This is a genomic window from Porphyrobacter sp. HT-58-2 (genome assembly GCF_002952215.1).
GTDB lineage: Bacteria > Pseudomonadota > Alphaproteobacteria > Sphingomonadales > Sphingomonadaceae > Erythrobacter.
Map to the genome: position 1 here is coordinate 111,230 of NZ_CP022600.1, position 226,545 is coordinate 337,774.

The window sequence follows — 226,545 nt, forward strand, 5'->3', positions numbered from 1 at the left end:
GAACACGGAATGATTGCGCGCGGCGGCCACCACCTCGGCATGGCGGGTCACGCACCAGAAGCCCGCGCCCTCGGGCTCGGGATTGAACCACAGGCCCGGCATCCGGCGCAGCTCGGCAAAGGCCTCGTGCTCGCGCGTCGCCTCGAACGGGGCGAGGTCGAGGAGATCAAGCGCGCTCATTGCGGCTGGCCGCTGATGGTGCGGTACCAGATCAGCCCGCACGCCTTGCCCAACCGTTCGATGAAGGCATCATCGGGTTCCTGCGCGGCAAGGCCAACCTGGACATAGGCAAGCTGCTCGGTAAGCGAGGACAGCCCTTCGGCGACCATCGAAATATCGGCGAGCGGTGGCACTGCGCCGCTGGTGACCAGCCGTTCGAGCCAGCGTTCGGTGCGCGCCACAAAGCGGTCGCGCATTTGCAGCCAGACGCGGCGGAAATCGCTGTGCTCCTGCTGCGCGGCGGCCTCTCGCGCAACCCTGAGCAGCAGGCGATCCCGGCGATAATCACGAAAGAACTGGATGTTGCGCGCCTCCAGCCGTTCGAGCGAGAGGCTGTCTGCTTCCCCCACGGTGCGGGCGGTGGTGCGCCGCAGCTCTTCGTTGAGCTGGTCGAGCAGGGCCAGCAGGATCGCGTCCTTGTCGGCAAAGTGGCGGTAGAACAGCCCGTGGCTGATCCCTGCCTCGGCCACGATGTCGGTGATGCGGACGGCGTTATAGCCATGCTGGCCGAACGCGACCGCCGCCGCGGCGAGCAGCTTTTCCCGAGTCGCCTTGCCCTTGCGCGTGGGCGGCAGGCCGGTTGCCGCCTGTGCCCCTGCATCCTGTCCCATGCCCGCTCTCCCGTATCGGTGAGGTGTGCCTCTTGTTGGCCTAAGGCTCCACGATTGCAAAAGTGATGTCAATGTCATTTTTGCTTGGCAGGCCTGCGATCCTGAGGCATTGTCGGGCGTGCAGACTTCCGGCTGGCGTGACTTCGCGCGCAGAAACGGGGGCGTTTTCATGGGAGTAAGGCCGATGGGCAGATTGGCAGGCAAGGTAGCCATCATCACCGGAGCGACCGGTGGAATCGGTTCGGCCACCGCACGCAAGTTTCTGGAGGAGGGCGCCCAGCTGATGCTCGCCGGGCGCGACGCGGGCCGGCTTGAGGCTGCCGCCGCAGCGCTTGGCGCGCCTGACCGGGTGGCGATCTGTGTCGGCCAGCCCACCGACGAAGCCGATGTCGCCGCCCTCGTCGCCGCCACGACGACGCGGTTCGGCGCGCTCCACGCTTTCGTCGCCAATGCCGGGTCCGAGGGCAAGGTGATGCCGATCACGCTCACCGACCTTGCCGATTTCGAGGCGGTGCAGCGCACCAACGTGACCAGCGTCTTCCTTGCCATCAAGCATGCCGCCCCGGCGATGCAGGCGGCAGGGGGTGGGTCGATTGTCGCGTTGTCATCGGTGGCAGGAGAAGTCGGGGTGGCCGGGATCGGCGCCTATGCCGCCAGCAAGCACGCCATCAGCGGGCTGGTGAAAGTGGCCGCGCTGGAACTGGCGGCGGCCGGTGTCAGGGTCAACGCGGTGGCCCCCGCGCCCATCGACAATGCGATGATGCAATCGATCGAGGCGCAGGCCAGCCCCGGTGACCCCTCCCTTGCCCGCGCGGGCTTTACCTCGCTGATCGCCATGGGCCGCTATGGCACGGACCCGGAAGTGGCCAATCTTGTCGCCTTCCTCGCCAGCGACGAGGCAAGCTACTGCACCGGCGGCAATTATGCCGTCGACGGCGGCTTTCTGGCGGCGTGAGGGGGCAGGCGCGATGATCGACACCGAACCGCAGCTTGCCGCCATGCTCGAAGCGCGCAAGGCCCGGCGCGCGCTGCCGCCCTATATCCCGCAGGCCGATGCCGATGTCGCCGCCTTGCTCGCCAGCTTCTTCGCCCGTGAACTGCCTGGCAGCAGCGTCAGCGGCATTGCCCGGATCGGCGGGGGCGCATCGAAGGAACAATTCGTCTTCACCCTTGCCGCGCCCGGCGAAGACCCGCGCCGCTACGTGCTCAGGATGGACGCGCTCGAAGGGATTACCGAGACCAGCCGGGCGCGCGAATACGAGATCCTCAAGGCCTTTGCCGGCGTGGTGCCGGTGCCCGATCCGGTCTGGCTCGATGCCGAAGCGGCGCATTTCCCGACGCCTGCGGTGATCATGGAATTCGTCCCCGGCGTCACCAAGCCGCAGACCGACGGGGTCAGCGTCACCGGCCTTGGCACGGTGCTGGGCGATCCCTTGCGCGGTCTCATTGCCCCGCAATATTACGATAACCTCGCCAGGATCCACAATTTCGACTGGACCAAGGCGGGCCTCACCCAATTCACCGCGCCCACGGCCGATCCCAAGCAGGCAACCCGCTGGCTCATCAATTTCTGGAAGGAGTTGCTGGAACAGGACGCGGTCACCCGCGAGCCGGTCTTGCGGCTCGCGACCCAGTGGCTTGAAGACCACGTGCCCGATTGCGAGGCGCCTTGCGTCGTTCACGGCGACTATCGCACCGGCAACTACCTGTTTGACGAGGCGAGTGGCCGGATCACCGCGATCCTCGACTGGGAGATGAGCTATATCGGCGATTTCCACGCCGATCTGGGCTGGCTGCTGCAACCGGTGTTCGGCAGCTGCATCGACGGCGTATTCCGGGTCAGCGACATCGCGCCGCGGGACGAGTGGATCGCAGCTTACGAAGCGGCGAGCGGCAACCGTGTGGACCCGGTGAAGCTCCACTACTTCACCGTGTTCAACGCCTGGAAGAGCTACATCCTCGTTTCCGCGCTAGGGATGCAGGCGGCGCGCACCGCACACAACCATCAGGATGTGCTGCTTACCTTTCTGGCGGCGACCGGGCCGATGTTCGTCGACGATCTCGCCCGCCTGCTGATGATGGAGGAAAGCCGGTGAACCCCTCAGTCGATGATCGCCTCGGATCGGTGCTGCGCGCGCTTCAGACCGTGGTGCTGCCCGCGCTGCCCGAAAGCGCCAGCCTCGCGCGCGAGCAGGTGATGCTGGCGATGGGGCATATCCAGATCATCCAGGCGCAGCGCGACGCCACGCCCGCTTTCGAGGAAGGCGAGCTTGCTGATATCCGCGCGATGGCCGCCGCCGTGCTGGCGCTGGACGAGGCGCCTGCGACCTGCGCGGCGGAGCGCGCCGCACTCGCGCAGGCGCTGGCTGACGATACCGCGCCGACCCGCACGGCAAGCGAGGCGATCCGCACTGCGATCGACGCGCTGCTCGTCGCCGCGCGCGAAGCGGGCGCGCGCGAGTATCACGCAGCCCTTGCCGCCACGATCCTGCCCCTGGGCCGCGCCCGCGCCCGCAAGGATCGTGAATGGTTTGCGATCATGGGCTTCGACATCGAACTGAGCGGCGGCTGAGGCGCGGGCGGCGGGCGATGCATTTCGACCGGGATTTCCGCATGGCGATCGGCAGTGCGCTGGCGCCGGGCGCGGGCACGATGGCGGTGATCGATCCGGCCACGGCAACGCCCTTTGCCGAGGCACCCGAAGCAAGCCCGGCTGATCTCGACCGCGCCATCAGCGCCGCGCGGGCAGCCTTTCCCGGCTGGGCAGCCACGCCCTATGCCGAACGCGCGGCATCGATTGCGGCACTCGCCGACGCGGTCGAACGTCATGCCGATGATTTCGCCCCGCTGCTAACCCGCGAACAGGGCAAGCCGCTGGCCGAAGCCCGGCGCGAAGTGATGGGGCTGGCCACGTGGCTGCGCGCTGCTGCGGGCATGGCACTGCCCGTGACTGTCCACGAGGACATCCCGGCGCGCTATTGCGAGACGCGCCATGTGCCGATCGGCGTCGTCGCCGCCATTGCCCCGTGGAACTATCCCTTGCTGCTCGCGGCGTTCAAGCTTGGTCCGGCGCTGGTCACGGGCAATTGCGTGGTGCTGAAGCCTTCGCCTTTCACGCCGCTGACTTCGCTCAAACTCGGGGAACTGGCGCAGTCGATCCTGCCGCCGGGGGTGCTGAATGTGGTGTCGGGCGGCGATGCGCTTGGCCCCTGGCTGACCGCCCATCCCGGGATCGACAAGATCGCCTTCACCGGCTCCACCGCCACCGGCAAGCGCGTGATGGCGAGCGCGGCCGATACGCTCAAGCGGATCACGCTCGAACTGGGGGGGAACGATCCGGCCATCGTGATGCACGATATCGATCCCGCAATGCTCGCCCCGGCGCTGTTCTGGGCGGCTTTCGGCAATGCCGGGCAGGTGTGCCTCGCGACCAAGCGACTATATGTGCACGCTGCCGTCTATGACGAGGTGCGCGATGCGCTGGTGGCCTATGCCGCGGGCGTGACAATGGGCAGCGGCATTGCGCCCGGTACGCAGATCGGCCCCATCAACAACCGTGTCCAGCATGACCGGCTGATCGCCCTGATCGAAGACTGCCGCACGCACGGCTATCGCTTTGCCTGCGGGGGCGAGGTGCCCGATGGCCCTGGTTACTTCCTCGCGCCGACCATCATCGATAACCCGCCTGAAAGCGCGCGGATCGTGCAGGACGAACAGTTTGGCCCGATCCTGCCGATGATGTCCTTCACCGATTATGACGATGCCGTGCACCGCGCCAATTCTGGCCCCTATGGACTGGGAGCGTCGATCTGGGCAGGCGATCCGGACGCGGCATGGGCGCTGGGGCAGCGGATCGCATCGGGCAATGTCTGGGTGAATGAAAGCCGCCCGCTCTCGCCGCTGGTGCCCTTTGCCGGCCATGGGCACTCAGGGTTCGGGGTCGAGAACGGGATTGAAGGCCTGCTCGAATACACGTTACCGCGCACATCGAGCATCTGCCGAACCCGAACTTTCGGGTTATGACTGGTTCCACTGCTATCGTGCAAAGGGCCCCAGACGTCCTATGTTGGACCGGTGCATGAAGGCGCACTGCACCAGCTAGAGTTCGGGCTTGAAGCCAGACGCCAGGAACGGCAACCCGGCGCGCAAAAAGGCGATGCTGTTGGGTGCGGTGTCGAATGATGTAAAGGTTTGCCCAGGAAAGCCGCCAGAAATGATCATGGAGGCCCAGGTCACCATCTGACCGACCACCACCCGCCACGTGCCGCAATCGGCCTCGAACTGGACACGGTACCACCTCGCCTACGGTCCGGACGCCCCCTCCACCGCAGTGTCCACGCAATCGTCACCTAACACGCTTCAGCCCGGGTTCCGCCCTGCAAGGCGCATCACCAAACCGGAAAGTAGCCGCGACCCCATAGCGTCCCCTTGAGGATATTAGAGGCCTAGCGTGTCACCGCTTTTCATGGACGGCAAGTTACCGGCAGAGCAGGCGCAATTGATGACTGCAATGGGGTCGGTTTCAGAATGTCGGCTGCTTGCGGGAAATCCGTTAAAGTTGCCGGGCAGGTTTCGGGATCGCTCACCGGCCCCGCTCATGACCGAGGATGGGTGGCTAGGTGAATGGCTGCTTTTTCGTCTTAAGAAGCGAAAAGCGGACGACTGTTCAAGCGTTTGCGGCTATCTTAATGGCGAAGGAGGCCGCAAATGAACCTGACGCCCCACCAGCGGACATTGGTCGTCGCAGGCGCACTACTGTTCTTGATTGGCCTACTACAGGGAGCCCTCGTGCAGAGCTTTCTGAATCCGCGTATGGCGCTCTCGGCCCACCTCACGGCTGTTCAAAGCGGTATGGCAATGATGATTGTGGGGGCCCTGTGGACGTCAGCCGATCTCCGTCCGACCTTTTCCAACATAGCGCGGTGGACAATTGTTATCGGCATGTTTGCCCTTTGGGCCGGTCTGACTGCATCAGCAATTACTGGCGCGAGCAGCAATCTGCCCATTGCTGGCGCTGGACATAGCGCCGCCCAAACAACGGAGAACTTGGTTTCGATTGCCGTGCTCGGTGGCAGTGTCTTGATGACCATCGGGTGGTCGATATTCGTATTGGGGCTCGTTCGCGCGAAGCGTTGAGTATCGACCGCTTTCAAGCCTGCTCAACGAATGGCTGAAGGTCTGCTTCGGGGTCGATAGCGGACCGGCAGAAATTTTTCGAGAGCTGGGGATAGCCCCCATACGGCTTTCGGGATTGCGCGTTGGTCCCGCTCATGGCCGGAAGTGGGTGGATTGTGTTGAAAAACTCCCCCTTGCAATCGAGCTAAAGTATTGATTCTATGTCTCTGCAAGCAGGCGGAGATGTCGGATGATGGGTGAGCGGACGGTGGCGCAGGAGGCGCTGTTCTACAGCTTCAACCTGGAGCGGCATGTTCCGGCGGACCACCTGCTGCGCTCGATCGATCGGTTTGTCGACCTGTCGGGCATTCGCGAACATTTGCGGCCGTTCTACAGCTCGACTGGACGGCCATCGGTTGATCCCGAGCTGATGATCCGGATGCTGATCATCGGCTATTGCATGGGCATCCGGTCCGAGCGGCGGCTGTGCGAGGAGGTGCACGTAAACCTCGCCTATCGCTGGTTCTGCCGCCTGGGGCTGGAAGGCGATGTGCCCGACCACTCGACCTTCTCGAAGAACCGGCACGGCCGCTTCCGTGATAGTGATCTGCTGCGCCAGTTGTTCGAGATGACCGTTGCGCGCTGCATTACCGAGGGGTTGGTCGGCGGTGAGGGCTTTGCGGTCGACGGCAGCCTCGTGCGCGCCGATGTGAACCGCCAGCATGCCGTCGATCAGGCCGATGGTCTGCCGGACCCGGCCACCAGCCATGCCGTTCGCGAGTATCTGGCTGTGCTCGATGATGCGGCCTTCGGGGGAGCAACTCCGGTGCCGCCCAAGCAGCTGGCGGTCGCCGATCCGGCCGCGCGCTGGACTGCGGCAAGCCGCGAGCGCGCCTTCTTCGCCTATGCCACCAACTACCTCATCGATCTCCAGCACGCGGTGATCGTCGATGTCGAGGCGACCACCGCCATCCGCCAGGCCGAGGTGACCGCCCAGCGCCGCATGATCGACCGGACGCAGGAGCGCTTTGGTCTGTGGCCCGAGCGGCTCGTGGGCGATACCGGGTATGGCGATGCGAAGAACCTGTCCTGGCTGGTCGAAGAGCGCGGCATCGAGCCGCACATCCCGGTGGTCGATCATTCCGCCCGGCGCGGTGATACCTTCGAGCGTTCCGCCTTCACCTTCGACCATGAGGACGACAGCTATATCTGCCCTGCCGGCAGGCGGCTGCCCAGAGCCAGAGGGTCTATAGCAATGCCCGCCAGTCGGTCGATGAAGACGGCATGCTGCGCTACCGTGCCAGCAAGCTCGACTGTGACGCCTGCGCTCTCAAGCCGCGCTGTTGCCCGACACAGCCAGCGCGCAAGATCCTGCGTTCAGTCCACGAGGGCGCCCGTGATCTCGCCCGCGATATCGCCACAACCGACGCCTATCTGGTCTCACGTCGCCAGCGCAAGAAGGTCGAGATGCTGTTCGCGCACCTCAAGCGCATCCTCAGAATGGATCGCCTGCGCCTGCGAGGTCCAAACGGCGCAAGAGACGAGTTCCTCCTCGCTGCCACCGCCCAAAACCTCCGCAAGATGGCCAAGCTGATCCCCATGCCAGTCACTCCAGCCCCCGCATAAGCGGGGACCAAGCCTGCGCGCCGCATCTAGACTCGCACCAGCGCTAGTCTCAGCGCCGGGTTTTTCAACACAATCGGGTGGTTTGCTGCCGCCTGAGTTCACCACCGAAGCAGCTACCTTGACACTCTACATAGGGCTATGTAGAGTGTCTGATATGGTGAATCCTCCCAAACTGACCCCTCAGACGATGAAGGTGTTGACGGCACTTTATAATCATCCCGGCTCGTCCGGTGCCGATGTATGTAAGTTGAGTTCGCTACCTTCTGGCACCGTATATCCGATTCTTGGACGCCTTGAGAGTGCAGGTTGGCTGAATAGCCAGTGGGAGAACATCGACCCCAGAGCGGCCGGAAGGCCAAGAAGGCGTTTCTATTTCCTTTCCGCAGGCGGGGCCGCTGAAGCGAAGAGAGGCGCCTCCGAAGCCGCAAGCATTTATGCGAGTTTTGCGTCATGAAGGAAGTGGTCGTCGCGCTCCTGATCGCCTTCCTCGCATTTGAGATTAACGCTTGGTACCCAAGGTTGCTCTCACAGATTGTCATTTTCGCCACGCGGCGTCTGCCGCCTCGACAGCGCGAACGGTATCGAGAGGAATGGTCGGCTCATTTGTGTGAGACGCCCGGCGCAATCGTGAAACTTTGGCAGGCAGTTGGCTTTGTGTGGGCTTCGGGGGGGATGTTTCCTCGCTGGCGGCGAGGCATTGCGCACATCCGTTTTATTCGTCGCTGTGAGGCTGCTGAGCGTTTAACCCAAAGGGCGCTTGATTTGGTTTTCGCTACGGGCACACTGATCGCACTCGCCCCTTTACTATTTTTTGTCACCATCACCCTGAAGATTAGTGGTCCGGTATTTGAGCGGCGCCGACATGTTAGAGTAGATGGTGTCTGTTTCGAGGAATTGCGATTCTGCACAGTTGGGGGTGAAAGCAAATCAAGCGATTGGCATTTACGTCTCCGCTATTTTCTAAGGCGAACAGCGATCAGTGAATTACCGCTGTTGCTCAACATTTTTCGAGCAGATATGACATTCGTGGCCACACGAAATGCGCCCACGCAAATGAAACAAGTTAAGCCTTCGCTGTTAGAAATGCGAGATGTAACCATGCGAGCTAGGAATCGGCGTCATCGCTCGATCATGCATACAATTGCGATTACCGCTGGGTTATACATTACCGCCATAGGCGCCGCAGCGAAGTCTTTGCTTTTGTACAACGACGAGTGAACCAGATTTGGAGTGGCACAGACTCATTGCTTGTAAGAGCCTCCGGCGCTGAGGCTGGCGTGACGTCTGCTTTGGGGTCGGTTGCTGAATTTCGGCTTTTGGCAGAACCCCGGCCCAAGCTGACCGACCGGTATTGGCGAACCCGGTCAGTCAGAATGTCGATTGGGAACAGCGGTTATGTCCCAGACCCTGCCAGTCATGCTGGAACGTAGCTTGTTTGTGTGCTTAGGATCCGCACTCGCTATCATTTTGCCCCGCCTATGCCGCTGATTTGGGAAAAGTCCCGTGGCTGAGCCTCTGTTGGAGGTCAGCAGGTAGAGGGGAAAAGGGCCCTTCGGGCTGACCTCGTAACAACGAGGTGAAGTATGAATACCAACAACGACAAGGGCGCGTCCGGCAGCGCGGGCACCCTACACAATGCCGCATATCTTAGCGGGGGGCAGCAACGCGTGCTGCTGCCGGTCCGAACCCGGAGCGAATGGCCAAAGCAGCCTGCCGCCGATCGACCGCTACGGCGGATCGCCATCATCGACACTGAAACGACGGGTCTGGACTGGATCCGGCATTCCGTCATCGAGGTCGCGGCCGCCGCCGTCCTCGTCGATGACGCGGGGCGGATCGCGGCCATTCCTAGTCTGGGGTCAGGACTGAATGATCCCGGTCACCCCCTGCCGCCGGAGATCGTGGAACTGACCGGTTTGACTGATGCCATGGTTGCGAACCGGGAAATCGACCGCGACGAGCTCGGCGCCTTTCTCGCATCGTGCGAGGCCGTGCTGGCCTTCAATGCGGGTTTCGATCGGCCCTTTGTCGAGGCCTTGCTGCCAGATCTGCCCGCCATGCGCTGGGGCTGCGTCATGGCCGATGTCCCGTGGCGCAAGCTTGGCTTCGAAACCGGCCCCCAGAACTATTGCCTCATGCAGGCTGGCCGTTTTGCCGCCGGAGCTCACAGGGCGAAGGACGATGTGCTTTCGCTGATCGAACTGCTGGATCATGTCTGCGCCGATGGTCAGAGCATCATGGCCAAGGTGCTGGCCGCGATCGATGCGCCGGCGTGGCGGTTCGAGGCGACGTGGGCGAGCTACCACCAGCGGGATCTGCTGCGGGACCGGCGCTATCGCTGGCGAGCGGAAGGCCGAAGCGGCGTCTGGCACAAGCATATCCGCGCTGATCAGTATCAGTCGGAATGGGACTGGCACCTGAGCGTCATTGGCCATGAGCCCTCGGTCATCCCGCTGCCGGCGACCGAAAGGTATCGCCATGATCGGTCGTGGAAGCCGGTCGAACGCAAAGCGAAGATTACCGCCTGAGGGCGGTGTGAGTGAGCTGGATCCGGGAAAGGAAAAGGCTTTGTTCCCCCATGCGCGGGGGAGCGTCACACTAACAAGGAACTATGAAACAATGAGAAATCTTAACCTCGGCGGGGCCTGCCCCCGCCGGCCGATCACGCACGCCATTGCCCGGGCCATGCTGCATCCGACCGCACCGGTCGATGTTGCATTGGGCGACTGCGACCTCGGGGTATTCGCCGTCAACGGCACATATGCTGAGTGCATTCAGGTCCTGTCCGGCGTGGCCATCGACAAGCGGCGGCCGTGGCTGGCGGCCACGTTCGCCGATGATGCGTCGACACAGCTGCGCGGCCTGTTGCTGATGCGCCCTTTCCACGGGCAGCTTCATGTTTGCCTGGTCGAGCCGTGCCTTACCCAGGCTGGCAAGCCGATGCTTCTGGTAAGCGCCGACCGAATGCAGGCGTTCGAGCTGGATGCCGCTGGCCGTCTGGTGGAGCGTGCCGTGCCTTCCGCGGGAAAGCTCAAGAAGGGCATTGACCGGGCCTGGGCCGATCTCACCCGCCGCATGTTGGCGGTGACCACCGAGGCCGGCGAGTTCCGGTTCGGCAGCTGGATCGCTGTCGTCCCGGTTCAGGAAGCTCGGCCCCGCTGACGGGCCGTCATCCCCAAGCACCGCGAAAGGGCGGCGCTCCTCAAGAGTGCTGCCCTTTTCCGCATCTGAAAGGAAACTGCATGCATGATGACGATACCGGCGATGATGATGACGGCGCCCTCCCGGGGTCAGGATCACGCCACCCTCTGACGCTGTGCTCGCTCATCATCATCCGCAACCGCCCTGAATACACCCCGCGTTCTGCGATCTCGTCCTACGCCCTGTTCACGGTGAACAAGGTCGGCGAATGCGAAGCCCGGTTCGACATTGTCCATCGGGTGTGGGACCGGGAGGATTCCAGAGCCGCCATCATCGATGGCTTGGCCGAACTCATCCCGGCGGGATCAACTCTGCTGGTTCGCCATCCGCCACGTGCATTCGAAGCGCTACGCCCAACTGCCGCAGGAGGTGATGTCCGCCCACCGAATGACACCCAGCTGATCATGCGCCGGGTGCCGGGTCTCCGGCCAATGCCGTTCACCGTTCCGGACAGCAGGCTGATCGCAGCGGGCCACAATCTCGGCCTCGAGATGGCGTTGCGATCTTCGACGCCGATCAAACGTCGGCGCCGTGCACCGCTGGAGGCCATGGCCTTGTGGGGCCTCTACACCACTGCGTTCTGTCGCCCGGCAGAAGCACGCGCGCTGATTGCTGCATTCCATGCCTGGCAGGTGATCGAGCGGGCGAAGCCGCTCCCGTTCTGACGCCAATGCGTAATGGCGTCAGGGAACGAGATCGCCGCACACCATAGGCGCAACGGCCCGGGCAACAGCGGCACAGCGGGAAGAGCAACGAAAGGAAGGGGGAAGGGAGTGGGTTGGGATCAACCCATGAAAGGAAAAAAGGAAATGCCCAAGTTCACGTTCATCGACATCGAATCCCTCTGGGATCCACAGCTCCACGAGGCCTATCTCGCGATCGATCCGAAAGGCGACAGGAATACCGATCGCCATGGCAATATCCGCCACCGTCTCGCCTGCCGGCGCGTTATCGCCGCCGCAGCTTTCGACGTTGAAGTCCTGGACGGCGGCGCGATTGCGATCGGAGGACTGCGCGCGTGGGATGAGCATCAATATGGTGACGAGGTGGAGGTGGTAAGCAGGCTGTTCGAACATCTCCGCCAGCGCCCGGACACCCACGCCGTCACCTGGAGCGGGCTCGCGGCCGATTTGCCGCTCCTTACTCTTGCCGCGATCGAGCACCGCCTCGTGCTGCCGCCACAACTCCGGGCGAACATGTTGCATGCTGCCCGCCGCGGTTCATGGCGCCCTCACATCGACCTTGCCCTGCAGATGAAGGGCAATGGTCGCGACTGGTCGCACATGACCGAGGTCGGACTGAGGCTGGGACTTCCAGCCGAGTTGTTCGCAGGCAAGGCCGATATCGCCGAACCGCAGAGTGGCAAGGAGTGGCTGGCGATGCGCCACCGGGTCGGCACCGACTGCATCCTCACCGCCATGATCGCGCTGGTTTATTGGCGGGCGAACGGCCTGATCGCCCTCGATCAGGTGGCCGCCCTCCACAACATCGCCGACTGGTGCCTGCGGAACAAAGCCATCGCCGAAGCCCATGAAGCGCCGCTGGCTAATCTTAGGGCAGAAATGTTCAGGCGCATGGGCGACGAGTGGCAGGAGGCGGTGTAGCTAAGCGCCTGATAACCCGGCCTTAAAAAATCACGCCTTAGGCTCCACGATATGGTCGATGCCCACAAGACGCAGTGGTCTCTACACACTCATGCGCCGGAACGGGAAAACTCGGACAGCCTGTCCGAATTTTTCTGCTTCGGCGCATGGTCATGTGAGGGCGTAATGCATGTCTGCGCCTGATCAGCCCGGAAAACCGGCTCGTGTCCTGACCATAGACGAGGTCCGCGCGGAGCTGGCGCGGATACGGCCCAGCGCTGCCGGTCCCTTGAAGAAAGCAATCGACGGTCACGCGGCCCGTTCCCGCGAAGATCCTCGTGAACTCCTCAACGAGGCGATACAACGCGCCCTGACGACGAGGGCGATTCCTGCCGATGTCCCCTTCGACAAGGTTCTCGCCGAGATCGCCCGCTCGATCGCAAGCAGCATCAATGTCGGCCGTCATCGCAGCCGTCAGCATGTCGTGGAGCTGCCGATCGAGGAGATCGTCGACCTGCTGCCCGCCGGAGGCTATGCCGTCGCAGCGCCGGACGAGATCATTGAGCGCGAACGTGTTCGCCAGATCTGTGCGGATGCAATTGAACGACTAGCCCGCGATGACGATACCCGCAAAGCTCTGATCGATGCCATCGGCATGGGTATGCGGGGCGATGACCTCGCTGCCTCGCTCGGGGTCAGCAAGCGGGACCTTGCTTCCATGCGCAAGGCGCTCAAGCGTGAAATCCAGCGTGTCTGGCCGACCGTAGCGGAGCAGATCGACAGGGACTAGCGCTCCGACGCCTTCACGAAAACAGGTGCTTCTGGATATCGATGAATGCCCCGCGGATTTCCGGGATAGAGCCCAGCACCCGCTTTGCGTCATTGGTTCCGCCATACCGGATCTGCAGGAAGTCGCTGATGCGGTGCGGGGCCAGTTCGTCGATCCCCTTCAACTCGTAGGCCTGCAGGATGTAGTTCAGGAACTCGCGCATCTCGGCTTCGTAGCCGTCCATACCCGTCGCCTTCGCACCCTCGACCCGTTCAGCGCGTGAAAGGGGGTCGAGCGTGAAGCGCACATAGGCCAGCACGTCGAAGATGTCGCTCTTGGGCGCATCGATCAGACGGCGCATGTCATCCATGCGGTCGCGGTCGTAGCCCATTTCTTCGAGGCGCTGGATGAAAGCCGTGCGGCGGTCGGGATCGGTCCAGATGGCGCGCAGTTCGTCGGCGCTGGCGACCATCGTGCCGAGGTCGCCGAACAGCTGCTCCATGAACTCCTTCGCGGTGATCTGCCGGCCGTTGAACCAGTAGGTCGTTTCGCCGACATAGCGGATCTTGCGCTCTTTCCCGTCGGCGAGCTTCACCACCACGCGCTCGACAGGCGGCAGCGGCTCGCTGGGATCGTCCTCGATGATTGGAGGTTCTGGCGGCTTCGGCGGCTTTGGGCCGGTGGAACCCTCTACCGGCTCCTCCGGCTCCCCGTCCCACGCCGGGTCCTTGAAGTGCTCATAGGCCTTCACGAAATCGTAGATCGTGAAGAAGTCCTTCCCGTCGAACGTCCGCGTGCCACGGCCGATGATCTGCTTGAACTCGATCATCGACTTCACCGGGCGCAGCAGCACGATGTTACGCACGTTCCGCGCGTCAACCCCGGTCGACAGCTTCTGCGACGTGGTGAGGATCGTCGGCAACGTCTTCTCGTTGTCCTGGAACTCGCGAAGGTGCTGCTCGCCCAGCTTGCCGTCGTCCGCGGTCACCCGCTCGCAGTAGTGCGGGTCGGGGTTGGCCTTCACCTGATTGATGAAGTTGCGCACCCGGGCGGCGTGATCCTGCGTCGCGCAGAACACCAGTGTCTTCTGGCGCTGGTCGATCTGGTCCATGAACTCGCACACGCGGCTCATCTCGCGCTCATCGATCACCAGCTTGGTGTTGAAATCGGCCTCGGTGTATTCCTTGTCGGGATCGATCTCCCCGCTCACCACCTCATCCTCGTCGCTGAAGGTGTAGGTGTCCATGGTGCTCGCCATCTGGCGCACCTTGAACGGGGTCAGGAACCCGTCACCGATCCCTTCCTTCAGGGCATAGGTGTAAACCGGCTCGCCGAAATAGCGGTAGGTATCCGCGTTCACGTCCCGCTTGGGCGTGGCGGTAAGGCCCAGCTGCACGGCGGGCTTGAAATACTCGAGGATCCCCCGCCACGTGCTTTCGTCCTTCGCGCCGCCGCGGTGGCATTCGTCGATCACGATGAAATCGAAGAAGTCCGGCTCATAGCCTTCGAACCGGAATTCATCCTCGCCGGTCATGAAGGTCTGAAAGATCGTGAAGAACACGCTCGCATTGGTCGGCACCTTGCCCTGCTTGCGGATTTCCTCGGGGCTGATGCGGCACAGGGCATCGGGCGGGAAGGCGCTGAAGGCGTTGTAAGCCTGATCGGCGAGGATGTTGCGATCGGCGAGGAACAGGATGCGCGGGCGGCGGACGGGTTCGCGGGTCAGGTTCCAGCGCGACTGGAATAGCTTCCACGCGATCTGGAACGCGATCGAGGTCTTGCCGGTGCCGGTGGCGAGTGTCAGCAGGATGCGCTGCTGATCCTTGGCAATCGCCTCGAGCACGGCGGTGATTGCGTTGTGCTGGTAATAGCGCGGCTGCCACTTGCCGCCGCCGGTCTCGAACGGGATCGCACCGAACCGTTCGCGCCAGGCATTGCCGGTAGGGAAACAGCGCTGCCACAGTTCGTCCGGCGTCGGGAAAGGGGGGGCGATGTTGCCCTCCTTGCCCGTGTGCATGTCGACCTCATACCACTCGGCCCCATCCGAGGCATAGGCGAAGCGGGCTTTCAGCCGGGTCGAATAGTCTTTGGCCTGACCGACGCCAGCACCCGCGCCTTTACCGTGGCGCTTGGCCTCCATGGTGGCGAGCTTCTGGCCGCGGTATTCGAAGACATAGTCGGCCGAAAGCGGAGCCCCGCGCTGACCGCCGGGCATGATGCGCCCGGGGCAGATGGCCTCCCGCCGGATATGCGCGCCCTCGACAACACCCCAGCCGGCTGCCCGCAGCACGGGATCGATGCGGTTGGCGCGGGTATCGGCTTCGGTTTCGTGCATCGGTTCAGGTCAGCTCCCCGGCGAAGGCCTTCTGGAGGAGGGATTGGCGGAGGTCGGACAAATCCCTCAGCTTATCCTCATAGGCTTCGGTCAACTTGGAAACCTCTCCCTCTAGAGAGCGGAGGCCGAAAGACATTCGCTCTTGCTCAGCAATTTCTAGCTTCGGCAAACACGCCTCTTTCAGGAACTTGAAGTGTCGAGCGTAACCCTTTTCGGCAAGTGGGATGCTCCGTAGCCCATAATAGAGATAAAGCGGGTCTATCCCGGGCTTGGGCAGCAGGACCTTCGTTCCGTCAGCACCGACAACGAAATCGAAGTCGATGTATTTCAGGCATCGGGTATGATCGCCAAAGACCACAACCGGATTGGCAAGCCCCATCAATGCGGATCGATCATTCCAATAACCTGAGATAAGATCCGCCTCCTGCGACACGATCGGAAAATCGCCCGCCTCAAGATAATCCTTCCTCTGTATCTTCGTCTTGGGTGTCAGCGCCGTGCATAGCTGCGCGAACGGGACCGACCCTACCCGATCACCAGCATCGGCAAATGCCTCTGCGAGTTGACGCTCAAACAACTCCTCCGCGTCCGTCAGATTGGCTTCGGCGAGGGCGCGGGCGCGGTCGAGGGCGGCGAAGGCCTGATCCAGCACCGCAACAATCCGCTTCTGCTCGTCGACATCAGGAGCGATCCAGACGGGTTCATCGTGAACATGATTTCGGTTGAGCGTAGGCACACCCGCACCCGACGCGAACCGGCTCAGATCGAAGAACTTCAGCAGATAATAGATATAACGCGCATCATTCCCATGAAGGTCTTTGACATAAAGCGTGGTATTAAGGGGCCAAAAATCATCTTCGACGTAGAACACGTTACCGATGCTGCCGCTTCGGCCAGTAACCACGCCAGGTCCACGCACCCTACCTTCGCTGTGGAAGTCAGTCGGGCCGCTCGAAGTTACGAGCGGGAACCTACCCGGCTTCCGTTCCTTCACAGGAAGGTCAAACCCACGCTGAAGCGTGCATACGTCGCCGAGAAGCCGACGCTCTAACCTCTCCGGCGCTAGGGCGGTCAAAGCATCCCCCGGATCTCTTCGAGGATCTGCCGGGTCTCCTCGTCGCGGGCGAGCATGTCGGTGATGATCTGCTCGGGTGCGCGCAGCGGTGCTTCGTCCGGCGCGGTGGGATTGCGGACCGACAGGTCCCACGTCGACTTGTCGAGATCATCTACGTTCACCGTCCAGCTCTTGGCGCTGTCCGCCTTGTTCGGCTGTAGCGCGACGAACTCGGTGAGGTCATCGTCATTGAGCGCATTCGTCTTGCCAAGGGAGCGGCCCGGATCGAGCTGGTAATACCACACCTGCCGGGTCGGCGCGCCCTTCTCGAAGAACAGCACCACCGTCTTCACGCCCGCGCCCTGGAACGTGCCGCCGGGGCAATCGAGCACGGTGTGGAGGTTGCAGCTCGTCAGCAGTTCCTTGCGCAGTTCGACGCTGGCGTTGTCGGTGTTGCTGAGGAAGGTGTTCTTGATCACCACCGCCCCGCGCCCGCCCGCCTTCAGCTTGCGGATGAAGTGCTGCATGAAGAGGTAGGCGGTCTCCCCCGATTTGATCGGGAAGTTCTGCTGCACCTCCTTGCGCTCGCCCCCGCCGAACGGGGGATTGGCCAGCACGATATCGTGACGGTCGGCCTGCTGGATGTCCATCACGTTCTCGGTGAGCGTGTTGGTGTGGCGGATCTGCGGCGCCTCGATCCCGTGCAGGATCATGTTCATGACTCCCAGCACATAGGCGAGCGACTTCTTCTCCTGCCCGTAGAAGGTCTTGCGCTGGAGGATGTCCCACTCGGCAGCGGACAGGTCCGGCCGGCGCAGGTATTCGAACGCCTCGCACAGGAAGCCAGCCGAGCCAGCCGCGCCGTCATAGATGGTCTCCCCGATCTTGGGATCGACCACCTTGATCATGGCCCGGATGAGCGGGCGCGGAGTGTAGTATTCGCCGCCATTGCGCCCGGCATTGCCCATGCGCTTGATGCGGGTTTCATAGAGGTCGGACAACTCGTGCTTGGCCTTGCTGCTGCCGAAATCGAGCGTGTCGACGATATCGATCACCTCGCGCAGGGAATAGCCCGAGCGGAAGCGGTTGATGATCTCGTTGAAGATCTCGCCGATCTTGTATTCGATCGTGTCCGGATCGTCCGCGTCGGCGCTGAAGGTCTTGAGGTAGGGGAACAGGTCGCCGTTGACGAAGTCGATCAGGTCCTGCCCGGTCATGGCAATCTGATGATCGATCTCGCCATCATCCCGCTTGGGCGCGGCCCACACGTCCCAACGGTATTCGGGGTCGAGGATCGGCTGGTATTCGCGGCCCTCGAGTTCGGCCTCGTCCTCTTGGGCGGCCTCGAAGTCATCGAGGTATTTCAGGAAGAGGAGCCAGCTGGTCTGCTCGGCATAATCGAGCTCAGACGCGAGGCCCTCGTCGTTGCGCATGGCCCGGTCGATGTTGTTGAAAGCGTTTTCGAACATGGGTAATGGCGTATCGCGGTTTGCGGCGCGCGCCAATGGGGTTGACGAGGAATTTCGCGGTATCCTGAAAGCCACCGTAGTTGCCCAGCCTATCGGCTTAAAAGCCCGTATATGGGACAGTCCTGCCGTGCCCAAGTTCCGAACTGAACGTCAGGTCTTGCCATGAGGCGACATTCAGCGTTTGCTGGATTACGCTCGCGCAGTCGCTTCCATCGGGCCTATGTAGGCGGGCAGCCTCGGTCAGCCGCACCGGACGAAGCAGACATTTGACGTGACTCGCTAGTCGAGCCGGCAAGAGAAAAGCGGGGAGCTATCGGCAATGCTCGGAAAGCACCGGCTCGCGATGGTGACAACTGCAAAAGATTAACTAGGCCCTAAACCAATCTTGAGTGCCTTGTTGCTGAAATCATAACGCTCGCCCACCGTCATATCGGATTCGTCCAAGTCCGGATCCACCATTGAGGTGGTGTAGATGATCTGGTGTTCGGCCTCTAGTTTCTCGCTTATCGCTGCGATCATCCGCTGGAAGTTCTGGCTACGCTGCTCGGTCATTCCCTTGTCCTCGATGTTATCGAGCAGGAGAAAGCGCGGATAGCGCAGTATCGGGCTGGTGCAGGACACCCAATGCAGCGCCAGGTGGAACGCGTTGCGGATGACAGTCAGCGAGCTTGCTGAGAACCCGGACTTGCCATTCACGGTGACCCGATCCTCGGAGAAGTCGAAGTAGACATCGCTTTCTTCGGTGAACTCCGCCTCGGTATGCACGTCCTTGGCGAGGATCATCGCCGTCCGTTCTTGGATCATGCGGTAGACGTTCTCCTGCTGGCGGTCGCGCTGACCGCGCCACAGGACAATATCCTCTTTAAGCCGCGTGATATCCTCGTTCAGCTCCGCCTTCATGCGAGAAAGTTCAGCCAGTTGCTCGGCGAGCTGACGCTCGCGCTGGAGCTCGATCAGTTCGCGTTCAGAATAGCCGAGCCGGCTGTTGAGGCGATCGATCTGAGCATCGGTCTCGGTCAAATAGTTGCGCGTGAGGTTTAGATATTCGGTCGCCAGCGTATCCCGAATTCCAGTGAGCTTAGCTGCCCTGAGCGTCGCCGCAGTAAGATCCTCCCGCCGCTTCGCCTGCAGATGATTCGATTCCTTCAACTGGATCTCGAGCTCGTTTCGCATGCGCGCAAACCGTGACCGGTCGCCGTCCGGCTCGACGTCCGATCGGCAAAGCTTGCACTGGTGTTCGTGATCGGTGTCCTTCAAAGGCGAGAAGCAGCTTGGACAGAACAGGAAGTTGAGCGGACCCAAGGCCGAACTCGCGACCTCGCCTTCGCGCAGCCGGGCGAGCGTCCGCTGAATCTCGTCGATGAGCATATCGGCATCGGCGATGTTGTATGTCAGCTGGCCGACCAGTACCTGAAGTTCGGCGATGTCACCGTTGACGCGATCCAGATCCGTCTTGATTGTGGCGACGATGCTGGACTGCCCGGGTGCCAGCTGCCGTTCGTCGAACCGGTGGCTCTTGAGTGCCTGGATCTCAGTCTGGATGGTCGCGATGTCCGCTTCTAGACTCCGGCGGCGAGCCTCCACGAAGTCAAGATTGAACGCTTCGCCGGCAGCCGCAAGAACACGGCTCAGCGCGCCATATTGCTGGGCCGCCGCCTCGTAGGCCTTCTCCTTCTCACGCAGCTCCAACTGCGCCGGATAAAGCCGGGCATCGAACACGCCGCAAAGCAAGTCGCCGACAGCTTGGCGCCGCAGGGCCGAGTCATTGCGCTCCGCTCTGAAGATACGATCGACCGGCGTCATCTGGTCGACATACATCAGCCGCAGCAGCTGATGCATGGTAATGTTGCCTTCGGCCTCGGCGGGCACTTCCGGCATGTCCATCAAGCGAAATAGAACTTGGGTGAAGCTCTCACGATCGCTCATGCGACGGTAGCTGTATCGTTGCCAGCCGTCCGTGCCGGCTCCGCTCGCAGTGTCGAAGTCGCCGAAATAGATCCACATGGGCTGCTGGGGCGCTTCCGCGATTTCCCGCCTCAGCGTTACGACAGAACCGTTCACGACGACTTCGGCCAGCACCTGATCGCAAGATGCCGCCTCTGGCTTCCACCGCGTAAGATCACCGCCGAGCGCGAAGAAGATCATGTCAGCGATCGTCGATTTGCCGACACTGTTGCCCCTTCCGGGCACGCCGCGAATGATGTTCACGCCAGCATGGAATTCCTCGTCATAGGCACGCAGGCCGCTCTTGAGGACGACCAGTCTTGACAGCCGCAAGCTGGGGTTAAACCGCATCATATCGAAACTCCAGCAACCCTGTGCGGTCCTTCAACCCGTCGCCGCCGGATAGCGGAATGGCAGCCATTTCGACCGCCAGCATGTGCACAAGGGGCGCATCGTCAATGTCGTCTGCGAACATGCGCAGCACCTCCGGCGGGATTGCTCGTTCGGTGCGGACAAGGACGCCCTCATCGAACTCAGCGGGCTCGATGAAGCCCTTTGCGGCAAGCGATCGCGCGACCGACTCGTGAATGCCCCGCAGCTGCTGAATGAACATGCGCGGGGTTGGGACGCGAGTATACTTAGACCCGAGCTTGCCAAAGTCCCGCTTGCGCTTCGTCATATTGCGGGGGAGGCGGGCGGCTTCTAGCAGATGCGGGAACAGGTAATAGAGGTCGAGGATGCGGAACGTGTCCCACTTCATCTGCCGCTCGGGATTGGCCTCCAACAGACGCAGCATCCGAAACATACCGTGGCTGAGATCGAAGGCGGGATGATAGACCAGCATCGTCAGTGCCAGACCAGATGGCAGTTGCCGGTCAGGAAATAGATCATCCCTCGCACCGTCGACGTTGCCGAGCCATCATACTCGCTGCAGGTCTCAAGCTCGCTCACCACCGGCTTCACGACATGTAGATTCACCAGTTGGTCGATCTGTTCGCGGCTGGCGCCCTTCGCGATCGCAGGCTGAACCCAGGTTTGGAATTCCTCGTAGATCTTGCCCATCAGCGTCGCGTAGATGGTCTGGAAGGTTCTAGAGAACATGTTCTTGCGCAGCTCGGCATAGACCATCTCCTTCATGGCCTTGGCCATATCGAGCTGGTCCTGGCGATCCGCGGCGGTGAGCTTTCCGTCCAGTCCGACCACGGTCTCGTCCTCGACGGATCTCGTGAAGATCTGCAGCTGCGCGATATACTCGGTCAGCTCCTGATCCTGGGCCGCTTCGTCGCGAAGTTTTCTGTAGAGCCGGTTCAGAGCGGGCTCGGGCCGTGCCGGCGCTTGAATGGTTACGTCGCCCATCGACACGGTCGAGACGTTGCCACCAGCAATATGCCCGCCGGCACTGTTGCCCGACTGAGCGATCCCCTTACCAGAAGACTCGCTGGTCATTCACGCCCGGTGGTAACATTGCCCCCAGCGATGTGACCGCCAGCGACATTGCTAGACTGCGCAACCGAACTGTCCTTGGCGACCGCGGTGGGCGTGCTGACGTGCTTCTTAGTCCGGATATCGATAGCGACCTTGAGCGTGACGCCGGAAAAAACCCCCGCGATAAAACTTCCGATGCCGATCACCCATTCCATGAACACGCCTCCTTAAGCCGGATGCCTACCGTATTTCCTCTCGAATTCAACTAAATACAGTTCATCGACAATGAATGAGGTTCGGCCTGCCGATCATGGCTTGTTTCGGACCTAGGCTGATGCCAACTTGCAAGCTGCAAGAAGTCGCAAAGCCGACCGGCCGCTTTGCAAACCCGACCGGCGGGTTACAGCAAAAGCCGATGACAAATTGAACTTCGTAGAATGTCTTCAGCTGGTCGGTAACGGCCGCCCTCAGGCTATCAAGTTGCCCGCTTTACGGCAATTCGAGAGAAATTTCCCAATAATCTGAGTGCCCATCTTTGTCCTCCGAAGGGCACCAACACCATGTAAGGTTCTGATCTTACTGAAAAACCATGAGAAAATCCCGCCGACTGCACCACAAAAGTGCTACACAGGGCGACGATCTCATGTTCAAGATCAGCAAGCGGAAAGGCTCGTCTTTGTGGCAGGTGCGTAAGCGCTGGCCGACTGACGTTGCCCCGCTCCTCAAGGGCGAGTTCACCCGATCGACCGGCGAGAGCGACCGAAAGCTCGCAGAAGCAAAGCTCCCGATCATTTCCGCGGAACATGTGGCGATGGTGGAGGACGCGCGCAGGCGGCTCGCCGACAATCGCTTCCGCGATCTCTCCGAGGCCGAGATCAGGCGGCTGGCGACTGAGTTCTACACCGAAGCGCTGCGCCACTACCAAATCCGTGGCCCGCTCGATCGCACCCAACGCGACGAGCTCCTCGAAGCCACCGACAAAACCATCGAGACGCTGGAGGATCACCTCGCCCGGCGCGATGTCGCTCCGGTGGCGGCGCTGACGCGCAACATGGTCGAGCGGAAGGGCCTGCCTATCCCCGAGGACAGCGGCTCGCTGGCGCATCTCGCCATGATGAACCTCAGGGCCATGATCGAGCTGCACCGCGGAGTGGCGGCGCGGCTGCGGGGCGTGGAGGACTATCGACCGGCGGATGCGACTGTCGCGGGCCTGGTGGACGCCGCAGGCAAACCGGCGCGCACCGTCAACGACCTGATCGAGGCTTTCGAGGAAGCCGAGAGCGAACGGTGGGCTCCGTCCACCCTGCGCGCCAAGGAGCCCGTCAACCGGCTCCTGCGGGAAACCATCGGCGAACGCCCGGCTGCCGAGATCGGCCGCACCGAGGCGCGCGAGGTCTTGTCCCTTCTGCGGCGACTGCCTGCGGGCCTCGGCAAGCTCAAGCAGCTCCGCGGGCTCTCCTTGCGTGACGCCGCAGACCGCGGCGAGAAGCTGGGCCTCGCGGTGATTGCCCCGGCGACCGTCAACCGCGCCTATCTCGCCCACATCTCGGCGCTGTTCAATTGGGCGCACCAGGAAGAATGGACGAGCGGCAATCCCTTCCGCGGCCTCGCGGTGGCCGATCCGGTGGCACCCGAGGACAAGCGCGATCCGTTCACGCCAGCGCAGCTCAAGACGATCTTCGCGGCGAAGCCTTGGACCGCACCTGGCGGCGTTGGGGAGAAGCCGATCCGCTTCTGGGGGCCGCTCATGGCCCTGTTCCACGGGATGCGGCGGGGCGAGATCGCCCAGCTCCACCTGGTCGACATCGACGAGGTCGACGGCGTGCCTTCGATCCGCATCCGCCCCGGCGGCTCGAAGCGGCTCAAGACGCGCAACGCCCGGCGAACCCTGCCGGTGCACCCGGAGCTGAGCCTCTTCAATGAATCGAGCTCGTCGGACCACCACTGCATCATCTGCACCCGCTCGTCCCAATAGGCCGTGCGGTTGTAGGCAGCCCTGACCTGGTTGGAATCGCTGTGTGCGAGCGCTCGCTCTATCGCGTCAGGATTCCACCGGTTGCTTTCATTGAGCAGGGAGCTGGCGGTGGTGCGGAAGCCGTGCGCAGTCGTGACACCGGCGTAGCCCAGGCCCACCTCAGGGTATGCGCGTTTGGTTTCGTGCAGCTGATCTACCTCGATTGTACCTCTCATATGTTCATGGCGGCGCCTAATACGATGATGCCTCGGGAGGTGATGCCGACAGCGATTTCGAGATTTTCGTCGCAGATGCATTGCGCGCTGCTGGCTACGAGGTTGGCCGGATAAAGCTTGAACAGTGTATCGCAGAATCGTCCAAGCAAACGGATGCGAATCCTTGTGCGCCACAAAACAACAGGTTGCGGCGGATCTTGGCACCAAACGCCCTGTCGGACCAATCAGTTCGCGGCCTGCTGAAGGCGCGCGCGCGCCTCGGCCTCGCCGATCAGCGGGAGCAATTCGCCCATATCGGGACCATGATCCATGCCGGTGAGCGCCTGCCGCAACGGCAGAAACAGTGCTTTGCCCTTGCGCCCCGTCGCTTCCTTGAGTGCAGCGGTGAGCGCGCCCCACGGATCGTCGCCCCATACCAGCAGCGCCTCAGCCTGCGCGAGATAGGCGCGGTCTTCCTCGGCAAATTCGCGCGCGGCAATCGGCCCGGTCACCAGCTGCCACCATTCGGCGGCCTCGCGGACATGCGTCAGGTTGGGCCGCACCGCATGCCAGCCCGCCTCGTCCATGCTCTCCGGCAGACGGTCCCTAACCGCCGCATAGGGCAGTTGGTGAACGATGGCGGTATTGAGCCGTTCCAGATCGGCCTCGTCGAACTTGGCCGGAGCGCGACCGAATGTAGCAAGATCGAAACTGGCGGTCAGCGCCGCGCGGTCGGCAATCGGTTCGACCGGCTGCGAAGTGCCGAGCCGCGCCAGCAGCGCGATGATGGTTTCGGGCTCGATCCCCTGTTCGCGGAAGGCATCACAGCCCAGTGAACCGAGGCGCTTGGACAGCTTGCCTTCGCTGCCCACCAGCAAGGCCTCGTGAGCGAAGGCCGGGGCGTTTTTTGCTGCATCATGGCCTGTGGCGAAATTTGCAGCATAAAGTGCGGTAAAAATCTGAATTTGCACGGCAGTATTGGAGACGTGATCCTCACCGCGCAGCACCTGTGTCACGCCCATGTCGATATCGTCCACGGCGCTCGGCATCATGTAGAGCCATGAGCCATCGGCGCGGCGGATGACCGGATCGGAGAGCTGGGCAGGGTCGAATTTCTGCACCCCGCGAATGCCGTCTTCCCACATGATCGACTCGGCATGATCGAGCAGGAAGCGCCAATGAGGCTGGACACCCTCTGCCTCTTTCGCTGCGCGGTCGGCATCACTCAGCTTCAACGCGGCACGGTCGTAGATCGGGGGAAGCCCGCGCCCCAGCGCAATCTTGCGCTTGATCTCCAATTCCTGCGCGCTTTCGTAGCAAGGGTAAATCCGACCCGCGTCACGCAACAGCGCGAAGGCAGCCTCATAACGATCAAGCCGAGCCGACTGGCGCTCCTCCCGGTCCCAGGCAAGGCCAAGCCAAGTCAGGTCAGCGCGGATCGCCTCGACATACTCTTCCTGGCTGCGCACCGCGTCAGTATCGTCGATCCGCAGAATGAAGCGGCCACCCGCCTTCCGAGCCAACATCCAGTTATGAAGCGCGGTACGGATATTGCCGACGTGCAGCCGGCCAGTGGGCGAAGGGGCAAAGCGGGTGGTCGTCATGACGCACGCGGTAGAACGCCCCGCGGCCGCCCGCAAGCACTCACACCGCGCGCAATTCCGCCGCGGCCAGCGCCAGCGCACCCTCCCAAAGGCGCGGCATTCGCTCGGCGCGGACTAGGCCGGTGAGCGCAGCTTCGAAGGCGGGGCGATCAGCACGCGCGGTAGCATCGACGAAGGCGCCGATGGTCGCCTCGTCATGGCTGAGGAGCCGACAGCAGAAACGGCCCACATGGATGTTCTCGGGCCAGCTGGCCGAGATGGTCTGTGCAAGGATCAGGGCCTTGGCGGCGACTTCGACGCTTCCGAGCCTCACCGCCAGTTCCGGCACCGGGTCCCGCCCGATGCGCTCATGCAAGGCGATCAGCCGGAGAGCGTGGACAAAACGGCCCGCGATGGGGCCGAGCGTTTCGAGCCGCAGCGGCGTTGCGAGCGCGGCGATAGTGGCGCGGGCGGCAGATATGGGAGAGTGGTGGCCGGACATGGAACCTCGCAGGGCTGGGGCGGGACAGATGTTGGCATCTTACCTTTCTGCGAGTGACTTGCAATAGCGAATAAACGCGACAGGCAAAGAAAAGCCCCGCCGAAGCTTGCGCTTGGGCGGGGCCTTTATGTGAAGCCGAAAGGGCGGGCGAGGATTACTCCTCGCCGGCGTCTTCGATGTCAGCAGCCGGAGCCGAAGCGGCCATGGCAGCCATCGCGGCCTTCATCTTTTCCTCCGAACCGATGGCGTCAGCTTCCGGTTCGGCTTCGCGCTGGCCCGAAGCCGACAGGGCGTCCTGTTGCTTCTTCCAGGCGGCCTTGAGCGCCGCGTCGCGGCTGTTGGCGGTGACGCGCAGACGGTTCATGCCCGCACCGGTACCGGCGGGGATGAGACGGCCGACGATCACGTTCTCCTTCAGACCGATCAGCGTGTCCTTCTTCCCTTCGACCGCCGCCTGCGTCAGCACGCGGGTGGTTTCCTGGAACGAAGCCGCCGAAATGAACGAGCGCGTCTGGAGCGAGGCCTTGGTGATGCCGAGCAGCACCGGTGTCCCTGTCGCGCCCTGCTTACCCTTGGCCAGCTTGGCGTTGATTTCCAGCATTTCCGCCAGATCGACCTGCTCGCCCGGCAGCAGGGTGGTGTCCCCGCCGTCGGTGATCTCGACCTTCTGCAGCATCTGGCGAACGATCACCTCGATGTGCTTGTCGTTGATCTTCACGCCCTGCAAGCGGTAGACTTCCTGGATCTCGTTGACGAGATACTCAGCCAGCGCCTCCACGCCCAGCACCTCAAGGATGTCGTGCGGGTTGGGCGAGCCGGAAATCAGGGTGTCCCCCTTCTTCACGTAGTCGCCTTCCTGCACGTCGATCACCTTGGTCTTGGGGATCAGGTACTCGACGGGTTCGCCCTCCTCGGGAATGATCGCGATCTTGCGCTTCGCCTTGTATTCGCGAACGAATTCGATCCGGCCCGAAATCTTGGCGATGATCGAGACGTCCTTGGGCATGCGCGCCTCGAACAGCTCGGCCACGCGCGGCAGACCGCCGGTAATGTCGCGGGTCTTGGCGGCTTCACGGCTGGCACGGGCGAGAATGTCACCCGCCTGCACCGTGTCGCCATCCGCAACCGACAGGGTCGTACCCGGAGCGAGCATGTAACGCGCCGCCTCGGTCTCGCCAGAGCCTTCGGCCAGCAGGGTAAGCCGCGGACGCAGGTCTTCCTTCTTCTTGCGACCCGTCGCGCGGTTCTCGGTCACCACGCGCTGCGCGATGCCGGTGGCATCATCGACCTGTTCCTCAAGCGTGACGCCCTCGGCCAGATCCTGATACTTCACCACGCCCGATTGTTCGGTGATGATCGGGAGCGTGAACGGATCCCACTCGGCCAGACGGTCGCCCGCCTTCACCTGATCACCATCCTTGAACATCAGCACCGTACCGTAAGGCACCTTGTGCATTTCGCGCTCACGCCCTTCAGCGTCGATGACCGCGATCTCGCCGTTGCGGGCGAGCGAAAGGATGCGGCCACGCTTGTCGGTGATGGTCGGCATGTCGCGCAGTTCGATGCGGCCATCCGAGATCGCCTCAAGGTGCGAGGTTTCATTGAGCTGCGCCGCCCCGCCGATGTGGAAGGTCCGCATCGTCAGCTGAGTGCCGGGTTCACCGATCGACTGCGCCGCGATAACGCCCACAGCTTCACCGATGTTCACCGGAGTCCCGCGGGCAAGGTCACGGCCATAGCAGGTCGCGCAAACGCCCTGTTCAGCTTCGCAGATCAGCGGCGAGCGGATCTTGGCCGACTGCACCTCAGCCGCCTCGATCTCCTTCACCATCGCTTCGTCGAGCAGCGTGCCGGCCGGAACGATCACTTCACCGGTCGAAGCATTGACGATGTCTTCGGCAACGGTGCGCCCCAGAATACGCTCACCAAGCGAAGCGATCACCGCACCGCCCTGCACGATCGCACGCATTTCGAGCGCGTTCTGCGTGCCGCAATCTTCCTCGACGATGACGCAATCCTGCGACACGTCGACCAGACGGCGGGTCAGGTAACCCGAGTTCGCAGTCTTCAGCGCGGTGTCCGCGAGACCCTTGCGGGCGCCGTGGGTCGAGTTGAAGTATTCAAGAACGGTCAGACCTTCCTTGAAGTTCGAGATGATCGGGGTCTCGATGATCTCGCCCGACGGCTTGGCCATCAGACCGCGCATCCCGGCGAGCTGCTTCATCTGCGCCGGGCTACCACGCGCCCCGGAGTGGCTCATCATGTAGATCGAGTTGATCTGGGCTTCCTTGCCCGTCTCGGCATCAATCGGCTGGGCCTTGATCTCGGCCATCATCGCGTCGGCGACCATGTCACCGCACTTCGACCAGGCGTCGATCACCTTGTTGTATTTTTCCTGCTGGGTGATGAGACCATCCTGGTACTGCTGTTCATAGCCAGCCACCAGTTCCTTGGTCTCTTCCACCAGCTTGATCTTGGCATCGGGGATGATCATGTCATCCTTGCCGAAGCTGATCCCCGCCTTGAACGCGTGGCGGAAGCCCAGCGCCATGATGGCGTCGGCGAACAGCACCGTATCCTTCTGGCCGGTGTGACGATACACCTGATCGATCACGTCGCCGATTTCACGCTTGGTGAGCAGACGGTTGATGATGTCGAAGGGCACCTTGTGGTTCTTCGGCAGGCATTCCCCGATCAGCATGCGGCCCGGGGTGGTGACAAAGCGCTTCATCTCCACCTTGCCGTTCTCGTCGGCCTGCGGGACGCGGGCGATGATGCGGGTGTGGAGGGTAACCGCCTTGGTTTCCAGCGCCTGATGCACTTCGGCCATGTCGCTGAAGCGCGGCAGCTTCTCGATCTTGGTGCCGTCAGCTTCCTCGATGAATTCGGGGTGCTTTTCCTGCCGCTCCATCGAAAGATAATAGATCCCCAGCACCATGTCCTGCGAAGGCACGATGATCGGCTTGCCGTTGGCGGGCGAGAGGATGTTGTTGGTCGACATCATCAGCACGCGCGCTTCGAGCTGGGCTTCGAGGCTGAGCGGCACGTGGACCGCCATCTGGTCACCGTCGAAGTCGGCGTTGAAGGCCGAGCAGACCAGCGGGTGCAGCTGGATCGCCTTGCCTTCGATCAGCACGGGTTCGAACGCCTGGATGCCCAAGCGGTGCAGCGTCGGCGCGCGGTTGAGCAGCACCGGGTGCTCGCGGATCACTTCGTCAAGGATGTCCCAGACTTCCTTGCGCTCCTTCTCGACCCACTTCTTGGCCTGCTTGAGGGTCATGGAGAGACCCTTGGCATCGAGACGGGCGTAGATGAACGGTTTGAACAGCTCGAGCGCCATCTTCTTGGGCAACCCGCACTGGTGCAGCTTCAGCTCAGGCCCGGTCACGATCACCGAACGGCCCGAATAGTCGACGCGCTTGCCGAGCAGGTTCTGGCGGAAGCGGCCCTGCTTGCCCTTGAGCATGTCGGACAGCGACTTCAGCGGACGCTTGTTGGCGCCGGTGATGACGCGGCCGCGGCGGCCGTTGTCGAACAGCGCGTCGACCGCTTCCTGCAGCATGCGCTTTTCGTTGCGCACGATGATGTCCGGCGCGCGCAGTTCGATCAGGCGCTTCAGGCGGTTGTTGCGGTTGATGACGCGGCGGTAGAGGTCGTTGAGGTCCGAGGTCGCGAACCGGCCACCGTCGAGCGGCACCAGCGGGCGCAGTTCGGGCGGGATGACCGGGATCACTTCGAGGATCATCCATTCCGGGCGGTTGCCGGATTCGATGAAGCTTTCGACGACCTTCAGACGCTTGATGATCTTCTTGGGCTTGAGGGCCGACTTGGTGGTGGCCAGCTCGTCCATCAGCGCTTCACGCTCGGCTTCGAGGTCGAGCTGCATCAGCATGGTGCGCACGGCTTCGGCGCCGATATCGGCGGTGAAGGCGTCTTCGCCATATTCATCCTGCGCTTCGAGGAGTTCATCCTCGGTCAGCAGCTGATACTTTTCGAGCGGGGTCAGGCCCGGCTCGGTGACGATGTAGCTTTCGAAGTAGAGCACGCGCTCGAGCTGCTTCAGCTGCATGTCCAGCAGCAAGCCGATGCGGCTGGGGAGCGACTTCAGGAACCAGATGTGCGCGACGGGCGCGGCCAGTTCGATGTGGCCCATGCGCTCGCGGCGGACCTTGGTCACGGTGACTTCGACGCCGCACTTCTCGCAGACGACGCCCTTGTACTTCATGCGCTTGTACTTGCCGCACAGGCACTCGTAGTCCTTCACGGGGCCGAAGATGCGCGCGCAGAACAGACCGTCACGCTCCGGCTTGAAGGTGCGGTAGTTGATCGTCTCGGGCTTCTTGATCTCGCCATAGGACCACGAGCGGATGCGCTCCGGCGAGGCGATGCCGATCTGGATCTGGTCGAAGGTTTCGGGCTTCGCCAGCTGGTTGGTGAATTTGGTCAGGTCGTTCATGACTGTGTTCCCTTAGGGGGGATGAATTCTTCGTGGGCGAGGGATGCAGGGGCGCGAGGCCCCTGCCCCTTACTCCGCTGCCTCCAGCATCTCGCCGTCGTCGTCCTCGTCGAGGATCGACTTAAGTTCGACGTTGAGGCCGAGGCTGCGCATTTCCTTCACGAGCACGTTGAAGCTCTCCGGAATACCGGCCTCGAAGGTGTCGTCGCCCTTGACGATCGCTTCGTAGACCTTGGTGCGGCCGACCACGTCGTCGGACTTCACCGTCAGCATTTCCTGCAAGGTGTAGGCCGCGCCGTAGGCCTGGAGCGCCCAGACCTCCATTTCCCCGAAGCGCTGGCCGCCGAACTGCGCCTTGCCGCCCAGCGGCTGCTGGGTGACGAGGCTGTACGGCCCGATCGAACGCGCGTGGATCTTGTCGTCGACAAGGTGGTGGAGCTTGAGCATGTAGATGATGCCCACGGTCACCTTGCGGTCGAACGCCTCGCCGGTGCGGCCGTCATAAAGGACGCTCTGGCCCGAGGAATCGATCCCCGCCTTGACCAGCATGTCCGAAACGTCGGCTTCGCGCGCACCGTCGAACACCGGGGTCCCCATCGGCACACCGGCCGAAAGGTTGCCCGCGAGTTCCACGATATCTGCGGTCGAGCGGCTTTCGAGGTCTTCGACATATTGCTCGCCGTAGATGTCCTTGAGGCGTTCAAGAACCGCTGCGGGCGGGGCAACGTTCGCGTAGTCGGAAGCCGCATTCGGATTGGCAGCGCGCCAATCGTCCAGCATGCCCTTGATCTCGTGACCCAAGGCGCGGGCCGCAAAGCCAAGGTGCGTCTCGAAGATCTGCCCGACGTTCATGCGCGACGGCACGCCCAGCGGGTTGAGCACGAGGTCGACCGGGGTGCCATCCTCAAGGAACGGCATGTCCTCGACCGGCAGGATGCGGCTGATCACACCCTTGTTCCCGTGACGGCCGGCCATCTTGTCGCCCGGCTGCAGCTTGCGCTTCACCGCGACGAAGACCTTGACCATCTTGAGCACGCCCGGAGCGAGTTCATCACCACGCTCCAGCTTTTCCTTGCGGTCATGGAACTTGGCATCGATCAGCGCGACGGCTTCGTCGTACTGGCTCTTCACCGCCTCGATCTGCGCCTGACGGCCATCATCGGCAACCGCGAACTTGAACCATTCGTGGCGCTCGACACCTTCGAGCAGTTCCTCGGTGATGACCTCGCCCTTCTTCAGCCCCTTGGGAGCAGCCGAAGCGGTCTGCCCGAGCAGCATGTCCTTGAGGCGGTTGTAGGTCGCACGGTTGAGGATGTTGCGTTCGTCCGCGGCGTCCTTGCGGAGGCGTTCGATTTCCTCGTTCTGGATCGCACGGGTACGGTCATCGATCTCGATCCCGTGACGGTTGAACACGCGCACTTCGACGATGGTGCCGGCAACGCCCGGGGGCAGACGCAGAGAGGTGTCACGCACGTCGCTCGCCTTTTCGCCGAAGATCGCGCGCAGCAGCTTTTCTTCCGGGGTCATCGGGGATTCACCCTTGGGGGTGATCTTGCCGACGAGAATGTCACCGGGATGCACTTCCGCGCCGATATAGACGATGCCCGCCTCGTCGAGGTTGCGCAGTGCTTCCTCGCCGACGTTGGGGATGTCGCGGGTGATGTCTTCCGGCCCGAGCTTGGTGTCGCGGGCCATGACTTCGAACTCCTCGATGTGGATCGAGGTGAAGACGTCATCCTTCACGATGCGTTCGCTGATCAGGATCGAGTCTTCGTAGTTGTAGCCATTCCACGGCATGAACGCGACGAGGCTGTTCTTGCCCAGCGCCAGTTCGCCCAGATCGGTCGAGGGGCCATCGGCGATGATGTCGCCCTGCTCGATCACGTCACCCACCTTCACCAGCGGACGCTGGTTGATGCAGGTGTTCTGGTTCGAACGCTGGAACTTCTGCAGGGTGTAGATGTCCACGCCCGACTGGCCGGGTTCGACATCGCCGATCGCGCGGATCACGATACGGGTCGCATCGACCTGATCGACGATCCCGCCGCGCTTGGCCGCAATCGCCGCGCCGGAATCCCGCGCAACGGTTTCTTCCATCCCGGTGCCGACCCAGGGCGCTTCCGCCTTCACGAGCGGCACGGCCTGACGCTGCATGTTCGAGCCCATCAGCGCGCGGTTGGCGTCGTCGTTTTCAAGGAACGGGATCAGCGAGGCCGCGACCGAGACGAGCTGCTTGGGGCTGACGTCCATCAGCGTGATCTGCTCACGCGGGGCCATCAGGTTGTCGCCATTGTGACGCGCCGAGACCAGCTCTTCGACGAACGAGCCGTCGGCGTTCAGTTCCGCCGAGGCCTGCGCCACGGTGTGCTTCTGCTCTTCCATCGCGGAGAGGTAGATCACGTCGCCGGTCACCTTGCCGTCCACCACCTTGCGGTAGGGGGTTTCGATGAAGCCGTACTTGTTGACGCGGCTGAAGCTCGCCGGCGAGTTGATCAGACCGATGTTCGGGCCTTCCGGCGTTTCGATCGGGCAGATGCGGCCATAGTGCGTCGGGTGAACGTCGCGCACTTCGAAGCCCGCGCGCTCACGCGTCAGACCACCCGGCCCGAGCGCCGAAACGCGGCGCTTGTGGGTGACTTCCGAGAGCGGGTTGGTCTGGTCCATGAACTGCGACAGCTGCGAGGAACCGAAGAACTCGCGCACCGCGGCCACGGCGGGCTTGGCGTTGATGAGGTCGTTCGGCATGACGGTCGACACATCGACCGAGCTCATGCGCTCCTTCACGGCGCGCTCCATGCGCAGCAGGCCGACGCGGTACTGGTTTTCCAGCAGTTCGCCGACCGAACGCACGCGGCGGTTGCCGAGGTTGTCGATGTCGTCGACTTCGCCCTTGCCGTCCTTGAGGCCGACCAGCTCCTTCACCACCGCGAGGATATCTTCCTTGCGCAGCGTGGTGACGGTGTCCTCGCACTCAAGGCCCAGACGCATGTTGAGCTTAACGCGGCCCACGGCCGACAGGTCATAGCGTTCGGCATCGAAGAACAGGCCTTCGAACAGCGCCTCGGCGGTTTCCTTCGTCGGCGGCTCGCCCGGACGCATGACCTTGTAGATCGCCTCCAGACCCTCGTCGCGGTTCTCGGCCTTGTCGGCCTTGAGCGTGTTGCGGATCCACGGCCCGGTGTTGACTTCATCGATGTCGAGCAGCGCAAGACGGTCGATCCCGGCCTTGTCGAAGGCCTCGACATGCTCGAGCGTCACTTCATCACCGGCTTCGATGTAGATGCGGCCCGTGCTTTCATCGATCATGTCAGCGGCAGCATAGCGGCTGACGACTTCCTCGGTCGGCAGCAAGAGTTCAGCAAGGCCATCCTTGGCTGCCTTGTTGGCTGCACGCGGGCTGATCTTCTGGCCGGCGGGGAAGATTTCCTCACCCGTGGCGGCGTCGACCAGCGCGAAGGCCGGCTTGGCATTGCGCCATTGCTCGGCAACGAACGGGATTTTCCATCCGTCCTTCGCGCGCTCCCAGGTGACGGTGTCGTAGAAGTGATTGAGGATGCCCTCACCATCAAGACCGAGCGCATAGAGCAGCGCAGTGACCGGCAGCTTGCGCTTGCGGTCGATGCGGACGTTGACGATGTCCTTGGCGTCGAATTCGAAATCCAGCCACGATCCGCGATAGGGGATCACGCGGGCAGCAAACAGCAGCTTGCCCGAGGAGTGGGTCTTGCCGCGATCATGATCGAACAGCACGCCCGGCGAACGGTGCATCTGCGACACGATCACGCGCTCGGTGCCGTTGATGATGAAGGTGCCGTTCTCGGTCATGAGCGGCATATCGCCCATGTAGACGTCCTGCTCCTTGATATCGAGGACGGAGCGGGTTTCGGTTTCGCTGTCCACCTCGAACACGATCAGGCGCAGGGTGACCTTCATCGGGGCGGCGTAGGTGATGCCGCGCTGACGGCACTCGGTGGTGTCGTACTTGGGCTCTTCGAGTTCGTAATGCACGAAATCGAGCTCGGCGGTGCCGGCGAAATCGCGGATCGGGAACACCGAGCGCAGCGTCTTCTCGAGGCCCGAGACATAGCCCGTCGCCTTGTCCGAGCGCAGGAACTGTTCGTAGCTTTCGCGCTGAACCTCGATCAGGTTCGGCATCTGCACCACTTCGTGAATGTCACCGAAGATCTTGCGGATGCGCTTCTTGGCGGTCCCTTGGGCCTTGCGGCTGCGGGTGACGGGCGGCTTCGCCTTGGTTGCCATGGAGGGGTCGTGCCTCTTTGATTGGGCCGCGAGAGGAGAGGCCTCGCGCGGACGGGAAAAACGCTGTCGTTCCACGCGAATCGCTCGGCCATTCCAACGCACAAAAGCCGCACGCCAAACTCCGCCTTTAAAGCGGTGTCGGCAGCAGCCTCCCGGTGTCCGTCGCGTAAATGGCCTTCGCCGCTTCCATCCTGAGGCCGATTCCCGCGCATGAATCAGCCCTGCTCGAAGCGAGCGAGAGCGCGCGATTTAGGGGCGCCATCCATCTGTGTCAATGCTGCAGCTTTACGCAAGCGCAGGCCTGCGCGCCTTTCCTACCCCGGAGGAAAGGCGCAGGAGCCCGGGGCGGTTCTTTCGCATCGTCAGCCCCCCCCTCCCCGTTCGCTCGCCGACACGGCGCGCGACAAAGGCCTCCCCCCGTGTCCGTCAGCTTGCTTTCTTGAACGCTAGAGCTTTGCAAACATGGGATAATTCGGCTCTCCACAAAGTTGACACGGTGTCAACTTTGTAAAGCTTATTCGCAGCAAATTTCCGAAAAACGAGACCAAGAATATCGTTTTTCAATATTATTGATTGACGATAAGCCGCGAATCGGATTAGAAGCGATTTATTGAATAACAATGTGCCCTCGAAAGGAAAACGATATGTCCCGCCTTGCCAACACCGCCCTTGCCGCCTGTGCCGCGCTGGTGCTCTCGCTTAGCTCGATTGGCGCGATCGTCACCGTGCCACCTGCCCAGGCAGCAGCGCCTACCGCACTTGCAACTGTCGAGCTCGCTTGAGCGCGCAACCGGAGACATGATCATGACCCTCGCAAAAGACGACTTGCTGCTCAAACTCGGCAAAGTGATTGCCCTGATCCTTCAGGCTCTTTGTGTGGTGGGAGGAGGCATTTTTCTCTTCCTCATCGTGTTTGTCATGCTGCTGAGCCAAGGATTGCTGCCCGGGCCGGTCGACGCCAACTCCCTCCCTGACGTGACAAGGTTCCCGCTTTTGTCGGCCGGTATCGGCGTCACAGTCATGGCAAACTTTGCAGCGATGTTTGTCTTCTTCGGCAAGATGCGTCTGCTGATCGCCAGCGCCAGCCAGGGCGACCCCTTCATCCCCGACAACGCACGGCGCCTCAACGCGATGGCATGGCTGCTTCTGGCCTCGCAGGTCCTGACCGTGATCGTCGGAGAACTTCGCGTCTATGGCTTCAGCCTTATCGACCCCCAAAGTAAGAGCACACTCGACATCAGCCCTACCGATCTGGCTGGCTTCCTGATCGTTCTGGTGCTCTTCATCCTCGCCCGCGTGTTCCGCCATGGAGCGGCGATGCGCGAAGACCTCGAAGGAACAGTGTGATGCCGCCCAGCAACCACGATCTCGAAGGAGCCCGCATCATGGTAAAGCTCGACGACCTGCTCTATGCCCGCCGCATGACGCTGACCGAGCTGGCCGAGCGCGTGGGTCTCACCCTCGCCAACCTGTCGATCCTCAAGACCGGCAAGGCCAAGGCGATCCGCTTTTCCACCCTAGCCGCGATCTGCCGGGAACTGGAATGCCAGCCGGGCGACCTGCTTGCCTATAGCGCCGAGGAGAGCTGAAAGCACCAATCCGCTTGACTCTCGACGCCAATCCCCTAGAGGCCCGCTCCGACCGGCGGGCCTCGTGCTTTCGCCGCGTCATCCGTCCGAGACAGTTGGTGCGGGCAATCAGGCCCGCTTAATGTCCAGCCTAGACGGGGAAACGAGATTTCGCAGGCGGCCAGATGATGGCGCGCCCTGCTTGTGCCTACAAGCACACCCTCCTTCCCTATCGACGGACTCGCCCGTGCTCGGAGCCCTCGCGGCCCTGCGCATGGACAAAACGTAGCCGGTCGCCCGGGGGAGCCATTTCCCGTGCGATCACATGTGAAGGAGTATGGCATGGATCGTTCGCAGAAAGCCGACGCGGTTGCCCAGCTCAATGCGGTCTTCAACGAGGTCGGCGTGGTGGTTGTCACCCGCAACCTCGGCATGACGGTGGCCCAGTCCACCGACCTGCGGAACAAGATGCGCGATGCTGGTGCGTCCTACAAGGTTGCGAAGAACCGTCTCGCCAAGCTCGCCCTCAAGGACACCGACTATGTCGGGCTGGATGACATGCTCACCGGCCCGGTCGGGCTGGCCTGGTCGAATGACCCGGTCGCGGCTGCCAAGGCCGCTGTCGATTTCGCCAAGTCGAATGACAAGCTCGAAATCGTCGGCGGTTCGATGGGTTCGGTCGTTCTCGACGAAGCCGGGATCAAGGCGCTTGCCTCGATGCCGAGCCTCGACGAACTGCGCGCCAAGCTCGTCGGCCTGGTCAACGCCCCGGCGACGAAGATCGCTCAGGTCGTTACCGCACCTGCCGCGAAGGTCGCCCGTGTGTTCGCCGCTTACGCGGACAAGGCAGCTTAAGAGACGTTTTTCGCCAGACGAAACAATCTGTTGGAGCAAATCCGCTCCGCCAAAATTTTGGAGTAAACCATCATGGCCGATATTGCCAAGCTTGTTGAAGAACTGTCGCAGCTGACCGTGCTTGAAGCTGCCGAACTCGCCAAGGCCCTCGAAGAAGCATGGGGCGTCAGCGCCGCTGCTGCGGTGGCTGTGGCTGCTGCCCCGGGTGCCGGCGGCGACGCACCGGCTGCTGAAGAGCAGACCGAATTCGACGTCATCCTGACCGGCGACGGCGGCAAGAAGATCCAGGTCATCAAGGAAGTCCGCGCCATCACCGGCCTGGGCCTGACCGAAGCCAAGACCCTCGTGGAATCGGCTCCGAAGGCTCTCAAGGAAGGCGTGAACAAGGCCGAAGCCGAAGAGATCAAGAAGAAGATCGAAGAAGCCGGCGGCACCGTCGAGCTGAAGTAAGCTCGATCCCGCGGTCACTCGACCGACATCGGAAGGGCAGCGCCAGCAATGGTGCTGCCCTTTTTTGCGTTTACCTTCGGTAGTTTGCTGTTAGTTGAGATGCGAGGTTTTCGGGAAGAATGCCTCACAACAAGGGGGCACAATTCAATGAAGATTAGATTTCTGGCGCTCGCAGTAGTGGCGGGCGTCTCGCTTGGCGGCTGCGCAACCGTCCTCAATGGCACCAATGTCGATTACATGACCCAAACCGATCCGAGCGGTGCTGACGTGGTGTTTCTGAACGGGCTGAAATGCACATCGCCCTGCACGCTCGAACTCAAGCGCGGCACGGACACGCGGGTCGACATTTCGAAGCCCGGCTACGAACCGACCTATGTCCTCGTGCAGTCCCGCCTTGCCGGCTCGGCCTTCGGCAACATCCTCGCTGGCGGGATCATCGGTGGGGTCGTGGATGGAGGCAACGGCGCGAGCAACACGCTGTTCCCGCGCCCGCTGAAACTGCGCCTCGCACCGGCCGGGTCGGGCCAGCCAGCGATGCTGCTCGACAAGGACGGCAACGAAATCATGTCGGTCGACGAGCATAATGAGAAGGTGCGCGCCGACGTCGCCAAGACCATCGGCGCCGACCTTGCCGGAATGGGCAGCGGCAGCACCAACTGATCCCTGTTTCAGGGCAAGTGCGGAGGAGCGCTGCCCGCGATGGTGGCGCTCCTTTTGCTTGCCTCAATAACCTGCTCCACTGAATGTCGAGAGGCACAACACGGCAACCACCGCAGGTGGCAGCCGGACGTTCCCCGAATCGTTAACGCAGGAAATGCAACCGTGTAGGATCGGGACGATTCCTCGGCTGTCACACCGAAGTTACTTTACACCCTGTTAATAACCCCTAACATCACCTTACCGAGTCGCCGAGTCGTTGAGACTTCGAACGTTCAATGGGGAGGATACCCCAGTTCCACGTTCCTTGGTTTGTTTGGGGGATATCATGCGTGTTGTGAAAGCGATTCTGCTGGCTAGCGGGCTGATGCTTGCTTCCCCGCTGGCAGCGCAGGATCTGATCCACCAGCCGATCAGCCCGACCTTTGGCGGAAACCCGTTCAATTCCCAACATGTGCTTGGCGTCGCCAACGCCAACAATGATTTCCGCGACCCGCGCGCAACCTCTTCAAATTCGCAGGCAGACATCTTCGCGCGGCAACTTCAGTCGCGGCTGCTGTCCGCGCTGTCCTCGCAGATCGTCGATGCGATCTTCGGCGACAACCCGCAGGAATCGGGGACGATCAGCTTCGGCGGGCAGACCATCGAGTTCTTCCGTTCGCTGGAAGAAGTCACGCTTATCATCCGCAACGACACCACGGGTGAGGAAACCCGCATTGTCGTCCCGCTCTTCATCGAAGTGGACTGAAGGGCTAACGGGATGCGAAAGATCTTCTCTCTTCCTGTTGCTGCGCTGGCTGGCCTGGCACTGTCCGGCTGCATGAGCATGCCGCAGGACGGTCGGAATTCCATGCCGACCACCACCAGCCTGGCCTACTTCCCGAAGAAGACACAGACGCAGACCTTGCTGAACCAGCTGCCCGCACCGCAGCGGCCGGTCGCCATTGCAGTCTATGGCTTCACCGACCAGACCGGTCAGTTCAAGCCAAGCGCGCAGGGCCAGACCCTGTCGCGTGCCGTGACTCAGGGCGCGGGCTCGATGCTGGTCAAGGCGCTGCAGGATGCGGGCAACCGCAACTGGTTCACCGTTGTCGAGCGTGAACGGCTGGATAACCTGCTGAAGGAACGCCAGATCATCGGCGAGATGCGCAAGCGCTATCTTGGTGAACAGGAAGTCGATCCCAATGCCCTGCCTGCGCTGCTGTTTGCAGGCGTGCTGCTGGAAGGCGGGATTGTCGGCTATGATACCAACACCGTCACCGGCGGCGCAGGCGCGGCCTTCCTCGGGATCGGGGCGCGCACCGAATATCGCCAGGATACGGTGACCGTCTATCTGCGCGCTGTCTCGGTGCGCACCGGCGAGGTGCTCGCCAATGTCACAGCCTCCAAGACCATCGCCAGTCAGGCATTGGGCGCGAGCGCCTTCAAGTTCGTTGCCTTCCGCGAACTGCTGGAGGCTGAGGCTGGCATCACTTCGAACGAGCCTGATCAGGTCGCGCTTCAGCAAGCGATCGAAAAGGCTGTCTACGGCCTCGTGCTTGAGGGCGTGGAGCTCGATCTTTGGCGCTTCGACGACATGTCGGCAGCGCAATCCCTGCTTGCCGCCTACCGGGCTGAGCGGGACGGAGTTTACGACGCCAGCGACATCCAGAAGGCAGTCAAGCGGGCAGGCTCGCTGACTGCGCTCACTGTGGTCGATGGCGAAAAGGACAAGGACCGACGCGACGGATCGTGACGGGTTAGAGGGGTTTCCCAAGGGTCGGACGGCCTGAGGGAATGGATCACAAGAGCGCTTAACGCGCCGGCTGGGCCGCAAAAATAAGCACGCAAAGGAGCGGCAACTCCGATGCGCGCGAGGAAAGGTATGCGATCACCTGTGTGACCCGGCGTCTCATCGCGCCGTGGCCAACGCTTGGTATCGCCTATCGTCAAGGCGGATGCAACCATGAATGCCGAGCGTTTTGTTAATGATGGCCCTTCGGCCCCGGCACCCGCGCTTTCAGCGGGAACCCACGCGTGGGTCGCGCGCCGCTTCGACCTCCACCTCCGCACCATTTGCCCGACATCCGCGACGCATGAACGTCGGCGGAGCCGGTCGCTTTCGCACGTGATTGAGATGACAGAAGGAACTGAACAATGAAGATGATGATCAAGACCGGCGCCTCCGTTCTGGCGCTTGCGCTGGCCGGCACCGCCGTTGCGCAGTCGAATACGTCGAATGTGGAACAAACCGGCACCAACGAAGCGGCGACCGTCGCGCAGAATGGTGGCGGTACCAACACTAGCCAGATCGATCAGGACGGCACCAACAACAGCGCCTTCGTCACCCAGACGAGCACCGCTGGCGATGCCAACTCCTCCACGATCCTTCAGGCAGCGGGCTCCAGCGGCAACACTGCCGACGTCGATCAGATCGGCGAAGGCAACGTCAGCGATGTGGAGCAGGAAGGCGATGCAAGCACCGTCACCGTCAGCCAGAACGGCACTGACAACGCATCGACCGTCTCGCAGGATTCGACTCTCGCTATCACCAGCGTGATCCAGACCGGCAACCAGAACGAAAGCGCGGTTGCGCAGTCGGGCACCCTCGCATCGGTAGCTGTGACCCAGAACAACGCGGACGGCAGCGAGGAAGGTAATGACTCCTTCGTCGACCAGAGCGGCAGCGGCGCGACCGTGACTGTGATTCAGGATGGTCAGCTCAACATCTCCACCGTGACCCAGACGGGCTCGGCCGCGGGTGTGACGGTGACCCAGAACGGTGAAGACAACGACTCGCTGATCGATCAGACTGGGTCGGGTGCGACCATCAATGTCGCACAGGACGGCACCGGCAACGACAGTGACGTGACCCAGTCGGCCAGTCTTGCCTCGGTCGATGTCGATCAGGACGGTACCGACAACGTCTCGAACGTCGACCAGATCGCCGGCAACTCGACCATCGACGTCACCCAGAACGGCATCGAGAACGATTCCGAAGTTACCGGCATTGCCAACGGCTCCGACGTGACGGTCAACCAGCAGGGCAACGGCAATGAATCGACCGTGACCCAGAATGCCGCGAGCCAGCAGTTCAACGTGCCGTTCCTCGGTTCGGTGACGCTGCCGGTTCTCAACGAAAACCAGAGCGCTTCGGTTAGCCAGAGTGGCAACGACAATCAGGCCGCAGTCGCTCAGTACGGTCGCAATCAGGTCGCAACCGTTACCCAGATCGGTGACGGCAACACTTCCGGCAATCGTGTCGGACCGGCGGGTATCATCCAGGTCGGGGAAAACCAGACTGCCAACCTAACCCAGGGCGGAAACGGCAACAACTCGTCGATCGAGCAGGGTACCAACGGGAACTTCTTCGTCCTCACCGGCGCGGCAAGCGATGGCAACATCGCCAACGTGACCCAGAACGGTGACGACGGGGAATCCAGCGTGACCCAGAACGGTGACAACAACACCGCAACGGTCAATCAGTTGGACGGCGGTCTCTTCAATGAAGCGACCATCGCTCAGCTCGGCAACAACAACTCTGCCAGCATCACGCAAGGGGCCACCGGCAACATGGCTGACATCAGCCAGACCGGCAATGGCCACTCGGCGATTGTGATCCAGAACCAGCCTTAACGCAGATCCATGCCGCCCGGTGAGTGGAGGGCGCAGCCTCACCGGGTGTTCGGCATCAAGCAAGATTTAAGGAAACCATACCATGAAGAAAATTCTCATCACCACAGCGTCGATTGCGGCACTGGCCGCAGCATCACCCGTGCTTGGCCAGAGCACGTCGACGATCGATCAGATCGGCAATGGCAACACCGGGACGGTGTCCCAGTCGGGCGACAACACCTCCGACATCGACCAGAACGGCAATGACAATGCTGCTTCGGCGACCCAGACCGGTTCGGGCAACAGCTCGACCATCGATCAGGACTCGCTGGGCGCTGGTGCCTTTGTCACCCAAACCGGCGACAACAACACCTCGACGATCACGCAGGTCGATGCCTCGACGCAAAACACGCTCGGCCTGCCGTCTGACCCGGAATCGACCGTGGTTCAGGCCGGCAACAACAACATGTCGACAGTCGATCAGAACGCTGTCGCACCGGGCTACAATCTGGTCGCCAACGTCACGCAGAATAATGACGACAACGTCTCGACCGCAAATCAGGATGCTCTCGGCCCGAACTGGACCGGCTCGCTGCGTCTGACCGTTACCCAGAACGGAGCCTCCAACTCGATCGTCAACCAGACTGCAGCCAACGCCAATGCACGTGACCTGCAGGCAATCGTGACGCAGACTGACTCGAATTCGACCATCAATCAGTTCGCAGACGGCTGGAACGCGACCAAGCTTATGGCCCGTGTCGAGCAGCAGAGCGGCTCGGCATCGACCATCAACCAGACCGCAAGCGGGTTCGAGTCGGGCGATCTGTTCGCTCGCGTGACGCAGAGCAACGGTGCAATTGCGAACATCGATCAGACCGCCTTGGGTCAGGCTTCGGTCAATCAGGACGCGATCGTCACGCAGAACGGTGCCAGCACCACCAACATCACGCAGACCTTCAATGGAGCAGGTGCCAATACCTTCTCCGCAACGGTCAATCAGACGGGGGACGGCAACCTTGCCAACGTCACCCAGCGTGACCTAGGCTTTACCGCTGTGGGCAATGCCGACCAGAACCTGTTCGCCAACGTCAATCAGGTTGGGGACGGCAACACCACCAATCTGATCCAGGAGAACAAGACCGCGACTGCGGATGTCGACCAGCTCGGCGATGGCAACACTGTCACCGCGTTCCAGACCGCTGCGGGCATGGATCTGATCGTGCTGCAAACCGGTGATGGCAACACCTCGACCTCGAACCAGAGCGGGCTGAACAACGCAGCCGACGTTCTACAGGCTGGCGTCGGGGCGACTTCGACTATCAACCAGTCGGGGCGCAACGATCTCGCCTTTGTCGATCAGCTGGTCGGTTCGGATGGCTCTGCCTCGACCATCACGCAGACGGGTGCAGGCGGCGCGCGTTCGGAAAACCGGGCCGATGTTACTCAAGAGGGCCTGTCGAACGTCTCCTTCGTTACACAGGACGGCTTCAACAGCACCGCTGATCTTCTGCAGTCGGGCGACGGGAACGAATCGAACATCACCCAGACCGGGACGGTCGACGGCTTCGGCAACCTCGCCGACGTGACTCAGTCGGGCAATGGCAACGAATCGAACATTCTTCAGAACGGCTCGCTCAACTCGGCGACAGTCACTCAGTCGAGCGACGGCAACCTGTCGAACATCAGCCAGACCGGCAACGGCGGCTCGGTGATCGTCACGCAGGGCTTCTGAACCGATTGCTCCGGGCGGGGCGATGACCTCGCCCGGAACACAACAACCGGGGGGTTGTACCCCGGGTCGCACTTCCGAGAAATCACAAGCCACTGACTTCATGAAGGAACTTGAGATGAAAAATATGATCATGGCCGGCGCTTCGATGCTGGCCCTCGCCCTTGCTGCTCCGGCCTTTGCCCAGAGCAACGATTCCACCGTCGTCCAGACCGGCAGTGGTCAGACCGCGACTGTTACCCAAGACGGCAGCGGCAACGAATCCGATGTCGAGCAGGGTGGCAATGGCAATATTGCCACAGTCGATCAGGACGGCACCGACGGCTTTTCGAGCGTCGTCCAAACCGGCAGCGCCAACGAAGCCACCATTGATCAGACCTCGATCGAGGGCTTCATCGACGTGGTCCAGAACGGTGCAAACAACACTGCCAACGTGACCCAGAACGATGCCTCGGGCAATGACAGCATCGGCATTCAGCCGGTCGGCACAGCCGATCCGGAGGCTCGCATCAATCAGCAGGGCAATGGCAACGATTCTGCGATCAGCCAGACCAACGTGGTTGGCAGTTTCAACCTGATTGCCGACAACAACCAGACCGGCGACGACAATATCTCGAGCATCACTCAGGCCGCCAACGGCCCGGGCTTCACCGGCACACTGCGCGCCACGGTGAACCAGACCAATGGTGCTGACTCGATCGTCACCCAGACTGCCAACAACGGTTCGAAGAACTTCCGTGCCGATGTGACCCAAGATGATTCCACATCGACCGTGATCCAGACCGGCAATGCCTCGACTGGCAGCAACAACCCGGCGCTGCGCGCCCTCGTTAACCAGACGGGCGGCTCGGACTCGAGCATCAGTCAGACGGTCAATGGTGCAGGTGGCGGCGATCTGTTCGCCTCTGTCAACCAGGCGGACGGGGCGAGCTCGACGATCACGCAAAGCGCCAATGGTGCGAATTCAGTGACGCAGGATGCGATCGTCAACCAGACCGGCGCGAACGATTCGACCATCACCCAGAACTTCGACAACACTGGTTCGAATACCTTCCTCGCGACCGTCACACAGACGAACAGCAGCAACGTGTCGATTATCAATCAGGACGACAAGGCCCCGCTTACGCAGGCTGATTCGGGCTTGATTGCCACTGTTGTCCAGAACGGTTTCGACAATGACGCAACGATCAATCAGGACAACAAGGGCGCGACAGCAACCGTGACCCAGACGGGTGACGTCAACGATGCCTTTGTCGATCAGGATGGTGCCGGGCTTGATGCCAATATCTTCCAGTCTGGCAGCAACAACCTTGCCGATGTCAGCCAGATGGGCGGCCTCAATTCCGACGCCGACATCGATCAGTTGGGTGACAACAGCCGGGCTTTCGTCAACCAGAACTCGAGCGCCCGGAACGATACGGCTGTGGTGATGCAGCAGGTTGGCTCGTTCAACAACGATGCGACGATCAACCAGACCGGTATCAGCGGCTTCCAGTCGCTCAGCAGGGCTGAAATCGTGCAGACTGGCACCTCGAGCGATGGCGATGCGACGATCAATCAGAGCGGCCGCCGCAATGATGCGCTCACCACCCAGTCGGGCGTGAACAACTCGAGCATCACAACCCAGACCGGAACCGGTGCCGATGCGCTGAGCTACAACGAGGCGACCACGACGCAGACGGGCGACAACAACATTGCCGATGTCACGCAGGATGGGCTGCTGAACGTTTCGGAGCTCACCCAGCTGGGCAACGGCAATACCGCCACCGTGAGTCAGACCGACAGCGGCAACTTCTCGAACGTGAACCAGGTCGGCAACGGCAACAGCGCCATGGTCACGCAGAGCGGTCTCTGATCCTTTACTCCGGGCGGGGCCAGGCGGCTCCGCCCGGAACCTTTTGCTCCGGGTCGGCAAGGCCCGGACAAGCATGAAAATTCACGGTCGCGGTGACGAATTCCTTTGGGGGAAACTGAAATGAAGAAGTTTGTTCTTGGCAGCGCATCGGTCATTGCGCTGGCCATCTCCGCTCCGGCCTTCGGCCAGAGCGTTTCCAACGTCGATCAGGCGGGCAACAGCAACGCCGCAACCGTGACCCAGACCGGCACCAACGATTCCGACATCGATCAGACCGGTGACAACAACACTGCGACCGTCGAGCAGGAAACCTTCGGGGCCTTCGGTGCGAGCGGCAACAATGCCGACATCATCCAGACCGGCAATTTCAACACCGCTACCGCCGAACAGGAAAATGGCGTTCCCGGCAGCATCGCCAACCAGGCGACCATCACCCAGAACGGGGACGGTACTTCGACCGGTGAAGCGAACACCGCAATTGCAAGGCAGTCGGGCAACGACAACACCACCACGATCGATCAGGGCGTGGCTGGTCTCGGGACCGGCAACAGCAACACCGCCGATACGCGCCAGACCGGTTCGGCGAACATGATCGATGTGGCACAAATCAACGACGGCGCCGCCGCCACGTTACGCCAGACCGGTGAAGGCAACACCTCGATCTCCTCGCAGGGCCGCCCCAACGCGGCCAGCACGACCAGCGGTCAGGAACTGGTGGTATTCCAGAACGGCGCGGACAACACCTCGGACATCGACCAGCGCGGCTCGGGAAATTACGCGAGCGTGTTTCAAAGCGGTGAGCGCAACACTTCGACCATCCGCCAGCCCGGTGCCGATAACAACATCGGCGTCGAACTGGCCAGCATCGGGGTCAATCAGGTCGGTGCCGACAACACATCGACCGTGACGCAGGGCGCCAATAACGGCCTCGTGAACGTCAACCAGACGGGCGACGAGCTGACCAGCACAGTGACCCAGACGGGCCGCGCCAACAACTCGGTGGCGAGCGTCAACCAGAGCGGCACGCGCAACACCAGCACCATCCTGCAGGATGCCCCGCCCCCTCCGACCGGGCCGGGCCGCGAGATGACGGCCAACCTCACCCAGTCGGGCAGCGACAACGTGAGCGACATCACCCAGACCAACACGCTGGGCGCTCCGGCCGTTTCGGGCAACTTTGCCAGCGTGACACAGTCGGGCACATTCCAGACATCGACAGTCGAACAGGACGGGCATGAAAACGATGCGACGGTGAATCAGAGCAACACCGGGAACGAGAGCGAGGTCGTGCAGACCGGCAATGCCAACTTCGCGGAGGTGACGCAGTCGGGTTCCGACAGCACCAGCACCATCTCGCAGCAAAGCAATGAAAGCTGGGCGCGGGTCAATCAGGCAGCGAGCAACAGCTCGTCGAGCATCACGCAGACGGCCAATGGCCAGAACGCGTTGGTGCTGCAGGGCGGTAGCGACCAGACGGCGGTGATCCGCCAGTCGGCAGGCGCGGGGGTGCTCGGGATCATCGGTGGCGATCTGCCCGATAGCGGGATTTCGTGGGCGCGGATCGAACAGACCGCCGCGGGATCGGGCAACAGCTCGACGATCGACCAGGAAGGTCTGTCGAACTTCGCGCTTACCCGTCAGGTCGGCAACCGCAACAGCTCGACCATTCTGCAGGACGGCAACGCCAACCTGCTGGGCATTTTCCAGTCGGGTGACGACAACCGGTCGAATGTGACGCAGTCGGGTCTGCGCACCAATTTCAGCAACCTGAGCTTCCTCGCCAACGTCGGCGTGCAGCAGACCGGCGACCGCAACCAGTCTGATGTGGTCCAGACTGGCGACTATCTCGATACGGCCTTTGTCGGCAATATCGAGAACACCTTCAGGGTGCTGCAATCGGGCGATGACAACACCTCGACCATTGACCAGTCGGGTCTCAATCCCGAGGCCCGCCTGCTGCAGGCAGGCAACTTTAACACCTCGGATATCGATCAGGCCGGAACCGAAAACCGCGCCTTCGTTGACCAGATCGGCAGCGGCAACAGCTCGTTTGTCGATCAGCTCGATCCGGCAGGCGTGAACAACTTCGCCGATGTCGATCAGACCGGTGATGATGGCCTGTCCGAGGTTTTGCAGACCGGGTCGAACAACACGGCCACGCTGGCACAGGGCGGGAGCGACAATGAATCGTTCATCACCCAGGCCGGAACCGGCAACACCGCCACTGTGACGCAGGGTAGCATGATGAACGTCTCGACCATCGATCAGAACGGCATCGGCAACTCGGCCATCGTCTCGCAAGGGATGTAAGCGGCCAAACCGGAACCCGGGCGGGACTCACCTCTCGCCCGGGACGCCATTTCAGTCTATAAGGTGCACATGATGACGAACGCCGCTTTCCTTGGCCGCATCGGCGCAGCGGTGGCTTGTTGCGCAACCCTTGCAGTCGCTTCGGCAGCGCTGGCACAGGCGGCACCTGAACGCGGTGTGTTCGTGACCCAGATCGGCGATGCCCCGCGCACCACCATCACTCAACGCAATGCCGACAGTCTTGCCCGCGTTGTGCAGGACGGGACGAACAATCAGACTGACCTTGTGCAGGAAGGCACCGCACCGCACCGCGCCCAGATCGCACAGGACGGGGACGACAACACCGTCAATGTCACGCAGGACGGCGATGGTTCGACCGACCTTACGCTGGTGCAGGAAGGCAATGCCAACTCAGCACTCGTGCTTCAACGCGAGGTATCCGTCGCGGAACAATCGACCGCGTCGATCTTGCAGCGCGGCAATGGCAACACGATCATCCTAGCCCAGAACGGCAGCGACAATGACGCCAGCCTCGAACAGCTTGGCGATGGCAACACCATGACTGCAAGCCAGCTCGACAATGGCAACCGCCTGCAATGGAGCCAAAACGGCGACGGGCTTGCCGATCTTCAGATCGTGCAAACCGGCGGAGGCAGCCTGCAGGTCACGCAAAGCAATATCGGCGGCGCTCAGTTCGCCCCGCCGCCGGGGGGATGATATCGCGAATGATCCGGCTGTTGCCTTCTGTTTTTCTTGCGCCGGGCATTGCCATGTTCGGCCTCGCCACGGCGGCAGCGGCGCAGCAGGCAGCCGATACGCCGACCAGCCGCACTGAAGCCTCGCAGATCGAACAGGTGCCGGACAACGCCGGCGGCAAGGCCTATCTCGACACCGAGCGTCGCCTGCCTCCTGTTCCACGCCCGATCATGACAGAAGCACCGGGCCAGCAGATTTCGCGCGGAGCTGGCAATGCACCCGCCAGTCAGATCACCAGCCGCACGCAAGGCACACCGGGCGTTGCGCAATTGTCGAAGGCCGATCTCGACGCCACGCTGGCGCAGCTTACCCCTGCCGAACGCCGGGTGCTGCTGCAGGCGATCGAAGGCAGCGACATCTGCGAAGACCCGCCTGCCATCGCCGCGATCGTGACCTTGTGCCAGAACCGGATCGAAACCCGGTCGCAGGAATTCACCCGCGCATCTGAACGTCCGGTTTCCGCCGAGGAACGTCTGCTGCGTGGCGATTTCGACAATAGCGGGCTGCCGACAGTCAATCAGGTGATCGAGCGGCTGGCGCGGAGCGGCGCATCAAGCGGTGATTTCAGCAATCAGGCGATAGCTTCGATCGTGCTCGGCGGCCCGGCCTCGCCACCGGCGCGGCCGAACGATGAAGCCTTGCCCGACACGCAGGCCTTCGGCGAGGAAACGCAGGCGCTGATCAATGCCCTGATCAACCAGCTTGGAGGCCGCGCGCCATGACCGGCGCCCTGCCTGCCAGCGCCGCTGCGCTGCTGCTGCTTGCTCCAACCACGGTGACCGCCATGACTGACGAACCCCATGCTCTCACCCTCGATGTCCGCGAGGATGCCGGAACAATCGTCGTTCAGCTGGTCGGCTTTGCCCCGGAAGCCCGGCAGGTCAGCTATGCGCTGGAGGTGACCGGCCAATCGACATCGCGGCACAAGGGCAAGACGATGCTCGCCGCCGGCACACGCGCCGTGCTTTCGACCATGCGGACAACTGCCGGGGAGAACTGGTGCGTGACGCTGCAGGCCGAAGAAGAGGGCCGGGAACCTTACGAGATTACCCAGGGCAGCTGCACGAAGTAAGGGACTCAGCGACGGATCTGACCGATCCCGGTGCTGCCGAGCCCGCGTTCGGGCGCGCTGATCTGATCAATATGAACCTTGCGTCCGGCTTTGGGCCGGGGATCGACATTCCCGACATTGAACTCGTCATAGACCGGATCATAGCTGATCGGGATGCCCTGTGCCTGGAGTTCGGCCAACGAATACCAGGCATCGCTGGCCGATGAGGCACGAAGGCGGGCGAGCTTGGCCGGGTCGAACCGATCGCCCAGAAAATCGATGATCGAGCCGAGCCGGACTCTGAGGCCGCTGGTGGTCTGCTGGAAATCGACGGCGCCAGCGGACTTGCCGTCGATGCGGGTCACAAGCTGCGACTTGATGTCGATCTCGTAGTTGGGATTGCTGGCACCAAGGCCGGGTGCAGCGGCGGGTGCCACCGCAGCGCGCGGAATAGCCGTGATCGCAGGCTTTGGTGCCGGGGCAGGAGCCGAAGCGGGCGGCGATGACGCAACGGGCGCGACAACCCGCGAGCGGGCAGGCGGTGTCGCCACACTGGCAGGCGCCACTGCCACCAACGCAGGCCGCGCCGCAGGAGTCGCGATGGGTGCGGCCGCCGCAGTCCGCGACGGAGCGGGAGCAAGCGACCTCGTATTCGCCGCCGGGGCAGCAGGGGCAGGCAGCAATGGCCGTTCCGCAGTCCGCGATGTCGCCATTCCACCCGATGCGGACCGGGGCGCTTCCAGCGCCGGGGCCTGTCTGGGTAGAGCGGTGGCCGCGGCTGTCGCAGCAGGAGCCGCACTTACGGCCTGAGCAGGAGCCGAGGCCGAATTCGGAGCCGCAGCCGGACGACCGGCAACCGCCGCCCCCAGTCTAGCCTGCTCCGGTTGAGGCAGAAGCGCTGCGAAGCTGCCCTTCACGGAACCGAGCACAGGATCGGACGGCGCCGCAACCGGCATGCGTTCCTCGGCACCAACAGCGAGAGCCGCAGCCTCAGGCTCAGGCGCTGCAATGATCGCTGCTGCTTGCGGGAGTTCGACCTCTGCCAGCGGCACCGGCGCAATCGGCACAACCGCAAGCCGCGCCGGTTCTTGCGGCACATCTAGCGGCTGTGCGCGGCCCATCGGCGTTCTGGGGATCGCAGGTGCTGCGACAAAAGCGACAGGGTCGGCTGCGGACGCCGCAAGGCTGGGCGCAGCAGCCGGCAGAGGCGGTGCGACGGGACGGATTGCTTCCGCTTCGACCGGAGCGGCCGCCACGGCCTCCACCGCTCGGCGACCTGCCGGGAGCGGTCTGATCTGGTCGGATACCTTGAGCAGGGGCGCATAACGCACACCGTCCAGCGCGCCCTCGCCTTCATTGGGCAAGCGCTTGGCCCCTGCCTGACTACGCGAAGCATTCGGCTCAAGCGGTTCAAGCCCCTGCGAGCCTTCCGTCAGGTCGCCTGCACCAACCGAAAATTCGGGAACCGTGAGCGCGGCCACAACCACAACGCTTCCGGGCAGCGCTCGCGCCCAGAACCGCGCCATAGAAGCGCGCTTGCGGCGCTCGCCACTGCCCTCGTCAGGCTGGTCGGTTTCCACAGTGATATTCACGTCATCCCCCAAGTAGAAATACTATGGGAGGCGACGCCGATTCGGCAAAGCGGAATCCGCCGAAAACCGCGATTTTCCGCCAATGTTCTATGCCTGTTCACGCGATTGGGTTGGCAAAGATCGTCTCGCTGCCCGGATCAAGGCATTTGCGCTTTCCCCGAATCGCCCCCGCGCCTATCCGGGCCGGCTCGCCAGTCGGTGGGCAAGCGAAAGATCATGCAACAGGCGACCACTTTCTCGACGCCCGGCTGGGGGCAGGAACTGCGCGCGACGCTCGGCATCGCGGGGCCGCTGGCGGCTGCCAATCTGCTGCAGATGCTCACCTATGCCATCGACGTGATCTTCATCGCGCGGCTGGGCGAGAAGGAACTGGCCGCATCGGCGCTGGCGGTCTCGCTATTCGGGCTGGTGCTGTGGGCGCTGACGGGCCTCACCGGAGCGGTCGCACCGCTGATCGCCGAGGCAATCGGCGCCCGCGCACCGGCGCTGCGCCCGGTGCGACGTGCCGTACGGATGGCGCTGTGGCTGGCGATGATGGCCGGGATCGGCGGCATGGGCCTGTGCCTGCTGCTTGACCCGATCATGCGCATCTCCGGTCAGCAGCCCGCGATCATCGCTCTCGCCAATCAGTACAACACCGTCATTGTGGTCTCGATGGTGCCGATGCTGCTGTCTTCGGTGTTGCGCAATTTCGTCTCGGCACTGGGGCGTCCGATCTTCGCCACCGCGATCACCGGGATGGGCGTGTTCGTGAACGGCATCGCCAATTACGCCTTCATCTTCGGCGAATTGGGCGCGCCCGAGCTGGGATTGGCGGGTGCGGCCGTGGCAACAATCATCACCGCGCTGTTCACCCTGGGCGCCTATGTGGTGGCGATCCGCATGGACAAGCGCCTGCACCGCTATCACGTTTTCGGACGCCTATGGTCACCCGATTGGGCGCGCTTGAAGCAGATTGCGCGGATCGGCGCTCCGATTGCGCTCACCATCACGGCGGAAGCGGGGATCTTTGGCGCGGCAGCGTTCCTGATGGGGCGCTTCGGCGCGGCGGAACTGGCGGGACATACGGTGGCGCTGCAACTCGCCAGCCTCGCCTTTCAGGTGCCGTTCGGCGTTGGGCAAGCCGCCGCGATCCGGGTCGGCTATCACTATGGCGCGCATGACCGCGCCGGGGTGGCCCGCGCAGGGTGGGTGGCGTTGGCGATTGGTGCGGGGTTCATGACCATCACAGCAGGCGCGATGATCCTCGCCCCCGAATGGCTGCTGCGCATCTATGTCGATCCAGACGCTGCCGCCAATGCCGCGCTGGTCGGCTTTGCCCTGCAATACCTGCTGCTTGCCGCGATCTTCCAGCTGGCCGACGGGGTACAAGCCGTGGCTGCCGGCGCGCTGCGCGGCCTGCAGGACACCCGCGTGCCGATGTGGATCGCGATCTTCAGCTACTGGGTGCCGGGGATCGGCCTGTCGGTCGGCCTCGGCTTTTTCACCCCGCTTGAGGGGACAGGCGTGTGGATCGGGTTGGCGACCGGCCTGTTCTTTGCCGCCATAGGATTGATCTGGCGCTGGCACTGGCGCGAGACGCTAGGGCTGGTGCGGGGTTAGACTGCCGCAGTGATCGTCCTTACTTCGCGCTGCGGGAAGGGGATCGAAATACCTGCTTCATCGAACCGCTGCTTGGCCGCCTCGGTCAAAGCCCAGGACAGGCCGAGATAGTCTTCGGTATTGCACCACACCCGAAGGCCCATGGTAACCGCACTGTCAGCCAGCGCGGCAACGAATACCACCGGTTCCGGATCAGCCAGCACGCGCTGGTCAGCATCGGCCAGCGCCAGCAGCTCGCCGCGCGCCTTCTCGATGCTGTCCGAATAGGAAATCCCGATAAGCAGTTCGAACCGCCGCGTCGGCATCCGCGAGAAATTGACGATCGGCTTGTTCCACAATTCGTTGTTGGGAACCATCACATAGAGGCCGTCATATTGCAGGATTTCGGTCGTGAAGAGCCCGATCCCCTGAACCGTGCCGGTGACAACGCCCGCGGTGATCGCCTCGCCCACCCTGAAGGGGCGCTGGATCAGGATCATCACACCCGCCGCGACATTGCTGAGCGTGCCTTGCAACGCGAGGCCGACGGCGAGCGCAAGGCCGCCCAGCGCCGCGATGATCGTGGTCGTCTGCACCCCGAACTGGGTGAGCACGGTCACGCCCACCACCACCCAGAGAGCATATTTGATGATGTTGCTGAGGAACTTGGCAACCGTGGGCTCGATCCGGCCGGAACGGGTCAAGGCCCGGTCTGCCCCCTTGGACAGCAAACGGGCCAGGATAACCCCTATGACCAGCACCAGCGTCGCCCCGACAAGGTGAGGGATGCTTTCACGCAGCCACGCCAGTCCCTGCGCAGCCATGTCGATCTCGTCACCGAAGTTGGCGGCAAGTTTTGGCGGCAGTTTGGTCGGCAGCTTGGGGGCAGTCATGGGGGTAAGGCGCTCCTTGTTAAGAGCGGCTCTCGATAACCGACCAGACCCGCGCTGGCCACCCCGCACGAAAAATCGCCGCCGAAACGAAAATTTTTTGCACTGACAGGTCTTGATTCCTTCTGCCCCCCAGACCACATGCCGCCGCGTTGGCACTCTCGGACGGAGAGTGCCAAGCCAACTCATTCATTCAAGGAAAGGTCATACACATGGCATTTCGTCCGCTGCACGACCGCGTTGTGGTCCGTCGCATCGAAGCCGACACCAAGACCGCTGGCGGCATCATCATCCCCGACAGTGCCCAGGAAAAGCCGAGCGAAGGCGAAGTCGTCGCCGTCGGCGAAGGCGCCCGTGACGACGATGGCGACCGCATCCCGATGGACGTCAAGGTCGGCGACCGCGTGCTGTTCGGCAAGTGGTCGGGCACCGAAGTCAAGATCAACGGCGAAGACCTGCTGATCATGAAGGAAAGCGACATCATGGGGATCGTCGGCTGATAGCCTGATCCTTTCCGCTTCCCACTAACAACCCAATTTCAGGAGAAACAATCATGGCAGCCAAGGACGTCAAGTTCGGCCGCGAAGCCCGCGAAGGCATTCTGCGCGGCGTCGATATCCTCGCCAACGCCGTCAAGGTGACGCTTGGTCCCAAGGGACGTAATGTCGTCATCGACAAGAGCTTCGGCGCGCCGCGCATCACCAAGGACGGTGTGAGCGTCGCCAAGGAAATCGAGCTCAAGGACAAGTACGAGAACATGGGCGCGCAGATGCTGCGCGAAGTGGCCAGCAAGGCGAACGATGCTGCCGGTGACGGCACCACCACCGCCACCGTGCTCGCTCAGGCGATCGTGACCGAAGGCATGAAGTCGGTCGCCGCCGGGATGAACCCGATGGATCTGAAGCGCGGCATCGATCAGGCCGTGATCGCGGTCGTCGAAAACCTCAAGTCGCGTTCGAAGGACGTGTCGGACAGCAGCGAAATCGCGCAGGTCGGCATCATCTCGGCCAACGGCGACCGTGAAGTCGGCGAGAAGATCGCCGAAGCCATGGAAAAGGTCGGCAAGGAAGGCGTGATCACCGTGGAAGAGGCCAAGGGCCTCGAGTTCGAGCTCGATGTCGTCGAAGGCATGCAGTTCGACCGCGGCTACCTGTCGCCCTACTTCATCACCAACCCCGACAAGATGACCGTGGAACTGGATAACCCCTACATCCTGATCCACGAGAAGAAGCTGTCGAACCTGCAGTCGATGCTGCCGATCCTCGAAGCGGTGGTGCAGTCGGGCCGTCCGCTGCTGATCATCGCCGAAGACATCGAAGGCGAAGCGCTGGCGACCCTCGTGGTCAACAAGCTGCGCGGCGGCCTGAAAGTTGCAGCGGTCAAGGCTCCGGGCTTCGGCGATCGTCGCAAGGCGATGCTGCAGGACATCGCGATCCTGACCAAGGGCGAGATGATCAGCGAAGACCTCGGCATCAAGCTTGAAAACGTCACTGTCGGCATGCTCGGTCAGGCCAAGAAGGTCTCGATCGACAAGGACAACACCACCATCGTCGATGGCGCCGGTTCGGCTGACGACATCAAGGCGCGCGTCGCCGAGATCCGCACCCAGATCGACAACACCTCGTCGGACTACGACCGTGAGAAGCTGCAAGAGCGTCTCGCCAAGCTCGCTGGCGGCGTGGCCGTGATCAAGGTCGGCGGTGCGACCGAAGTCGAAGTGAAGGAGCGCAAGGACCGCGTCGACGACGCTCTCCACGCGACCCGCGCTGCGGTGGAAGAAGGCATCGTACCGGGCGGCGGCACTGCGCTGCTCTACGCCACCAAGGCTCTCGAAGGGCTGAAGGGCGCGAACGAAGACCAGACCCGCGGCATCGACATCATCCGCAAGGCGATCACCGCCCCGATCAAGCAGATCGCGACCAACGCCGGTCACGATGGCGCGGTCGTCGCGGGCAACCTGCTGCGCGAAAATGACGAGACGCAGGGCTTCAATGCTGCCACCGACACCTATGAGAACCTGGTGAAGGCCGGCGTGATCGACCCGACCAAGGTCGTGCGCACCGCGTTGCAGGATGCGGCCTCGGTCGCTGGCCTGCTGATCACCACCGAAGCGGCCATCGTGGAGCGTCCGGAAGACAAGCCGGCTGCGCCTGCGATGCCCGACATGGGCGGCATGGGCTTCTAAGCCGCGAGGGCGGGCGGAGCGAGCCACGCTCGCACCGCCACGCCCAAGGCCGGCCAGCGGGGCCGCGAGGCCCCGTCTGACGACTCGGGCTTCGCCCGAGGCGGCCCAAGGCACCAAAATACGAAACCCCGGCGGATCACTCCGCCGGGGTTTTTTCATTGTCCGTCAGCAATCATCGGCAAATCGCATCACAGTTATCAGGACAAGCCGTTTCCCCATCGCAGCTGCCCGCCCTAAGCGCCCCGGTGCTGCGGGGCTTTGCCCCCGCGTTTCAGTGACCAACACAAACGGGGTTCGACAATGAAAACCACAATCAAGGGGCTCTTGCTCCTGTCCTCCAGCCTGATCCTTACCATGCCCGCCGCCGCGACCCCGCCCGGCTTCAACGAGCCCGGCATGGGCCGCGCCGCCATGCCGCAGACCGAAGCCGCCCCGCGCAACGTCCAAGGCTGGTGGCCGAACGTGGTCGACCTGACCCGTCTGCGCCAGAACGAATACAATCCAGATCCCAATGGCGCGGACTTCGACTACGCTGCCGAATTCGCCAAGCTCGATCTGAAGGCGGTGAAGGCCGACATCAACGCCGCGCTGACGGATTCGCAGGACTGGTGGCCCGCGGACTATGGCAATTATGCTGGTCTGTTCATCCGCCTCGCCTGGCACTCGGCCGGCACCTATCGCTCGGGTGACGGGCGCGGGGGTTCGGACGGCGGTCAGATCCGTTTCGAACCGCTGAATTCGTGGCCCGACAACGGCAATCTCGACAAGGCCCGCCGCGTGCTGTGGCCGGTCAAGCAGAAGTATGGCGCGGCGCTTTCGTGGGCCGACCTCATCATCCTGTCGGGTAACGTCGCGCTGGAGAACACCGGCTTCAAGACTTACGGCTTTTCCGGTGGCCGCGCCGATGCGTGGGAGCCGGAGCTGGTCTATTGGGGCCCGGAAACCAAGTTCCTGACCTCCGAGCGCAACGCGGAAGGCGAAAACCTCGACAACCCGCTCGGCGCGACCGAGATGGGCCTGATCTACGTCAACCCCGAAGGTCCGGAAGGCAACCCCGATATCCTCGCCTCGGCCAAGCAGATCCGCACCACCTTTGGCCGGATGGGCATGAATGACGAGGAAACCGTCGCCCTGATCGTCGGTGGTCACACCATCGGCAAGATGCACGGCGCGCGCAAGGCGGCTGACTGCATCGGCAAGGAACCGGCGGCAGAGGGCGTCGAGGCGCAAGGCCTTGGCTGGAAAAACGCCTGCGGCACCGGCGTCGGCAAGGATGCCACCACCAGCGGGCTTGAAGGCGCATGGACCGCGACCCCCGTCACCTGGAGCAGCAACTACCTCGACAACCTCTATGCCTTCGAATGGAAGCTCACCACCAGCCCGGCAGGCGCCAAGCAGTGGGAGCCGATGAATGCGGCGGATGTGAAGTTCGTCCCCGATGCCTTCGATCCGAACGTTACGCACGCGCCGGTGATGCTGACCACCGACCTCGCGCTGCGCTATGATCCGGCTTACGGCGAAATCACCCAGCGCTGGGTCAAGAACCCCGAACTGATGGACGAAGCCTTCGCCCGCGCGTGGTTCAAGCTGACCCACCGCGACATGGGTCCCAAGGCGCGTTACGTCGGTGCGGAAGTTCCGGCCGAAGACCTGATCTGGCAGGATCCGCTGCCCAAGGCCGATTACGCCATGATCGAGGCCGGCGATGTCGTGACGCTGAAGGATGCGATCCGCAAGACCGGGCTCAGCCGTTCGGAACTGGTGCGCACGGCATGGGCTTCAGCTGTCACCTTCCGTGACACCGACATGCGCGGCGGTGCCAATGGCGCGCGCATCCGGCTCGCTCCGCAGAAGGACTGGGGCCTGAACGATCCCGCCACCATCGCCAAGGTGGTGAAGGCGCTGGAAGGCGTGCAGTCCAGCTTCAATGCGCGTTCGGGCGCAAAGAAGGTCTCGATCGCCGATCTGGTGGTGCTCGGCGGCGTGGTCGCGGTGGAAGATGCGGCCAAGGCGGCGGGGCAGACCATCACCGTGCCCTTCACTCCGGGCCGGGTCGATGCCACCGACGCGCACACTGATGCCGAAAGCTTCGAACTGCTGCGCCCGGTGGCTGACGCCTTCCGCAACTTCTACAGCGATCAGGCGCGCCTGACCCCGACTCAGATGATGATCGATCAGGCTGATACGCTGAGCCTGACCGTCCCGGAAATGACGGTGCTGGTGGCGGGGATGCGGATGCTCGATGCCAACACCGGCGGGGCGAAGCACGGCGTGTTCACCGACACGCCCGGCACGCTCAGCAACGACTTCTTCGTCAACCTGCTCGACATGGGCAATGAGTGGAAGCCGGCGGCGAACAAGGGCCTGTATGAAGGGCGCGACCGCAAGACCGGCGCGCTCAAGTGGACGGCAACCGAGGTCGACCTGGTGTTCGGTTCCAATTCGGAACTGCGCGCCGTGGCGGAGACCTATGCCGTCGCCGGTGGCGAGGCGAAGTTCGCGGAAGACTTCGCCAAGGCCTGGAACAAGGTCATGATGCTGGACCGCTTCGACGTGAAGTAAGGTCGGCAATTCCAGCCTGAAGACACGAAACCCCGGTGGAGCGATCCGCCGGGGTTTTACTTGCGGGACACCGCGTCTGCGGCTCAAGCCCGGAATTGGATGCTCACCCCTGATCCACCGCACGTCCTTGTCAGGTGGTGCGGAAAACCAGTTCGCCAGCAGCAACCGCAGCGCCCCTCAGCCAGTCACCCGATGCGGTGCTCACCCCTGATCCACCGCACCGTGCCAGACGATGCGCGCATCACCACGCTTTCGGTAGTGAGGATCGTCTCACCGGTCGGCTTGCGGCGGCGCTTTACCCCGTCGAGCAGCGAACCGTCGGTCACGCCGGTCGCCGCGAAGATACAGTCGCCGCGGGCGAGGTCTTCGAGCTTGTAGATGCGATTGAGGTCTTCAATCCCCCACTTGCGGGCGCGGGCCTTTTCGTCATCGTTGCGGAACACGAGCCGGCCGTTGAACTGCCCGCCGACACAGCGCAACGCTGCTGCCGCCAGCACGCCTTCCGGTGCACCGCCCTGGCCCATGTAGAGATCGATCGTGGTTTCCTCGTCCGTCACCGCGATCACGCCCGCCACGTCACCGTCGCCGATCAGCACCACCCCGCATCCGAGCGCGCGCAGTTCGGCGATCAGTTCGGCGTGGCGCGGGCGATCGAGCACGCAGACATTGATATCCGACGGCTTCACGCCCTTCGCCTCGGCCACAGCGACCACATTTTCGGTCGGCGACTTGGCAAGGTCGATGATGCCTTCCGGATAGCCGGGGCCGACCGCGAGCTTGTCCATGTAGACATCGGGAGCGTTGAGCAGACAGCCTTCTTCCGCCGCCGCCAGCACGGCAAGCGCATTCGGTCCGGCCTTGGCGGTAATGGTCGTGCCTTCCAGAGGATCGAGCGCGATGTCGATCTTCGGACCCTTCCCCATGCCGACCTTCTCACCGATGAACAGCATCGGGGCCTCGTCACGCTCACCTTCGCCGATCACGACGGTGCCGTCGATATAGAGATTGTCGAAAGCCTTGCGCATCGCCGCAACGGCGGCAGCATCGGCTGCCTTTTCATCCCCGCGCCCGACCATCTGCGCAGCGGCGATCGCCGCCGCTTCGGTCACGCGCACCATCTCCAGCACCAACACGCGCTGGATCGCATTGTCGCCAATGGCTTGCGAGGCACCATCAAGGTCGGTATCGATTGGGGAGTTCATGTGCAATTCAGCCCTTCTTCGCTTGTGTGGCAGCCCAGCCATGGATCACCCCGGCGCTTAAGCGGATGGAGACGGGTTTGTCGAGCAATGCCATGTCTGTCAGCGCAGGTTTTCGTTCCGGCCTGGCCGTTTTTGCAGCCGTGATTGCCGCGCCTCTGGCCGCACAGGATGACAGCACCGCGACCAGGACTGCGACTCAGGCCGAAAACCCAGCGCCCACCCCTGAAGCTGAAGCCCCGCCCGCTCCGCCCCGCCGGATCAATCTGATGGTCACGGTGCCGCGCGGCGAGGTGAACGATGCACAGGTAAGGGAATGCGAAGACCGCGCCGATGCCGGCACGATCAGCGGCGAAATCGTGGTGTGCCGTCAGGTGGGCAGCGATGGAACCGGCCTGACCGGTTCCCGTTCCGACAGCCAGAAGCGCTATGCAGAAGAAACCGCCTTGAAGGGCGCTCCGCGCGCGCCTGAAGCCTTCGGCATTCCCGATAACGGCAAAGGCATCAGCATCGGCGGGGTGCCGCCGCCAATCCTGATGATCGACGTGGCCGCCCTGCCCAAGGCACCGGCGGGTTCGGATGCCGATCGCATCGCCCGCGGCCTGCCCCCGCTGGGCGAAGAACGCGAACTGACCGAGGAAGAGGAAAAGGCCCGGCGGGAAGCTGCCGGGATAAAGACCACGCTGCCGCCGCGCCCACGCAAGAAGGGCGGTTAAAGCGGCGCATCATGCCCGGGTCGCTCCTCACCATCGGTTCTGTTGCCCTGCTGCTGATGGCGGCGGGCCAGTCCCAACCCCGGTTGCCCCCTCCGTTCGATCCCCCACCCGCGCCGCCGCAATCCGCCTCCCGGCCTCCCGAACGCCCGGCTGTGATCGAACAGCCCTTGCCTGAACGCGTGCCGATCGACCTCGGCCCGGATGCCCCCACCAGCAGCGGCCCGCCACAGCAGATCGATCTCCTCGAAGACTGGGAGCGGGAAAGAGCGCGTACGGAAGCCCTCTTGAAGGAATGCGAAGAGCGCCGCGATGCCGTTGCTGCAACCGGTGAGATCGTCGTGTGCGGCCGCCGTGCGGACAATGGCGCGGCCTATCTCGGTGCAAGCAGCGCAGCCCTGCTACAGTCCTATGCCGAGCGCACGATGAATGCCGGCACCCTGCCGCCGCCCGATGTTGCCGGTCCGGGTATTTTCCGCGGGGAGCCGTCCTTTAGCGGGGGGTGTTTCTTGCCCCCCTGCCCGGCAGGTCCGCGGCTGATCATCGATGTCGAAGCGATCCCGCCGCCACCAGCAGGCTCTGACGCAGAACGCGTGGCGCAAGGGCTTGCGCCGCTCGAGCCCGGCGACGCGCCCCTCTCCGCCGAAGAGCGCCGCCGCAAGGAGGCGGAGCTGGGGTTACCGAAGGCTTCGCCCGCCGAGCCCCAACCCTAAAGCGGCAGGATCGGCAGCACCAGCGGCGCGCCCGAGAGGCTCTCCGAGCCCTCCAGCAGTGCCAGCGCGCGGGTGACGTTGGCTTCCGGCCCCTCGTGGGTCACCATCGCCACCATCACCTCGTCCCCGCTGTGCGAGCGACCCTGCTGGATCAGGCTCTCGATCGACACATCCCCGTCACGCAGCGCGGCGGTGATCTCGGCGAGCACACCGGGGCGATCCTTAACCATGAAGCGGATATAGGTGCGCGCAGGGCGGTGTCCCGGTTCTGCCGGTGGCAGCGCCGCAAGCTGGGCGACGGGGATCGAGAAGGGCGCGCCCACTTCGTCCCGCGCAATGTCGATAAGGTCAGCCGCGACCGCACTGGCTGTGGGACCGTCGCCAGCGCCCGCCCCCTGAAACAGCAGGCGGCCGGAGAAATTGCCCTCGGCCACGACGGCGTTGGTCGCGCCGTCGACGGCGCTCAAAGGATGCCCCTTGGCGACGAGGCATGGACGCACGCGCTGGAGCAGGCGCGGGCCATCGGCAGTCTCCTCGACATCGGCCTCCCCGATCAGACGGATGACAAAGCCCAGCGCATCGGCCTGCGCGATATCGTGGCTGCGCACCTGGGTGATGCCGTTTACCCGCACGCCCGCAAAGTCGATCCGCGTGCCAAATCCGATTGAGGCGAGAATCGCCAGCTTGTGCGCGGCGTCCACGCCTTCGATGTCAAATGCCGGATCAGCCTCGGCAAAGCCCAGTCTTTGCGCGTCGGCCAGCACATCGGCGAAATCGGCGCCGGTCGCCTCCATGGTCGAAAGGATGTAATTGCAGGTGCCGTTGAGGATGCCGTAGACCTTGGTCAAGGCATTGGCCGATGTGCCTTCGCGCAGCCCCTTGATGACAGGGATGCCGCCCGCCACCGCGGCTTCGAACTTGAGCGGGACGTTATGGGCCTCGGCCAGCGCCGCCAGTTCCAGCCCGTGATGCGCGATCATCGCCTTGTTGGCGGTCACCAGCCCCTTGCCCGCCCCCAGCGCCGCGCGCGAGCAGGCCAGCGCCGGGCCGTCTGATCCGCCGACCAGCTCGACCACCACATCGACATCATCGCGTCGGGCAAGCGCAGTCATGTCGTCTTCCCAAGCAAAGCGCGACAGATCGACCCCGCGATCCTTGCTGCGGTCCCGCGCAGAGACGGCGACCACCTCGATCGGGCGACCGGCGCGCGCGGCGATGAGCTTGGCGTTCGTATCGAGCAGGCGGATCACGCCCGCGCCCACGGTGCCGATCCCGGCAATGGCGATGCGAAGGGGTTGCGTGGCGGTGGTGGTCAAACGGGCCTCCCTTGATGGTGGAGACGGCGCTTGACCCCTCAGGCCCGCGCGGTCAAGCGGCCGTTCGCTCAGGGCGCGGTGGTGATCCGCCGCGTGCAGGGGCCAAGCGCTTCACGCACGAAGGCATAGTCCCCTGCCGCCAACCGCCGCTCTGCCGGATCGCGGGCAAGGTTGGCACTGCTCGGCAATTGCGGCGGCAATGAACAGGCAAGGCGGTACCAGCGCAGCGTCTCGGGCGCAGGCGGGCGGGCGGACGAATCGATGATCTCGCCCCACGACACGCCCCACTGCACGCGCTGTCCGGGACGGCGCAGGATCGTGATCGAGACCGGCGCGCGATTTTCGGTTGCAAGGAAGATCTGCGTCTCCGATTCGCCCGCCAGCGTCCCCGGCACCGCCAGCGCATCGCTGATTCCGGTGATCCGCGGCGGCACGTCGGCCGCATAAAGCTCGGTCAGGATCGGACGCAGTCGCGCCTCGAGCTCCGGCGTCCAGGCCAGCTGCGCGCCCGGAGCGACAAGGCGCACTTCGCCCGCCCGTCCCGGCACCGTGTCGGCGAACAGCACGAATTCGCGCTTCTTCAGCTTCGGCACCTTGCCCCGCGCATCCAGCGGCACATCGACAAGATAGGCGATCGTGCCGCCCACACCGCTGCGACCAGCGATCACCGCCATTGTCTCTGCCTCGATATAGAGCCGCGCGAATCCCGTTGCGAGGCCGGGCGCACGGTCAGGCTTTAGGGTCGTCTGGCGGCGAATCTGCGCGCGGATGACAAGGTCCGCAGCATCCGAAAGCGTCGCCAGATCGGCATATGTCGGCCCCTCAGGCGCTGCGGCGGGAACCGGCGGCGCAGCCTGGGCAAGGCCCGGCGACGGCATCAAAGCCAGCCCGCCAAGCGCCAGAAGAGCCACCTTCATATGTCTGAAACTTTTCATTAATTCATCCTTAACCCGTCAGCCGCGGAGGCGGGATCGCAGCTTGCTCAGGCCCTGATAATAGCAGGGTCTGTTGCACACGGCTTACCGTGAATTGGGGCTGAACCGCAAAAGCGTTTGATCGGCTAGGGCTTGCCCGTTAAAGCCGCTAGGCCTGAGCCTGCAGCACTGGGGACATTACTGCGGGATCGGGCAAGGTTGCGTGCTGGGCCGCTTGCGTCCAATGCGTGCCAGCTGGGGGGGATCGGGGCGACGTCTTGCAACGTGTGTCCTCTGGTCCTGTCCCGGCGTGGGAGGACCGAAATGACCGGGATCCACTCACCGACCGAAACGGCCGGGGGGTGGGGAGTGTGCCGATCGCATGATCGGCGAGTATTTGGAGAGAAAGCGCTGGATGTCCTACGCTAGCCAACAACAAGGATTGACCGGCCCAAAGCTTGTCGCGCTGATTATCGCATTGTCGATCGTCGGCCTGGTAGGCACGGGGATGGTCCTGTTCCTTGCCGTCGACGCCGTGAAGGAGATGGTGGAACGCGTTACCACCGTTAACGTCGAGGATGAACCGCCGCCGCCTGAGGAGGAGCCGCCGCCGCCGCCGGAAGAGATGCCGGAACCGACGTCGCCGCCGCCCCCGGTTGCGCCGCCGCCGCCGTTCAACATCGCGCCGAATCCGCCGCAGATGGAAACCCGCCAGGATCCGCCGCCGCCCGCGCCGGTCGATACCCGGCCAAGCAATGCGGCCCCTCCGGGCCCGCCACCGCCGCCCAAGGTCTCCAAGGCCCGCGGTGTGCGCACCAAGAACGAGCGCAGCTGGGCCGCGCGCATTCAGGAAAACTATCCTGCCCGCGCCATGCGTGAAGAAATCGAGGGTACGGTCGGCGTCCGCGTCACCGTCACGCCCGATGGCCGCGCCACCGGATGTTCGGTCACCGGCTCCAGCGGTTCGGACATTCTCGATGCCGCCGCGTGCAAGGACGTCGAACGTTATGCCCGGTTTGAACCGGCGCTCGATGATGATGGCAACCCGACCACTGCCAGCTGGTCAACGCGCATCACTTACAGGCTGAACTGACGGATCCATTCGGCCGGCGGCAAACTGATTTCTGACCCTCCGGCTCATCAGACACTTCTTTCAAGAGGATTTTCGCAATGAACCTTTACCTTCTCGCCGCCGGTGCCGCCGAAGCTGCGCCCGAAAACAAGTTCGGCTTCGTCGAAGCCATGAAGGAAGGCGGCCCGGTCGCCTGGTCGATCCTTGCCGTGATGATCATCATGTCGGTCGGCACGTTCTACATCATGTTCACGAAGATCTTCGAGCAGAACAAGATCTTCAAGCAGTACAAGACCGTTGAAACCCAGTTCTGGCGTGCGGGCGGCCTCAAGGAAGGCGCCGCCAAGCTCGACAAGGACAGCGCCTGGCGTCAGCTCGCGGACGACGCGATCAAGGCCCAGGAAGAGCACGGCAAGATGACCGACGCCCTTGAATCGCATGACTACATGCACGGTTCGCTGCGTCGTTCGGAAGACTCGATCAACGCGGTGCTGTCCGGCGGTCTGCCGTTCCTCGCGTCGGTTGGTGCGACTGCGCCGTTCATCGGTCTGCTCGGCACCGTGATCGGGATCTACCGCGCGCTGATCAACATCGGCATTGCCGGTTCGGCCTCGATCGACAAGGTCGCCGGCCCGGTCGGTGAAGCGCTGATCATGACCGCGATCGGCCTGCTCGTCGCTGTGCCTGCGGTGCTCGGCTTCAACTGGCTCCAGTCGCGCAACCGTCGCATCGGCGAACTGCTCAGCAGCTTCTCGACCGACATCCTTGCCTTCATCAACTCGAACGGTGCGGTGAAGCCGGCTGTCACGGCTGCTCCGGCTGCCAAGCCGGCCGCCAAGCCTGCTGCTCCGGCCGCCAAGGCCTGATCGCCATTGCCAGAAGGGGCGGGACGCGCCGCAAGGCCCGTTCCCGCCGCTTCCCCGGCCAGAGCCTGCTGAAGGCGTCTGCGTCCGGGTAGAGTTTTCAAGTCAAAGTCTTGACACAGGTAGGAATTCACAATGGCGATTTCGACGGGAGGCGGGGGCGATACCCCAATGTCCGACATCAACACCACGCCGCTGGTGGACGTGATGCTGGTGCTCCTGATCATCTTCCTCATCGCGGTTCCGGTGGCGATCCAGACGATCGAGAAGCTGGAAATTCCGGTGTTCGAATCGGTCGAGTCCAAGGACAAGGTGGAAAACCTGCTGCTTACGATCAGCACCACCGATGCCGCCGGACGCAGCGCCGGTGAACCGGGCTTCCAGGGCGCCTCGCGCGATGGCGAATGCCGGGTTTACTTCAACAACATCACCCCGGTGACCTCTGACGAATTGCAGAAGATGGCCTTCGACCGTCTCGATGCGATCGTGCAGCGCGCGGGCGGTGCGGAGGCCCTGATGGAGAACCCCGATCAGGTTCCGCAGGTGCATATCCGCGGCGACGTGAATGCCCCGTGGAAGTGCGTGGCGGGCGCGATCTTCAACATCCAGATGGCCGGCTATCCGATCGTCGGGTTCATTTCGAACCCCGTTGATCCGAACGGCTGATCGTCCAGGCTTTTTAAGGAGTAACTGACATGGGTATGTCCGGAGGAAAGCTCGACGGCCAGCCGATGATCGACATGAACATGACGCCGCTGATCGACGTTCTGCTCGTTCTGCTGATCATGTTCATCATCACCATCCCGGTGGCGACTCACTCGGTCGACATCGACCTGCCGCAGCCGCAGCCCAATGATACGCCGCCGCCGATCGATCCGGTGAAGAACAAGCTGGTTCTGACCGCGGATGAGCAGATCCTGTGGAACGGCACCGCGATCAGCGAAGGCCAACTGGTGCAGACGCTGATGGAAACGACCGAAATGGATCCGGAGCCCGAACTGCAGTTCGAGCCGGAGCCGCTGGCCAGCTATGAACTTGCAGCGCGCGTGCTGCAGGACATCAAGGCATCGGGCGTGACCAAGTTCGGCTTCGTCGGCAACGACAAGTACCGCACGTTCGGCAAGTAGGCGCAAGGCGGGGCCTGATCCGGCTTCGATCCGGTCTTGACCCCCTCCAGCCTCGTCTTGACCAGGTTTAGAAGGGGCGCCGCGAGCATTCGCGGCGCCCTTTTTGATTAGTGGTGCCGCTGTTTCACGTGAAACATTTGCAGAACGACGCTACGACTAATCCCCCTCCAGCGGATCGTCAGGCCGCATCGCCGCTGCAATCAATCCCTCGGCTTCGAGCAACAGTTCGTCATCCACCGCCCCCTGCGGCACCGCCTCGCGCCCGATCATCGTCATTACCGGCACGGCCAGCGGCGACACCCGGTCGAGCGAGACGTGGACCAGCTCGCGCTCGGAACGCTCCAGCAGATCAGCGAGACGCCCCACGTCCGTCATCCGCTCCCGCGCATCAGCCCAGGCGGCCTCGATAAGCACATGATCGGGCTCGTATTTTCTAAGCACGTCGTAGATCAGATCGGTCGAGAAAGTAACCTGCTTGCCGGTCTTTTTCTGGCCCGGATGCTGGCGCTCGACGAGGCCGGAGATCACCGCCACCTCGCGGAAGGCGCGGCGCAGCAGGTGGCTTTCGGTCACCCACTCGGTGAATTCGTGAGTGAGAATATCGGGCGATAACAGGGGCGCAGGGTCGGTAACGGGCTTCAGCCCCCACACCGCGAGGCAATAGTCGTTCGCCACAAACCCGCCCGGCAGCAGGCCCCGATCCTCCATTCGCCGGGTGATCAGCATGCCCAGCGACTGGTTCGCGTTCCACCCCTCGAAGGTGTAGTAGGCGGTGTAATGCTTGCCGCCATGCGGGAAGCTTTCGACCAGCAGTTCGCCGGGCGCAGGAAGACGGGAGCGCCAATCCTGCATCTCCAGCCATTCGCGCACATCGTCAGGGAACCGTCCCCAGCCCGCGCGATCGGCCAGCAGGCCCTGTACCCGCTGCGCAAGATGCGTGGTGAGCGGCAGGCGCAACCCGCCATATGACGGAATTGTAGCGCTTTTCTTCGCGGCGCGCACCGTCACGTCCATGTCCTTCACGCCCTCGACCTCAAGGCTCATGCCGGCAAAGAAGAAGGTGTCGCCGGGGGAAAGCTGTGCGGCGAAGCGCTCCTCGACCTTGCCGAGGCGGCGGCCATTCCTGAAGCGCACAGTGAGCATCTCACTGTCAACGATAATCCCGGCGTTCATCCGGTGGCGCTGCGCCTGGTTGGGGTGCGCGAGCCGCCACACCCCGTCCTTGCCCCGCACAATCCGCTGGAAGCGGTCATAGGCCTTGAGCGCATAGCCGCCGTTGGAGACGAACCCCAGCACGCGGCTAAACGTCTCGGCATCGACCCAGCTATAGGCGAGCGCAGAGCGCACCTCGGCCAGCAACGCGTCCTCGTGGAACGGCCCGGCACAGGCGCAGGCCATGATGTGCTGGGCAAGCACGTCGAGGCTGCCCGGACGAAAGGCCTCGCCGTCGCGCTGGCCTTCGTCGACCGCCTGCTTGGCGGCGATGGCTTCGAGGAATTCAAAGCGGTTGCCCGGTACCAGCACAGCACGGCTCGGCACATCGAGCCGGTGGCCCGCCCGCCCGATCCGCTGGAGCAGGCGCGAGGAACCCTTGGGCGCGCCCATCTGCACTACCAGATCGATATCGCCCCAATCGATCCCCAGGTCGAGGCTGGCGGTGCACACCAGCGCGCGCAATTCCCCCCGCGCCATCGCTTCCTCGACCTTGCGCCGCGCTTCGACCGAGAGCGAGCCGTGGTGGATGCCGATCGGCAGGTTATCGTCATTCACTTCCCACAGGCACTGGAAGATGAACTCGGCCAGAAAGCGCGTATTGGTGAAGACCAGCGTGGTGCGGTTGGCCTTGATGCTCTCGTAAAGCTGCGAGACGGCCCAGCGCCCGGCATGCCCGCCCCACGGGACGCGCTCCTCCTGCGGGAGCAGGATTTCGACCTCGGGCTCCGCGCCGTCCTCGCCGATTACCAGCGCGGCGGCTGCAATCTCGCCGTCCGCGCCGGACTGCGGTGCGAGCCATTCCTGAAAGTCGCGGGGGTTGGCCAGAGTGGCTGACAGCGCCACACGCTGCGCCTGCGGAGCCAGCGCATGAAGCCGCGCCAGCGACAGCGCCAGAAGATCGCCGCGCTTGTCGGTGGCAAAAGCGTGGATCTCATCAATCACCACCCGCTTCAGCCCGGCGAACAAATCAGCGCTTTCCGGGTAGGAGAGCAGCAGCGAGAGGCTCTCGGGCGTGGTCAGCAGGATATGCGGCGGGCGTTCGCGTTGGCGCTTCTTGCGGTCGGAGGGCGTGTCACCGCTGCGCGTCTCGACGCGGATGGGCAGGCCGATCTCCTCGATCGGAGTGAGCAGGTTGCGCTTCACATCCTGCGCCAGCGCCTTCAGCGGCGAAACGTAGAGCGTGTGCAGGCCCTCTCTCGGCACCGCCCCACCCGCAAAGTCGCACAGCGTCGGCAGGAACCCGGCGAGCGTTTTGCCCGCGCCGGTATCGGCCACGAGCAGCGCGTGCCGTCCGGCCTGCGCCTCGGCCAGCATATCGATCTGATGACGCCGCACACGCCAGCCCCGCGCCGTGAACCATGCGGCGATTTCGGATGGCAGCGAGGGAGTGGCAGGATCGGGGGCAATCACCGGGATGATGTGCCCCCTGTCCTGCCGAGGGGCAAGCGCCCTTTGCCTTACTCGCTCGCCTCGGAGTTCCGCATCGCCATGATGTCTTCGACACTATAGCCGAGCGCCCGGGCCACTTTGGCCTGTTCGGCAGCGGAAAGCTCGGCAAAGCTGCGCTTTGCGGGCAGATCAGCGGTGGCTTGCGCGAACTTCTGGTCCATCCCTGCAAAGGTATCCATCAATTGCGGCATGGTCTCCATCGTCGCTCCGACAATGCGCGGATCGCTCGACATAGTGAAGCTCTTGCGGGCGAAACTGGTCCCGCTGGGCGTCTGGAAGAAGGCTTCGATGTCGTCGAGCTCCGCCTGCGTGAAGTTGATCGCGTAAAGCTCGGACATGGCCTTGCGCATGGTCGGTTCCATCACATTCATCAGCTCGGTCATCATTGCCGGGAACAGCGCCATCTCGCGCTTCTGACGTTCGGCATAGGCGGGGTCGAACAGCTGGGCGAGTTCCTCTGCCTGCGCCGGATCAAGCGCGATTTCGCTTGAAGTCAGGCCGGTACCCTGCGCCAGCGCTTCCAGTGCAGGCGCCTCGAAGGCCGCTGTGAGCGGACCGAGCAGAGCGTCATAGGTCGACCCCATCATCTCGCCGAGCGAGCCTTCGGGGATCATCTGAGTGATGATCCGTGTCGCCTGCGGCAGGCGGGCTTCCTGCTCGGCGGTCAGGGGCTCTACCGGGAACATTCCGCCCAGCATCGCCATCGCCTGTTCCATTTCGGCTGTTTCGGCCTCGGTCTGCGCAGCCAGCGGCTGGGACGCCAGTGCCAGCGTGAATGCCCCGGCTACACCGATGAAAATGCGACGAATCATGTGTTTGCTCCCCTCTCTGTGCGCAAACTCAATGCCCGACAGTTTCGCCGCGTTCCAGTCCTGATGCCGCAAGTTGTGCGTCGATCTGAGCGAGCAAGCGGGCAAGCCCCGCCTCGCTGTCGCTTTCCGCCCGCGCAACCAGCACGTCCTGCGTGTTCGATGCGCGCAGCAACCACCACCCGTCAGCGGTGTTGACTCGCACGCCATCGGTGGCGTTGACACTTTGCACCTCAGGGCCGGGATCGCTCGTGAGCCTGTCGGTAATCTCGGCCATCGCGGCAAACTTGCGCGCCTCATCGACCTGAAAGCGCAGTTCCGGGGTGTTGAGCATGGGGGGCATCGCCTCGCGCAATTCGGTCACGCTTTTGCCCAGCCGTGCGGCGGCCGCCAGCAGCCGGACCCCGGCATAAAGCGCATCGTCGAAGCCATAGTAATCATCGGCGAAAAACACGTGGCCACTCATCTCGCCCGCCAGCGGCGCGCCAGTTTCCTTCATTTTGGACTTTATCAGCGAGTGACCGGTCTTCCACATCAGCGGCTCTCCGCCGAGTGCCGCGACGTGATCGAACAGCGCGCGGCTGGCCTTCACATCCGCGATAATCGTCGCATTCGGACGGTTTTTCAGCAGATCCTCGGCATAGATCATCAAGAGCTGATCGCCCCAGATCACCCTGCCCGTGCCGTCGATCGCCCCGATCCGGTCGCCGTCACCGTCAAAAGCCACTCCGAAATCGAGGTTCTTCTCGGCGACGAGCGCCCGCAAGTCGGCCAGATTGGCCTCCACGGTCGGATCAGGGTGGTGGTTTGGAAAATGTCCATCGACTTCGGTAAACAGCAGATGGTGTTCCCCCGGCAGCCGCGCGGCAAGAGCTTCGAGCGCGGGGCCAGCCGCGCCGTTGCCCGCATCCCAGCCGACACGCAGCCCTTCGAGCTTGACGGGGTCGATGCCGGCCAGTCCCTCGAGCAGACGCTCGACATACTCGCTCAGGATATCCTTCGTGGCGACACTGCCCACCCCGCTGGCGAACGCCCCGTCTGCTGCCAGTTTCCCGAGCTTCTGGATATCGGCGCCGAAGAACGGCCGGCCAAGAAATACCATCTTGAAGCCATTGTAATTGGGGGGATTGTGGCTGCCAGTTATCTGAATGCCGCCATCCACCTCTTCGGCTGAAGCCACCGCATAGTAAAGCATCGGGGTCGCCCCCAGCCCGATCCGCACCACGTCGCAGCCACTCGCGGTCAACCCCTCGACCAGCGCGTGTTCCAGCATCGGCGAACTCACCCGCCCGTCGAAACCCACAGCCACGGTCCGCCCACCAGCCTCGCGCAGCAAGGTGCCAAAAGCCCGGCCGATTGCACGCGCATCATCCGCTCCCAGCGTCTCGCCGATAATCCCGCGAATATCGTATTCGCGCAGCACGGTGGGGTGGAAATGATGTTGCATGTTCTAAAGCGGTCCTTGTTGAAGACGGCGCGTTTGCGGAATGGCTTCACCCGTTCTTCGCAGTTGCAGCGCATTTTCCAGAAACGCCTGCCAGTCGATTGTGTCAATCCCGGGATGAGTGCGAGGACTCGTCATCGGCCGGGAATGCCGCTGATCCGGGCAGCTCGGCCAACAGCAGATCGCGCGCGGCATTGGCTTCCTGCATGGCTGCGGTCGAACCGCCGCGGTCAGGATGCACCAGCGCAGTCAGACGGCGATGTGCAGCGATGATCTCGTCACGCCCGGCACCGGCCTCGACCCCCAGCAGCTTGCGCGCGCGAAAAACCGCCTGAGAGCGGGTTGTAGAGGGGCGCAGGAATTCCCACGGCCATTTGCCAAAGGCCCAACGGCTGAAGAGGCATAGCGCCGCGACAAGGACGACCACGCGCATCATGACGCGAGTTCGAGTTCACCCTGCTCGCGGTTGAATTCCGGCAAGCTCAGCGCCTTGACCAGAGCGCGCAATTCCTGCCGGGCGACAAGGTGGCTGGTGCCAAGCTCGCCGAGATGCCCCTTGTCGAGCAACGTGAGGCCCGAAGGGAACAGCTCGCGATAGATCACCCGTTCGCTGAGACCCTGCGTCACCCGGAAGCCGACCCGCTTGGCCATCTCGGTCAACGCCTTCTGCAAGCGCGCCTGATTGCGTGCCTCGACATGGCCCGTGCGGTTCCTGACCACGATCCAGTCCATCTCGGGACGCTGCTGTTCGATCGTCATGCGGCTGCGCTTCATCCGCGCTTCCCATATCAGTTCGGCAAAGAAGGACAGCTTCTTGACCTTGAATGTTTCGGCATCGACCTGCCCGATCAGGTCGAAGTCCACAAAGCTGTCGTTCATCGGCGTGACCAGGGTATCGGCGTGTTCAACCGCAGTCCTGGCAAAGGGATCGTCGCGGCCCGGATTGTCGATGATCAGGAAATCGCTGTTTGCCTCGAGGCGGCGGATCTGGCCGAGCAGATCGCCGGTGCTGTTGCCGCGGAACACTTCGCAGTCCGGTGTCGGCAAGGTCAGGCCGCGCTTTTCCAGCGTGCCGAGCCGGTTCTCGATATAGCGGTGCATTGTGCGTTGGCGCGGGTCGAGATCGATCGCGGCCACGCGTGCGCCGAGATAGGACAGGGCCACCGCGACATGAACCGCAGTGGTCGATTTGCCTGTGCCGCCCTTCTCGTTGGCGAACACAATCCGATGTGCCTGCCCCTTGCGCAGTAGCCGTCCTGCCAGAAGTTGATCGGAAGGTTGGGCGGAAGGCATCGGCAGGTCTCTCGGGGTCGATGAATTCTGCTAACGGCAGATTGGGCCGCAGGCGGCTTGAAATGGGACAGCTTGCACCGCTAGGGCGCATCCTCTGCTCTATCCTTGGAGGCCAACGGGTGCAAACGGTCAAGGCTTTGCAAATGTTGAGAACCGCTTTGGCACAATTGCGGGCCGAGGGCGAAGCCGGTGGTGCGACCATCGCACTGGTGCCAACCATGGGCGCGCTGCACGAGGGCCACCTGACATTGGTGCGCCGCGCACGCGAAGAGGCCGATCACGTCGTGGCATCAATCTTCGTCAACCCGAAGCAGTTCGGACCGAACGAGGATCTCGACGCCTATCCCCGCCAGCTGGCGGCTGATGCGGCGATGCTGGAGGCCGAGGGCGTGGCACTGTTGTGGGCGCCGACGGTCGACGAAATGTATCCTGCAGGATTTGCCTCCAACGTCAGCGTCGCAGGCGTGAGCGAGGGTCTGTGCGGCGCGGCCCGACCTGGCCATTTCGATGGGGTGGCGACAGTCGTATGCAAGCTCTTCAATCAGGTGCAGCCCGACTTCGCTCTGTTCGGCGAGAAGGATTTTCAGCAACTTGCGGTAATCCGGGCGATGGCACGCGATCTCGATCTGACCCGACCCCATGTCGACAATATCATTGGCGTTCCCACTGTGCGCGAGGCGGATGGGCTCGCCATGAGCAGCCGGAATCGCTACCTCTCGCCAGACCACCGCGTGGCAGCCGCGGCTCTGCCCCGTACAATGCAGGAGGCAATTGCGGCGATCGAGAGCGGTGCGGAAGTGGCTGGGGCACTGGACAGCCTGCGGGTCGATCTGCTGGCTGCTGGGTTTTCAGGCGTGGATTACGCTGCGCTCGCCGACAGTCGCTCGCTTGCTCCGCTTGATGCGCTGGGACAAACCCCCGCACGGTTGCTGGTCGCGGCGCGGATCGGCGGCACACGGCTGATTGACAATATGGCTGTGAACAACGCCAGCTGATACCGCAGCTTATTGACGCACAGCCGCCATCGGTGGCATGGGCGCGGCGTAACGCGTGAGCGGGTATAGCTTAGTGGTAAAGCTCCAGCCTTCCAAGCTGGCTATGCGGGTTCGATTCCCGCTACCCGCTCCATTCCCCTTAGATCCTGCTGGCCCGGCAGTTTTTACATCTGTTTACTCTGCTTCGAGCGGACACCTCGCCTAGGCGCTATTCGACCGGCGGAGCAACGAGGCGGGTGGGGAATGGTTGAAATCGGCAAGCACGGCTATCGCCTGACGCGGCAAAGTGTCCGACGCCTGATTGTCGGCACAGGTGGCCTTCTCGTCACCGGTTGTTTCGCGCTTGCCTTTGCCCTTTCCGGAAGTGCAGGGTAGCGACAAATAGCGGGGCGCACGGGTGGCCAGGATTGCAATCTCAAGACATTGCCGCGTGCTCGCGGGGACGATTGCAGCCACCTGCCTGCTGTCAACGGCTCCTGCCAGCGCCGACGATCCCGATTATGTCGAACACTCCCTGAAGCCTGGTGAATCTCCCTACACGCTGGCGCGCGATTACCTCGTTTCGTCCCGGCATCACGTAGCGATCATCCAGATCAACCGCATCCGCGATGCGCGCCGTATCCCGGTGGGTTCGATCATTCGCCTCCCCAGAGACCTGATGGCCTACCGCCCCGCCGGTCTCCGGGTGGAAGCTTTCGCGGGCCAAGTGACGATCAACGGCCAGTCCGCAGCGCGCGGAATGGCGGTTCCGGAAGGCGCGGCGATCCGAACCGGCGGCAATGGATTTGTCTCGCTGCGCAGCAGTGACGGTTCCGTGCTGACCATGCCGACCAACACCCATGCCAGGCTGGTACGAGCGCGGATTTACCGCCTCGATGATCTCAAGGACATCGAATTCAGAGTGCTGTCGGGCCGCGGCGAAGCGCAGGTTCCGGGCCTGCGCCCTCGCGAGAGATACCGGATCGGCACCCCGTCAACCGTCAGCGCCGTACGCGGCACAGTCTTCCGTGTGGGATATGCCGATCAGGGCGACAGATCGGTTGTCGAGGTGGTTGAAGGCGCCGTTGCGACTGCGGCCGGCGGACAGGAGGCTTTGACCAGCGCCGGGTTTGGCCTTGCGGCGAGTGCGGGCGGCGTGGGACAGCAGGAACAGCTGCAGCCGCCGCCGGAGATCGTTGCACCCGGTGCGATCCAGACGCAGGCGGGCGTTGCATTTGCCATGGCACTGCCGCCAGCTGCCGTCGGCGCGCGCACCCAGATCGCCCGCGATGCCGGTTTCACCGACATTATCGGCGAACAAATCAGCGCTGGAGGGGAGGCCGCCACCTTCTCCGACATCGACGATGGACGCTATTTCGTCCGAGCCCGTGCCATCAGCGCGAGCGGCATCGAAGGCAATACGGAAGTCTATTCATTCCGTCGCAAGCGGCTGGGCGCAGAAGCTGGCACGCAGCCTTCGGGCAAAGAAGACGGATACCGCTTCGTCTGGCTGCCGGATGGCGAGGGCGAGACAACCTATGCCTTCCAGCTTTGGGACAGAGGCCGACCCAGCCACCTGATTGTCGACGAAACCGCGATCGACCGGCAAGGGATTGTCATATCCGACCTGAAGCCCGGCGCTTACGAATGGCGCGTGGCCGCGATACAGATCGACGAGGAGGGGCTGCTTCAGGTATGGGGACCGGTACAGCGCCTCAACGTGACCGAATAGCAGGCTGGCGGCGCCGGGTCGGAGCGGATTGATGTGGAACCAGCGGCGTCTGGCACTGGAATGGCTGCTGCTCCTCGCCGCAGGTCTGGCGCTGGCCTGGCTCGCTGCGCAGGGCGATCTGACACGCCGCTTCAACTTTGCGATCCTTGATTTCTCCGCGTCACTCGCCAGCAATCAACCTGCGCAAGACATCGCCATTGTCGCGATCGACCAGCGCAGTCTCGCCAAGGTCGGGGAATGGCCATGGCGGCGTTCGACCCATGCCAGACTGATCGACAATCTCCGCATGGCCGGCGCCAAGGTCGTGCTGTTCGATGTCCTGTTCTTGGAGGCGGGTGATCCCCAGGATGATGCACAGCTGGCGGAGGCCATTGCGCGTCACGGCAAGGTGGTGCTGCCCTTCGGCTTCGCGCAGAAGCTAAACCAGTCCGACGGCGTCGAACCAGCCTATCCCCTTCCGGAAATGCGCAAAGCCGCTGCCGCTATGGGTCATGTCGAAGCGGCGCCTGATGAAGATGGAGTGTTGCGGCGGTTCGCGCTGGAATTGCAGGTCGAAGGGCATTCCTTTCCGCACTTCGTGCAGGCGGCGCTTCCCCTGCTTGGTGCAGAGCCAAAAGCGATGGCGTTGGCACCGCAGGAGTCATGGCCGGTGGTCCCGTTCAACGCAGCCAGTTCGTATCCGACCATTCCTGCCTACGCCGTCCTCGACGGGACAGTCCCGAAAGAACTTCTGGAAGGCCGCACCATCCTGGTCGGCGCGACCGCTCAGGGAATGAGCGACACACATTCCGTGCCGGCACGGAGTATTGCGGTGATGGCCGGCGTGGAGACACAGGCAAATCTGATCGATGCTCTGCGCTCGGACAAGCTGATCAGGGATTTGCCGCTGCCGTGGTCCATTGCGCTCGCATGGATCGTCCTTTACATCCAGTTTCTTGGCTTCTGGAAACTCTCGGCAAGGGCAGGCTTCGTGCTTTCGGTCGGGCTCGTTGCAGGCACGGCTTTGATCAGCATCGGGCTCGTACCCTTGGCGCGGATATGGGTGGCGCCGGGGGCCGCTCTGCTGCTGGTGGCGGTGGCCTATCCGATGTGGAGCTGGCGCCGTCTAACCGTGGTATCGGACTATCTCTCTTTGGAGGCCAGGCGTCTCATGAGCGCCACCGGCGGAACCGCAAACGCCAGCGGGTTCGACATCGTCGCACAGCAAGTGAACCAGCTGCGCCACTTGATCGGAGAGGTCAGTGGCGCACTGCTGTTCGTTCGCAGCGCCATCGAGGCCTCCCCTGATGCAATCCTGGTTACCGACAAGGACAACCGTGTTGTGCTGTCCAACAAGGCCGCGCGCCGCCTGTTCAGCAACACGACCGACCTCGACGGACAAAGCCTGGCCGATCTGTATCTCAACCAGACCCTTGCGGTAGATGGCGACAATGCCGAAATCGCCCTGCGCGATGGCCGTGCATTCCTGTTTGCCACCGCACCGCTGGCGGGCATGAACCAGGCGGGCGAAGCCAATCAGATCATCGCCTTTCGCGACATTACCCAGATGCGCCGCAGACAGCGCGAAAACGACGAACTGATCGAATTCCTGTCGCACGACATGCGATCGCCGCAAGTAGCGATCATGGCGCTCACGCTGGGAATTGAGGCCGACAATGCGGACATCGCGAAGCGTATCCGCGATCAGGCCGAACTGACGCTGGGATTGGCTGACGGCTTTGTGCAACTTGCGCGTCTGCGCGAAACTCGCGCTGATTTCGAAAGCCATGATCTGGCATTCCTGCTTCACGAGGCCGTCGATCAGGCCTACGCATTGGCCGCAAGCAAGGGCATCAGTCTACAGCGTGACATTCCCGACGAGCCAGTCTTCGTCGAGATTGACCGCAGCCAGATCGCGCGCATGGCGTCGAACTTGATCGGCAATGCGGTGAAATTCACCCAGAACGGTGGCACGGTTGGTGTGCAACTGGCTCTGCGGGATGGCTCGGAAGCACTCATCACTGTGATCGACAATGGGCCGGGGCTTTCCAGAGAACGGATGCGCGATCCATTTACCCGCTTCGGGCCACGTTCGGATACAGAAGAACTGAGTGCCGGTCTTGGCCTCGCATTTGTGAAGCGCGTCATCGATGGCCACAAAGGGCAGGTCGAAGCAAAGTCCAACCCTGGCGGTGGGACAATTTTCGAAGTCCATCTGCCATGCGTTCAACAGAAGTCGAAGGGGCGCAAACCTCGCCAACAGGGCATGATGATCAGCGCGCCGCAGCCATGACAAGAGCGCGGGCCAGACCATCAATATCCGCGTTCGTGAAATTGCACCCGTCGACTTCAGCAACCCCGCGATAGATCATCGTCTTTTCATCACGCGAATAAAGCGCCAGCGTGGCCCTGAGCCGTTCCCCCTTGCAGGACTGAAAGCTGCGCTTGCGTGCCGGTGCCGATATCCAATCGGTTTCAGATTTTCCCGCGTCCCCGACCGGACTGCCATCGGCAGTGCCGATCGATCTCTCTCGCCGGGCGAAGCCGAACAGCGCAGTGACCCGGGCTTGGTCGCTGACGACATGCCCACGCTCTGCAAAAGCGTCTGCCAGCGAGGCGGCAAAGCGCACAGCCTGTTCGTTGTCAGCTGGAACAGTCCCGATCGAAACCGACGCCATGGCAGGAAGGCCTGGCCCCTGCCTGTCCAGCCGGAGATCCTTGCTGATCGCACAGCCCGCCAGCAGAGGAACCGCAAGGAGGGTGAACTTTGCCAGCGCTGATCCCGGCACACGACCCTCACTAATCGTTGACATGGCGCGACAAGCGATAACCGAAGCCGAAAACCGTTTGAATGACATAGCGATTTTCCGGACAGAGTTTGAGCTTAGATCTGATACGCGAGACGTGCACATCGAGAGTTCGGGTCTCGACCCCGGCCGCTGCGCTCCAGACCTGTGACAAGAGGTAGCTGCGCGACAACGGGCGATCGAGGTTGTCGAACAGCAGGGCAGCGAGCTGGAATTCCTTCTGCGTCAAAGTGATGGCCTGCCCGTGCAGCGCAATCATCTGGGTCGCAGGCTCGATCCGGTAGCCATCGAACTGCACGATTTCGGCCTTGCCCAGCCGGGAACGCTCACGGATGGCAGCCATGATCCGGGCATGCAGAACCGCCATGTTGGCGGGCTTCACGATGTAATCGCGCGCGCCCGCTTCCAGCCCGGTGACGATATCGGCCTCGCCTGATCGGCTGGTCATCATCAGGAAGGGCGGCGGGTTCAGCAATGTTCCGGTTGCCCATTGGATCGTTTCAATCCCGGTTTCGCCGGGCATGTTCCAATCAATCAAGACCGCATCGAAGGTATCACGTGCAAGCGCCGATCGTAATGCCGCGCCGCTGCTGAAGGCGTCGACTGACAGGCCTCTCGCTGAGAGTTCGGTCGCGAGATGCCGCGCAATTTCCTGATCATCATCGACAATGGCTATTCTCATGAGGGGGCGAACAGCAGTTTGCCGCAAAGGCGTCAAGCGCCCTACCCTGAGGTCTCATGCGGCTGGCGAGCCAAGTTCGATGCCCGCAAGCGGTCTCGTCGCGCAATACCACTGATAGAGAAAAGACTTTTGGCAATCGCCGCGTAGTGAGCGATGATTTCTCAAATTTACAATAATTTACAATCTCGACCCCGTGCTCGGCGTATCAGCTCTTGCAGAGATTGATCCGTTTGGCCGCGCTAACTCGACGGAGGTGTATCAGCAAACAAAATGACGCTGCCTTTCCGCTCTCCTTGCGCTGAGCGCAGAGGCGGTAATGCCAGAGGGATATACTGAACGAAAGTTTCGGTCACACCGCGCGTAGCGCGGGTGGCTGTCCGCAAGAGAGCTGACCACCTGACCGCAAGAGCCGTGCACACACTCAAAGCGGTCACAGCGCATCGATGGCATATTCGAACGCTGGCCCTTCAGGGTCGCAAGGTGGGTCGCTTTCCCCGCATGGCACGCTGCATCGAACATCACACAGCGTGCCATGCGGGCCTTGCGCCTTAAGCCAAGGCGAGAAGGCGGATCAGAATGTCTGGATCAAACTCTATTCAGACAGATTGGGCAACGCCGGGAGAAGCCGCTCCGCAAGGGCTCTGGCTGCGGCGCGTGTGGCAGTGCGGTCCGCTGCATCGGCAACCTCATACGTATAGGCCGGGATGGCATAGGCGGCGTGAAACCAGTTCTTCGCCGTGCCGCTGCCCGGATTGGCGTCGCGCGGTTCAAGCGTAAAGGAATAGCCGGGAACGGCATTTTCCTGCCCGCCCAGCCAGGCCGCCAGAAACCGCGTCTGTGCCGGGCTTGCCTCAGTCTCACCCTGAACATAGAACAGGTTGCGACCGGTCGAGTGGAAATCCACCATCAACACCGGACGCACACCCTTGGGCAAGGCATCGAGCCAGGCCTTGACCGCCTGCGTTTCCGGCTGGGTGAAGCCGCCCCAGTCGCGGTTGAGATCCACCGCCCCGCGGTTGGCGCGCCAATGGCCGCGCACCACCCCATCGGGATTGAGCATCGGTGCCACCATGACCTGTACATCGCCCAGATCGTCAACCCGCTTGGCGAGAGTATCGACAAAGGTCTCCATCGCGATTGCACCGGTGACCTCGGGCGGATGCTGACGGCCCAGCAGGATTACGAGCCTTGGCGCATCCTCGCGGCCAAAGCGGATCGCCCTGATCGCGCGGCCATCATGTGAGCGGCCGAGCGTGAACACTGCCCCCCCTGTCATCGCGCTCCACCGCGCCAAGCTGGCTTCAGCATCGGCAGGCGTAACGATTTCCTGCGCCGCTACGAGCCCCCTGCCACCAGGCAGTCGCAACAATGCGCCTGAACCATTGTCGGCAGGTTCCGTCGGCACTTCGCGCCATTCACCTTCCTCGCTGCGCAACTTTGGCGCATAACGGTGCCGCCCCCCCTGATAGCGCAGCGTCACATTGACAGGCGCGCTGCCATCGGCCTCGTAACGGAACGCATACCAAGGGCTGGGATTGATCGGCGGGCCGTGTTCCGGCGTCACCAGCAGAGTAAAGGCGCGTTCGCCGGTAATGGCACAAGCCGAAGCCGGAGCGCTGTCAAAATCAAAGGCAAGGACAACCGAAGTGGTGCGGCACGTCGCACCTTTCACCAAGTCGCCGGAAGCCTGCGGGGGAAGGGCTGACGGAGGCGGCGGGGTCGCAGCGCACGCCCCCGTCAGCACCAGCAAGGCGGCCCACAGGTTTCGCGAGGCAATTCCCATGGGCCGCATCTTGTCAGAAGGTCTTGCGCACTTCGACCCGGAACACCCGCCCACGCGGCGAATGCAGAGCACTGAAGAAACCATAGGTCTCATCCGCCAAGGGCGGCTGCCGGTCGAGCAGGTTGTTCACCCCAAGCCGAATACGGGTACCATCCAGAGGGCTGTCCTTGCCGAAGGTGTAGGTAACCGCCGTGTTCAAGGTCAGGAAATCGCCCACGCGATAGAAGTTCGCATTGGGATCATCCGACACGATCGGCACGTCGCGGCTCACGCTCGTGTTCCACACCTCGCCGACATACTGGGCAAACAGGCCAAGGTCGAGCGGGCCGCTGCCCCAGTTGACCGCGCCGCTGAAACGCCATTTCGGCCGTCCGTCGAGTTCGAGCAGTTGGCCAAGGCCTTCAACCCGCACTTCAGGTGGCAGCGCCCCGCTGGCCACAGCGTCGAGCAGCAACTGTCCGTCGGTCCCGGCTGACTGGACAAAACCCGAAAGCCGGGCAGCGTTGAAGCGCAGGCGGAACTTGCCGATGCCGAAATCAGGGACATTGTAGGCGAGGCCGAAGTCCCAGCCCTTCGAAACGCGGCTGTCGAGGTTGAGATAGGGGTCAAGCACCTGAATGATCTCGCCCGCCGCTGCCAGACTGGTGCCGTTGAACAGCTCGATCAGCTCCGGCGTAGGCGCCGCACGGATCACAGCAGGGTTGAAGCTGCCGTTCTGACGCAGCAGCAGGTCAACCGCGATTGCGTTGTCATCACCGAAGGTTCCGACCAGACCGGTCTGCTTCACGCGCCAGTAGTCCGCCGTCAAGGTCAGGCCGGGAACGAACTTCGGCTCGAGCACGATGCCAAGGTTGATGCTTTCGCTTTCCTCAGGCTCGAGCTGGTCGGTGCCCGAACGGAAGCTTATAACGCCCTCACCCGCACACACGCCGAGGTTGGTGATCAGGCCCTTTTCCAGCTCTGCCTGACAGCGGACGAAATCGTCTCGGGTGTTCGACCGGGTGGTGCCTGCATCATTGACCTGCACAAGGTTCGGCGCACGGAAGCCGCGCGACCATGCACCGCGCACCATCAGGCCCGGCACCACGCTCCACGACGCAGCCGCGCGCGGAACGATGGCGGTTTCGTTGATGTCCTTGAAGTGTTCCATCCGGCCCGCCAGCTGGAGGTTCAGCGAGTTGATCAGCGGGATCTGCATGTCCTCGCTCACCAGCGGGACAAAGGTTTCGACAAAGGCCGAATAGACCTGACGAGCGCCGTTGGTGTCGGGTGAGGGGCTGGTGCCCATCACGTCGCTGCCGTCGAACACGCCCCGGACGCTGTCGGTCCAGGTGATCGTGCCGTCAAGCCGGGGGTCGCGATCATCGAAGAAGGTCTCCCGCCGCCACTCGATCCCGGCCGCAACCCCGACATCGCCGCCGGGCAGCTTGAAGAGGTCGCTGCGGCTGACCTTGAAGTCTGCCAGGGCCAGACTGGTGCCGCCCTTGCGGAACACACTGATGATGAACGGATCAATTGCGCTTTGCGGATTGGGGGTGCAATCGCCGTTGCCCGGATCATCGAGGCAGCCGCCATTGAAGGGGTTGTAGGCATTGGGGGTCGACTGGTTGACTGCTTCCTGGAACAGGGTGAGCGAGACGCGGTTGCCTTCAAGATCGGTGGTCCGGGCCTCGGAATAGACAAAGCCGGTGTCAAAATCCCACGACCCGAAATTGCCGCGAAGGCCCGCGACAAAGCGGTAGGAATCCTTGTCGACATCGACCGTGCGGTTGCCCGCATCGACAAAGCGATAACGCTCCATGACCAGATCCGCGCCGCCGGCAGCGATGGTCGTGCCGGGCAGGCGGTTGGGGTTGGGGGTACCATCCGGGAAGGTCACCGGACCAAACGGGTTCCAGTAGGCATTGCGTGAAATCCCGACCGGCACCGCGCTCAGGACAGCAGCAGGGGTGATGTTGCGGCTGCTCTCGGAACGGTAATAGGTGGCCTCAAAATAACCTTCGAGGCTGTTGCTGAATTCGTAGTTGAGCAAAGCCGCCGCATTGATGCGGGTCTTTTCGCTGATCAGCGTGGTGCCGAAGGCGCGGTTGTAACGCACATCGACCGCCGGGGTCGCGCCGTTGCGGGCGCATACGCCATCACCGAAATCCAGACGACAGCCGGTGAAGGTGTTGGGCTGGAGATAGAACTGCGTGGCCCGGATCGGCGTTGCATTGGCCGGCGCGAGAATACGGAATTGGCCGAAGGGGCCGAAAGTATTGCGATTGTTGAACTGCGTGTCGCCTTCAAAATCGGTACCCACGAGCAGCGCACGCTTGTCATCATCGGCGGAATAGGGGCGCTCGGATGATTGCATCCCGTTTTCGTAGAAATAGCCGCCATAAACGGTCAGGTTGGCCCGGCCGCCCGCGAAATCGAAGCCATAACCGCCATTGATCTGCGTGCTGTAAAGGCCGGTGCCGTCCGAATTGCGGTATTCGCCTTCCACAAAGCCGCCCCTGCGGTTGCCCCGCAGCACCGTGTTGACCACGCCTGCGACCGCATCCGCGCCATAGATGGCCGAGGCACCGTCACGCAGCACCTCAAGTCGCCGGACGCTGCCCGGTGCGATTTCATTGGTGTCGGGGCTGACCACCGGCACCAGCAGTTCGGTCTGGAAACCCGGATTCAGAACCATGCGACGCCCGTTGATAAGCAGCAGGGTGTTGCCCGTGCCAAGATCGCGCAGGTTGATCGAGGCCGCATCGCCGCGGGCGTTGTTCGAGGTGACGTCGTTCTGTTCGTTGAAGGCAACGCCGCCCGCCTGCGGAATGGCACGGAACAGTTCATCGCCCGAGGTTGCCGCGATATTCTGGATATCGACCTCGTCGACCACCGTAACCGGCAGCACATCGTTGATCTTGGCGCCCTGAATCTGGGTGCCGGTCACGACAATCTCGCGCTCGGGCTCGGCGACCGGTGCGGGCGTGGTCACATCCGCATCCTGTGCAAAGGCGTTGGTTGCGGAAGCGGCAATGATGCTGCCGCCGCACATCAGGACGAGCCTGCTGAGCCTGTTGATGGACATTCTTATTCTCCCCGTTTTTCGATGATTTTGATTGACTGCGCCCAGTGCTCGAACAGCGTCGGCCATTGGCTGATGACCTGATCGGGCTTGCCCAGACCCCAGCCGTGTCCGCCGTCGCGGAACAGATGCAGTTCCGCGTTCGCCCCGGCGGCGATCAGAGTCTGAAACAGAAGGATGCCGTGTCCCGGCGGCGTGATGGTGTCGTCGGCGGCGGCAAAAATGATGGTCGGCGGTGCCGCACGGCTCACGTGGGTATCGAGCGACCATGCCGTCTCGGCCTTTACGGTCGCCTTGTCACCCACGATTTCGCGCCGCGTCCGGGTGGTGTCATAGGGCTTGCGCAGGGTCACCACCGGGAACAGCAAAACCGCGAAATCGGGTCGTGCAGAAACGCTCTCGTAACGATCAGCCCCGGCGTAAAGAGCGCGCTCCGGCTGATAGGCCGTGAACCCGGCAAGATGGCCTCCGGCCGAAAAGCCCATGATCCCGATCTTGCCGGGATCGACCCTGAATTCTGCCGCACGGGTGCGGATAATCTTCATCGCCCGCTGTGCATCCATGAAGGGCACAGTAGAATCCCAGCCATCATTCGGCAGGCGGTAGATCAGCTCGAACACCGTGAAGCCCTGCGCAGCGAGCCATTCGGCGGCAGGCGTGCTTTCCTTCCAGAGCTGGATACGGAAATAGCCACCGCCACCCGCCACCAGCACAGCCGCTCCATTGGGCGTGGTCGGACGGAAAACACGCATCCTCGGGGTTGAGACATTCCAGACAGCGCCGAAAGCGCCGCCCTTGTCGCCCACCACCTCTGGCCCGGTGATCTTGCCATTGCCCGGCGGGTTGCCCGGCCACAGCAGGATTTCCTCTCGTGTGGGAGGCTCGGCCGCCGCAAGCGGCGAGACCGGGGCAGCACCAATGAGAACTGCCAGCAGCGCGACCAGCGACAGCAGATGGCGGTGGGCGATCATGGGGTCTTCTCCAGCACCTTGGCGAGCTTTTCGCTCACCGGTCCGCTGCGTTCGTGCCGTTCGATATCTTCCTCGGGGAGCGGCAGCGGGTTGCCGGACAGCGCAGCGTTAAGCCGCTCGCGGTCAAGCGCGCCCTCCCAGGCCGCGACGATGATGGTCGCAACCGCATTGCCGATGAAGTTGGTCAGCGCACGACATTCGCTCATGAAGCGGTCTATCCCGAGGATCAGCGCCATGCCCGCCACCGGCACGCTCGGAACCACCGAAAGCGTAGCGGCGAGGATGACGAAGCCCGATCCGGTCACTCCGGCCGCACCCTTGGAACTGATCATGGCGACCAACACCAGTGTCAACTGCTCGGCAAGCGACAGCTCCACACCGACCGCCTGCGCGATGAACAGCGCGGCGAGCGTCATGTAGATGTTGGTGCCATCGAGATTGAAGGAATAGCCCGTAGGCACCACCAGACCGACCACCGCCTTGCGGCAGCCGGCGGCTTCCATTTTTTCCATCAGGCTCGGCAGGGCAGCTTCGGAGGACGATGTGCCAAGCACCAGCAGCAATTCCTCACGCAGATAGCGGATCAGGGCGAAGATCGAGAACCCGCCCGCCCAGCCGACCAGGCCCAGGACCACCAGCACGAACAGCAGCGAGGTGAGGTAGAAAGTGCCGATCAATGCAGCGAGATTGGCAAGGCTGCCGATGCCGAATTCGCCGATGGTGAAAGCCATCGCCCCGAACGCCCCGATCGGAGCGAGCTTCATCAACATGTGGACGAGTTTGAATACCACTTCGCTGAAAGAGGCGAGCACATCGGTCACCAGATCGCTGACCGGGCGGGTCGCTGAAATCGCCACCCCGGCAAGGATCGCCACCAGCAGCACCTGCAGGATCTGACCATCGGTAGCCGCGCTGAACAGCGTTTCGGGAATGATATTCAACAGAAAGCCGGTGATCGTCTGTGCTTCTGCCTTGTTGGCAAAATCGGCGACCGCGGCAGTGTCGAGCGTGGCGGGGTCAATATTCAGTCCGTCACCGGGGCGGACCACATTGCCCACGACCAGGCCGATGATTAACGCCAGGGTCGAAAAGGTCAGGAAATAGGCGAAGGCTTTGCCCGCCACGTTGCCGACGGCCTTCAGGTCGCTCATTCCGGCGATCCCTGTGGCGACCGTCAGAAAAATCACCGGAGCGATGATCATCTTGACCAGTTTGATGAAGCCGTCGCCCAGCGGCTTGAGCGCAGTGCCGAATTCAGGCGCAAGGTGGCCGATGGTCGCACCCAAGGCGATCGCCACCAGCACCTGCACATAGAGCTGCCGGTACAATGGCTTTTTCGCCGGCGGCGGGGTGTTTCCCGTCGTAATGGCAATATGCGAACCCATTGGTCGCTGGCTCCCCCGGCGTTTTGTCACTCTCCGCGCGCAAGGATCGGGGAGACTGTCGCGGACTACAAGAAAATCGCCGCACTTGCGGCGATTCATAGAAATCAGTCTGTTACTCCGAGAGAATCGATCTTTTGTGCGAAAATCCGCACGATTTTCTTGCGCCCTGTGCGAAAAGACGCACATGGCAGCGCATGGAAAGCAAGGCGAGCACAATGCAAGGCAGGCTCGGACGGTGGTATCTGGCGGCAATAGGGCTGACGGCAGTCGCTTTGCTGGCGGGCCTGGCCATGCTCGGGCTTGATCGGGCCATGCGGGTGAATGCGCTGGCTGAAACACGCGCTGCCGCCACCAGCCGGGCCGAAATTCTGGCTGCGGGCCTTGAAAGCGAGCTCAACAAGTTCACGCTCGTACCGCGCGTGCTGGCGGGCGATCCCGAGGTGGCGAAGCTGCTCGCCGGGGAAAACGCAGTGCGCGCTGTGCTCAACCGTCGTCTCGCCGTCCTCGCGCAGCAGACCAATGCAGCAGCGATCTATCTGATGGACGCCAAAGGCATGACGCTGGCGTCGAGCAATTGGGACCGGCCAGACAGCTTCATCGGATCGGATTACGGCTTTCGCGACTACTTCCGCGGGGCGCTGCGCAATGGCACGGCCACCGAATTCGCCCTCGGCACGGTCAGCCGCAGGCCCGGGCTGTATCTTGCAGAACGGGTAGGGCCGCAGCAACGACCTCTCGGGGTTGTGGCAGTCAAGGTCGAATTCGACAGTCTCGAGCGCAAGTGGAGCGACGCCGAGGATGGGGTCTTCGTGACCGATGTTGAGGGGATCGTGCTGCTGGCGAGCAATCCCGATTGGCGTTTCCGCGCCTCGGCAGGTGACGCGAAACAGGCACAAGCGCGCGATCCTGCGCGCGATGCGATGCGCTTCGGGGTCCGGGACATCGCACCTTTCGAGGTGCCGGCCCGTGGTGAGGCCGCTTCGCCAGTGCGGATGATAGAAAAGATCCAGCCGATTGCACCAACTGGATGGGAGCTGCACCTGCTTGCCGACCCCTCTCAGCGGTTGTCGGTTGCGCTTGCCAATGGCCGACTGGCTGGCGTGACCGTTCTGGCATTGCTCATACTTGCGGGAGCGGGCGCGTGGGTACTGCGCCGCCAGCGACAGGCACGCGCTGCCGCCGAAGTCGCCGCGCAGACAGCCACCTTGCGCGAACAGCTGCAACAGGCCAACCGGCTCGCCACCCTGGGCCAGATCACTGCAGGGCTTGGCCATGAAATCCGCCAGCCGCTTGCCGCCATGCAGGTGTATGCCGAAAGCGGTGAACGCCTGCTGGCTGCCGCGCGCCACGCCGAAGCGGCGGAAAACTTCGGCAAGATCGCAGGTCTCGCCAGTCGCATTGGCGAGATTACCGCCGAACAGCTCCAGTTCAGCCGCCGCTCCTCCGAAGAACCGCGCGACGTGACCCTTGCCGAGGTGATCGACGGCTCGTTGCTGCTGCTGCGCGACCAGTTGCGGCACAAGGACCTGACGCTTGAACGCCCTGCCCCCGACGCGGCAGCCACCACCGTGCGCGCGCGGCATGTCCAGCTTGAACAGGTGCTCGTCAATCTGCTCCAGAATGCGGCACAGGCCTGCAACCATGGTGGCAGCATTGCGCTTGCCATTACAGCGGCGAATGGCACCGTTCGCCTCTGCGTGACCGATAGCGGGCCGGGGGTCGCGCCTTGGCTGCGCGACACTCTGTTCCAGCCCTTCGTGACATCGAAGTCCGATGGAATTGGCCTTGGTCTGGCGATCGCCCGCGACATCATGCGCCAGCTTGGCGGGGATCTTGTCCATGAAGACACGCCAACAGGAGCCCGCTTTGTCATGGTGATGCCTGCGACATGAAGACAACCCCGCCCATGCCGCTGCAAATCGCACTGGTCGAGGATGATCCGGCCCTGCGCGATGCGACGATGCAGGCCCTCAGGCTGGAAGGGGCCGAGGTGGTGGCCTTCCCGGATGCGCGCTCGGCGCTCGGCTGGCTCACCGTCGATTACCCTGGGGTGGTCGTCAGCGATGTGCGGATGCCCGGAATCGACGGCCTCGCCTTTTTCGCCTCACTGCGCGAGATCGACCCGGAACTGCCCGTGATCCTCACGACCGGCCACGGCGACATTGCGATGGCCGTTGCAGCAATGAAGAACGGCGCGGCCGACTTCCTTACCAAGCCCTATGCCTCCGCCGATCTTGTCCGTGCGGTGCGGCTCGCCAGCGAACGACGCGCACTGGCACTTGAGAACCGGCGGCTGCGCGAGGAAGCAGGACGGAGTGCCGGGAGCGCCATTCCCGGAGCCTCGGCCGCGGCAGAGCGGCTGCGCTCGGTGATCGAAGGTGTCGCGCCATCGGAAATCGATGTCGTCCTCACCGGCCCGGCCGGCACCGGCAAGAGCCATGCCGCACGCGCGATCCACGATCTCAGCCCGCGCCGCGGCCGCCCCTTCGTGACCGTCGATGCCGGTGTGCTCGCGCACGAGGACGCCGAACTGCTGCTGTTCGGGCGCGACCCGGGGGCAGGTTCTGGTGGTGCAGGCCTATCGCGTACCGGTCTTGCCGAACGTGCCAATGGCGGGACGCTATTCCTCGACGAGATCGAAGCTGCTGGCCCGGTGCTGACGGCGAGGCTCCTGTCGTTGGTGGAAAAGCGCCAGGTGTTGCCAATCGGGGCAGACCGGCCACGGCGGCTCAACATCCGCATCATCATCGCGCGCCACCCCGTCGATCCGGCTGCTGGCGCCCAATCGGCTCGCGATCCATTGTGGCACAGGCTGGGCGCGGTGCAGATCGCCTTCCCCCCGCTCAGCCAGCGCCGCGAGGACGTGCCTGAGCTGTTCCGCCTATTCGTCTCGCGCCACGCCCGCGCGCTTAATCTTCCCGCTCCGACCATCGGCGAGCGGCAATGGCACCATGTCCTGTCGCACGAATGGCCGGGCAATCTCCACGAACTGAGCGGCTATGCCCGTGCCTTCGTGCTGGGATTGGCCGATCTCGATGCACCTGCTACACAGCTCGACGGGCAGCGATCGCTCCAGCAGGTGGTCGCAGATTTCGAACGCACTGTGCTGGAAGATGCGCTGCGCCGATGCCGCGGCGACATCGCGCGCGTACAGGAAATGCTGCAAACCCCGCGCAAGACGATCTACGACAAGCTTGCGCGGTACGATCTCAAACCGGCGCACTTCCGCTAGCCATCGCCAGTCGCTAGGGACAAAGGGAATAGGGCTGAGAGGAACAAGCATGATGGCGCAACACTGGCTCGCTGTGGCGGCAGCCGCACTGGCATGGAGCGCACCTGCGATTGCCGACAACCCGGACAGCCAGAGCCGCGAAACTGCCATCGCGCAGCAACTGCCCGATGCGATGCGCGCACAGCTGGACCTGGAATATGACCGGGTGATCGCGGAGCTGGTCCGGATCACCGAAACCCCGGCCCCGCCGTTCAAGGAGGCCGAACGCGCCGCCCTGTTCGCCGCGATGCTGCGCGACGCGGGTCTTGACGATGTCACCATCGATGCAGAAGGCAATGTGCTGGGCTTGCGTCCCGGGCGCGAAGAAGGGCCGGTCTTCGTCGTCTCTGCCCACCTTGACACGGTGTTCCCCGAGGGCACGCCGATCACTGTGCGCCGTGAGGGTGAGCGTCTGTATGCTCCGGGGATCGGGGATGACAGCCTGGGACTTGCCTCGATCCTTGCGTGGGTGAGGGTGCTGGACGCCGCGCAGGTCAGGACCCGGCATCCGGTGCTGTTTGTCGGCACGGTCGGTGAAGAAGGGCCGGGCGATCTGCGCGGCGTACGGCACCTGTTCACGCAAGGCGCATACAAGGGACGGATTGGCGCGTTCCTTTCGATCGACAACACCAGCGCTGGCCGGATTGTCCATGCAGCGGTCGGATCACGTCGCTATCGGCTCGCCTTCCGCGGGCCGGGTGGCCACAGCTATGGCGCCTTCGGCATCGTCAATCCGATGGCCGCAATGGCGGAGGCAGTGCGCGGGCTTTACGCCGTGCAAGTCCCCAGCGAACCGCGCACCACCTATGCGGCCAGCGTCGTCAGCGGCGGCACATCGGTGAATTCGATTCCGGCGGAAATCCTGCTCGAAATCGACCTGCGCTCGCGGGATCCCGAAGCGCTGGCGCAGCTTGAAACACAGATGCTGGCCGCAGCCCGCACCGCTGTCGATCAGGAGAATGCGGCACGTTCGACCAGGACAGGCGCGATAACGCTCGATGCACAGATGACAGGAGACCGGCCTGCCGGGATGACCCCGGAAGATCACCCGCTTGTGACCCGCGCAGTGGCTGCGGCGCAGGCCTTTGGTTTCAAGACGCGGCTTGATGCATCCTCGACCGACGCCAATATTCCGATGAGCCTCGGCATCCCGGCCCTGACCATCGGTTCGGGCGCGGGAGGCGGGCGCACCCACAGCGTCGACGAATATCTCAACATCGACCGGGAGCGCTTCGTAGCGGGACTTTCGGTCGGACTGGCCGTAATCATGGCGCAAGCCGAAGGGCAAGCAGCGCAGTGAACATTCGCGCGCTCAGTCGCCGATAAAATCCCCTGGCGTGCCTTCATGCGGGGCTTCGTACGTCGCCCATTCGCCATCCGGCGCAGGTGGTGGCAAGGGCGCACCTGCCGGGCTGATCGTCTCGCCCGCCTCGCCCAACCGCATGCGATGCAGGTGAACCTTGGCGATCATGTTGGCTGAGATAGGGGCGGTGACGAACAGAAACACCGAAATAAGCAGCTCATGGGTGGTCCACACCCCCAGTTCAAGCTGGAACCAGGCAACCGAACCGACCAGCAGCGCGCCTAGGCCCAGCGTGGTCGCCTTGGTCGGGCCGTGAAGGCGCTCCATCAGCGAAGGCAGGCGCACCAGTCCCCAGCTGCCGACCAGCGCAAACACGCCGCCCACCACGATCAACAGACTGACAAGCAGTTCGGCAAAGGACACATCTCCAATCATTCGATGATGTCTCCCCGCAACAGGAACTTGGCATAGGCTACGGTTCCGACAAATCCGACCATCGCCAGCAGCAATGCCGCCTCGAACGAAGTACCGCTGGCATCGTCAATGCCCGTCAGAACGATCAACCCAATGACATTGATCACCATCGTGTCGAGGGCGAGGATGCGGTCGCCCACACCCGGCCCCTTGAACAACCGCCACAAGTTCATCGCCAGCGCCACGCCAAGCGCCACAAAACCGAAGGTCACCGCATATTCTATCATGCGAAAATCTCCTTCAGCCGGGCTTCGTAGCGTGCCTTGACCTTGCCGATCTCGGCCGCCGGATCGGGTGCGTGGAGCGCATGAACGAGAAGATACTTACCGCAGGCGGAGACATCTGCGGAAACCGTGCCGGGCGTAAGACTGATCGTGCCGGCGAACACGGTAATCGCCTCGGGCGTGGTCAGATCTAGCGGGATTGCCAGCCAGGCGGGGCGCAAGGCGTGATTAGGCTTGAACAGGATGATCGCCGCAACCTGGAAATTCGCGACGATGATGTCCCACAGCACGATACCCAGATAGCCGAAGGCAGGAAAATAACGCACCTGCGGTCGCCCCGGCCACCACGGCGCAGTGAACAGCGGCACGAGAAAACCGAACACCAACCCAAGGAACAGCGCGCCAAAGCTGACGTCGTTGACCATCACCACCCACATGGCCACCAGCAGGATGGAAAGACCGGGATGCGGCAACAGACGACTCATGGCGCGGCCTCCGTCAACACGGCGGCGGCAGCTTGTGCGGGATCAAGAACCTGCGCAGCAGCGGCCTCGGCATAGGCGCTCACCCGGCCAGCGGCGATAGAAAGCGCCGCCAGCAATGCCAGAGCAAGGGCAGGGGCAGCCAGATCGCGGCGAAGGGCCGGGATGAGCGGCGCGTCGCAGGCTTCGCCAGTCTTCCAGAACACGGCGCTGCCGACCCGGGCAAAGCCGATCACGCCGATCAGCGTGGTGACGAGGATCACGCCCCAGGCCCAGCCCCAATGGGGCAAAGGTGCCACCGATTTAAGGATCATCAGCTTGCCAATGAAGCCCGACAGTGGCGGCAAACCACTTGCGGCGATTGCGGCAGCCATGAACATCAGCGCGATGCCGCCGCGTCCGACAAAGGCGGGGCCGGGGCTCGCGCTGTCGGCAAAGGCACCGCGGCGCCGCGCCGTCACATCTGCAACCAGGAACAGCGCTGCGGCCGCGATGGTCGAGTGGACAAGGTAGAAGAGCGCCGCACCAAGGCTGTCCTCACGCCAACCAGCCACCGCAATCAGAAGCGTTCCCGTCGAACCGATCACGGCATAAGACGCCTGTTCCGACATGCTGCGGGCCACGAACACGCCCGCAAAGCCGATCACGGCGCTCACCATTGCCGCCGGAAACAGCCATGGCGCAGGAACCCACGCCGCCGCACCGGCACCCTCGCCGAACACCTGCGGCACAACCCGGATCAAGGAATAAACTCCGACTTTGGTCATGATTGCGAACAGCGCCGCAACCGCCGGTGTGGACACCGCATAGGTACGCGGCAGCCACAGGTGGAGCGGCGCGACGGCTGCTTTCAAGGCAAACACGCTCACCAGCAGCAGCCCAGCAATCCGCAGCATCCCCTGATCCGCAGGCGCAACTGCTGCCACCCTCAGCCCCATGTCGGCCATGTTGAGCGTACCTGTGAGCGCGTAGAGCATCCCCAGTGCGATCAGAAACACCGACGAGCCGACCAGATTGACCACGACATATTGCAACCCGGCCTTCAGCCGCGCCGGCCCCTGACCGTGCAGCATCAGGCCATAGGAAGCTATCAGCAGCACTTCGAAAAACACAAAAAGATTGAACAGGTCTCCGGTCAGGAAGGCGCCGTTCAGTCCCATCAACTGGAACTGGAACAACGGGTGGAAGTGCCAGCCCTTGCGATCAGCGCGGGTGACAACAGCATGTATCAGCGCAATCAGTGCCAGCAGCGATGTCAGCACCAGCATCATCGCTGCGAGGCGATCGGCAACCAACGCGATACCAAACGGCGCAGGCCATGCCCCGACGGCATAGGCAAGAACCGTCCCGTCCGCGACTTGTGCCAAGATTGTCAGAGCCGTCGCCAGCAATGCGAGGCAGGACACTATCGCAATCGCGATGCCCAATCGCCGCCGCCGCCGCATCACCAAGAGCGCGAAAGGTGCCGCCAGCGCGGGGATCACGACCGGCAAGATCGGCAGATGCGTGGCGAGGCTCATGCCGCGTCCTCCCCCGTCTCGACCGCATGGGAGGTGACATCAGACGCCCCGTCCTGTGTGTCGCAAGGCACCGTATCGCCATCGACATGATCGCTGCCGCTTTCAAGGAAGCTGCGCAGGGCAAGGATCACGACAAAGGCGGTCATGCCGAAGGTGATGACGATCGCGGTCAGCACCAGCGCCTGGGGCAGGGGATCGGCATAGTCGCTCACGGCCTTTTCCCAGATCGGCGGCTTGCCGATCGTGAGCCTGCCCGACGCGAACAGGAACAGGTTCACCGCATAGGAGACCAGGGTCAGGCCCAGCACCACCTGAAATGTGCGCGCGCGCAGGGCGAGGAATATCCCGCCTGCCACCAGCACGCCAATGGCGCTTGCCACCAGGAATTCGTAGGTCATGGCGCGCCGCCCTCCCCACGCTCAGCGGCGACCTTGGCAGCATGAGCGCGGGCCGCACGCTGGGCGACGTGGCTCAATTGCGCCAGCGCCAGCATGACCGCGCCGAACACGGTCAGGAACACCCCGACATCGAACAGCATGGCGCTGGCAAGCTCGAACTTGCCGATCAGCGGCAGGCTGAAATAGTCGAACCATGACTTGAGGAAAGGCTGACCCAGCACCATCGCACCAAGCCCGGTCGCCATCGCCGCCAGCACGCCCCATGCGATGAGCTTGTGCTCGCCAAATCGCTTGCGTGCGTTTGACCAGTCATAGCCCGCGGCGAGATATTGCACGAGGAAAGCAATCGCCACCACCAATGCCGCGATGAACCCGCCGCCGGGCTGGTTATGGCCGCGCAGGAACAGGAAGATGCCGACAGTCAGCGTCAGCGGCAGGATGATCCGGCTTGCGGCGACCAGCATCATGGGATGCCGCTCCGGCGAGTGGGCGGTATCTTCACGCCATGCCCTCAGCCGCGCGCCCGCCGCACCCACCGCAGCCGTATCGAGCAGCGCAAAGATGCCGAGCCCGGCAATACCCAGCACGATGATCTCACCCAGCGTGTCGAAGGCGCGGAAATCGACGAGGATAACATTGACGACGTTGGTGCCGCCGCCGCCGGGCTTAGCATTGGCAAGGTGATAGGCGGCGATAGTCGCGCCCGGATCACGGGTCAGCATCGCCCAGGCGATTCCGCCGACCAGCACACCGCCGGTGACTGCAAGCGCACCATCACGCCACTTGCGCGGGGCCGAGGACAACAACGGCGGGGCCTTGGGCAAGAGATTGAGCGCCAGCAACAGCAGCAGGATCGTCACCACCTCGACCGAAATCTGGGTCAGCGCCAGATCGGGAGCAGAGAAGCGCGCAAAGGCGAGACTTATGATGAGCCCGATAACACTGATGTAGATCAGCACCCGGAAGCGATTGCGCGCATCATTGACCACCGCCGCCGTCGCCGCGATCAGCAGCGCCCAGGCAATGACCGCCGGTGGGGGCGCCGGCAGGCCTGCGCGGCTTCCGGTGAACATGCCTCCGCCTGCAACAGCACCATCGATCACCAGCAGCACGATCACCGCAAAAGCCGCGAACAGCATGTTCTGGAGCGAGGGCGTGTGGGTAGCGACCACCGCCTTGCGCACCCAGGTGTCGGCAAAGGCCAGCGCGGCTTCGAACATGCGCTTGGCATCGGGGAGCCCCGCGCGCTCCCAGGCGGCGAGCAGCGGCTTGTGTTGCCACAGCAGCAAGACCCCGCCCGCGACAGCGGCAAGGCTGAGGATCAGCGCGAGATTGATCCCGTGCCACAAGGCAAGCTCGAACGCGGGCACGCCCGCGCCCGTCACCACGCCTGTCACCGCTCCCACCAGCGGCGCGGCAAGGGCCATCGGGATAAGGCCCAGCAGCACCGCCAGCACGGTCAGCAGCGCCGGCGCGCCCCACATTCCGGCCGAAGGATCATGCGCGCGGGCGAACGGCTCCGGCTCGCGCGGCTTGCCGAAGAACAGGTGGATCGCCAGCCGCAGCGAATAGCCGACCGAAAAGGTTGCGCCGATCGTCGCCAGAACCGGTAGCAGCCAGGGCAGGCCAAACAACGCCAGCTTGGGTGTTTCGTAGAGCATCAGCTCCTTCGAGATGAACCCGCCCAGCGGCGGCAGGCCCGCCATCGATGCGGCGGCAAGCGTGGCGATCAATGCGGTGATCGGCATGGCCTTCGCCAGCCCGCCAAGGCGGCGTATGTCGCGCGTGCCACTCTCATGCTCGACGATGCCTGCACTCATGAACAAGGCAGCCTTGAACGCAGCGTGGTTCAAGATATGCAGCACCGCCGCCAACGCCGCAGCTTCAAGGCTGAAGCCGAGCAGCATCACGAGCATCCCCAGCTGCGAGATGGTGGAATAGGCAAGGATGCTTTTCAGGTCATGTCGGAACAGCGCCACCACGGCGCCGATGATCATGGTGGTCAGCCCGACGCTCGTCACGATCAGCGTGTAGGCCTCCGTCCCCGCCAGCACAGGCCACAACCGTGCGAGCAGAAACACGCCCGCCTTCACCATCGTCGCTGAATGGAGATAGGCGCTCACCGGGGTCGGCGCGGCCATCGCGTGAGGCAACCAGAAGTGAAACGGGAACTGCGCCGACTTGGTGAAGCAGCCAAGCAGGACAAGACCGAGGATCGCCGGATAGAGCGGCGATGCCTGCACATCCTCGCCGCGTGACAGGATCGTGGCCAGATCGAAAGAGCCCGCAGCAAGACCCAGCAGGATCATGCCCCCGATCAGCGCCAGCCCGCCACCGCCTGTCACCGCCAGCGCCATGCGCGCGCCCTGCCGTGCCTCAGGCTTGTGCTGCCAGAACCCGATTAGCAGGAAGGATGCGAGGCTGGTCATCTCCCAGAACACCAGCAGCAGCAACACGTTGCCGGCGATCACGATCCCGAGCATCGCGCCCTGAAACAGCATCAGGCTGGCGAAGAAGCGCCCGGTATCCTCACCCTTGTAGAGATAGAAATGGGCAAAGATCACCACCAAGAAACCGATCCCGAGGATCAGCCCGGCAAACATCCAACCCAACGGGTCGACCATCAGCGCAAGATCAAGACCCAGCGCAGGCACCCAAGCCCACGTCGCCGAGGGCACCGCGCCGCCGATTACAGGCGCGGCAAGTCCCGCAAGCAAAATGAGCCCACCCGCGCTCGCTCCGCCTGCTATGGCGGAATGCACACCGCGTCCGGCGCCGTGCAAGAGGCCGATCATCAGCGCGGCAAGAAAGGGCAGCGCGATCAGCAACAAGAGCGTCAAGGCATCAGCCATTGGCGGCCCCGGTTATCCTTTCTTGCGAAAATGCCATGCCCAAAGCGCCACTTGCGCCCGTTGCACGGGCCATAGACGAGAGGCTTATGGAAGCACAACCCGCTGCGCCGCAGATCGGTTCCTGACCCAGGCTTTGCCGCGCCCCGGCAACCAAAACTAGGCCACCGGATACAAAACCGAGTTTGTGTTGCACGCCGCTTGGCCTAGCAGCGCAGGGATGCGTTGCCTGACTCATCTCGAACGGCTCGAAGCCGAAAGCATCCATATCTTCCGCGAAGTCGTCGCCGAGGCGGAAAACCCGGTCATGCTCTATTCGGTGGGCAAGGATTCCTCGGTGATGCTGCATCTGGCGCGGAAGGCCTTCTACCCCGCGCCGCCGCCCTTCCCGATGCTGCACGTGGCGAGCGGGTGGGACTTTGCCGACTTGCTGGCCCACCGCGACCGGACGGTGCGGGAATATGGGCTGAAGCTGATAATCGCTCAGAACGAGGAGGCCGAGGCGCAGGGCATCAACCCCTTCGACACCGGCAGCGCGCTCTATTCGCAGGCGCAGCTGACCGACCCGCTGAAGCGCGCGCTGACCGCCCACGGCTTTGACGCGGCCTTCGGCGGCGGGCGACGCGATGAGGAAAAGGCGCGCGCGAAAGAGCGCATCTTCAGCTTCCGCAACGCCGCCCATCGCTGGGACCCCAAGAACCAGCGCCCAGAGCTGTGGAACCTCTACAACGCGAAGAAGGCCAAGGGTGAGAGTATCCGCGTCTTCCCGATCTCGAACTGGACCGAGCTCGACATCTGGCAATACATCGCGCTCGAAAAGATCGACATCGTCCCGCTCTATTTCAGCAAGCCCCGCCCCACGGTGGAGCGCGACGGGATGATCCTTGTGGTCGATGACGACCGCTTCCGGCTCGAACCGGGCGAAGAGCCGGTCACCCGTTCGGTCCGCTTTCGCACTCTCGGCTGCTACCCGCTGACTGGCGCGACCCTCAGCGATGCGACCGAAATGAACGACATCATTCAGGAAATGCTGCTCGCCAGCGGCTCGGAACGTCAAGGCCGCGCGATTGACAAGGGGCAATCTGCGAGCATGGAAGACAAGAAGCAGGAGGGTTACTTCTGATGAACACCCCCTCCTCCTTTCAGACCGACGCCCTCATCGCAGAGGATATCGACGCCTATCTCTTGTCGCACCAACACAAGAGCCTGCTGCGCTTCATCACTTGCGGCAGCGTGGATGACGGCAAGTCGACCCTGATCGGGCGGCTGCTGTACGACTCCAAGATGATCTTCGAAGATCAGCTCGCCGCGCTGGAAAGCGACAGCATCAAGCACGGCACGCAGGGGCAGGACATCGACTTCGCCCTGCTGGTCGATGGTCTCGCCGCCGAGCGCGAACAGGGCATCACCATCGACGTCGCCTACCGGTTCTTCACCACCGAAAAGCGCAAGTTCATCGTCGCCGACACGCCGGGGCATGAGCAATACACCCGCAACATGGTGACCGGCGCTTCGACGGCTGACCTCGCCGTGATCCTGATCGATGCAAGGAAAGGCGTGCTGCAACAGACGCGGCGGCATTCCTATCTGGTTCACCTGCTCGGCATCCGCCATGTGGTGCTGGCGGTGAACAAGATGGATCTGGTCGGCTATGACCAAGCCGTGTTTGACCGCATCGTGGCCGATTACCGCGCCTTTGCCAGCAGCATCGGGATCGCGGATTTCACCGCCATCCCGATCTCGGGCTTCAAGGGTGACAATATCACCGCCGCTTCGGCCAATACCCCCTGGTATGCCGGGCCGTCGCTGATCCACCACCTCGAAACCGTCGAAGTCGACGCCGCCGACGCGCAAGCCCAGCCGTTCCGTATGCCGGTGCAATGGGTTAACCGGCCCAATCTCGACTTCCGGGGCTTCGCCGGACAGATCGCCAGCGGCACAGTGCGCCCCGGGGATGCGGTGCGGATCGTGCCTTCGGGCAAGACCAGCACAATTAAGACGATCACGACCTTCGATGGCGACCTTGAAGAAGCCGTCGCGGGCCAGTCGGTCACCCTGACCCTCGCCGACGAAGTCGATTGCTCGCGTGGCGATCTGATCGCGGCAGCGGACGACCCGCCGCAGGCCTCAGACCAGTTCCGCGCGACCTTCGTGTGGATGGACGAGGAAGCATTGAAGCCCGGGCGCGGATATTGGCTGAAAATCGGCACACAGGTCGTCACCGCTACTGTACAGCCGCCCGAATATGAGATCGACGTCAACAGCCGCGAGCATCTTGCCGCCAAAACGCTCCATCTCAACAGCATCGGGGTTGCCGAGCTCGCAACAGATCGCCCGATTGCCTTCGAGCCGTACGATAGGAGCCGTCAGCTCGGCGGGTTCATCCTAATCGACAAGTTCACCAACGCCACAGTGGCAGCAGGGATGATCACATTCAGCCTGCGCCGGGCGGACAACATCCACTGGCAGCCGACCGCGATCACTCGCGCGGATCATGCCGCGATGAAGAACCAGACTCCGCGTGTGCTGTGGTTCACCGGGCTTTCGGGCAGTGGCAAGTCGACTATCGCAAACGCGGTCGAACAGCAGCTATTCCTGATGAACCGCCACACCTTCCTGCTCGATGGCGACAATGTCCGCCACGGCCTCAACCGCGATCTCGGCTTTACCGAGGCCGACCGGATCGAAAATATTCGTCGCGTGGGCGAAGTCGCGAGGCTGATGGCGGATGCGGGGCTGATCGTGCTGACCGCCTTTATCTCGCCCTTCCGGGCCGAACGCGAGATGGTGCGCGCCATGCTTCCTGAAGGCGAGTTCATCGAGATTTTCGTCGACACCCCGCTCGCGGTGGCCGAAGCACGCGACGTGAAGGGTCTTTACAAGAAGGCCCGATCGGGTCAGCTCAAGAACTTCACTGGCATCGACAGCCCCTATGAGCCGCCCGAGAATCCTGAAATCCGCGTCAACACGGTCGACATGACCCCGGAGGAAGCGGCGCGCCACATCATCGACCGGATTCTTCCGCTCAAATGACGGATACAGCTCTTTCCGATGCGGCGCTGGCTGCGCAGGTGGCGTTGGACGCAGGGCGCCTGCTTCGGGTGGTGCTCGAGCAATCGGGGCTCAAGGGCAAGGCGCTGGGCGAAGCAGGGGACGCCGCGGCCAATCGCCTGATCTGTGATGCGATCCGCGCTGCGCGACCGGATGATGGGCTTTTGTCGGAAGAGGAACGCGACAATCCCGCCCGACTGGACAAGTCGCGCGTCTGGATTATCGATCCGGTTGATGGCACCCGCGAATATGGCGAAGGTCGCGTTGACTGGGCGGTGCATGTTGCACTGGCGATTGACGGCGTACCGGTGACCGGCGCCGTCGGCTTGCCGGGCCTGCCGGGCGAAGTGGTGCTGCGTTCCGACCAACCCGCACCACTGCCCGCGCTGGCGAGCACGCCGCGCTTCCTCGTCAGCCGCTCTCGCCCGGCCGCCGAGGCAGAGGCTGTCGCTGCTGCGCTTGGCGGGAAACTGGTGCCGATGGGCAGCGCCGGGGCCAAGGCAATGGCGGTGGTGCGAGGCGAGGCAGAGGTTTATCTCCATTCAGGCGGCCAGCACGAGTGGGATAGCTGTGCGCCGGTGGCCGTAGCCCGCGCCCATGGCCTCCACTGTTCGCGCATCGACGGAAGCCCGCTGGTCTATAACCGGCCGAACACTTTCATGCCGGACCTTCTGATTTGCCGTCCCGAATTGGCTGAGGTCGTGTTGACGCAGGTAGCGCGGCTGAAAGACTAATCCCCGTCAAACGCCATTAGCGCATCGACGGTCACGCCCGCTGCGCGCAGGCGGCTTGCACCGCCCAAATCGGGCAGGTCGATCACGAACAGCGCGTGGCTGACCAACGCGCCTGCCTTGCGGAGCAGTTCGGCGGATGCCAGCGCAGTGCCGCCGGTCGCGATCAGATCGTCGACCATCACCACGTTCTGCCCCGGCTCGATCGCGCCCGGATCCATTTCCAGCCGGTCGGTGCCGTATTCAAGGGCGTAGTCGATGCCGATGGTCTCGATCGGGAGCTTGCCCGGCTTGCGCACCGGCACAAAGCCGACGCCGAGCTGCACCGCGACCGCCGCGCCGAAGATGAAGCCGCGTGCTTCCATCCCGGCGATCTTGTCAGCACCCACTGCATCGGCCAGCTCGGCAAGGTGACGGACACTCGCCGCCATGCCTTGATGATGGCCGATCAACGTCGTGATGTCGCGAAACTGGATCCCGGCGTGGGGGAAGTCCGGCACGGTGCGCACAAGCGCCTTGAGCTCGTCACGTGAGAGATGCGGTGCGGTCATTTCGGGTGATGCCCCTTTCCCGCCGCTCAATGCACAAGCGCCCCGCCATCCGCAAGGGACAACGGGGCGCCTGAACATTGTCAGCGCTGGAGCAAGAGGAGGATTAGCCCTTCTTCGGCTTCATGCCGGCCCAGATCTGCTTGTAGCTGAGGAAAGCCAGCATGGTAGCGAACAGCAGGAAGCCGATCACAAACCAACCGGTCTGCTTGCGCTGCACCAGCGAAGGCTCAGCCGTCCAGGTGAGGAACGCAGCCACGTCAGCCGACATCTGCGAGATGGTTGCTTCAGTGCCGTCGGCATAGGTAACCTGTCCGTCAATAGCGAGCGGCGGTGCCATGGCGATGTTGACGTTCGGGAAGTGCTTGTTGAAGTAGAGGCCGGTCGGAGTTTCGAAACCGACCTTCGCCGCCTTCTCAGCATCCGGCTCGCCATAACCGGTCAGCAGGTCATAGACGTAATTCGAGCCGTCATGACGCGCCTTGGTCATCAGCGAGAGATCCGGCGGAATGGCGTTGTTGTTGGCCGCCGCAGCCGCGATGGCGTTGGGGAACGGCATCGGGAAGTAGTCCGTCGGAAGACCCGGCCGGGTCGTCGTTTCGCCGGTGTTCGGATCAATGCCCGGAACGGTCCACGCGGCCGCCTCGGCATCGACTTCGGCTTCGGTGTAACCGAGTTCGCGCAGGTTGCGGAAGGCGACAAACTTAAGGCTGTGGCAAGCCGAGCAGACCTCCTTGTACACCTGATAGCCGCGCTGCAGCTGGGCGTAGTCCCACTTGCCAAGCGGGCCATCGAAGCTGAACCCGCCAACGGGGCCGCTGCCGTGCTCGTAGAAGGCATAGGAGGGCTGCTTTTCCGGCGCCGGGCCGAAGGCGTAGTTATAGGCACCGGGCAGGAGCGACCACAGCACCAGCACCGCGGTGATGGCGAGGCCTGCAATAATGCCTCCGAGACGAATAGACATGTCCGAACTCTTTCTCGTTATCGGTTCAGATGATGCGGGACTGCACCCGGCCGATCACTCGGCCGGTTGCAGCGAACCATCGGTGGCGGTGCCGGTGTTGCCGGCGTCCACGACGCCAGCGCGCGGGGCGTCAGCGGCCTCGTCCTTGCCGACCACCGCTTCGGTGATCGAGAAGGGCAGCGGCTTGGGCACTTCGATCTGACTGACGATCGGCAGGATCACCAGGAAGTGAAGGAAGTAGTACGCCGTGGCGACCTGGCTCAGCACCACATAGGGTTCTTCAGCAGGCGCACCGCCCGCAATGAACAGCACCACCATGCAGGGGATGAAGCCGAACCAGAAGAACTTGCGGAACAGCGGACGGTAGTGACCCGAGCGAACCGGGCTCTTGTCCAGCCAGGGCAGAATGAACCACAGCAGAATGGCGCCGAACATCGCGATCACGCCCAGAAGCTTGGCCGGGATCAGCACGATGCCTGTGAACGGAATGCTGAGGTCGCCCGTGAAGGCGCGCAGGATCGCGTAGAACGGCCAGAAGTACCATTCGGGAACGATGTGTGCCGGGGTCGAGAGCGGGTTCGCCTCGATGTAGTTGTCGGGGTGACCCAGGGCGTTGGGCAGGAAGAACACCATGGTGGTGAACAGGATCAGGAACACGCCAAGGCCAAAGCCATCCTTTGCCGTGTAGTAAGGATGGAACGGCACAGTGTCCGATTCCTGCTTAACTTCCACGCCAGTCGGGTTCGACGAGCCGGGGATGTGCAGCGCCCAGATATGCAGGATCACGACGCCCGCAATCACGAAGGGTAGCAAGAAGTGCAACGAGAAGAAGCGGTTCAGCGCGGCGTTGTCAGGCGCAAAACCGCCCAGCAGCCACACCTGCAGAGGCTCGCCCACCAGCGGGATCGCCGAGAACAGACCGGTGATAACCTGCGCACCCCAGAAGCTCATCTGGCCCCACGGCAGCACGTAGCCCATGAAGGCGGTTGCCATCATCAGCAGGAAGATCACCACGCCCAACAGCCAGATCATCTCGCGCGGGGCCTTGTAGGACGAATAGAAGAACCCGCGGAAAATGTGCAGGTAGATCACGATGAAAAAGAAGCTCGCCCCGTTGGCGTGAGCATAGCGCAGCATCCAGCCGTAGTTGACGTTGCGCATGATGTGCTCGACCGTGCCGAAAGCGACTTGTGCATTCGCCGCGTAGTGCATCGCAAGCACGACGCCAGTTACGATCTGGATCATCAGGCAGAAGCCGGCAAGCACGCCGAAGTTCCACATGTAGTTGAGGTTGCGCGGCACCGGATAACCGGCACCCACCGCGTTGTAGACGAGCCGCGGCAGCGGCAGTTTCTCGTCCAGCCACTTGGTCAGAGCGGTCTGCGGTTCATATTGCTTGGCCCAGGCGAAACTCATGGCGTTCTCTCGGCTTGATCGGTGTTAAGGAAACGGTCGATTATCGTTATCGTTCAGATACGAAAGCTCAGCCGACGCGGATGACGGTGTCGGACTTAAAGCTATATTCCGGCACCATCAGATTGAGCGGCGCAGGGCCCTTGCGGATGCGGCCGGCGACATCATAGTGCGAACCGTGGCAGGGGCAGAAGTAGCCGCCGAATTCACCCTTGTTCTCGCCTTCGGCAGCACCCAGCGGCACGCAACCGAGATGGGTGCAGACGCCCATCGTGACGAGGATGTCTTCGTGGCCTTCCTTGGTACGCTCGGCCAAGGTCTGGGGATCGCGCATCGAGGCGCCGTCATCGGCCTTGGCCTTGGCGATTTCCTCCGCGGTAAGCCGCTTCACGAACAGCGGCTGCTTGCGAAAGCTGGCCTTGATGCTCTGGCCCGGCTGGATCGCGCCGACATCAACTTCAGTGGTGCTCGCGGCGAGGACGTCCTGCGACGGTGCCATCTGGCTGACCAGCGGCAGCAAAACCGAAGCGCCGCCAACGCCCGCAGTGCTCAGCGCGGCAATGTGAATCCAGTCGCGGCGGCGAACGCCCTCCTGAGTGTCCGATGCGATGGTAGCGGCCGTGTCAGAAGCCATTTGATCTTACCCTGCTCGTTTTGCCGCGCCGGAAAATGGCCTGCGCGGCGTGGTGTCAAGTGACGGGGCAGATACCCCGAAAGCGTCCGTCGATTGGTCCCTGTTCCAGCCGGGGCAGCGCCATCAGACGCACCTCACCCGGAACTTGCGCGGGGCAATTAACGGCAATTCCGCAAGAATCCAACCGTGTTTTGATCAAAGCCCGTTTACCCGCGTGCAAGCCGACATCAGGGCAGCGCGATCATGCTGATCTGCCGACCATAATTCGGCTCGCGCGCCTGCGTCGAGCGTCGATGCGAATGATAACGCTCGACCTGTGAGAATGTATCCCGGCCAATATCCGCAATTTTGCTAAGCCCGGCGCCCGATAGCTGCGCCATAATGAAACCGGGCAGGTCAAAGTGCCAGCGAACCACCCCTTCGCGCTCCGGCGCGGGAGCGAAGAACGCCTCGTCCCCGGTGGCAAAGCGGGCGCGGAACGGGGCGTCGACTTCGTAGCTGGACTGGGCGATGGTCGGACCGAGCACCGCAGTAATCGCCGCGCGCCGTGCACCCAGTGCCTCCATGGCGACAATCGTGTTTTCGAGAACGCCGTCCACCGCGCCGCGCCAGCCAGCATGGGCCGCGCCGATCACACCGGCCTCACGGTCTGCAAAGAGGATGGGGCCGCAATCAGCAGTCACGATCCCGAGCACGACCCCTGGCGTTGAGGTGACGACGGCGTCAGCCACCGGACGGCCGACGGCACAATCCTCCCACGGGGCGGTGACGGTGACGACGTCAGGCGAATGCACCTGATGCGGCGCGGCAAGGCGGCCACCGTGAAGAATCGCTTCCGCTGCCGCCGCGCGCAGGCTCCGCATCTCCTCTCCCTCGCCCGGCCCGCCGAAGCCAAACTGGTGCATGCCGCCCTTGCTGCCGAAGAAGCCGTGCGGCACGCCTTCAAGCAGAATGTGGCGTTCGATCTGGAAGTCCACCCGTCTCAGCCTTCCAGCGAGCGGCTGACCTGCTCGAAGGTGTCGCGTGAGAGGTTGCCCGTCGCCATGATCCGCTCCAGCTCGGCCTTCATTAGCGCCGCCCGCCCCGGTTCGATCCGCCGCCAGCGTCCGAGCGCCGGAACGAAGCGCGCCGCCGTCTGCGGGTTGATTGGGTCGAGCGCCAGAATGACGTCAGCTACCATCCGGTACCCCTCGCCATCTGTTTTGTGAAAGCCCTTGGGATTGCCCGCAAAGGCCATGTGGAGCGACCGCACGCGATTGGGGTTTTTCATGGTGAAATCGGGATGATCGGCCAATTCGCGGACATGCTGGATGACATCGGGGTGGAGCGACAAGGCCTGCAAGGTGAACCACTTGTCGATCACCAGATCATTGCCCTTGTAACGCTGATAGAACGACGCGAGCCGATCCGCGCGCTGCGGGCAATCGAGCCCGCACAGCACCATCAGTGCGCCCTGCCGGTCGGTCATATTGTCCGCCGCGTCATATTGCGCCGCCGCCAGCGTCGCCGCGCTGGCCGGGTCAGCCGCCGCAATCAGCCCGAGCGCGATGGTCTTGACCTTGCGCGCCCCACGCCCTGCCGGATCATCCAGCGCCACCGCCGAAGCCCGCGCATGGAGCGCCTGCAACTCTGCGGATAGCGCGGTGCCGATGGCTGCCTTCAGCCCCTCGCGCGCGGCGTGGATCGCACCGGGATCGGCCTTGCGCTCTCCGCTCGCCATGACTTCGAACAGATAAGTCTCGGACGGGAGCACCAACAATTCGCCGCGCATAGCATCGTCGAGCGCAGTGTCAGCAAGGCTGGAACGGAACGCGCCGATGATCGCCCCTTCGCCCGCCGCTTGCTCGTCTGCCGACAACGTGCCGCTGGCTGCGCCGACGAGGTGCCCAACCGCGAGCTCCTGCAAGGCTTCCGAGCGGGCGAAGGGATCATCGTCATGCGCGGCGAGGAACACCAGATCCTCGCGCGCCAGCGCGCGCTCGATCACGACCGGCGCGGTGAAGCCGCGATTGATCGACACGACCGGATCGCCGCCCGCCAGCGGCAGGTCGAAGCTCTGCTCCTCTTGCGTCAGCACGATCAGCTGCTCCGCCCCCAGCGCGCCGCTGCGCGAATGCACCGCAACGCGCAGCGGGATCGGCATGGGCAGCTTGTCGGGCTGGCCGGGCGTGGCGGGGATGGTCTGCTTGAGCGTCAGCCTCAGCGTGTCACCCTCAACCGCCTGCGAAACGGCGACGCGCGGCGTCCCGGCCTGCGAATACCAGCGTCGGAACTGGGTGAGGTCGATTGCCGCCCCATCCTCGATCGCCTTGACGAAATCCTCGCAGGTCGCCGCCTCGCCGTCGTGGCGGTCGAAATAGAGGTCGGTCCCTGCCCGGAACCGCTTGACGCCCACCATGCTGCGCATCATGCGGATCACCTCGGCGCCCTTGTTATAGACGGTCGCAGTGTAGAAGTTGCTGATTTCACGATAGGAGTCCGGCCGGATCGGGTGGGCCAGCGGCCCTGCATCCTCCGGGAACTGGGCGGCGCGCAGGATGCGCACATCCTCGATCCGCTTGACCGCCTCCCCGCGCATATCCTGCGAAAACAGCTGGTCGCGCAGCACGGTGAAGCCTTCCTTGAGGCTGAGCTGGAACCAGTCGCGGCAGGTGATGCGGTTGCCCGACCAGTTATGGAAATACTCGTGAGCAATCACGCCTTCGACCGCATCGAAATCGGCATCGGTCGCGGTGTCGGGGTCGGCCAGAACATACTTCGTGTTGAAGACGTTCAGCCCCTTGTTCTCCATCGCCCCCATGTTGAAATCGCTGACCGCGACGATGTTATAGAGATCGAGATCATATTCGCGCCCGAACACCTCTTCGTCCCACTGCATCGAACGGTGGAGCGATTCGACTGCGTGATCGGTGCGTTCGATGTCCTCGGCCCGCACCCAGACATTGCATTCGACCACCCGGCCCGAGCGGGTGGTGAAGGGCTTGGAGTTCGCCACCAGATCGCCTGCCACCAGCGCAAACAGGTAGGACGGCTTGGGCCAGGGATCGTGCCACTCGGCCCAGTGCGTGCCGTCGGCGTTCTCGCCAGTCGCGGTGCGGTTGCCGTTGCACAGCAGGATCGGAAAGGCGGCCTTGTCGCCCGTCATACGCACCGAATAAACCGACAGCACATCGGGCCGGTCGGGGAAGAAGGTGATACGGCGAAAGCCTTCCGCCTCGCATTGGGTGCATAGCATCCCGTTCGAAGCATAAAGGCCCATCAACTGGGTGTTGGCGGTGGGGTCGATTTCGGTCTCGATCGCGATCAGGTGCGCATCCTCACGCAGCGGCACAATCAGATCGTCCCCGTCCAAGCGCCAGTCGGCAGGCGCGCCATCGACGCTCACCGACAGCGGCGTGAGGCTGTCGCCGTTGAGGCGGATCGTGTCGGCATGATCGGCGCGGGCATTGCGCTGCACGGTCAGTTCGGCGCGGATGCGGGTGCGGTTGAGGCCGAGATCGAATTCCAGCCGCACTTCGGGCACCAGCCAGCCGAACGGGCGATAATCCTCGCGCAGGATGACCGGCGGCTCGTGCGGAGTGCGCGCAGCGTCGGCCATTTCGGGGTTGCCTTCGGGGTTCGTTGGGGTGCTCGCAATATCCATGGCAGGCTCTCTACCCGTTCGTGTCGAGCCTAGTCGAGACACAATGCGCATCTGCCTCTCGACTTCGCTCGAGGCGAACGGCAAGGGAGGGGCATGGGGCATTTGCTGATCTTCGGACTGGGTTACACGGCAAAACGTATCGCCGCCGCCATGCGCGAGCACGGGTGGCGCGTTGATGCCACGGGCCGCGATGGGAACCTCGATTGGATGGATGCCATCTCGGTGCTCGAATGCATGGAGCAGGCGACGCACATCCTCTCTTCCGTCCCGCCCGACCGGAAGGACGGGGTCGACCCGGTGCTCGATTTTTACGAGGACGCCTTCGATGGACAGTGGCTTGGCTACCTCTCCTCGACCGGCGTTTATGGCGACCGCGAAGGCGCATGGGTGGACGAGGCGACGCCGACCATCGCGCAATCCGGAGAAGGCCGCTGGAACGCCCGCGCCGAGGCCGATCTGGCATGGCTCAAGCTCGGCGCAAGGGTGTTCCGCCTGCCGGGGATCTACGGACCGGGGCGCAGTGCGCTCGACCGGGTAAGAGAAGGCAAGGCGCGGCGGATCGACCTGCCCGGGCAGGTGTTCAGCCGCGTCCATGTCGAGGACATCGCCAGCGGGGTTGTCGCGGCGCTGGTGCAGGATGCGCCTGCGGGGGCTTATAATCTCGGTGATGATTACCCTTGCAGCGGCAACGAAGTCACCGAACACGCCTGCCGGTTGCTCGGCCTGCCCCTGCCGCCGCTGGAGTCGCTGGAAGAGGCGAACCTCTCCGAAATGGCGCGCGGGTTTTACATGGAGAATCGGCGGGTCGCGAATGGCAAGGCCAAGCGGGTGCTGGGCTGGTCGCCGCGCTATCCGACCTATGTCGAGGGATTGGAGTCCTTGTTTGCGCCGCAAGCGCCGGCGGGCGCGTCCGCGCCCTTGGCTTCCGCGCCATAAGGCGCGACGGGCAGTCGCCCTTGCGGCCCTGCGGGCCGGATCAGCGCGCTACTTCGCCTGTTTGGAGCGCAAAGCCAGCCCCATGCCCACAAGAGCCAGCGCCGCGCCGCTCGCGGTCAAAGGCGTCCAGCGATAGCCTTCGAACAAGGTCGACAGCAGCATCGCCACGCACACCGTTACGATGCCGTTATAGGCCGTCTTCCCCGCCCCGATCTGACGCACCAGATTATAGTGCAGCGGGAAGGTCACCACCGAGCCGATGATGGCGAGATAAGCTGTCCCCGCCCAGAACGCCGCCGTTGTCGGCACCTGCGGCGGGCCTGCGATAACGAAGGCGTAAGCAAGGTCGAAGATTGTCCCGAAGAGCGCCGCCCAGGCGAGGAAGCTCACCATTGGCACCCCGCGCCCGGTTGGGTTGGCCTGCACAACATTGGCGATCGAGGCCGCCAGCATCCCGCCAATCGCGAGCGCGATGCCAAGACCCACATTTCCCCCCAGCGGCGCCGCGTTCCATTCGTGTACCAGCAGCATCGTCACGCCGACGATCGCGACAAGACTGCCCGCGAGAAATCCGCTTGCAACCTTTTCGCCGATAAACAGCCGCGCGAACACCGCGTTGGGCACCATCAACAGCGCGAACATAACCGCGACAATGCCGGAGGTGATGTGCTGTTCGGAGTGGTAGACGAACAGGAAATTGCCGCTGAACTGGGCAATGCCGACCCCCAAGGCAAGAAGGTATTCAGGCCGGGTAAGCTTCAGCCGCTGGCCCATCACCGCCGCCAGGACGAACAGCGCCGGGGTCGCCAGCATAAAGCGGTAGAACACGCCCCACGCGGCAGGCACGTCCGCAATCTGCCCGGTGATGACGAACCAGGTCGAGCCCCAGATCGTGCCGGTCAGCATGAAGGGGATCAGCACTTTCGGGCTGAGCATCGACGGCGCGGACACCTCGCTCATAGGGCAGCGATGGCCTTGCCGAGCGCGACCGCATCCTCGCTCCGGGTGTTCCACGCGGTGACGAACCGCGCGCTTTCCGCGCCCCAGTCATAGAAAGCGAAATCCTGCGCCCGCAGCGCCTCACGCTCGGCCGGGGTCAGGTGGACGAACAGTTCATTGGCCTCGACCGGGTGCAGCAGCCGGTCGGCACACCCCGCCGCCACGGCCTGTGCGGCCGCATTGGCGTGGGCAGCATTCGCCAGCCACAGCCCGTCATCCAGCATCGCCAGAATCTGCGCCGCCAGATAGCGCCCCTTGCATTGCAGATGCCCGGCGCGCTTGCGGCGATAGCGCACCTGATGGGCCGCTTCGGGATCAAACAGGATGACAGCCTCCGCGCCCATCCCGCCATTCTTGATGAAGCCGAAAGCAAGACTGTCGACCAGTCCGGCTGCCGCCCGCGCCGCGTCTTCGGGCGAACCGCCGAGGAAGGCCGCCGCATTGGCAAACCGCGCCCCGTCCATGTGCAGGCCGAGCCGCCGTTCTCTGGCAAAAGCGCCCAGCGTCGCCAGTTCGGCGGGTGTATATGTCCGGCCATATTCGCTCGCCTGTGTGATCGCGATGGCATGGGGCTGCACCTGGTGCACGTCATCACGGATCGGGTCGATCAGCGCCGCGATATCGGCCGGAGTCAGCTTTGCGCCCTCGCCTTCAGCCAGCATCAGCTTGGCACCATGGAGGAAGAAGCCCGGCGCGCCGCCTTCGTCCACTTCGATATGCGCCTCGCGATGGCATACGACCCCGCCGTGGGGCGCGCACATCGTTGCCAGCGCAAGACAATTCGCCGCCGTCCCCGTCGCCACCCACAGCGCAGCGCACTCCCGCCCGAACAGCGCGGAAAAGCGCGCGTCGAGTTCCTGCGACAGCGCATCACCGTCATAGGGGTTGTCCGGTTCGTCAGCCTTGCGCATCGCCTCCCACAAGCGGGGGTGGACGGCGGCGGCGTTGTCGGACAGGAAGGGCTTGGCAAGAGTCATCGGCCAACGCCTCTAGCCGCCCCTGCGGGCGTGGCAAGTGGGAGGACATCGACGTGAGCGAAGAAGGCACAGGACTGACCATTACCCACCACGTTCAAGGTAGCGGCGGATGTTATGTTGCCGTGGTCGACGGATCGAGCGAGCAGGGCTATCTCGAATGGGAGGCGGGCGGAATGCGTGAGGGCAAGGAAGTGCGCATCGCTGCCCACACCATCGTCCCGCGCGCCATCGGCGGACGGGGCGTGGCAGGGGCGCTGGTCAGGCGGATGGTGGACGAGGCAGCCCGGCAGGACTTCCTGATCCGCCCCGATTGCTCCTATGTCGCGGCCAAGTTCGGCGAAAATCCCGGCTGGGGCGCCTTCAAAGCCTGACCGGGCGTGTCCTCATGCGGCGCGTCGAGCTGCGAATAATCGGTCGCCGCGATGGTTTCGAGGATGCCAGCGCGCAATGCCTGCGCCTCGGCCAGCGGCACACCCGGGATCGCGAAACTCCCGCCAGCAAGCCCCAGATGCACCGTCGCATAACCGCGCAGCCGCGCCAGTGGTCCCTGCGCGATCTCGACAGAATGGAGCTTCAGCCGAGTCGCGATGCGGGTGGTCGGGGACAGCAGCCCGGTGGTCGAGAAAATCTGCATCTCGCTGAGGGCAAAGCGCCGAAACTCCCAAGCGTAAAGGTTCGCCGCCACCGCCAGCACCGCCACACCCAGCGGGATCAGGAACAGACCCGGGGGTGCCAGCGCTGCCGCGGCAACAGTCGCGACAACGAACAAGGCCGATTGCAGCGCCGCCTTGTCATTGCGATGGCGCTTGCTGGAACGATGCCACGCGGTCGCCTGACCCGGCAGTTGGAACCCGGCTTCCGCGACAATCGCCGCGATTTCGTCCATCTGCGCAAAGGGCGCAACCACATGGCTTTCCTCTTGCGCGTCCTGCGCCAGGCTGACGAAGCTGAGGCCGTGCCAGCCGAAGCGGTAGCGCACCACACCCGTGTCGATCACGATGCCCTGCACCCGGTGCGCGGGCATGACGACATCGGTGCGGGTGAAAAGGCCCCGCTGCCGCCGGAACCCGCGGGCTGATCGGGTCAGGGTGAAGCCCCAGTCGCGCAGGACCGTGCGCACCACCCCGGTTCCTAAGCCGATCACCACCAGCCCGAACAGCCCGGCAATCGCGCCTGCAACCTGCGCATAGGGGCCAAGGCTGGCGAGGAAACTGCCCTGCTCTTCCAGCCAGCTACGCCAGAAGGTGACGTTCCACAGATCGAGATCGATCACGTTTTCGAGATATTGCAGCGCGCCGCCCAGCACCGCGAACACCGCAAGCGAAAATTCGAACAGGCCGAAAGTCACCAGCCGCCCCGGCGAAAGGGCATAAAGCACCTCGCCCTCCGCCGACGCGGCGCGGACCTCGGCGGCGCTGTCAGGGGAGGTGGCAGTGGCCGCCTCGTCCTCGCGCCGTTCGCGCACCAGCTGGCGCAGGCGCTCGCCCTCAGCCTCGGTGAGATATTCAAGGCTGAGGTCTTCGCCACCCCCCGCCCCGGTCTCGAACTTCACCGCGACCAGCCCGAACATCCGGGCCAGCGGCTTCGCCTCAAGGCTCACGTCCTGAATCCGCTCGTAAGGCACCGACCGGGCCGAGCGGCTGAACACTCCGCTTTCAACCCGGATATCCGCCTCACCGATGGTGTAGGTCAGCCGCCGCCAGCCGACATAGCTGAAGGTCGTGCCGATCACCGCCGCGACCACGCCCACCGAAATGGCGATCAGCAGTCGCCCGTCGCCGCCGATCCCTGAAAAGGCGATGGCGATGGCTGGCAGGATCGCGCTGCGAATGCTCCCGAGCGCGCCGAGGACAACGCTGATCGGGGCCGTGCGCAGAACAGGGCCGATGTGGGAAGCCGTCATAGCGTCTCGCGCCGGATATGGGCGCGGATCGACTCACGCATCTCGCGCGCCAGATCCTCGCCAAGACCGGGGAGGGTAACGCTGGCATTATGATTGCCTGCCGTGTGCAGCGTCAGCGTTGCGATGCCGAAGAACCGCTCGATCGGGCCTTGATCGACATCGATATGCTGCACCCGGCTGAAAGGTACCACAGTATCCGACCGGAACAGGATGCCGCGCACCACCCGCAGCCGGTCCGCACTGATCTGATAGCCGCGCGCGTTGTAACGGCGGGCGGGCACGCGGATAATCAACGCCAGCGCAATCAGCAGCACCGGCCCGGCGATGACCCCGCTGGGGAACAGCCCCTCGCCGCGGAACGCGCTCTCCAGCACCAGCGCCCCGATCAGGAACGGGATCGCGGTCAGCGTCGTGCGCACCCGCAGGGCATGGGCATAATTGGGATGCAGCCGGGTCAGCGCAGCATCATCGTCGAGCGGCAGGCTGGCGGGAGCGAAGGCGGGCGATTGATCCATGGTGCCTTATGTGCGCAATACAGCTTGCCCGCGCAAGCGCTTTTCCCGTGTGGCCTAGCGGATTTATGAGGGCGACGGGCGGCGCGAGGCACCCTAGAACCTGATCAACAACCTGATCGGGAGAGCGAAGACCATGACCATCCTCCACTCCAGCCTTGGCCCCAACCCGCGCCTCGTGCGGATGTTCATGATCGAAAAGGGGCTGGAAGAAGGGCGCGATTTCACCCGCATCCATTATGACATCATCACCGGGCAGAACCGGCAGGATGCCGGCTACATGGCCAAGAACCCGCAGGGCACCACCCCGACGCTGGAGCTGGATAATGGCACCTGCCTGACCGAAAGCTGGCCGATCTGCGAATTCATCGAGGAACTGCACCCCTCCCCCAACCTGTTCGGCGAGACTGCGGTGGAGCGCGCCACCGTGCGCAAATGGGCGCGGCTGTTCGATCAGGAAGTGGTGGTGCCGATGACCATGGGCTTCCGCGCCGGTGCCGGCCGCCCGATGTTCGAGCCCCGCATGAGCGTCGTCTCGCCTGAAGCCGGAGCGGAGCTTTCGGCCATGGCGGACGAAAAGTGGCGGCTGTTCGACGCCTATATGGGGGCAAGCGACCACATCGCTCTGGGCCGCTTCACCTTTGCCGACCTGCTGATCTTCGCCTTCGCCAATTTCGGCTTCACCGTGGGCTGGAAACTGCCCGAAGGGACAGACAACCTCGCGCGCTTCGTGGCGACGCACAACCAGCGGGCCTGCGCCGCAGTCTGGCAACAGGCCGAATAATGCCCGACCTGTCGGGAAAGGTCGCGATTGTCACCGGCTGCGCTTCCGGGATTGGCGCGGCCACGGTGCGGCGGCTGCGGGCCGACGGAGCCGCGGTGCTCGGCACGGACGTCAACGCGGCGCAGGGTCAGGCGCTATGCGATGAAGCGGGCGCTCGCTTCGCGGTGCAGGACGTGTCCGACCGTGCGCTATGGCCGCAGATCGTCGCCGAGGCCGTCGCGGCATTCGGGCGGCTCGACATTCTCGTCAACAATGCCGGAATGGTCTCGGGCGCGGGGATCGGCGATCTTGAGGATGAGGCGATGTTCGCCGCGTGGGACAAGGTGCTGGCCGTGAACCTGACCGGTACGATGGCCGGATGCCGCGCCGCGATTGCCGCCATGACGGCCAATCCGGGCGGGGCGAAAGGCGCCATCGTCAACATCGCCTCGACCACCGCGATTGCCCCGCTACCCACCGACGTCGGCTATTCGGCCAGCAAGGGCGCGGTCAGGGTGCTGTCGAAGTCGGTCGCGACATGGTGCGCCCAGCGCGGGTTCAACATCCGTTGCAACACCGTGATCCCGGGGGCGACGCATACCGGCATCCTCGCGGCGGCCGAGGAGCATACCCCTGGCCTGATCGCGGCGGTCGCCAAGACCTCGCCCTTGAACCGCCTTGCCGATCCGTCAGAGACAGCGGCCGCGATTGCCTTTCTTGCCAGCGACGAATGTCCCTTCATGACCGGCGCGGAAATGTTGGTCGATGGCGCGGCACTGTCGATCCACCCGGGGTTCTGATCTCCCCATCCCCGTTCGTGTCGAGCACAGTCGAGACACCGCGCACAAGGCCTCTCGACTTCGCTCGAGGCGAACGGCGGTTGGAAATCAACCCACGCGCATTTTTTCCAGATAACCGCTCGGCCCCATCTGCGCTGCGGTCCAGGCGAAGATCGCGAGGCTGGCGATCCCTGAAACGAGGCACACCCCGAACACCGCCACCGCGAGCGCGCTGGTGCCATATGCTGTCGCCAGCCCGTCGCTCAGCGCGCCGATGACACCGAGCCCTAGAGTCTGACCGATGAGGTTGTTGAAGAACAGCGCGATGGCGACGGCAAAACCGCGGCTGGCGGGCTCGACGCTCGCCTGTATCCCCGACATGATCCCCGCCTGACTGGCGACATAGATACCGTAAGCCACCCCGAACCAGCCGAGAAAGGCCGCAAAACTGCCTGATGTGAGGCTCAGCGCCAGCGGAATCACGCAACCGAGGCTCACCACACCCGGCAGCCATGCGCGCCAGCGCTCGTCCCGCAAGCACAGCCAGTGGGTGACATAGCCGCCAAGAATCGGCCCCGGAATCCCTCCCAGAAAGAAGGTGAAGCCGAGGTATAGGCCGACATCGCCGGTCGAGATCGGGAAAGCGCGCAGCATTACCGCCGCCATCCAGAAGGCGAGACCGTATCCGATCATGATCTGCACCGCCCAGCCCAGCGCCAATCCCATGAAAACGCGGTTGGTCAGCAGGCTGATGATCGTGCGGCCCAGCGGCAATTGCGCCATGTCGGTGCCGGGGGGAGCATAGCGCCCACGCGGCGCCTCGCGCACTGTGAGGTAGATCACGCCGCCCAGCAGCAACCCCGGCAGGCCCATCAGGATGAAGGCCCAGCGCCAGTCGAAGATCTCGGCCAGCTGCCCGCCGATGATCAGGCCGCCTGCTGTGCCCATGCTTGCGCCGATGGTGAGATAACCCATCGCCTTGGCCAGTTCGGCGCGCGAAAAATAGTCTGCGACGAGGCTCTGCGAGGAGGGGCCGGAACAGCCCTCGCCCACGCCCACGCCGGTGCGGGCGAGGAACAGCGTCCAGAAGCCGGTAGCGAGCCCGCAAGCCGCCGTCATCAAGCTCCAGAACCCGATCGCAGCGGCGACGATATTCTTGCGGGTCGAACGGTCGGCAAGGCGTGCGGCGGGAAATCCCGCCAGCACATAGACAAGGCTGAAGGCGAGGCCGCCGAGCAGGCCGAGCTCGAAATCGCTCAGCGCGAAATCGGCCTTGATGTCCTCGACCAGAATGCCGAACACCAGTCGGTCGGCAACGCTGAACGCGCTGGTCGCTGTCAACAGGGCGAGGACATACCAGCGGTATGCCCCAGGCTTGTCCACCTCAGTGGTGGGGACGCGCGTAGAGGCCATTGTCCACCGGGATCGTCAGGCCGTTGAGAAACCGCGCTTCGTCCGAGGCGAGGAACAGCACGCAGGCGGCTACATCCTTGGGCGCTCCCAGCGCATCCATCGCCAGCGGCCCGTCAGGCACCACCATCAGTTCCTGCCCCGCACGGCCCGATATATCGCGCACCATCGGCGTCTCGATCCCGCCCGGCGCGAGCGCATTGACGCGAATGCCGTAGCCCCTGTCCTGGAAATCCACCGCAAGGCTGCGGGTCATCCCCGCAATCCCCGCCTTGCACGCGGCGTAAGCGGGGATGTTGCCATAGCCCATCAGCGCCGCGGTGGAGGCCATGTTGATGATCGACGAGCCGCCGCCGCCAACTGTCTGATGACGATGCTTCATGAGCGGGACGGCATATTTACACCCCAGAAACGTGCCGACCACGTGAATGTCGAGATGCAGGCGGAAGTGTGCCAGCGAGCATTCCTCGATGCTTTCGAAGATCACGTTGCCGGCATTGTTGACGAGGATATCGAGCCCGCCGTGGCGTTCCTCGATCGCGCGCATCACCTCGATCCATTGTTCTTCGCTCGTCACGTCGAGCGCCAGCGCATCGCCGCCGATCTCGGCTGCGACCTTGTGCGCCAGTTCCACCTCGCGGTCGGTGACGATCACCGTCGCGCCCTCGCGCGCCAGCGCCTCGCAATCAGCCTTGCCCAGACCCATCGCACCGCCTGTCACCAGCGCGACCTTGCCCGCTACCCTGCCTGCCATCAGCTCTCTCCCCAAGGCATTATTATGAGCCGCAGCCTATCGGGTGAGCGAGCCACCGCCACTGTCGAAAGCGCGCATTCGCAGGTCGGGCCACCGGAGCCTATCTTTGCCGCCAGGGGAGAGGCGAGGATGATGGACGCGAGCGAAGTCGCGCAGCTGAAGGCGATGATGGAGTGGGAGGGCCGCCGCACCGCGCCGCCCGAAGGCTTCCCCGCCCTGCCCGATATGCCCGCAGGACGCTATACCAGCGCGGAGTATTACGCGCTCGAAGTGGAACACGTGTTCCGCAAAAGCTGGCTGTTCGCCGGGCATCTTGACGAGATTCCCGATCCGGGCTGCTGGATGCGCTGGCACAATGCCGGTGATCCGATCGTGATCGTGCACGGCATGGACGGAGTGGTACGGGCCTTCCACAATACCTGCCGCCACCGCGGAGCACCGGTGGTGACCGAGGATCGCGGTAAGTCCAGCCGCTTGATGTGCGGCTATCACAACTGGACTTACAAGACCGACGGCAGCCTCGTCGGCGTGCCCGAAAGGCGCGACTTTCCCGCCGATTTCGACCTGTCGTGCCGTGGATTACTGCCGGTCAGGTGCGAATTGTTCGGCAAGGTGATCTTCGTCAATTTCGACATGGAGGCGATGCCGCTCATCGAGTGGATGGGGCCGATTGCCCGCGAGTGGGAGGAATTCGCCTTCGACCGTATCCGGCTGGCGGCGCGGCATTCCTTCGATCTCCAATGCAACTGGAAGGTGGCGATGGAGGCCAACATGGAGGTCTACCATGTGCCCTTCATCCATCCGAACACCGTCGCGCCGCTGGTGGATTCGACGCGCAATCTCAACACGCTCTACCCGAATGGCCATGCCCGGATGCTGGCGCCTCCGCCGCGCCAGACCGACCGCGAGCACGTGCGCGCCATCGATTCGCCGCCGGGATGGCAACAGATCGACACCGTGGGCGAGTTGGGCCGCACCTGCACCCAGAGCTACACCCTGTTTCCCAACTGGGTCAGCCCCTTGAGCAACTATTTCGTGCCGCCGCTGCTGTTCTGGCCCACCTCGCTCACCACCACCCGGCTCGAACTGGTGACAATGGCGCTCGATTGGGGGGACGCTCCTGCGCCCGATCTGTGGACCGTCCCCGACGCCTCGCAGCCCAATGGCCGTCAGATGAGCCCGATCATTCTGGAAGACACCCAGTTCGGCGAAGCGATTCAGCATTCGATGCAGGGTTCGGCGTTCCGATCCGTGCCGCTGTCCTATCAGGAAGCACGGATCTATTCGTTCCACCAGAATCTCGATGCGATGATCGGGGTGGACAAGGTGCCCGAGCCCCTTCGGGTTGCGCCGGTGATTGGCCCGGACTGGGTCTGGCCCAACGATCCGCGACGCGCACAGATGGAGCGCGAGCCTGCCACCTGACGCTACGGCATCCTGATTTGCAAACCTATGTTGCGGATTTGTCGCAGTTTGCAGCAGTCACTATCGCTTTTGCTGATGGCGCGCTGGCGGGCGCTCCATACACCTGTGACGCATACCGAAAGGCGGAAAGGAGAACCGCCATCGCGTTGGGGAAAACCGGGCACGCGGGACAGCCGCGGCCTTCAGGGGAGAGAGGACCATGAACACACTTCGTGCCCGAGATGTATCCGGTCGCCACGCCAGCGGGCTGCGGCGCGCCCTGTTGTGCGGAGCGGCGTTGAGCGGGATTGCGGCGATGCCGACCGCAGCCTTTGCGCAGGACCAGGCTGATGATGCCGAAGCCGCATCGCAGGATCGGGTCATCATCGTGCAGGCCCGCCGCCAGAACGAAAGCCTGCAGGAAGTGCCGGTCACAGTCACCGCGATCGGCGGCGACACGTTGCAGAAGTACAATATCGATCAGATCGCGGATGTGGTGAGCCGCGTCCCGACCCTCAACGTGCAGGTCGGCGGATCGGGTTCGGGCGGCCAGTTGAGCCTGCGCGGTGTCGGCTCGTCAAACATCTCGGCGGCCTTCGATTCCGCGGTCGCTTTCGAATATGACGGCGTGGTCGTCTCCTCGATGCGCCTGGTGCAGGCCGGATTCTTCGACGTCGAGCAGATCGACGTCCTGCGCGGCCCGCAATCGCTGTTCTTCGGCAAGTCGGCGACAGCGGGCGTGCTGTCACTGCGTTCGGCCAACCCCACACCCGACTGGGAAGTGGGGATGCGCGCCAACTACGAATTCGAGGAAAAGGGCTACCTGCTTTCGGGCTACATTTCCGGCCCGATCACCGACACGCTGGGCGTGCGCCTTGCCGCACAGTTCAACGATATCGACGAATTCCAGCTGATGCAGCCCAACACCCCAGCGGTGAATCAGGAGCGCGGGCTGACCGACTTCATCGGCCGCTTGACGCTCGACTGGAACCCGTCCGACCGGTTCCGCGCCAACCTGAAGGTGCAATATACCAAGAACGAAAACGACGGCGCGATCGGCACGGCGGAAGTGTTCTGCGGCGCCAATGGCGTGGCTGATCCGATCGTGCTGCTGGGCGGGGGCATCACGATCCCGGCCGGCTATGACTGTAACGCCTTCGACCAACGTTATTACCTGACCGACGCCGCACCGCCGTTGTCAGGGCCAGTGCCGGGCAATTCACCTGCCAACGGGCGCAATGGCGTACCGTTCGGCGAAACGGAAATCTGGTTCGGCCGCCTCCAGTTCGATCTCGACCTGTCCGACACGCTGACCCTGACTTCGGTCACGGGCCTGCTCAACATGGATGCGATCGATTACGACATCTATTCCTACGGCGGGTTCCTGCCCGGCCCCAATGGCACCCGTCTGCCGGGCGGTGCGGGCGCATCGGATCCGATCAACCAGCTCGAACAATACAGCCAGGAACTGCGCCTGACTTCGGACTTCGATGGGCCAGTCAACTTCATGCTCGGCGCGTTCTACGAAGACCGCACCTTCATCTTCGACACCTCGCAGCAGGGGGTGAACATCTCGTTCCTCGGGCCCGACCCGGTGACCGGCTTCACCTATGACTGGGACAAGATTCACACAACCAAGACCGAAGCCCTTTCGTTCTTCGGCAGCCTGATGTGGGATATTACCGATCAGCTCGAACTGTCAGGCGGTGTTCGTTGGACCGATGAACGCAAGGTCCAGACCATTTCGGTGCCCTACGTCCATTCCTTCTTCGCAGGGTTCGGCGGTGCCTTCCTGTCTTCGGGCTTCTTTTCGGGGCCGATCGAGTTTGCCGACGACAACTTCTCGCCGGAAGTCACGTTGCGATACAAGGCCAATGATGATCTCAACATCTTCGCCTCGTTCAAGACCGGCTTCAAGTCGGGCGGGATCGACAACTCGGCGCTGCCTTCGAACAGCCTCAGCCAGGCGGCGGCATCGGGCGATTTCAGCTCGCTGATCTTCGCTTCGGAAGAGGCGATCGGCGGTGAAATCGGCTTCAAGTCGCAGTGGGCAAACCGCGACTTCACCCTCAACGCCACCGCGTTCTACTATGTCTTCACCGATCTTCAGGTGCAGAACTTCAACGCGGTGACCGTGCAGTTCGCCACCAGCAATGCGGGCGAATTGACCACCAAGGGTGTCGACATCGAAAGCCGGTGGCGGACACCGGTTGACGGGCTGAGCCTGTCGGCCAACCTCAGCTATCTCGATGCCCAGTACACCGACACCTTCATCCAGCCGCTCGGCATTTCCACGGTCGACCTCAATGGTCGCCGCGGCAGCCAGGCACCGGAATGGGCGGGTAACATCGCGGCGGACTGGACGATCCCGATCAATGACAGTCTCGAAATCTTCCTGTCGGGCAACGCCGCCTATAATGATGGCTACATCACCGACGAAGCGACGCTGAACGATTATGTCCAGCCCAGCTTCTGGCTGTTCGACGCCAACGTGTCGATCGGTCACCCGGACGGCAAGTGGAAGCTTTCGCTGATCGCGCAGAACCTTACCGATGAAATCTTCGCCATCACCAGCGGCGGACGTCCGTTCCTGCCGGTGGGCGGCGATGATATCATCCTGACCCAGAACCGTGGCCGCCAGGTCTTTGCGGAAATCAGCTTCAGGTTCTGATTAGCGCCCAGCTAGGGACAAGCGAAGGGGCGGGCCAGCACTGGCCTGCCCCTTTTGCGTGGGGCAAGCTCTGCCAAAAGTGATCATTGCAGGCGTGCGGCGAAAGGCTGATCCTGCCTGTCAAAAGGCGCATCGGGAGAAACTGTGATGTCACGCGAAACGCTGGTCGAAATGACCCGCAATCTGGTCGCCCACGGCGCGGCCGACACGATGGAATATGCAGAGGACATCGTGCGCGTCCCGGCCAGCGCCTATACCGATCCTGACGTGTTCGAGACCGAGAAGCGCCAGATCTTCCGCCGCCTGCCGCTGATGGTCGCGCCCTCTTGCGAATTGGCGAACGTGGGCGACTTCAAGGCGATGGACATCTGCGGCGTGCCGCTGCTGCTCAGCCGGCAGAAGGACGGCAGCATGGGCGCCTTCCTCAACATGTGCACCCACCGCGGCAACCCGCTGGCCGCCGGCTGCGGCAATGCCAGCCGATTTACCTGCGGCTATCACGGCTGGACTTTCAAGGCGGATGGCGACCTCATCGGAGTGGCGGATTCCAAGGACTTCGGCCCGATCGACAAGAGCCAGCACTGCCTGACCAAATTCCCGGTCTATGAAAGCGCCGGGCTGATCTGGGTGACGCTCGACCCGCATTCCAAGCTTAGCATTGCGGATTATCTGTGCGGCTATGATGACCTGCTCAAGGCCTTCGAATTCGAGGGCTGGACGCTGTTTGCGCAGCGCACACTGCCGGGGCCGAACTGGAAGACGGCCTATGACGGCTATCTTGATTTCTACCACCTGCCGGTGCTGCACAAGGACACCTTCGGCGCGGATTTCTACAACCGCGCCAATTACTTCGCCTTCGGCCCGCACCAGCGGCTCAGCACCCCGTCGAAATTTGCGATCAAGGTGTCGGGCGATGACGACCAGCAGCTGGATCTGGAGGCGCTGGCTGACGATGATCTGCCGCAGGAAGTGCTGGTGCAGGGCGTGTGGACAATCTTCCCGCACATCTCGATCGCCAGCTTCTACGGCGGCGGCCAGCGCGGGGCGATGATCAGCCAGCTGTTCCCCGGCGAGAAGGTGGGCGAGAGCTTCACCACCCAGTTCTATGTCATGGAAAACCAGCCCGAGACACCCGAACAAGTGCAGGCCGCCCACGACCAGTTCAACTTCCTCGAAATCGTGGTCCGTGACGAAGACTACGCCACCGGAAAGCGCCAGCAGCAGGCGCTCGCGTCAGGGCTGATGAAAGAGGTGCTGTTCGGCCGCAACGAGAAAGGCGGTCAGGTCTTCCACCAATGGGTCGAACGGCTGGTCAATGCCAGCGACGATGATCTGATGGCGATCTTCGCAGGCGAGCAACGGCAGGCGGCGGAGTAAGGGTTCACTGGCGCTTGGGGAACGACTGCTTTCGGGATTTGGGGCGCTGGCCGCGCAGGCGACAGTCCGCATGTAGCCCAGCGGCCTCAGGGTGGGCTGCGGATCGGCATACTCATCGCTCCTCCGGTTCGGACGAAGGGGATGCGCCGATCTGTGCGCGGACTACCTCGCCGCCGGTTACAGCGATCCGGGTGCGCAGGTCACCGGCGCGCAGGTCGTAACAGCCGGGCAGCACCGCCGGGAAGAACGCCTGCCCGTCAAACGCCGCGCGTTCGCGCTGCACCACCTCGCCGGTCGTGCAGGAGACCAGCTCCACCACGGTTCCGGCCCCGGTATCGACCATCGCCACCACCTCGCCGCTTTCCACCAGCGGAATGTCCAGCCGCAGCGCATGCCCGGTACGCGGAGAGAGGAGGTAGCCGGGCACGGCGGGGACGATGAAGGGATCGTCGATCCCCTCGATCACCGGAACCAGCGCCACGGTCCGGTCAAGCGGCAGTTCCTCGACCAGAATCGCCCCGCCCTCGCGTTGTGACCGGCCGCGCGGATCGAGCCTGATGTCGATCCCGCCGAGCAGATCTTCGTCCGCATCCCGCCGCCCGTTGGCATTGGCATCGCGAAAACCGCGCGCCACCAGGCTGCCGCGCTGCCCGCTGGCCGCCCGCCCGAAGCGCGCGCCCCGGCCGAGCGGATCGCGATCGAATGCCAGCGACAAGGTGACAAGCCCGCGCCAATCGCCCCGCGAATCCTCGTAGCGCAGGTCTGTTCCCAGCCGCACCCCGTTCCAGTCGCGCGTGGTGACGAAGCCCCATTGTCCCGCCCCGTTCTGCAAGTCGCGATCGGCGGTTGCGGCCAGAAACCAGTCCCCCAGCCGATAGCTCAGCTCCCCCCGCACCCGGCGCAGCTCGGTCTGTGGCATCACGGAATAATCGACGCCCGCGCGCAGCCGTACCGGACCAAGGCTGCCCGAGACCGCGAATTGCCCGTCCAGCCGCTCGTTCCCGGCCAGACCCGGCCCGGATCGGAAATCGCGCCAGAACAGGCTGTTCGAAACCGAAAAGCCGCCCAGCATGGCATTGGCCCTGAGATTGACCGTGCGGTCGCTGCCGCCATTGCGCAGCTCGCTGGCAATCAACCCGAGCCCGAGACCAACACCGGCCAGCCGGGCATCAAGCACCGCCTGGCTGCGCTGCGCAATGCCGCCGCGTTCGGCACCGCCGTCCTCGCTGAGAAAATCGGCGTCGAAGCGTTCGTGCGTGGCGGTCAGGCTCAGCGGCCCGATCCCGGCGGTGACACTGGCGCGCGCGGCGGTCGCGCCATCCTGCTGGGCGACCGCATCGACGCCCGCGATGACCGGGCCGACACGGGTGACCGCGCCGATCCCGAGATAGCCGAGCGCGGGGCCGCCGCCATCAACCCTGCGCCATGCGCCAAAGCCCGACAGGCCCAGGTTCGGGGTGAGGCCATAGGCCGCGCGCGCTTCCAGATAGGTGGCCGCCTGCTGGAAACCGAGTGGCGGCCCATCCCGTTCCGCCGCCGGTTCGGCCCCCGCCGCGAGGGCCGGATTGGGCTCCAGCCGCCCGTCGAAAATGCTGTAGCCCTGTTTCAGCGCGATCAGGTTGTAACGCAGTTCGCCCGGACGGATAAGATTGCTGCCGATATCGATAGCGCGGAAAATCTCCTGCCGTTCGCCCGCGGGACCATAGAGCACGATGCGGAACCGGTTGAGCCCGAACAGCACCGGCACCTGCGGGAAGAAATAGCGGCCGTCCGCGGCAATGGTCTGGAAGCCGAGCAGCTCGCTGTCGCGGTAGAGTTCGGCCTGCCAGCCGGGGGGAGCATCGCCGATCAGGTCGCTGCGGTCGAATTCGCCCACCGCGCCGAGCGGCTCGCGCCCGATCCGCACACCGACCCCGAACAGATTGCGCTGCAGCAGCGGGTTGGCGGGAATGGCGATATCGCCTGCCTCGACAATGGTCGCGCCCACGCCCAGCAGGTCGCCCTGTGGATCCTGCCGGGCGAGGGTCAGGCGCGCATCGATCTGGCCCTGACTGGTTCCGGCCAGCGCCAGCCGCCCGGTCGCCCACAGCAGATCGCCTTCGGCCAGCCCATTGCCCTGGAGGATCGCCCCGCCCGCCCGGTCGTCATAGGTGGCCGCGAGATTGAGCGTGACATGGGGCCAGCCGACGATTCCCCAAGATGCAGCGACCGGCACGAAACCGGTGGTATCTATGCCGCCGCCCGCGCCATTTCCGCCCCCGGCGGCGCGCTCGCGGGCGGCCAGTTCCTCGGCCGGCAACAGAAAGGGCGGGGTCAGGACCAGGGTCTGCGTGCTCTCGTCCCACCGCGCGCCCAGCGCCAGCCAGCGATCAAGCGCGGATGTGGCAATGTGAAGCGCGCCGTCGATTATCACCAGATCGCCCGGCTCAAGTGCCAGATCGCGTCCCGCGACCTGCACCCGCCCGCTGGCCGGATCGGCGAGGAGGCGCTGATTCTCCCGCAGGAACCAGCCGCTGATGCCCCCGTTCGGCGTCGGCTCCAGCCTGAGGTCAAGCGCTGCCATCAGCGGCGCAAAGGGAACCAGCAGCCCGCCGTCCGGGGTCTGGTAGAGGATCACGTCGGCCAGCAGCACCCGGCGTTCGCGCAGGCGGATTTCGGCGATCCGGAGTTCGGGTTCGGCAGCGGCCTCCACCTGCTGCACTGCCTGCGCGCGCGCTTCGACGGCCAGCGCGGCAGCGGCAAGCACCGGGCCGACCGCAAGCACGGGCCAGCGCCCCGCGACGCGTCGCAGAAACAGGGGGAACATCACTGCCTGAGCCTTGCAATCAGGGCATGGTGAATTCGGCGAGCACGGCGCCCTTCAGCGCTCCGGCATCTTCCTCGGCATAGGTCAGCCGCACCGGAGGGTGATCGCCCTGCAACGGCAGGCGCACGACCCGCGTGCGGCTCGGCGGCAGCACGGCCACGCCGCGCAGCAGACCGATCTCCGCGCCCGTCGCATCATAGGCGCGCAGCACGCCGTAATCGCTGCGCTGGCCGGTGCGTGCCAGCGTGACCAGCAGGGCCGGGCTTTGCGCTTCGGGATCGGGCAGGGCCGCCTCGATCGCGGTACCACCCGCAGGCTGGCCGGTGCGCAGCAGCACCGGGATGGTGATGCGATAGTCGAGGCCGACGGTGACCGCCACGGTGCGCTCCTTGCCCGGCTCTTCAGCCGCAGCGGGCTTGTCCTCGACCGGCGCGACCAGCGGGATCGAGGAAATGCTCAGGTGGCTGCGCAGCTCGCCCGGCGGCAGATCGCGCGGGGCGCGGGCGATGATCCGCACCGACTGGCGCTGGCCGGGCTGCAACGTCACCTGCCGGGGCGAGAAGCGCAAGTACGGCGTGGCGGCCCACGGCGCGGGTTCCCCCTCGGCCAGCTGGCGGTAATTGCCCTGTTGATCCAGGCCCAACTCGACCTCGTCGATCCGATAGGTGACCGGCGCCCCGCCCGAATTGTAGAGCGTCACGCTCGCCCCGCGCCCGCCCGCATCAAGCACCACGCGGGTGGGCGAGATCGCCATGCCGCCGAACGGCGAGGCCGCATCGGCCGGCAGGGCATCGAAGGGCAGCGGGCCATCGGCATCGGCGCCGTCCTGCGCTGCCCGCAGCGGCAAGGCCAGCATGGCGGCGGCCGCCAGCAATCCGAAGGCGAGGCGGGTCTTCACGGGTAGAACGCCTCAAGGATGATCGCGCCGACCACGATCTCGCCGTCGGTCGGGCGGGCTTCGCCCTGCACCACCAGCTGGCCGCCGACACGCACCACCATCTCCTCGCCGGTACAGCGCCTGTCCCAGGCAAAGCGTTCCTGCCCGTCGACCTCGATGTAGTTCTCGAAGGTCTCGAACAGCACGGCGGTGCCCTGCACCCCCGCCGATTGCGAGCGGACAGCGATTTCCACCTGCCGGTCGGTCTCGCAGCGCAAGGTCAGCCGCGCGCGATCGGTGCGATCATCGCGATAGGCGCATCCAGCCGGGCTCGGCCCCGCCCCCTGATCGATGCTGCCTTCCACCAGCGTGCGGTTTCCGTCCGAACGCAGGTCATAGGTGCAGGTGACATTGCCCACCCGCGGGATCGCCACCTGCCCGAAATTGAGCGGCGCAATCCCCGTGAGGGTGAGCGGCTGATCGGCCTGCACGAGATTGGCGAGCGCATCCACCGTGGCACTCTCCTGCGCGGCGAGCGGGGTAGTGACACAGGCCAGGCAAGTCATCGCCGCTGCCAGCGAAAGGATTTTGCGAAAGGCGTTCATTCGAAAATGCTCCGTTCAGGGTTTCAGTAATTCAGATCGATGCGCACCCGTCCGATGTTGAGGTTGGGCTGCGGTTGGTCGAAACCACGAACCGACGCTTCGCCCCCGAGCCGGACCCTGAAATCGCCCGGGGTGGCGGGGCAGTTGAGCGGTGCTCCGCCACCGATATTGCCGGGATCGAACGTCTGGATCGTTCCGTTGGGGGCCACAATCGACATGCCGGTCAGGCGCTCCATCCGTACACCCTGATTGGCAGGGACCTGCAGTGTGGGTTGAACCAGAACCGGGCCGGCCTGTTGGCAGCTGATGAAGAACTCGGCGGTCGTCTGCGTCCCCGAGATGCTGCATCCGTCGGGTGTCGGATTGGAAACACTGCCACCTGATGGCCCGCCGGTCTGTTCGACCCTGAGAGAGACACCAGACCCGCCGGACGGATTGACCTGATAAAGGCAGGTTGCTGCGCTTTCCCGGGGAATAGCGATCGTGCCGAAATCCAGATTCAAGGCGCCGGTAACCGACGCCGTGTCACTGGCCCTCACCACATCGGCGACGGCATCGACCTCGGCGCTGTCTTGCGCGGCGAGCGGGGCGGTGGTCAGCGCGAGGGCGAGCGCAGGGAGCATCAGCCGCGCCGTGAGACGCGCGCGCATCAGTAGTTCACTCCGAAGCGAATGGTGCCGACGTTCAGGTTCTCCCCGGCAGCCGCATTGCGCCGCACCTCGAACTGGCCACCAAGCAAGACGTCGATGAACCCGGTATCAGGACATGTGACACTGCCATTGCGAAAGTCTCGCCGGTTCAGAAGCGATGTTTCACCATCCGCATAGAGGCCCACCTTGCCAATCGGCGGCTCATCGAAAAAGGTCCCGGAAATGCGACCCCCGCCAGACCATTCGGCAAAATAGCTCATTTCGAAAGTAAACAAGCATCCGATACGAAGCAGTGCCGGTGATTGATCATTGTCGACGAATTGGCAGCCAGAAGGCGAGGCGCCGGGGAAGGGGCTTCCGGTAAACTGCGGCGCTTCCAGCACGGACCGCGAAAACCTCTGCGGTGTCTCGTTCACTTCGATAAGGTAAATACAGAATGGATTCGGACTGTCTTCGTCTAAGCGCGCGCTGTTGGGGATGGTGACCCGGCCTAGGCGCATATCATTAAGACTGACGAGTGTGAGCGAATTGGCTGCTGGCTCGAGCGAAGCGAAGGCATCAACCTCCGCGACTTCCTGTGCCGCCAGCGATGAACTTGCCGCCATCAGGCATACAACCGCAAAAGAACGTGCAAACCTCATCCCCAGTCTCCTCAACTCGCTTTCTGTTTCAATACATTGCGTTCATCGTGACGGTGCCGATCTGGCCGTTGAACGGGGTGTTGCTGTCGGTCAGCTCCAGCCGCCCGCCGGTGCGCAGCACGAAGGCGCCCGCCGGGCTAGTCAGCGACGAGGCACCGTCCGGGCAGGTGAACTGGTTCTGCGTGAAGGCGTTGGTGAAGACCTGACGCACCGAGTTGCTGTTGGCATTGGTCACCACCGCGCCCATGCCGGGGGCGAGGAACACCGAGCCGTCGCTCTGCCAGGTCACCTGAAACGTCACCGAGGCGGCGGGCGTACAGGCGACCACGAAGGCCGCCGGGGTGAATTCGCCCTCGGTCCGGCACCCGGACGGGGTGGGGACAGTGTTGTCGACGGCATTGCCGCCCTTGACCTCGGTCACGTCAATCCGGCCGGCCACGGTCTGCACCACCATGTCGTAACGGCACGACGCGCCCGGATTGGTGCCATTGGGCAAGGTGACCGTGCCGAATTCGAGATTAGCCAGGGGCGCGATCGCCAGTTGCAGGTCGGAACCCACGATATTGGCGCGCGCCTCAACGCTCTCGTCCGCCGACACTGCCGATTGGGCGAGCACCGGCTGAGCGGTCAGGCCCACAAGAGCGAGGGTAAGCGTAAAGGCATGGGCATGGGCGGCAATCTTCATGGCAAGTCTCCGTTTTGATGGGGAAAATCCGTCAGTCATAGGCAACCTCCAGCCGGATCGTACCGACCGTGCCGGTGAAGCCGTGCAGCGCTCCGGCGCGCACGGTCAGGCGCCCGGCGGCGGCGATTTCGCTGATCCCGTCGGCATCGCAGGGACGGGTCTGGAAGGCGGCCCCTGCCCCAGCGCCGTCGATGTCCATCGCAGCGGCGGGGGCGGCAAACACGGCTCCGGCCGGGGCGGCGTCGGTATGGATCACCTGAAACTGCACCAGCGCGCGTGCGGCGCAGGACAAGGTGAAGCGTGCCGGGAAGCGGTCCTGCCCCAGAAACTGGCAGATCCCGCCCGGCGCGTTGGCACGGCCCGCAACGTCGATTTCGTAGACGCACTCACCCTGCGGCGGGATCGCCAGCGTGCCGAATTCAAGCGGCTGGGTCCCCGTGATCGCCAGCGGTTGCAGAAGGCTGGCAGAAGCATCGGTCGCAGCATCGACCGTCCCGGCCTGGCCCCATGCGGTGCTGGCGCACAGCACAGCAAGCGCCGCCGCGCCTCCCGATCCGGCCCCTGCCCGCCTGTTCATCGCCGCTTACCCCCTATCTGTCACGGGGATCGGCGAAGCCATGTTTCGGCCATGCTATCGGGTCCCCTAAGGGCTTTCACGTAGGAGCGCGGAAAATCCGGCCAGAAAACTTTGCGCGGCGGTGCATTTTCCTGACCCGCCGGCCTGCAACCGACTGGCACGCAGCGGCACGAGAGGATAAAGTCGCGCCGATGCACTCAGACAAGGACGCCATTCTCGATAGTTACAGCGAGCAGGACCAGTTCCTTGCCGCCGAGTTGGTGAACGCCTTTCACGGCGAGCTGATCGACATTGCCCGCGCGCGGCGGCGACGGGCCAAGGCTTCCGACACGCTGATGACGCTCGACGTGTTGCACGAGGCATTTCTCAAGCTCGACGGCAAGCAGGGCTTTCGCTCGCCCGGCCATTTCCTCGCGGTCGCCTCACTTGCGATGCGGCAGGTGATCGTCGATCACGCCCGGCGCAAGCTCGCCGAGAAGCGACAGGAGGCCGAAGACCAGCGGCTGGCCGGGTTTGGCGAAACGCCCGAACAGATGGTCGCGATCGGCCAGCTGCTTGGCAGTCTCGGCGCGCATAATCCGCGCTGGTTGCGGATCGTCGATGCGCGCTATTTCGCCGGGCTGACGGAGGCCGAGACCGCAGCGGTGCTCGGCATTTCGGAGCGGACGGTGCGGCGTGACTGGCAGGATGCGCGGCGCTGGCTGGCCAAGCGGCTGGGGTAGGCTACATCGCGTCCAGCAGGCCCTGCGCTTCGGCGCGTATTCTTTCTCCTGCCGGGCCTGACGACTGCGCCAACAGGACCGCTTCGCGCAGTGCAGACCGAGCCTCGTCAGGCCGCGTCTCGGCGAGCGCAACCTTGCCCGAGGCAAGCTGCCAGCTCGCCAACAAGGGAGGCGGATCGCCCATAGCCGTCAGGTGCTGCCGAGCCCTGCCAAGCTTTTCCACCGCACCGGCCCGTCCTGCCTTGGCCAGCGCCTCCGCATGGCCGTTCAGCACCGCGACATGCAGCGCGCTGGCAGGGCCTGCAAATTCGAGGCTCATCGCTTCAGCACGCGCCAGAGGCTCCAGAGCGGCGCCCGCCTTGTCCACGCCGAGCAGCGCCTTGCCGTAATTCGACAGCAAGGCCGCCGTCGCCGCCGAAGGGCCGAACAGCTGATCGCGCAGCGCCACGGCGCGGGCAAAGCTGGCCACGGCCGCCTCGTGCTTGTTCTGGAGATATTGCACGCTGGCGACGTTGTTGAGGGTGTTGAGCGCGTCGAAACTGCCGGTCAGCCCGGTCGCCTGCCACACCCGGTCGGCTTCCAGAAACGCCGCTTCGGCCTCGTCGAGGCGGCCCAGCGACACCAGCGCCGTACCAATATTGTTGGCAAACACCCCGGCGCGCTGATTGTCCCGGCCATATTCGCGGACATGGTCTGCCAGCGTCCGGCGCAAGAGCGCCACGGCGCCCTCCGGATCCTCCGCGCGCATCACCTGCGCTTCAAGCAGGCGGCTGTCGCGCAGGCGAATGGCCCAGCGCCCCGGATCGGCTTTCCAGAACGCCTGCGCCTGCCCCAGCAAGGCCTCGGCCTTGTCGGCTGCGCCCTGCCGCATATGGGCCTGCGCCGCATTGTAGCGGGCCTGAGCGAGAATTTCGGGATCGATCACCGCCGCCTGTCCTAGCAGCAGGTCAAAGGTCGCCAGCGCGCCGACATCGTCGGACAGGTAGAACTGCAATTCGCCGAGCGCCTGAAGCACGGCGGCGAATTGCGCGGGTGCCTTGCGGAACCGCGCCCCGATCACCTCCGCTGCCTGCGACACGCCCGAAGCAGTTGCTGCACCGTCTTCGCCCTCGCCCGTTTCGGCGAGCAGGAAATAGAGCGATTCGCGGATCGTGTCGCTGCGCTCCTCCTCGGCCAGCGCGCGGTTGCGGGCATTGATCGCCTGCTGCGTCTGCAACAGGCTTACCCCCAGTCCGCCCACCAGCGCCGCCAGCGCGACCGCGCTCGCGGCCGAGGCCAGCCAGTGCTTCTTGAGGAACACGCGGGCGCGATAGAGGCTCCCACCGCCGCGGGCCATGACCGGGCGGGTTTCCAGCCAATTGAGCAAATCCTCCCCCAGTGCATCGACCGAGGCATAGCGGTTGGCTGGGTCAAAGGCTGTGGCCCGGGCGATGATTGCCGCAAGATCGGGATTGCCCAGCGCCTGTGCAGCAATCACTACCGATCCATCGGCCTGACGTTCAGGCAGTCGCCCGATCAGCAGCAGGTGCGCCAGCATACCAACCTGAAAAATGTCCGTCGCAACGCTCACAGCTTCGCCTTCGAGCTGTTCGGGCGCGGCCGTCACCAGGGTCAGCGCCCGCCCTTGCCGGTGCGTGTCTGCCATGGCCGCTTCCGGGATCAGTGCCGCTATCCCGAAGTCGATCAGCCGCAACTGGCCATCGCTGTTGACCAGCACATTGGCGCTCTTGATATCGAGGTGCAGCACCAGCCGGGCATGGGCATGGGCGAGCGCATCGCAAAGGTCGACGAGCAGCCTTACCCGCGTCCTGGGATCACACCCACGACCAGCGCACCAGTCTGCGATCGGAGCGCCTTCGACGAATTCGACGACCATGAAAGGCCGGCCCGCCGTGTCTTCGCCGCCATCGATGATGCGGGCAATGTTGGGGTGATCGAGCCGGGCCAGCCGCTGCCGCTCGTCCCTGAAGCGGTCCATCACCATCGCAGCCGGGCTGGCGACCAGCTTCATGGCCGCAATCTGGTCATAGACCCCGTCATCACGCCGGACGAGCCAGACCTGCCCCATCCCGCCAGACCCGATGCGCTCAGCCAGCTTCCACGCCCCGACCCGCTCAGGCGGTGGCCCGCCCGGGCCTTCGCCGGGATCGGGATCGGCCTCGGGCGCACGGGTCGACATGAAGCCGGTCAGATCGCCGGTCACCGCAAGGTGCGCCGACAGCGCCATCGCTCCGGCAGGATCGGTATCGGCGAGAGAGGCCAGATCAGGCGAGGGATCACCCCGGCCGCTCGCGTCTCCGGCGACAATGGCCCTGACGACCGCCCCCCAATCGACCTTCATGGCTCATACCCCCTATGGCGAGGCATACCTGCACCGAGCGCATCCGCAACGCAACGCTCAGAATCAGCAACCACTTGCTTTAAGGAAATTGAGCGCCGAAGTTTGGAGAACACCTCTGCTGGCGTCACCTAGCGGACCGGCCGCTTCTGAGAGCCTTTGAACATTCGGTTAGGGGGCGAAAGCCGACACTCCGCTTCTGTTGCGAACAGGCGCATAGCCGACCTGATTTCCTACGCGCTCGCGAACCGTCGGCATTGACCTTGTGACCGGCCCAATTGTCCCTCGCGCCGTTCGATCTCCTCGCCTGAAGAACGCCGGGAAAGGGGGGAGTTTTTTGCTTTCTGGGCAGTGCCTCATGTGTCTCCAACAGGAGCCTGCGGGCGAGGCGCGGCCCATCTTCGGGTGCTGGACGCCGCGCCTGTCATAGGGCTATCCGAAGGCCGGGCGGTAGTTCGACTCGCCCCAGTCCTGCCGCTTGGTCCATTCGCCCATCGTCTCCAGCTTGCCGTCGAGCTCGGGGAAGCGTTCGTAGACGTGCTCCATATCGACCGCGAAGGGCTTGGTCGGCGCGGTGTTGTTGTATTCGTAGAAGTCCTCGATCCCCTTGGCGAAGCCCTCGCGCATTTCGGCGGGCATCGAATCCCCGGCGGCCTCGACGAGGTAGCGGCCGAATTCGGCGGGGGTGCAGGGATCGTATTCGATCTGCTTGCCCAGCGCCTCGCTGAGGCATTGCGTCACCTGCTTGCCGACCAGCCGCTCCGGCCCGCCGATATTGAGCCAGGCGCCCTCCATGTCGGGCCGTTCGAGGCTCGCCAGCATGAAGCGCGCAACATCGTCGAGGCTGATCCAGTTCGCCTCAAGATTGGGGTTGTGCGGATAGACGTAGCGCCCTTCATTGACGATGAAGGGCCGCGCCCAGTTGGTCAGCAGGTTGTCCATGAACAGCACAGAGCCGAACACCGTGCCGGGCGCGCCAGAGCGCCACAGGGCGTTGATGCCCTTGGTATTCTCGCCATAGGTGAAGGGATCGCCGGGCTTGTCCGGAATCCAGCTGGAGGTGTTCCACACCACGCGCTTGACGTCGAGCGCGGCGGCGACCTTGCCGACCTCGCCGATCAGGTAGGCGCGGTCCGCGCGGGCCTGCAACGGATGGGTGTAGAAGATGTAGTCGCTGCCTTCGAGCGCATCGTGGAAGGTGGACGTGTCGTAGAGGTCCATCGGCCGCACCTCGACCCGCTCGACCCCCTCGACCGGCGCGCCTTCCAGCGCATCGGGTCGGCGCGAGATCGCCCGCACGTCATACCCTGCGGCCAGTGCCTGACGCACCTGCGCAAGGCCCTGCCTGCCACTGGCGCCGATAACCGTGATGAGTGCCATGAATGTCTCTCCCCATTTGTTCTTTGTGCAACAGACTAGGAAGCGCCCCGCGCGCACGCACCGCGCCAAAGTGATAGCGGCCCCAATCCCGGCCCTAGCGAAAAGGCGGGGTTGCCGTGGCGGTGCAGGGGCCGGACAAGGCCGCAATGGACAACCGTTTTTGGCGCATCGACCGCCGCCCCGAAGGCACGGATTTCGCCAGCGCGCTGACGCTGGTCGAGGCCCCGCTTGCCCCCCTTGGCGAAGGCGAGATCCGCATCCGCAATTCGCACCTGTCGATGGACGCCGGCACGCGGTTGTGGCTCACCGCGCGCGAGGATGGCTATCAGCCGCCGCTCCCGCTCGGCATCCCGATGAGCGGGCTGGTGCTGGGCGAGGTGGTGGAGAGCCGGGCCGAGGGCTTCGCGCCCGGCGATCTGGTCCGCGCCTTCGGGCAGTGGGGTGACTGGTCGACGGTCGATGCGCTGATGTCGGGCGCGATTGTGCTCGACCCCTCGGTCGCGGACCGGCGCGCGTGGTTCGGCGCGCTCGGCATGAACGGGTGGACGGCGCTGTGGGGCGTGGAGCGCACCGGCGCGGCCAAGCCGGGCGAAAAGGTGCTGGTCTCGGCAGCGGCCGGGGCGACCGGCATCCTCGCGGTGCAGATCGCAAAGCTGCTGGGCTGCGAGACGTGGGGCATTGCGGGCGGGGCGGCGAAGTGTGCCTACCTGACCGATGAATTGGGGATCGCGGGCGCGATTGATTACAAGGCGGGCGATGTGGACGCGCAGCTTGATGCAGCGGGCGGGTTCGACGTCTATTTCGACAATGTCGGGGGCGAGTTGCTGGATCAGGTGCTGACCCGCATGAACCACTATGGGCGGGTGGCGGTGTGCGGATTGCTGGCCGACTACACCTCAGGCACTCGCACCGCGCCCAAGGAATTCGATCAGGTGCTGATGCGGCGGCTGCGGATCGAGGGGTTCTTTTCGCCCGATTTCATGCACGAAGGCCCGGCGCTGACCGAACGCCTGCGCAGTTGGCATGAGAGCGGCGATCTGGTGATGCCCTATGACGTGACGCGCGGGCTGGAGAATACGCTCACCGCCTATGCCAAGCTGTTCACCGGCGGCAATATCGGCAAGGTAATCGTGGAGTTGAAACCATGACAGGCACAATCGAAGACCGCGAGGCGATCCGCGACATTCTTGCCGCCTATGCCCATGCGATCGACCGGCGGCGCTGGGGGATGATGGAGCGCCTGTTCCATGCCGACGCGACCTTCCGCTTCGGGCTGATCGAGGGCGACTGGCGCGGCTTTGTCGATCAGGCGCGCAGCGTTATCGACCCCTGCCTCGCCACCCAGCACCAGCTCGGCCAGACAATCTTCGGATTTGACGGCGCGAACCTGTGCCACACCGAAACCTACATGACCGCGATGCACACCATCCCCCCGGGCTATCCGCTGGCGGCGGTGTTCCCGGACAAGGGCGTGATCTACTCCGCCATCGTCGCGGGGCGCTATGTCGACCGCTTCGAAAAGCGCGGTAGCGAATGGCGCATCGCCCAGCGCACCGGCCTCTATGACTGGCGCGAGTTCCGGGTGATGGAGGGCGTCGATCTCTCCGACACGCCCGAGGGCGCGGCGGGCTATCACGACAACCGCGACCCTTCGACCGTCGCCGTCAGCCAATGGCTAGGCTAGGGTCGCCGAAACGCAAACACTCCGCTCATGGTCGCGATCTGCTCCTCCCCGCGCCAGATCCCGCCCGAGGTATAGGCGGTGCGCCCGCCCAGCCGGTCGATCCGCACCCGCGCCTCCAGCCAGTCGCCGAGCCGCGCGCCTGCCAGATAGTTGACCGTCAGCGTCACGGTGGACGGGGTCAGCCGGGGCCGTTCGGCATCGTAGACGGCGTGACTGAGGGCAACGTCCGCAAGGGTCGAAATCACCCCGCCGTGAGCCGCCTGGCTGTAGTTGATGTGATGCGGCATGATCCTGAGGCCTACCACCCGCACGCCCTCAGCAGCGGGTCCAAGGTAGTAAGGCCCGCCATGGTCGAGAAAGCCGGGGGTGAAGTCCGCGCGCGCAAAGCTTGAAGGTATCGCCATCCCGGCAGCCTAGCGCGCTGGCGGCGAAGCGCCGCTATGAATTGTGCCAATGACAGGCGCGGGCTCAGCGTTTATCCCCGCGCCTCATGGGAGACAGCACAGCACTGGCCGCAGAGTCCTTCTGCGACGTCGTCCGCGAACACGCCCGCACACAGGGCGACGTGATCGCCTTCACATACGGGCAGGAAGACATCACCTTCGCCGAGCTTGACGAGGGCGCAGACCGGGTCGCCAATGGCCTGGCCGCACTGGGGATCGGGCCGGGGGACCGGGTCGCCTTCCTCGGCAAGAACCACCCACTCTATTTCGAGGCCTTCCTTGGCGCGAACCGCGTGGGCGCGGTGATGACCCCGGTGAACTGGCGGCTGGCCGCACCAGAGGTCGCCTATGTGCTCGACAATTCCTGCGCCAAGGTGGTGTTCGTGGGTGAAGGCTTTGCCGAGGTGCTCTCGCAAATCCGCCCGGATTGCCCCCATGTCGAACAGGTGATCGGCATCGACGCGCCCGACTATCCCGGCACCGACTATCGCATCTGGCGCGACGGCTTCCCGGCGACGCCGCCCCCGCACCGCGTGAAGGCCGAGGACGACGCGCTCCAGCTTTACACCTCGGGCACCACCGGCAAGCCCAAGGGCGCGGTCATCACTCACGGCTCCTTGCTCTCCAGCCGCGACGGCACCGCCGCAGGCGACGAGATGCGCGCTTGGCAGGAGCCGATTCCGGGCGATGTCACTCTGCTCGCCATGCCCTGTTTCCACATCAGCGGCACCGGCACCGGCATCGGCACGCTGGTGGCGGGAACCAATTCCATCGTCCTGCCCGAATATGATCCGACCAAGGCGCTGGACCTGATCCAGAACTACAACATCTCGAAAATCTTCCTCGTGCCCGCCGCGCTGCAGATCCTGCTCAACCATCCGCAGGTGAGCGAGGTCGATTTCAGCCGCCTCAAATACGTCACCTACGGCGCGTCCCCCATCCCGCTCGAACTGATGCGCGAGGCGATCCGGGTGATGGGGTGCGGCTTCGTGCAGATGTACGGCATGACCGAGACCAGCGGCACCATCGTCGCGCTGGATCCCGAGGATCACGTGCCGGAAGGTTCGGTGCGGATGCGGAGCGTGGGCAAGCCGCTCGCCGGGGTGGAGATCAAGGTGATCGACGAGGCGGGGAACGAGGTTCCGGCAGGCACCGTGGGCGAAATCGCGACGCGCTCGAGCAAGAACATGCGCGGCTACTGGAACAACCCCGATGCCACCGCCGCCACCATCGACGCCGAGGGCTGGCTGCGCACGGGCGATGCGGGCTATCTCGACGAGGACGGCTATCTCTACATCCACGACCGGGTGAAGGACATGATCATCTCCGGCGGCGAGAACGTCTACCCCGCCGAGGTCGAAAACGCGCTCTATGCCCACCCCAAGGTCGCCGATGTCGCCGTGATCGGCATCCCGTCGGAAAAATGGGGCGAGGAAGTGAAGGCCTGCGTGGTGGTCAAGGCGGGCGAGGAGCTGACCGAAGCCGAACTGATTGCCCACGCGCGCCAGCATATCGCGGGCTACAAGTGTCCCAAATCGGTCGACTTCATCCCCGCCCTGCCGAGGAACCCTTCGGGCAAGATCCTGCGCCGCGAACTGCGCGCGCCCTATTGGGTGGGGAAAGACCGGGCGGTGAACTAAAGGGTCGCCAGCCCCGGCAAGTCCACCAGCGCCGCGCGGCATTCGGCATCGGCCAGCGCGGTGACCACCGAGAAGGCAACATAGCCCGGCTCGCCCAGATGCGCCACCACGGCGGCGGCTTCGGCATCGGTGATCGCGGTATGCTCGAACGGCATCCGGCGCGCATAGGCAAGGCACAGGCGGGTGCCTTGGTCGAGCGTGCTTTCATCGGGCGCTGCGCCCATGCCATGCACCGCCGCCACTGCCTGCCGGATCAACGCCACCAGCGCGGGATCGAGCGCCGCTTCGGACTTCGCGCGGAACTCGGCATAATGCTCGGCCAGCACCGGATCGCCCGCCAGCGCGGCGTGGACGGCACTGCCCCCTGCCGGGGTCATTCTGCGGCCTCCAGCACGGCTGGGGTGGGCAGCACGGTGCGGTCCATCGCCTCGGGCTCCAGCCCCATCGTGATCAGCGCCTTGGCGAGCGCGAGGAACAGGCTCACCCCCAGCCCCAGCTCGGCGATTTGCGCGGGTGTGAGGTGGCGCTGCAAGGCGGCCTTCGCATCGCCGGTCAGCAATTCGGGATCGTGGATCAGCGCATCGGTGAACTTCAGCACCGCCTTTTCGGTATCGGTCAGCCTGTCGGAAGTCTCGTAGCCGTCGGTGATGTCGTCCACCACCTCCTCGCCGAGGCCCTCGGCCACTGCCTTGTCGAAGCGCACGTTGCGGCAGAACCCGCATTCCGTGACCCGCGCATTGCGCATCCGCGCGACCTCCTTGATCCGCGCGCTGAGCACGTCAGACCCCCAGAACCGGCCATAGAGCGCAAAGAAGCTCTGCGCGATTTCGGGCTGGTGCGCGAGGACGCTGCCGAAATGCGCAGGCTCTCCCGGAATGGCCGAGGATACGCGGGGGGTGGTGGACATGGGGCTCTCTCCTTGGGGCAAGGATAACAGGCCGCACCCTGCTAGCGGCCCTCGCGATTTTCACAGGGGGGCGAAGTGCGGCGCCATGGCAGATTGCCGCCAGCAAAGGGAGACACGAGATGGCAGGCGAAGCACAGCGCGTGATCGAGGAATTCTGGCGCATCCAGGACGCGGGCGACTACACCAAGCTCGCGCCCCTGTTCGCCGAGGATGCCTTTCTCGAAGACCCGATCTGGGGCCAATATCGCGGACGCGAGGCGATCCTCGGCTTCATGACCAAGATGGTCGAGGAAATGGGCAATCGCAAAGTCCACTTCACCGTCGATGAAATCTGCGGCGATGATCACGCGGTATGGGCGCGCTGGACGATGCACATGGACGGCCACGCACCCCGTGGCGGGGTCGGCATCTACAAGGTCGAAGGCGGCCAGCTCACCTATTACCGCGATTACATGGACCCGGCCGCCGAGTAGCCTACATCACCCGGTAATCAGGGTTGCCGCTGGCGATGATCTGCAACACCGGCAGGGGGAAATCGGGGTTCGGTTCGTTGCCCGGCTGGTCTTCCAGCGGCAGCTTCCAATCCATGATGTAGCGGCGGCTGGCGATCCGCCATTCGCCGTCCCGCTTTGCGAACTCATCAAGATAGCGCCCGCCATAGAGCCCGCCTGACCACGTGCCGTCCTCCTGTTCGCGGATGCCCGTGGCAAAGCCGTAGCATTCGACGCTGGCCCTGTCGGAGGAATGGAGCGCGATTGAAGGCGTCGAGAGGAAATGCCAGCGCCGCTGGCTGGCACGCTCGATCTGCATGACGACCGGCAGGAAATCCGCCGCGCTGCCGGTGAAGAAGCCGTAGTCGATGTGCGCATCGGGCCAGAAGCACCCCGCCTGCCCCGCGTCGTCCAGCCAGTCCAATGTGCGCGAATAACGTTGCAGCACCTCGGTGATCGCCTGCTTGTCGAGCAGCGCCTGCACCTTGGCGTCGAGGCTCATGCGCGCGCCCCCCACCATGCCGGGATCGACAGGGGGAAACGCTCCTGCGCGATCTTCATCGCCGCGCTGGCATCGTCGGGCAGCGCCGGGTCGGTGGTATGCGGCAAGCCCCCGCCAGCGCCTTCCACCGGGTCGATGTACTCCAGTTTGATCCCCGCCAGCACGTCGGCGAAATCGTGGCCTTCGTGGTGGTCGGACATCTGGTGGTGATAGAAGGCCCACTTGTCCCTGAAACTCAGCAGGCAGTAGTAGGAAAGCGGCTCCTGCCCCTTCCAGTATTCGTAGCGGATCACGCCCTCCTCGGTGCCGAAGGTTTCGCGCACCATGTCATGCATGATCGCCTCCCACTTGGCCTCCTTGCCGGGCTTGATCTGGATATGGGCGAGCAGGGTGGCCATCAGGATGTCTCCGTCGGGGTGAGGGTGAGCATGAGGCGGTAGATCCCGAGCATGATCCCGCCCTGATGGCGGAAGTCGTTGCCGGCGGCGTAGGCGAGGCCCGAAAAGGCATCGCAGACCTTCTCCCAAGCGATCATCTGTTCCAATCGCGAGATATTGGAGCCGGGGCACGAACGCGGCCCCTGACTGAAGGCCAAGTGGCGGGTGGCGGCCTTGCGATCCAGCTTCAGCTCGAGCGGGTCCTCGAACTCGTCCGCGTCGATGTTGGCCGCCGCCCACCTGAGATGCAGCATCGATCCGGCGGGGACGGGGACGCCCTGAAACACCTCGTCATGCGCGCAGATGCGGGTCGAGAGCCCCTGTGTGGGAGAGCGCAGCCGCACCCCTTCCTCGATGAAAGTGCGGATCGCGCCCCTGTTCCCCCGCAGGGTCGCGAACATCCCCGGCCGCTGGCACAGCAATTGCGCCTGCTCGGCGAGGGCATATTGCGTCGTCTCCAGCCCGCCGATCACCATCGCGTAGACCACGCCATTGATCTCGTCGTCGGTGAGCTTGCGGCCCAATGCCTGATATTCGACCTGGGTGAGGAAGCTCACCATGTCGTCCTGCGGGCGGGCGCGCTTCTCGCGGGTTTTCTCCGCCACATAGTCCTTCATCCCCGCCAGCAGCCGGAACTTCTCCTTCGTCTGTTCGGGGGTGAGGATGTTCCTGTGCGTGCGCCCGTGGACATAGGACATGACCTGCGCATTGCCCCATTGTTCGAGGCGCGGGATGTCCTCCAGCGGGAAGCCCAGGACGCTCGCCATCACCCTTTGGGGCAGCGGGCGGGCGAAATCGGCGACGAAATCGACCGGCTCGCCTCCTCTCGCCTTGTCCAGCATCCCGGCGATCAGATCGTCGACATGGGCCGTGATCATTTCCGCATGGCGGGTGCACCCCGGCCCCACCCACGGATCGGTCAACTCCTTGCGATGCGCGCGCCATAGCTCCGGATCGGGCCGCAGCGAGACGATGCTCGCCACCATCGCGTCAATATCGGGGATGTGGGTCGGCATCTGCCCTGATTGCTGGATATGCGCGACCAGCAGCGAGAGCGTGGGCGGGAAGCGATCCCAGTCCATCACCACGCGCCGCACATCCTCGTATTTGGTGAGGACGAAGGCGTCGGTCCCCGGCGTCAGCCCCTCGCCCGGCAGGCGCTGCACCGGTGACTGTTCGTGGAGAATGGCGTAGGCCTGATACCAGTGCTCCTGCGCGCCGGGGGCGAACAGATCGACCTCTGCCAAAGTGCGCGGCTTCTCCGCCTGCAAGCCCGCCTCTCCCTTGCGGTGGCGACCCGCTTAGCGAATCCGCCAATTGCTGATGGCCGGCTTGTCCCGCAGCCTCGCCCTTACGGAAACCGGCACATTTGCCAGTGGGAGAGAGATGTGAGCCGCATCACCAAGCTGCCGACCGACCAATGGGACGCGCGCCTTGTCGCCGCGATCCAACCGGACAATCTCACCGATCTGGAGCAGGGTCTCACCCGCTACTTCGCCCATTGCCCGGAGCAGGCCTTGGGCCTGATGGGCTTCGGCGGGGCGCTCAAGAAGAACCGCTCGCTGCCCGATCGGCTGGTGGAGCTGGTGCGGCTCCGGGTCGCCTTCTTCAACCAGTGCCGTTCCTGCATGGCGATCCGCTATTCGGACGCGGTGGCGGATGGCGTGACCGAGGGGCTGGTGTGCTCGCTGGAGCGCCCGCAGGAGGCCGAGAACCTCTCGGCGGCCGAGAAAGCCGCGATCCGTTACGGCGAGCTGATGGCGACCGATCACTTGGCGATCGACGACGCGGTCTATGCCGAGCTGCGCCGCCACTTCACCGAGGCGCAGATCGTGGAGCTCGGGATGACGGCGGCGTTCTTCGTCGGCTTCGGGCGGCTGGCGGCGACGTATCACATGGTCGAGGAACTGCCCGAGGCCTTCAAGACCGCCGAAGCCATCGCCCCTTGGGGGGCCGAGAAGATCGAGGTGCGGTGATGAATCAGCCCCCCGCGATCAACCTGTTCGATCCCGAGCTCCAGCAATGCCCCTACGCGGCTTACAAGACCCTGCGCGACGAGGCCCCGGTCTACAACATCCCCGGCACGCAGATTTACGTCGTCAGCCGCTACGATCATGTGCGCGAGGTGTTGATGGACCCCGCGCGCTTCCCCTCGACCGCCGCGAACGAGCTGATGCGCGCCTCGCCGGTGGACATGGAACGCGGGCGCAAGGTGGCGCAGCGGTTCAAGGAAAAGGGCTGGCTCCCCGCGCCGACGCTGGCGGGGCGCGACGACCCCAACCACAAGCAGATGCGCGCGATGTTCAACGAGGCGTTCAAGCCCTCCCGCATCAAGGACATCGACCCGCGGGTGGAAACCCTCGCCTATGAACTGATCGACGAATTTCTCGCGGACGGCAAATGCGACTGGGTGCGCCAGTTCTGCGTCCCCCTGCCGCTGTTCATCATCGGCGAGCAGATGGGCGCCAAGCGCGAGGACATGTGGCGGATCAAGGGCTGGACCGATGCCTTCTTCCACCGCATCTCGCTGATGCTGCCCGAGGACAAGCACCTCGAAATGGTCGACCGCGAGATCGAGGCGCAGCACTATTTCCAGCCGATCTTCGAGCGTTTGAGGGAACATCCGGACGGCAGCCTCATCAGCGTGCTGGTCAACACCGTGATCGAAGGCTGGGGCCGGCCGCTCAACGACGAAGAACTCCACGCCGAGATGATGGCCGATACCTTCGTCGGCGGATCGGAGACCACCACCAATGCGCTCGCGGCAGGGATGAAGCTGCTGATCGAAAACAAGGACGTGTGGGTGAAGCTCAAGGCCGATCCCGACCGCTACATGCGCAATTTCGTCGAGGAAGTGCTGCGGCTCGAAAGCCCGGTGCAATCGCTGATGCGCTTCACCCACAAGGATGTGGAGCTGGACGGGGTGACGATCCCCGCCGGATCGGTCGTCAATGTCCGCTATGGCGCGGCCAACCGCGACGAGCGCTTCTTCGAATGCCCCGAGAAGCTGGACTTGGAGCGGCCCAAGGCGGGCGCGCACATGGCCTTCGGGTCAGGCACCCACCATTGCCTCGGCGCGCCGCTCGCCCGGCGCGAGCTGACCTGGGGCTTTCAGGCCGTGGTCGACCGGTTTGATGACATGTGGTTTGCCGAAGGGCAGAACGACTTCGCCTACCACCCGCACTTCCTGCTGCGGAGCCTGAAGCAGCTGAATATCGAGTTTGTGGCGAAGAAGCGCTAGGTATTCGCCAAAGCCGCCGTCCGCCCCGCCAGATACCCGAAAGTCAGCGCCGGGCCGAGCGTCCCGCCCGCTCCTGCATAGATCCCGCCTGTCGGGCAGGCGATGGCATTGCCTGCACCGAAAAGTCCGGGGATCGGCGCACCGTCATGGCCCAGAATGCGCGCCTGTCCGTCGGTGCGCGGCCCGCCATTGGTGCCGAGCAGGCCCGAGGCAATCTCCACCGCATAGAACGGCGCCTCACGGATCGCGCCGAGCGTCACCGCCGTCCCTTCCCGGGAACGATCCCCGTAGAAATGGTCATAGGCGCTGGTCCCGCGCCCGAAATCGGGGTCGTGGCCTTGGTCGGCGTGAACATTGAAGCGCGCCACAGTCTCCTCCAGCGCGGCTGGATCAAGGCCGATCTGCGCGGCCAGCCCCTCCAGCGTGTCCGCGCGCATCACCCAGTCGGGGATCGGCTGGCCCGGCTGGCGCGTGCCGAGCGGATAGCGCGCCGCATATTGCGCGTCGAACACCAGCCAGCATGGCAGGTTCGGATAATCGTAAGTGGCCGGGTCGAACTGGTGGAACACGCCGCCAAGCGCGGAGTAATTCGCCGCCTCGTTGCAGAACCGCCGCCCCGAACGATTGACCATGATCGAATGCGGCACAGTCCGCTCGATCAGGATGATCTGCGCGCGTTGCTCTCCGCCCGACCAGGGTGCATCGGGCGTGACCAGCGTCGGCGCCCACCATGCGCTCGTCATGTTGCCGAGCTTCGCGCCCGCCGCCATCGCCAGCTTCAGGCCGCCGCCGGTGCCGGTCGGCGGGCTGGCGGGGGCTGTCACCGGCCCGCGCAGGAAAGTCTGGCGCAGGTCCGCGTCCCACTCGAACCCGCCGGTGGTGATGATGACGCCGCGCCGCGCGGACAGCGCGAAGGGCGCGCCGTCACGCTCGCCTTCGATGCCGGTGATGCGCCCGCCGTCTTTCACAAGCCGGTGCGTCTCCACCCCGAGCACCGGTTCGATCCCGCGGTCGAGACAGGCCTTGAGCAATCGCGCCACCATCGCCTGCCCGAACCCGCATTGCCGTGCAGCCATGCGCTGGCCCAGCACCTCCATTGGCGGCATGGCGGTCGCCCCGCCCAGCGGCGTCTCGCGCAGCATCAGGGGCTTGGGTTCTTCAATTGCGTAGATCTTCGCCGCCCAGTCGCCCAGTTCCCCCAGCGCGAACAGATCGTGGTCGAGCGCGCGGGAGCCTTCGGGCTTCGCGCCGGGCCGGTCGAGATAGTAGTCGGGATAGCCCGGCAGCACCGCCACCTTGAGCGCGTCGATAGCTTCGAGGAAGGCCAGCGCCTCCGGCCCCTTGTCCACAAAGGCCTCCAGCGTTTCATCCACCAGATCGCCGTGATCGAGGCTGCGGAAATAGGCGAGCGCGTCCGCGCGGCTGTCGGCCATTCCGCCTGCGCGCATCCGGGGGTTGTCCGCCACCCAGATCACCCCGCCCGATATGGCAGAGGTGCCGCCGACGCGGTCCCACCGTTCGATCAGCGCGACCGATGCGCCTGCCTCATGGGCGGCCAGCGCCGCAGCCATGCCTGCCGCGCCGGTGCCGAGGATTATGACGTCCACCTGTTCCATGATCGGGTTAGACGCCTGCCGGGCAGGATCGGGCAACCCGTCATTTTGGCAAGGTGCGCCCGCCTGCCGGTGCGGCTAACCATCGGTCAAAGGAGAGAACCATGAAACTGGAAGGCAAGGTCGCCGCCATCACGGGCGGCACGGCGGGCATGGGTCGCGGGATCGCCGAGGCGTTTCTCGCCGAGGGCGCAAAGGTGGCGCTGTTCGCCCGCAATGCGGACAAAGGCACGAAGGTGCTGGAAGAAATCGGCGCGGGCGCAAACGGTCTGTTCGTGGCGGGCGACGTGATGAACCAGTCCGATCTCGAAGGCTTCATCGACCAGACCATCGCCCATTTCGGCACGATCGACATTCTGGTGAACAATGCGGGCGGGGCGGGTGATCTTCAGCCGCTCGTCAACCTGTCCGATCATGCCTTCGACGAGGCGATGAAGTGGAACGTCTATTCCACCTTCTGGGCCAGCCGCCGCGCGCTGCCGACCATGCTGGGCAAAGGCGACGGGCGGATCATCAACATCTCGTCGATGGAGGGCAAGCACGGGAAGGCGGTGCTGACCGCCTATTCCGCCGCCAAGCACGCGGTAAACGGCATGACCAAGAGCCTCGCCCGCGAAGTTGGCGCGCAGGGGGTGACGGTCAATGCGATCTGCCCCGGCATTGTCATCACCGACATCATCAAGAACAACGGTCCGGCGACCGCCAAGGCCATGGGACTGGAGTTCGAGGAAATGATCGACCTGTTCGCCCAGGAGGCAGCGATCAAGCGGCCGAACACGGTCGAGGAAGTGGCGGCGGTGGCGGTGTTGCTGGCAAGCGAGGCGGGCGCGGGGATCACCGGCCAGCAGATCAGCGTCGACGGCGGGACAGCCCAGTATTGATCGGGGGTTGCGCGGTTTTGCGGGGGGCTTGTGCGCTGCCAGACCCCCCTCAGCCCCCGGTTAGACCCCCTCCAGAACGGCCTTGGCGGCGCTGTTTCACGTGAAACAGGGGGTGACCGGGCGCTTACCCCTGCAACTTCGCCATAGCCGCGCCGACCGCCGCTGCGACATCTCCCGCTTGCGGGTTTCCGCGCATGATCAGCCCGCCGTTGGGCTGGATGTTGGCCCCGGTGACATAGGCCTGATCGGTGCAGAGCCACAGGCAGGCATGGGCCACATCATCCACCGTATTGAGCCTACCCATCGGATAACGCGGGAGAAAAGCGTCGGTCAGGCCCGGCACCTGAAAGCTGTCATGGGTCATCGGGCTGTCGGTGAAGGCGGGGGAGACGGTGTTGGCCTTGATGCCCAAGTGCCCGTAATCATTGGCAACACACTCGATCAGCGCCTCGGAGCCGCGCTTGGTGCCGATATAGGCGGCGTGGTTGGTGATGATCGCCTTGGTGGTGGCAGAGGACAGCGAGATCAGCGACCCGCCGCTGGGCTGCTGTGCGCTCATCACCCGCACGAAGGCTTGCAGAAAGTGGTATACCCCCTTGAATTGCAAGGCAACAATCTGATCGAGCTGCTCCTCGGTGATCTCCTCGAGGCTGGCGAGCAAGCCCCAGCCGGTGGTGTTGATCGCGATGTCGACCCGCCCGAAAGTGGCGGAGGCCTTGTCGGCAAGGGCGCCGACCTCGGCCTTGGAGGTGATGTCGCACAGGGCATATTCTCCAGCGATTTCAGCAGCAAGACTGGCAAGCGGCGCCTCCTTGCGACCCGCCACCATCACCTTTGCGCCTTCCTTGGCGAATAGCCGGGCGATGGCCTGCCCCATGTTGCCCTCGGACGCGGCGCCCAGCACCACGGCGGTCTTGCCTTCCAACTGTCCCATCATCTGTCTCCTCTCGGCGAGCCAAGTAACACGGGCAAGGCGGCCATCACCCTTCCCAAAAGTGGGCATTGTCGGCCGCGCCCCTCGGGCCCGATAGCGGCGTCCTACCAAGGGGAGAGCCAAGCCATGTTTACAGGGCCACTGGAAGATCGCGTGGCGATCGCTGAACTGAACGGCACCTATGCCGATGGGGTGGTGCGTTTCGATGCCGCAACCTGGGGCAGCGTCTGGGCCGATGATGCCGATTGGGATCTGATGGGCCACCAGACCAAGGGCAAGGACGCGATCGTCGCCTTCTGGAACAGCGCGATGGGCGGGCTGGAGGCGGTGAGCTTCCAATGCGTGCCCTGCATGATCGAAGTCACCGGCGACACCGCCCGCGCCCGCGTCCAGACGCAGGAAATCCTCAAGCCCAAGGACGGCAAGGCGCGCCATGTCGGCGGATTGTATGAAGACACGCTGGCGAAGATCGACGGGCGCTGGATGTTCACCTCGAGGGTGTTTCGCATTGTCGCAGAATTCGGAGTGGAAGAGTAACCGCATGGCCAAGATCGTCATTTCCGCACAGATCGACCTCGATCCGGCCCGGCGCGAGGAGGCGCTGCGAAGCGCCCGCCCGCATATCGAGGCCGCGCTCGCCGAAAAGGGTTGCATCCACTACGACTGGAGCGCCTGTTCGATGAACCCCGCGCGGGTTAACGTCTTCGAGGAATGGGAAAGCGAGGAGGCCCTCGCTGCCCATTTCCGTGACCCCGCCTACACCGGGATGCGCGATCACATCGGCCAGTTCGGTATCACCGCAGCTGTCAGCAAGAAATACCGGGTCGACGCCGAAGGCCCGGTCTACAATGCTGAAGGCGTGGCAACCGAAGCGTTCGATTGATGCCGGACAGGGGGCGGACAAACCGCCCCACTGCTCTTAGAGCTTCAGCAGTTGTTTCCCGCGGTTCTGGCCGCTGAACAGGCGCTGCAAGGTCTGCGGGGCGTTTTCGAAGCCGTGCTGGATGTCTTCCTGATATTTCAGGCTGCCGTCCTTGACGAAGCCCTCCAGCCGCTTGCGGATTGCAGGGAATTCGCTTGCCCAGTCGAGCACGATGAAGCCCGCCATGGTGCCGCGCCGGAACACGAGGTTGAAGTAGTTCTCCGGCCCGGCGGGCAGGCTGCCGGTCTCGTAACGGCTGATCCCGCCGCAGATCACCACCCGCGCATTGGTGGCGATGCAGGCGAGCATGTCGTTGAGGATCTTGCCGCCGACATTGTCGTAGATCACGTCCACGCCGCGCGGGCACAGTTCGCGGATCTGCGCCTTCACATTGCCCGCCTTGTAGTCGATCGCGGCGTCATAGCCCGCCTCGCGCACCAGCCAGTCGCACTTGTCCTGCCCGCCCGCGATGCCGACCACGCGGCACCCGGCGATCTTGGCGAGCTGGCCGACGATGCTGCCCGTCGCGCCCGCCGCGCCGCTGACGAGCACGGTATCGCCCGCGACGGGCTTTCCGACCTTGAACAGCCCGCAATAGGCCGTCAGCCCGGTCGTCCCCAGCACCGAAAGCACCGCGGTGGGCGAGATTTCGGTTTCGACCTTCGTCAGCTCCTTGCCGTCGGTGACCAGCCATTCCGTCCACCCCGTGGTGCCGAACACCATGTCGCCCACCGCGAAGCGCCCGCCATTGCTGGCGACCACCTCGGCAATCCCGCTGCCGCGCATCACATCGCCGATGTTCATCGGCGCGACGTAGTCGGCAATGTTCTCCATCCAGCCCTTCTGCGCCGGATCGAAGCCGAGGTAATGCAGCTTCAGCAGCATCTCGCCGGGGCCGGGATCGGGCAGTTCGGTTTCGACCAGCCTGAAGTCGTTTTCGATCTCGATGCCGCGACCGCGCGGGTGTCCGTTCAAGAGCCATTGGCGGGTGGTGGTGGGCATCGGGTATCTCCCATCTCGCAGAGAATTGTCTGTCTGCCCTATTGCGGGTGCGCCGCCCCGCTCTCCACGGACAAAAGTATCAGTCGAGCGCCCCGCCCCCTGTGGTAGTTTGCCGCCCTCAAGGAGAGAGACGATGGGCGCCGAGACTCACAAGACTTTCTGCCGCTTCTGCCACGCCAACTGCGCGATGGAAGTCGACGTTGCCGACGGAAAGGTGATCGAGGTGCGCGGCGATCCCGATGATCCGGCCTATGGTGGCTATACCTGCATGAAGGGTCGCGAACTGCCGGATTCGCATAATTCGGAGAACCGGTTGCACCACTCGCTGGTTCGCAACGCGGACGGCGAATTCGTCTCGACCCCGATGGATCAGGCGCTGGCCCATGTGGCGTCCGAACTGCGCCGCATCATCGACACCCACGGCCCCCATTCGGTGGCGGTGTTCATGGGTTCGGGCGGCTTCCAGAACTCGGCCGCCATGGCCGCCTCGCTGTCTTTCGCGCAGGCCGTGGGGAGCCGCAATTTCTACACCTCGGTCACGCTCGATCAGCCCGCCAAGGTGTTCACCACGGCGCGTTACGGCAAGTGGATGGCGGGGCCGAACACCTTCTCCGAAAGCGATGTCGCGCTGTTCATCGGCAACAACCCGATCGTCTCGCACTATGCGCCCGTCGGCGGGGTGCCGCCGTTCAGCCCCTCGCGCCGCATCCGCGACAGGAAGGCCGAAGGGCTGAAGCTGATCGTCGCCGACCCGCGTGAAAGCGATGTGGCGCGGCTGGCCGACATCTACCTGCCGGTAAAGCCGGGCGAGGATCCGGCGATGCTGGCGGGGATGCTCAACGTGATCATTTCCGAAGGGCTGTATGATCGCAATTTCGTCGCGGCTCACGTGGACGGCTTCGACGAGTTGGCCGAGGCGGTGAAGGCCTTCCCGCCCGAAGTCGCCGCAGAGCGCGCCGGGCTCGATAAGGACCAGCTCGTCGCCGCCGCGCGGATGTTTGCGGGCGGCACCAAGGGCTGCGCCACCACCGGCACCGGGCCGGAAATGGCGGGCCACGGCACGCTCACCGAATATCTCGTCACCTGCCTCAACACCATCTGCGCGCGCTTCAAACAGGAGGGTGAGAAAGCCGCGATCCCGGGCGTGTTCAGCCCCTACCAGACGGCGCGGCGCGCGCAGGTCGCCCCGCCGGTGCCGATGTTCGGCGCGGAAGGGATGCCCAAGTCGCGGTTCCGCGGGCTCGGCCATCTCGGGTGGGAAATGCCCTGCAACGTGCTCGCCGACGAAATCCTCACGCCGGGCGAAGGCCAGGTGCGCGCGCTGATTTCGGTCGGCGGCAATCCGGTGGTGGGCTTCCCCGATCAGGCCAAGATGGTGCGCGCGCTCGATGATCTTGAGCTGTTCGTGCAGATCGACCCGTGGATGAGCGCCTCTGCCAAGCGCGCAACCGTGGTGCTCGCGCCCTCGCAATGCCTTGAGCGCGAGGACATCACCAGCCTTTCGGACTGGTGGCACGAGGAACCCTATGCACGCTATACGGAGGCGATTGTCGCGCCGCCGGGCGACGTGATCGACGAGTACGAGATGTTCTGGACACTCGCGCATCACCTCGGCATCCAGATGATGCTGGGCGGCGGCCCGCTGCCGATGGACCGGAAACCGACCAAGCAGGAATTCCTCGATCTGGCAGTGACCGGCTGCCTCGTCCCGCCCAGCAAGGTGCGCGAGGATTGCCGTGCCAATGGCGGGGCGGCGGTGATCTATCCGGAAAAGCACCCGATGGTGGAGCCGGTCGACGAAAGTGACTTCCACCGCTTCGATCTGGCGGTCGGCGCGATGCCGGCGGAGATTGGGAAATATGCCGCGAACCCGGCGAGCAAGGCGGGCTTCGACTTCCGCCTGATCTCGCGCCGGTCCAAGACGCGGTTCAACTCGATCGGCCACCCGCTCAAGAAGCTGCAGGCCAAGACCACCACCAACCCCGCCTATATCCATCCGGACGATATCGCCGCGCTTGGACTGGAGGAAGGCGGGTTGGTCGCGATCACCTCGCCCCACGCCACCATCCACGGCGTCGTGAAAGCGAGTGACAAGGTGCGGCGCGGGATTGTCTCGATGGCGCATGCCTATGGCGATGCCGATGCGACCAAGGAGGATGTGCGGGAACGCGGCTCCTCGACTAACCGGCTGGTGAGCGAGGTGGTCGATTACGATCCGATTACTGGGCAATCGCTGCAAAGCGCCATTCCGGTGAAGCTCGAACCGGCTTGATCCTCTCACGCAAAGGAAAACCATGCCCACCAACCGCCGTTTCCTGCTCCAGCGCCGCCCGAATGGCACGCCGGTGCCTGACGATTTCGCACTCGTCACCGAAGACACGCCCGCGCTGGAGGAAGGCCAGTTCCTGATCCGCAACCACTATGCCTCGCTCGATCCGGCGATGCGCGGCTGGATGGATGCCGAGGGCAATTACATGCCACCGATCCCCTTGGGCGATCCGGTGCGCGCCAGCACCATCGGCGTGGTCGAGGAAAGCCGCGCTGAAGGTTTTGCGCCCGGCCAGTGGGTGATGGGCCTCAATGCGCTGGAGGATTACTCGATCGGCGCGGCGGGCGGCTTTACCCAGCCGATCGACCCATCACTGGTGCCGAGCGTCACCAATTACCTCTCGATCTTCGGTGCGGTGGGCATGACGGCCTATTTCGGCTTTCTCGAAGTATGCGAGCCCAAGTCTGGCGAGACCGTGCTGGTGAGCGGCGCGGCGGGGGCTGTCGGCAGTCTGGTCGGTCAGCTGGCGAAAATCCACGGCTGTCGCGCGGTCGGGATCGCGGGTGGCCCGGCCAAATGCGCGCGCCTCACGGAAAAATACGGCTTCGATGCCGCCATCGACTATCGCGGTAAGGATGAAGCCGCGCTCGCAGCCGCGATTGCCGAGGCCTGCCCCGATGGGGTCGATGTGATCTTCGAGAATGTCGGCGGGATCATCCTCGATGCGGGGCTGATGAATTTGAACCTGCACGCGCGCGTCGGGCTGTGCGGCCTTATCAGCGAATACAACACCGAACCGCGCGGCATCCGCAATCTGTGGCAGCTGATCGTCAAGCGCGCCCACATCCGCGGGCTCTTGGTGGCCGACTACGTCCCCCGCTTCGCCGAAGGGGCGGCGCAGATGGGCGTGTGGGCCGCGCAAGGGCGCCTCACTATCGACGAGCATATCGACGAAGGGCTGGAGAACGCCTTCGACAGCTTCATGCGGCTGTTTGCAGGTACGAATGACGGCAAGATGATCCTCAAGATCGCCTGACGTCATGGCGCGCTCGCTGCTCGTCCTGTCCGGGGGGCATCCCTACGAGGCAGGGCCGTTTGCGGAATTGCTCGCCAGTCTGGGCGATTGGGAGGTCACCCACCTCGTCCACCCCGAAGGCGGAGAGGCCGATGCAGCGGGAGCCATCACCGCAGCCGACGCGCTGCTGTTCTACGACATGGCGGGCTACGTTTTTGCCGAGGGCAAGGTAACGACGCGCCCGCCCTCTTCCGCCTTCCGCGAGGCTGTCACCGCCCGCTTCGCCAGCGGAAGGGGCGCGGTGGCGATGCATCATGCACTCGCCGGGTGGGCGCAATGGCCCGAATGGCATGACTGGCTCGGCGGGCAATTCCACTACCAGCCCGGCTCACACGGTCCCGACTCCGGCTATCGCCACGATGTCACTTATGAAGCGCGGATTATCGCCGATCATCCGGTGACGCGCGGATTGCCAACGAGTTTCCCGGTAACCGATGAACTCTATCTCTGCCCGGTAGATGAAAACGCGATCACGCCGCTCGTCCGCGCCGAGGGTTTCGCTTTCACGCAGGACAATTTCTACTCAGCCGCGCAGGCCGTAGCGGGAGCGATGTTCAGCCGCGAGGGCTGGGAGCACCCGCCGGGCAGCAACTGCGTCGCCTGGGAAAGCCGCACCTGCCCCGCCCCGCTTATCTACCTGCAATTCGGCGACGGCCCCGCGACCTACGCCAATCCCTATGTACGCCAGATGCTGCGACAGGCGCTCGACTACACTTCAGGAGGAACCACCCCATGACCCCGCAGGAAACCGTCGAAGCTTTCATCGACCACTGGAACGCCTGCGACATTGACGCGATGATTGCGCTGTGCGCGCCAGACATCGTCTATCACAACATCCCGATGGAGCCGATCCACGGCACCACCGCGATGCGCGCGATGGTCGAAGGCTTCCTTGCCAACATTGCCTCATGCGAGTGGCAGACCCACGCCATCGCCACCAACGGCAATGTCGTCCTCACAGAGCGCACCGACGGCTTCCATTTCAAGGACGGGCGCAAGGCCGCGATCCGGGTGATGGGCACTTTCGAGCTCAATGATGCCGGGCTGATCACCGGCTGGCGCGACTATTTCGACATGGGCGAATTCCAGCGCGAGTTTGCCGGCACGTGACACGGGCGCGGCAATCCTAACACAAACGCGCATCGCATCGCAGGCGCACTCGTGGCTAGGCTTGCCGCATACTTCCAAGGGGTCTGGAGCCTGCCCACATGAACAAGCCTGAAGGCAATGTCTTTGCGCCCGAAACGCTGATCGATCCGTTCGATTACTATCGCGCCATCCACGAGGCGGGGATTGCGATCGAACATATCGAAGGCATGAACACCTGGGTCGTCTATTCCTACGACCTGTGCAGCGAGGCAACCACCAAGCCGGAGATCTTCTCGAACGATTTCACCGCCCTCATGGGGCGCGAGGCGGACGAGGAAATCCAGGCGATTCTGGCCGAGGGCTGGCCTGACCTGCCCACTCTGCTGACCGCCGATCACCCGATCCACACGCGCAACCGCAAGCTGGTGAACCTTGCCTTCTCGGCCCCGCGCGTCAACGCGATCGAGGCCGACATGCGGCAGAAGTCGATCGAGCTGATCGAGGCCTTCGCCGATCGGGGCGAATGCGAGTTCGTCGAGGAATTCGGCGTGCCGCTGCCCGTCGCGATGATTGCCGGGCAGATCGGGCTCGATGACGATCCCAAGCGTGTGAAGCGCTGGTCGGACGCGGCGGTTGACCGGTTCAGCCAGATGGTCGATCACCAGCGCAAGCTCGAATGCGCCCGCAACCTCGTGGAATTCCAGCACTACATGAAGGGCTTGATCGATGACCGCCGCGCCAATGGCGGCAACGACCTGCTGACCGATCTCGTCGAGGCGCGGGTGGAGGGCGAGACGCCGCTCAGCGATCCTGAAATCATGTCGCTGATGCAGCAGTTCATGGTGGCGGGCAATGAAACCACCACCTCGACATTGGCAGGGGGCCTGCTCCAGCTGATCCGCAATCCCGACCAGATGGCCAAGGCCAAGGCGGCAGCCGGTGGGCGCGATCCCAAGGTGATCATGAACCTCGTCGAAGAGGCGCTGCGCTACGAAACCCCGACGGCGGGGATGTGGCGCATCGTCAAGCAGGACACTGAGTTGGGCGGCGTGAAAATCCCCAACGGCGCGATTGTCCAGTTGCGCTATGCCGCGGCCAACCGCGATCCTTCGAAGTTCCCCGATCCCGACAGGTTCGACATCGAGCGCGCCAATGCCCGCACTCACCTCGCCTTCGGCAAGGGGCCGCATATGTGCGTGGGCAACATGCTGTCCCGCAAGGAAATGCTGGTCGCCTTCGACGAGCTGCTCGAACGGCTCGATAACTTCGCCGTCAAGGACGAGAACGAAATCCGCATCCTGCCCAACATCCTGCTGCGCGGCGTGACCCACCTGCCGATTACGTTCACGCGCTCTGGCACACGGAAAGCCTGACACCCATGAATTTCGATCTTTCCGAAGAACAGCAGATGTTCGTGACCTCGGTGGAACGCTTCGCCGCGCCCATCGACGTCGAGGCGCGGCGCAAACTGCGGCTCTCACCCACCGGCTATGACCGAGGGCGCTGGCAGAGCCTCGCCGAAATGGGCCTGATCGCGCTCGCGGCGGGCGAGGATGCGGGCGGCATGGGCGGATCGGCGGTCGATCTGGCGCTGGTGTGCGAAGCCATCGGCAAGGCCAATGCGCCCGACCCGCTGCTCGAACACGGCATCCTGCCTGCCCTGCTGCTCGAACGTGGGGGAGCGGGCGCGGCGCTGGACAGCGTGCTGTCGGGCGAGACCATCGCCACGCTGGCATGGACCGAGCGGGGCCAGCGTTACAGCCTCAAGGCGAAGGGAATGAAGGCCGAAGAGGGCGCGGACGGCGTTCTGCTATCAGGCGAAAAGACGATGGTGATGGGGCGTGCTGTCGGACCTGTCATCAGTGCCCGCGCCGCCATGGCTGGGGGGGGCGCTGCTGGCGGACCTGTTCATCGTCACCGCCGACCATGGCGGGGAGACCGCCTGCTTCCTCGTGCCCAAGGATGCGAGTGGGCTGGAGGTGCGCGCCTATCGTCTCGCCGACGGCAGCATCGCGGGCGAATTGCGGCTGACCCGTACGCCTGTAGCCGCCCGACTGGCACTTGATGGCGCTGCGCTCGATGCGGTTGTCGCCGATGTCCGCCTGCTGGCGGCGGCCGAAATGGTCGGCCTCGGCCAACGCCTGCTCGACGATACGCTCGCTTATGTGAAGGAGCGCGAGCAGTTCGGCGTCGCCATCGGCAGCTTTCAGGCGCTGCAGCACCGGCTGGTCGATTGCTATGCGCGCGAGGAACAGAGCCGCTCGATGCTCTACCGCGCCGCGCTGACCGAGCGCGGCGATGCGGCCAAGTGGCAGCGCGCCGCTGCCGGGGCCAAGGCCTTCATCGGCGAGAATGTCGACGCCATCGCCCGCGAGGCGGTGCAGATGCATGGCGGCATGGGGATCACCGACGAGCTTGCCATCGGCCATGCCTTGAAGCGCGTGCTGCTGCTCGCGCGGCTGTTTGGCGATGTCGATACGGTGCTGGCGGAATATGCGCTCGCGGCGTGACGCAGGCGCTGGAGGGGACTGAGACATGGGCGAAAAGATCGATCCGGACCTGTGGAGCGACGGCCCCGAGCCGCACCTGATGGGGGCAAATTGCCCTCCGGCCAGATCGTCTTCCCGATGCCGACGGGCGATGCGGCCGAGGGCGTGGAACCCTACAAGCTGTCGCGCCGGGGCAAGCTGTGGTCGTGGACCAGCCAGGGCTTCCTGCCCAAGGAGCCCTATGAAGGCCCCGGCTCAGGCCCCGGCGAAGGCCCGCCCGATTTCCAGCCCTTCCTGCTGGGCTATGTCGAACTGCCCGGCGAGGTGATCGTCGAAAGCCGGATTGTCGACGCGCGGCTGGAGGATCTGCATCTCGGCATGGATCTGGAGTTCTGCATCGTGCCGTTCAACGCACGCTACGACACCTTCGCCTTCCGTCCCCTCGCCGCATCAGAAAGCAAAGCCGCATGAGCGAGAATGTCTACATCATCGGAGCGGGCATCCATCGCTTCGGGCGCACAGACGGCCGGTCAGGCCGCGAACAGGGGGTCTTTGCCGTGCGCGAGGCGCTGAAGGACGCAGGGCTCGAATGGCCCGATATCGAATGCGCCTATGGCGGCAGCGCGGCGGCGGGCAACGCCGACATCATTGTCAACGAACTGGGGCTGACCTCGCTCCCCTTCACCAACGTCGCCAATGGCTGCGCCACGGGGGGCAGCGCGCTCGCCGCCTCGCAGCAGGCGATCGCGAGCGGCATGTACGACCTCGCGCTGGCGGTCGGCTTCGACAAGCACCCGAGAGGGGCGTTCAACGCCAAGCCTTCGGACTATGGCCTGCCCGAATGGTATGGGCAGACGGGGATGATGCTGACCACGCAGTTCTTCGCGCTCAAGATTCAGCGCTACATGCAGCTGCACGGCATCAGCCGCACGACGCTCGGTCGGGTCGCCGAAAAGGCCTTCCGCAACGGCACGATCACGCCCCACGCATGGCGGCGCAGCCCGGTCGATCTCGACACGATCATGAACGCGCCGATGATCAACGACCCGCTGACCAAGTACATGTTCTGCTCGCCCGCCGAGGGTGCGGTGGCGCTGATCCTCGCCAGCGAGAAGAAGATGAAGGAACTGGGCGCGGACGGGGTGAAGATCCGCGCCGTCGCCGTGAAGACCCGCCCGCCCAACTCATTCGAGGTGTTTCAGGCCGGCATCAGCATCGAGGAAGGTGGCAAGCCCACCGTCCTCGCCTCGCAGGCCGCTTTCGAGAAGGCAGGCGTAGGCCCGGAGGATATCTCGGTCGCGCAATTGCAGGACACCGAAAGCGGCGCGGAAATCATGCACATGGCCGAAAACGGTTTCTGCAAGGACGGTGAGCAGGAGGAATGGCTCGCCAATGGCTGGACCGAGATCGGCGGGGGCAAGCTGCCCGTCAACACCGATGGCGGTTGCCTTGCCTGCGGCGAACCCATCGGCGCCTCGGGTCTGCGTCAGGTCTATGAAAACGTCACCCAGCTGCGCGGCCGCGCGGGCGAGCGGCAGGTGCCTGGCAAGCCGCGCTTCGGTTACTCCCACGTCTACGGCGCCCCCGGCCTTTCGGGCGTTGCAATTCTGGAGCGCGAATGACCGGCAAGATGCAGGGCAAGGTCGCGCTGGTTTCAGGCGGCGCGGAGGGGATCGGGGCCGCTGTCGCGCGCCTGATCGTGGCCGAAGGTGGCAGCGTGATGCTGGGCGATGTCCAGCTGGAAAAGGCGCAGGAACTCGCCGCCGAGCTTGGTAATCGGGCAGCCGCCTGCCAGCTCGACGTGCGCGATCTGCACCAGTGGGAAGCCGCTGTTTCCGCCACCCGGGGCACGTTCGGCAAGCTCACGGTGCTGTGCAACATCGCCGGCATCTCCGAACCGGGCAACGTCCCCGACGGCGCACTCGACGTGTGGGAGCGCACCATCGACATCAACCTCAACGGCCCCTTCTACGGCATGCGCGCGGCAATCCCGGCGATGGAGGCGAGCGGGGAACCCTGCGCCATCGTCAATATCGGCTCAATGATCGCGATACGCCCGGCGGCCTTCGTCGCGGCCTATTCCGCCTCGAAGGCAGGCCTGCGCGGTCTCACGCAGAGTGTCGCGCTCGACCTCGCCGAACGCGGCCTGCCGATCCGCGCCAACATGGTCCACCCCGGCGCGATCCGCACGCCGATGTACAACCGCTACAAGTTCTCCGGTGCCGACACGCCGGAGAACATCGAGACCAATTTCGCCGCCACCCACCCCATGAACCGCATCGGCGAGCCGGAAGAAGTCGCCCGGGCGGTGGTGTTCCTCGCCAGCGACGAGGCCAGTTTCACCACCGGTTGTGATTTCACCGTCGATGGCGGCGGGTCGATCAGGAGCTGACATGGCAGAACAACCCGCCACCCGGATCGACGCGCATTTCATTGCCGCGGGCAAGTATCACGATATCGATTACCCGCGGCTCGAAATCCTCAAGCTGCTGGCCGAACACCCGCAGATCCGCACCACTGTGGCGGCGGACTATTCAGGGCTGGAGCGGCTCGACCAGTGCCGTTTCCTCATCACCTATACCTGCGATCTGATGCCGACCCCGGAAGAGGCGCAGCAGTTGAAGGCCTGGTTGGAGAAGGGGGGCAAGTGGATGGCGCTCCACGGGACCAATTCGATCCTCGTGTTCACCGCCGATGGCCTCGTCGACGCACCCGATGATCGCCCGGACGTGATGGAAATGCTCGGCACGCAGTTCGTCGCCCACCCGCCGATCGACAAGTTCCCGGTCGAGGTGGTGAACAAGGACCACGAACTCACCCGAGGCATCGAGAACTTCGAGGTGGTGGACGAGCTTTACCTGTCGAAAACTACCGCCCCCATCGACACTCTGATGCAGACCACCTTCGAAGGCGAAGCGACCGGGTTCACGCAGAGCCAGTGGGACAAGACCACCGTGCCTATCGTTTATACGAGGGATATCGGCGCGGGGCGGATCGTTTACAACGCACTAGGCCATTGCCGCGGGCATTACGACCTGCCGGGAATGGCCGACTTCTACCCGCACAAGGAAATGTGCGCTTGGAATTACGACGTCTATTATGACCTGCTGCGGCGCACGATCCGCTGGGCCATGAGGGACGGCGACTGAAGAAGACGAACGGGATCGACTGACATGGACATGGACTTCTCCCCTGAGGACATCGCCTTCCGCGAGGAAGTCCGCGCGTTCCTCAAGGACAACCTGCCCGACCGCCTGCGCGATGGTGCGCGCCGCACGCCCGGCGTCTTCGTCGAGCCTGATATCGGGATGGAATGGCACCGCATCCTCTACAAGCAAGGCTGGGTCGCGCCGCACTGGCCCAAGGAGGATGGCGGGACGGGGTGGACCCCGACGCAGAAGTTCATCTTCGAAAAGGAATGCGCGCTCGCCGGCGCGCCCGCGCTGGCAATCCTCGGCCTCAGGCTCGTCGGCCCGGTGATCTGCCAATTCGGCACGCCCGAACAGAAGGCGCGCTTCCTGCCGGGGATCCTTTCGGGCGATGACTACTGGTGCCAGGGCTATTCCGAACCCGGCAGCGGCTCGGACCTCGCCAGCCTCAAGACCAGCGCGCGGCTGGAGGGCGATGAATACATCATCAACGGCTCCAAGATCTGGACGACCCATGCCCACCACGCCGACTGGATCTTCGCGCTGGTGCGCACCGATGCCACGGTGAAGAAGCAGCAGGGGATCAGCTTCCTCTTGGTGCCGATGGATCAGCCGGGGGTGGAAGTGACCCCGATCCATTCGATGTCGGGCGATCACGAAGTCAACGCGGTGTTCTTCACCGACGCCCGCACTGGGCAAGAAAACCGCATCGGCGACGAGGGCCAGGGCTGGACCATCGCCAAGTTCCTGCTCGAAAACGAGCGCGGCGGATCGTGCTTTGCTCCGCGCCTGCTCCAGAGCATCGACCGGCTCGAAACCCTCGCCCAGACGCAGCCTTCGGGTGTCAATGGGGCGATCGCGCATGATCCGCGCTTCCGCGACCGGCTCGCCCGCGTGCGGCTCGAGGCCGAGGCGCTGGAGGTAACCGAACTGCGCATCCTTGCCGAACTTGCCAAGGGCCACGCGCCGGGGCCGCAGACCTCGCTGGTCAAGCTGCTGAGCTCGAACATCGGCCAGAAGGTCGATACCCTGCGGCTCGAACTGCTCGGGCCGGACGCGCTGCAATTGCCGCTCGAACGCCCGCTTTACGGCAACGAGGCTCCTGAGCCGGTAGGCAGCGAATATGCCCAGACGGCGATGGGCAAATACCTCAACAACCGCGCCTCGACGATCTTCGGCGGCTCGGACGAGGTGCAGAAGAATATCATCGCCAAGACCGTGCTCGGTCTCTGAGAGGACAGATAATGGACGTATCGAAGCTGATGTTCCGCGAAGGCCTGATGGCGGGCGAGCGGATTCTGGTCACCGGCGGGGGCACAGGCCTCGGGCGCGAGATGGCCGAGGCTTTCCTCAAACTGGGCGCGACCGTCTATATCTGCGGGCGGCGGCAGAACAAACTGGACGAGACCGCGGCGGAACTCACCGCGCTGCATGGTGGCAAGATCGTCGGCATGGCCTGCGACATCCGCGATGCGGAGGCGATCCACGAAATGGTCGACGCGATCTGGGCCGATGGCGGCGCGCTGACCGGCGTGGTCAACAACGCGGCCGGCAACTTCATCAGCCGCACCGAGGACCTGTCGGTCAACGGCTTCAATGCCATCGCCGACATCGTGATGCGCGGAACCTTCTACGTCACGCTCGATATCGGCAAGCGCCTAATCGCCGAGAAGAAGAAGGCGAGCTTCCTGTCGATCCTCACCACCTGGGTGTGGTCGGGCAGCGCCTTCGTCGTACCGTCTGCCATGTCCAAGACCGCGATCAACGCCATGACCCAGAGCCTCGCGACCGAATGGGGCCGCTACGGCCTGCGCTTCAATGCCATCGCGCCCGGCCTCTTCCCGACCAAGGGCATGAGCGCGCGCCTGCATCCCGGCGGCGCGGGCGGCAATTCGGGCAACAACTTGAACCCAATGGGCCGCGCGGGCGAGATGCACGAACTCGCCAATCTCGCCGTGTTCCTGATGGGGCCGGGCGCTGAATATGTGAACGGCCAGACCATCGCGATCGACGGTGCGGGCTTCCAGGCCAATGGTGGCACGTTCTACCCGATGTTGAGCGCGCTCGGCGATGCCGAATGGGAGCAGATGCGCGCGATGATCAAGGGCACCAATGCCCAAGATAAGGCGGACCGCACAGTCGGTTAGGTAACGGCGGCGCGCTCGCGGAATTCGGGGTGCTGCCATTCGCCGCTCGCCAGCACCTCAGCCACATGGCGGGCGGCGGCGGCCATGTCGGTGAAGCTCAGGTAAGCGGGCGCGAAGCCCAGCCGCAGCACGTCGGGCGCGCGGAAATCGCCGATCACGCCGCGCGCGATCAATGCCTGACAGATGGCGTAAGCCTCCGGGTGGCGGAAGGAAAGCTGGCTCCCCCGCTCGGCCGTGCTCGGGGGGCTCACCAGTTCGAGCGTCACATCATGCGCCATCAGGCTTTCGAGGAAGAACTCGGACAGCGCCTGCGACTTGCCGTAAAGCCGCCCCACGCCGATCTCTGCGATCAGATCGACACCCACCTCCAGCGCCGCCAGGCCGAGGATAGGGGGCGTGCCGCATTGCAGACGGTCGATACCGGGAGCGCCCGCGTAATCGTCCGAAAAGGCAAAGGGCGCGGCGTGACCGAACCAGCCCGTGAGGGGTTGCTGCAAATCCGCGAGATGCCGTTCGGCGACGAAGGCAAAGGCAGGAGCGCCCGGCCCACCACACAGATATTTGTACCCGCAGCCGACCGCGAAATCGGCACCTACGCCGTTCAGATCGACCGGCAGCGCCCCGGTCGAATGCGACAGGTCCCACAAGACCAGCGCCCCCGCCTCATGCGCGGCGCGGGTGAGCGCCGCCATGTCGTGGAGCGCGCCGGTCTTGTAATGGGCATGGGTGAGCATCAGCAGCGCGACATCGCCGTCAATTGCTTCGAACAGCCGCTCCCGCTCCGCCAGCCGCCGCTCGGCGAGGCCCTGGGCCTCAAGCCCCGCGATCATGTAAAGATCGGTCGGGAAGTTGCCGGGTTCGGACAGCACGACCTTACGCCCAGGCCGCATCTTGAGCGCAGCGGCGATCAGCTTGAACAGGTTCACGCTGGTCGAATCGCAGGCGATCACTTCATGCGGGGCCGCACCGATCAGCGGCGCGATCTTCGCTCCGACCCGGCCTGCCATCTCGAACCAGCCAGCGCTGTTCCATGACCGGATCAGACCCTCGCCCCACTCCCGCTCGACCATCGCTTGCACCCGGTCCGGGGTGGCTTTGGGCAATGCGCCCAGCGAGTTGCCGTCGAGGTAGATCACCCCTTCAGGCAGGATGAAACGATCGCGAAAGGACGCCAGCGGATCGGCAGCGTCAAAATCGGCGGCGCGCTGTTCGGGGGTCATATCGCGGTCCTGACGCTCAGCAATTCGGGGAAAAACGCCTGCTTCAGCACCCCTTCGAGATAGGGCACACCCGGCGTGCCGCCGGTGCCGCGCTTGAAGCCGATGATCCGCTCAACGGTCTTGAGATGGCCGAAGCGCCAGCGCTGGAAGTGGTATTCCAGATCGACCAGTTTCTCCGCCAGTTCATACAGATCCCAATAGGGTTGGGGATCGCGATAGATCGCCGCCCAGGCCGCCTCGACACTTGCGTTGTGAACCCAGAGCGCGGCGGGATCGCGTTCCAGCACTGCCGTGTCGATCGCGAAACCACGCCGCGCCAGCAGGTGGATTGCTGCATCATAAAGGCTCGCCCGCCCGCGCTCTGTCTCCAGCCGGTCGGCCCAGTCGGCATTGGAACGGTGCAGGCGCACATGCTTGCCATCGCGCCCGCCGAGCATGAATTCCATCATGCGGTACTGCGCCGACTGGAACCCGCTCGACGCGCCCAGATGGGGGCGGATGGCGGAGTAATCATGCGGGGTCATCGTGCTGAGCACGTCCCAGCTCTGGATCAGTTGCTGCTGCGCCCGTGCCACCCGCGCGAGCATCTTGAAGGCGGGACGCAGGTCGTTTGCCTCGATGCGGGCGCGCGCGGCGGTCAGTTCGTGCAGGCACAGCTTCAGCCACAGCTCGCTCGCCTGATGCACGATGATGAACAGCAGCTCGTCATGCGCGTCCGAGGCCGGGTGCTGCGCGGCAAGGATGCGGTCGAGATCGAGATAGCTCGCGTAGGTGACGTCTGCACTCATGGCCTGCGTTCCTAGCGTGCTGGCGGACCGGAGGAAACTACCCCTCGATCACGCCGGCTTCGGGATGGTGCTTGTCGATGTGCCTGAGGATAATCCTGAGGTTCTTCGTGTTCGAACGGAACAAAAGATCCGCTGCATCGCCCACCACGGGAATGGCGCCGATAGCCGTATCGAACAGCACGTTGAGGCCCATCTGTGCCAGCTTCCACTTGGACAGGCCGAGATTTCGCGCTTCCCAGACAATGTAAGCGCCCATGCTGGCCGTTACGATCTCACCTACAACCGGCACCAGGCCGATCAGAACATCAAGCCCGATCGGCATATTGACGCCCGGAATCACAAAGCTGCGTTCAAGCACCCGCTCCATCGCTGTCACCCGCGCGCGCACCGATGCTGGGTCAGTGCCGGTCGGCAGTATGGAAGACAAGGGTGCTGGGCGACGGGGGGCCATGCGCGTGTTCATGGCCTTTATGTGGTGGGCTGGGACAGCGGGAACAAGGGGTGCATCCCCCACGGATTGGGTAAGTAGTTCCTGATCGAGCCGCGTACGAGCGACCAGCGCACGGGCGCGCCGAGCGGGATGAAGACTTCGCGTTCGACGAGCGCCGCATGAGCTTCGACAAGCAACCGTTCACGCGTGGCGGCATCACGCTCGTTGAGCGATTGGCGCACCAGTGCGTCGGCCTCGGGCGAACACAATCCGGCTTTGAGGCTGCAATTGAACTGATTGAGATACCAGCGCGGCGAGGTGTAACGCGCCAATGTGTCGCGCAGTTCGAGATCGGCGGGCTCCCCCGGCAAGACGCGCCGGATCGTCACGCCGATGGGGCTCCACGCCTCGCTAAGCGCACGCAGCAAAAGGTCGCTTCCAGGCCCATCGGGCAAGGCAAGGCGCACCACCGCCTCCCTGCCAGGGCTGGCCCAGGCCCCAATCCGTGCCGCAGCCACCTGACGGCGTTCGTCAATGGATGCCCCCTCCCAGCGGGTATCGGGATAGGGCGGGACGGAATAGCTGGCGGGCGGGACGATCCAACTACTCTCGCGCCAGCCGCTCAGTCCAAACCGCTGGATCAGCGCCTGCCGGTCGATTGCCATGGACAGCGCCTCGCGGCGGGCAGGGTCAGCCAGCAACCCTTCCTCTCGCTGCACCACCAGCCCAAGCAGGCCAAGGGCTGGGTCGACCTGAATTGTGCCGCGCGACAGCGGACCGGCTTCGGCCAAAGGAAAGTCGACCAGGGTCCCGCCAAGCACAAGATCGACATCGCCGCGCGAAAAGGCCGCTACCGCTGCCTTGGCAGATAGCGCGCGGACTGTGACGGGGCGAGCGACGGCTTCCCAGTCTTCGCGGGCGGGAAGGCCGCGGGACTCGGGCGGCAATGCGGTAAGCCGGACAAGCGTGCCGTCCTCATCCGCAGACGCAGACATCGGCCCTGCACCGCCACCATTCCTCACAAAGCCCAGTTCAGGCTGAGCCAGAAGGCGTAGAAAGTCTGGCATCGGCGAGGTCAGACGAACCTCGACAACGCGCCCGGTCATCGCCCGGATCTCGCGCACCTTGCCAAGATCAAGCCCAAGAGAGGTGCCGCGCAGCCGCTCCAGTGCGTCACGCAGCAAGCGGCGTACTTCGGCGGCGGTAATCTCCTCCCCATCAGGCCAGGTGCTGTCGCGCAGTCGGAAAATGTAGCTCAGACCATCGTCAGTCACGATCCAGCGCTCGGCAATCGCAGGTACGACCTGCCCGGCGTGGTCGAGCGCAACCATGCCTTCGAAACTGGCGGCGCGCATATGCTGAGCTGAATGGGACAGCCGGACACCCTGCTGAAACAGGCTTTCGGGCGTACCGGTTATGGCAACCTCGATCGGTCCACTGCCTCCCGATGGGCCGCAGGAGCACACAGCAAGCGCAGCAAACAAAGACAGCCAGAATCGCATCGCGCCCTGCCTAGCAGGTTGCGATGAAGTGGTCAGCTTGCGACGGTTTAACCGTGGAAAAGCAGGCTAAATCTTGCGTAGCTTGCTCGGCTGAGGCGGTGGGGGAGCACGATGCGCCCAGGAAGGCCGGGCCGCAACTGCTGCCGGATCTTCAGGTGCCTGTAACGGGCGACGAGCCTGCTGCGAATCGATTTCCTCATCGAAGGCAATGCCGAAACGGTTGTCCTGTATCCAGGCGACCGTCCCTTTGACCGCACCGATGTTGCGCAATTCGATCGTCAATCGATGGCCGCGCTGAACTCGCATCTGGCCCTCGCCCATCATCCCGCCATCCGACAGGTTGCGCACGCGCACTCGATAGGTATCGGAACTTTGCTCGACACGAATGTCAGCCAGTAGAAACAGGCTGTCGCGCGCGACACTGCGTGTCTCAACACCTGTCATTCCGGAACGCCTCCTAAGCCAGCACACAACCGCGCAGCTGTCGTCCGGTTGGCCGACCGCCAGCGCCATTAAACGCAGATGGTGGTGGCCCGGTTGCAGTAAACAGATGGTAAATTTGTCCCGGTTATAGCACCAGGATCGTATGGGTGTCCCAACTCGGCACAGGCCAATTTGGGGCTGCGATCAGTCGTCGCGCGAGATCTTTTCGCGCCGCTCGTGCGCTTCCTGCGCCTCGACGGTCATGGTCGCAACTGGACGAGCAATCAGGCGCCGGAGGCCGATCGGGTCGCCGGTGACTTCGCAATAGCCATACTCGCCGGAATCGATCCGTCGAAGTGCTGCATCAATCTTGGAGACCAGCTTGCGCTGACGATCGCGGGTGCGCAGTTCGATGCCCCAGTCGGTTTCGCTCGAGGCACGGTCGGTGAGGTCAGCCTCGCGGATCGGACCATCGGCGAGTGATTGCAGCGTCTGACCGGCGGCGGAGTGGATGGAGCGTTTCCATTCGATCAGCAGCATCCGGAAATAGGCCTGCTGGCGGTCGTTCATGTATTCCTCGTCCTCGCTCGGAACATAATCCGGCGCGAGCAGGCGCTTGGCCTTTTCGAGGATGTCGATGTCGTCAGACGCGGTGGTTGGCATCAAGCTCTCTCGTCCCATAAGCCGCTGGGGAGACCATCGCGTCCTGACGCCCTGAATGTTTTCATTGGCTCACTTGGTCCCAGCAAGCGGAAAGCAATGCGCCGCCTATAGGCAAGCCCCCTTGGGCACACAAGCGGCTTTGGGAAAGAGTGGTGGCAAAAGCGCCCCAACGACAAAGTGAGGCCGTCGTTAACTAATTTTTGACCATGATCGTCGCACTTCTCGGATCACGGAAGGCCGCCGGGGGGTGGTCGGTGATTGAGGGGACCGCATCATGAACATCATTGCGCTGCAAGCGAATGTTTCACGCGAAACATCGGACGAAGGCATCCTTGGGGCATGGCTGGCCGAAGCTGGACGGGGTCAGGCAGGGGCCTGCTTCGACCTTGGCGTAGCTTTCTCGACGGGTAGCAACGGGGCGCCCTGCGATCTGATCGAAGCCCACAAGTGGTTCAACCTCGCCGCTGCGCGCGGTCATGAAGAAGCTGCAAGCTGCCGCGCGGACATTGCCGACGAAATGACGGCTCGCGAAATCGCCGAAGCCCAGCGCCGGGCGCGCCAGTGGCTCGCCGAAGGCCGTCAGCGCGCCGCCTAAGCTTTCCTGAAGGGGGTGCGACCACCAAGATAGAGCTGGTCGCTCGCCACCCCTGCCCGCTCGCGCTCGAGAAAATCGGCAACGGCGGCGCGGAAGCCCGGATCGGCGATCCAGTGGGCTGACCAAGTCTGCACCGGTTCATAGCCCCGCGCCAGCTTGTGGCCGCCCTGCGCTCCCGCTTCGACCCGGGAAAGCCCGCGCGCGATCGCGATGTCGATCGCCTGATAATAGCACAGCTCGAAATGCAGGAAGCGCACCTCGCGCGTGCAGCCCCAATAGCGCCCGTAAAGCGCATCCTTCCCGACGAAATTCAGCGCGCCCGCAATCGGCGTTTCCCCATCATAGGCGAGGATCAGCACGATCCGATCTCCCATGCGCTTGCCCAGAAGGCTGAACGCCTCTCGGGTCAGATAGGGGCTCCCCCATTTTCTTGCGCCGGTGTCCTGGTAGAACACCCAGAACGCATCCCAATGCGACTCGCGGATCTCGCTACCGACGAGGTGACGGATGGTCAGCCCCTCACAAGCCGCCGCGCGTTCCTTCCTGAGGTCCTTGCGCTTCCTCGATGACAGCGCGGCGAGGAAATCCTCGAAACTGGCGTAGTCGCGATTGAACCAGTGGAACTGGATATCGGCGCGCAGGCCCCAGCCGCCCGCTTCGAACAGCGGGAGTTGCGCGGGGTCAATGAAGGTCGCGTGGGCGCTCGACATTTTGTTTTGCAGGCACACCGCCTCGGCACCCTTGAGCAGATGCGGCGCCAGTGCCGGGTCTGACAACAGCAGGCGCGGCCCCGTCGCGGGCGTGAAAGGCGCGGCGATCTGGAACTTGGGGTAATAACGCCCGCCCGCGCGGTGCCAGGCATCAGCCCAGCTGTGGTCGAACACATATTCGCCCTGGCTGTGCCCCTTGGCGTAAGAGGGCATCGCCGCCAGCAAGCGTCCCGCATCATCGGTGATGACGACAGGCGCTGGCTCCCAGCCGGTGCCGGGGCCGACGCTGCCGGAATCTTCCATTGCAGTCAGGAATTCGTGGGAGACAAAGGGGTTGTCATTCCCGCCCAGCGCGTTCCATTCGCCAGCGTCGAAGGCGCCGACCGATGAGGCGATGCGGACAGTCAGGCCACCTTCGTTCGGGGCGTCGCTCACGCCAGCCCTTCCCCTTCGGCAATCAGGGCATCGGCATGGGCAAGGCCCGTCGCCCGCGTTTCTGCCGAGCGCACTGTCCATGTCAGCAACGGCCTTCGGGCTGCGCGCCACGCGGCCGCCTCGGGCCGGGTGAGGTCGCGTACGTCAATGGCGAGGAAATCCGCCCGCGCGGCGGCGAGAGCCTCAGGCGTGCGCCAGACGCCTTCGAAGCCGTTTTCAAGGGAGTCCGTTCCGACCAGCCCACGAGTGATCCGAGAGGCTTGATCAGCGAACCATTCCGGTACACGTGGATCAAAACTCATAACCGCAACATCACCCTTATACGAATCCAGCAACCATGCGACCGTGGAACAGGTCCATTCGACATCATAGCCCGGCATCGACTTGATCTCGATCAGCAGTGGCACCCGGCCTGCGACGATGTCCAGAAAGTGCGCCAGGCGGACAGGGCGCTGATCGGTGCCGAGCAGGCGGAGTTCCTCCAGTGCCTCGGCTGTCCGGTGTTCGGTGTTACCCTCCTCCCCCGTCAGTCGGGCGAGATCCCAGTCATGGAACACCATCGCGTGATCATCGGCGCTGCGCTGGATATCGCACTCGATCCCCATGCCGCGTGCAATCGCGCCCTCGGCCGCAGCGAGCGAGTTTTCCGGTACGCCCTCCCGATGCAGCCCGCGGTGGGCGAATTCCCACTCCGTCAACCAGCCGGGCGCCGGCCTTGTGCTCATGCCTTCAGTGCGACAATCGCGTCGACTTCAACCGCGGCCCCGCGCGGCAGAGCAGGAACGCCGACAGCGGCCCGCGCGTGCTGGCCTGCGCCCCCGAAAATCTGCTCCATCAGGTCAGATGCGCCATTGGCGACTTCCGGCTGCTGCGTGAAATCGGCGGTGCAGTTGATGAAGGCGCCAAGCTTCACCACCCGCTCGACCTGATCGAGCAGGCCTGCCGCCTGAAGCTGGGCCACGATCATCAGCCCGCAAGCGCGCGCAGCAGCCTTGCCGTCCTCGACGCTGACATCATCGCCGAGCCGGCCGGTCACCACCACGCCATCAACGAAAGGCAACTGGCCCGAAACATAGGCCATGCCGCCGCTAACCACGACAGGCACATAACTGGCGACCGGCGCAGCAGCCTTGGGCAGGGTGATGCCGAGTTCGGCGAGTTTGGCGGTGTAGCTCATCTTCAGTCCTCCAGTCGTTCCAGCAGCCATGGCAATGCCTCGTCCCAGCGGTCAATCCGCGAATGGGCGTGGCCCGCCTTGTGGGCGCAATCAATGGCATGGGCGATCATCGGCTCGCCGCACAGGTGCAGCCGCGTGACGTGCGGCGTGAGTTCGGCAACCGAGGCGTGATGCTGAGCCAGATCGTCGATGAACAGCGCGCGGCTGGGCGCGTATTCTTCAATGATCGCCTTCAGCGCCGGGCCCTTGGGGCCCTGATTGGTGAACACGCGGGCATTGATGCCGACCGCTGCAAGCTGCTCGGCGCGGGCATCGCGGTGGCCGTCAACGAGGTTGGTGAGGATCACCACATCGGCCTTTTCCGCGAGAGTGTTGATCCCTTCGACTGCTCCGGCAATCGGTGTCTGGCTGCCCATCTCATTGTCGAAGAACTTGCCCAGCATCCGCCAGATGTCGGGCGGCGCGAGCAGTTCCCCGCTCGATTGCCAGCGCAATGCCTCGGCGAAATTGTGGCCTTCGAGGTGGAAGGCAACGCCCTGCGTGCTTTCCAGCCAGTCCTTGAAAGGGGCGACCATGTGCAACAGCACTTCGTCGCAATCGGAGATAATGAGCGGGCGGGTCATGCTTGCAGAATATCCTTGGCGGCGACCAGTTCCTCAGGCGTGACAGCCAGCGCTTCGGCCGCGCGAATCAGGTCGGGTTCGTGATTGGCGAGAAATTCGAGCGCCGAGGCGAGGATTGCGGAATCGCCCAATCCGGCGCGCAGACTATCGGGATCAAGTCCGGTCAGTTCAAGATAGCGCGCGGCGCGATCCTCACATTCCAGCACCCAGCCGAGCGCGGCCAAGGCCAGTGTCTGCGGGCTAACGGGTTCGGAGGGCGGGCGAAGCGGGATTGCCGTGTCCTTTGGGTCGGTCTAGTTAAAGCGCGGGCGACTAACGGGGCGCGGTGTGACAAAGCGGATCATGGTTGTCGAGGACAATGACCTCAACCGGAAATTGTTCTGCGACGTGCTGCGCGCCAATGGCTTCGAGGTCGAACCTGTGGCCGATGGCGACAAGGTGCTGCAGACCGCGCGGGCGACGTCGCCTGACCTCATCATCATGGATATCCAGCTTGGCGGGATCTCGGGCGTCGATCTGATCGAGGCGGCCAAGCGCGACCGGGGACTGGCCGCGATCCCCGTGCTGGCGGTCACGGCTTTCGCAGCGAAGGGCGATGAGGAACGCATCCGCGCTGCCGGGGCCGAGGGCTATCTGTCCAAGCCAGTGTCGATCGGCCCGTTCATGGCGGCGGTGAAGGCGCTGGTGTGACACCCGGCGGTGATCCGCTTCAGGTGAATTTCACGGCATATTCGACGGCGAAAGCCACAGCTGTCAGACACAGGCCCGCCATGAAGCTTTTGTAGGCATAGGCGAGGTACTTGTACTTCTTGCGCTGGAGCACCTGCCCATTCTGATAGACATCGTGCAGCATGGCGCGGAACACCGTCTCGTCGGCGCGCAGGTCTTCGAGGACGCTTTGCGTCCACTCACCCTCGTCCATGTGAGTGAAGTAGCCGAAGAAAAGCTTGTTGGGCTTGCCCCCGGTCAGCTGCCCTGTGTCCGGCCCGCTGACGGATGGAAGTACCGCAAACACCGGAAAAATCGCCGAAACAAACGCGAACACCGCCAGCACAGCGAGCGACCACGGCAGCGTCCCGTTGGTGGCCTGCCCGACAGAGAGGGTGAACACCAGAAAGGCCGCCGCCATCAGGATCGAGGCTTTGGTGTCTGCCATCTGGCTGAGCATCACGTTGATCTGCTGGCTGTTCCGCACCAGGTGGATCGCGTGGTTCGAATAGCCCGACGGCGAAGGCAAGGATGGCGCTGCACCGCGCGGTTCAGCTTGCGTTGAAGTGTCAGCCATCATTCCCCCGGGACAGGCTTGCCGCACACCCCCCTGTGCGGCGAAAACTTGACAAGCTGCATCATCCGCCGCTTTGCACTCGTAATATCGTGGCGCAGGCCACGCGACAACCGATCCGAAGAAAGCACTCTGCCATGACCCCCGCCGACGTCGATACTGCCATCCGCACTCTGGTTGAGCCCTTCAACAAGAAAGGCATCGCGATCGAGGACGCCACCACCTTTGCTGGCGACCTGGAATTCGACAGCCTGACCGTGATGGATTTCGTCGCCGCGATCGAGGACGAATTCGACATCATCATCTCGATGAACCAGCAGGCTGAGATCGAAAACTGGGGGCAGCTCGTCGCGGCCGTCCACAAGCTGCAGGATAGCTGATAATGGCAACAGCCATGACTGACACCATGACGCAGCCGGTCGATCTGCTGGCGAAGTTCGATCCGATCATCCAGACCCGCGAGCAACTGCTGGCCGCCGGGGTGGAGGATCCGTTCAACCTGGTGATGGAAAAGGTGCTCTCGCCCACCCAGGCGATTTGCAACGGGCGCGACACGATCCTGCTCGGCACCTACAACTACATGGGCATGACCTTCGACGATGACGTGATCGCCGCGGGTAAGCAGGCGATGGAGGATTTCGGCGCGGGTACGACCGGCAGCCGCGTCCTCAACGGCACCTTCCGCGATCACCGCGATGTCGAGGCGGCCCTGCGCGAATTCTACGCCATGGATCACGCTATGGTGTTCTCGACCGGCTACCAGGCCAATCTCGGGATCATCTCGACGCTGGCGGGCAAGGGCGATTACATCATTCTCGACATCGACAGCCACGCCTCGATCTGGGATGGATGCAAGATGGGCGACGCCGAGGTCGTGCCGTTCAAGCACAATGACATAGAAGCGCTGGAGAAGCGCCTCAAGCGCGTCCCCGAGGGCGCGGGCAAACTGGTCGTGCTCGAAGGCGTCTATTCGATGATGGGCGATGTCGCGCCATTGAAGGAAATGGTCGAGATTTCGAAGCGTTACGGAGCCATGGTGCTGGTCGACGAGGCCCATTCGATGGGCTTCATCGGCGAACATGGCCGGGGCGTGGCCGAAGAGCAGGGCGTGCTCGACGATGTCGATTTCATCATCGGCACCTTCTCCAAGAGCGTCGGGACGGTCGGTGGCTTCTGCGTCTCCAACCATCCCAAGTTCGAAGTACTGCGGCTGGTGTGCCGCCCTTATGTCTTCACCGCCGCCCTGCCGCCCAGCGTGATGGCTTCGAGCGCCACTTCGATCCGCAAGCTGATGCACGGCGGGAACAAGCGCGCGCATCTGTGGGAGAACAGCCGCACCCTCCACAAGGGGCTGCGCGATCTCGGCTTCCAGCTCGGCACCGAAACCCCGCAGAGCGCGATCATCGCGGTGATCATGCCCGATCTCGAAAAGGGCGCGATGATGTGGGAGGCGCTGCTGAAGGAAGGTCTCTACGTCAACCTCGCGCGCCCACCGGCAACCCCGGCGGGGATGACCCTGCTGCGCTGCTCGCTTTGCGCCGAACACACCGCCGAACAGGTGCAGACCATCCTCGGCATGTTCGAACGCGCTGGCAAGGCAATCGGGATCATCTGATCACCCTCAGATAACCATTTTGGTTATTTTTCTTGACATCGTGACGCTCTCTGGTTATCAGAGGGCATCATCGGAAAATTGCGATTCGCCAGCGGGCGGCCCTCTTCGCGGAGAGCCGCCCGTTTCCGTTCGCACGAGGGAGTGGCGTTCATGCCTGACACGGAGCCTGCCCAGGCCGGCAGCGGTAATGCCAAGCCCGGACGACACTGGCGCAAGCACTTCGTCGAGACTCTGGCTGCCACGTCCAGCATCGAACGCGCCGCAGTCGCAGCGAGGGTAACAATTGCCAGAGCCCAGGAGACACGCCGGACCGATCCTGACTTCGCCCGCGCCTGGCAGGCCGCCATTGCCGAAGGCTATCTGAATCTCGAACTGGAGGTGATCCGCCGCCTTCGCGATGGCGACCTGATGACCGTCAATGGCGACAAGTTCGACTTCGCCAATGCGATCCGCTTGCTTGCCGCCCACCGCGACGCCGCAGGTCGGGGACAGCAGAACCAGGTGCGCGATGTCAGCGCCGCCGAAGTGCGCGCCTCGATCGACCGCAAGATCGAGGATATCCGACGCCGCATCGCCCGCCAGAAGGCCGCCGCCGAAGGCAAGAACGCATGAGCGGCCCCTATGACGACATGATCGCCGATGAAAGCGAGGATGGCGACAGGCTCCGCTACAAACTCAGCGAGGCCATGGATCGCGACGAGCGCAACGGGTTCGACTACTTGTGGGACTACCAGGCCCGCCCCGAACAGCTCCCGCCGCCGGGCGACTGGCGGATCTGGATGATCATGGCCGGACGCGGCTTCGGGAAGACCCGTGCCGGGGCCGAATGGGTGCGGATGATTGCCGATGCCAATCCGGATGCCCGCATCGCGCTGGTCTCGTCCTCGCTGGCAGAGGCGCGCGCGGTGATGGTCGAGGGTGAGAGCGGGTTGCTGGCGATCTGCCGTCCCGGCCACAAGCCAACTTTCGAACCTTCGCTGCACCGCGTCCGCTTCACCAATGGCGCACAGGCCCAGTTGTTCTCCGCTGCCGAACCCGAGACCCTGCGCGGTCCGCAGCACAGCCACGCCTGGTGTGACGAGATCGGCAAGTGGCCGCTGGCGCATGAACGGGCAACGCGCTGCTGGGACAATTTGCTGCTCGGCCTGAGGTTGGGGAGTGACCCGCGCATCGCCGTCACCACCACCCCGCGCGCGGTACCGCTGGTACGGCGACTGGTGGCGCAGACCGGAAGCGGCGAGGTTGTGATCACCCGCGGCTCGACCCTGGACAACACTGAACACCTGGCCGAGCGCTTCATGGAAGCGATCGCCAGCGAGTTCGGCGATACCCAGCTGGCGCGACAGGAAATCGGTGGCGAGCTGCTGGAGGATATCGAAGGCGCGCTGTGGACCCGCTCGCTGCTGGAACAGGTCCGTGAACACGGCCCGGTGGCGGCGCATGCGAGGGTCGTGGTTGCGGTCGATCCGCCCGCCGGGACCGGTGGTGACGAATGCGGCATCATCGTCGCCGCGCTCGGCCACGACGGGATTGCACGGGTATTGGCGGACTGTTCGGTGAGCGGGGCGACGCCCGCCGATTGGGCACGAAATGTCGCCAACGCAGCGCAGGAATGGGAAGCCGACCGGGTCGTGGCCGAAGCCAATCAGGGGGGCGTAATGGTCGAAAGCGTACTGCGCGCCGCCGAACAGACGCTGCCGCTGAAGCTGGTTCATGCCAGTCGCGGCAAGATCGCCCGCGCCGAACCGGTCGCCGCACTTTATGCCGCTGGCCGGGTGCGGCACCTCGGCGTCTTTGCGCGGCTGGAGGATCAATTGTGCGGCCTGCTCGTGGGCGGCACCTATGCCGGGCCGGGGCGCAGTCCCGACCGAGCCGACGCATTGGTGTGGGCGCTGACCGAACTGCTGCTTGGGCGGCGCACCGCCACTCCAAGCGTGCGGCAGATCTAACCAAAGGAAATTCGATGGCCTTGCTCGATAATCTGATCTCCGCCTTCAAGGGCGGGGAGCGCACCCGCGTGCCCCTTTCCTGCGGCATGACGCAAGGTTGGCTTCCCGCTTTCGACGGTGGCCCGGCAGCGCGCAGCTATGATTATGCGCGGGCGGTGAGTGAGGGTTTTCTCGCCAATCCGATTGCCCAGCGTTCTGTCCGCCTGTTGGCCGAGGGGATCGGACAAGCGCCGCTGGCCTGTCCTGACCCACGCCTTGCCGCGCTGGTCGCCGCCACCAGCGCGGGCCAGTCGCTGATTGAGACTCTGGCGGCCAACCTTTTGCTGAACGGCAATGCCTATGTGCAGATCCTGAAGGACGCGTCAGGCACACCGGTCGAGTTGTTCGCCTTGCGGCCCGACCGCATCCAGGTCGTGCTCGACGACAAGGGCTGGCCTCGCGCTTATGACTACACGGTGGGTAGCCATACGGCCCGCCTGCCGGTGGAGGACGAGGATGGCTGGCCGGGCGTGATCGCGATCCGGGCAATGCATCCGCTGGACGATCACCGCGGTGCGGGCGGGCTGGAGGCAGCGTGGCAGGCGGTGCTCATCCACAATGCCGCAACCCACTGGAACCGCGCACTTCTGGAGAACGCCGCGCGGCCTTCTGGTGCTCTGATCTACGAAACCGATGATGGCGGGGCGTTGACGCTCGAACAATTCGAACGGCTCAAACGCGAGCTCGACGCTGCCTTTTCCGGATCCGGAAATGCCGGTCGCCCAATGCTGCTCGACGGGGGGCTCAAGTGGCAGAACATGGCACTGAGCCCGGCCGACATGGACTTTGCCACGCTCAAGAGCGCGGCGGCGCGCGACATCGCGATCGCCTTTGGAGTGCCGCCGATGCTGCTCGGCCTGCCGGGCGATAACACCTATGCCAATTACCGCGAGGCCAGCCGGGCGCTGTGGCGCCTGACCCTGCTGCCGCTGGCAGAGAAACTGTTCGCCGCCTTGCGCGAAGGGCTCGCCCCCTGGTTTCCCGAAGCCGAACTGCGGATCGATCTCGATCGCGTGCCGGCCCTGTCCGAAGACCGCGAGCGACTGTGGTCGCAGGTTTCCGATGCCGATTTTCTGAGCCGCGCCGAAAAGCGCCTGATGCTGGGCCTGAGCCCCGAGGAGACTGCTTAATGAGCCGCGAAGACATACTCGCAAGCCTGATGGCGCAAGCCCGCGAGGAAGGGGCCGAGTTGGTCACCTTGCGCGCCATCGTCGAAGAAGCGAGCGCGCTCGCCACCGACCGGACGCTGGAGCGCCTCGGCCTCGGCGATGCCGGGGCAGAGGGCGACCTGGTGGAATTGCGCGAACTGCTGCAGGCTTGGCGCGATGCCAAGACCAGCGCATGGAAGGCTCTGGTCGAATGGATCATCCGCGGTGCGCTGGCGCTGTTGCTGATCGGGATCGCGGTGCGGCTCGGCGTGTGGGATCTGCTGTGAACCATTCCGCGAAAGCACCCTCCCAGCTGCGCTTCGCCGGCTATGCCGCCCTGTTCGACATCACCGATGCCGGACGAGACACAATTAGGCACGGCGCCTTTGCCCGGACATTGGCTGCACGCACCACGCCGCTCCCGCTGTTCTGGCAGCACCGTCCCGACCAGCCGATCGGGGTCATCGAACACGTCGCCGAAGACGCTCGCGGCCTCAGGGTGATCGCCCGCATCGACCAGCAGCACAGCCGCGCCGCACATCTGCTCAGGCAAGGTAAGGTCAACGGGCTCAGCTTCGGCTTCCGTACCCGTGCGGCGCGCCAATCGCCGGAAGGCCGCGAATTGATCGAAATTGATCTGTTCGAGGTCAGCCTCGTCACGCACCCGCTGCATCCGATGGCTCGGGTGCATCTTGTTACCTAGCCTCAAACGCCGGCAGCCGCATCCGCGGCTTTGGCTTTCCTCGCTCCCTCCGGTCGCTGCGGGCGGCCGGTCGGCCTTGCGGTCGCTTTGCGGCCGATAGCCAGAGCAAAAGCTCAACCCCCGCATGGCCGCCACAGGGGCGGCCTTTTTTCTGCCCAACCGAAAGGCCACTGCCCCATGAACAATACCTCTACTCCCACGACCTCCGCCACCGATCCGCTGGAAGGGAGCTTCGACATCGTCGCCCGCCAGGATCAGGCGGAAGCCGAAATTGCAGCCCTGCGCGGGGATGTCGAAGACGTGAAATCCCGGCTCGACAAGGTCGCCCGTGCTGCAAGCCGTCCGTCCATCGGAGGCGCTGGCACCACTTCAAGCGATGGAGGCGAGGTCAAGGGCTTCGTCGATGGCTACCTGCGCCGTGGCCGCGAGACCGAACTGAAGTCGATCAGCGGCGCAACGCCTGGCGATGGCGGCTTTGCCGTGCCGCGTCAGATTGATGCGGCCATTGCCGCACAACTCGCCGACATCAGCCCGATCCGGGCTATTGCACAAGTGGTGCAGACCGGCACCTCGGGTTATCGCAAGCTGGTCGCCACTGGTGGTATCGCTTCGGGCTGGGTCAGCGAAACAGCCCCGCGCCCGCTGACCGGAACGCCGCAGTTCGCCGAGATCGCACCCCCCTCGGGCGATCTTTTTGCCAATCCCGCAGCCAGTCAGGCGATGCTCGATGATGCCGCCTTTGACATCGAGACCTGGCTCGCCAGTGAAATCGCGCTCGAATTCGCCCGGGCGGAAGGCACCGCGTTCGTCACCGGCACCGGCAACAACCAGCCGGAGGGCTTTCTCACCGCCCCCACCGCCACTGCAGAAGACGGTGTCCGCACCTTTGGCACCCTGCAATATGTCGGATCGGGCAGCGCAACCGGGCTGGGCAGCACGCTTGATGCCAAGCTGATCGACCTGATCCACGCGCTCAAGTCGGGCCATCGGCAGGGCGCAGTGTTCGTGATGAACTCGGCGACGCTGGCGAGCGTACGCAAGCTCAAGACTGCAGATGGAGCATTTCTGTGGCAGCCGGGCATGGTCGAGGGACAGCCGGACCGCCTGCTCGGCTACCCGGTGGTCGAGGCCGAAGACATGCCCGATGTCGCGGGCGGGGCCTTCCCGATCGCCTTCGGCAATTTCCGCCATGGCTATCTGATCGCCGAACACAGCGCCACGCGGGTGCTGCGCGACCCCTTCACGAACAAGCCCTTCGTCCACTTCTACGCAACCAAGCGGATCGGCGGGAAGGTGCTGGATTCAAACGCGATCAAGTTGCTGAAGGTCGAAGCCTGAGGCTGAATCAGCCATCCGGCGGGGGTGCCCGCTTGCCCCCGCCGGGTACTCGCGCTCGCATCGCCTCAGGCGCTCCCCCCGCCTGAATGCCGCGATGCGGGCGCATTCTTGTGGATCACAATCAGGGAGAAACCGCGATGCAGCGGACAATCGTGCAGCCCCCGGTGCTTGAGGGCGCTGCGCTGGCCGAGCTCAAGCATTGGCTCGGGATCAGCCGCCCCAATGACGATGCCGCCCTGACTGGGCTGCTCGAAACCAGCGTGACCATCTGCGAGGCCTTCACCGGCCAGGCACCGTTGCGCCAGACGGTCGAGGAGATCATTCCGCTTGTCAGTGGTTGGCAGGAGCTTGTCTCCCGGCCTGTGCAAGACCTTACCGGGGCAGCGCTCATCGGAAACGATGGCACCCGCCAGCCACTTACAATCCCTGCCGACACATTGGATGTACGGATTGGCGGAAAGGCCTCTGTCCAGCTGCTTCAGCCGCTCGAAGGACGCGGACTGGCATTGGAACTGGTGGTCGGGATCGCAGCGCAGTGGAATGGTCTCCCTCCCCCCTTGCGACAAGGGATCATCCGCCTCGCCGCACATCACTACCGTGACCGCGAGGGCAAGGCGAGCGCAGTGCCGCCAGCCAGCGTCACCGCGCTGTGGCGTCCTTGGCGCGACACGAGGCTCGGATGATCCGCGCCTCGTCGCACACCGGCCACCTGGTGCAGCGCCTGCGTGTCCGGGCCGCCAGGCTCGTCAACGAGCGGGTCGACGCTCTCCACCGCAGGCAGCACCGCACCCGCACGGACTGGCATTCCGCCGCCGCACTTTGGCCCGATCTGTTTGGAGACCAGCGCGATGGAAAATGACCTGCGTGCAGCACTGGTCGCCTGGCTGGCTGCCGATCCGGCGCTGACTGGCATCAACGCCATCGAGGAAGAGGCTCCGGTCCGCGCCAGCCCACCGTGGCTCGGGATTGCGGCCAGTGCCTCCGTAGACTGGGGCACCAAGGACCACCCCGGCCGCGAGATTCGCATCGCGCTCGAACTCGAAACCCGCACCGACTTGGCCAGCGGCGACGCCCCCTTACTCGGCGCGATCGAGCGCCGCGTGCTCAATCTGCCGCCATTCCATCCCGGCTTCGAAGTCGCCTCGATCCGCTTCCTGCGCGCCCGCAGCGAAGCCCGGGCAAACAATCTGCGCGCTGCGCTGATCGAATTCCGCTTCCGTCTCTTCGCCCCTATTCAGGAGTAAGCCCATGCCCGCACAATCCGGCGCCGCCTTTTTGCTCAAGATCGCCGACGGGGCATCGCCCCCAGCCTATCAGACCATCGCAGGCCTGCGCACCACGCAGTTGTCGATCAATGGCGACACGGTGGTCGTCACGCACAAGCAGTCCGGAGGGTGGCGGGATCTCCTATCCGGAGCTGGCACGCGCTCGGTCTCGGTCGGTGCCGCCGGGATCTTCCTTGGCAGCACTGCGGAGAGCGCTGTGCGCGCCCATGCGCTTGCCGGGACGCTGGACGACTATGAACTGTCCTTCGAGGATGGCGAGAGGCTGCGTGGACGCTTCCTCGTACAACGGCTCGATTATGCGGGGGATTTCAATGGTGAGCGCAGCTACACGCTCCAGCTGGAAAGCTCCGGACCGGTGGTGCCGGCATGATTGCTGCGGCCAACCCCCTGCGCGGCGAAAGCGCTTTGACGGTTGCGGGAGTAAACTACGTCCTGCGCCCGAGCTTCGAAAATCTGGTGCAGGCCGAAGCTGAATTGGGATCACTGTTCGCACTGATCGAGCGCGCGGCCGGGGGCGCGCTGACTCTGACCGAAATGACTGCGCTGCTTTGGCATTGCCTGCCGCTTGATGGCCGTCCTGACCGGCTTGCCGTTGGGCAGGCTGTGCTGGCGATGGGGATGGTCGGGGCAACCCAACCGGTCCGCGCCGTGCTTGCACAGGTGCTTCAGGGCGAGGCATGAGAGCGACCTTTGCCGAGGCCGCAGCCTGTTGGGCAGGGCTTGCCGCCCGCCTGCTGGGCTGGCGACCGGCCGACTTCTGGAGCGCAACGCCCGGCGAACTGGCGATGGCCCTGACCGAACCCGAACCCTTCGCCGCTTTCCCCCCGCCCAGCCGCGAAGAGATTGCCCGAATGATGGAGCGCGATGGACATGAATGACAGTTTCGAAGAACTCGTGATCGACGTGCGCGCTCGCACCGATGGCTTCGCCAGCGACGTGGAAACCATGCGACGCACGCTCGACGGATCGCTGCTCGATGGATTCAACCGGGCAGGCAATGTGCTCGAGAACGGACTGCTGGCAGCACTGCGCCGCGGCAGCCTCGGCTTTGACGACCTCAAGCGAGTGGCCTTCAATGCTCTCAACGAGATCGCCTCCTATGCCCTTCAGTCGGGTCTCTCCAGCCTGCTTGGCGGCAGTGCAGGCGGGGCGGGCGGCGGAGGGGGCCTGGGCAGTCTGATCGGCAATGCTGTCGGCGCTCTGTTTGGTCTTCCGGGACGGGCGACGGGCGGGCCGGTGGCGCCAGGCCGCGCCTATTTGGTTGGTGAGCGCGGGCCGGAGGTGTTCGTGCCCACCTCTGCGGGGCGGGTCGAAACCGGTGCTGGAGCGGCGGGTCGCGATGTGCGGGTGGCGATTGCAATCGCGGTACCGCGCGGACAGGCAGCGCCTACCGCCATGCAGCGCTCATCCCGCCAGATTGCAAGCGCAGTGCGGCGCTCGCTGCAGCAGGTCTGAGGCAGGAGCTGCGCCATGGCATTCTGGCTGGCACGCGAACGGCGCGCGCAGGAAAGCACCTTCATGCAGCGGTTCGATCCGCGCTTCTGGACCGTCAACTTCCCACGGCCGGCCATGGCCTCGGTCGTGACACTGGGGCCGGATGCCCTGCGGATTGATGTCGAACTTCATCACGCAGGCGAACTGGTGGGGTTGATCTGGGACAGTGCCGACACACTCGATCACCCGCTGCTCGCCTACGAAACCGATCGTGATTACTCGCACACCACGCTTAGCTTCCGCTGGCAGTCGGAAGGGGTCATTGCGCTCGATCAGCCCAACGGACCGACGCTGACAATCGAAGGTCGCGATGCAGCGGGCCAGCCGCGCATCTGGTATGTCCGGCTGTGGAATTACGCCGAAGGCACGCCGATTGACGCCCGGATAACCTTGCCGTTCTCATCGCTGGAAAGCGGCTTTGGGCTGCCAGGCGAGCCGATCCACGCGCAAGACATCGACCGGATGTTCATTTCACTGGTGGCACCGGGCTATGTCGCAAGCAGTACTGCCCCCCTCGCCAGCCGCTTCAATGGCTCGGTGGTAATGTCCGAAATCAGCACCGATGGCGCGCACGGGATGCTTGAACTGGGCGACGTGCTGCTGCCTCCGCATGGCGAGCGGATGGCGACAGCCTATGACGATGCCTACAACCAGACCCCAGCGCGGCTGCTACGCGGCGTCATCGGACTCGGCTACCGGGAGGATGTCGTCCACTATGTGGGGATGAGCCACTTCATGCGGCTCGCGCGGGAGGCGGGCGGCAACCTCTGGGTGGCCCCTGGCGGAGAGCTCTGCACCCCAGCATCGCGGTGGCACGCGAACTTCTTCGAACTGGCGCGGGCCGAAGACCTCGAAGTGATCGTTTCACTTAGTTACGAGGTATTCGACGCCTATTGCCCTGAAAGCTGGAAACAGCGCACCGCCAGCGGTGCTCCCGCACTGACGGGGTGGGTACCGCCATCGAGCCTGCTATCTCCTGCCCAGCAACCTGCAATGGCATGGCTGGCCGAGGTTGCAGCTGCCTTTGTTGTGCTGCTCGAAACAGCGGGACAGCCGGTGCGCTTCCAGATCGGCGAGCCCTGGTGGTGGATCACGCCATCGCGCGAAATCTGCCTTTACGACGATGCCGCAAGGGCCGCGTTCGGCGGCAATCCGCCCGTGATCACCGACATGGCTGCGCCGCTCGATGCCTCGGCGGTTGCGCTGCTGGATGCGGCGGGAGATCTGCTGGCGCAATCGACCGCTGCTCTGACAGCTGCTGTCAGAGCAGCCGCCCAGGCCGAGGCCGAAGTGCTGCTGCTGGCCTTCACCCCGACCATCCTTGCGGCGGACATGCCCGAACTCTACCGCGCCAACCTGCCGACCGGGTGGGCTGCGCCGGCCTTCGACCGCCTACAGCTTGAAGATTACGACTGGCTCACGGCAGGGGCCGATGCTGCGCGGCGGTCCGCCTATGCCTTCGTCGATGCACGCCTCGGCTATGCTTTGGCCGATCAGGATTATCTTGCAGGCTTCGTGCTTGATCCGGCTGATGCTGAACAGTTCTGGACGCGGATCGATGCCGGGATCGACGAGGCCGCCGCACGCGGCATTCCGCGTCGCTATGTCTGGGCGCTGCCGCAGATCAACCGCGATGGTTTCACTCGCCTCGCCCCCGCTTCGGAGCAAGCCATGAACCCGTTCGACAACGTGCTCTACCCCTTTGCGCTGGGGCGCAGCGCCTCGGTTGCGCCTGAATTCTCGACTTCGATCGCAGTCACTGCTTCAGGGCATGAGCGGCGCAATTCGCTGTGGGCCGACGCGCGGCTACATTTCGATGTCGGGCCAGGCATCCGGTCGGAACCGGAACTGTCGGAACTGATCGCCTTTTTCCGTGCCCGCCGCGGCCCAGCCCGAGGCTTCAGGATCATGGATCCGTTTGACAACAGCTCCAACGGGATGACCAGCGCGCCGACAATGCTCGATCAGCTGATCGGTGTAGGCGATGGGTTGGTCGCCGACTTCCAGCTAATCAAGTCCTATGGCGGCGCTGAACCTCAGGTTCGGCCAATCACCCGCCCTCGCCCTGAAACCTTGATGGTCAGCATCGGCGGCGTTGCCAGCACCGCATGGACGCTGGGGGAAAAGGGCCTGCTGCGCCTGCTGGCCGCACCTCCTGCCGGCGCCGAAGTCCGCGCTGGCTTTCGCTTCGATGTACCGGTGCGCTTTGCCGAAGACCGACTTGATGTCTCGGCCGTCAACTTCGCCGCTGGGGAGGCGCCATCGGTGCCGCTGATCGAGATCAGGGAAGCCGTGTGATGCGGGTGTTCTTTGACCGCGAGCTGGACACGGTTGCGACCTTTTGGCGCATCTATCGCCGTGACGGCGTGGCGCTTGCGTTTACCAGCCATGACCGCGACCTGACATTCGGCGGAATCCGGCACCTTGCTGCCCCAGGCATGGTTCCGGCTGCGATCCGGCTCACGGCTGCGCTCTCCAATGACAGTGCTGAAGTGCAGGGCGCGCTCAATCACGATTCGATTGGCGCCGCCGATCTTGCCGCCGGTCTGTTTGACGAAGCTGCAGTCGAGATCGGGGCGGTCGACTGGGTGCGATTGGATCACCACACGCTCTACACCGGCACGATCGGGCGGATCGAAGATGACGGCACGCAATTCGCTGCGGAATTGCGATCAAGCAAGAGCCTGCTGGAACGGGATCTCGTGCCGCGCACCAGCCCGACCTGCCGAGCAGAATTCTGCGGTCGCGGCTGCGGTCTGGCAGCGTCACACCTGACGTCCAAGCGGGCCGTGGCGGAAATACATCTTGAAAACAACCGGGTGCGGTTCATTGGCATTGCTGGAGCAGATTATATCGACGGGCGACTGCGGTTCCTCTCCGGGCCACAGACAGGCGTTGCCTTCAGAATTGTCGCTGCCGAGGAAGAATGGCTGACGCTCGACCGCCCGCTTGTTGAAGGAACGGCGATCGGAGCGCGCGCCGAACTGCGCGAGGGCTGCGATCACACTCTGGCGACCTGCGCGGGGCGTTTTGCCAATGCCATCAACTTCCGGGGCGAGCCGTTTCTGCCGGGCAATGATCTCCTCGCCCGGCAAGGTCAGCCATGACCGACCGTGGTGAGGCGCTGGCATTGGCCGCCGTTGAACTGGTGGGCTGCCCCTTCCGGCTGCACGGACGTGATCCTGCGACCGGCCTAGACTGCATCGGGCTTGTGTCCGCCGCCATGGCTGCGAGCGGTGGGCAGCCGGTGCCGCCCAGCGGCTATGCGTTGCGAAACCTTGCCATCGACCACTGGCTGCCCTTGGCCACCCGCTCAGGCCTCGTGCCTTCGCTCGGGCCTGTGCGCAGCGGGGATGTGCTGTTGATCACGCTGGCGCACTGCCAGCACCATGTCGTGATCGCCGCAGACGCTCAGAGTATCATTCATGCCCATGCTGGGCTCAGGCGGGTGGTCCGTCAACAAATCGACCGCACCTGGCAGATCCGCGCCAAGTGGCGTCTCGCGCCACAAATGAAAGGCTGATCTCATGGCCACATTGGTTCTTACCGCAGTTGGTAGCGCGATCGGCGGGCCGGTCGGCGGCTCGATCGGAGCACTGATAGGCCAACAGATCGACATGCGGATTTTCAGCGGCGGCGCCCGGCAGGGGCCACGTCTGCGCGAACTGACAATCAGCAGCTCAAGCTATGGCCAACCCATCCCCCGTCAATTCGGCCGGATGCGTGTGCCGGGATCGGTGATCTGGTCAACCGATCTCATCGAAAGCAAGCGCAAGCAGAAGGGGCGCAAGGGACAGCCCTCCACTGTAGTCTATTCCTACACTGCTTCTTTTGCCGTGGCGCTGTCGAGCACGCCGATTGCGCGGCTGGGCAAGGTGTGGGCTGACGGCAACCTGCTTCGCGGCGCCCTAGGTGACCTCAAGACCGGCGGGAGTCTGCGGTTCTATCAGGGCTTCGGCGATGATCCGCTGGATCCCCTGATTGCCGCCGCCAAGGGCAATCAGGCACCCGCCTTCCGTGACTGTGCCTATGTCGTGTTCGAGGATCTCGATCTCGGAGACTACGGCAACCGCATCCCCGCGCTGAGCTTCGAGATTTTTGCCGAAGGTGGGGATGACAGCGTATCGCTGGCCCAGCTGGTTCCCGGTACACGGCCTGCCGAACCCGTTCAGGAACTGGCTCACGCCCGCGGTTTCGCTGACGAGGGCGGCGCGCTTGCCTCGACGCTCGCTGCTATTGATCAGGTCATCCCGCTGGTCTGCATGTCAGGTTCGGACGGGCTTACGATCGCGCAGCAAGGCAGCTCTGGTCAGGACATTCTGACGCTGCCCCAACAGCTTGCTGGCGATGGGCCGGTTCAAGCGGATCCGGGGAGCAAGCAAAGATCCGGCGCGCCAGCGCTGCAGCCTGCAGCCTTGCGGTATTATGACGAAGAGCGCGACTATCAGACCGGGGTCCAGCGCGCCCTTGGCGCGAAGCAGGCAGGCCGTGAACTGATGATCGACCTGCCTGCCACTATGACCGCAGGCGGCGCGCGACAACTGGCCAACGAAGCCGCCAATCGGGCGCGTTGGCAGCACGAAACCGTAAGATGGCGCATCGGCGAACTCGATCCACGCATCGTTCCAGGAACCATCGTTCGACTCCCGGAGATGCCCGGAAAGTGGCTGATGCGCAGTTGGGAGTGGCTCGATCGCGGAGTCGAGCTTGAGCTGGAACGTCTTTCGCCAGATCTCAGCCAAGCGCCAACAAGCGATCCGGGCGAGAGCCTGCAACCGTCCGACCTGCCAATCCCGGAGACCCGGTTGCTGGTGGTAGAGCTGCCTTCGGATGCGAAAGCAGGGCCAGATCAGTCGCAGATTTTCGCGGCAGCTTCAGCCGCAAACGGTGCCTGGCGCGGAGCAGCGTTGTTCGCAGTACAGGGCACAAGCCTTGCGGAGTTGGGATCGACCGGTTCGCAACGTGCCATCATGGGAATTCTGGAAGAGCCCCTCCCTTCCTCCCGGGGGCTGGTGCTCGAGCGCAGAGCGAGCGTTGTCATTGCCCTTGTCGCAGATGACCTTGCGCTTGGCGACACTGACATAAGCGGGCTTGCAGCTGGCGCGAACCGGGCGCTGATCGGCGATGAAGTTGTGCAGTTCCTGCAGGCCGAGCCGCTAGGCGCTGGCCGCTGGCGTCTCAGCGGGCTGCTACGCGGACGTGCAGGGACAGAACCCGCGGCATTGCGAGGGCATTCAGGTCAGACGCCGGTACTTTTCATCGATGACAGCCTCAGTCCGCTTGATCCGCTGATGGTACCGCCGGTTGCTGCCTCGCGTGTCGCAGCGATAGGGATCGGCGATCCAGAGGCAGTCATTGCCCCGCTCGCCAACCCCGGATTGTCGCGCCGACCACTCTGCCCCGTCCACCCCAGGACGACGACCACAAGCGATGGGTCGCGTGTTTTCCGCTGGACCCGCCGAGCCCGCGGGCAGTGGCGCTGGGACAACGAGCAGGAAGTGCCGCTGGTGGAGGAACGGGAACTTTATCTGGTCGGCTACGGCCCCGTCGAATCACCCCGTGCGACCTGGCAACGCGACAAGCCATGGCTGCAATTAACGGGTGCCGAACTGAACGCACTCATTACCTCCCATGGTGCCGGGAAACTGTGGGTGCAGCAGATCGGCACATACGACAGCTCGTCACCTTTGCTGCTCGCTGCGCTCACCTGACCAAACCGGAGGCTCTTTCATGTCCGACCCCGTAAGTTTTCCGACTATCACTCCTTATCTCGGCCTGCCGCTGCTGATCCCGGGTCAGGCCCAAAAGGAATTCTTCGTCAATCATGCCCTTGCAATTCTCGATGCTACTCGAGCGAGGGTGGTCAATGCCTCTTTGGCCGTCCCACCCGCATCGGCCAGCGATGGCGAGTGCTTTCGCATCATCGCAGGTGCGGAACTGGCGTGGGATGGGCGGATCGATCAGATCGCGGTCAGAACCGGCGATGACTGGCATTACATTGTACCACGCGAAGGCATGTCCATTTTTGACGATGCCGCCGGACAAATACTTGTCTTCAGGAATGGCTGGGAGCGAGCCGACGCTCCGCCTTTGCCCTCGGGCGGCTCCACAATTGATGTCGAAGCGCGGGCCGCCATTATGGGGCTGATACAGTCATTGCAGACAGTTGGTGTCCTTGGCGCACCAGTGCCATAGGTCGGAGAAATGGCGGTTTCGCGCGTATCTCCGGTTCAAAATTTTTTGTTTGACGCCCTCATAGCGACATTCTTGCAACATTATCGCGGTATTGACGGCTTGCCTCATGCATGGGGAAAAGATAGAGACAACCAGTGCCTCAAGTCTAAAACAAAGGGGAATTCTGTAATGCGCAAACTCGTCATTGGGATGGCGATGGCTTCGACCGCGCTGACCACGCCTGCTCTGGCCCGTGATGGCCAGTGGTACATTCAGGGCGATGGCGGTGTCATGATCGTCCAAGATCAAAGCTTCGACGTGAACGGCGTCGAAGGCAACGCTTCCGCCGATTACGACACCGATTATGATTTCGGGGCCGCAGTCGGCTACGATTTCGGTGGCTTCCGCCTCGAAGCTGAAGCCAGCTATCGTGCTGCTGATCTTGATCAGGTCCGTGGCGGAACGCAGGGTCTGGCCCTTAATCCGCTGCCGGGTGGCGGTTTCAACACCTTCTCCGGCAACCGCGACGCGCTCGGTGAAGTCAACGCGCTCAGCTTTATGCTCAACGGTCTGGCCGATTTCGGCGACGATGACGGCCTGCAGGCCTTCGTTGGCGGTGGTGTTGGCGTGGCCCGTGTCGATCTGGATGGTCGCGTGAACGCAAACGGTCCGGGCGTCTGGAACGATTCCGACACGGGCTTCGCATGGCAGATTCTTGCCGGTATCCGTGCGCCGCTGAGCGATTCGTGGGATGTCGGCCTGAAGTATCGCTACTTCAATGCACCGGACATCAATCTGGTTGATCCGCTCGGTCGCTCGCTCGACACCAAGCTGGTGACGCATTCGCTGCTTGGCTCGATCACCTACAACTTCGGTGGTGAAGAGCCTGTTGCTGCGCCGGTTGCTGCGCCTCCGCCGCCGCCCCCGCCGCCCCCGCCGCCGCCTCCGCCCCCGCCGCCCCCGCCGCCCAAGGCTCCGTGCAACACGGGTCCGTACATCGTGTTCTTCGACTTTGATAAGTCGGACATCACGGCTGAGGCTGCCAACATCCTCAACAGCGCCGTCACCGCCTATGCGAATTGCGGCACTGCGAGCGTGATGCTGGCCGGTCACACTGACCGCGCGGGCAGCGTTAAGTACAACGTCGGTCTGGCCGAACGTCGCAACGCGTCGGTTCGCAGCTACCTCACTGGCCGTGGCATCCCCGCTGGCCGTATTACCGGCGAAGCTTTCGGCGAATCGCAGCCGCGCGTTCCGACCGCAGATGGTGTGCGCGAAGCTCAGAACCGCCGCGTGGAAGTGACCTACGGCCCGGGCTCGGGCATGTAAGTCTCTGTTCCGCTGGAACACCAAAAGGGGCCGGAGAAATCCGGCCCCTTTTTCGTTGGCTGATAAGTTTCCGACACACGCGCAAGCGCCATCACGGAACGCAAGCAGTCCAGCCCCTATTCGCCAAAAGTGCAGCGAATTGAAGCGGCGCTGGTGCGGCGACCGACATGACGGCTACCGCAAAGCGGCACTGTCACAAGACGACGTCGCTCTTAGGGTAGGCTGAGGAAATCAAAAGATCGGCACCAGATTTACGCCGTCCTTATTCTCCAATTGCGGCCCGCGCCCTCTCGACAATGGTTGCTTCGGCTGAAGGTAAGGCGCGATAGGCGTAGATAAGCAGTGCAAGCGAAATCGGTGCCACCCCGATCAGCGAAAGAACTCCGGTTCGCAAGCTTCCGCTCAACTCGGAAATCTGGCCGACCATGTACGGCCCCAGCGCCAACCCGACCAGCGTCGTTGCAAGGAAGAAAGAAGCGGTCGCCGTGCCGCGCATTCTCGGCAGCACCAGATCCTGCGTCGTTGCCGCTGCTGCCCCCAGCGCCGTCGCGGCAAACATTCCTGCAAGGAAATTCATCACATAAAATAGTACCGCATTCTCGGTCGTGAAGCCGATCCAGATCGGGATCACCGGAGCGATGATTCCAAACATGATCACAAGGATGCGCCCCGAAGGATTGCGCGCTCGTAGCCAATCCGACATCCGTCCCCCGAGGATGACGCCAAGGAAGCCTGATAACGCCCCGCTACCTCCGAGCACGAAGGCAAGTTGTGCCTTGGGCAATCCGAGAACTGTCTCTGCGTAAGGTGCCGACCAGAAGGCCAGAGCATAGGCGCCAAGCGATACCAGCCCATAACCCAGCGCAGTGCAGATAAAGGCCGGCGTGCCCCATATCAGGCTGAACGTCGCCGGGTCATGCCGCCGCAATGTCGCCGCCCACGAGAAGACCGCATAATAACCGAATGCCACGGACGACCATTGCGGCAAGTTCCCGGTCAATTCGATCATGAGCAGCGCAAAGGCCGTCATGGCTACCGCCACACCGACATTGACCAGCAGAGCCATTGGACCGCGCTGCATGGCATGAATGAAGGTAAGCGGTGGCAACAACATCGACAGATCAATCAGGAAATCGAACAAGGGGTGTCGGGCGGTCGCCTGGTCTTGAGGTGGCCGCGCAGGTTCGCGCAGCGACGCAACCCAAACAGCAAGCAGGACGCCGGGAAGGCCGACCGCCATGAAGGCTGCTTGCCAGCCAACGAGTCCGCCCACACCTCCATCGGGATAGGCGGCATCCCAAACCTTCGAAATCTGGGCACCGATTAGCAGTGAGACGCCGCCACCAATGTAGAGGCCAGAGGAATAGATCGCGAGTGCTGTAGCACGCTGCCGAGAGGGAAAATAGTCGGAGATCAGCGAGTAGGCAGTCGGACTCGCTGTGGCCTCCCCAACACCGACGCCCATCCGAGCAAGGGAGAGGGTAAGGAAGTTGCGCGCAAGGCCGGAAAGAGCTGTCATAGTTGACCACAGCACAAGGCCGATGGTCAGTAGTCGCACCCGGTTCCAACGATCAGCCAGCCGCCCAAGCGGCACGCCGAACAGGGCATAGAAGACTGCAAAGGCAGCACCCCCCAGAAAGCCCAGCTGTCCGTCAGTCAGGCCGAGATCCCGCTTTATGTCAACCGCGAGGATCGAGAGAATCTGCCGGTCAATAAAGTTGAGGATATAGACCACAACCAGCACGCCAAGCACATACCAGCTATAGGCCGACGCAGACTCTTCGCCTCGGCCATCGACCGTAGTGGTATTGTCGCTCAATGATGATCCCCTGTCACGACTAGCTGGGATTTCGACCGGCTTGCAGCCGGTCAAGCCTTGTACTCTGTGCTATCGACAATACCGGCCTCGGCAAAACCCTTTTTGCGCAATCGACAGGAATCGCACAGACCGCAGGCAAGGCCTTGAGGGGTGGGATCGTAGCACGACCAGCTCCACGCCGGTTCAAGTCCCAGCCGCGCACATTCCCGAGCGATATCCGCCTTGGTCATGTGCTGAAGCGGCGCATGGATCGTAAAGGGCGCGCCTTCCACCCCGGCCTTGGTACCGAGGCGAGCAGTCTCGGCAAAACTGGCGATGAATTCCGGGCGGCAATCTGGATAGCCCGAATAGTCGAGCGCATTGACCCCGATGAACACGTCGCGCGCACCAGCCGCCTCGGCACAGGCCGTGGTAAGCGCGAGGAAAACGAGATTACGCGCCGGTACATAGGTCACTGGAATATCATCCCCGACCCCAGTCTTCGGGACATCGATCGCATCCGTCAGCGCCGACCCGCCAAACGCCCGCAGATCCAGCGCGATCTGTGTGTGGCGCACAAGGCCAAGCTTCGCCGCAATCCGTTCAGCCGATTCCAGCTCCAGCCTGTGGCGCTGGCCATAGTCCACCGTCAGTGCATGAACGGAAAACCCGGCCTCCTGCGCCAAAGCGGCAGTGACCATCGAATCGAGGCCGCCAGACAGAAGGACGACAGCCAGCTGTGAATGATCAGGGTGTTCAGAACCGCTCATGCCGCGCCCCTAACACGCACGCGGCCAAACGCAATCACGCCGGTCAGCACGGCCCGGTGCGACGCGCCTCGGCAAGAAGCTGGAACGGCATTCCATCGTGAATGCCCTGGCTTTCAAGCTGTACGAGCGCCGCGGTTTCGCGGCGGATACTGGTGCGGCCATAACCATTGCCCGGGCAGGTATACTGCACCGTCACTCGGGCTGCGCCATCCTCCACCACGAACTGGTTACACCCGCTTTCACGGTGCATCAGCTGAATGAGTTCAGCGCCGGATTTTACGCAAATCTTGCGATCAGGCGTGCTGCCGCGCTGTTTGATAGTCCACTCGCCCTTGGCCAAAGTGCCGAGCATCTTCAGACCGTTATCCTGAGCGAGCCCGGGTGCGGTGAGCCACACCGCAGCCGCGGCGGCGAGGCCAACGCCTACGAGAAGACGCGAAACGCTGTCTGACAAGAGCTTCATGCTGTTCTTCATGCCTGCTTTTGGACTTTGTGCATTGCACATTTTGGCCCTTGCCTCGGAATCTGGGCCATTTTTCGACCAAAGGTCAGATCGCGAGGGCAAAGGTCTTCGAACAGAAGGCGCAATCGACCGAGATCACTCCGTCCGGCCCGCGCATCTCCGTCTGTTCTCCAACCGGAAAACGGGCGACGATACTTTCATAGTGAGCGGCCGTGCAGCGGCACCCGCGGGACAGGCTGGCGCCCGGCTGGACACGGACTTCCTCTTGCTCATGGAAAAGGCGCCAGGCAATCGCCTCGAGCGAAAGCGCAGGGTCGAGCAATTCGTCATGCCCGACGGTGCCCGCCATGATCGCAACATGCTCCCAATCGGGATGATCCATCCGCACGTGCAGCCGCTCGCGCCCCTCCTCGCCATCGGGCAGATGCTGCACCAGCAAGCCCGCCGCCATGCGCCCGCCCACTCCGGCCCGGCTGGCGACACGGATCAGCGTCGGGATCTGTTCTGACTGGCTGAAATAGCTCTCGCAGGCCTCGGCAAGGCTATCGCCCTCGAGCGGGACAATGCCCTGATAGCGCTGACGGCCCTCGGTCTCGAAGGTGATCGCGAGATAGCCTTCGCCGAACAACGCGGCGAGCCCCGGGTTCGCGCCCAGCGTCGCCAGCCGCTCGCCGTCGAAATCGGCATAGCCCCGCACCGCGCCCGCGCGATAATCGCACACCAGCAGCTTGACGATCCCGCCCTGCGTCTGCGCTTGCATGGTCATCTGCGCATGCTCGCCCTTTAGCAGCCCGCCCATCAGCGCGCCCAGCACCAGCGCCTCGCCCAGAAGGTGCGTGATCGGCGCGGGGTAATCGTGAGCGGACAGCACCTGTTCCAGCACATTTTCAAGCCGCACGACCCGGCCGCGCGCGTTGCGCGCGGGGAGAGTGAATCCCATCAGGGTGTCGGCAAAGGTCCCGATCTTGTCAGACATAGGCCGTCATATGGGGGCGGAACGTGTCAGGCGGAAGACCCTCTCGCCCGCAAGCTCAGCTGCCGAGCAGCCCGAAGCTCCACAGCAGCACCGATTTCTGCGCGTGGATGCGGTTTTCGGCTTCGTCGAACACGACCGATTGCGGGCCTTCGAACACGTCCTCGCTGACTTCCTCGCCGACATGGGCGGGGAGGCAGTGGAGGAACACCGCATCGGGCTTGGCCTCAGCCATCAGCGCAGGATTGACCTGATAGGGGGCCATAGCCGCCAGCTTCGCCTCGGCATGGGCCTGTCCCATCGAGATCCAGGTATCGGTGACGATCACATCCGCACCGCGCGCGGCGGCCTGCGCGTCGCGGGTCAGGGTGACCTGCGCCCCGCCCGCCCGCGCCAATTCGACGAAGGCCGGATCGGGCTCATACCCCTCCGGCACCGCCACGCGGACGTTGAACTTCATCAGCCCGGCCGCCTCGAGGATCGAGTGCAGCACGTTGTTGCCGTCCCCGAACCACGCGACTTCCAGACCGGGCAGCGCCTTGCCGTGTTCGATTACGGTCAGCAGATCGGCAACGATCTGGCAGGGGTGCGACATGTCGGTGAGGCCGTTGATCACCGGCACGCTGGCGTGCGCGGCCATCTCCTCGATCTTCGCGTGATCGTCGGTGCGCAGCATGATGCCGTCGACCATCCGGCTGAGCACCCGCGCGGTGTCAGCGATGCTCTCGCCCCGCCCCAACTGGCTAGAGGCCGAATCGAGGATCAGCACACTGCCGCCGAGCTGCCGCATTGCGATGTCGAAGCTGACGCGGGTGCGCGTCGAATTCTTCTCGAACACCAGCGCCAGCACCCGGCCCGCGAGCGGTGCGTCGACATCGGGCGCGCCCCTGGGCAGGCCAGCACGCGCCGCCTTGCGGTCAATCGCATCGTTGATCATCGCCGCAATGGCGTTCCCACCGGCGTCGCCGAGGTCAAGGAAGTGCTTCATGCTGCCGCAGGCACCTTGAAGCTCGCCGCGCCCGCCGACAGCTTGTCCATGAATTCGTCGATCTCGGCATCGCCGATCACCAGCGGCGGGATAACGCGGATCGTGTTGTCGCCTGCCGCCACCGTCAGCAGCTGGTGATTGTCGCGCAGGTGGACGTAGAAGGGGCGGCTCTCCATCCTCATCTTGAGGCCGAGCATCAGGCCCTTGCCCCTGACAAGCTCGAACAACTCAGGGTAGTTGCCGATGAACTGTTCGAGCCGGGCGCGCAGACGCTCGCCCTTTTCGGTGACGCTGGCGAGGAATTCGTCGTTCGCCACGGCGTCCATCACCGCCATCCCCGCCGCCATCGCCAGCGGATTGCCGCCGTAGGTCGATCCGTGGGTACCGAAAGTCATGCCGCGCGCAGCCTTCTCGGTAGCGATGCAAGCACCAAGGGGAAACCCGCCGCCGATGCCCTTGGCGGTCGCCATGATGTCGGGCGTGATCCCGTAGTGCTCATAGGCATAAAGCTTGCCGGTGCGCGCGACGCCGCACTGCACCTCGTCGAGGATCAGCATCAGCCCGTGCTCGTCGCACAGATCGCGCAGGCCCTGCATGAATTCTTGCGAGGCGGGACGGATGCCGCCTTCGCCCTGGATCGGCTCGACCATGATCCCCGCGGTGTGCGGCCCGATCAGCGCCCGTGCCGCCTCCAGATCATCGAAGGGCGCATATTTGAACCCTTCGAGCAGCGGCGAAAAGCCATGGTGCATCTTGGTCTGGTTAGACGCACTGATGGTCGCCATCGTGCGGCCGTGGAAGGCGTTGTGGAAGGTGATGATCTCGAACCGGCTGACGTCGCCTTCATCCCCTGCGTTCTGGTGATAGGCGCGCGCGGTCTTGATCGCGCATTCGCAGGCTTCCGCGCCCGAATTGGTGAAGAACACCGTGTCACCGAAGGTGGTGTCGACCAGCCGCTGCGCCAGACGCTCTCCCTGGGGGCTACCGTAGAGGTTGGAGACGTGCATCAGCGTCGCCGCCTGTTGCTGGATCGCGCCGATCAGCCCCTCATGCGAATGGCCGAGCAGGTTGACCGCGATGCCGCTGGCGAAATCGAGATAGCGGGTGCCGTCCTCGTCGATCAGATGGCAGTGTTCGCCGCGCACGGGCCGCACGCCGCTGCGCGGATAGACGGGCATGAGCGGGGTAATTGACATGAGCTGTTTCCTGAATTGCAACGCATTGTGGACATGAAACGCAAATGGCGGCCCTGAACCAGAGCCGCCATCCGCTTTGCCGTTAATCTTCCGCTGCCCCCCGGTCAAACCGCGAGGCGCAGGTTGTGGCCGGTTCAGCCTTCGATCGGCGCCAGATTGACGGCGGAATACTTTCCGCGTCGATCGACTTCGAGATCGAATTCGAAACGCTCGCCCTCATTGATGCCGGAGAGGCCCGAACGCTCGACCGCGCTGATATGCACGAAAGCATCCGGCTGACCATCATCGCGAACCAGAAAGCCGAAGCCCTTCATCGCGTTGAAGAACTTGACCGTGCCAGAGACGCGCTCCCCGGTCAGCTCGCGCTGCGGAGCGGCAGGCTTGGCCGCCACGGCAATCACGTCGCCCACGACCTGAAGGTCCTGCGCGGACACCTTGCCGCCACGATCCACCAGATTGTACTGGAGTTCCTGTCCTTCGGCGAGGCCCTCAAGACCGGCACGTTCGACTGCGCTGATGTGCACGAACACATCTTCGCCCCCGCCTTCCTGCTGGATGAAGCCAAAGCCTTTTTGGGCGTTGAAGAACTTCACGGTGCCTTTGCCGGTGCCGACGATCTGCGCAGGCATGCGGCTGAAACCGCCGCCACCGCCGCCGCCCGGACCGCCGGGACCACGCGGGCCGCCGCCGAAGCCGCCGCCACCGCCGCGGGAGCCACCGCCACCGCCGCCGCCGAAACGGTCGCCTCCGCCTCCGAAGCGGTCACTACCGCCGAATCGGTCGCCCCCGAAATCGCGCGCTGGCGGAAAACCATCATTCCCGCCGCCAAACGGATCGAAGCCATCTTCACCGAAACCGTCGCGCTTGTCGCGGCCGCGCCGGCGTCCCCTATCGTAACCCATAGATCAGTACGTACCTTGCCTCACTGCCCGCTCTCCATTGTGCCGATGTCGTGGACAGTGAGCCGCACCGGACACCGCCGCGCCGGGATTGTGATCCGGAGCGCACGTCCATGTGATATAGCGCACAAAAGATTGCTTTGCGAACGAAATTACCGGCTGGCAGGAGGGGCGCATCCATAGCCTTTCCGGGAATGCTTGTGCGTGACCGCACAGTTGGGCATGACTGCCGCACCAGTGAGGCTTGAGAGCAGGACAGATCATGAGCGATTTTCGCACGTTAACCGAAAATATGCTGGTAAGCCCGCAACTTACGCTGGATGATGTCAATACGGCAGCCGCGATGGGTGTCAGCATGATCGTCAATAATCGGCCCGATGGGGAGGAGCCATCCGCTCCGCAAGGCGATGCCATCGCCGCCGCTGCGGCCGCTGCCGGGCTCAATTATGTGGCGATCCCGGTCGGCCATTCCGGCTTCAGCGAGCCGCAGGTTGATGCCTTGATCGCCGCGATGGAGCAGGCCGAAGGGCCGATTCTCGCCTATTGCCGGTCAGGCACCCGCTCGACCTTCCTGTGGGCGCTGGCGTCGGCCAAGCAGGGCAATGATCCCGACGAAATCATGCGCAAGGCGATGCAGGCGGGCTATGACGTAAGCCCGATCCGCCCGATGATCGACATGCTGAGCGCGCGCTGAGGCGCTGATCCCGTGGACCTGCTGACCCAGACCGCGGGCTCGCTCGTCGCGATCCTCGCCCTGGCAGGGCTGGCGTGGTGGATGCGGCTCGGGCCTGCCCTTCCCCTTGCCAATGGGGATGACGTGCGGCGGATTGCCGCCGAGATCCAGGACGGCTTCGCCCCGGTCGCAATCGCCTGTGATGAGGAAGGCGCCGGGGCGCTGGCGCGCGATGCGCAGGGCCGCATCATGCTGATCAAGCCGCACGGCAATCGTTTTGCCGGCAGAGTGCTGACTTCGGGTGCTAGCGCCACGCTCAAGGATTACCCCGGTGAGTTCAACATTATCATCGACAGCGGTGAACGGCACTTTGGCCGCCTCGCCCTGACCTTGCCAGAACCCGAGGGTTGGGCCGAAGCGATCAATCGGCTAAGCGAGCTGCAACATGCCTGATTTCAACCCTACCCAATATGCCGTGCCGCTGTTCGTGGTGCTGGTGCTGGCCGAGATGATCTGGGCAAAATTCCGCGCGCCTGAGGCCTATGAGCCGAAGGACACCCTTGTCAGCCTTGCCTTCGGGCTGGGGTCAACCGTGGCAGGCGCCTTGCTGGGCGGGTTTGCGGTCGCGGTGTTCATTGAGGCCTACGAATATCGGGTGTTCGATTTCGGCCCAGATAACAATAGCGCATGGTGGGCGGTGTGGTGGGCGTGGCCGGTGTGCTTCGTGCTCGACGATCTCAAATATTACTGGGTCCACCGCGCCGGACACCGCATCCGCTGGATGTGGGCCGCCCATGTGAACCACCATTCGAGCCAGCACTACAATCTCTCGACCGCGCTGCGCCAGACATGGACCGGGCCGCTGACCTTCGGCTTCCTGTTCGCCGTGCCGCTGGTGCTACTTGGCTTCCATCCGGCGATGATCGCGATCTGCGGCGGGTTCAACCTCATCTACCAGTTCTGGATCCATACCGAGGCGATCAAGCGCATGCCGCGCTGGTTCGAGGCGGTAATGAACACGCCGAGCCATCACCGCGTCCACCACGCGACCAATCCGCGCTATCTCGACCGCAACTACGCCGGCGTGTTCATCATCTGGGACAAGATATTCGGCACCTTCGCGCCCGAGGTCGATGACGAGAAAATCCGCTACGGGATCATCAAGCAGCTCGGCAGCTTCAACCTACTATGGGCGGTGTTCCACGAATGGATCGGAATGATCGCGGACATCTGGCGCGCGCCGTGGCGGCACAAGCTCTCATACATGCTGCGCGAACCCGGCTGGAGCCATGACGGCAGCCGCGAAACCAGCGACATGATCCGCGCCAGGTGGGAGGCACGGGTCGGGCCGGTTGCGCCTGATGCAACTTCAGTAGCTGATCGAAACCGGATTGCGGGCGGCGCGGAAGCTGCCTAATCTCCCCGCCAAAGGGAGAGATCATGGAAAGTTTCGACTACATCGTCATCGGCGGTGGCAGCGCAGGCAGCGCTGTTGCCGGGCGGCTCGCGGTGGACGGCACGCGCCGGGTGTGCCTGCTGGAAGCGGGCGGGCGCAACGACAATGTCTTCATCAAGACGCCGGGCTTCATGCCTTTCATCCCGGAAAAATCGAACTACCGCTATGAAACCGTTCCGCAAAAAGGGCTGAACGGGCGCACCGGTTATCAGCCGCGCGGACGCGGGCTCGGCGGTTCCTCGGCGATCAACGCGATGGTCTACATCCGTGGCAACCGCTGGGATTACGACAACTGGGCCGCCATGGGCTGCACCGGCTGGGCCTATGGCGATGTGTTGCCCTACTTCAAGCGCGCCGAATCAAACGTGCGCGGCGGCGACGATTTCCACGGTGATGGCGGCCCACTGTTCGTATCCGACCAGACGGCCGCCAACCCCACTTCGCACGCCTTTGTCGAGGCCGCCGCCGCGCTCCAGTTGCGCACCAATGCGGACTTTAACGGCGAGCGGCAGGACGGCTTTGGCCTTTATCAGGTCACCCAGCACAAGGGCGAACGCTGGTCGGCAGCGCGCGCTTATGTCGAGCCGATCCGGGATGCGGGCAACTTCGCGGTGCGCACCGATACGCTGGTCGAAAAGCTGATCATCGAGGGCGGTCGTGTCACCGGCGTGCAGGTTCGTCGCGGGGGCGTTAGCCAGTCGTTGCTGGCCCGTCGCGGGGTGGTGTTGAGTGCTGGTGCGTTCAACTCGCCGCAAATCCTGATGCTGTCAGGGATTGGCCCGGCGGATCACCTCAAAGCGCACGGGATCGAAGTGGTGCTGGATCGTCCCGCGGTCGGCGGCAATCTGCAAGACCACATCGACTATGTCTCCGGCTGGGAGACGACCAGTGATGTGCCGATCGGCAGCACGCTGAAAGGCACGCTCCGCATGGCCGCCGCCGTGATCGAGCACCGGCGCAAGCGCACGGGCATTCTGACCACCCCCTATGCCGAGGCGGGCGGGTTCTGGACGGTGATGCCCGATAGCCCCGCACCCGACGTGCAGTGGCACTTCGTCCCCGCAGTGCTGGAGGATCATGGCCGCGAGAAGGTAAAGGGGCACGGCTTCTCGCTCCACGCCTGTGTGCTGCGTCCGGAGAGCCGGGGGACAGTGCGGCTGGGCAGCAATGATGCCGTCGCCGCGCCGGTGATCGACCCCAATTTCCTTAGCGATGACCGCGATATGGCCTGCTTGCGCGCCGGTGTGCGCCTGTCGCACCGCATCGCGGAAGCGCCGCCCTTGCAGGCCTTCGGCCCCAAGGATCGCCACCCGGTCGATCTCAATAACGACGCCGCGCTCGACGCGCTGATCCGCACACGCGCCGACACGGTCTACCACCCGGTCGGCACTTGCCGCATGGGTAGCGACGCCGATGCGGTGGTCGATCCGACGCTGAAGCTGAACGGCCTCGAAGGCCTCTGGGTGGCCGATGCCAGCATCATGCCCAAACTCGTCAGCGGCAACACCAACGCGCCCAGCATCATGATCGGGGAGCGGTGTGCGGACTTCGTGATGGCGGCGGAGCGGGGATAGACCCCATCTCCAATCCGTAGTGCTGCAACGGCCCTAAGGGCCGCAAGCGCGACCGCCCGCCCGCAGGCGCCCGGAGCGAAGCGGAGGGACTACGCCGAGGGTGACCCCGCGGAGGCGGGGTCGCAAACAAAAAATCACACAAAAAAGAGGCCGGAGGGTTTGCACCACTCCGGCCATATTCAGTTTGTTCGTTCGCAGGAGGAACAAGGTGAGGCGGGGGGAGGGGAGAGGGAGAGAGAGGCCTCCCCCCGCCAAACTGGGTGTTTCATTCTGGTCGTGTCGCGAAGGGCGAAAACCGGTGCCCACTTTTCGCGCGACACTCCCTGATTAGTTGTAGGCGCGCTCCCCGTGTTCGGAGATGTCGAGCCCGTTGACTTCGCTCTCTTCATCAACCCTGAGGCCGATGGTGAGCTTGACGAGGTAACCGGCGATCAGCGTGCCAGCCGTGGCCCAGCCGATCGTCACCAGAACGCTGAAGATCTGCACCCAGAGCTGCTCACCCAGTGGGGTCGAACCGTCGCCGGGTCCGCCGAGGAAGGGCTGGTAAACCACCGCTGTGCCGATTGCGCCAACGATGCCGCCCACACCGTGGATGCCGAAAGCGTCGAGCGAGTCGTCGTAACCGAACTTGGCCTTCACCTTGGCGACCGCAACATAGCAGACCGCCGAAGACAGGATGCCGAGCAGGATCGCGCCGAACGGGCCACTATTGCCCGCTGCCGGGGTGACCGCGACGAGACCCGCGATGATGCCCGAGCAAAAGCCCAGCGCCGAACCCTTGTGGCCCGCAAGCTTCTCGATCACCATCCAGGCAAGACCACCGGCCGCCGTCGCAACGAAGGTGTTGATCATGGCGAGGCCCGCCGAACCGTCGGCCTCAAGCGCCGAACCGGCGTTGAACCCGAACCAGCCCACCCACAGCAGACCCGTGCCAATCATGGTCATCACAAGGCTGTGCGGCGGCATCGGCTCGTTGGGATAGCCGCGGCGCTTGCCGAGCAGGTAGGCGAGCACCAGTCCCGAGACACCGGCGTTGATATGCACCACGGTGCCACCCGCGAAATCCAGCGCGCCGTCCTCGAACAGCAGGCCGCCACCGGCCCAGACCATGTGGGCGATCGGGAAATAGACGATCGTCAGCCAGATCGGCACGAAGGCCATCACCGCGCTGAACTTCATCCGCTCCGCCGTCGCGCCGAGGATCAGCGACGCGGTGATCGCGGCGAAGGTCATCTGGAAGCTGATAAAGACGTACTTGCTGATGACTTCATCGGTGAAGGTCGCGGCGGTGCTGCTCGCGTCAGTGCCTGCGAGGAAATAGCTCCCCCCGCTGACGAACAGGCCGAGCGTCCCTTCATAGGTCGTGTCTCCGAAAGCAAGGCTGTAGCCCCACATCACCCAGATGATCATGGCGAGCGACGCGGTCGCACCGATCTGGGTCATGGTCGAGAGCATGTTCTTCGATCGGGTCAGACCGCCATAGAACAGCGAAAGCCCCGGCAGGATCATCAGCAGAACCAGCAGGGTCGACGTCATCATCCAGGCGTTGTTGCCCGGGTTTGGCACCGCAGGCGCAGCAAGCGCGGGGGTGGCCAGCAGTGCGGCGCCGGTCATCACAGCCGCGGAATTGACGAGAAAACGCTTCATCTCAATGGACCCCTCAGAGCGCGGTTTCGCCGGACTCGCCGGTGCGGATGCGGGTGGCCGAGGCAAGATCGAGCACGAAGATCTTGCCATCGCCGATGGCTCCGGTGTTGGCGGTCGCTTGAATGGTTTCGACCACCTGCGCGGCAATGTCGTCGCTGGCGGCAATTTCGAGCTTCACCTTAGGAAGCATGTTGGTGGAGTATTCGGCACCGCGATAGATTTCGGTCTGCCCCTTCTGGCGCCCGAAACCCTTGACCTCGGTCACGGTCAGCCCGGCAATGCCGATCCCGCTCAACGCCTCACGAACGGTGTCGAGCTTGAACGGTTTGATGACGGCGATGATGAACTTCATCTGTGGCCCCTGTTGCACCGGATTTTTCCGGATGCGGAACACACAGCAACAAGCGTGCCAGAATTGCAAAAGGGGCCAGATGCAGCGGAATCAGAGCATTTCTTCGCACATGCGGAAGATTGCCTGCCTTATTTTTAAGCACCTGATTAACGCTTAGGCAATATCTGCGGCCAACTGCGCCCCTTCAACGGGCCTGGGAGCTTGACCCGGCTCTGCGCCATGAGCTGACACTCGAAAACCGAACAGGTCAAGAATGCGCGCTCTGCGCCCCAAGGGCTGGGGCTACGGGCAACTTCGCGAGAATATTGCACCGCTTGTCGGCAGGGTCACAAGAAATCGCGCAGGGTAGCGATGAAGCGGTCGAACTGGTCGTGGTGGAGCCAGTGGCCGGCCTGTTCGAACTCGATCACTTTCGCCGTCTTGAAATGGGCGATGCGCCCGTCCTTTTCCGGGTTGGAGGCCCAGGAATCCGCCCCGTAAAGCAGTAGGGTCGGGCAGGTGATCGCCCCCCATAGCGCCTCGATGAATTCGTCGCCGATGTCCTCGACCGGCCAGACATTGAGGTGCGGATCGAACTTCCAGCTATAGGTACCGTCCTCGTTGCGGTTGACCCCGTGGACGGTCAAATGCCGCGCCTGCTCTTCGGTGAGGTAGGCGTTCTCCTCGATCATGCGGGCGAAGGCGGCTTCGATGCTTTCATATTTGCGCGGGGTGCGCCCAGCGGCCTTGCGCTTCTTCTCGATCCATTCGGCGAGGCGTTCGGGATAGGGAACAGAACGCTGCTTGGCGCGGTATTCGGGCGAAGGGCCTAGGCCCTCGATCGCGACCAGCTTGGTCACCATGTCGGGGAAGGCACCTGCATAGCGCAGCGCGACATTGCCGCCCATCGAATGCGCCACCATCCGCACCGGGCCGACGCCCAGCTGGTGCACCAGCTGGGCCAGATCATAGACCATGTCGGCCGCGGAATAGACACCGTCCGAGACCCAGTCGCTATCGCCATGTCCGCGGTGGTCCATGGCAATGACATGGTAATCCTCGCGCAAAGCCTCGGCGGTCCAGTCCCAGCTGCGCGCGTGGTCGCGGCCCCCATGCACCAGCACCAGCGGCGGTTTGCCGCGCCCGCCCCAATCGAGGTAGTTGAGGCGAAGGCGCTGCGAGATGAAGGTCTGCGAAGTCGGGCCGGTATCGTGCATGGCGGTTGCTTTGGCCAAATGCACGCGGTTCGGCAAGTCACCCAACATCCGTTCGTGTCGAGCGAAGTCGAGACACTTGGCCTCGGTGCCTCTCGACTACGCTCGAGGCGAACGTAGGTTGCGGCTTACCGTTCCTTCGTGGCCGAGAAGGTTAGCTGCGGGTTCTTCTCGACCTGATAGCTCACGTCCCACGGGCTCTTGGCCATGAACACCATATCGCCGTCGCGGTCCTTGGCGAGGTTGGCGCGGTTGAAGCTGGCGAATTCGTCGAGGGTCTTGTCATCCCCCTTGATCCAGCGCGCGGTGGCGAAGGGCGAGGGTTCAAGCACGGCCTCGACCTTGTATTCGGCCTCGAGCCGGGAAATCAGCACTTCGAGCTGCAGCTGGCCGACCACGCCGACGATGTGGGCCGAACCGATCTCGGGGTAGAAGACCTGAATGACGCCCTCCTCGGAGAGGTCGTCGAGCGCCTTCCTCAGCTGCTTGGTCTTGGTCGGGTCCTTCAGCTGCACCCGGCGCAGGATTTCCGGCGCGAAGTTGGGCAGGCCCGTGAAGCGCACCTGATTGCGTTCCGACAGGGTATCGCCCACCCTCAGCGTCCCGTGGTTGGGAATCCCGATAATGTCGCCCGCCTCTGCCGTATCGGCCAGTTCGCGGTCCTGCGCGAAGAACAGGATCGGGGAATGCACCGCAATCGGCTTGCCCAGCCCGCTCGGCGTCAGCTTCATGCCGCGTTTGAAGGTGCCCGAAACCTGCCGCATGAAGGCGATGCGGTCGCGGTGGTTGGGGTCCATGTTGGCCTGCACCTTGAAGATGAAGCCGGTGACCTCGTCGCGCTCAGGGCTGATCTGCTCCTCGCCTGCAGGCTGGGGCCGGGGCGGCGGGGCGAAGCGGGCGATGGCGTGGATCAGCTCCTCGACCCCGAAATTCTTGAGCGCCGATCCGAAATAGACCGGCGTGAGGTCGCCGTGGCGGAAGGCTTCGAGGTCGAACTCCGGATAACCCCCCCGCGCCAGCTCGATCTCGTCTTGGAACCGCTGCGGGATCGCGGCGGTGTCGCGGGTGCCGAGAAACTCGCGGCTCGGCCCTTCGGGGCGGCTGACGGTCTCGGTGGCGAAATCAAGCAGGCCCTCGAACTCGCCGCCCATGCCAATCGGCCACATCTGGGGGCTGACATCCAGCGCGAGCATATCGGCGACTTCGTCCAGCGTCTCGAAGGGATCGCGGCCCTCGCGGTCGACCTTGTTGACGAAGGTGAGGATGGGGACGGAGCGCAGGCGGCAGACCTCGAACAGCTTGCGGGTCTGCGGCTCGATGCCCTTGGCCGCGTCGATCACCATTACGGCGCTGTCGACGGCGGTCAGTGTGCGGTAGGTGTCTTCCGAGAAGTCCTCGTGGCCGGGCGTGTCGAGCAGGTTGAAGACGATCCCGTCCTTCTGGAAGGTCATCACGCTCGAGGTGACGGAAATCCCACGCTGCTGCTCGATCTTCATCCAGTCCGACCGCGCCCGCCGCGCCGCCCCGCGCGCCTTGACCTCGCCCGCAAGGTGGATCGCGCCGCCTTGCAGCAGCAGCTTTTCGGTGAGCGTTGTCTTACCCGCGTCAGGGTGCGAGATGATCGCGAAGGTGCGGCGATTGCTAGTCATTGCGCGCGACGCGGAAGCCCGCGAAGTCCTGGTTGACCGGCATCAGTTCGATGCGGTTGATGTTGAGATGCGGCGGCAGGCTCGCGATCCAGCCGATGGTGTCGGCGATATCCTCGCCCGTCATCGGGTTGACCCCGGCGTAGAGGCTGTCGGAGGCTTCCTGGCTGCCGGTGCGCACGAGGGTGAATTCGGTCTCGACCATCCCCGGCTCGATGCTGGTGACGCGCACACCGGTGCCGTGGAGGTCGGCGCGCAGGGCGAGGGTGAAGTGGTTCACGAAGGCCTTGGATCCGGCATAAACGTTGCCACCCGGATAGACGTAGCTCCCCGCGACCGAGCCGATGGCGATGATCGCGCCCTTGCGTTCGATCAGCTTCGGCAACAGCTTGCGGGTCAGCACCACCATCGCGGTGACGTTGGTGTCGATCATCGTCTGCCAATCATCGAGATTGGCGTGCTGCGCCGGGGAGAGGCCTTGGGCGAGGCCCGCGTTGTTGACCAGCAGATCGATATCGCGGAACCCCTCGGGCAGCCCCGCCAGCGCCGCATCCATCGCGGCGGTATCGCGCACGTCGAAGCACACCGCGTGGACCCTGTCCGCGCCCAGCTCGGCAACCAGCGCATCAAGCCGCTCCTGCCGCCGCCCGGTGGCGACGCAGCGCCAGCCGTCCTTTACGAGACGACGCACCGTAGCGAGGCCGATCCCGGCGGTGGCACCGGTGACAAAAGCGGTTCTCATCCGCGCAGCTCCCCGCCCAGCTTGGCCGCCGCAGCCACGATCTTCTCGGCGATGGCCTTCAATTCGGCGTCCTTGAAGCTCGCCTCGCCCGGCTGGAGCGTGACTTCGACAGCGATGGACTTCTGCCCCTCGGGCACGCCTTGCCCCGCGAAGACGTCGAACACGCGCACGCTGGAGATGAAGGCCTTGTCAGCGCCCTGCACGGCGCGCACCAGATCGCCCGCAGCAAGTGTTGCCGGAACGAGGAAGGCGAAGTCGCGGGTCACGGCTTGCAGCGCGGGCGGCGTGAAGCCCGGGCGGGCGAAAGCCGCGCCCTTCTTCGCGGGGATCGCGTCAAGGAACAGCTCGACCGCAGCGATGGACCCGTCGGCGTCGAAGGCCTTGAGGGTCGCCGGATGCACCATCCCGAAGCGCGCCAGCACCACCTTGGGGCCGAGGCGCAGCGTGGCCGACTGGCCGGGATGGAACTGCGGCCCAGCATCCCCCATCACCATCAGGTTGGCCACCGGAGCGCCCGCAGCTTCAAGCAGCTGGAGCGCCAGCGCCTTGGCGTCATAGGCGTCGAACGACTTGGCCTTGCCGCTTTGCCAGCCGCGCGGGGCCTTCTCACCCGCCAGCACGATGCCGAGGGTCGGCTTTTCGTCGCTGAGGCCGTTCGCGCCCCGGAAGTAACGCCGCCCGATTTCGAACAACCGCGAGGCTGCCGCACCGCGATCGGCATTGCGCTTGGCCGCCATCAGCAGGCCGGGGAGCAGCGAGGGGCGCATCGCCTTCATGTCCTCGCTGATCGGGTTGGCGAGCACCCACGGAGCGCCATTGCCGTCCGAGAAGTGGGTCGCGGCCCAGGTGGGCAGGAAGGACCACGTCACCGCTTCGTTCAAGCCACTGGCGGCAGCGGCGCGGCGCAGGCCACGCTCCAGCTTCTGCTGCGGCGTGGCGGTGGGGCGGGCGACGCCTTCTGCGCGGGGGAGCGCGACGCTGGCGACCTTGTCGAGGCCGTGGATGCGGACGACTTCCTCGACCAGATCGGCCGGGCCTTCGATGTCGTGGCGGCGCAGCGGGCAAGTCACTTCCCAATCGCTTCCCACGCTGAAACCAAGGCTTTCGAGGATGCGCTTCTGCTCGCCCTCGGCCACCTCCACCCCGCCGAGGCGCAGCGTCAGGCCGGGGTCGAAAGCGACGACCTTGGCGTCAGACGGCGGCGAACCGGCGCGAATGACTTCGCTAGGCTGGCCGCCTGCAAGTTCCACGATCAGCCCGGTGAGCAGGTCGAGGCCAGCGTCCAGAAACGCCGGATCAACCCCGCGCTCGAACCGCGTGCGCGCGTCGGAGGAAAGCCCCAGCTTGCGCCCCGTCGCGCCGATGCGGGCGGGGTCGAAATAGGCGATTTCGAGCAGCACATCGGTGGTCGTCTCCGACACCCCCGAATGTTCGCCGCCCATGATGCCCGCGATATCGTGCACTTGGCTCTCGTCCGCGATGACGACCATCTCGCTGTCGAGCGAATAGCTCTTCTCGTTGAGCGCCAGCACCTCTTCGCCGTCCTTCGCGCGCCGCGCCACCACCGCGCCCGAGACCTTTGCGAGGTCATAGGCGTGCGCCGGACGGCCGAAGCCGAGCATCAGGTAGTTGGTGAGGTCAACCAGCAGCGAGATCGGGCGCTGGCCCGCGCTCTTGAGGCGCGCCTGCAGCCAGTCGGGCGAGGGGCCGTTCTTCACGCCCTTCACCACGCGACCATAGAACGCCGGGCAGCCTTCCGCATCGTCGGTGCGGATGTCGACCGGGCAAGCGCCCGCCGCGCTGAACGCCGGCATGGCAATCGGCTTCAGCGTCCCCAGCCCCTTCGCCGCCAGATCGCGGGCGATGCCGTAGACGCCCATGCAATCGGGGCGGTTCGGCGTCACGGCGACTTCAATCACCGGGTCCGAGCCGTGATAATCGGCAAAGGCGGTGCCGACCGGCGCGTCGTCGGGCAGTTCGATGATGCCATCGTGATCATCGCCCAGCTCCAGCTCGCGGGTCGAGCACATCATGCCGTTCGATTCGACGCCGCGGATCGCGCTCTTGCGCAAGACCATGCCGTTGGCGGGGACGGTCGCGCCGGGCAGGCCAAGCACGCCCTTCATCCCCGCCCGCGCATTGGGCGCGCCGCACACGACTTGCAGCGGCTGGCCGTCGCCGGTGTCGACGGTGAGCACCTGAAGCTTGTCGGCATCGGGATGGCGCGCCGCGGTCAGCACATGGGCGATGCGGAAACCGGCGAGCTTTTCCGCCGGGTCTTCCACGCCCTCGACCTCGAGGCCGATGGCATTGAGCGCGTCGCAGATCTCCGCGACGGTGGCGTCGGTTTCAAGGTAGTCCTTGAGCCAGGTCAGCGAGAACTTCATGCGCGTGCTCCCACACCGGCGGACAGGGTCGGCTGGTCGAAGGGCGAGAAGCCGTAATGCGCCAGCCAGCGCGGGTCGCCATCGAAGAAGGCGCGCAGGTCGTTCATCCCGTATTTGAGCATGGCGATGCGATCGATCCCGAGGCCGAAGGCGAAGCCCTGCCATTCCTTCGGATCAAGCCCGGCGAATTCGAGCACGCGGGCATTGACCATCCCGCTGCCGCCCAGCTCCATCCACGCATGGCCCGGCGCATCACCGTGTCCGCCGACGACGCGGCGGCCACCTTCGGTGGAATAGCCGACATCGACCTCGACGCTCGGCTCGGTGAAGGGGAAGTAGGAGGGGCGCAGGCGCAGGGTAATGTCCTCGCGCTCGAAGAAGGCCTTGAAGAAGGTCTCCAGCGTCCACTTGAGGTGGCCGAGGTGAATGTCGCGGTCGATCACCAGCCCTTCGACCTGATGGAACATCGGCGTGTGGGTCGCATCGCTGTCCGAGCGATAGACGCGGCCCGGCGCGATGATCCGGATCGGTGCGCCCTGATCGAGCATCGCGCGGATCTGGACGGGCGAGGTGTGGGTGCGCAGCAGCACGTCCTTCCCCTCGGCGGTCTTGTCGGGGAAGTAGAACGTATCATGCATCGCCCGCGCGGGGTGGGTTTCATCCATGTTAAGCGCGGTGAAGTTATGCCAGTCGTCCTCGATCTCCGGCCCGGTGGCGACGGCAAAGCCGAGATCGGCGAAGATTTCCGCCAACTCGTCCATCACCTGCGACACCGGATGCACCGAACCCTTGGGTGCCACGGCGGCAGGCAAGGTCAGGTCTACCGTCTCGCGCACCAGCTGCTCTTCGAGCGCGGCGGCCTCCAGCGCGGCCTTCTTGGCATCCAACGCCTCGGCAATCGCGGCGCGGGCGCTCTGGATCACAGGCGCGGCAGCGGTGCGCTCATCCGGGCTCATACCGCCCAAGGTCTTGAGGGCAAGGCTGACCCAGCCCTTCTTGCCGAGGGTTTCGAGCCGCTCGGCCTCAAGCGCATCAAGGCTGTCAGCCGCTGCAATCGCGGCCAGCGCGGCCTCGGTCTGGGAAGTGATTTCGATCATGGGTTCGGGCGATCTGCGCAAAGGAAAACGTGCGCCGCCCGCTAGCGGGAAATCGCCCGCATTGCAAAGCGCCAATGCCCCGCCACAATAGTGCAGGTCAGCGGTGTACAGGCGGATCGAGTGTCTGCGCCGGACTGCCCCAGACGCGCGCCCGCGCTTCCATGAAGGATGTGAGGATCGGGTGGTCGAGCGCGGCATACTCGCTCGGGTTCATGGTCATGAACTCGCGGAACTCGCGGGTGAACTGCGCCTGATCGTGGTAATGCGCATCCATCGCTTCCGTCCAGCGCGTACCACGCTGGAGCATGAAGGTCGTCAGGCTGCGCATGAAACGCTGGCGACGCATCAGCAGCTTGGGCGCAAAACCGAAATAGCGCATGCAGACACGCTCCAGCGTGCGAATGCTCATGGCGCAGGCATCGGCCAGTTCATGCACCGTGGCATGGTCCCCGCTCACCAGCGCCGCATGGACTCGGGCAATGCGCGGTTCGTCGCGGTTGGGGCGCATCGCCCGGGTCATGACAGCGACCAGCGCCGCGAACTGCTCATCGATGCTCGCCTCCGGGTCGCACAACACATCGCCGAGGCTGGCAAAGTGTCGGAATGCCGGGTGTTGTGCGCCATCGCAAATGAGGTTGGCGCAGTCGCTGGCATCGGCATCGATGAAACGCGCCCAGCCCAGCGGAAGGAAACCAACGCCCCACATCCGCACCGGCCCCAAAGAGAAGCGGCATGGCAACGCGCTTGGCCCGGTGCCGACAAAGCGTACGCCGCTGATCCGGGTCGCGCCAATCTCCGCCTCGGGGGTGGGTTCCGCAGAAGAAGCGAATATTACCCCATTCGGGCTGGAGATAATCGGTAACTGGCTGTGACCCGGCCGGCATATCGAGCGCCAGGTGATAGAAGGTGGTGAAGCACCCCTCGAACTGCGCGGGCGGTTCGCGAAACTCGGCCGTCAGGCGATGTCGCGCCAGATGCGCAGAACCCGATTCAGCACCCTGATTACTGCCTTCCCCCATAGGCACCATAAAGCGCAGATGGCGCAGACTTACAAGGCTGGTGGCGGATCCTTACAATAGCGGAACGAAAAAGGGGCAGGGTCCCTCAAGGAACCTGCCCCCGATTTCGTGTCTGGCAGCGGCAAATGCCGACTGCCGAAGCCTTAGGCGGGCAGCGCCGCCTTTGCCTGAGCGATCACGGCCTTGAAGGCGCCGCCTTCGTTCATGGCGAGATCGGCCATCGCCTTGCGGTCGAGCTCGATCCCGGCCAGCTTGATGCCGTGCATGAACTGCGAATAGGTCAGGCCTTCCATGCGGACAGCAGCGTTGATGCGCTGGATCCAGAGAGCGCGGAAAGTCCGCTTCTTCACCTTGCGGTCGCGGTAGGCGTACTGCCCGGCCTTCTCGACCGCCTGACGGGCGATGCGAATGGTGTTCTTGCGGCGACCACGATAGCCCTTGGCCTGGTCCAGAATCCGCTTGTGCTTGGCGCGGGTGGTAACACCCCGTTTGACGCGTGCCATATCAGTATATCCTTGTTTCTAAGGTGCGTAAGGGGCGCAAGGCCCCGCTCGCATCAATCCAGCCCGTAGGGCGCCCACTTCTTGATCGTCGGCGTATCATTGGCCGACAGGACCGAGGTGCCGCGGTTGGTGCGGATATACTTCGCGTTGTGGCTGATCAGCCGGTGACGCTTGCCAGCGACGCCGTGCTTGACCTTGCCGGTGGCGGTGATCTTGAAGCGCTTCTTCACACCGCTCTTGGTCTTCAGCTTGGGCATTTTCATCTCCTGCAAGAGACACGTCGGAACCGGCCATGGCAGCCCTTGTCGCCAGGCTGGCTGATTGATTCGTGTCAGTGAAGTGCGGGCGCTTAGGCGGGAGAAGGCCGAAAGGCAAGGGGATACCGCTGCGCCAGCACGGCCCGCACCCGCATTATTCGTGGCGCAAGGCGTCGATCGGGTCGAGCTGCGATGCACGGCGCGCCGGGTAATAGCCGAACACGATCCCCATGCCTGCGGCAAACACGAAGCTCACGATGTTGATGGCCGGGTCGAACACGAAAGGCACGTCGATCAAGGTGGCGATCCCGATCGAGGCGCCAAAGCCCAGCGCGATGCCGACCAGACCGCCCAGCGCGCACAGCACCACCGCCTCGGTCAGGAACTGGAGCCGCACTTCGCTGGCCAGCGCGCCGATGGCAAGCCGGATGCCGATCTCGCGGGTGCGCTCAGTGACGGAGACCAGCATGATGTTCATGATCCCGATCCCGCCGACCAACAGACTGATCGAGGCGATCACCGCCACCATCGCGGTCAGCGCGCCGGTCGCCGCACCAAGAGCCTGATTGACCTGCGCGGTGTCGATGACGTTGAAATCATTGGGTTCGGCATCCTGCAACAGGCGCCGTTCACGCAGCAGGGCAACCAGCGAATCCTGGATCGTGGCAGGTGCATAGGCCGGGTCGTACTTGACCACGAAGAAATCGAGGTTCTCGTTCCCGCGGAACCGGCGCTGGACGTTCTTGATCGGCAGATAGACCGCATCATCATCATCTGCGCCGCCGCCGCCCTGCCCCCGTTCTTGGACCGTGCCGATCACTTCGCACGATACATCGCCGATCCGCATCCGCGCACCGACCGGACTGGTTCCGGGCGGGAAGATCGCCTCGCGCACCTTGAGGCCGAGCAGGCAGACATTCTTGCCTGACAGTTCCTCGTCGCGGGTAAAGGGACGCCCCTCGTCGATCTTGACTGACTGCGCCTTGAGCAGGTCATTCGAGACCCCCTGCACGCGCGTATCCCAGTCCTGTCCGTTGTAGAAGGCCGTGGCGGTGGCAGAGACATTGCCCGCCGCAATCTCGACGCCCGCGATCTGCTGGCCAACTGCGCGCACGTCAGCCTCGTCGAAGGGGCGGATCGTGCCGCGGGTGGTGCGCACCGGGAAGACGATGAAATTGCTCGCGCCCAAAGAGGAAATCTGATCCTGCACCGAGGCCGTCACGCCATTGCCGAGCGTCACCATCGTCACCACCGCGGCAACGCCGATGATGATGCCAAGCGTCGTCAGGATCGAGCGCAGGATGTGGCGCCGGATCTCGCGCAACGCCAGAAGGATCGTCGTCCCCAGCATCAGGCGGTTGCCTCCCCGGCCGCCAGGCTCATCGCCCCGCGTTCGATCCGTTCCACCAGACCGTCGCGAAAACGCACAATGGTGCCGGCATAGGCGGCCATGTCTTCTTCGTGGGTGACCATCAGGATAGTGATGCCTTCGCCATTGAGGCGGCGCAGCAGCTCCATGATCTCGACCGAACGTTCGCTGTCGAGGTTGCCGGTCGGCTCATCGGCGAGCAGCACGTCGGGCTCGGTCACCAGCGCACGGGCGATCGCGACGCGCTGCTGCTGGCCGCCGCTGAGTTCGGCGGGCGTGTGGTCGGCCCACGGCACCAGCCCCACCTGATCCAGCGCCCGCATCGCCGCCTGCCGCCGCTTGGCCTTGCTTTCGCCGCGATAGAGCAGCGGCAGTTCGACATTCTCCAGCGCAGTGGTGCGTGCCAGCAGGTTGAAGCCCTGAAACACGAAGCCGAGATACCGCCGCCGCAGCAGGCTGCGCTGATCGCGGTCGAGCTTTTGCACCTCCACGCCCTTGAACCGGAACACGCCGCCGGTCGGCACGTCGAGACAGCCGAGAATGTTCATGGTGGTCGACTTGCCCGAGCCCGAAGGCCCCATGACCGCAACGAATTCGCCGCGCATGATGGTCAGGTCGACGCCTTTCAGCGCCTGAAACGCGGCCGCCCCGCTGCCGAAGGTCTTGGTGATCCCTTCAAGCTGGATGAGCGGCTCGTCCGTCACTTCCCGGCTGCCTTGATCCCGGTGACGACCTTCATGCCCGGCTTCAGATCGTCCGAGCGCACCACCGTGCGGCGCCCGTCGCTGCGGCCGGTGATGACCTCGATCGCCTTGAGCGTGCCATCGGCTTGCAGCACCTGCACCTGCTGGCGACTGCCTTCGCCGATCGTGGCCTGCTGCTTGTCACGCTCAAGCCCGATCTGCGGCTGGAACACACCGCCGCCGCTTTCCTCTTCCTTGTCAGGGCGGAAGCGCAGCGCGGCATTGGGCACCAACAGCGTCTTGCCGGTGTTCTGGGTGGCAATCGTGGCGGTCGCCGTCATGCCCGGACGCAGCACACCATCGGGGTTCTGGACTTCCAGCCGCGCTTCGTAGCTGACAACCGAACCGCCGCCAGCTGCCGCTGCAGCGCCCGCGCCGCCCGCCTGGGCATCGACCGTGCTGCGCGATGCGAGATCGACGCGCTGGAGCGTCGCGGGAAAGCGGCGCCCGGGATAGGCATCGACGGTAAAGGTCGCCTTCTGCCCCGCCTTGACCTGCCCCACGTCGGCCTCGTCGATCGACACGCGCAGCTGCATTTCCGACAGGTCTTCGGCAATCACGAACAAGGTGACGGTGTTGAAGGCGGCAACCACGGTCTGCCCCGGCTCGATCCGGCGAGCGAGAACCACGCCATTGACCGGCGCCCGGATCACCGCGCGGCTGCGGGTGGTGAGGTTGCCCTTGAGCAACGCTGCTGCGGCTTCGATATTGGCACGGGCCGAAGCAACCGCGGCCAGATCTCGCTCGACTGCGGCCTCGGCCTGTTCAAGCTCGATCTGCGACGGCACGCGCCCGCCTGACAGCCGGCGGACTTCTTCAAGCCTTGCCAGCTGCACCTTGTCGATATCGAGCGTCGCCTGCGCCTGTCCCAGCGCGGCCCGCGCGGCATTGAGATTGGCGCGCGACTGGGCGATCTGCTGGTCGATGATTTCGGTGTTGATCACCGCGATCACCTGCCCCTTGGTGACGCGATCATTGACGTCGACCGCCACGCTGTCGACCGGGCCAGTGACTTCCGCGCCGACTTCGACCTGATTGGTCGGGCGCAGATTGCCCGTCGCCGTGACCGAGAGCGCAAGCGATTCCTGCACGACAGCTTCGGTGATGTAATCGGGCGGTGGCGCATCGGCGGTGCAGCGCGAAATGATGAGAACCAGCAGCACCAGCACAAGACCGGGCAGCCAGTACTTCATCCAGCGCCGCCAGCGCGGTCGCGGCTTGCTGCCGAGGAATTCGTCCACGTTCGGCGTTTCGGCAGGATTGCTCGCTTCGTTCACTCGGTGGGCTCCCTCGCCGCAAGTTGTTCAAGGCCCGCGCCTTCCGGTACTGACCAGCCGCCGCCCAGCGCGCGGGCGAGACTGATGAAGGCAATCGCGCGCGCGCCCTGTGCGTTGGCCAGCGCGTTGCGCGTCGCAAGCAGCTGGCTTTCGGCGACGAGCAGGCGCTGGAAATCGATCAGCCCCGCCTGATACTGGCTGCGCGCCAAAACGGCGGCGTTCTGCGCACCTTCGCTTGCCTCAGTCAGAGCATTCACGCGTTCGCCGGTGGCAGAAAGATCGACGGAAGAGCTCTCGACCTCCTCGAGCGCCACAAGGATGCTCTGCCGCCAAGCCGCGAGCGATCCGTCGGCGACGGCTTCGGCGCCCTCGATGCGCCCGCGCGCCCGCCCACCGTCGAAAATCAGCTGCGACAAGCTGGCAAAGATATTGCCAGTGACGAGATCGAACAGGCTGCCCGCATCAGTCGCGCTGGTGCCGATCGTGCCAGACAGGCGCGCCAGCGGAAACAGCTGCGTGCGCGCCACGCCGACGCGTTCGAGATCAGCCGCCAGCCGCGCTTCGGCCGCGCTCACGTCCGGGCGGCGGCGCAGGGTATCGGCAGGCACATTGAGCGCCACATCGGCAGGTGGCAACGGCACATCGCGCGGCGCCTCGGTCAGTGCGCGATAGACTTGTCCGGGCGGTTCGCCGATCAGGGTCGAGATGGCGTTGGCAACCGCGGCAAGACTGCTTTCAAGTTGCGGGATGGAAGCCGCAGTCTGCGCCCGCTGGGTGCGCGCCTGCTCAACATCGAGGCTGTTCACCAGCCCCGCCTGATTGCGCCAGCGGGCGATCTGGAACGTGTCGTCCTGCACCGCCAGCGTCTCGCGCGCAATGGCGAGCTGCGCGGCCAGCGCGCGTGCGTTCACCACCTGGCTTGCGACCTGCGCCACGATCACCCGCTCAAGATCACCGAGCGAATAGCCTGCTGCCTGAAGATCGCCGCGCGCAGCGTCGATCGAGCCGTCGATCCGTCCGAACAGGTCAACTTCCCAAGCGGCATCGGCACCGAGCGAGAAGAACACATCATCGCTGGCCAGATCGCCGACATCTCGCCGGGCGCCGCCGCTGGCATTGATGGTTGGCACACGGTCTGCGCGCGCCGCCCGCAACCCGGCGCGTGCGGCCCGCAGACGTGCGGCTGCCTGCGCTATGTCGAGATTGTCGGCTTGCGCACGCGCCACATATTCCTCGATCAACGGATCACCGAGCATCACCCAGTAGCGATCCAGCGGAATGTCGGTGCCGCCGGGTTCGGCCAGCACCCACTGATCGGGAACCGGCTGAACGCTGGCCATGGTGGGCGGCTCGGGGCCGAGCGAAATGCAACCGGGCAGCGCCAGAATGGCAGCAAGCAGCAGGAAATGGGCCGGCGATGCTGGAGTTTGGTTCCGTATGCCCGTCATGCCAGGCCGCCTTGATAATCTTTGCAAGTCACGCTGCCGCCCACCAAGGCTCCAAGGATCGCAAGCCCCCCCAGGCCGGTCGCACCCTGAAACCATCGACCGACAAAGTCGGTCATGAAAATCATCGTATTGCTAGCAGTCGCGGCAGGACGGCACAACGTAAGTTCATCGGTTGCGCTCTATCGCTCGTCGACAATGCCCGGCGACACGCAGCCGAGCGGGCAAGGCCCATCAGGCCTCGAGCTCGACGTCCCAGTAGAGCCAGTCGCGCCAGGTTTCATGGAGATAGCCCGGCGGAAACTGCTTGCCCGCCTGTTGCAGCTGCCAGCTGGTCGGACGGATCGGCGCCTGATGCAGGCTCATACCCGCCTGCTTGGGCGTGCGCCCGCCCTTCTTCATGTTGCACGGCGCGCAGGCGGTGATGATGTTCTCCCACGTGGTCCGCCCGCCCAGCCGGCGCGGGGTGACGTGGTCGAAAGTCAGGTGATCGTGGCTGCCGCAATACTGGCATTGAAAGCGGTCGCGCAGGAACACGTTGAAGCGGGTGAAGGCGGGAAACTCGCTCTGCTTCACATATTGCCTGAGCGCGATGACGCTCGGGATCTTCATGTCGAAGCTGGGCGAGTGAACCTCGCGGTCATAGCTCGCGACGATGTCCACCCGGTCGAGGAACACCGCCTTGATCGCGGTCTGCCAGGGCCACAGGCTCAACGGATAGTAGGACAGCGGGGTGTAATCGGCGTTGAGCACCAGCGCCGGGCAGGCCGAAAGGTTGCGGGTCGGATCTTCCTCGATCCCGCGGAACTTCGCCACTTTCTCGATCAGTTCGGCATTGAACACTGGTAGCGTTCCTCCCTGATTGACCTGCATCCTGACCTGACAGGGCAAAGAGTCAAACCCGTGACAGGGTGGGTATCCACAGGGACGGGCGGTGGATAGCCTGTGGATAGCGCAACAAAATGTCCTGTGGCATGGGCGCAAGGATGCCTGCCGCCGCGCCCCTTGTGACCCGCTTTGCACCGAGCCCCAATGGCCACCTGCACCTCGGCCACGCGCTGTCGGCGATTGTCGCGCATGATCTGGCGAAGGCAGGTGAGGGGCGGTTCCTGCTCCGGATCGAGGATATCGACGGGCCGCGCTCCCGCCCCGAACTCGCCGACGAATTCCGCCGCGATCTGGAATGGCTGGGGCTCGAATGGGAGGAAGTCCCCGCGCAGTCGACCCGTCTTGCCAGCTATGCCGTTGCCGCCGAGGCGCTGAAGGCACGCGGGCTGCTCTACCCCTGCACCTGCACCCGCAAGCAGATCGAGGCAGCAGGCGCCATCGAGGGCTCGGATGGCCTGATCTACCCCGGCACCTGCAAGCATCGCGCGGCCGATCCGGCGCTTCCGGCGGCATGGCGGCTGGATGCGGAGAAGGCGCTCGCTGCAACCGGGCCGCTGGTGTGGGAGGATGCGCTGGCGGGGCCGCAGGCGGTCGACCTCTCCGGTCTCGGCGATGTGGTGATTGTCCGCAAAGACCTGCCCGCCTCCTACCACCTTGCCGTGACGCTCGACGATGCGGCCGATGGCGTGACGCTGGTGACGCGCGGGGCCGATCTGTTTGCGGCGAGCCACGTCCACCGCACCCTGCAGGCATTGCTCGGTCTCCCCGAGCCGCGCTGGCACCATCACCCGCTGCTGATGGATGCAGACGGCCAGAAGCTCGCCAAGCGGCGCGGCTCGCCCGCACTGGCCGAACGCCGGGCGGCGGGCGAAAATGGACAGATGCTCGCCGAACAACTGCGGTTGCAGCATTTGAGGCTTGGAACATGAGCGCCGAGCGTTCATTTAGGCAGACATGAAGATCTTTTTCGTTCTCTTGCTGCTTGTCCTGATGGGGCTTGTCGCATTTTCGCTGATCCGCGGCATCATTGCCTTCCTCAAGACGACGAAGATCGACCTTGAGACAGGCGAAGGACGCACGGCCACCGATATGCAGCTCGCCCAGAACAAGGCGATGTTCGCGCGGGTGAAGTATCAGGCCATGGCGATCGGCGTGATCGTGGTTCTCGGCTTGCTCGCCGCTGGCAATAACTGACCCTCGCCATGGTCAAGCTCAACCGGATCTACACCCGTACCGGCGATGACGGCACGACGGGCCTAGTCGATGGCTCGCGCTGTCCCAAGCATTCGGCGCGCATCGCGGCGATGGGGCTGGTGGACGAAGCCAATAGCGCCATCGGCCTTGCGATCTGCGCGCTGACGGATGATGAGCACCGCGGGCTGCTGACGCGGGTGCAGAACGATCTGTTCGATCTCGGCGCCGACCTTGCGACCCCGGCGGAAGATGCCGATTTCACCCCGTCGGAAATGGTGCTGCGCATTGTCCCCGGCCAACCGGAATGGATCGAGCAGCAGATCGATGCGCTGAACGAGCGCCTCGAACCGCTCACCAGCTTTGTCCTGCCCGGCGGGAGCGAGGCAGCGGCGCGCATCCATGTCGCCCGCGCCACCACCCGGGCGGCGGAGCGCGCGATGGTGGCGCTCGCCGCACAGGACCCGGTCAACCCGGCCGCGCTGACCTATATCAACCGCCTGTCCGACCTGCTGTTCGTGCTTGCCCGCGTGGCGAATGACGATGGCGGCGCGGATGTGACGTGGGTGCCGGGGAAGAACAGGTAGCGCGCCAACCGCTAGGAAATTAGTGCGCTAGCCAGCCGCGCGCTTCCCCGCTAGGGCGAGATCTTTGCTGCACTTGCGAAGGACACGCCCCATATGCGCAATATCGCCGTTATCGGCGCCGGTCAGATGGGCACCGGCATCGCTCAGACCGTCGCCGCCCATGGCATGAACGTCTTGCTGACCGACGTTGACCTGCCCCGCGCCGAAGCGGGCAAGGAAGCGATCGGCAAGGCGCTCGCCAAGCTGATGGGGCGCGGCAAGATCGAGGCGGCCGAGGCCGAGGCGCTGCTGGCTCGCATCACACCCGTCGCGGATTACGCCCCCTTCGCCGAAGCCGACCTGATCATCGAAGCCGCCACCGAGCGCGAGGAAATCAAGAACGCGATCTTCGAAAAGGCGGGCAAGGTGCTGGCCCCGCAAGCAATCATGGCCTCGAACACCTCGTCGATCCCGATCACCCGGATGGCGAACCACTCGCCCGATCCGGCGCGCTTTATAGGCCTGCACTTCTTCAATCCGGTGCCGGTGATGGGCCTGATCGAAGTGATCCCCGGCCTTGCGACCTCGAAGGAAACCACCGACGCTGTCACCGCCTTTGCGCGCGGGCTGGGCAAGGAAGTGGTGCTTTCCCAGGACGAACCCGGCTTCGTCGTCAACCGCATCCTGCTGCCGATGATCAACGAGGCGGTGTTCGTGCTGGGCCAGTCGACGGCGGGGATCGAGGATATCGACAAGGGTTGCCGCCTCGGCCTCAATCACCCGATGGGGCCGCTGCAACTGGCTGATTTCGTGGGGCTGGACACCTGTCTCGACATCATCAAGGTGCTCTACAAGACCACCCGCGACAGCAAGTATCGCCCCGCCCCACTGCTGGTGAAATATGTCGAGGCCGGCTGGCTCGGCCGCAAGACCGGGCGCGGGTTCTACGATTATTCGGGCGAAGTACCCGTCCCGACCCGCTAGGCGAGGGCTATTCCGGCTCGATCACCATTTCCCGATCGGAGATGTAGGGCTCGGCCACGGCACCCTGATTGACTTCGCCGCTGACAATCGCAGTTGCCGCGAACGGCGCGCTCATCGGGCCGCCGACCTTGCTGGCTGCTGCGCGCGCGGATTTGCCGCCAACCGCCTGCGCCGCCGTATCGGCTCCATATTCGCCGAACACCGGTTCGCTTCCCCAGCCAGACCCGGCTTCAGGCGGAGCATCGCCTTTGCTTTGCGCCGCGGCAAAGGCCTGCGCATCGCTGGCAATCATCTCGCGTTGATTGGCAAAGGTTTCGACCGCGGAATCCAGCACGCCGCCCTTTTCCGACGTACCGACCATTGCCACCGCGCCAAAGATCGTCATCGCGGCAAAGGCGAGCGCAGCCTTGCTGTTTTCGAACAGGGTTCTGGACATGGGGCCGAAAATAGCAGGCGCAGGGTTAAGCCTTGGTTGAAATCACGCCTCGCGGCGCGGCAGGGCGCGCTTCCATTCGTAGAGCAGATCAAGCGCCTCGCGCGGGGTCAGCGCGTCGAGATCGGTGGCGCTGAGCGCCTCGGCGAGCTGCTGTTCGGGCGAAGGGGCGGCCGGTTCAGCAGCAAGGTTGGCAAACAGCGGCAAGTCGCCCAGCCCTGCCGCGATGCCGCCGGTCGCGGCGCGGGTCGCCTCCAGCTTTTCCAGCACCGCCTTGGCGCGGGCCACCACCGGCGCCGGAACCCCCGCCAGCCGCGCGACGGCAAGACCGTAGGAGCGATCCGCCGGGCCATCGGCGAGTTCGTGCAGCAGCACCAGATCGCCCTGCCATTCCCGCGCGCGGACATGGTGCAGGGAGAGCGCCTCACAGGTCTCTGCCAGTCGCGCAAGTTCATGATAATGCGTGGCGAACAGGCAGCGGCATTGAATGTGCGAATGCACCGCCTCGGCCACCGCCCAGGCCAGCGCGAGGCCATCATAGGTCGATGTGCCGCGCCCGACCTCGTCAAGGATCACGAAGCTGCGATCCGTCGCCTGCGCGAGAATGGCGGCGGTTTCGACCATCTCGACCATGAAGGTCGAACGCCCCCGCGCGAGGTTGTCGGCGGCACCCACCCGGCTGAACAGCCGGTCGACCAGGCCGATGCGCGCTGCCGACGCAGGCACGAAACAGCCCGACTGGGCGAGTATGACAATCAAGGCGTTCTGGCGCAGGAAGGTCGACTTGCCGCCCATGTTCGGGCCGCCGATCAGCCACAGGCGATTGGCCTGCGAAAGCTGGCAATCATTGGCAACGAACCGCTCCCCGGCCTTGGCAAGCGCCGCTTCGACCACCGGATGCCGCCCGGCGGTGATGGCAAGGCCAGTGTCCTCGGAAATTTCCGGGCGACACCAGTCCCCCTCCGCCGCGCGTTCGGCATTGCCAGCACCGACATCGAGCCGGGCGAGCGCGGCAGCGGTGGCCGCGATCCCTTCGCGCGCCGCGATCACGGCGGCGACCAGTTCTTCGAAATGGGCTTCTTCCGCCGCCAGTGCATGGCCCCCGGCCTCGGCGATGCGGGCGGCTTCCTCGTGCAACCGCAACGAGTTGAACCGCACCGCGTCCTTCATCGTCTGGCGGTGGGTAAAGCCGCTGTCGGGCGCCATCAGCCGGTCGGCATGGCGCGCGCCAACCTCGATGAAATAGCCCAGCACCCCGTTATGGCGGATCTTGAGCGAGGCGATTCCGGTTTCGTCACGATAGCGTGCCTCCATCGCGGCAATCGCCCGGCGCGCATCGCCCGAAGTGGCCCGCAATTCATCGAGCGCCGCATCATAGCCATCGGCAATGAAACCGCCGCCGGAGCGCTCGGTCGGGGGCGAGGGCACCAGCGCGCGGCTCAGCAAGTCGGTCAGCGCGCCGTGCCCGGTGAGGCGGGCGGTCGCCTCGATCAACAACGCAGGGGCATCGGGTGCGCCGCTCAGCCAGTGGTTCAGCCGCGCGGCCTCGGAGAGCCCATCGCGCAACTGCCCGAGATCGCGCGGGCTACCCCGACCCGCCACCACCCGGCCCAGCGCGCGGCCCAGATCGGGAACACTGCGCAGAATGTCGCGCAATTGCGCCCGCTCGATGGGCCGATCCCGCCAGAACTGCACCAACCCCAGCCGCGCCTCGATCGCCGCCATATCAAGCAGCGGTGCGGACAGGTCCTCCGCGAGCAGCCGCGATCCCGCCCCGGTAACGCAGCGATCCACCGCGCCGATCAGGCTCCCCGCGCGTCCGCCCTGCGCCGACTCAAGAATTTCGAGGCTCCCGCGCGTCGCCGCGTCCATCGCCATCGCGCTTGCGGTTTCGCGCAGCACCGGGGGCAGCAGCAGCGGCAGACGCCCGCGCCCGACATGGTCGAGATAGCTCACCAGCCCCCCCGCCGCCGCCAGCATCGCGCGGCTGAACGCCCCGAAGGCATCGAGCGTCGCCACCCCGTGCAGAGCCTTCAACCGTTCCGCCCCGGCATCGCTGGCGAAGGTCGTGCGCGGGCGATAGATCGCCTCCTCTGCGGCCCCGAAGCTCTCGGCGTGCCAATCCTCTGGCACCACCACCTCGCTAGGCGAGAGCCGCGCCAGCGCCGCGCCCAGCGCCTCGGCGGCGCATTCCTCCAGCACCATCGCGCCGGTCGAGACATCGACCGCCGCAATGCCGATCACGCCCCGCAATTCCGCCAGCGCGACCAGCACATTGGCACGGCGCGGTTCGAGCAGCGCCTCCTCGGTCAGCGTGCCCGCCGTCACCAGCCGCACGATGGCGCGGCCCACCAGCACCTTGGACGACGGCGTGCCTTCACGCTTGGCCCGCGCCTTGGCTTCGTCGGGCGTTTCGACCTGTTCGGCAATCGCCACCCGGCAGCCCGCCTTGATCAGGCGCGCCAGATAGCTTTCCGCCGAATGCACCGGCACCCCGCACATCGGGATCGGCGCGCCATTATGCTCGCCCCGCGTCGTCAATGCGATGTCGAGGATCTGCGCCGCCCGCTTGGCGTCTTCGAAGAACAGCTCGAAGAAATCGCCCATGCGATAGAACAGCAACGCATCGCCCGCCTCTTCCCGCAAGGCGAGATATTGCGCCATCATCGGGGTGGGTTTGGAATCGGAGAGCGCCGCCATCCCCCTCGCCTAGCCCCTTCGCCGGCGATTCGGGAATGTCGGCTGTTGCAGCTTTCCCCCGACCTGGTGCGATAAACGGCCTATCGCATCGGCGCACGCATCGCTAAGCGAAGCCTGAGTTTACCTTACGGACGCAAGAGGGATCAGGCACCATGGCCGAGGAAAATAAGGGCGGCTTCACCACGCGCGAGGCGCTGTTCTATCACGAAACCATTCGCCCCGGTAAGCTGGAGATCGTCGCCACCAAGCCGATGACCTCGCAGCGCGACCTCAGCCTTGCCTATTCGCCCGGCGTGGCCGCCCCGGTCGAAGCGATTGCCGCCGATCCCTCGCTTGCCGCGCGCTATACCGCCAAGGCGAACCTTGTCGCAGTGATCAGCAACGGCACCGCAATCCTTGGCCTCGGCAATCTCGGCGCGTTGGCATCGAAGCCGGTGATGGAAGGCAAGGCGGTGCTGTTCAAGCGGTTCGCCGACGTGGACTCGATCGACATCGAACTCGCCACCGAAGACCCGGAAGCCTTCATCAATGCGGTCGCGCTGATGGAGCCGACCTTCGGCGGCATCAACCTTGAGGATATCAAGGCGCCCGAATGCTTCATCATCGAGGCCGCCCTGCGCGAACGGATGAAGATCCCGGTGATGCATGATGACCAGCATGGCACCGCCATCATCACGGCAGCGGGCCTGCTCAATGCCTGCCACCTCACCGGACGCGATATCAAGGACGTGAAGGTGGTGGTCAACGGCGCGGGCGCGGCGGCCATCGCCTGCACCGCGCTGATCAAGGCGATGGGCGTGCGCCACGAAAACGTCATCATGTGCGACCGTTCCGGCCCGATCACCCCGGGCCGCGAAGGGATGGACCAGTGGAAAAGCGCCCACGCCGTTGCCACCACCGCCACCAGCCTTGAAGAGGCGCTGGCGGGCGCGGACATCTTCCTCGGCCTGTCGGCGGCAGGGGCGCTCAAGCCCGACTGGGTCAAGAAGATGGCGGACAAGCCGATCATCTTCGCCATGGCCAACCCCGTGCCGGAAATCATGCCCGATGAAGCCAAGGCCGTGCGCCCTGACGCGATCATCGCCACCGGACGCAGCGATTTCCCCAATCAGGTCAACAATGTCCTCGGCTTCCCCTTCATCTTCCGCGGGGCGCTGGATGTGCAGGCGACCACCATCAACGAGGAAATGAAGGTCGCCGCTGCCGAAGCCATCGCCGAGCTTGCCCGCCAGCAGGTGCCGGAAGAAGTCGCGAGCGCCTATGGCAAGAACCACAAGTTCGGGACCGATTACATCATCCCCGCGCCGTTCGACCCGCGCCTGATCGAGGTTGTGTCCTCCGCCGTCGCCAAGGCAGCGATGGATTCCGGCGTCGCCCGCGCGCGGATCGAGGATTTTGAGGCCTATCGTGTCGCCCTGCGCTCACGCCTCAACCCGACCACCTCGGTGCTGACCGGGGTCTATGAAATCGCCAAGGCCAATCCCAAGCGCATGGTATTTGCCGAGGCCGAGGAGGAAGTGGTGCTGCGCGCCGCGATCCAGTTCCGCGATTTCGGTTATGGCACGCCCGTTCTGGTGGGCCGCACCAAGGCGGTGCTGGACAAGCTGCATCAGCTTTCCGTGAGCGATCCCGGGAGCTTCGAGATCCAGAACTCCGCCGACAGCGAACACGTGCCGGCAATGGTCGACTATCTCTACAAGCGGCTCCAGAGGCGCGGCTATACCCTGCGCGACGTGCGGCGACTGGTGAATCAGGAACGCAATGTGTTCGCCGCGCTGCTGGTCGCGCTCGGGCACGGCGAAGGCATGATCACCGGTATGACCCGCACCTTCGCCCAGACCGTGCGCGAGGTGAACCTGGTGCTCGACAAGAAGCCTGAGGCGCTGCCTTTCGGCATCCACATGATGATCGGCAAGCACCACACCACCTTCCTGGCCGATACCACCATCAACGAACGCCCGAGCGCGGCGGAACTGGCGCATATCGCCAAGGAAACCGCTGGGGTCGCCCGGCGCATGGGGCATGAACCGCGGGTGGCGTTCCTGTCTTATTCGACCTTCGGCAACCCCTCCGGTCAGTGGCTCGCCAATATCCGCGAGGCGGTGGCGATCCTCGACAAGGAAGATCCGGGCTTCGAGTATGAAGGCGAAATGGCGCCCGATGCGGCGCTCAACCCCAAGGTGATGGCGCTTTATCCCTTCAGCCGCCTGTCCGGCCCGGCCAATGTGCTGATCATGCCGGGGCTGCAATCGGCCAACCTTTCGGCCAAGCTGCTGCGCGAACTGGGCAGCAATGCCACTGTCGGGCCGATGCTGATCGGGATGGAAAAGCCGGTGCAGATCGTGCCGATGACGGCGCTGGCGCCTGATGTGCTGACGCTGGCGGTGCTGTCCAGCGCGGGGGTTGTGGGGTGAGGATCCTGCGCGCCGCCATTGCCTATTGGGCGGTGGTGTTCGCGCTGGGATTTGTGCTTGGCACCGTGCGGGTGCTGTGGCTCGCGCCTCTGGTCGGGCTGATGCCCGCCACTGCGCTGGAACTGCCGGTGATGCTGGGGGCGAGCTGGCTGGCGAGCGGCTGGCTGGTGCGGCGGTTCGGCATTGCGCAGCCCGGCGAAGCACTGGCGGTGGGGCTTGCCGCCTTCGCTTTGCTGATGGCGGCGGAGTGTGCGCTCGCCGTGACGATGGTAGGGCAGAGCCCGGCACAGTGGCTCGCCGACCTGCGCCAGCCGCACGCACTGCTGGGACTGGCAGGGCAGATCGTCTTTGCGCTGATGCCGTGGTGGCGGGTACGCGGGGCGGCCTAGCCAGGCCCAGACCTCGGTCAGACCCCGTCCAGACCCCGTCCAGACCCCTCCCAGCCCGGCGTCAGATCACGCTTTTTTGCTGTTTCACGTGAAACATCGCGAGCTAACGCCGCCGGAAGCGGAAGTACCAGACCTCGTGACCGTAAACGGTGCGCGCCTTGTGCTCATAGCGCGTTTCAGGCCAGCCTGACGGACGCACCTGCCAGTTTTCCGGTTTCTCGACCACCCACTCGAACAGGTCGGTGTGGCGCTGCATCACCATCAGCGCGTGGCGCAGATAGACCGCGTGATCGGTGCCGAAGCGGAATTCTCCGCCGGGTTTCATCTTCTGCGCGAACAGCCGCACCGGGCCATCATTCATCATGCGCCGCTTGGCGTGGCGGGCCTTGGGCCAGGGGTCGGGGTGGAGCAGGTAGAGCATCGTCAGCGCGCCATCGGGAATTCGCTGGAGCACCTCCAAGGCGTCACCGTGATGCAGGCGGATATTGGCGAGGCGCTGGTCCGCCATATGGGTCAGCGCCTGCGCGACACCATTGACGAAGGGCTCAGCCCCGATGAAGCCGTGATCGGGCAGCAGATCGGCGCGATAGGCAAGATGCTCGCCCCCACCGAAGCCGATTTCGAAGTGCAGCGGGCGCGAATCGCCGAACAGCACCTCGGACGTCACCGGGCCTTCAGCAGGCACAGCTATCTGCGGCAGAAGGTTATCGACCAACCCCTGCTGATACTTGCGCAGCTTCTTGCCGACCGAACGACCGTAAAGCCGCGTGATGGTGGTCGGATCGCCTTCCTTGAATGCCGTCATGCGCGGCCCATAGAAAAACGCCCGAGGTGTTTCCACCCCGGGCGCGATGTTTGTTGATAGCGCTGTTTCGGCCCAAGGGACCGCGAGCGCACGGCGCGCGCCGCAGGCGCTCAAGCCCGCATGGCTTGAAACAGCGCCGAGGAGGAACCCGCGGAGGCGGGTTCCTCAATAATTAAGCCGCTTCAACCGCCTCGTCGGCGTCACGCAGCACGTAGCCGCGGCCCCAGACGGTTTCGATGTAATTGTCCCCGCCGCATGCCAGCGACAGCTTCTTGCGCAGCTTGCAGATGAACACGTCGATGATCTTGAGTTCGGGCTCGTCCATCCCGCCATAGAGGTGGTTGAGGAACATTTCCTTGGTCAGCGTCGTGCCCTTGCGCAAGCTGAGCAGCTCGAGCATCGCATATTCCTTGCCGGTCAGGTGCACGCGGGCGCCATCGACTTCGACGGTCTTGGCGTCGAGGTTCACTGCCAGCTTGCCAGTGCGGATCACCGACTGCGAATGGCCCTTCGAACGGCGCACCACGGCATAGATGCGGGCGACCAGTTCTTCGCGGTGGAACGGCTTGGTCACGTAGTCATCAGCGCCGAAACCGAAGCTGCGGATCTTCGAATCCATTTCCGAAATACCCGAAAGGATCAGCACCGGGGTCTGCACCTTGGCGACGCGCAGCTTCTTGAGCACGTCATAGCCATGCATGTCAGGCAGGTTCAGATCGAGCAGGATGATATCGTAATCATACAGCTTGCCGAGGTCCAAGCCTTCTTCACCCAGGTCGGTCGAATAGACGTTGAAGCCTTCGGTGGTGAGCATCAGCTCGATTGCCTTGGCAGTGGTCGGTTCATCTTCGATGAGCAGAACGCGCATTGCAGTCCCCTGTCTTACCCCTTGGTAACCCCCGCTTAGGAGAGGTTGCCGCCTGTTAACCACGCTGCTTGTCACCAAAAAAGGTTAATAAGAAGTTTAGCGCGTTAACTTTTTGGAGTGAGTCTTTCGAGTCACACTCCGAAAGGTGGAAATCGAACAGAAGCTAGAGGCTGCCAGCTGGCCTGTCGCCTGCGGGAAAGTGCTAGGACGCCCCCGCCAGCTTCTTCGCCCGCCGCCGCTCGGCGCTCGAGCCCAGCCCGATCGCCTCACGGTACTTCGCCACGGTGCGCCGGGCGAGGTCGAAGCCCTCCTTCTGGAGCATTTCGGAGAGTTGCTGGTCAGACAGGATATTCTTGATCGTCTCGGCATCGATCAGGGCCTTGATGCGGGCCTTGATCGCGGCGGATGATGCGCCCTCCCCATCCGCCGAGGCAACCCCGCTGGTAAAGAAATACTTCAGCTCGAACGTGCCGCGCGCGCAGGCGAGATATTTGTTGCTGGTGACGCGGCTGACCGTGCTTTCATGCATCTCGATCTGTTCGGCCACCTCGCGCAAGGTCAGCGGGCGCAGTTCGGATACGCCGCGGCGGAAGAATCCGTCCTGCTGCTTCACGATCTCGGCAGCGGTCTTGAGGATGGTCTTCTGGCGCTGGTCGAGCGCGCGGATCAACCAATGGGCGTCAGCCAGCTTCTCTTTGAGCCACCCTTGCGATTCCTTGCTGGTTGCCCCGGCATTCAGCTCGAGGAAATAGCCGCGGTTGACGATCAACTTGGGCAGAGTGTCCTCGTTCAAGGCAATATCCCAGCCGCCGCTCGCATTGGCGGTGACGAGAACATCGGGCACCACCATCCCCGCATCCGACGGTGCGAAAGCGAGACCGGGCCGGGGATTGTAGCTGCGCAGCTCCCGCAGCATGTCGGCGAAGTCCTCGTCATCGACGCGGCACAGGCGTTTCAGCCGCTCGACCTCCCCGCGCGCCACCAGATCGAGATTGTCGATCAGCGCCTTCATGCAGGGGTCGTAACGATCCGCCTCGCGCGCCTGAATGGCGATGCATTCGGCCAGATTGCGCGCCCCCACGCCAGAAGGATCGAGCGATTGCACCAGCCGAAGGGCCGCCTTGGCGTCGAAGAAATCGACCCCGAGATCGTCCGCCACCTCGTCCAGCGGGATGGTGAGATAGCCCGCTTCGTCCAGCAGCCCGATAATCTGGCGGGCAATCGCGACGGTCTGGGGATCGCTGGCCACGGCGCCCAACTGGCCTTCCAGATGTTCGACCAGCGTCACCTCGGCAGCGCGCAGCTGCTCCCAATCGGGCAGATCGTCGAAATCGCCGCCCGAACCGACGGCCGCGCCCCATTCGGCATCGCGCATGTTCGGCCCCGCGCCGTCCCCGGTGTCGAAATCGCGGTCCACCGCAGACAGATCGAGCGGCGCGTCGCCCTCGCCGCCGCCCGCCAGCATCAGCTGATCGGCGGTCGCGTCTTCACCGGCAGGCGCGGCGATTTCGATCCTCTCGGCCTCGCCGGGCTCGGCCGGGCCGCCGGTGTCGAGCAGCGGATTGGCCTCCAGCGCCTCGGCAATGAAGGTTTCGATTTCGAGATTGGAGGCCGCCAGCAGCTTGATCGCCTGCTGCAATTGCGGCGTCATCACCAGCGATTGGGTCTGCCGGATATCGAGGCGGGGGCCTAATGCCATTATGCGTCGATCCGCATTTCGCTTCGCAAAATGGTGCGCGCGGCCCCAGCCCGCTCCCCCGCCCTTCCACCCGGGATCCTATCCTGAAGGGCGGAAGGGCGGGGGAGCGGGCTGGCTTGGAACCTGGTGGACCAAGACCCGCCCCAAATCATCACATCGCCTCCCACCGGAAAATCACAACGTGAAGCTCTCGCCGAGATAGAGCCGCCGCACGTTCTCGTCGGCGACCAGTTCCTGCGGGGAACCGGCAAACAGCACCTGCCCGCCATAGATGATGCAGGCGCGGTCGACGATGTCGAGCGTTTCGCGTACGTTGTGATCGGTGATCAGCACCCCGATGCCACGCTGTTTCAGATCCTTCACCAGATCGCGGATGTCGCTGATCGAGAGCGGGTCGATCCCAGCGAATGGCTCATCCAGCAGCATGATCGAAGGCTTGGCCGCCAGCGCGCGGGCAATCTCGCAGCGCCGCCGCTCGCCCCCCGAAAGTGCCATTGCCGGGCTTTCGCGCAGGCGCGTCAGGCCGAATTCGTCGAGCAGCCGTTCCAGCTCGGCGGCGCGGGTGTCGCCAT

Annotated in this window: 216 protein-coding genes, 1 tRNA gene and 2 pseudogenes (2 of these 219 only partly in view); 112 read left to right on the plus strand and 107 right to left on the minus strand. The window is 64.0% G+C overall.

All coding sequences use genetic code 11. The features are described from left to right. On the minus strand, nt 1-180 hold the 5' portion of the coding sequence (locus CHX26_RS00580) for a cytochrome P450 (protein WP_104940693.1). It extends 987 nt beyond the left edge of the window; the window shows 180 of its 1,167 coding nt (coding positions 1-180); the start codon lies at nt 178-180; its stop codon lies beyond the left edge, outside the window. Beyond that, entirely contained in the window at nt 177-830 is a 654-nt protein-coding gene (locus tag CHX26_RS00585; RefSeq protein WP_172449625.1) for a TetR/AcrR family transcriptional regulator, read from the minus strand. Before CHX26_RS00585 ends, CHX26_RS00580 begins: the two co-directional genes overlap by 4 nt. A 184-nt stretch (nt 831-1,014) precedes the next feature. Here CHX26_RS00585 and CHX26_RS00590 point away from each other — a divergent pair, with 184 nt between their 5' ends. Genes CHX26_RS00590 through CHX26_RS00605 form a run of 4 tightly spaced genes read left to right on the plus strand, consistent with a single transcriptional unit; the run spans nt 1,015 to nt 4,853 of the window. Next, on the plus strand, nt 1,015-1,785 hold the full coding sequence (locus CHX26_RS00590; RefSeq protein WP_172449626.1) for an SDR family NAD(P)-dependent oxidoreductase: 771 nt from the start codon (nt 1,015-1,017) through the stop codon (nt 1,783-1,785). A gap of 13 nt (nt 1,786-1,798) precedes the next feature. Continuing rightward, nucleotides 1,799-2,926 (plus strand): phosphotransferase family protein, encoded by a 1,128-nt coding sequence (locus CHX26_RS00595; protein ID WP_172449627.1) that lies wholly within the window; start codon nt 1,799-1,801, stop codon nt 2,924-2,926. After that, the gene (locus CHX26_RS00600) at nt 2,923-3,402 is read left to right on the plus strand and encodes a hypothetical protein (protein ID WP_104940696.1); all 480 of its coding nucleotides are present in this window, start codon (nt 2,923-2,925) and stop codon (nt 3,400-3,402) included. The genes CHX26_RS00595 and CHX26_RS00600 overlap by 4 nt, the downstream gene beginning before the upstream one ends. 17 nt (nt 3,403-3,419) lie before the next feature. After that, nucleotides 3,420-4,853 carry an aldehyde dehydrogenase family protein gene (locus CHX26_RS00605; RefSeq protein WP_104940697.1) on the plus strand — a complete coding sequence of 478 codons (1,434 nt, stop codon included), beginning with the start codon at nt 3,420-3,422 and terminating at the stop codon, nt 4,851-4,853. A 75-nt stretch (nt 4,854-4,928) separates the two neighbouring features. On the opposite strand, the gene CHX26_RS15795 is transcribed toward CHX26_RS00605, so the two are convergent. After that, nucleotides 4,929-5,069, minus strand: coding sequence for a hypothetical protein (locus CHX26_RS15795; RefSeq protein ID WP_172449628.1), 141 nt, complete (start codon nt 5,067-5,069; stop codon nt 4,929-4,931). A gap of 468 nt (nt 5,070-5,537) precedes the next feature. Here CHX26_RS15795 and CHX26_RS00610 point away from each other — a divergent pair, with 468 nt between their 5' ends. The 9 genes and pseudogenes from CHX26_RS00610 (at nt 5,538) to CHX26_RS00650 (ending at nt 13,145) form a co-directional block, all read left to right on the plus strand. Continuing rightward, nucleotides 5,538-5,966: a hydrogenase gene (locus CHX26_RS00610; protein ID WP_104940698.1), complete on the plus strand. Its 429-nt coding sequence runs from the start codon at nt 5,538-5,540 to the stop codon at nt 5,964-5,966. A 229-nt stretch (nt 5,967-6,195) separates the two neighbouring features. Beyond that, nucleotides 6,196-7,571, plus strand: a pseudogene (locus CHX26_RS00615) (transposase). Between the two features lie 187 nt (nt 7,572-7,758). Continuing rightward, nucleotides 7,759-8,025, plus strand: a complete 267-nt coding sequence (locus CHX26_RS16255; protein ID WP_442956933.1) for a helix-turn-helix transcriptional regulator — start codon at nt 7,759-7,761, stop codon at nt 8,023-8,025. Continuing rightward, nucleotides 8,022-8,789 (plus strand): sugar transferase, encoded by a 768-nt coding sequence (locus CHX26_RS00625; RefSeq protein WP_104940700.1) that lies wholly within the window; start codon nt 8,022-8,024, stop codon nt 8,787-8,789. Before CHX26_RS16255 ends, CHX26_RS00625 begins: the two co-directional genes overlap by 4 nt. Nucleotides 8,790-9,154: 365 nt before the next feature. After that, nucleotides 9,155-10,099, plus strand: a complete 945-nt coding sequence (locus tag CHX26_RS00630) for an exonuclease domain-containing protein (protein WP_104940701.1) — start codon at nt 9,155-9,157, stop codon at nt 10,097-10,099. Between the two features lie 91 nt (nt 10,100-10,190). After that, nucleotides 10,191-10,733 carry a hypothetical protein gene (locus CHX26_RS00635; protein WP_146107608.1) on the plus strand — a complete coding sequence of 181 codons (543 nt, stop codon included), beginning with the start codon at nt 10,191-10,193 and terminating at the stop codon, nt 10,731-10,733. Nucleotides 10,734-10,813: 80 nt separating this feature from the next. After that, nucleotides 10,814-11,437 (plus strand): hypothetical protein, encoded by a 624-nt coding sequence (locus CHX26_RS00640; RefSeq protein WP_104940703.1) that lies wholly within the window; start codon nt 10,814-10,816, stop codon nt 11,435-11,437. Nucleotides 11,438-11,581: 144 nt separating this feature from the next. After that, nucleotides 11,582-12,376 carry a hypothetical protein gene (locus CHX26_RS00645; protein ID WP_172449629.1) on the plus strand — a complete coding sequence of 265 codons (795 nt, stop codon included), beginning with the start codon at nt 11,582-11,584 and terminating at the stop codon, nt 12,374-12,376. Nucleotides 12,377-12,545: 169 nt separating this feature from the next. After that, nucleotides 12,546-13,145, plus strand: a complete 600-nt coding sequence (locus tag CHX26_RS00650) for a hypothetical protein (protein WP_104940705.1) — start codon at nt 12,546-12,548, stop codon at nt 13,143-13,145. Between the two features lie 13 nt (nt 13,146-13,158). On the opposite strand, the gene hsdR is transcribed toward CHX26_RS00650, so the two are convergent. The 7 genes from hsdR to CHX26_RS00685 form a co-directional block, all read right to left on the minus strand. Further along, on the minus strand, nt 13,159-15,459 hold the full coding sequence (gene hsdR, locus CHX26_RS00655) for an EcoAI/FtnUII family type I restriction enzme subunit R (RefSeq protein WP_104940706.1): 2,301 nt from the start codon (nt 15,457-15,459) through the stop codon (nt 13,159-13,161). A gap of 4 nt (nt 15,460-15,463) precedes the next feature. Continuing rightward, nucleotides 15,464-16,534: a restriction endonuclease subunit S gene (locus CHX26_RS00660; RefSeq protein WP_104940707.1), complete on the minus strand. Its 1,071-nt coding sequence runs from the start codon at nt 16,532-16,534 to the stop codon at nt 15,464-15,466. Then, nucleotides 16,531-17,982, minus strand: a complete 1,452-nt coding sequence (locus CHX26_RS00665) for a type I restriction-modification system subunit M (protein WP_104940708.1) — start codon at nt 17,980-17,982, stop codon at nt 16,531-16,533. Before CHX26_RS00665 ends, CHX26_RS00660 begins: the two co-directional genes overlap by 4 nt. A gap of 363 nt (nt 17,983-18,345) precedes the next feature. Continuing rightward, entirely contained in the window at nt 18,346-20,280 is a 1,935-nt protein-coding gene (locus CHX26_RS00670; protein WP_146107609.1) for an ATP-binding protein, read from the minus strand. Further along, a complete protein-coding gene (locus CHX26_RS00675; RefSeq protein WP_104940710.1) occupies nt 20,267-20,770 on the minus strand; it encodes an ABC-three component system middle component 5 in 504 nt (167 codons plus the stop codon). Before CHX26_RS00675 ends, CHX26_RS00670 begins: the two co-directional genes overlap by 14 nt. Nucleotides 20,771-20,772: 2 nt before the next feature. Beyond that, nucleotides 20,773-21,372, minus strand: coding sequence for an ABC-three component system protein (locus CHX26_RS00680; protein ID WP_146107610.1), 600 nt, complete (start codon nt 21,370-21,372; stop codon nt 20,773-20,775). Continuing rightward, entirely contained in the window at nt 21,369-21,566 is a 198-nt protein-coding gene (locus tag CHX26_RS00685) for a hypothetical protein (RefSeq protein WP_146107611.1), read from the minus strand. The genes CHX26_RS00680 and CHX26_RS00685 overlap by 4 nt, the downstream gene beginning before the upstream one ends. A gap of 428 nt (nt 21,567-21,994) precedes the next feature. On the opposite strand from CHX26_RS00685, the gene CHX26_RS15800 reads away from it, so the two are divergent. Continuing rightward, nucleotides 21,995-23,326: a hypothetical protein gene (locus CHX26_RS15800; protein WP_172449630.1), complete on the plus strand. Its 1,332-nt coding sequence runs from the start codon at nt 21,995-21,997 to the stop codon at nt 23,324-23,326. Here the strand turns inward: CHX26_RS15800 and CHX26_RS16010 are convergent. The 5 genes and pseudogenes from CHX26_RS16010 to rpoB form a co-directional block, all read right to left on the minus strand. Then, a pseudogene (locus CHX26_RS16010) lies at nt 23,263-23,478 on the minus strand (tyrosine-type recombinase/integrase); the annotation flags it as partial. The gene CHX26_RS15800 and the pseudogene CHX26_RS16010 overlap by 64 nt on opposite strands. A 287-nt stretch (nt 23,479-23,765) precedes the next feature. Next, on the minus strand, nt 23,766-25,124 hold the full coding sequence (gene gltX, locus CHX26_RS00700; protein ID WP_104940714.1) for a glutamate--tRNA ligase: 1,359 nt from the start codon (nt 25,122-25,124) through the stop codon (nt 23,766-23,768). 40 nt (nt 25,125-25,164) lie between these two features. Continuing rightward, nucleotides 25,165-25,605, minus strand: coding sequence for a DNA-directed RNA polymerase subunit beta' (locus CHX26_RS00705; protein WP_104940715.1), 441 nt, complete (start codon nt 25,603-25,605; stop codon nt 25,165-25,167). A 154-nt stretch (nt 25,606-25,759) separates the two neighbouring features. Further along, nucleotides 25,760-30,061 (minus strand): DNA-directed RNA polymerase subunit beta', encoded by a 4,302-nt coding sequence (gene rpoC / locus CHX26_RS00710; RefSeq protein WP_104940716.1) that lies wholly within the window; start codon nt 30,059-30,061, stop codon nt 25,760-25,762. Nucleotides 30,062-30,130: 69 nt separating this feature from the next. Next, the gene (gene rpoB / locus CHX26_RS00715; protein ID WP_104940717.1) at nt 30,131-34,321 is read right to left on the minus strand and encodes a DNA-directed RNA polymerase subunit beta; all 4,191 of its coding nucleotides are present in this window, start codon (nt 34,319-34,321) and stop codon (nt 30,131-30,133) included. 644 nt (nt 34,322-34,965) lie between these two features. Here rpoB and CHX26_RS15805 point away from each other — a divergent pair. The 15 genes from CHX26_RS15805 to csgH all read left to right on the plus strand — a co-directional run bounded on the left by CHX26_RS15805 (nt 34,966) and on the right by csgH (nt 49,167). Next, a complete protein-coding gene (locus CHX26_RS15805; RefSeq protein WP_172449631.1) occupies nt 34,966-35,103 on the plus strand; it encodes a hypothetical protein in 138 nt (45 codons plus the stop codon). A gap of 16 nt (nt 35,104-35,119) precedes the next feature. Next, complete coding sequence (locus CHX26_RS00720; protein ID WP_104940718.1) at nt 35,120-35,668, plus strand: DUF2975 domain-containing protein; 549 nt, start codon at nt 35,120-35,122, stop codon at nt 35,666-35,668. Continuing rightward, nucleotides 35,668-35,910 (plus strand): helix-turn-helix domain-containing protein, encoded by a 243-nt coding sequence (locus CHX26_RS00725; protein ID WP_104940719.1) that lies wholly within the window; start codon nt 35,668-35,670, stop codon nt 35,908-35,910. The genes CHX26_RS00720 and CHX26_RS00725 overlap by 1 nt, the downstream gene beginning before the upstream one ends. Nucleotides 35,911-36,231: 321 nt before the next feature. Beyond that, nucleotides 36,232-36,744, plus strand: coding sequence for a 50S ribosomal protein L10 (gene rplJ, locus CHX26_RS00730; RefSeq protein ID WP_104940720.1), 513 nt, complete (start codon nt 36,232-36,234; stop codon nt 36,742-36,744). Nucleotides 36,745-36,816: 72 nt separating this feature from the next. After that, nucleotides 36,817-37,194, plus strand: coding sequence for a 50S ribosomal protein L7/L12 (gene rplL / locus CHX26_RS00735; protein ID WP_104940721.1), 378 nt, complete (start codon nt 36,817-36,819; stop codon nt 37,192-37,194). A 147-nt stretch (nt 37,195-37,341) separates the two neighbouring features. Then, nucleotides 37,342-37,854, plus strand: coding sequence for a PEGA domain-containing protein (locus tag CHX26_RS00740; protein ID WP_104940722.1), 513 nt, complete (start codon nt 37,342-37,344; stop codon nt 37,852-37,854). Nucleotides 37,855-38,179: 325 nt separating this feature from the next. After that, complete coding sequence (locus CHX26_RS00745) at nt 38,180-38,599, plus strand: curli assembly protein CsgF (protein ID WP_104940723.1); 420 nt, start codon at nt 38,180-38,182, stop codon at nt 38,597-38,599. Between the two features lie 102 nt (nt 38,600-38,701). Beyond that, nucleotides 38,702-39,586 (plus strand): CsgG/HfaB family protein, encoded by an 885-nt coding sequence (locus CHX26_RS00750; protein WP_233997211.1) that lies wholly within the window; start codon nt 38,702-38,704, stop codon nt 39,584-39,586. Between the two features lie 401 nt (nt 39,587-39,987). Then, entirely contained in the window at nt 39,988-41,466 is a 1,479-nt protein-coding gene (locus tag CHX26_RS00755) for a beta strand repeat-containing protein (protein WP_104940725.1), read from the plus strand. Nucleotides 41,467-41,548: 82 nt separating this feature from the next. Further along, nucleotides 41,549-43,177 (plus strand): beta strand repeat-containing protein, encoded by a 1,629-nt coding sequence (locus tag CHX26_RS00760; protein ID WP_104940726.1) that lies wholly within the window; start codon nt 41,549-41,551, stop codon nt 43,175-43,177. 115 nt (nt 43,178-43,292) lie between these two features. After that, the gene (locus CHX26_RS00765) at nt 43,293-45,029 is read left to right on the plus strand and encodes a beta strand repeat-containing protein (protein WP_172449633.1); all 1,737 of its coding nucleotides are present in this window, start codon (nt 43,293-43,295) and stop codon (nt 45,027-45,029) included. A 120-nt stretch (nt 45,030-45,149) separates the two neighbouring features. Next, a complete protein-coding gene (locus CHX26_RS00770) occupies nt 45,150-47,339 on the plus strand; it encodes a beta strand repeat-containing protein (protein WP_104940728.1) in 2,190 nt (729 codons plus the stop codon). Between the two features lie 72 nt (nt 47,340-47,411). Next, nucleotides 47,412-48,056, plus strand: coding sequence for a hypothetical protein (locus CHX26_RS00775; protein ID WP_172449634.1), 645 nt, complete (start codon nt 47,412-47,414; stop codon nt 48,054-48,056). Between the two features lie 8 nt (nt 48,057-48,064). Then, nucleotides 48,065-48,817, plus strand: coding sequence for a hypothetical protein (locus CHX26_RS00780; protein WP_104940730.1), 753 nt, complete (start codon nt 48,065-48,067; stop codon nt 48,815-48,817). Beyond that, the gene (csgH, locus tag CHX26_RS00785) at nt 48,814-49,167 is read left to right on the plus strand and encodes a curli-like amyloid fiber formation chaperone CsgH (protein ID WP_104940731.1); all 354 of its coding nucleotides are present in this window, start codon (nt 48,814-48,816) and stop codon (nt 49,165-49,167) included. The genes CHX26_RS00780 and csgH overlap by 4 nt, the downstream gene beginning before the upstream one ends. Before the next feature lie 5 nt (nt 49,168-49,172). On the opposite strand, the gene CHX26_RS00790 is transcribed toward csgH, so the two are convergent. Next, nucleotides 49,173-50,738 (minus strand): hypothetical protein, encoded by a 1,566-nt coding sequence (locus CHX26_RS00790; RefSeq protein WP_146107614.1) that lies wholly within the window; start codon nt 50,736-50,738, stop codon nt 49,173-49,175. Nucleotides 50,739-50,954: 216 nt separating this feature from the next. On the opposite strand from CHX26_RS00790, the gene CHX26_RS00795 reads away from it, so the two are divergent. Next, entirely contained in the window at nt 50,955-52,340 is a 1,386-nt protein-coding gene (locus CHX26_RS00795) for an MATE family efflux transporter (protein ID WP_104943161.1), read from the plus strand. Here CHX26_RS00795 and CHX26_RS00800 read toward each other — a convergent pair. After that, entirely contained in the window at nt 52,337-53,212 is an 876-nt protein-coding gene (locus tag CHX26_RS00800) for a mechanosensitive ion channel family protein (protein ID WP_335682309.1), read from the minus strand. The genes CHX26_RS00795 and CHX26_RS00800 overlap by 4 nt on opposite strands. Nucleotides 53,213-53,421: 209 nt before the next feature. Between CHX26_RS00800 and groES the strand changes: the two genes are divergently transcribed. The 3 genes from groES (at nt 53,422) to katG (ending at nt 57,956) form a co-directional block, all read left to right on the plus strand. Next, nucleotides 53,422-53,709 carry a co-chaperone GroES gene (groES, locus tag CHX26_RS00805; RefSeq protein WP_104940733.1) on the plus strand — a complete coding sequence of 96 codons (288 nt, stop codon included), beginning with the start codon at nt 53,422-53,424 and terminating at the stop codon, nt 53,707-53,709. Nucleotides 53,710-53,762: 53 nt separating this feature from the next. Further along, entirely contained in the window at nt 53,763-55,394 is a 1,632-nt protein-coding gene (gene groL / locus CHX26_RS00810; RefSeq protein ID WP_104940734.1) for a chaperonin GroEL, read from the plus strand. A 411-nt stretch (nt 55,395-55,805) separates the two neighbouring features. Then, on the plus strand, nt 55,806-57,956 hold the full coding sequence (gene katG / locus CHX26_RS00815; protein WP_442956934.1) for a catalase/peroxidase HPI: 2,151 nt from the start codon (nt 55,806-55,808) through the stop codon (nt 57,954-57,956). Between the two features lie 185 nt (nt 57,957-58,141). Here the strand turns inward: katG and glpX are convergent, their stop codons facing one another. Then, nucleotides 58,142-59,158 (minus strand): class II fructose-bisphosphatase, encoded by a 1,017-nt coding sequence (gene glpX, locus CHX26_RS00820; protein ID WP_104940736.1) that lies wholly within the window; start codon nt 59,156-59,158, stop codon nt 58,142-58,144. A 92-nt stretch (nt 59,159-59,250) separates the two neighbouring features. Here glpX and CHX26_RS00825 point away from each other — a divergent pair, with 92 nt between their 5' ends. Next, on the plus strand, nt 59,251-59,871 hold the full coding sequence (locus CHX26_RS00825) for a hypothetical protein (RefSeq protein ID WP_104940737.1): 621 nt from the start codon (nt 59,251-59,253) through the stop codon (nt 59,869-59,871). An 11-nt stretch (nt 59,872-59,882) separates the two neighbouring features. Then, entirely contained in the window at nt 59,883-60,581 is a 699-nt protein-coding gene (locus tag CHX26_RS00830) for a hypothetical protein (RefSeq protein WP_146107615.1), read from the plus strand. Here the strand turns inward: CHX26_RS00830 and CHX26_RS00835 are convergent. Beyond that, a complete protein-coding gene (locus CHX26_RS00835; protein ID WP_104940739.1) occupies nt 60,578-61,897 on the minus strand; it encodes a homoserine dehydrogenase in 1,320 nt (439 codons plus the stop codon). The genes CHX26_RS00830 and CHX26_RS00835 overlap by 4 nt on opposite strands. A 68-nt stretch (nt 61,898-61,965) precedes the next feature. After that, a complete protein-coding gene (locus tag CHX26_RS00840; RefSeq protein WP_233997212.1) occupies nt 61,966-62,814 on the minus strand; it encodes a hypothetical protein in 849 nt (282 codons plus the stop codon). 379 nt (nt 62,815-63,193) lie between these two features. Here CHX26_RS00840 and CHX26_RS00845 point away from each other — a divergent pair, with 379 nt between their 5' ends. The 4 genes from CHX26_RS00845 (at nt 63,194) to CHX26_RS00860 (ending at nt 65,873) form a co-directional block, all read left to right on the plus strand. Further along, entirely contained in the window at nt 63,194-63,904 is a 711-nt protein-coding gene (locus tag CHX26_RS00845; protein WP_233997213.1) for an energy transducer TonB, read from the plus strand. A 77-nt stretch (nt 63,905-63,981) separates the two neighbouring features. Further along, entirely contained in the window at nt 63,982-64,749 is a 768-nt protein-coding gene (locus tag CHX26_RS00850; protein WP_104940741.1) for a MotA/TolQ/ExbB proton channel family protein, read from the plus strand. 132 nt (nt 64,750-64,881) lie between these two features. Beyond that, complete coding sequence (locus tag CHX26_RS00855; RefSeq protein WP_172449635.1) at nt 64,882-65,412, plus strand: ExbD/TolR family protein; 531 nt, start codon at nt 64,882-64,884, stop codon at nt 65,410-65,412. Between the two features lie 29 nt (nt 65,413-65,441). Next, on the plus strand, nt 65,442-65,873 hold the full coding sequence (locus CHX26_RS00860; RefSeq protein WP_104940743.1) for an ExbD/TolR family protein: 432 nt from the start codon (nt 65,442-65,444) through the stop codon (nt 65,871-65,873). Nucleotides 65,874-66,029: 156 nt separating this feature from the next. On the opposite strand, the gene CHX26_RS00865 is transcribed toward CHX26_RS00860, so the two are convergent. The 5 genes from CHX26_RS00865 to CHX26_RS00885 all read right to left on the minus strand — a co-directional run bounded on the left by CHX26_RS00865 (nt 66,030) and on the right by CHX26_RS00885 (nt 72,083). Continuing rightward, complete coding sequence (locus CHX26_RS00865) at nt 66,030-68,498, minus strand: ligase-associated DNA damage response DEXH box helicase (protein ID WP_233997214.1); 2,469 nt, start codon at nt 68,496-68,498, stop codon at nt 66,030-66,032. A gap of 47 nt (nt 68,499-68,545) precedes the next feature. Beyond that, nucleotides 68,546-69,349 (minus strand): DUF2059 domain-containing protein, encoded by an 804-nt coding sequence (locus CHX26_RS00870; RefSeq protein WP_104940744.1) that lies wholly within the window; start codon nt 69,347-69,349, stop codon nt 68,546-68,548. A gap of 28 nt (nt 69,350-69,377) precedes the next feature. Further along, nucleotides 69,378-70,793 carry a phosphoglucomutase/phosphomannomutase PgmG gene (pgmG, locus tag CHX26_RS00875; RefSeq protein WP_104940745.1) on the minus strand — a complete coding sequence of 472 codons (1,416 nt, stop codon included), beginning with the start codon at nt 70,791-70,793 and terminating at the stop codon, nt 69,378-69,380. Between the two features lie 103 nt (nt 70,794-70,896). Beyond that, complete coding sequence (locus CHX26_RS00880) at nt 70,897-71,226, minus strand: J domain-containing protein (protein WP_104940746.1); 330 nt, start codon at nt 71,224-71,226, stop codon at nt 70,897-70,899. Further along, entirely contained in the window at nt 71,223-72,083 is an 861-nt protein-coding gene (locus CHX26_RS00885) for a division plane positioning ATPase MipZ (protein ID WP_104940747.1), read from the minus strand. Before CHX26_RS00885 ends, CHX26_RS00880 begins: the two co-directional genes overlap by 4 nt. 119 nt (nt 72,084-72,202) lie before the next feature. Between CHX26_RS00885 and panC the strand changes: the two genes are divergently transcribed. The 4 genes from panC to CHX26_RS00905 all read left to right on the plus strand — a co-directional run bounded on the left by panC (nt 72,203) and on the right by CHX26_RS00905 (nt 77,061). Continuing rightward, the gene (gene panC, locus CHX26_RS00890; protein WP_104940748.1) at nt 72,203-73,078 is read left to right on the plus strand and encodes a pantoate--beta-alanine ligase; all 876 of its coding nucleotides are present in this window, start codon (nt 72,203-72,205) and stop codon (nt 73,076-73,078) included. A 59-nt stretch (nt 73,079-73,137) separates the two neighbouring features. Then, nucleotides 73,138-73,211: transfer RNA gene (locus CHX26_RS00895), tRNA-Gly, on the plus strand. A gap of 297 nt (nt 73,212-73,508) precedes the next feature. Next, complete coding sequence (locus CHX26_RS00900; protein ID WP_104940749.1) at nt 73,509-74,789, plus strand: FecR family protein; 1,281 nt, start codon at nt 73,509-73,511, stop codon at nt 74,787-74,789. Between the two features lie 31 nt (nt 74,790-74,820). Continuing rightward, the gene (locus CHX26_RS00905) at nt 74,821-77,061 is read left to right on the plus strand and encodes a CHASE2 domain-containing protein (RefSeq protein ID WP_104940750.1); all 2,241 of its coding nucleotides are present in this window, start codon (nt 74,821-74,823) and stop codon (nt 77,059-77,061) included. Here CHX26_RS00905 and CHX26_RS00910 read toward each other — a convergent pair. From CHX26_RS00910 to CHX26_RS00935, 6 genes are all read right to left on the minus strand, one after another. Further along, nucleotides 77,042-77,446: a hypothetical protein gene (locus CHX26_RS00910; protein ID WP_146107616.1), complete on the minus strand. Its 405-nt coding sequence runs from the start codon at nt 77,444-77,446 to the stop codon at nt 77,042-77,044. The two genes, CHX26_RS00905 and CHX26_RS00910, sit on opposite strands and share 20 nt — an antisense overlap. A gap of 121 nt (nt 77,447-77,567) precedes the next feature. Further along, a complete protein-coding gene (locus CHX26_RS00915) occupies nt 77,568-78,257 on the minus strand; it encodes a response regulator transcription factor (RefSeq protein ID WP_104940752.1) in 690 nt (229 codons plus the stop codon). A 592-nt stretch (nt 78,258-78,849) separates the two neighbouring features. Next, a complete protein-coding gene (locus CHX26_RS00920; RefSeq protein ID WP_172449636.1) occupies nt 78,850-80,040 on the minus strand; it encodes a M14 family metallopeptidase in 1,191 nt (396 codons plus the stop codon). A gap of 13 nt (nt 80,041-80,053) precedes the next feature. Further along, a complete protein-coding gene (locus CHX26_RS00925) occupies nt 80,054-83,107 on the minus strand; it encodes a TonB-dependent receptor domain-containing protein (RefSeq protein WP_104940754.1) in 3,054 nt (1,017 codons plus the stop codon). A gap of 2 nt (nt 83,108-83,109) precedes the next feature. Then, entirely contained in the window at nt 83,110-84,075 is a 966-nt protein-coding gene (locus CHX26_RS00930) for an alpha/beta hydrolase (protein WP_104940755.1), read from the minus strand. Further along, the gene (locus CHX26_RS00935; RefSeq protein ID WP_104940756.1) at nt 84,072-85,460 is read right to left on the minus strand and encodes a dicarboxylate/amino acid:cation symporter; all 1,389 of its coding nucleotides are present in this window, start codon (nt 85,458-85,460) and stop codon (nt 84,072-84,074) included. The genes CHX26_RS00930 and CHX26_RS00935 overlap by 4 nt, the downstream gene beginning before the upstream one ends. A gap of 215 nt (nt 85,461-85,675) precedes the next feature. Between CHX26_RS00935 and CHX26_RS00940 the strand changes: the two genes are divergently transcribed. Genes CHX26_RS00940 through CHX26_RS00950 form a run of 3 tightly spaced genes read left to right on the plus strand, consistent with a single transcriptional unit; the run spans nt 85,676 to nt 90,031 of the window. Continuing rightward, entirely contained in the window at nt 85,676-87,352 is a 1,677-nt protein-coding gene (locus CHX26_RS00940) for a sensor histidine kinase (protein WP_172449637.1), read from the plus strand. A gap of 14 nt (nt 87,353-87,366) precedes the next feature. Further along, on the plus strand, nt 87,367-88,692 hold the full coding sequence (locus CHX26_RS00945) for a sigma-54-dependent transcriptional regulator (protein WP_233997215.1): 1,326 nt from the start codon (nt 87,367-87,369) through the stop codon (nt 88,690-88,692). A 49-nt stretch (nt 88,693-88,741) separates the two neighbouring features. After that, nucleotides 88,742-90,031 (plus strand): M20/M25/M40 family metallo-hydrolase, encoded by a 1,290-nt coding sequence (locus CHX26_RS00950; RefSeq protein WP_104940759.1) that lies wholly within the window; start codon nt 88,742-88,744, stop codon nt 90,029-90,031. A gap of 12 nt (nt 90,032-90,043) precedes the next feature. On the opposite strand, the gene CHX26_RS00955 is transcribed toward CHX26_RS00950, so the two are convergent. Genes CHX26_RS00955 through CHX26_RS00980 form a run of 6 tightly spaced genes read right to left on the minus strand, consistent with a single transcriptional unit; the run spans nt 90,044 to nt 95,984 of the window. Next, a complete protein-coding gene (locus CHX26_RS00955; protein ID WP_104940760.1) occupies nt 90,044-90,469 on the minus strand; it encodes a Na+/H+ antiporter subunit G in 426 nt (141 codons plus the stop codon). Beyond that, entirely contained in the window at nt 90,466-90,735 is a 270-nt protein-coding gene (locus tag CHX26_RS00960; RefSeq protein WP_104940761.1) for a K+/H+ antiporter subunit F, read from the minus strand. Before CHX26_RS00960 ends, CHX26_RS00955 begins: the two co-directional genes overlap by 4 nt. Next, nucleotides 90,732-91,217, minus strand: a complete 486-nt coding sequence (locus CHX26_RS00965; protein ID WP_104940762.1) for a Na+/H+ antiporter subunit E — start codon at nt 91,215-91,217, stop codon at nt 90,732-90,734. Before CHX26_RS00965 ends, CHX26_RS00960 begins: the two co-directional genes overlap by 4 nt. Continuing rightward, the gene (locus tag CHX26_RS00970) at nt 91,214-92,734 is read right to left on the minus strand and encodes a monovalent cation/H+ antiporter subunit D (RefSeq protein ID WP_104940763.1); all 1,521 of its coding nucleotides are present in this window, start codon (nt 92,732-92,734) and stop codon (nt 91,214-91,216) included. Before CHX26_RS00970 ends, CHX26_RS00965 begins: the two co-directional genes overlap by 4 nt. Then, complete coding sequence (locus tag CHX26_RS00975) at nt 92,731-93,132, minus strand: Na+/H+ antiporter subunit C (protein ID WP_104940764.1); 402 nt, start codon at nt 93,130-93,132, stop codon at nt 92,731-92,733. The genes CHX26_RS00970 and CHX26_RS00975 overlap by 4 nt, the downstream gene beginning before the upstream one ends. After that, a complete protein-coding gene (locus tag CHX26_RS00980) occupies nt 93,129-95,984 on the minus strand; it encodes a monovalent cation/H+ antiporter subunit A (protein ID WP_104940765.1) in 2,856 nt (951 codons plus the stop codon). Before CHX26_RS00980 ends, CHX26_RS00975 begins: the two co-directional genes overlap by 4 nt. A gap of 217 nt (nt 95,985-96,201) precedes the next feature. On the opposite strand from CHX26_RS00980, the gene cysD reads away from it, so the two are divergent. Genes cysD through CHX26_RS00995 form a run of 3 tightly spaced genes read left to right on the plus strand, consistent with a single transcriptional unit; the run spans nt 96,202 to nt 99,766 of the window. Beyond that, nucleotides 96,202-97,104 (plus strand): sulfate adenylyltransferase subunit CysD, encoded by a 903-nt coding sequence (gene cysD / locus CHX26_RS00985; protein ID WP_104940766.1) that lies wholly within the window; start codon nt 96,202-96,204, stop codon nt 97,102-97,104. Next, nucleotides 97,104-99,014, plus strand: coding sequence for a sulfate adenylyltransferase subunit CysN (gene cysN, locus CHX26_RS00990; protein WP_104940767.1), 1,911 nt, complete (start codon nt 97,104-97,106; stop codon nt 99,012-99,014). Before cysD ends, cysN begins: the two co-directional genes overlap by 1 nt. After that, nucleotides 99,011-99,766 (plus strand): 3'(2'),5'-bisphosphate nucleotidase CysQ, encoded by a 756-nt coding sequence (locus CHX26_RS00995; protein WP_104940768.1) that lies wholly within the window; start codon nt 99,011-99,013, stop codon nt 99,764-99,766. Before cysN ends, CHX26_RS00995 begins: the two co-directional genes overlap by 4 nt. Here the strand turns inward: CHX26_RS00995 and CHX26_RS01000 are convergent. The 6 genes from CHX26_RS01000 to pepN form a co-directional block, all read right to left on the minus strand. After that, nucleotides 99,763-100,314, minus strand: coding sequence for an adenine phosphoribosyltransferase (locus CHX26_RS01000; RefSeq protein WP_104940769.1), 552 nt, complete (start codon nt 100,312-100,314; stop codon nt 99,763-99,765). The two genes, CHX26_RS00995 and CHX26_RS01000, sit on opposite strands and share 4 nt — an antisense overlap. Nucleotides 100,315-100,417: 103 nt before the next feature. Beyond that, nucleotides 100,418-101,275, minus strand: coding sequence for a cytochrome c1 (locus CHX26_RS01005; protein WP_104940770.1), 858 nt, complete (start codon nt 101,273-101,275; stop codon nt 100,418-100,420). 54 nt (nt 101,276-101,329) lie between these two features. Beyond that, the gene (locus CHX26_RS01010) at nt 101,330-102,691 is read right to left on the minus strand and encodes a cytochrome b (RefSeq protein WP_104940771.1); all 1,362 of its coding nucleotides are present in this window, start codon (nt 102,689-102,691) and stop codon (nt 101,330-101,332) included. Between the two features lie 67 nt (nt 102,692-102,758). After that, nucleotides 102,759-103,322 (minus strand): ubiquinol-cytochrome c reductase iron-sulfur subunit, encoded by a 564-nt coding sequence (petA, locus tag CHX26_RS01015; RefSeq protein ID WP_104940772.1) that lies wholly within the window; start codon nt 103,320-103,322, stop codon nt 102,759-102,761. A 227-nt stretch (nt 103,323-103,549) separates the two neighbouring features. Beyond that, complete coding sequence (pgeF, locus tag CHX26_RS01020) at nt 103,550-104,299, minus strand: peptidoglycan editing factor PgeF (RefSeq protein WP_233997216.1); 750 nt, start codon at nt 104,297-104,299, stop codon at nt 103,550-103,552. A 5-nt stretch (nt 104,300-104,304) separates the two neighbouring features. Then, nucleotides 104,305-106,965 (minus strand): aminopeptidase N, encoded by a 2,661-nt coding sequence (gene pepN, locus CHX26_RS01025; RefSeq protein WP_104940773.1) that lies wholly within the window; start codon nt 106,963-106,965, stop codon nt 104,305-104,307. 93 nt (nt 106,966-107,058) lie between these two features. On the opposite strand from pepN, the gene CHX26_RS01030 reads away from it, so the two are divergent. Beyond that, on the plus strand, nt 107,059-107,901 hold the full coding sequence (locus tag CHX26_RS01030) for an NAD(P)-dependent oxidoreductase (RefSeq protein ID WP_104940774.1): 843 nt from the start codon (nt 107,059-107,061) through the stop codon (nt 107,899-107,901). A gap of 48 nt (nt 107,902-107,949) precedes the next feature. On the opposite strand, the gene CHX26_RS01035 is transcribed toward CHX26_RS01030, so the two are convergent. Further along, nucleotides 107,950-108,861 (minus strand): DMT family transporter, encoded by a 912-nt coding sequence (locus CHX26_RS01035; protein ID WP_172449638.1) that lies wholly within the window; start codon nt 108,859-108,861, stop codon nt 107,950-107,952. Further along, a complete protein-coding gene (locus CHX26_RS01040; protein WP_104940775.1) occupies nt 108,858-109,877 on the minus strand; it encodes a threonine aldolase family protein in 1,020 nt (339 codons plus the stop codon). Before CHX26_RS01040 ends, CHX26_RS01035 begins: the two co-directional genes overlap by 4 nt. Nucleotides 109,878-109,930: 53 nt before the next feature. Between CHX26_RS01040 and CHX26_RS01045 the strand changes: the two genes are divergently transcribed. Next, entirely contained in the window at nt 109,931-110,248 is a 318-nt protein-coding gene (locus CHX26_RS01045) for a GNAT family N-acetyltransferase (RefSeq protein WP_104940776.1), read from the plus strand. Here the strand turns inward: CHX26_RS01045 and CHX26_RS01050 are convergent. Together CHX26_RS01050 and CHX26_RS01055 are read right to left on the minus strand one after the other, a co-directional pair. Continuing rightward, entirely contained in the window at nt 110,194-111,780 is a 1,587-nt protein-coding gene (locus tag CHX26_RS01050) for a PH domain-containing protein (RefSeq protein WP_104940777.1), read from the minus strand. The genes CHX26_RS01045 and CHX26_RS01050 overlap by 55 nt on opposite strands. Further along, on the minus strand, nt 111,777-112,295 hold the full coding sequence (locus tag CHX26_RS01055; protein ID WP_104940778.1) for a PH domain-containing protein: 519 nt from the start codon (nt 112,293-112,295) through the stop codon (nt 111,777-111,779). Before CHX26_RS01055 ends, CHX26_RS01050 begins: the two co-directional genes overlap by 4 nt. Before the next feature lie 133 nt (nt 112,296-112,428). Between CHX26_RS01055 and CHX26_RS01060 the strand changes: the two genes are divergently transcribed. Next, a complete protein-coding gene (locus CHX26_RS01060; RefSeq protein ID WP_104940779.1) occupies nt 112,429-113,076 on the plus strand; it encodes a glutathione S-transferase family protein in 648 nt (215 codons plus the stop codon). Then, nucleotides 113,076-113,855 carry an SDR family NAD(P)-dependent oxidoreductase gene (locus CHX26_RS01065; RefSeq protein WP_104940780.1) on the plus strand — a complete coding sequence of 260 codons (780 nt, stop codon included), beginning with the start codon at nt 113,076-113,078 and terminating at the stop codon, nt 113,853-113,855. The genes CHX26_RS01060 and CHX26_RS01065 overlap by 1 nt, the downstream gene beginning before the upstream one ends. 87 nt (nt 113,856-113,942) lie before the next feature. Here the strand turns inward: CHX26_RS01065 and CHX26_RS01070 are convergent, their stop codons facing one another. Beyond that, complete coding sequence (locus CHX26_RS01070) at nt 113,943-115,247, minus strand: MFS transporter (RefSeq protein WP_104940781.1); 1,305 nt, start codon at nt 115,245-115,247, stop codon at nt 113,943-113,945. After that, nucleotides 115,219-115,998, minus strand: a complete 780-nt coding sequence (locus CHX26_RS01075) for an SDR family NAD(P)-dependent oxidoreductase (RefSeq protein WP_104940782.1) — start codon at nt 115,996-115,998, stop codon at nt 115,219-115,221. Before CHX26_RS01075 ends, CHX26_RS01070 begins: the two co-directional genes overlap by 29 nt. A 24-nt stretch (nt 115,999-116,022) precedes the next feature. On the opposite strand from CHX26_RS01075, the gene CHX26_RS01080 reads away from it, so the two are divergent. The 3 genes from CHX26_RS01080 to CHX26_RS01090 all read left to right on the plus strand — a co-directional run bounded on the left by CHX26_RS01080 (nt 116,023) and on the right by CHX26_RS01090 (nt 121,450). Continuing rightward, nucleotides 116,023-117,423, plus strand: coding sequence for an aromatic ring-hydroxylating oxygenase subunit alpha (locus CHX26_RS01080; protein WP_233997217.1), 1,401 nt, complete (start codon nt 116,023-116,025; stop codon nt 117,421-117,423). A 199-nt stretch (nt 117,424-117,622) separates the two neighbouring features. Continuing rightward, a complete protein-coding gene (locus CHX26_RS01085) occupies nt 117,623-120,073 on the plus strand; it encodes a TonB-dependent receptor (RefSeq protein ID WP_104940783.1) in 2,451 nt (816 codons plus the stop codon). A 147-nt stretch (nt 120,074-120,220) separates the two neighbouring features. Beyond that, nucleotides 120,221-121,450, plus strand: coding sequence for an aromatic ring-hydroxylating oxygenase subunit alpha (locus CHX26_RS01090; protein WP_104940784.1), 1,230 nt, complete (start codon nt 120,221-120,223; stop codon nt 121,448-121,450). A 112-nt stretch (nt 121,451-121,562) separates the two neighbouring features. Here the strand turns inward: CHX26_RS01090 and CHX26_RS01095 are convergent, their stop codons facing one another. From CHX26_RS01095 to CHX26_RS15535, 7 genes are read right to left on the minus strand one after another with little or no spacing between them, the layout of a single operon-like run. Continuing rightward, nucleotides 121,563-124,256, minus strand: coding sequence for a hypothetical protein (locus CHX26_RS01095; RefSeq protein WP_104940785.1), 2,694 nt, complete (start codon nt 124,254-124,256; stop codon nt 121,563-121,565). A 19-nt stretch (nt 124,257-124,275) separates the two neighbouring features. Further along, nucleotides 124,276-125,154: a fimbrial biogenesis chaperone gene (locus tag CHX26_RS01100; protein ID WP_104940786.1), complete on the minus strand. Its 879-nt coding sequence runs from the start codon at nt 125,152-125,154 to the stop codon at nt 124,276-124,278. Continuing rightward, nucleotides 125,151-125,738: a hypothetical protein gene (locus CHX26_RS01105; RefSeq protein WP_104940787.1), complete on the minus strand. Its 588-nt coding sequence runs from the start codon at nt 125,736-125,738 to the stop codon at nt 125,151-125,153. The genes CHX26_RS01100 and CHX26_RS01105 overlap by 4 nt, the downstream gene beginning before the upstream one ends. A gap of 23 nt (nt 125,739-125,761) precedes the next feature. Further along, a complete protein-coding gene (locus tag CHX26_RS01110; protein WP_104940788.1) occupies nt 125,762-126,388 on the minus strand; it encodes a hypothetical protein in 627 nt (208 codons plus the stop codon). Continuing rightward, nucleotides 126,388-127,029 (minus strand): hypothetical protein, encoded by a 642-nt coding sequence (locus CHX26_RS01115; RefSeq protein WP_146107617.1) that lies wholly within the window; start codon nt 127,027-127,029, stop codon nt 126,388-126,390. The genes CHX26_RS01110 and CHX26_RS01115 overlap by 1 nt, the downstream gene beginning before the upstream one ends. 28 nt (nt 127,030-127,057) lie before the next feature. After that, entirely contained in the window at nt 127,058-127,714 is a 657-nt protein-coding gene (locus tag CHX26_RS01120) for a hypothetical protein (RefSeq protein WP_104940790.1), read from the minus strand. Between the two features lie 31 nt (nt 127,715-127,745). Next, the gene (locus CHX26_RS15535) at nt 127,746-128,291 is read right to left on the minus strand and encodes a DUF4402 domain-containing protein (protein WP_172449639.1); all 546 of its coding nucleotides are present in this window, start codon (nt 128,289-128,291) and stop codon (nt 127,746-127,748) included. Nucleotides 128,292-128,482: 191 nt separating this feature from the next. Between CHX26_RS15535 and CHX26_RS01130 the strand changes: the two genes are divergently transcribed. Next, nucleotides 128,483-129,013: an ECF-type sigma factor gene (locus CHX26_RS01130; protein WP_172449640.1), complete on the plus strand. Its 531-nt coding sequence runs from the start codon at nt 128,483-128,485 to the stop codon at nt 129,011-129,013. 1 nt (nt 129,014) lies between these two features. On the opposite strand, the gene CHX26_RS01135 is transcribed toward CHX26_RS01130, so the two are convergent. Together CHX26_RS01135 and CHX26_RS01140 are read right to left on the minus strand one after the other, a co-directional pair. Beyond that, nucleotides 129,015-131,354 (minus strand): serine/threonine-protein kinase, encoded by a 2,340-nt coding sequence (locus tag CHX26_RS01135; protein WP_104940793.1) that lies wholly within the window; start codon nt 131,352-131,354, stop codon nt 129,015-129,017. 429 nt (nt 131,355-131,783) lie between these two features. Then, nucleotides 131,784-132,731 carry an SDR family oxidoreductase gene (locus tag CHX26_RS01140; RefSeq protein WP_104940794.1) on the minus strand — a complete coding sequence of 316 codons (948 nt, stop codon included), beginning with the start codon at nt 132,729-132,731 and terminating at the stop codon, nt 131,784-131,786. Between the two features lie 146 nt (nt 132,732-132,877). Here CHX26_RS01140 and CHX26_RS01145 point away from each other — a divergent pair, with 146 nt between their 5' ends. Then, nucleotides 132,878-133,879 (plus strand): NADP-dependent oxidoreductase, encoded by a 1,002-nt coding sequence (locus CHX26_RS01145; protein WP_104943168.1) that lies wholly within the window; start codon nt 132,878-132,880, stop codon nt 133,877-133,879. After that, nucleotides 133,876-134,415, plus strand: a complete 540-nt coding sequence (locus CHX26_RS01150) for a nuclear transport factor 2 family protein (RefSeq protein WP_104940795.1) — start codon at nt 133,876-133,878, stop codon at nt 134,413-134,415. The genes CHX26_RS01145 and CHX26_RS01150 overlap by 4 nt, the downstream gene beginning before the upstream one ends. On the opposite strand, the gene CHX26_RS01155 is transcribed toward CHX26_RS01150, so the two are convergent. Then, on the minus strand, nt 134,412-134,819 hold the full coding sequence (locus CHX26_RS01155) for a PaaI family thioesterase (protein ID WP_104940796.1): 408 nt from the start codon (nt 134,817-134,819) through the stop codon (nt 134,412-134,414). The two genes, CHX26_RS01150 and CHX26_RS01155, sit on opposite strands and share 4 nt — an antisense overlap. Nucleotides 134,820-134,905: 86 nt before the next feature. On the opposite strand from CHX26_RS01155, the gene CHX26_RS01160 reads away from it, so the two are divergent. Next, entirely contained in the window at nt 134,906-136,498 is a 1,593-nt protein-coding gene (locus CHX26_RS01160; RefSeq protein ID WP_104940797.1) for a fatty acid--CoA ligase, read from the plus strand. Here CHX26_RS01160 and CHX26_RS01165 read toward each other — a convergent pair. Together CHX26_RS01165 and CHX26_RS01170 are read right to left on the minus strand one after the other, a co-directional pair. Beyond that, nucleotides 136,495-136,875 (minus strand): hypothetical protein, encoded by a 381-nt coding sequence (locus CHX26_RS01165; protein WP_104940798.1) that lies wholly within the window; start codon nt 136,873-136,875, stop codon nt 136,495-136,497. The two genes, CHX26_RS01160 and CHX26_RS01165, sit on opposite strands and share 4 nt — an antisense overlap. Next, a complete protein-coding gene (locus CHX26_RS01170) occupies nt 136,872-137,405 on the minus strand; it encodes a carboxymuconolactone decarboxylase family protein (protein ID WP_104940799.1) in 534 nt (177 codons plus the stop codon). Before CHX26_RS01170 ends, CHX26_RS01165 begins: the two co-directional genes overlap by 4 nt. 119 nt (nt 137,406-137,524) lie before the next feature. Between CHX26_RS01170 and CHX26_RS01175 the strand changes: the two genes are divergently transcribed. Continuing rightward, a complete protein-coding gene (locus CHX26_RS01175; RefSeq protein WP_104940800.1) occupies nt 137,525-137,878 on the plus strand; it encodes a nuclear transport factor 2 family protein in 354 nt (117 codons plus the stop codon). Between the two features lies 1 nt (nt 137,879). On the opposite strand, the gene CHX26_RS01180 is transcribed toward CHX26_RS01175, so the two are convergent. Genes CHX26_RS01180 through CHX26_RS01190 form a run of 3 tightly spaced genes read right to left on the minus strand, consistent with a single transcriptional unit; the run spans nt 137,880 to nt 140,106 of the window. Beyond that, nucleotides 137,880-138,398, minus strand: a complete 519-nt coding sequence (locus tag CHX26_RS01180) for a nuclear transport factor 2 family protein (RefSeq protein WP_172449641.1) — start codon at nt 138,396-138,398, stop codon at nt 137,880-137,882. Then, complete coding sequence (locus CHX26_RS01185) at nt 138,395-138,796, minus strand: putative quinol monooxygenase (RefSeq protein ID WP_104940802.1); 402 nt, start codon at nt 138,794-138,796, stop codon at nt 138,395-138,397. Before CHX26_RS01185 ends, CHX26_RS01180 begins: the two co-directional genes overlap by 4 nt. Then, entirely contained in the window at nt 138,796-140,106 is a 1,311-nt protein-coding gene (locus CHX26_RS01190) for a cytochrome P450 (RefSeq protein ID WP_104940803.1), read from the minus strand. The genes CHX26_RS01185 and CHX26_RS01190 overlap by 1 nt, the downstream gene beginning before the upstream one ends. A gap of 117 nt (nt 140,107-140,223) precedes the next feature. Here CHX26_RS01190 and CHX26_RS01195 point away from each other — a divergent pair, with 117 nt between their 5' ends. Beyond that, nucleotides 140,224-140,811, plus strand: a complete 588-nt coding sequence (locus tag CHX26_RS01195; RefSeq protein ID WP_104940804.1) for a carboxymuconolactone decarboxylase family protein — start codon at nt 140,224-140,226, stop codon at nt 140,809-140,811. Further along, nucleotides 140,811-142,076 (plus strand): cytochrome P450, encoded by a 1,266-nt coding sequence (locus CHX26_RS01200; protein ID WP_104940805.1) that lies wholly within the window; start codon nt 140,811-140,813, stop codon nt 142,074-142,076. Before CHX26_RS01195 ends, CHX26_RS01200 begins: the two co-directional genes overlap by 1 nt. Here the strand turns inward: CHX26_RS01200 and CHX26_RS01205 are convergent. Then, nucleotides 142,073-143,692: an FAD-dependent oxidoreductase gene (locus CHX26_RS01205; RefSeq protein WP_104940806.1), complete on the minus strand. Its 1,620-nt coding sequence runs from the start codon at nt 143,690-143,692 to the stop codon at nt 142,073-142,075. The two genes, CHX26_RS01200 and CHX26_RS01205, sit on opposite strands and share 4 nt — an antisense overlap. Before the next feature lie 101 nt (nt 143,693-143,793). Here CHX26_RS01205 and CHX26_RS01210 point away from each other — a divergent pair, with 101 nt between their 5' ends. Next, nucleotides 143,794-144,570 carry an SDR family NAD(P)-dependent oxidoreductase gene (locus tag CHX26_RS01210; protein ID WP_104940807.1) on the plus strand — a complete coding sequence of 259 codons (777 nt, stop codon included), beginning with the start codon at nt 143,794-143,796 and terminating at the stop codon, nt 144,568-144,570. Nucleotides 144,571-144,694: 124 nt separating this feature from the next. Here the strand turns inward: CHX26_RS01210 and CHX26_RS01215 are convergent, their stop codons facing one another. Continuing rightward, nucleotides 144,695-145,507 (minus strand): SDR family NAD(P)-dependent oxidoreductase, encoded by an 813-nt coding sequence (locus tag CHX26_RS01215; protein WP_233997219.1) that lies wholly within the window; start codon nt 145,505-145,507, stop codon nt 144,695-144,697. 123 nt (nt 145,508-145,630) lie between these two features. Between CHX26_RS01215 and CHX26_RS01220 the strand changes: the two genes are divergently transcribed. Both CHX26_RS01220 and CHX26_RS01225 read left to right on the plus strand, forming a co-directional pair. Beyond that, complete coding sequence (locus CHX26_RS01220; protein ID WP_104940808.1) at nt 145,631-146,041, plus strand: nuclear transport factor 2 family protein; 411 nt, start codon at nt 145,631-145,633, stop codon at nt 146,039-146,041. A 4-nt stretch (nt 146,042-146,045) separates the two neighbouring features. Next, nucleotides 146,046-146,387 (plus strand): putative quinol monooxygenase, encoded by a 342-nt coding sequence (locus tag CHX26_RS01225; protein WP_172449642.1) that lies wholly within the window; start codon nt 146,046-146,048, stop codon nt 146,385-146,387. A 36-nt stretch (nt 146,388-146,423) separates the two neighbouring features. Here the strand turns inward: CHX26_RS01225 and CHX26_RS01230 are convergent, their stop codons facing one another. After that, a complete protein-coding gene (locus tag CHX26_RS01230; RefSeq protein ID WP_104940809.1) occupies nt 146,424-147,428 on the minus strand; it encodes an NADP-dependent oxidoreductase in 1,005 nt (334 codons plus the stop codon). A gap of 133 nt (nt 147,429-147,561) precedes the next feature. Between CHX26_RS01230 and CHX26_RS01235 the strand changes: the two genes are divergently transcribed. The 13 genes from CHX26_RS01235 (at nt 147,562) to CHX26_RS01295 (ending at nt 159,646) form a co-directional block, all read left to right on the plus strand. Further along, nucleotides 147,562-149,700 carry a molybdopterin-containing oxidoreductase family protein gene (locus tag CHX26_RS01235; RefSeq protein WP_104940810.1) on the plus strand — a complete coding sequence of 713 codons (2,139 nt, stop codon included), beginning with the start codon at nt 147,562-147,564 and terminating at the stop codon, nt 149,698-149,700. Between the two features lie 22 nt (nt 149,701-149,722). After that, nucleotides 149,723-150,733 (plus strand): NADP-dependent oxidoreductase, encoded by a 1,011-nt coding sequence (locus tag CHX26_RS01240; RefSeq protein WP_104940811.1) that lies wholly within the window; start codon nt 149,723-149,725, stop codon nt 150,731-150,733. A 4-nt stretch (nt 150,734-150,737) separates the two neighbouring features. Beyond that, nucleotides 150,738-151,508, plus strand: a complete 771-nt coding sequence (locus CHX26_RS01245) for a ThuA domain-containing protein (protein WP_104940812.1) — start codon at nt 150,738-150,740, stop codon at nt 151,506-151,508. Continuing rightward, nucleotides 151,505-151,882, plus strand: a complete 378-nt coding sequence (locus tag CHX26_RS01250; RefSeq protein WP_104940813.1) for a limonene-1,2-epoxide hydrolase family protein — start codon at nt 151,505-151,507, stop codon at nt 151,880-151,882. Before CHX26_RS01245 ends, CHX26_RS01250 begins: the two co-directional genes overlap by 4 nt. 98 nt (nt 151,883-151,980) lie before the next feature. After that, nucleotides 151,981-153,234: a cytochrome P450 gene (locus tag CHX26_RS01255; RefSeq protein WP_104940814.1), complete on the plus strand. Its 1,254-nt coding sequence runs from the start codon at nt 151,981-151,983 to the stop codon at nt 153,232-153,234. Between the two features lie 5 nt (nt 153,235-153,239). Next, nucleotides 153,240-153,926, plus strand: a complete 687-nt coding sequence (locus CHX26_RS01260; RefSeq protein WP_104940815.1) for an acyl-CoA dehydrogenase family protein — start codon at nt 153,240-153,242, stop codon at nt 153,924-153,926. After that, on the plus strand, nt 153,841-154,371 hold the full coding sequence (locus CHX26_RS01265; protein ID WP_146107619.1) for an acyl-CoA dehydrogenase family protein: 531 nt from the start codon (nt 153,841-153,843) through the stop codon (nt 154,369-154,371). The genes CHX26_RS01260 and CHX26_RS01265 overlap by 86 nt, the downstream gene beginning before the upstream one ends. A gap of 90 nt (nt 154,372-154,461) precedes the next feature. Beyond that, nucleotides 154,462-154,821 (plus strand): OB-fold domain-containing protein, encoded by a 360-nt coding sequence (locus tag CHX26_RS01270; protein ID WP_172449643.1) that lies wholly within the window; start codon nt 154,462-154,464, stop codon nt 154,819-154,821. After that, on the plus strand, nt 154,818-155,972 hold the full coding sequence (locus CHX26_RS01275; protein ID WP_104940818.1) for a thiolase family protein: 1,155 nt from the start codon (nt 154,818-154,820) through the stop codon (nt 155,970-155,972). Before CHX26_RS01270 ends, CHX26_RS01275 begins: the two co-directional genes overlap by 4 nt. Further along, the gene (locus CHX26_RS01280) at nt 155,969-156,742 is read left to right on the plus strand and encodes an SDR family NAD(P)-dependent oxidoreductase (RefSeq protein ID WP_233997222.1); all 774 of its coding nucleotides are present in this window, start codon (nt 155,969-155,971) and stop codon (nt 156,740-156,742) included. Before CHX26_RS01275 ends, CHX26_RS01280 begins: the two co-directional genes overlap by 4 nt. Nucleotide 156,743: 1 nt before the next feature. Beyond that, nucleotides 156,744-157,499: a ThuA domain-containing protein gene (locus CHX26_RS01285; RefSeq protein ID WP_104940819.1), complete on the plus strand. Its 756-nt coding sequence runs from the start codon at nt 156,744-156,746 to the stop codon at nt 157,497-157,499. 24 nt (nt 157,500-157,523) lie between these two features. Further along, nucleotides 157,524-158,732 carry an acyl-CoA dehydrogenase family protein gene (locus CHX26_RS01290; RefSeq protein WP_104940820.1) on the plus strand — a complete coding sequence of 403 codons (1,209 nt, stop codon included), beginning with the start codon at nt 157,524-157,526 and terminating at the stop codon, nt 158,730-158,732. Between the two features lie 11 nt (nt 158,733-158,743). Continuing rightward, entirely contained in the window at nt 158,744-159,646 is a 903-nt protein-coding gene (locus CHX26_RS01295; protein ID WP_104940821.1) for an SDR family oxidoreductase, read from the plus strand. Here CHX26_RS01295 and kynU read toward each other — a convergent pair. The 6 genes from kynU to dksA all read right to left on the minus strand — a co-directional run bounded on the left by kynU (nt 159,643) and on the right by dksA (nt 164,672). Next, entirely contained in the window at nt 159,643-160,866 is a 1,224-nt protein-coding gene (gene kynU, locus CHX26_RS01300; RefSeq protein WP_104940822.1) for a kynureninase, read from the minus strand. The two genes, CHX26_RS01295 and kynU, sit on opposite strands and share 4 nt — an antisense overlap. After that, nucleotides 160,863-161,654, minus strand: a complete 792-nt coding sequence (locus CHX26_RS01305; RefSeq protein ID WP_104940823.1) for a tryptophan 2,3-dioxygenase — start codon at nt 161,652-161,654, stop codon at nt 160,863-160,865. Before CHX26_RS01305 ends, kynU begins: the two co-directional genes overlap by 4 nt. 37 nt (nt 161,655-161,691) lie before the next feature. Continuing rightward, complete coding sequence (locus CHX26_RS01310; protein ID WP_442956935.1) at nt 161,692-162,105, minus strand: DUF4112 domain-containing protein; 414 nt, start codon at nt 162,103-162,105, stop codon at nt 161,692-161,694. A gap of 17 nt (nt 162,106-162,122) precedes the next feature. Further along, nucleotides 162,123-163,439, minus strand: coding sequence for an ABC transporter substrate-binding protein (locus CHX26_RS01315; protein WP_233997224.1), 1,317 nt, complete (start codon nt 163,437-163,439; stop codon nt 162,123-162,125). Nucleotides 163,440-163,652: 213 nt separating this feature from the next. Continuing rightward, nucleotides 163,653-164,030: a PilZ domain-containing protein gene (locus tag CHX26_RS01320; RefSeq protein WP_104940826.1), complete on the minus strand. Its 378-nt coding sequence runs from the start codon at nt 164,028-164,030 to the stop codon at nt 163,653-163,655. Nucleotides 164,031-164,213: 183 nt separating this feature from the next. Continuing rightward, nucleotides 164,214-164,672, minus strand: coding sequence for an RNA polymerase-binding protein DksA (gene dksA / locus CHX26_RS01325; protein WP_104940827.1), 459 nt, complete (start codon nt 164,670-164,672; stop codon nt 164,214-164,216). Nucleotides 164,673-164,946: 274 nt separating this feature from the next. Here dksA and CHX26_RS01330 point away from each other — a divergent pair, with 274 nt between their 5' ends. Next, on the plus strand, nt 164,947-165,267 hold the full coding sequence (locus CHX26_RS01330) for an SEL1-like repeat protein (protein ID WP_104940828.1): 321 nt from the start codon (nt 164,947-164,949) through the stop codon (nt 165,265-165,267). Here the strand turns inward: CHX26_RS01330 and CHX26_RS01335 are convergent. From CHX26_RS01335 to CHX26_RS01355, 5 genes are read right to left on the minus strand one after another with little or no spacing between them, the layout of a single operon-like run. Next, a complete protein-coding gene (locus tag CHX26_RS01335; RefSeq protein ID WP_233997226.1) occupies nt 165,264-166,412 on the minus strand; it encodes a GNAT family N-acetyltransferase in 1,149 nt (382 codons plus the stop codon). The genes CHX26_RS01330 and CHX26_RS01335 overlap by 4 nt on opposite strands. Further along, nucleotides 166,409-167,137 carry a glycerophosphodiester phosphodiesterase family protein gene (locus CHX26_RS01340; RefSeq protein WP_104940830.1) on the minus strand — a complete coding sequence of 243 codons (729 nt, stop codon included), beginning with the start codon at nt 167,135-167,137 and terminating at the stop codon, nt 166,409-166,411. Before CHX26_RS01340 ends, CHX26_RS01335 begins: the two co-directional genes overlap by 4 nt. Beyond that, nucleotides 167,134-167,589, minus strand: a complete 456-nt coding sequence (locus tag CHX26_RS01345) for a RidA family protein (RefSeq protein ID WP_104940831.1) — start codon at nt 167,587-167,589, stop codon at nt 167,134-167,136. The genes CHX26_RS01340 and CHX26_RS01345 overlap by 4 nt, the downstream gene beginning before the upstream one ends. Before the next feature lie 2 nt (nt 167,590-167,591). Continuing rightward, nucleotides 167,592-168,212, minus strand: coding sequence for a hypothetical protein (locus CHX26_RS01350; RefSeq protein WP_104940832.1), 621 nt, complete (start codon nt 168,210-168,212; stop codon nt 167,592-167,594). Beyond that, nucleotides 168,209-168,484, minus strand: a complete 276-nt coding sequence (locus CHX26_RS01355) for a DUF3572 family protein (RefSeq protein WP_233997368.1) — start codon at nt 168,482-168,484, stop codon at nt 168,209-168,211. Before CHX26_RS01355 ends, CHX26_RS01350 begins: the two co-directional genes overlap by 4 nt. A gap of 55 nt (nt 168,485-168,539) precedes the next feature. Here CHX26_RS01355 and CHX26_RS01360 point away from each other — a divergent pair, with 55 nt between their 5' ends. After that, a complete protein-coding gene (locus tag CHX26_RS01360; RefSeq protein WP_104940834.1) occupies nt 168,540-168,902 on the plus strand; it encodes a response regulator in 363 nt (120 codons plus the stop codon). Nucleotides 168,903-168,921: 19 nt separating this feature from the next. On the opposite strand, the gene CHX26_RS01365 is transcribed toward CHX26_RS01360, so the two are convergent. Beyond that, nucleotides 168,922-169,497, minus strand: coding sequence for a Pycsar system effector family protein (locus tag CHX26_RS01365; RefSeq protein WP_104943172.1), 576 nt, complete (start codon nt 169,495-169,497; stop codon nt 168,922-168,924). A gap of 134 nt (nt 169,498-169,631) precedes the next feature. Between CHX26_RS01365 and CHX26_RS01370 the strand changes: the two genes are divergently transcribed. The 21 genes from CHX26_RS01370 (at nt 169,632) to CHX26_RS01465 (ending at nt 186,569) form a co-directional block, all read left to right on the plus strand. Further along, nucleotides 169,632-169,874, plus strand: a complete 243-nt coding sequence (locus tag CHX26_RS01370; protein ID WP_104940835.1) for an acyl carrier protein — start codon at nt 169,632-169,634, stop codon at nt 169,872-169,874. Nucleotides 169,875-169,888: 14 nt separating this feature from the next. Continuing rightward, complete coding sequence (gene spt, locus CHX26_RS01375) at nt 169,889-171,109, plus strand: serine palmitoyltransferase (RefSeq protein WP_104943173.1); 1,221 nt, start codon at nt 169,889-169,891, stop codon at nt 171,107-171,109. A gap of 150 nt (nt 171,110-171,259) precedes the next feature. Further along, nucleotides 171,260-171,721: a hypothetical protein gene (locus CHX26_RS01380; RefSeq protein ID WP_104943175.1), complete on the plus strand. Its 462-nt coding sequence runs from the start codon at nt 171,260-171,262 to the stop codon at nt 171,719-171,721. Next, complete coding sequence (locus CHX26_RS01385; RefSeq protein WP_233997227.1) at nt 171,718-173,058, plus strand: DNA-packaging protein; 1,341 nt, start codon at nt 171,718-171,720, stop codon at nt 173,056-173,058. The genes CHX26_RS01380 and CHX26_RS01385 overlap by 4 nt, the downstream gene beginning before the upstream one ends. A gap of 14 nt (nt 173,059-173,072) precedes the next feature. Then, entirely contained in the window at nt 173,073-174,227 is a 1,155-nt protein-coding gene (locus CHX26_RS01390; RefSeq protein ID WP_104940836.1) for a phage portal protein, read from the plus strand. Continuing rightward, nucleotides 174,227-174,532 (plus strand): DUF6127 family protein, encoded by a 306-nt coding sequence (locus tag CHX26_RS01395; RefSeq protein WP_104940837.1) that lies wholly within the window; start codon nt 174,227-174,229, stop codon nt 174,530-174,532. Before CHX26_RS01390 ends, CHX26_RS01395 begins: the two co-directional genes overlap by 1 nt. Further along, the gene (locus CHX26_RS01400) at nt 174,529-174,948 is read left to right on the plus strand and encodes an HK97 family phage prohead protease (protein ID WP_233997229.1); all 420 of its coding nucleotides are present in this window, start codon (nt 174,529-174,531) and stop codon (nt 174,946-174,948) included. Before CHX26_RS01395 ends, CHX26_RS01400 begins: the two co-directional genes overlap by 4 nt. 177 nt (nt 174,949-175,125) lie before the next feature. Further along, nucleotides 175,126-176,286, plus strand: coding sequence for a phage major capsid protein (locus CHX26_RS01405; RefSeq protein WP_104940838.1), 1,161 nt, complete (start codon nt 175,126-175,128; stop codon nt 176,284-176,286). Between the two features lie 137 nt (nt 176,287-176,423). Further along, a complete protein-coding gene (locus CHX26_RS01410; RefSeq protein ID WP_172449645.1) occupies nt 176,424-176,969 on the plus strand; it encodes a head-tail connector protein in 546 nt (181 codons plus the stop codon). Beyond that, on the plus strand, nt 176,966-177,145 hold the full coding sequence (locus CHX26_RS15540; protein WP_146107620.1) for a hypothetical protein: 180 nt from the start codon (nt 176,966-176,968) through the stop codon (nt 177,143-177,145). Before CHX26_RS01410 ends, CHX26_RS15540 begins: the two co-directional genes overlap by 4 nt. Then, the gene (locus CHX26_RS01415; RefSeq protein ID WP_104940840.1) at nt 177,135-177,530 is read left to right on the plus strand and encodes a DUF3168 domain-containing protein; all 396 of its coding nucleotides are present in this window, start codon (nt 177,135-177,137) and stop codon (nt 177,528-177,530) included. The genes CHX26_RS15540 and CHX26_RS01415 overlap by 11 nt, the downstream gene beginning before the upstream one ends. A gap of 4 nt (nt 177,531-177,534) precedes the next feature. After that, nucleotides 177,535-177,942 (plus strand): phage tail tube protein, encoded by a 408-nt coding sequence (locus CHX26_RS01420; RefSeq protein ID WP_104940841.1) that lies wholly within the window; start codon nt 177,535-177,537, stop codon nt 177,940-177,942. Further along, nucleotides 177,939-178,253, plus strand: coding sequence for a GTA-gp10 family protein (locus CHX26_RS01425; RefSeq protein ID WP_104940842.1), 315 nt, complete (start codon nt 177,939-177,941; stop codon nt 178,251-178,253). Before CHX26_RS01420 ends, CHX26_RS01425 begins: the two co-directional genes overlap by 4 nt. Next, on the plus strand, nt 178,250-178,450 hold the full coding sequence (locus CHX26_RS01430) for a phage tail assembly chaperone (protein WP_104940843.1): 201 nt from the start codon (nt 178,250-178,252) through the stop codon (nt 178,448-178,450). Before CHX26_RS01425 ends, CHX26_RS01430 begins: the two co-directional genes overlap by 4 nt. After that, nucleotides 178,443-179,027, plus strand: coding sequence for a tail tape measure protein (locus CHX26_RS01435; protein WP_104940844.1), 585 nt, complete (start codon nt 178,443-178,445; stop codon nt 179,025-179,027). The genes CHX26_RS01430 and CHX26_RS01435 overlap by 8 nt, the downstream gene beginning before the upstream one ends. Nucleotides 179,028-179,042: 15 nt before the next feature. Then, entirely contained in the window at nt 179,043-181,364 is a 2,322-nt protein-coding gene (locus CHX26_RS01440; protein ID WP_104940845.1) for a DUF2460 domain-containing protein, read from the plus strand. Beyond that, nucleotides 181,364-182,173, plus strand: a complete 810-nt coding sequence (locus CHX26_RS01445; protein WP_104940846.1) for a DUF2163 domain-containing protein — start codon at nt 181,364-181,366, stop codon at nt 182,171-182,173. Before CHX26_RS01440 ends, CHX26_RS01445 begins: the two co-directional genes overlap by 1 nt. Beyond that, nucleotides 182,170-182,589: an NlpC/P60 family protein gene (locus CHX26_RS01450; protein ID WP_104940847.1), complete on the plus strand. Its 420-nt coding sequence runs from the start codon at nt 182,170-182,172 to the stop codon at nt 182,587-182,589. The genes CHX26_RS01445 and CHX26_RS01450 overlap by 4 nt, the downstream gene beginning before the upstream one ends. Before the next feature lie 4 nt (nt 182,590-182,593). After that, nucleotides 182,594-184,777 (plus strand): phage tail protein, encoded by a 2,184-nt coding sequence (locus CHX26_RS01455; RefSeq protein ID WP_104940848.1) that lies wholly within the window; start codon nt 182,594-182,596, stop codon nt 184,775-184,777. A gap of 19 nt (nt 184,778-184,796) precedes the next feature. Further along, nucleotides 184,797-185,261 (plus strand): DUF2793 domain-containing protein, encoded by a 465-nt coding sequence (locus CHX26_RS01460; RefSeq protein WP_172449646.1) that lies wholly within the window; start codon nt 184,797-184,799, stop codon nt 185,259-185,261. Between the two features lie 168 nt (nt 185,262-185,429). Beyond that, a complete protein-coding gene (locus CHX26_RS01465; RefSeq protein ID WP_104940850.1) occupies nt 185,430-186,569 on the plus strand; it encodes an OmpA family protein in 1,140 nt (379 codons plus the stop codon). A 262-nt stretch (nt 186,570-186,831) separates the two neighbouring features. Here the strand turns inward: CHX26_RS01465 and CHX26_RS01470 are convergent, their stop codons facing one another. The 7 genes from CHX26_RS01470 to CHX26_RS16170 all read right to left on the minus strand — a co-directional run bounded on the left by CHX26_RS01470 (nt 186,832) and on the right by CHX26_RS16170 (nt 193,659). Continuing rightward, nucleotides 186,832-188,388, minus strand: a complete 1,557-nt coding sequence (locus tag CHX26_RS01470; RefSeq protein ID WP_104940851.1) for a spinster family MFS transporter — start codon at nt 188,386-188,388, stop codon at nt 186,832-186,834. Nucleotides 188,389-188,438: 50 nt separating this feature from the next. Next, nucleotides 188,439-189,137 carry a 7-cyano-7-deazaguanine synthase QueC gene (queC, locus tag CHX26_RS01475; protein WP_104940852.1) on the minus strand — a complete coding sequence of 233 codons (699 nt, stop codon included), beginning with the start codon at nt 189,135-189,137 and terminating at the stop codon, nt 188,439-188,441. A 43-nt stretch (nt 189,138-189,180) separates the two neighbouring features. After that, on the minus strand, nt 189,181-189,600 hold the full coding sequence (locus CHX26_RS01480; protein ID WP_233997231.1) for a hypothetical protein: 420 nt from the start codon (nt 189,598-189,600) through the stop codon (nt 189,181-189,183). 85 nt (nt 189,601-189,685) lie between these two features. Then, nucleotides 189,686-190,576, minus strand: coding sequence for an Hsp33 family molecular chaperone HslO (gene hslO / locus CHX26_RS01485; RefSeq protein ID WP_104940853.1), 891 nt, complete (start codon nt 190,574-190,576; stop codon nt 189,686-189,688). 55 nt (nt 190,577-190,631) lie between these two features. Then, nucleotides 190,632-191,561, minus strand: a complete 930-nt coding sequence (gene argF, locus CHX26_RS01490; RefSeq protein ID WP_104940854.1) for an ornithine carbamoyltransferase — start codon at nt 191,559-191,561, stop codon at nt 190,632-190,634. Then, the gene (locus CHX26_RS01495; RefSeq protein WP_104940855.1) at nt 191,558-192,757 is read right to left on the minus strand and encodes an aspartate aminotransferase family protein; all 1,200 of its coding nucleotides are present in this window, start codon (nt 192,755-192,757) and stop codon (nt 191,558-191,560) included. Before CHX26_RS01495 ends, argF begins: the two co-directional genes overlap by 4 nt. A gap of 134 nt (nt 192,758-192,891) precedes the next feature. Continuing rightward, nucleotides 192,892-193,659, minus strand: coding sequence for a cold-shock protein (locus CHX26_RS16170; protein ID WP_104940856.1), 768 nt, complete (start codon nt 193,657-193,659; stop codon nt 192,892-192,894). 259 nt (nt 193,660-193,918) lie between these two features. Between CHX26_RS16170 and CHX26_RS01505 the strand changes: the two genes are divergently transcribed. Genes CHX26_RS01505 through CHX26_RS01520 form a run of 4 tightly spaced genes read left to right on the plus strand, consistent with a single transcriptional unit; the run spans nt 193,919 to nt 197,359 of the window. Beyond that, entirely contained in the window at nt 193,919-194,350 is a 432-nt protein-coding gene (locus CHX26_RS01505; protein WP_104940857.1) for a TIGR01244 family sulfur transferase, read from the plus strand. 12 nt (nt 194,351-194,362) lie between these two features. Continuing rightward, a complete protein-coding gene (locus CHX26_RS01510; RefSeq protein ID WP_233997232.1) occupies nt 194,363-194,782 on the plus strand; it encodes a hypothetical protein in 420 nt (139 codons plus the stop codon). After that, the gene (locus tag CHX26_RS01515; protein WP_104940858.1) at nt 194,775-195,746 is read left to right on the plus strand and encodes a sterol desaturase family protein; all 972 of its coding nucleotides are present in this window, start codon (nt 194,775-194,777) and stop codon (nt 195,744-195,746) included. Before CHX26_RS01510 ends, CHX26_RS01515 begins: the two co-directional genes overlap by 8 nt. Nucleotides 195,747-195,769: 23 nt before the next feature. Further along, nucleotides 195,770-197,359, plus strand: coding sequence for a GMC family oxidoreductase (locus CHX26_RS01520; protein ID WP_104940859.1), 1,590 nt, complete (start codon nt 195,770-195,772; stop codon nt 197,357-197,359). A gap of 327 nt (nt 197,360-197,686) precedes the next feature. Here the strand turns inward: CHX26_RS01520 and CHX26_RS01525 are convergent, their stop codons facing one another. From CHX26_RS01525 to CHX26_RS01595, 15 genes are all read right to left on the minus strand, one after another. Then, complete coding sequence (locus tag CHX26_RS01525) at nt 197,687-198,973, minus strand: ammonium transporter (protein WP_233997233.1); 1,287 nt, start codon at nt 198,971-198,973, stop codon at nt 197,687-197,689. A 46-nt stretch (nt 198,974-199,019) separates the two neighbouring features. Further along, on the minus strand, nt 199,020-199,358 hold the full coding sequence (locus CHX26_RS01530) for a P-II family nitrogen regulator (RefSeq protein ID WP_104943179.1): 339 nt from the start codon (nt 199,356-199,358) through the stop codon (nt 199,020-199,022). A gap of 326 nt (nt 199,359-199,684) precedes the next feature. Further along, nucleotides 199,685-200,554 (minus strand): alpha/beta fold hydrolase, encoded by an 870-nt coding sequence (locus tag CHX26_RS01535; protein WP_104940861.1) that lies wholly within the window; start codon nt 200,552-200,554, stop codon nt 199,685-199,687. A gap of 125 nt (nt 200,555-200,679) precedes the next feature. Next, entirely contained in the window at nt 200,680-202,200 is a 1,521-nt protein-coding gene (locus CHX26_RS01540; RefSeq protein WP_104940862.1) for a peptide chain release factor 3, read from the minus strand. Then, complete coding sequence (locus CHX26_RS01545) at nt 202,193-202,939, minus strand: SDR family NAD(P)-dependent oxidoreductase (protein ID WP_104940863.1); 747 nt, start codon at nt 202,937-202,939, stop codon at nt 202,193-202,195. Before CHX26_RS01545 ends, CHX26_RS01540 begins: the two co-directional genes overlap by 8 nt. Next, nucleotides 202,936-205,326, minus strand: a complete 2,391-nt coding sequence (gene pheT, locus CHX26_RS01550; protein ID WP_104940864.1) for a phenylalanine--tRNA ligase subunit beta — start codon at nt 205,324-205,326, stop codon at nt 202,936-202,938. The genes CHX26_RS01545 and pheT overlap by 4 nt, the downstream gene beginning before the upstream one ends. Further along, entirely contained in the window at nt 205,323-206,423 is a 1,101-nt protein-coding gene (gene pheS, locus CHX26_RS01555; protein ID WP_104940865.1) for a phenylalanine--tRNA ligase subunit alpha, read from the minus strand. The genes pheT and pheS overlap by 4 nt, the downstream gene beginning before the upstream one ends. A 97-nt stretch (nt 206,424-206,520) precedes the next feature. Next, nucleotides 206,521-207,129, minus strand: a complete 609-nt coding sequence (locus CHX26_RS01560) for a helix-turn-helix domain-containing protein (RefSeq protein WP_233997234.1) — start codon at nt 207,127-207,129, stop codon at nt 206,521-206,523. Between the two features lie 456 nt (nt 207,130-207,585). Then, nucleotides 207,586-207,945: a 50S ribosomal protein L20 gene (gene rplT, locus CHX26_RS01565; protein ID WP_066531814.1), complete on the minus strand. Its 360-nt coding sequence runs from the start codon at nt 207,943-207,945 to the stop codon at nt 207,586-207,588. Nucleotides 207,946-207,998: 53 nt separating this feature from the next. Then, entirely contained in the window at nt 207,999-208,202 is a 204-nt protein-coding gene (gene rpmI, locus CHX26_RS01570; protein ID WP_026092007.1) for a 50S ribosomal protein L35, read from the minus strand. Between the two features lie 154 nt (nt 208,203-208,356). After that, a complete protein-coding gene (locus tag CHX26_RS01575; RefSeq protein WP_104940866.1) occupies nt 208,357-209,553 on the minus strand; it encodes an ABC transporter permease in 1,197 nt (398 codons plus the stop codon). Continuing rightward, nucleotides 209,553-210,275: an ABC transporter ATP-binding protein gene (locus CHX26_RS01580; RefSeq protein WP_104940867.1), complete on the minus strand. Its 723-nt coding sequence runs from the start codon at nt 210,273-210,275 to the stop codon at nt 209,553-209,555. Before CHX26_RS01580 ends, CHX26_RS01575 begins: the two co-directional genes overlap by 1 nt. Further along, nucleotides 210,272-211,591, minus strand: coding sequence for an efflux RND transporter periplasmic adaptor subunit (locus CHX26_RS01585; RefSeq protein ID WP_233997235.1), 1,320 nt, complete (start codon nt 211,589-211,591; stop codon nt 210,272-210,274). The genes CHX26_RS01580 and CHX26_RS01585 overlap by 4 nt, the downstream gene beginning before the upstream one ends. After that, nucleotides 211,588-213,039, minus strand: coding sequence for an efflux transporter outer membrane subunit (locus CHX26_RS01590; protein WP_104940868.1), 1,452 nt, complete (start codon nt 213,037-213,039; stop codon nt 211,588-211,590). Before CHX26_RS01590 ends, CHX26_RS01585 begins: the two co-directional genes overlap by 4 nt. 231 nt (nt 213,040-213,270) lie before the next feature. Then, nucleotides 213,271-213,879: an HNH endonuclease gene (locus CHX26_RS01595; protein WP_104943181.1), complete on the minus strand. Its 609-nt coding sequence runs from the start codon at nt 213,877-213,879 to the stop codon at nt 213,271-213,273. A 131-nt stretch (nt 213,880-214,010) separates the two neighbouring features. Between CHX26_RS01595 and gluQRS the strand changes: the two genes are divergently transcribed. From gluQRS to CHX26_RS01615, 4 genes are all read left to right on the plus strand, one after another. Next, nucleotides 214,011-214,853, plus strand: coding sequence for a tRNA glutamyl-Q(34) synthetase GluQRS (gene gluQRS, locus CHX26_RS01600; protein ID WP_233997236.1), 843 nt, complete (start codon nt 214,011-214,013; stop codon nt 214,851-214,853). Between the two features lie 25 nt (nt 214,854-214,878). Continuing rightward, nucleotides 214,879-215,118, plus strand: coding sequence for a hypothetical protein (locus CHX26_RS01605; RefSeq protein ID WP_104940869.1), 240 nt, complete (start codon nt 214,879-214,881; stop codon nt 215,116-215,118). 8 nt (nt 215,119-215,126) lie between these two features. Then, nucleotides 215,127-215,702: a cob(I)yrinic acid a,c-diamide adenosyltransferase gene (locus CHX26_RS01610; protein WP_104940870.1), complete on the plus strand. Its 576-nt coding sequence runs from the start codon at nt 215,127-215,129 to the stop codon at nt 215,700-215,702. 93 nt (nt 215,703-215,795) lie between these two features. After that, the gene (locus CHX26_RS01615) at nt 215,796-216,665 is read left to right on the plus strand and encodes a 3-hydroxyacyl-CoA dehydrogenase NAD-binding domain-containing protein (RefSeq protein ID WP_104940871.1); all 870 of its coding nucleotides are present in this window, start codon (nt 215,796-215,798) and stop codon (nt 216,663-216,665) included. A gap of 7 nt (nt 216,666-216,672) precedes the next feature. On the opposite strand, the gene CHX26_RS01620 is transcribed toward CHX26_RS01615, so the two are convergent. After that, nucleotides 216,673-217,101, minus strand: a complete 429-nt coding sequence (locus CHX26_RS01620) for a hypothetical protein (RefSeq protein WP_104940872.1) — start codon at nt 217,099-217,101, stop codon at nt 216,673-216,675. 42 nt (nt 217,102-217,143) lie between these two features. Continuing rightward, nucleotides 217,144-219,798, minus strand: a complete 2,655-nt coding sequence (gene mutS / locus CHX26_RS01625) for a DNA mismatch repair protein MutS (protein WP_442956914.1) — start codon at nt 219,796-219,798, stop codon at nt 217,144-217,146. Between the two features lie 152 nt (nt 219,799-219,950). Here mutS and CHX26_RS01630 point away from each other — a divergent pair, with 152 nt between their 5' ends. Together CHX26_RS01630 and CHX26_RS01635 are read left to right on the plus strand one after the other, a co-directional pair. Continuing rightward, nucleotides 219,951-222,212, plus strand: a complete 2,262-nt coding sequence (locus CHX26_RS01630) for an NADP-dependent malic enzyme (RefSeq protein WP_104940873.1) — start codon at nt 219,951-219,953, stop codon at nt 222,210-222,212. Then, nucleotides 222,209-222,601, plus strand: coding sequence for a hypothetical protein (locus CHX26_RS01635; protein ID WP_104940874.1), 393 nt, complete (start codon nt 222,209-222,211; stop codon nt 222,599-222,601). The genes CHX26_RS01630 and CHX26_RS01635 overlap by 4 nt, the downstream gene beginning before the upstream one ends. Nucleotides 222,602-222,704: 103 nt before the next feature. Here CHX26_RS01635 and trmB read toward each other — a convergent pair whose 3' ends face one another. The 4 genes from trmB to lptB form a co-directional block, all read right to left on the minus strand. Then, nucleotides 222,705-223,406, minus strand: coding sequence for a tRNA (guanine(46)-N(7))-methyltransferase TrmB (trmB, locus tag CHX26_RS01640; protein ID WP_104940875.1), 702 nt, complete (start codon nt 223,404-223,406; stop codon nt 222,705-222,707). Between the two features lie 172 nt (nt 223,407-223,578). Continuing rightward, a complete protein-coding gene (ctrA, locus tag CHX26_RS01645) occupies nt 223,579-224,274 on the minus strand; it encodes a response regulator transcription factor CtrA (RefSeq protein WP_104940876.1) in 696 nt (231 codons plus the stop codon). Nucleotides 224,275-224,476: 202 nt separating this feature from the next. Next, complete coding sequence (gene rpoN, locus CHX26_RS01650; RefSeq protein WP_104940877.1) at nt 224,477-225,973, minus strand: RNA polymerase factor sigma-54; 1,497 nt, start codon at nt 225,971-225,973, stop codon at nt 224,477-224,479. 174 nt (nt 225,974-226,147) lie between these two features. Continuing rightward, nucleotides 226,148-226,545, minus strand: the 3' portion of a protein-coding gene (gene lptB, locus CHX26_RS01655) for an LPS export ABC transporter ATP-binding protein (protein WP_104940878.1). It continues 379 nt past the right edge of the window; only the last 398 of its 777 coding nucleotides appear in the window; its start codon lies off the right edge, out of view; the stop codon is at nt 226,148-226,150.

Coding starts and splice junctions, on each gene's coding strand:
- CHX26_RS00585 (WP_172449625.1), bottom strand. CDS start 830: ATGGGACAGGATGCAGGGGCACAGGCGGCAACCGGCCTGCCGCCCACG.
- CHX26_RS00590 (WP_172449626.1), top strand. CDS start 1,015: ATGGGCAGATTGGCAGGCAAGGTAGCCATCATCACCGGAGCGACCGGT.
- CHX26_RS00595 (WP_172449627.1), top strand. CDS start 1,799: ATGATCGACACCGAACCGCAGCTTGCCGCCATGCTCGAAGCGCGCAAG.
- CHX26_RS00605 (WP_104940697.1), top strand. CDS start 3,420: ATGCATTTCGACCGGGATTTCCGCATGGCGATCGGCAGTGCGCTGGCG.
- CHX26_RS15795 (WP_172449628.1), bottom strand. CDS start 5,069: ATGGTGACCTGGGCCTCCATGATCATTTCTGGCGGCTTTCCTGGGCAA.
- CHX26_RS00610 (WP_104940698.1), top strand. CDS start 5,538: ATGAACCTGACGCCCCACCAGCGGACATTGGTCGTCGCAGGCGCACTA.
- CHX26_RS16255 (WP_442956933.1), top strand. CDS start 7,759: ATGAAGGTGTTGACGGCACTTTATAATCATCCCGGCTCGTCCGGTGCC.
- CHX26_RS00625 (WP_104940700.1), top strand. CDS start 8,022: ATGAAGGAAGTGGTCGTCGCGCTCCTGATCGCCTTCCTCGCATTTGAG.
- CHX26_RS00630 (WP_104940701.1), top strand. CDS start 9,155: ATGAATACCAACAACGACAAGGGCGCGTCCGGCAGCGCGGGCACCCTA.
- CHX26_RS00635 (WP_146107608.1), top strand. CDS start 10,191: ATGAGAAATCTTAACCTCGGCGGGGCCTGCCCCCGCCGGCCGATCACG.
- CHX26_RS00640 (WP_104940703.1), top strand. CDS start 10,814: ATGCATGATGACGATACCGGCGATGATGATGACGGCGCCCTCCCGGGG.
- CHX26_RS00645 (WP_172449629.1), top strand. CDS start 11,582: ATGCCCAAGTTCACGTTCATCGACATCGAATCCCTCTGGGATCCACAG.
- CHX26_RS00650 (WP_104940705.1), top strand. CDS start 12,546: ATGTCTGCGCCTGATCAGCCCGGAAAACCGGCTCGTGTCCTGACCATA.
- hsdR (WP_104940706.1), bottom strand. CDS start 15,459: ATGCACGAAACCGAAGCCGATACCCGCGCCAACCGCATCGATCCCGTG.
- CHX26_RS00665 (WP_104940708.1), bottom strand. CDS start 17,982: ATGTTCGAAAACGCTTTCAACAACATCGACCGGGCCATGCGCAACGAC.
- CHX26_RS00670 (WP_146107609.1), bottom strand. CDS start 20,280: ATGATGCGGTTTAACCCCAGCTTGCGGCTGTCAAGACTGGTCGTCCTC.
- CHX26_RS00675 (WP_104940710.1), bottom strand. CDS start 20,770: ATGCTGGTCTATCATCCCGCCTTCGATCTCAGCCACGGTATGTTTCGG.
- CHX26_RS00680 (WP_146107610.1), bottom strand. CDS start 21,372: ATGACCAGCGAGTCTTCTGGTAAGGGGATCGCTCAGTCGGGCAACAGT.
- CHX26_RS00685 (WP_146107611.1), bottom strand. CDS start 21,566: ATGGAATGGGTGATCGGCATCGGAAGTTTTATCGCGGGGGTTTTTTCC.
- CHX26_RS15800 (WP_172449630.1), top strand. CDS start 21,995: ATGTTCAAGATCAGCAAGCGGAAAGGCTCGTCTTTGTGGCAGGTGCGT.
- gltX (WP_104940714.1), bottom strand. CDS start 25,124: ATGACGACCACCCGCTTTGCCCCTTCGCCCACTGGCCGGCTGCACGTC.
- CHX26_RS00705 (WP_104940715.1), bottom strand. CDS start 25,605: ATGTCCGGCCACCACTCTCCCATATCTGCCGCCCGCGCCACTATCGCC.
- rpoC (WP_104940716.1), bottom strand. CDS start 30,061: ATGAACGACCTGACCAAATTCACCAACCAGCTGGCGAAGCCCGAAACC.
- rpoB (WP_104940717.1), bottom strand. CDS start 34,321: ATGGCAACCAAGGCGAAGCCGCCCGTCACCCGCAGCCGCAAGGCCCAA.
- CHX26_RS15805 (WP_172449631.1), top strand. CDS start 34,966: ATGTCCCGCCTTGCCAACACCGCCCTTGCCGCCTGTGCCGCGCTGGTG.
- CHX26_RS00720 (WP_104940718.1), top strand. CDS start 35,120: ATGATCATGACCCTCGCAAAAGACGACTTGCTGCTCAAACTCGGCAAA.
- CHX26_RS00725 (WP_104940719.1), top strand. CDS start 35,668: ATGCCGCCCAGCAACCACGATCTCGAAGGAGCCCGCATCATGGTAAAG.
- rplJ (WP_104940720.1), top strand. CDS start 36,232: ATGGATCGTTCGCAGAAAGCCGACGCGGTTGCCCAGCTCAATGCGGTC.
- rplL (WP_104940721.1), top strand. CDS start 36,817: ATGGCCGATATTGCCAAGCTTGTTGAAGAACTGTCGCAGCTGACCGTG.
- CHX26_RS00740 (WP_104940722.1), top strand. CDS start 37,342: ATGAAGATTAGATTTCTGGCGCTCGCAGTAGTGGCGGGCGTCTCGCTT.
- CHX26_RS00745 (WP_104940723.1), top strand. CDS start 38,180: ATGCGTGTTGTGAAAGCGATTCTGCTGGCTAGCGGGCTGATGCTTGCT.
- CHX26_RS00750 (WP_233997211.1), top strand. CDS start 38,702: ATGCCGACCACCACCAGCCTGGCCTACTTCCCGAAGAAGACACAGACG.
- CHX26_RS00755 (WP_104940725.1), top strand. CDS start 39,988: ATGAAGATGATGATCAAGACCGGCGCCTCCGTTCTGGCGCTTGCGCTG.
- CHX26_RS00760 (WP_104940726.1), top strand. CDS start 41,549: ATGAAGAAAATTCTCATCACCACAGCGTCGATTGCGGCACTGGCCGCA.
- CHX26_RS00765 (WP_172449633.1), top strand. CDS start 43,293: ATGAAAAATATGATCATGGCCGGCGCTTCGATGCTGGCCCTCGCCCTT.
- CHX26_RS00770 (WP_104940728.1), top strand. CDS start 45,150: ATGAAGAAGTTTGTTCTTGGCAGCGCATCGGTCATTGCGCTGGCCATC.
- CHX26_RS00775 (WP_172449634.1), top strand. CDS start 47,412: ATGACGAACGCCGCTTTCCTTGGCCGCATCGGCGCAGCGGTGGCTTGT.
- CHX26_RS00780 (WP_104940730.1), top strand. CDS start 48,065: ATGATCCGGCTGTTGCCTTCTGTTTTTCTTGCGCCGGGCATTGCCATG.
- csgH (WP_104940731.1), top strand. CDS start 48,814: ATGACCGGCGCCCTGCCTGCCAGCGCCGCTGCGCTGCTGCTGCTTGCT.
- CHX26_RS00795 (WP_104943161.1), top strand. CDS start 50,955: ATGCAACAGGCGACCACTTTCTCGACGCCCGGCTGGGGGCAGGAACTG.
- CHX26_RS00800 (WP_335682309.1), bottom strand. CDS start 53,212: ATGACTGCCCCCAAGCTGCCGACCAAACTGCCGCCAAAACTTGCCGCC.
- groES (WP_104940733.1), top strand. CDS start 53,422: ATGGCATTTCGTCCGCTGCACGACCGCGTTGTGGTCCGTCGCATCGAA.
- groL (WP_104940734.1), top strand. CDS start 53,763: ATGGCAGCCAAGGACGTCAAGTTCGGCCGCGAAGCCCGCGAAGGCATT.
- katG (WP_442956934.1), top strand. CDS start 55,806: ATGCCGCAGACCGAAGCCGCCCCGCGCAACGTCCAAGGCTGGTGGCCG.
- glpX (WP_104940736.1), bottom strand. CDS start 59,158: ATGAACTCCCCAATCGATACCGACCTTGATGGTGCCTCGCAAGCCATT.
- CHX26_RS00825 (WP_104940737.1), top strand. CDS start 59,251: ATGTCTGTCAGCGCAGGTTTTCGTTCCGGCCTGGCCGTTTTTGCAGCC.
- CHX26_RS00830 (WP_146107615.1), top strand. CDS start 59,883: ATGCCCGGGTCGCTCCTCACCATCGGTTCTGTTGCCCTGCTGCTGATG.
- CHX26_RS00840 (WP_233997212.1), bottom strand. CDS start 62,814: ATGAAGGTGGCTCTTCTGGCGCTTGGCGGGCTGGCTTTGATGCCGTCG.
- CHX26_RS00845 (WP_233997213.1), top strand. CDS start 63,194: ATGATCGGCGAGTATTTGGAGAGAAAGCGCTGGATGTCCTACGCTAGC.
- CHX26_RS00850 (WP_104940741.1), top strand. CDS start 63,982: ATGAACCTTTACCTTCTCGCCGCCGGTGCCGCCGAAGCTGCGCCCGAA.
- CHX26_RS00855 (WP_172449635.1), top strand. CDS start 64,882: ATGGCGATTTCGACGGGAGGCGGGGGCGATACCCCAATGTCCGACATC.
- CHX26_RS00860 (WP_104940743.1), top strand. CDS start 65,442: ATGGGTATGTCCGGAGGAAAGCTCGACGGCCAGCCGATGATCGACATG.
- CHX26_RS00870 (WP_104940744.1), bottom strand. CDS start 69,349: ATGATTCGTCGCATTTTCATCGGTGTAGCCGGGGCATTCACGCTGGCA.
- pgmG (WP_104940745.1), bottom strand. CDS start 70,793: ATGCAACATCATTTCCACCCCACCGTGCTGCGCGAATACGATATTCGC.
- CHX26_RS00880 (WP_104940746.1), bottom strand. CDS start 71,226: ATGATGCGCGTGGTCGTCCTTGTCGCGGCGCTATGCCTCTTCAGCCGT.
- CHX26_RS00885 (WP_104940747.1), bottom strand. CDS start 72,083: ATGCCTTCCGCCCAACCTTCCGATCAACTTCTGGCAGGACGGCTACTG.
- CHX26_RS00905 (WP_104940750.1), top strand. CDS start 74,821: ATGTGGAACCAGCGGCGTCTGGCACTGGAATGGCTGCTGCTCCTCGCC.
- CHX26_RS00910 (WP_146107616.1), bottom strand. CDS start 77,446: ATGGCGTCGGTTTCGATCGGGACTGTTCCAGCTGACAACGAACAGGCT.
- CHX26_RS00915 (WP_104940752.1), bottom strand. CDS start 78,257: ATGAGAATAGCCATTGTCGATGATGATCAGGAAATTGCGCGGCATCTC.
- CHX26_RS00920 (WP_172449636.1), bottom strand. CDS start 80,040: ATGGGAATTGCCTCGCGAAACCTGTGGGCCGCCTTGCTGGTGCTGACG.
- CHX26_RS00925 (WP_104940754.1), bottom strand. CDS start 83,107: ATGTCCATCAACAGGCTCAGCAGGCTCGTCCTGATGTGCGGCGGCAGC.
- CHX26_RS00930 (WP_104940755.1), bottom strand. CDS start 84,075: ATGATCGCCCACCGCCATCTGCTGTCGCTGGTCGCGCTGCTGGCAGTT.
- CHX26_RS00935 (WP_104940756.1), bottom strand. CDS start 85,460: ATGGGTTCGCATATTGCCATTACGACGGGAAACACCCCGCCGCCGGCG.
- CHX26_RS00940 (WP_172449637.1), top strand. CDS start 85,676: ATGCAAGGCAGGCTCGGACGGTGGTATCTGGCGGCAATAGGGCTGACG.
- CHX26_RS00945 (WP_233997215.1), top strand. CDS start 87,367: ATGCCGCTGCAAATCGCACTGGTCGAGGATGATCCGGCCCTGCGCGAT.
- CHX26_RS00950 (WP_104940759.1), top strand. CDS start 88,742: ATGATGGCGCAACACTGGCTCGCTGTGGCGGCAGCCGCACTGGCATGG.
- CHX26_RS00955 (WP_104940760.1), bottom strand. CDS start 90,469: ATGATTGGAGATGTGTCCTTTGCCGAACTGCTTGTCAGTCTGTTGATC.
- CHX26_RS00960 (WP_104940761.1), bottom strand. CDS start 90,735: ATGATAGAATATGCGGTGACCTTCGGTTTTGTGGCGCTTGGCGTGGCG.
- CHX26_RS00965 (WP_104940762.1), bottom strand. CDS start 91,217: ATGAGTCGTCTGTTGCCGCATCCCGGTCTTTCCATCCTGCTGGTGGCC.
- CHX26_RS00970 (WP_104940763.1), bottom strand. CDS start 92,734: ATGAGCCTCGCCACGCATCTGCCGATCTTGCCGGTCGTGATCCCCGCG.
- CHX26_RS00975 (WP_104940764.1), bottom strand. CDS start 93,132: ATGACCTACGAATTCCTGGTGGCAAGCGCCATTGGCGTGCTGGTGGCA.
- CHX26_RS00980 (WP_104940765.1), bottom strand. CDS start 95,984: ATGGCTGATGCCTTGACGCTCTTGTTGCTGATCGCGCTGCCCTTTCTT.
- cysD (WP_104940766.1), top strand. CDS start 96,202: ATGCGTTGCCTGACTCATCTCGAACGGCTCGAAGCCGAAAGCATCCAT.
- cysN (WP_104940767.1), top strand. CDS start 97,104: ATGAACACCCCCTCCTCCTTTCAGACCGACGCCCTCATCGCAGAGGAT.
- CHX26_RS00995 (WP_104940768.1), top strand. CDS start 99,011: ATGACGGATACAGCTCTTTCCGATGCGGCGCTGGCTGCGCAGGTGGCG.
- CHX26_RS01000 (WP_104940769.1), bottom strand. CDS start 100,314: ATGACCGCACCGCATCTCTCACGTGACGAGCTCAAGGCGCTTGTGCGC.
- CHX26_RS01005 (WP_104940770.1), bottom strand. CDS start 101,275: ATGTCTATTCGTCTCGGAGGCATTATTGCAGGCCTCGCCATCACCGCG.
- CHX26_RS01010 (WP_104940771.1), bottom strand. CDS start 102,691: ATGAGTTTCGCCTGGGCCAAGCAATATGAACCGCAGACCGCTCTGACC.
- petA (WP_104940772.1), bottom strand. CDS start 103,322: ATGGCTTCTGACACGGCCGCTACCATCGCATCGGACACTCAGGAGGGC.
- pepN (WP_104940773.1), bottom strand. CDS start 106,965: ATGGATATTGCGAGCACCCCAACGAACCCCGAAGGCAACCCCGAAATG.
- CHX26_RS01030 (WP_104940774.1), top strand. CDS start 107,059: ATGGGGCATTTGCTGATCTTCGGACTGGGTTACACGGCAAAACGTATC.
- CHX26_RS01035 (WP_172449638.1), bottom strand. CDS start 108,861: ATGAGCGAGGTGTCCGCGCCGTCGATGCTCAGCCCGAAAGTGCTGATC.
- CHX26_RS01040 (WP_104940775.1), bottom strand. CDS start 109,877: ATGACTCTTGCCAAGCCCTTCCTGTCCGACAACGCCGCCGCCGTCCAC.
- CHX26_RS01050 (WP_104940777.1), bottom strand. CDS start 111,780: ATGACGGCTTCCCACATCGGCCCTGTTCTGCGCACGGCCCCGATCAGC.
- CHX26_RS01055 (WP_104940778.1), bottom strand. CDS start 112,295: ATGGATCAATCGCCCGCCTTCGCTCCCGCCAGCCTGCCGCTCGACGAT.
- CHX26_RS01060 (WP_104940779.1), top strand. CDS start 112,429: ATGACCATCCTCCACTCCAGCCTTGGCCCCAACCCGCGCCTCGTGCGG.
- CHX26_RS01065 (WP_104940780.1), top strand. CDS start 113,076: ATGCCCGACCTGTCGGGAAAGGTCGCGATTGTCACCGGCTGCGCTTCC.
- CHX26_RS01070 (WP_104940781.1), bottom strand. CDS start 115,247: ATGGCCTCTACGCGCGTCCCCACCACTGAGGTGGACAAGCCTGGGGCA.
- CHX26_RS01075 (WP_104940782.1), bottom strand. CDS start 115,998: ATGGCAGGCAGGGTAGCGGGCAAGGTCGCGCTGGTGACAGGCGGTGCG.
- CHX26_RS01080 (WP_233997217.1), top strand. CDS start 116,023: ATGAGCCGCAGCCTATCGGGTGAGCGAGCCACCGCCACTGTCGAAAGC.
- CHX26_RS01085 (WP_104940783.1), top strand. CDS start 117,623: ATGAACACACTTCGTGCCCGAGATGTATCCGGTCGCCACGCCAGCGGG.
- CHX26_RS01090 (WP_104940784.1), top strand. CDS start 120,221: ATGTCACGCGAAACGCTGGTCGAAATGACCCGCAATCTGGTCGCCCAC.
- CHX26_RS01095 (WP_104940785.1), bottom strand. CDS start 124,256: ATGTTCCCCCTGTTTCTGCGACGCGTCGCGGGGCGCTGGCCCGTGCTT.
- CHX26_RS01105 (WP_104940787.1), bottom strand. CDS start 125,738: ATGAACGCCTTTCGCAAAATCCTTTCGCTGGCAGCGGCGATGACTTGC.
- CHX26_RS01110 (WP_104940788.1), bottom strand. CDS start 126,388: ATGCGCGCGCGTCTCACGGCGCGGCTGATGCTCCCTGCGCTCGCCCTC.
- CHX26_RS01115 (WP_146107617.1), bottom strand. CDS start 127,029: ATGAGGTTTGCACGTTCTTTTGCGGTTGTATGCCTGATGGCGGCAAGT.
- CHX26_RS01120 (WP_104940790.1), bottom strand. CDS start 127,714: ATGAAGATTGCCGCCCATGCCCATGCCTTTACGCTTACCCTCGCTCTT.
- CHX26_RS15535 (WP_172449639.1), bottom strand. CDS start 128,291: ATGAACAGGCGGGCAGGGGCCGGATCGGGAGGCGCGGCGGCGCTTGCT.
- CHX26_RS01130 (WP_172449640.1), top strand. CDS start 128,483: ATGCACTCAGACAAGGACGCCATTCTCGATAGTTACAGCGAGCAGGAC.
- CHX26_RS01135 (WP_104940793.1), bottom strand. CDS start 131,354: ATGAAGGTCGATTGGGGGGCGGTCGTCAGGGCCATTGTCGCCGGAGAC.
- CHX26_RS01140 (WP_104940794.1), bottom strand. CDS start 132,731: ATGGCACTCATCACGGTTATCGGCGCCAGTGGCAGGCAGGGCCTTGCG.
- CHX26_RS01145 (WP_104943168.1), top strand. CDS start 132,878: ATGGACAACCGTTTTTGGCGCATCGACCGCCGCCCCGAAGGCACGGAT.
- CHX26_RS01150 (WP_104940795.1), top strand. CDS start 133,876: ATGACAGGCACAATCGAAGACCGCGAGGCGATCCGCGACATTCTTGCC.
- CHX26_RS01155 (WP_104940796.1), bottom strand. CDS start 134,819: ATGGCGATACCTTCAAGCTTTGCGCGCGCGGACTTCACCCCCGGCTTT.
- CHX26_RS01160 (WP_104940797.1), top strand. CDS start 134,906: ATGGGAGACAGCACAGCACTGGCCGCAGAGTCCTTCTGCGACGTCGTC.
- CHX26_RS01165 (WP_104940798.1), bottom strand. CDS start 136,875: ATGACCCCGGCAGGGGGCAGTGCCGTCCACGCCGCGCTGGCGGGCGAT.
- CHX26_RS01170 (WP_104940799.1), bottom strand. CDS start 137,405: ATGTCCACCACCCCCCGCGTATCCTCGGCCATTCCGGGAGAGCCTGCG.
- CHX26_RS01175 (WP_104940800.1), top strand. CDS start 137,525: ATGGCAGGCGAAGCACAGCGCGTGATCGAGGAATTCTGGCGCATCCAG.
- CHX26_RS01180 (WP_172449641.1), bottom strand. CDS start 138,398: ATGAGCCTCGACGCCAAGGTGCAGGCGCTGCTCGACAAGCAGGCGATC.
- CHX26_RS01185 (WP_104940802.1), bottom strand. CDS start 138,796: ATGGCCACCCTGCTCGCCCATATCCAGATCAAGCCCGGCAAGGAGGCC.
- CHX26_RS01200 (WP_104940805.1), top strand. CDS start 140,811: ATGAATCAGCCCCCCGCGATCAACCTGTTCGATCCCGAGCTCCAGCAA.
- CHX26_RS01205 (WP_104940806.1), bottom strand. CDS start 143,692: ATGGAACAGGTGGACGTCATAATCCTCGGCACCGGCGCGGCAGGCATG.
- CHX26_RS01210 (WP_104940807.1), top strand. CDS start 143,794: ATGAAACTGGAAGGCAAGGTCGCCGCCATCACGGGCGGCACGGCGGGC.
- CHX26_RS01215 (WP_233997219.1), bottom strand. CDS start 145,507: ATGATGGGACAGTTGGAAGGCAAGACCGCCGTGGTGCTGGGCGCCGCG.
- CHX26_RS01220 (WP_104940808.1), top strand. CDS start 145,631: ATGTTTACAGGGCCACTGGAAGATCGCGTGGCGATCGCTGAACTGAAC.
- CHX26_RS01225 (WP_172449642.1), top strand. CDS start 146,046: ATGGCCAAGATCGTCATTTCCGCACAGATCGACCTCGATCCGGCCCGG.
- CHX26_RS01230 (WP_104940809.1), bottom strand. CDS start 147,428: ATGCCCACCACCACCCGCCAATGGCTCTTGAACGGACACCCGCGCGGT.
- CHX26_RS01235 (WP_104940810.1), top strand. CDS start 147,562: ATGGGCGCCGAGACTCACAAGACTTTCTGCCGCTTCTGCCACGCCAAC.
- CHX26_RS01240 (WP_104940811.1), top strand. CDS start 149,723: ATGCCCACCAACCGCCGTTTCCTGCTCCAGCGCCGCCCGAATGGCACG.
- CHX26_RS01245 (WP_104940812.1), top strand. CDS start 150,738: ATGGCGCGCTCGCTGCTCGTCCTGTCCGGGGGGCATCCCTACGAGGCA.
- CHX26_RS01250 (WP_104940813.1), top strand. CDS start 151,505: ATGACCCCGCAGGAAACCGTCGAAGCTTTCATCGACCACTGGAACGCC.
- CHX26_RS01255 (WP_104940814.1), top strand. CDS start 151,981: ATGAACAAGCCTGAAGGCAATGTCTTTGCGCCCGAAACGCTGATCGAT.
- CHX26_RS01260 (WP_104940815.1), top strand. CDS start 153,240: ATGAATTTCGATCTTTCCGAAGAACAGCAGATGTTCGTGACCTCGGTG.
- CHX26_RS01275 (WP_104940818.1), top strand. CDS start 154,818: ATGAGCGAGAATGTCTACATCATCGGAGCGGGCATCCATCGCTTCGGG.
- CHX26_RS01280 (WP_233997222.1), top strand. CDS start 155,969: ATGACCGGCAAGATGCAGGGCAAGGTCGCGCTGGTTTCAGGCGGCGCG.
- CHX26_RS01285 (WP_104940819.1), top strand. CDS start 156,744: ATGGCAGAACAACCCGCCACCCGGATCGACGCGCATTTCATTGCCGCG.
- CHX26_RS01290 (WP_104940820.1), top strand. CDS start 157,524: ATGGACATGGACTTCTCCCCTGAGGACATCGCCTTCCGCGAGGAAGTC.
- CHX26_RS01295 (WP_104940821.1), top strand. CDS start 158,744: ATGGACGTATCGAAGCTGATGTTCCGCGAAGGCCTGATGGCGGGCGAG.
- kynU (WP_104940822.1), bottom strand. CDS start 160,866: ATGACCCCCGAACAGCGCGCCGCCGATTTTGACGCTGCCGATCCGCTG.
- CHX26_RS01305 (WP_104940823.1), bottom strand. CDS start 161,654: ATGAGTGCAGACGTCACCTACGCGAGCTATCTCGATCTCGACCGCATC.
- CHX26_RS01310 (WP_442956935.1), bottom strand. CDS start 162,105: ATGGCCCCCCGTCGCCCAGCACCCTTGTCTTCCATACTGCCGACCGGC.
- CHX26_RS01315 (WP_233997224.1), bottom strand. CDS start 163,439: ATGCGCGCCGCCAGTTTCGAAGGCATGGTTGCGCTCGACCACGCCGGG.
- CHX26_RS01320 (WP_104940826.1), bottom strand. CDS start 164,030: ATGACAGGTGTTGAGACACGCAGTGTCGCGCGCGACAGCCTGTTTCTA.
- dksA (WP_104940827.1), bottom strand. CDS start 164,672: ATGCCAACCACCGCGTCTGACGACATCGACATCCTCGAAAAGGCCAAG.
- CHX26_RS01330 (WP_104940828.1), top strand. CDS start 164,947: ATGAACATCATTGCGCTGCAAGCGAATGTTTCACGCGAAACATCGGAC.
- CHX26_RS01340 (WP_104940830.1), bottom strand. CDS start 167,137: ATGAGCACAAGGCCGGCGCCCGGCTGGTTGACGGAGTGGGAATTCGCC.
- CHX26_RS01345 (WP_104940831.1), bottom strand. CDS start 167,589: ATGAGCTACACCGCCAAACTCGCCGAACTCGGCATCACCCTGCCCAAG.
- CHX26_RS01350 (WP_104940832.1), bottom strand. CDS start 168,212: ATGACCCGCCCGCTCATTATCTCCGATTGCGACGAAGTGCTGTTGCAC.
- CHX26_RS01365 (WP_104943172.1), bottom strand. CDS start 169,497: ATGGCTGACACTTCAACGCAAGCTGAACCGCGCGGTGCAGCGCCATCC.
- CHX26_RS01370 (WP_104940835.1), top strand. CDS start 169,632: ATGACCCCCGCCGACGTCGATACTGCCATCCGCACTCTGGTTGAGCCC.
- spt (WP_104943173.1), top strand. CDS start 169,889: ATGACTGACACCATGACGCAGCCGGTCGATCTGCTGGCGAAGTTCGAT.
- CHX26_RS01380 (WP_104943175.1), top strand. CDS start 171,260: ATGCCTGACACGGAGCCTGCCCAGGCCGGCAGCGGTAATGCCAAGCCC.
- CHX26_RS01385 (WP_233997227.1), top strand. CDS start 171,718: ATGAGCGGCCCCTATGACGACATGATCGCCGATGAAAGCGAGGATGGC.
- CHX26_RS01390 (WP_104940836.1), top strand. CDS start 173,073: ATGGCCTTGCTCGATAATCTGATCTCCGCCTTCAAGGGCGGGGAGCGC.
- CHX26_RS01395 (WP_104940837.1), top strand. CDS start 174,227: ATGAGCCGCGAAGACATACTCGCAAGCCTGATGGCGCAAGCCCGCGAG.
- CHX26_RS01405 (WP_104940838.1), top strand. CDS start 175,126: ATGAACAATACCTCTACTCCCACGACCTCCGCCACCGATCCGCTGGAA.
- CHX26_RS01410 (WP_172449645.1), top strand. CDS start 176,424: ATGCAGCGGACAATCGTGCAGCCCCCGGTGCTTGAGGGCGCTGCGCTG.
- CHX26_RS15540 (WP_146107620.1), top strand. CDS start 176,966: ATGATCCGCGCCTCGTCGCACACCGGCCACCTGGTGCAGCGCCTGCGT.
- CHX26_RS01415 (WP_104940840.1), top strand. CDS start 177,135: ATGGAAAATGACCTGCGTGCAGCACTGGTCGCCTGGCTGGCTGCCGAT.
- CHX26_RS01420 (WP_104940841.1), top strand. CDS start 177,535: ATGCCCGCACAATCCGGCGCCGCCTTTTTGCTCAAGATCGCCGACGGG.
- CHX26_RS01425 (WP_104940842.1), top strand. CDS start 177,939: ATGATTGCTGCGGCCAACCCCCTGCGCGGCGAAAGCGCTTTGACGGTT.
- CHX26_RS01430 (WP_104940843.1), top strand. CDS start 178,250: ATGAGAGCGACCTTTGCCGAGGCCGCAGCCTGTTGGGCAGGGCTTGCC.
- CHX26_RS01435 (WP_104940844.1), top strand. CDS start 178,443: ATGAATGACAGTTTCGAAGAACTCGTGATCGACGTGCGCGCTCGCACC.
- CHX26_RS01440 (WP_104940845.1), top strand. CDS start 179,043: ATGGCATTCTGGCTGGCACGCGAACGGCGCGCGCAGGAAAGCACCTTC.
- CHX26_RS01445 (WP_104940846.1), top strand. CDS start 181,364: ATGCGGGTGTTCTTTGACCGCGAGCTGGACACGGTTGCGACCTTTTGG.
- CHX26_RS01450 (WP_104940847.1), top strand. CDS start 182,170: ATGACCGACCGTGGTGAGGCGCTGGCATTGGCCGCCGTTGAACTGGTG.
- CHX26_RS01455 (WP_104940848.1), top strand. CDS start 182,594: ATGGCCACATTGGTTCTTACCGCAGTTGGTAGCGCGATCGGCGGGCCG.
- CHX26_RS01460 (WP_172449646.1), top strand. CDS start 184,797: ATGTCCGACCCCGTAAGTTTTCCGACTATCACTCCTTATCTCGGCCTG.
- CHX26_RS01465 (WP_104940850.1), top strand. CDS start 185,430: ATGCGCAAACTCGTCATTGGGATGGCGATGGCTTCGACCGCGCTGACC.
- queC (WP_104940852.1), bottom strand. CDS start 189,137: ATGAGCGGTTCTGAACACCCTGATCATTCACAGCTGGCTGTCGTCCTT.
- CHX26_RS01480 (WP_233997231.1), bottom strand. CDS start 189,600: ATGAAGCTCTTGTCAGACAGCGTTTCGCGTCTTCTCGTAGGCGTTGGC.
- hslO (WP_104940853.1), bottom strand. CDS start 190,576: ATGTCTGACAAGATCGGGACCTTTGCCGACACCCTGATGGGATTCACT.
- argF (WP_104940854.1), bottom strand. CDS start 191,561: ATGAAGCACTTCCTTGACCTCGGCGACGCCGGTGGGAACGCCATTGCG.
- CHX26_RS01495 (WP_104940855.1), bottom strand. CDS start 192,757: ATGTCAATTACCCCGCTCATGCCCGTCTATCCGCGCAGCGGCGTGCGG.
- CHX26_RS16170 (WP_104940856.1), bottom strand. CDS start 193,659: ATGGGTTACGATAGGGGACGCCGGCGCGGCCGCGACAAGCGCGACGGT.
- CHX26_RS01505 (WP_104940857.1), top strand. CDS start 193,919: ATGAGCGATTTTCGCACGTTAACCGAAAATATGCTGGTAAGCCCGCAA.
- CHX26_RS01515 (WP_104940858.1), top strand. CDS start 194,775: ATGCCTGATTTCAACCCTACCCAATATGCCGTGCCGCTGTTCGTGGTG.
- CHX26_RS01520 (WP_104940859.1), top strand. CDS start 195,770: ATGGAAAGTTTCGACTACATCGTCATCGGCGGTGGCAGCGCAGGCAGC.
- CHX26_RS01525 (WP_233997233.1), bottom strand. CDS start 198,973: ATGACCGGCGCCGCACTGCTGGCCACCCCCGCGCTTGCTGCGCCTGCG.
- CHX26_RS01530 (WP_104943179.1), bottom strand. CDS start 199,358: ATGAAGTTCATCATCGCCGTCATCAAACCGTTCAAGCTCGACACCGTT.
- CHX26_RS01535 (WP_104940861.1), bottom strand. CDS start 200,554: ATGCACGATACCGGCCCGACTTCGCAGACCTTCATCTCGCAGCGCCTT.
- CHX26_RS01540 (WP_104940862.1), bottom strand. CDS start 202,200: ATGACTAGCAATCGCCGCACCTTCGCGATCATCTCGCACCCTGACGCG.
- CHX26_RS01545 (WP_104940863.1), bottom strand. CDS start 202,939: ATGAGAACCGCTTTTGTCACCGGTGCCACCGCCGGGATCGGCCTCGCT.
- pheT (WP_104940864.1), bottom strand. CDS start 205,326: ATGAAGTTCTCGCTGACCTGGCTCAAGGACTACCTTGAAACCGACGCC.
- pheS (WP_104940865.1), bottom strand. CDS start 206,423: ATGATCGAAATCACTTCCCAGACCGAGGCCGCGCTGGCCGCGATTGCA.
- CHX26_RS01560 (WP_233997234.1), bottom strand. CDS start 207,129: ATGTGGGGCGTTGGTTTCCTTCCGCTGGGCTGGGCGCGTTTCATCGAT.
- rplT (WP_066531814.1), bottom strand. CDS start 207,945: ATGGCACGCGTCAAACGGGGTGTTACCACCCGCGCCAAGCACAAGCGG.
- rpmI (WP_026092007.1), bottom strand. CDS start 208,202: ATGCCCAAGCTGAAGACCAAGAGCGGTGTGAAGAAGCGCTTCAAGATC.
- CHX26_RS01575 (WP_104940866.1), bottom strand. CDS start 209,553: ATGCTGGGGACGACGATCCTTCTGGCGTTGCGCGAGATCCGGCGCCAC.
- CHX26_RS01590 (WP_104940868.1), bottom strand. CDS start 213,039: ATGACGGGCATACGGAACCAAACTCCAGCATCGCCGGCCCATTTCCTG.
- gluQRS (WP_233997236.1), top strand. CDS start 214,011: ATGGGCGCAAGGATGCCTGCCGCCGCGCCCCTTGTGACCCGCTTTGCA.
- CHX26_RS01605 (WP_104940869.1), top strand. CDS start 214,879: ATGAAGATCTTTTTCGTTCTCTTGCTGCTTGTCCTGATGGGGCTTGTC.
- CHX26_RS01610 (WP_104940870.1), top strand. CDS start 215,127: ATGGTCAAGCTCAACCGGATCTACACCCGTACCGGCGATGACGGCACG.
- CHX26_RS01615 (WP_104940871.1), top strand. CDS start 215,796: ATGCGCAATATCGCCGTTATCGGCGCCGGTCAGATGGGCACCGGCATC.
- CHX26_RS01620 (WP_104940872.1), bottom strand. CDS start 217,101: ATGTCCAGAACCCTGTTCGAAAACAGCAAGGCTGCGCTCGCCTTTGCC.
- mutS (WP_442956914.1), bottom strand. CDS start 219,798: ATGGCGGCGCTCTCCGATTCCAAACCCACCCCGATGATGGCGCAATAT.
- CHX26_RS01630 (WP_104940873.1), top strand. CDS start 219,951: ATGGCCGAGGAAAATAAGGGCGGCTTCACCACGCGCGAGGCGCTGTTC.
- trmB (WP_104940875.1), bottom strand. CDS start 223,406: ATGACGGCATTCAAGGAAGGCGATCCGACCACCATCACGCGGCTTTAC.
- ctrA (WP_104940876.1), bottom strand. CDS start 224,274: ATGCGCGTTCTGCTCATCGAAGATGAACCGACCACTGCCAAGGCAATC.
- rpoN (WP_104940877.1), bottom strand. CDS start 225,973: ATGGCATTAGGCCCCCGCCTCGATATCCGGCAGACCCAATCGCTGGTG.